212 protein-coding genes and 1 tRNA gene (1 of these 213 only partly in view) are annotated in these 230686 nt (G+C 63.2%); 119 read left to right on the top strand and 94 right to left on the bottom strand.

Translation table 11 applies throughout. The annotated features are described in order from the left end of the window. Positions 1-716, top strand: the final stretch of a protein-coding gene (locus tag H7X45_RS08780; protein ID WP_187334526.1) for a SulP family inorganic anion transporter. Its footprint begins 1012 nt before the window's first position; 716 of the gene's 1728 nt are visible here — the last part of the coding sequence; the start codon falls outside the window, past its left edge; it ends in the stop codon at positions 714-716. 29 nt (positions 717-745) lie between these two features. Here the strand turns inward: H7X45_RS08780 and H7X45_RS08775 are convergent, their stop codons facing one another. Then, positions 746-1309, bottom strand: coding sequence for a septal ring lytic transglycosylase RlpA family protein (locus H7X45_RS08775; protein WP_246449411.1), 564 nt, complete (start codon positions 1307-1309; stop codon positions 746-748). 175 nt (positions 1310-1484) lie between these two features. On the opposite strand from H7X45_RS08775, the gene H7X45_RS08770 reads away from it, so the two are divergent. The 4 genes from H7X45_RS08770 (at position 1485) to H7X45_RS08755 (ending at position 6173) form a co-directional block, all read left to right on the top strand. Beyond that, positions 1485-2387, top strand: coding sequence for an acyl-CoA thioesterase (locus H7X45_RS08770; RefSeq protein ID WP_187334525.1), 903 nt, complete (start codon positions 1485-1487; stop codon positions 2385-2387). A 94-nt stretch (positions 2388-2481) separates the two neighbouring features. Next, positions 2482-3693 (top strand): acyl-CoA dehydrogenase family protein, encoded by a 1212-nt coding sequence (locus H7X45_RS08765; protein WP_187334524.1) that lies wholly within the window; start codon positions 2482-2484, stop codon positions 3691-3693. Between the two features lie 97 nt (positions 3694-3790). After that, entirely contained in the window at positions 3791-4870 is a 1080-nt protein-coding gene (locus tag H7X45_RS08760) for an acyl-CoA dehydrogenase family protein (RefSeq protein WP_187334523.1), read from the top strand. A 79-nt stretch (positions 4871-4949) separates the two neighbouring features. Beyond that, positions 4950-6173: an MFS transporter gene (locus H7X45_RS08755; RefSeq protein WP_246449410.1), complete on the top strand. Its 1224-nt coding sequence runs from the start codon at positions 4950-4952 to the stop codon at positions 6171-6173. Here H7X45_RS08755 and H7X45_RS08750 read toward each other — a convergent pair. Next, on the bottom strand, positions 6170-7429 hold the full coding sequence (locus tag H7X45_RS08750; protein WP_187334522.1) for a TetR/AcrR family transcriptional regulator: 1260 nt from the start codon (positions 7427-7429) through the stop codon (positions 6170-6172). The genes H7X45_RS08755 and H7X45_RS08750 overlap by 4 nt on opposite strands. A 259-nt stretch (positions 7430-7688) precedes the next feature. Here H7X45_RS08750 and H7X45_RS08745 point away from each other — a divergent pair, with 259 nt between their 5' ends. Continuing rightward, the gene (locus H7X45_RS08745; RefSeq protein WP_187334521.1) at positions 7689-8495 is read left to right on the top strand and encodes an SDR family NAD(P)-dependent oxidoreductase; all 807 of its coding nucleotides are present in this window, start codon (positions 7689-7691) and stop codon (positions 8493-8495) included. A gap of 24 nt (positions 8496-8519) precedes the next feature. On the opposite strand, the gene H7X45_RS08740 is transcribed toward H7X45_RS08745, so the two are convergent. Further along, entirely contained in the window at positions 8520-10253 is a 1734-nt protein-coding gene (locus tag H7X45_RS08740) for a class I adenylate-forming enzyme family protein (RefSeq protein ID WP_425498164.1), read from the bottom strand. A 232-nt stretch (positions 10254-10485) separates the two neighbouring features. On the opposite strand from H7X45_RS08740, the gene H7X45_RS08735 reads away from it, so the two are divergent. After that, positions 10486-11226, top strand: coding sequence for a Crp/Fnr family transcriptional regulator (locus tag H7X45_RS08735; RefSeq protein WP_187334519.1), 741 nt, complete (start codon positions 10486-10488; stop codon positions 11224-11226). 10 nt (positions 11227-11236) lie between these two features. Here H7X45_RS08735 and ggt read toward each other — a convergent pair whose 3' ends face one another. Further along, on the bottom strand, positions 11237-13063 hold the full coding sequence (gene ggt / locus H7X45_RS08730) for a gamma-glutamyltransferase (protein WP_246449409.1): 1827 nt from the start codon (positions 13061-13063) through the stop codon (positions 11237-11239). Between the two features lie 61 nt (positions 13064-13124). Then, complete coding sequence (gene acs / locus H7X45_RS08725) at positions 13125-15068, bottom strand: acetate--CoA ligase (RefSeq protein WP_187337073.1); 1944 nt, start codon at positions 15066-15068, stop codon at positions 13125-13127. A 107-nt stretch (positions 15069-15175) separates the two neighbouring features. Between acs and H7X45_RS08720 the strand changes: the two genes are divergently transcribed. The 9 genes from H7X45_RS08720 (at position 15176) to H7X45_RS08680 (ending at position 23384) form a co-directional block, all read left to right on the top strand. Next, positions 15176-15889, top strand: coding sequence for a hypothetical protein (locus H7X45_RS08720; RefSeq protein ID WP_187334518.1), 714 nt, complete (start codon positions 15176-15178; stop codon positions 15887-15889). A 206-nt stretch (positions 15890-16095) separates the two neighbouring features. Then, positions 16096-16785, top strand: a complete 690-nt coding sequence (locus H7X45_RS08715) for a DUF4331 family protein (RefSeq protein WP_187334517.1) — start codon at positions 16096-16098, stop codon at positions 16783-16785. Further along, the gene (locus H7X45_RS08710) at positions 16785-17567 is read left to right on the top strand and encodes a hypothetical protein (protein WP_187334516.1); all 783 of its coding nucleotides are present in this window, start codon (positions 16785-16787) and stop codon (positions 17565-17567) included. Before H7X45_RS08715 ends, H7X45_RS08710 begins: the two co-directional genes overlap by 1 nt. A gap of 33 nt (positions 17568-17600) precedes the next feature. Continuing rightward, on the top strand, positions 17601-18998 hold the full coding sequence (locus H7X45_RS08705; protein WP_187334515.1) for a tetratricopeptide repeat protein: 1398 nt from the start codon (positions 17601-17603) through the stop codon (positions 18996-18998). Next, on the top strand, positions 18991-20265 hold the full coding sequence (locus tag H7X45_RS08700) for a HupE/UreJ family protein (RefSeq protein WP_187334514.1): 1275 nt from the start codon (positions 18991-18993) through the stop codon (positions 20263-20265). The genes H7X45_RS08705 and H7X45_RS08700 overlap by 8 nt, the downstream gene beginning before the upstream one ends. Positions 20266-20417: 152 nt before the next feature. Then, entirely contained in the window at positions 20418-21878 is a 1461-nt protein-coding gene (locus H7X45_RS08695) for a cytochrome ubiquinol oxidase subunit I (protein WP_187334513.1), read from the top strand. Continuing rightward, positions 21875-22891 (top strand): cytochrome d ubiquinol oxidase subunit II, encoded by a 1017-nt coding sequence (cydB, locus tag H7X45_RS08690; protein WP_187334512.1) that lies wholly within the window; start codon positions 21875-21877, stop codon positions 22889-22891. The genes H7X45_RS08695 and cydB overlap by 4 nt, the downstream gene beginning before the upstream one ends. Further along, a complete protein-coding gene (locus H7X45_RS08685; protein ID WP_187334511.1) occupies positions 22888-23031 on the top strand; it encodes a DUF2474 domain-containing protein in 144 nt (47 codons plus the stop codon). Before cydB ends, H7X45_RS08685 begins: the two co-directional genes overlap by 4 nt. 131 nt (positions 23032-23162) lie before the next feature. Then, positions 23163-23384 carry a hypothetical protein gene (locus H7X45_RS08680; RefSeq protein WP_187334510.1) on the top strand — a complete coding sequence of 74 codons (222 nt, stop codon included), beginning with the start codon at positions 23163-23165 and terminating at the stop codon, positions 23382-23384. 12 nt (positions 23385-23396) lie between these two features. On the opposite strand, the gene H7X45_RS08675 is transcribed toward H7X45_RS08680, so the two are convergent. Then, entirely contained in the window at positions 23397-24731 is a 1335-nt protein-coding gene (locus tag H7X45_RS08675; protein ID WP_187334509.1) for an MFS transporter, read from the bottom strand. Between the two features lie 248 nt (positions 24732-24979). Between H7X45_RS08675 and H7X45_RS08670 the strand changes: the two genes are divergently transcribed. From H7X45_RS08670 to H7X45_RS08620, 11 genes are all read left to right on the top strand, one after another. Further along, positions 24980-26974, top strand: a complete 1995-nt coding sequence (locus H7X45_RS08670) for a BCCT family transporter (protein ID WP_187334508.1) — start codon at positions 24980-24982, stop codon at positions 26972-26974. A gap of 149 nt (positions 26975-27123) precedes the next feature. Continuing rightward, the gene (locus H7X45_RS08665; protein WP_187334507.1) at positions 27124-28836 is read left to right on the top strand and encodes an ATP-binding cassette domain-containing protein; all 1713 of its coding nucleotides are present in this window, start codon (positions 27124-27126) and stop codon (positions 28834-28836) included. Next, positions 28820-29962: an HlyD family secretion protein gene (locus tag H7X45_RS08660; protein ID WP_187334506.1), complete on the top strand. Its 1143-nt coding sequence runs from the start codon at positions 28820-28822 to the stop codon at positions 29960-29962. Before H7X45_RS08665 ends, H7X45_RS08660 begins: the two co-directional genes overlap by 17 nt. Before the next feature lie 9 nt (positions 29963-29971). After that, on the top strand, positions 29972-31453 hold the full coding sequence (locus H7X45_RS08655; protein ID WP_187334505.1) for a TolC family protein: 1482 nt from the start codon (positions 29972-29974) through the stop codon (positions 31451-31453). A 203-nt stretch (positions 31454-31656) separates the two neighbouring features. Next, positions 31657-32136: a hypothetical protein gene (locus H7X45_RS08650; RefSeq protein ID WP_187334504.1), complete on the top strand. Its 480-nt coding sequence runs from the start codon at positions 31657-31659 to the stop codon at positions 32134-32136. A gap of 222 nt (positions 32137-32358) precedes the next feature. Further along, complete coding sequence (gene sdhC / locus H7X45_RS08645) at positions 32359-32769, top strand: succinate dehydrogenase, cytochrome b556 subunit (RefSeq protein ID WP_187334503.1); 411 nt, start codon at positions 32359-32361, stop codon at positions 32767-32769. Continuing rightward, positions 32766-33290, top strand: a complete 525-nt coding sequence (gene sdhD / locus H7X45_RS08640; RefSeq protein WP_187334502.1) for a succinate dehydrogenase, hydrophobic membrane anchor protein — start codon at positions 32766-32768, stop codon at positions 33288-33290. The genes sdhC and sdhD overlap by 4 nt, the downstream gene beginning before the upstream one ends. A gap of 1 nt (position 33291) precedes the next feature. Next, positions 33292-35100: a succinate dehydrogenase flavoprotein subunit gene (sdhA, locus tag H7X45_RS08635; RefSeq protein ID WP_187334501.1), complete on the top strand. Its 1809-nt coding sequence runs from the start codon at positions 33292-33294 to the stop codon at positions 35098-35100. A gap of 31 nt (positions 35101-35131) precedes the next feature. Beyond that, on the top strand, positions 35132-35911 hold the full coding sequence (locus H7X45_RS08630) for a succinate dehydrogenase iron-sulfur subunit (protein ID WP_187334500.1): 780 nt from the start codon (positions 35132-35134) through the stop codon (positions 35909-35911). Next, the gene (locus H7X45_RS08625) at positions 35904-37229 is read left to right on the top strand and encodes an NAD(P)/FAD-dependent oxidoreductase (protein ID WP_214645481.1); all 1326 of its coding nucleotides are present in this window, start codon (positions 35904-35906) and stop codon (positions 37227-37229) included. The genes H7X45_RS08630 and H7X45_RS08625 overlap by 8 nt, the downstream gene beginning before the upstream one ends. Beyond that, positions 37207-38880 carry an NAD-dependent malic enzyme gene (locus tag H7X45_RS08620; protein WP_187334499.1) on the top strand — a complete coding sequence of 558 codons (1674 nt, stop codon included), beginning with the start codon at positions 37207-37209 and terminating at the stop codon, positions 38878-38880. The genes H7X45_RS08625 and H7X45_RS08620 overlap by 23 nt, the downstream gene beginning before the upstream one ends. Before the next feature lie 202 nt (positions 38881-39082). Here the strand turns inward: H7X45_RS08620 and H7X45_RS08615 are convergent, their stop codons facing one another. Further along, the gene (locus H7X45_RS08615) at positions 39083-39382 is read right to left on the bottom strand and encodes a CHAT domain-containing protein (protein WP_187334498.1); all 300 of its coding nucleotides are present in this window, start codon (positions 39380-39382) and stop codon (positions 39083-39085) included. A 260-nt stretch (positions 39383-39642) separates the two neighbouring features. Between H7X45_RS08615 and H7X45_RS08610 the strand changes: the two genes are divergently transcribed. Next, complete coding sequence (locus H7X45_RS08610) at positions 39643-39957, top strand: hypothetical protein (RefSeq protein WP_187334497.1); 315 nt, start codon at positions 39643-39645, stop codon at positions 39955-39957. A 382-nt stretch (positions 39958-40339) separates the two neighbouring features. Here H7X45_RS08610 and H7X45_RS08605 read toward each other — a convergent pair. Continuing rightward, positions 40340-40415: transfer RNA gene (locus H7X45_RS08605), tRNA-Thr, on the bottom strand. A gap of 211 nt (positions 40416-40626) precedes the next feature. Between H7X45_RS08605 and H7X45_RS08600 the strand changes: the two genes are divergently transcribed. Beyond that, a complete protein-coding gene (locus H7X45_RS08600) occupies positions 40627-41952 on the top strand; it encodes a PAS domain-containing protein (protein ID WP_246449408.1) in 1326 nt (441 codons plus the stop codon). Positions 41953-41970: 18 nt separating this feature from the next. Here the strand turns inward: H7X45_RS08600 and H7X45_RS08595 are convergent, their stop codons facing one another. From H7X45_RS08595 to H7X45_RS08570, 6 genes are all read right to left on the bottom strand, one after another. After that, positions 41971-43758 carry an SLC13 family permease gene (locus H7X45_RS08595; RefSeq protein ID WP_425498191.1) on the bottom strand — a complete coding sequence of 596 codons (1788 nt, stop codon included), beginning with the start codon at positions 43756-43758 and terminating at the stop codon, positions 41971-41973. 301 nt (positions 43759-44059) lie between these two features. Then, positions 44060-45124 (bottom strand): chorismate synthase, encoded by a 1065-nt coding sequence (gene aroC, locus H7X45_RS08590; protein WP_187334495.1) that lies wholly within the window; start codon positions 45122-45124, stop codon positions 44060-44062. A 45-nt stretch (positions 45125-45169) separates the two neighbouring features. Further along, positions 45170-45676 carry a GNAT family N-acetyltransferase gene (locus H7X45_RS08585; RefSeq protein ID WP_187334494.1) on the bottom strand — a complete coding sequence of 169 codons (507 nt, stop codon included), beginning with the start codon at positions 45674-45676 and terminating at the stop codon, positions 45170-45172. Next, on the bottom strand, positions 45673-46482 hold the full coding sequence (gene fabI / locus H7X45_RS08580) for an enoyl-ACP reductase FabI (protein ID WP_187334493.1): 810 nt from the start codon (positions 46480-46482) through the stop codon (positions 45673-45675). The genes H7X45_RS08585 and fabI overlap by 4 nt, the downstream gene beginning before the upstream one ends. Continuing rightward, complete coding sequence (locus H7X45_RS08575; RefSeq protein ID WP_187334492.1) at positions 46479-47450, bottom strand: YihY/virulence factor BrkB family protein; 972 nt, start codon at positions 47448-47450, stop codon at positions 46479-46481. Before H7X45_RS08575 ends, fabI begins: the two co-directional genes overlap by 4 nt. Then, positions 47443-48399, bottom strand: a complete 957-nt coding sequence (locus H7X45_RS08570) for a DnaJ C-terminal domain-containing protein (RefSeq protein ID WP_187334491.1) — start codon at positions 48397-48399, stop codon at positions 47443-47445. Before H7X45_RS08570 ends, H7X45_RS08575 begins: the two co-directional genes overlap by 8 nt. A gap of 107 nt (positions 48400-48506) precedes the next feature. Between H7X45_RS08570 and pdxH the strand changes: the two genes are divergently transcribed. From pdxH to H7X45_RS08555, 3 genes are all read left to right on the top strand, one after another. Continuing rightward, positions 48507-49085, top strand: coding sequence for a pyridoxamine 5'-phosphate oxidase (gene pdxH / locus H7X45_RS08565; protein ID WP_187334490.1), 579 nt, complete (start codon positions 48507-48509; stop codon positions 49083-49085). Further along, complete coding sequence (locus H7X45_RS08560; protein ID WP_187334489.1) at positions 49082-50029, top strand: cation diffusion facilitator family transporter; 948 nt, start codon at positions 49082-49084, stop codon at positions 50027-50029. The genes pdxH and H7X45_RS08560 overlap by 4 nt, the downstream gene beginning before the upstream one ends. A gap of 98 nt (positions 50030-50127) precedes the next feature. Beyond that, entirely contained in the window at positions 50128-50928 is an 801-nt protein-coding gene (locus H7X45_RS08555) for a PhzF family phenazine biosynthesis protein (protein ID WP_187334488.1), read from the top strand. Positions 50929-51071: 143 nt separating this feature from the next. Here the strand turns inward: H7X45_RS08555 and H7X45_RS08550 are convergent, their stop codons facing one another. Then, positions 51072-52226: a serine hydrolase domain-containing protein gene (locus H7X45_RS08550; RefSeq protein WP_187334487.1), complete on the bottom strand. Its 1155-nt coding sequence runs from the start codon at positions 52224-52226 to the stop codon at positions 51072-51074. Positions 52227-52258: 32 nt separating this feature from the next. On the opposite strand from H7X45_RS08550, the gene H7X45_RS08545 reads away from it, so the two are divergent. Next, complete coding sequence (locus H7X45_RS08545; protein ID WP_246449407.1) at positions 52259-52621, top strand: hypothetical protein; 363 nt, start codon at positions 52259-52261, stop codon at positions 52619-52621. 23 nt (positions 52622-52644) lie between these two features. Here H7X45_RS08545 and H7X45_RS08540 read toward each other — a convergent pair whose 3' ends face one another. Together H7X45_RS08540 and mnmA are read right to left on the bottom strand one after the other, a co-directional pair. Continuing rightward, entirely contained in the window at positions 52645-53733 is a 1089-nt protein-coding gene (locus H7X45_RS08540) for a PAS domain-containing protein (RefSeq protein ID WP_187334486.1), read from the bottom strand. A 61-nt stretch (positions 53734-53794) separates the two neighbouring features. Beyond that, positions 53795-54910 (bottom strand): tRNA 2-thiouridine(34) synthase MnmA, encoded by a 1116-nt coding sequence (gene mnmA / locus H7X45_RS08535; protein WP_246449406.1) that lies wholly within the window; start codon positions 54908-54910, stop codon positions 53795-53797. A 522-nt stretch (positions 54911-55432) separates the two neighbouring features. Between mnmA and sciP the strand changes: the two genes are divergently transcribed. The 5 genes from sciP to H7X45_RS08510 all read left to right on the top strand — a co-directional run bounded on the left by sciP (position 55433) and on the right by H7X45_RS08510 (position 62284). Beyond that, positions 55433-55732: a CtrA inhibitor SciP gene (sciP, locus tag H7X45_RS08530; RefSeq protein ID WP_187334484.1), complete on the top strand. Its 300-nt coding sequence runs from the start codon at positions 55433-55435 to the stop codon at positions 55730-55732. Between the two features lie 180 nt (positions 55733-55912). Further along, positions 55913-56179: a GlsB/YeaQ/YmgE family stress response membrane protein gene (locus H7X45_RS08525; protein WP_187334483.1), complete on the top strand. Its 267-nt coding sequence runs from the start codon at positions 55913-55915 to the stop codon at positions 56177-56179. 321 nt (positions 56180-56500) lie between these two features. Further along, positions 56501-57760: an efflux RND transporter periplasmic adaptor subunit gene (locus H7X45_RS08520; protein ID WP_187334482.1), complete on the top strand. Its 1260-nt coding sequence runs from the start codon at positions 56501-56503 to the stop codon at positions 57758-57760. A gap of 6 nt (positions 57761-57766) precedes the next feature. Next, on the top strand, positions 57767-60955 hold the full coding sequence (locus H7X45_RS08515) for an efflux RND transporter permease subunit (RefSeq protein ID WP_187334481.1): 3189 nt from the start codon (positions 57767-57769) through the stop codon (positions 60953-60955). Positions 60956-61042: 87 nt separating this feature from the next. Further along, entirely contained in the window at positions 61043-62284 is a 1242-nt protein-coding gene (locus tag H7X45_RS08510) for a DUF445 domain-containing protein (RefSeq protein WP_246449861.1), read from the top strand. Between the two features lie 120 nt (positions 62285-62404). On the opposite strand, the gene H7X45_RS08505 is transcribed toward H7X45_RS08510, so the two are convergent. Beyond that, positions 62405-67078: an NAD-glutamate dehydrogenase gene (locus H7X45_RS08505; protein ID WP_187334480.1), complete on the bottom strand. Its 4674-nt coding sequence runs from the start codon at positions 67076-67078 to the stop codon at positions 62405-62407. 163 nt (positions 67079-67241) lie between these two features. On the opposite strand from H7X45_RS08505, the gene H7X45_RS08500 reads away from it, so the two are divergent. Beyond that, positions 67242-68477, top strand: a complete 1236-nt coding sequence (locus tag H7X45_RS08500; RefSeq protein ID WP_187334479.1) for a dicarboxylate/amino acid:cation symporter — start codon at positions 67242-67244, stop codon at positions 68475-68477. 10 nt (positions 68478-68487) lie between these two features. Here the strand turns inward: H7X45_RS08500 and H7X45_RS08495 are convergent, their stop codons facing one another. Next, positions 68488-69777, bottom strand: coding sequence for an adenylosuccinate synthase (locus tag H7X45_RS08495; RefSeq protein WP_187334478.1), 1290 nt, complete (start codon positions 69775-69777; stop codon positions 68488-68490). 128 nt (positions 69778-69905) lie between these two features. On the opposite strand from H7X45_RS08495, the gene H7X45_RS08490 reads away from it, so the two are divergent. Further along, positions 69906-70739, top strand: a complete 834-nt coding sequence (locus tag H7X45_RS08490; RefSeq protein WP_246449405.1) for an aldo/keto reductase — start codon at positions 69906-69908, stop codon at positions 70737-70739. Between the two features lie 68 nt (positions 70740-70807). On the opposite strand, the gene H7X45_RS08485 is transcribed toward H7X45_RS08490, so the two are convergent. The 3 genes from H7X45_RS08485 to H7X45_RS08475 form a co-directional block, all read right to left on the bottom strand. Next, positions 70808-71914, bottom strand: coding sequence for an ATP phosphoribosyltransferase regulatory subunit (locus H7X45_RS08485; RefSeq protein ID WP_187334477.1), 1107 nt, complete (start codon positions 71912-71914; stop codon positions 70808-70810). Between the two features lie 163 nt (positions 71915-72077). Then, positions 72078-73664, bottom strand: a complete 1587-nt coding sequence (gene serA, locus H7X45_RS08480; RefSeq protein WP_187334476.1) for a phosphoglycerate dehydrogenase — start codon at positions 73662-73664, stop codon at positions 72078-72080. Positions 73665-73777: 113 nt separating this feature from the next. After that, entirely contained in the window at positions 73778-74950 is a 1173-nt protein-coding gene (locus H7X45_RS08475) for a phosphoserine transaminase (RefSeq protein ID WP_187334475.1), read from the bottom strand. Positions 74951-75121: 171 nt separating this feature from the next. Here H7X45_RS08475 and H7X45_RS08470 point away from each other — a divergent pair, with 171 nt between their 5' ends. From H7X45_RS08470 to H7X45_RS08460, 3 genes are read left to right on the top strand one after another with little or no spacing between them, the layout of a single operon-like run. Beyond that, on the top strand, positions 75122-77368 hold the full coding sequence (locus tag H7X45_RS08470) for a putative bifunctional diguanylate cyclase/phosphodiesterase (RefSeq protein WP_214645480.1): 2247 nt from the start codon (positions 75122-75124) through the stop codon (positions 77366-77368). 43 nt (positions 77369-77411) lie between these two features. After that, positions 77412-78071, top strand: a complete 660-nt coding sequence (locus H7X45_RS08465) for an extensin-like domain-containing protein (protein ID WP_187334473.1) — start codon at positions 77412-77414, stop codon at positions 78069-78071. A gap of 28 nt (positions 78072-78099) precedes the next feature. After that, a complete protein-coding gene (locus H7X45_RS08460) occupies positions 78100-78972 on the top strand; it encodes an LOG family protein (RefSeq protein ID WP_187334472.1) in 873 nt (290 codons plus the stop codon). Between the two features lie 67 nt (positions 78973-79039). Here H7X45_RS08460 and H7X45_RS08455 read toward each other — a convergent pair whose 3' ends face one another. Next, positions 79040-79708 (bottom strand): c-type cytochrome, encoded by a 669-nt coding sequence (locus H7X45_RS08455; protein ID WP_187334471.1) that lies wholly within the window; start codon positions 79706-79708, stop codon positions 79040-79042. Positions 79709-80013: 305 nt separating this feature from the next. On the opposite strand from H7X45_RS08455, the gene H7X45_RS08450 reads away from it, so the two are divergent. Beyond that, positions 80014-80751: an ATP-grasp fold amidoligase family protein gene (locus tag H7X45_RS08450; RefSeq protein WP_246449404.1), complete on the top strand. Its 738-nt coding sequence runs from the start codon at positions 80014-80016 to the stop codon at positions 80749-80751. 49 nt (positions 80752-80800) lie between these two features. Here the strand turns inward: H7X45_RS08450 and polA are convergent, their stop codons facing one another. Then, a complete protein-coding gene (gene polA, locus H7X45_RS08445) occupies positions 80801-83608 on the bottom strand; it encodes a DNA polymerase I (RefSeq protein WP_187334469.1) in 2808 nt (935 codons plus the stop codon). Positions 83609-83807: 199 nt separating this feature from the next. On the opposite strand from polA, the gene H7X45_RS08440 reads away from it, so the two are divergent. After that, the gene (locus H7X45_RS08440; RefSeq protein ID WP_187334468.1) at positions 83808-84113 is read left to right on the top strand and encodes a hypothetical protein; all 306 of its coding nucleotides are present in this window, start codon (positions 83808-83810) and stop codon (positions 84111-84113) included. An 18-nt stretch (positions 84114-84131) separates the two neighbouring features. Here the strand turns inward: H7X45_RS08440 and H7X45_RS08435 are convergent, their stop codons facing one another. The 5 genes from H7X45_RS08435 to serS all read right to left on the bottom strand — a co-directional run bounded on the left by H7X45_RS08435 (position 84132) and on the right by serS (position 88254). Then, entirely contained in the window at positions 84132-85529 is a 1398-nt protein-coding gene (locus H7X45_RS08435; RefSeq protein ID WP_187334467.1) for an MATE family efflux transporter, read from the bottom strand. A gap of 106 nt (positions 85530-85635) precedes the next feature. Beyond that, on the bottom strand, positions 85636-86097 hold the full coding sequence (locus tag H7X45_RS08430) for a molybdenum cofactor biosynthesis protein MoaE (protein ID WP_187334466.1): 462 nt from the start codon (positions 86095-86097) through the stop codon (positions 85636-85638). Further along, complete coding sequence (gene moaD / locus H7X45_RS08425) at positions 86094-86339, bottom strand: molybdopterin converting factor subunit 1 (protein WP_187334465.1); 246 nt, start codon at positions 86337-86339, stop codon at positions 86094-86096. Before moaD ends, H7X45_RS08430 begins: the two co-directional genes overlap by 4 nt. A 7-nt stretch (positions 86340-86346) precedes the next feature. Then, the gene (gene pgsA, locus H7X45_RS08420; RefSeq protein ID WP_187334464.1) at positions 86347-86919 is read right to left on the bottom strand and encodes a CDP-diacylglycerol--glycerol-3-phosphate 3-phosphatidyltransferase; all 573 of its coding nucleotides are present in this window, start codon (positions 86917-86919) and stop codon (positions 86347-86349) included. 66 nt (positions 86920-86985) lie between these two features. Then, positions 86986-88254 carry a serine--tRNA ligase gene (gene serS / locus H7X45_RS08415; RefSeq protein ID WP_187334463.1) on the bottom strand — a complete coding sequence of 423 codons (1269 nt, stop codon included), beginning with the start codon at positions 88252-88254 and terminating at the stop codon, positions 86986-86988. Positions 88255-88374: 120 nt separating this feature from the next. Here serS and H7X45_RS08410 point away from each other — a divergent pair, with 120 nt between their 5' ends. The 7 genes from H7X45_RS08410 to mmsB all read left to right on the top strand — a co-directional run bounded on the left by H7X45_RS08410 (position 88375) and on the right by mmsB (position 95316). Next, positions 88375-89022: a hypothetical protein gene (locus tag H7X45_RS08410; protein ID WP_214645479.1), complete on the top strand. Its 648-nt coding sequence runs from the start codon at positions 88375-88377 to the stop codon at positions 89020-89022. Then, on the top strand, positions 89019-90215 hold the full coding sequence (locus H7X45_RS08405) for a hypothetical protein (RefSeq protein WP_187334462.1): 1197 nt from the start codon (positions 89019-89021) through the stop codon (positions 90213-90215). Before H7X45_RS08410 ends, H7X45_RS08405 begins: the two co-directional genes overlap by 4 nt. Beyond that, on the top strand, positions 90215-91171 hold the full coding sequence (locus tag H7X45_RS08400; protein WP_187334461.1) for an AAA family ATPase: 957 nt from the start codon (positions 90215-90217) through the stop codon (positions 91169-91171). Before H7X45_RS08405 ends, H7X45_RS08400 begins: the two co-directional genes overlap by 1 nt. Next, entirely contained in the window at positions 91168-92478 is a 1311-nt protein-coding gene (locus H7X45_RS08395; protein ID WP_187334460.1) for a DUF58 domain-containing protein, read from the top strand. Before H7X45_RS08400 ends, H7X45_RS08395 begins: the two co-directional genes overlap by 4 nt. Further along, positions 92475-93515, top strand: a complete 1041-nt coding sequence (locus H7X45_RS08390) for a stage II sporulation protein M (RefSeq protein WP_187334459.1) — start codon at positions 92475-92477, stop codon at positions 93513-93515. The genes H7X45_RS08395 and H7X45_RS08390 overlap by 4 nt, the downstream gene beginning before the upstream one ends. Continuing rightward, positions 93490-94368: an RDD family protein gene (locus tag H7X45_RS08385; RefSeq protein ID WP_246449403.1), complete on the top strand. Its 879-nt coding sequence runs from the start codon at positions 93490-93492 to the stop codon at positions 94366-94368. Before H7X45_RS08390 ends, H7X45_RS08385 begins: the two co-directional genes overlap by 26 nt. A gap of 75 nt (positions 94369-94443) precedes the next feature. Then, complete coding sequence (mmsB, locus tag H7X45_RS08380) at positions 94444-95316, top strand: 3-hydroxyisobutyrate dehydrogenase (RefSeq protein ID WP_187334458.1); 873 nt, start codon at positions 94444-94446, stop codon at positions 95314-95316. 37 nt (positions 95317-95353) lie between these two features. Here the strand turns inward: mmsB and H7X45_RS08375 are convergent, their stop codons facing one another. The 4 genes from H7X45_RS08375 to H7X45_RS08360 all read right to left on the bottom strand — a co-directional run bounded on the left by H7X45_RS08375 (position 95354) and on the right by H7X45_RS08360 (position 102848). Then, entirely contained in the window at positions 95354-96151 is a 798-nt protein-coding gene (locus H7X45_RS08375; RefSeq protein WP_425498163.1) for an EAL domain-containing protein, read from the bottom strand. A gap of 162 nt (positions 96152-96313) precedes the next feature. After that, positions 96314-99328, bottom strand: coding sequence for a TonB-dependent receptor domain-containing protein (locus tag H7X45_RS08370; RefSeq protein WP_187334457.1), 3015 nt, complete (start codon positions 99326-99328; stop codon positions 96314-96316). Between the two features lie 559 nt (positions 99329-99887). After that, positions 99888-101942, bottom strand: a complete 2055-nt coding sequence (locus tag H7X45_RS08365; RefSeq protein WP_187334456.1) for an NAD(+) synthase — start codon at positions 101940-101942, stop codon at positions 99888-99890. An 81-nt stretch (positions 101943-102023) separates the two neighbouring features. Beyond that, positions 102024-102848, bottom strand: coding sequence for a hypothetical protein (locus tag H7X45_RS08360; protein WP_187334455.1), 825 nt, complete (start codon positions 102846-102848; stop codon positions 102024-102026). A 372-nt stretch (positions 102849-103220) separates the two neighbouring features. On the opposite strand from H7X45_RS08360, the gene H7X45_RS08355 reads away from it, so the two are divergent. Together H7X45_RS08355 and H7X45_RS08350 are read left to right on the top strand one after the other, a co-directional pair. Then, positions 103221-104459: a methyl-accepting chemotaxis protein gene (locus H7X45_RS08355; protein ID WP_187334454.1), complete on the top strand. Its 1239-nt coding sequence runs from the start codon at positions 103221-103223 to the stop codon at positions 104457-104459. A gap of 210 nt (positions 104460-104669) precedes the next feature. Next, positions 104670-106055 carry a hypothetical protein gene (locus H7X45_RS08350; protein WP_246449402.1) on the top strand — a complete coding sequence of 462 codons (1386 nt, stop codon included), beginning with the start codon at positions 104670-104672 and terminating at the stop codon, positions 106053-106055. Positions 106056-106442: 387 nt separating this feature from the next. Here H7X45_RS08350 and H7X45_RS08345 read toward each other — a convergent pair whose 3' ends face one another. From H7X45_RS08345 to acnA, 3 genes are all read right to left on the bottom strand, one after another. Further along, positions 106443-107915 (bottom strand): methyl-accepting chemotaxis protein, encoded by a 1473-nt coding sequence (locus H7X45_RS08345; RefSeq protein ID WP_187334453.1) that lies wholly within the window; start codon positions 107913-107915, stop codon positions 106443-106445. A gap of 318 nt (positions 107916-108233) precedes the next feature. After that, positions 108234-109010, bottom strand: coding sequence for a meso-2,3-butanediol dehydrogenase (gene budC, locus H7X45_RS08340; RefSeq protein ID WP_214645478.1), 777 nt, complete (start codon positions 109008-109010; stop codon positions 108234-108236). 125 nt (positions 109011-109135) lie between these two features. Further along, on the bottom strand, positions 109136-111808 hold the full coding sequence (gene acnA, locus H7X45_RS08335; RefSeq protein WP_187334452.1) for an aconitate hydratase AcnA: 2673 nt from the start codon (positions 111806-111808) through the stop codon (positions 109136-109138). Positions 111809-112205: 397 nt separating this feature from the next. Between acnA and H7X45_RS08330 the strand changes: the two genes are divergently transcribed. The 10 genes from H7X45_RS08330 (at position 112206) to H7X45_RS08285 (ending at position 119624) form a co-directional block, all read left to right on the top strand. Continuing rightward, positions 112206-112508 (top strand): MarR family transcriptional regulator, encoded by a 303-nt coding sequence (locus H7X45_RS08330; RefSeq protein ID WP_187334451.1) that lies wholly within the window; start codon positions 112206-112208, stop codon positions 112506-112508. Between the two features lie 402 nt (positions 112509-112910). Next, the gene (locus H7X45_RS08325) at positions 112911-113108 is read left to right on the top strand and encodes a hypothetical protein (protein WP_187334450.1); all 198 of its coding nucleotides are present in this window, start codon (positions 112911-112913) and stop codon (positions 113106-113108) included. A 194-nt stretch (positions 113109-113302) separates the two neighbouring features. Beyond that, positions 113303-114331 carry a CHAT domain-containing protein gene (locus H7X45_RS08320; protein WP_187334449.1) on the top strand — a complete coding sequence of 343 codons (1029 nt, stop codon included), beginning with the start codon at positions 113303-113305 and terminating at the stop codon, positions 114329-114331. Between the two features lie 348 nt (positions 114332-114679). Then, complete coding sequence (locus tag H7X45_RS08315) at positions 114680-115474, top strand: hypothetical protein (RefSeq protein ID WP_187334448.1); 795 nt, start codon at positions 114680-114682, stop codon at positions 115472-115474. 72 nt (positions 115475-115546) lie between these two features. Next, on the top strand, positions 115547-115921 hold the full coding sequence (crcB, locus tag H7X45_RS08310; RefSeq protein WP_246449401.1) for a fluoride efflux transporter CrcB: 375 nt from the start codon (positions 115547-115549) through the stop codon (positions 115919-115921). Further along, positions 115918-117027, top strand: coding sequence for an RluA family pseudouridine synthase (locus H7X45_RS08305; RefSeq protein ID WP_187334447.1), 1110 nt, complete (start codon positions 115918-115920; stop codon positions 117025-117027). Before crcB ends, H7X45_RS08305 begins: the two co-directional genes overlap by 4 nt. 12 nt (positions 117028-117039) lie before the next feature. Next, positions 117040-117702 (top strand): HAD-IA family hydrolase, encoded by a 663-nt coding sequence (locus H7X45_RS08300; RefSeq protein WP_187337062.1) that lies wholly within the window; start codon positions 117040-117042, stop codon positions 117700-117702. Further along, the gene (locus H7X45_RS08295) at positions 117699-117908 is read left to right on the top strand and encodes a hypothetical protein (protein WP_187334446.1); all 210 of its coding nucleotides are present in this window, start codon (positions 117699-117701) and stop codon (positions 117906-117908) included. Before H7X45_RS08300 ends, H7X45_RS08295 begins: the two co-directional genes overlap by 4 nt. A 13-nt stretch (positions 117909-117921) precedes the next feature. Further along, on the top strand, positions 117922-118626 hold the full coding sequence (locus H7X45_RS08290; protein WP_187334445.1) for an ATP12 family chaperone protein: 705 nt from the start codon (positions 117922-117924) through the stop codon (positions 118624-118626). Positions 118627-118739: 113 nt separating this feature from the next. Beyond that, positions 118740-119624: a hypothetical protein gene (locus H7X45_RS08285; RefSeq protein ID WP_187334444.1), complete on the top strand. Its 885-nt coding sequence runs from the start codon at positions 118740-118742 to the stop codon at positions 119622-119624. A gap of 60 nt (positions 119625-119684) precedes the next feature. On the opposite strand, the gene gmk is transcribed toward H7X45_RS08285, so the two are convergent. From gmk to H7X45_RS08260, 5 genes are all read right to left on the bottom strand, one after another. Then, complete coding sequence (gene gmk / locus H7X45_RS08280) at positions 119685-120323, bottom strand: guanylate kinase (protein ID WP_187334443.1); 639 nt, start codon at positions 120321-120323, stop codon at positions 119685-119687. A gap of 57 nt (positions 120324-120380) precedes the next feature. Further along, on the bottom strand, positions 120381-120749 hold the full coding sequence (locus H7X45_RS08275) for a hypothetical protein (protein ID WP_187334442.1): 369 nt from the start codon (positions 120747-120749) through the stop codon (positions 120381-120383). A gap of 2 nt (positions 120750-120751) precedes the next feature. Continuing rightward, positions 120752-121666: a mechanosensitive ion channel family protein gene (locus tag H7X45_RS08270; protein WP_187334441.1), complete on the bottom strand. Its 915-nt coding sequence runs from the start codon at positions 121664-121666 to the stop codon at positions 120752-120754. A 212-nt stretch (positions 121667-121878) separates the two neighbouring features. Next, entirely contained in the window at positions 121879-123270 is a 1392-nt protein-coding gene (gene fumC, locus H7X45_RS08265) for a class II fumarate hydratase (protein WP_187334440.1), read from the bottom strand. 103 nt (positions 123271-123373) lie between these two features. Continuing rightward, positions 123374-123850 carry an SspB family protein gene (locus H7X45_RS08260; protein ID WP_187334439.1) on the bottom strand — a complete coding sequence of 159 codons (477 nt, stop codon included), beginning with the start codon at positions 123848-123850 and terminating at the stop codon, positions 123374-123376. A 93-nt stretch (positions 123851-123943) separates the two neighbouring features. Here H7X45_RS08260 and hisB point away from each other — a divergent pair, with 93 nt between their 5' ends. The 8 genes from hisB to H7X45_RS08220 all read left to right on the top strand — a co-directional run bounded on the left by hisB (position 123944) and on the right by H7X45_RS08220 (position 129489). Beyond that, complete coding sequence (gene hisB / locus H7X45_RS08255; protein WP_187334438.1) at positions 123944-124537, top strand: imidazoleglycerol-phosphate dehydratase HisB; 594 nt, start codon at positions 123944-123946, stop codon at positions 124535-124537. After that, positions 124530-124826 (top strand): YciI family protein, encoded by a 297-nt coding sequence (locus H7X45_RS08250; RefSeq protein ID WP_246449400.1) that lies wholly within the window; start codon positions 124530-124532, stop codon positions 124824-124826. The genes hisB and H7X45_RS08250 overlap by 8 nt, the downstream gene beginning before the upstream one ends. Then, positions 124819-125436: an imidazole glycerol phosphate synthase subunit HisH gene (gene hisH, locus H7X45_RS08245; RefSeq protein WP_246449399.1), complete on the top strand. Its 618-nt coding sequence runs from the start codon at positions 124819-124821 to the stop codon at positions 125434-125436. Before H7X45_RS08250 ends, hisH begins: the two co-directional genes overlap by 8 nt. Positions 125437-125473: 37 nt before the next feature. Next, entirely contained in the window at positions 125474-126202 is a 729-nt protein-coding gene (gene hisA, locus H7X45_RS08240) for a 1-(5-phosphoribosyl)-5-[(5-phosphoribosylamino)methylideneamino]imidazole-4-carboxamide isomerase (RefSeq protein ID WP_187334436.1), read from the top strand. Then, entirely contained in the window at positions 126199-126963 is a 765-nt protein-coding gene (gene hisF / locus H7X45_RS08235; RefSeq protein WP_187334435.1) for an imidazole glycerol phosphate synthase subunit HisF, read from the top strand. Before hisA ends, hisF begins: the two co-directional genes overlap by 4 nt. A gap of 194 nt (positions 126964-127157) precedes the next feature. Further along, entirely contained in the window at positions 127158-127445 is a 288-nt protein-coding gene (gene groES, locus H7X45_RS08230; RefSeq protein ID WP_187334434.1) for a co-chaperone GroES, read from the top strand. Between the two features lie 50 nt (positions 127446-127495). After that, positions 127496-129148, top strand: a complete 1653-nt coding sequence (groL, locus tag H7X45_RS08225) for a chaperonin GroEL (protein WP_187334433.1) — start codon at positions 127496-127498, stop codon at positions 129146-129148. A gap of 164 nt (positions 129149-129312) precedes the next feature. Further along, positions 129313-129489: a hypothetical protein gene (locus tag H7X45_RS08220; protein WP_187334432.1), complete on the top strand. Its 177-nt coding sequence runs from the start codon at positions 129313-129315 to the stop codon at positions 129487-129489. Between the two features lie 27 nt (positions 129490-129516). Here H7X45_RS08220 and H7X45_RS08215 read toward each other — a convergent pair whose 3' ends face one another. Beyond that, positions 129517-130323, bottom strand: a complete 807-nt coding sequence (locus H7X45_RS08215; RefSeq protein ID WP_187334431.1) for a fasciclin domain-containing protein — start codon at positions 130321-130323, stop codon at positions 129517-129519. 127 nt (positions 130324-130450) lie between these two features. Continuing rightward, on the bottom strand, positions 130451-131377 hold the full coding sequence (locus H7X45_RS08210) for a hydrogen peroxide-inducible genes activator (protein ID WP_187334430.1): 927 nt from the start codon (positions 131375-131377) through the stop codon (positions 130451-130453). A gap of 166 nt (positions 131378-131543) precedes the next feature. Between H7X45_RS08210 and epsC the strand changes: the two genes are divergently transcribed. Further along, complete coding sequence (epsC, locus tag H7X45_RS08205) at positions 131544-132230, top strand: serine O-acetyltransferase EpsC (protein WP_187334429.1); 687 nt, start codon at positions 131544-131546, stop codon at positions 132228-132230. Beyond that, on the top strand, positions 132230-132571 hold the full coding sequence (locus H7X45_RS08200; protein ID WP_187334428.1) for a DUF2794 domain-containing protein: 342 nt from the start codon (positions 132230-132232) through the stop codon (positions 132569-132571). Before epsC ends, H7X45_RS08200 begins: the two co-directional genes overlap by 1 nt. Positions 132572-132600: 29 nt before the next feature. Here the strand turns inward: H7X45_RS08200 and H7X45_RS08195 are convergent, their stop codons facing one another. Together H7X45_RS08195 and H7X45_RS08190 are read right to left on the bottom strand one after the other, a co-directional pair. Then, complete coding sequence (locus tag H7X45_RS08195; protein ID WP_187334427.1) at positions 132601-133683, bottom strand: hypothetical protein; 1083 nt, start codon at positions 133681-133683, stop codon at positions 132601-132603. A gap of 79 nt (positions 133684-133762) precedes the next feature. Next, positions 133763-134668 carry an SDR family NAD(P)-dependent oxidoreductase gene (locus H7X45_RS08190; RefSeq protein WP_187334426.1) on the bottom strand — a complete coding sequence of 302 codons (906 nt, stop codon included), beginning with the start codon at positions 134666-134668 and terminating at the stop codon, positions 133763-133765. Positions 134669-134834: 166 nt separating this feature from the next. On the opposite strand from H7X45_RS08190, the gene H7X45_RS08185 reads away from it, so the two are divergent. Beyond that, on the top strand, positions 134835-135170 hold the full coding sequence (locus H7X45_RS08185; RefSeq protein WP_187334425.1) for a DMT family protein: 336 nt from the start codon (positions 134835-134837) through the stop codon (positions 135168-135170). A 4-nt stretch (positions 135171-135174) separates the two neighbouring features. Here H7X45_RS08185 and H7X45_RS08180 read toward each other — a convergent pair whose 3' ends face one another. From H7X45_RS08180 to aroQ, 8 genes are all read right to left on the bottom strand, one after another. After that, positions 135175-136302 carry an acyl-CoA dehydrogenase family protein gene (locus tag H7X45_RS08180; protein WP_187337059.1) on the bottom strand — a complete coding sequence of 376 codons (1128 nt, stop codon included), beginning with the start codon at positions 136300-136302 and terminating at the stop codon, positions 135175-135177. 118 nt (positions 136303-136420) lie between these two features. Next, positions 136421-137185, bottom strand: a complete 765-nt coding sequence (locus H7X45_RS08175) for an energy transducer TonB (protein WP_187334424.1) — start codon at positions 137183-137185, stop codon at positions 136421-136423. Between the two features lie 110 nt (positions 137186-137295). After that, positions 137296-137562, bottom strand: a complete 267-nt coding sequence (locus H7X45_RS08170; protein ID WP_187334423.1) for a DUF6289 family protein — start codon at positions 137560-137562, stop codon at positions 137296-137298. Between the two features lie 161 nt (positions 137563-137723). Then, on the bottom strand, positions 137724-138380 hold the full coding sequence (locus H7X45_RS08165) for a DsbA family oxidoreductase (RefSeq protein WP_187334422.1): 657 nt from the start codon (positions 138378-138380) through the stop codon (positions 137724-137726). A gap of 26 nt (positions 138381-138406) precedes the next feature. Next, positions 138407-139462: an aldo/keto reductase gene (locus H7X45_RS08160; RefSeq protein WP_187334421.1), complete on the bottom strand. Its 1056-nt coding sequence runs from the start codon at positions 139460-139462 to the stop codon at positions 138407-138409. Between the two features lie 111 nt (positions 139463-139573). Then, the gene (gene accC / locus H7X45_RS08155; RefSeq protein ID WP_187334420.1) at positions 139574-140935 is read right to left on the bottom strand and encodes an acetyl-CoA carboxylase biotin carboxylase subunit; all 1362 of its coding nucleotides are present in this window, start codon (positions 140933-140935) and stop codon (positions 139574-139576) included. A 147-nt stretch (positions 140936-141082) separates the two neighbouring features. Then, entirely contained in the window at positions 141083-141574 is a 492-nt protein-coding gene (gene accB, locus H7X45_RS08150) for an acetyl-CoA carboxylase biotin carboxyl carrier protein (RefSeq protein ID WP_187334419.1), read from the bottom strand. A 46-nt stretch (positions 141575-141620) separates the two neighbouring features. Then, positions 141621-142061, bottom strand: coding sequence for a type II 3-dehydroquinate dehydratase (gene aroQ, locus H7X45_RS08145; RefSeq protein WP_187334418.1), 441 nt, complete (start codon positions 142059-142061; stop codon positions 141621-141623). 109 nt (positions 142062-142170) lie between these two features. Between aroQ and thiS the strand changes: the two genes are divergently transcribed. Both thiS and H7X45_RS08135 read left to right on the top strand, forming a co-directional pair. Next, positions 142171-142371, top strand: a complete 201-nt coding sequence (thiS, locus tag H7X45_RS08140) for a sulfur carrier protein ThiS (protein ID WP_187334417.1) — start codon at positions 142171-142173, stop codon at positions 142369-142371. Between the two features lie 111 nt (positions 142372-142482). Further along, on the top strand, positions 142483-143265 hold the full coding sequence (locus tag H7X45_RS08135) for a bifunctional sulfur carrier protein/thiazole synthase protein (protein ID WP_187334416.1): 783 nt from the start codon (positions 142483-142485) through the stop codon (positions 143263-143265). Between the two features lie 16 nt (positions 143266-143281). On the opposite strand, the gene H7X45_RS08130 is transcribed toward H7X45_RS08135, so the two are convergent. Then, positions 143282-144007, bottom strand: coding sequence for a LytR/AlgR family response regulator transcription factor (locus tag H7X45_RS08130; protein ID WP_187334415.1), 726 nt, complete (start codon positions 144005-144007; stop codon positions 143282-143284). Then, on the bottom strand, positions 143997-145082 hold the full coding sequence (locus tag H7X45_RS08125) for a sensor histidine kinase (protein WP_246449398.1): 1086 nt from the start codon (positions 145080-145082) through the stop codon (positions 143997-143999). Before H7X45_RS08125 ends, H7X45_RS08130 begins: the two co-directional genes overlap by 11 nt. Before the next feature lie 229 nt (positions 145083-145311). Between H7X45_RS08125 and H7X45_RS08120 the strand changes: the two genes are divergently transcribed. From H7X45_RS08120 to H7X45_RS08105, 4 genes are all read left to right on the top strand, one after another. Next, entirely contained in the window at positions 145312-145860 is a 549-nt protein-coding gene (locus H7X45_RS08120) for a hypothetical protein (protein WP_187334413.1), read from the top strand. Positions 145861-146032: 172 nt separating this feature from the next. Next, a complete protein-coding gene (locus H7X45_RS08115) occupies positions 146033-146590 on the top strand; it encodes a type 1 glutamine amidotransferase domain-containing protein (protein ID WP_187334412.1) in 558 nt (185 codons plus the stop codon). 200 nt (positions 146591-146790) lie between these two features. Further along, positions 146791-148359 (top strand): alanine/glycine:cation symporter family protein, encoded by a 1569-nt coding sequence (locus H7X45_RS08110; RefSeq protein WP_232343464.1) that lies wholly within the window; start codon positions 146791-146793, stop codon positions 148357-148359. 128 nt (positions 148360-148487) lie between these two features. Further along, the gene (locus H7X45_RS08105) at positions 148488-149072 is read left to right on the top strand and encodes a YqaA family protein (protein WP_187334411.1); all 585 of its coding nucleotides are present in this window, start codon (positions 148488-148490) and stop codon (positions 149070-149072) included. Between the two features lie 54 nt (positions 149073-149126). On the opposite strand, the gene H7X45_RS08100 is transcribed toward H7X45_RS08105, so the two are convergent. The 9 genes from H7X45_RS08100 to H7X45_RS08060 form a co-directional block, all read right to left on the bottom strand. Continuing rightward, positions 149127-149765, bottom strand: coding sequence for an SOUL family heme-binding protein (locus H7X45_RS08100; RefSeq protein ID WP_187334410.1), 639 nt, complete (start codon positions 149763-149765; stop codon positions 149127-149129). A 94-nt stretch (positions 149766-149859) separates the two neighbouring features. After that, a complete protein-coding gene (locus H7X45_RS08095) occupies positions 149860-150276 on the bottom strand; it encodes a VOC family protein (RefSeq protein WP_187334409.1) in 417 nt (138 codons plus the stop codon). A 4-nt stretch (positions 150277-150280) separates the two neighbouring features. Beyond that, complete coding sequence (locus tag H7X45_RS08090) at positions 150281-150676, bottom strand: hypothetical protein (protein WP_187334408.1); 396 nt, start codon at positions 150674-150676, stop codon at positions 150281-150283. A 129-nt stretch (positions 150677-150805) separates the two neighbouring features. After that, the gene (locus H7X45_RS08085; protein ID WP_187334407.1) at positions 150806-151615 is read right to left on the bottom strand and encodes an RcnB family protein; all 810 of its coding nucleotides are present in this window, start codon (positions 151613-151615) and stop codon (positions 150806-150808) included. Positions 151616-151828: 213 nt separating this feature from the next. Further along, the gene (locus H7X45_RS08080) at positions 151829-153718 is read right to left on the bottom strand and encodes a M1 family metallopeptidase (protein ID WP_187334406.1); all 1890 of its coding nucleotides are present in this window, start codon (positions 153716-153718) and stop codon (positions 151829-151831) included. Positions 153719-153844: 126 nt separating this feature from the next. Continuing rightward, complete coding sequence (locus tag H7X45_RS08075; protein WP_187334405.1) at positions 153845-154255, bottom strand: hypothetical protein; 411 nt, start codon at positions 154253-154255, stop codon at positions 153845-153847. 84 nt (positions 154256-154339) lie between these two features. Next, positions 154340-156217 (bottom strand): ABC-F family ATP-binding cassette domain-containing protein, encoded by a 1878-nt coding sequence (locus tag H7X45_RS08070; protein ID WP_187334404.1) that lies wholly within the window; start codon positions 156215-156217, stop codon positions 154340-154342. A gap of 193 nt (positions 156218-156410) precedes the next feature. Beyond that, the gene (locus H7X45_RS08065) at positions 156411-157544 is read right to left on the bottom strand and encodes a BaiN/RdsA family NAD(P)/FAD-dependent oxidoreductase (RefSeq protein WP_246449856.1); all 1134 of its coding nucleotides are present in this window, start codon (positions 157542-157544) and stop codon (positions 156411-156413) included. A 53-nt stretch (positions 157545-157597) separates the two neighbouring features. Further along, a complete protein-coding gene (locus H7X45_RS08060) occupies positions 157598-157777 on the bottom strand; it encodes a hypothetical protein (protein WP_187337055.1) in 180 nt (59 codons plus the stop codon). Positions 157778-157912: 135 nt separating this feature from the next. Between H7X45_RS08060 and H7X45_RS08055 the strand changes: the two genes are divergently transcribed. The 5 genes from H7X45_RS08055 to H7X45_RS08035 all read left to right on the top strand — a co-directional run bounded on the left by H7X45_RS08055 (position 157913) and on the right by H7X45_RS08035 (position 162644). Beyond that, entirely contained in the window at positions 157913-159310 is a 1398-nt protein-coding gene (locus H7X45_RS08055; RefSeq protein ID WP_187334403.1) for a circularly permuted type 2 ATP-grasp protein, read from the top strand. Between the two features lie 3 nt (positions 159311-159313). Continuing rightward, positions 159314-160255: an alpha-E domain-containing protein gene (locus tag H7X45_RS08050; protein ID WP_187334402.1), complete on the top strand. Its 942-nt coding sequence runs from the start codon at positions 159314-159316 to the stop codon at positions 160253-160255. Between the two features lie 5 nt (positions 160256-160260). Beyond that, on the top strand, positions 160261-161106 hold the full coding sequence (locus tag H7X45_RS08045) for a transglutaminase family protein (protein WP_187334401.1): 846 nt from the start codon (positions 160261-160263) through the stop codon (positions 161104-161106). Between the two features lie 13 nt (positions 161107-161119). Then, a complete protein-coding gene (locus tag H7X45_RS08040; protein WP_187334400.1) occupies positions 161120-161857 on the top strand; it encodes a proteasome-type protease in 738 nt (245 codons plus the stop codon). Positions 161858-161939: 82 nt separating this feature from the next. Continuing rightward, positions 161940-162644, top strand: coding sequence for a 6-phosphogluconolactonase (locus H7X45_RS08035; protein ID WP_187337053.1), 705 nt, complete (start codon positions 161940-161942; stop codon positions 162642-162644). A gap of 25 nt (positions 162645-162669) precedes the next feature. On the opposite strand, the gene H7X45_RS08030 is transcribed toward H7X45_RS08035, so the two are convergent. Both H7X45_RS08030 and dksA read right to left on the bottom strand, forming a co-directional pair. Continuing rightward, complete coding sequence (locus H7X45_RS08030) at positions 162670-163065, bottom strand: PilZ domain-containing protein (protein WP_187334399.1); 396 nt, start codon at positions 163063-163065, stop codon at positions 162670-162672. A gap of 130 nt (positions 163066-163195) precedes the next feature. Then, entirely contained in the window at positions 163196-163609 is a 414-nt protein-coding gene (gene dksA, locus H7X45_RS08025) for an RNA polymerase-binding protein DksA (RefSeq protein WP_198095650.1), read from the bottom strand. A gap of 524 nt (positions 163610-164133) precedes the next feature. Here dksA and H7X45_RS08020 point away from each other — a divergent pair. Continuing rightward, positions 164134-165132, top strand: a complete 999-nt coding sequence (locus H7X45_RS08020; RefSeq protein ID WP_187334397.1) for a hypothetical protein — start codon at positions 164134-164136, stop codon at positions 165130-165132. Between the two features lie 138 nt (positions 165133-165270). Here H7X45_RS08020 and H7X45_RS08015 read toward each other — a convergent pair whose 3' ends face one another. Further along, positions 165271-165711, bottom strand: a complete 441-nt coding sequence (locus H7X45_RS08015) for a host attachment family protein (protein WP_187334396.1) — start codon at positions 165709-165711, stop codon at positions 165271-165273. A gap of 110 nt (positions 165712-165821) precedes the next feature. Here H7X45_RS08015 and surE point away from each other — a divergent pair, with 110 nt between their 5' ends. The 3 genes from surE to H7X45_RS08000 all read left to right on the top strand — a co-directional run bounded on the left by surE (position 165822) and on the right by H7X45_RS08000 (position 168841). Then, a complete protein-coding gene (gene surE, locus H7X45_RS08010; protein ID WP_187334395.1) occupies positions 165822-166595 on the top strand; it encodes a 5'/3'-nucleotidase SurE in 774 nt (257 codons plus the stop codon). A 72-nt stretch (positions 166596-166667) separates the two neighbouring features. Continuing rightward, positions 166668-167777 (top strand): LysM peptidoglycan-binding domain-containing M23 family metallopeptidase, encoded by a 1110-nt coding sequence (locus tag H7X45_RS08005; RefSeq protein ID WP_246449397.1) that lies wholly within the window; start codon positions 166668-166670, stop codon positions 167775-167777. A 56-nt stretch (positions 167778-167833) separates the two neighbouring features. Further along, complete coding sequence (locus tag H7X45_RS08000) at positions 167834-168841, top strand: potassium channel family protein (protein ID WP_246449396.1); 1008 nt, start codon at positions 167834-167836, stop codon at positions 168839-168841. A gap of 1 nt (position 168842) precedes the next feature. Here the strand turns inward: H7X45_RS08000 and H7X45_RS07995 are convergent, their stop codons facing one another. Next, entirely contained in the window at positions 168843-169235 is a 393-nt protein-coding gene (locus tag H7X45_RS07995) for a DUF1761 domain-containing protein (protein WP_246449395.1), read from the bottom strand. Positions 169236-169349: 114 nt separating this feature from the next. Between H7X45_RS07995 and rimO the strand changes: the two genes are divergently transcribed. The 3 genes from rimO (at position 169350) to H7X45_RS07980 (ending at position 173930) form a co-directional block, all read left to right on the top strand. Beyond that, the gene (rimO, locus tag H7X45_RS07990) at positions 169350-170726 is read left to right on the top strand and encodes a 30S ribosomal protein S12 methylthiotransferase RimO (protein WP_187337051.1); all 1377 of its coding nucleotides are present in this window, start codon (positions 169350-169352) and stop codon (positions 170724-170726) included. 249 nt (positions 170727-170975) lie between these two features. Then, positions 170976-172193, top strand: a complete 1218-nt coding sequence (locus H7X45_RS07985) for a cytochrome P450 (RefSeq protein ID WP_187334391.1) — start codon at positions 170976-170978, stop codon at positions 172191-172193. Positions 172194-172433: 240 nt separating this feature from the next. Further along, on the top strand, positions 172434-173930 hold the full coding sequence (locus H7X45_RS07980; RefSeq protein ID WP_187334390.1) for a flavin-containing monooxygenase: 1497 nt from the start codon (positions 172434-172436) through the stop codon (positions 173928-173930). Positions 173931-173933: 3 nt separating this feature from the next. Here the strand turns inward: H7X45_RS07980 and H7X45_RS07975 are convergent, their stop codons facing one another. Continuing rightward, complete coding sequence (locus H7X45_RS07975) at positions 173934-174764, bottom strand: DUF4163 domain-containing protein (protein WP_187334389.1); 831 nt, start codon at positions 174762-174764, stop codon at positions 173934-173936. A gap of 59 nt (positions 174765-174823) precedes the next feature. On the opposite strand from H7X45_RS07975, the gene H7X45_RS07970 reads away from it, so the two are divergent. From H7X45_RS07970 to argC, 3 genes are all read left to right on the top strand, one after another. Then, entirely contained in the window at positions 174824-176206 is a 1383-nt protein-coding gene (locus H7X45_RS07970) for a leucyl aminopeptidase family protein (RefSeq protein ID WP_187334388.1), read from the top strand. 77 nt (positions 176207-176283) lie between these two features. Continuing rightward, positions 176284-176679 (top strand): MarR family transcriptional regulator, encoded by a 396-nt coding sequence (locus H7X45_RS07965; protein ID WP_232343460.1) that lies wholly within the window; start codon positions 176284-176286, stop codon positions 176677-176679. Positions 176680-176770: 91 nt separating this feature from the next. Continuing rightward, positions 176771-177697, top strand: coding sequence for an N-acetyl-gamma-glutamyl-phosphate reductase (gene argC / locus H7X45_RS07960; RefSeq protein WP_187334386.1), 927 nt, complete (start codon positions 176771-176773; stop codon positions 177695-177697). Positions 177698-177713: 16 nt separating this feature from the next. Here the strand turns inward: argC and H7X45_RS07955 are convergent, their stop codons facing one another. Beyond that, positions 177714-177923, bottom strand: coding sequence for a hypothetical protein (locus tag H7X45_RS07955; protein WP_187334385.1), 210 nt, complete (start codon positions 177921-177923; stop codon positions 177714-177716). Positions 177924-178072: 149 nt separating this feature from the next. On the opposite strand from H7X45_RS07955, the gene H7X45_RS07950 reads away from it, so the two are divergent. The 3 genes from H7X45_RS07950 to rpoZ all read left to right on the top strand — a co-directional run bounded on the left by H7X45_RS07950 (position 178073) and on the right by rpoZ (position 180126). Continuing rightward, on the top strand, positions 178073-178252 hold the full coding sequence (locus tag H7X45_RS07950; RefSeq protein WP_187334384.1) for a hypothetical protein: 180 nt from the start codon (positions 178073-178075) through the stop codon (positions 178250-178252). A gap of 69 nt (positions 178253-178321) precedes the next feature. Next, a complete protein-coding gene (locus H7X45_RS07945) occupies positions 178322-179689 on the top strand; it encodes a PQQ-dependent sugar dehydrogenase (RefSeq protein WP_187334383.1) in 1368 nt (455 codons plus the stop codon). A gap of 101 nt (positions 179690-179790) precedes the next feature. After that, positions 179791-180126 carry a DNA-directed RNA polymerase subunit omega gene (rpoZ, locus tag H7X45_RS07940; protein WP_187334382.1) on the top strand — a complete coding sequence of 112 codons (336 nt, stop codon included), beginning with the start codon at positions 179791-179793 and terminating at the stop codon, positions 180124-180126. Positions 180127-180189: 63 nt separating this feature from the next. Here the strand turns inward: rpoZ and H7X45_RS07935 are convergent, their stop codons facing one another. From H7X45_RS07935 to H7X45_RS07905, 7 genes are all read right to left on the bottom strand, one after another. Next, complete coding sequence (locus H7X45_RS07935; RefSeq protein ID WP_187334381.1) at positions 180190-182976, bottom strand: DUF3857 domain-containing protein; 2787 nt, start codon at positions 182974-182976, stop codon at positions 180190-180192. A 98-nt stretch (positions 182977-183074) separates the two neighbouring features. Beyond that, positions 183075-185030, bottom strand: coding sequence for an ATP-dependent zinc metalloprotease FtsH (gene ftsH / locus H7X45_RS07930; RefSeq protein WP_187334380.1), 1956 nt, complete (start codon positions 185028-185030; stop codon positions 183075-183077). 210 nt (positions 185031-185240) lie between these two features. Further along, entirely contained in the window at positions 185241-186203 is a 963-nt protein-coding gene (gene tilS, locus H7X45_RS07925) for a tRNA lysidine(34) synthetase TilS (protein WP_246449394.1), read from the bottom strand. Further along, the gene (locus H7X45_RS07920; protein ID WP_187334378.1) at positions 186166-187104 is read right to left on the bottom strand and encodes a tol-pal system YbgF family protein; all 939 of its coding nucleotides are present in this window, start codon (positions 187102-187104) and stop codon (positions 186166-186168) included. Before H7X45_RS07920 ends, tilS begins: the two co-directional genes overlap by 38 nt. Positions 187105-187246: 142 nt before the next feature. Continuing rightward, positions 187247-188083, bottom strand: coding sequence for a helix-turn-helix domain-containing protein (locus H7X45_RS07915; protein ID WP_187334377.1), 837 nt, complete (start codon positions 188081-188083; stop codon positions 187247-187249). Between the two features lie 108 nt (positions 188084-188191). Then, positions 188192-190459: a phosphoenolpyruvate--protein phosphotransferase gene (gene ptsP, locus H7X45_RS07910; RefSeq protein ID WP_187334376.1), complete on the bottom strand. Its 2268-nt coding sequence runs from the start codon at positions 190457-190459 to the stop codon at positions 188192-188194. A 172-nt stretch (positions 190460-190631) separates the two neighbouring features. Continuing rightward, positions 190632-190796 carry a YdcH family protein gene (locus tag H7X45_RS07905; RefSeq protein ID WP_187334375.1) on the bottom strand — a complete coding sequence of 55 codons (165 nt, stop codon included), beginning with the start codon at positions 190794-190796 and terminating at the stop codon, positions 190632-190634. A gap of 200 nt (positions 190797-190996) precedes the next feature. Here H7X45_RS07905 and H7X45_RS07900 point away from each other — a divergent pair, with 200 nt between their 5' ends. The 4 genes from H7X45_RS07900 to H7X45_RS07885 all read left to right on the top strand — a co-directional run bounded on the left by H7X45_RS07900 (position 190997) and on the right by H7X45_RS07885 (position 198215). Then, a complete protein-coding gene (locus H7X45_RS07900) occupies positions 190997-191194 on the top strand; it encodes a YdcH family protein (protein WP_187334374.1) in 198 nt (65 codons plus the stop codon). Positions 191195-191315: 121 nt separating this feature from the next. After that, positions 191316-191768 (top strand): DUF1465 family protein, encoded by a 453-nt coding sequence (locus H7X45_RS07895; RefSeq protein ID WP_187334373.1) that lies wholly within the window; start codon positions 191316-191318, stop codon positions 191766-191768. A 169-nt stretch (positions 191769-191937) separates the two neighbouring features. Beyond that, positions 191938-194046 (top strand): autotransporter assembly complex protein TamA, encoded by a 2109-nt coding sequence (locus tag H7X45_RS07890; RefSeq protein ID WP_246449393.1) that lies wholly within the window; start codon positions 191938-191940, stop codon positions 194044-194046. Further along, positions 194043-198215, top strand: coding sequence for a translocation/assembly module TamB domain-containing protein (locus H7X45_RS07885; RefSeq protein WP_187334372.1), 4173 nt, complete (start codon positions 194043-194045; stop codon positions 198213-198215). Before H7X45_RS07890 ends, H7X45_RS07885 begins: the two co-directional genes overlap by 4 nt. Before the next feature lie 15 nt (positions 198216-198230). Here the strand turns inward: H7X45_RS07885 and H7X45_RS07880 are convergent, their stop codons facing one another. From H7X45_RS07880 to H7X45_RS07870, 3 genes are all read right to left on the bottom strand, one after another. Next, a complete protein-coding gene (locus H7X45_RS07880; protein ID WP_187334371.1) occupies positions 198231-198773 on the bottom strand; it encodes a prephenate dehydratase domain-containing protein in 543 nt (180 codons plus the stop codon). Between the two features lie 12 nt (positions 198774-198785). Then, positions 198786-199505: a chorismate mutase gene (locus H7X45_RS07875; protein WP_187334370.1), complete on the bottom strand. Its 720-nt coding sequence runs from the start codon at positions 199503-199505 to the stop codon at positions 198786-198788. Between the two features lie 348 nt (positions 199506-199853). Continuing rightward, the gene (locus tag H7X45_RS07870) at positions 199854-201272 is read right to left on the bottom strand and encodes an aldehyde dehydrogenase family protein (protein WP_187334369.1); all 1419 of its coding nucleotides are present in this window, start codon (positions 201270-201272) and stop codon (positions 199854-199856) included. Positions 201273-201444: 172 nt separating this feature from the next. Here H7X45_RS07870 and H7X45_RS07865 point away from each other — a divergent pair, with 172 nt between their 5' ends. From H7X45_RS07865 to H7X45_RS07855, 3 genes are all read left to right on the top strand, one after another. Beyond that, positions 201445-201942: a DoxX family protein gene (locus tag H7X45_RS07865; protein ID WP_187334368.1), complete on the top strand. Its 498-nt coding sequence runs from the start codon at positions 201445-201447 to the stop codon at positions 201940-201942. Beyond that, the gene (locus tag H7X45_RS07860) at positions 201939-203108 is read left to right on the top strand and encodes a saccharopine dehydrogenase family protein (RefSeq protein WP_187334367.1); all 1170 of its coding nucleotides are present in this window, start codon (positions 201939-201941) and stop codon (positions 203106-203108) included. Before H7X45_RS07865 ends, H7X45_RS07860 begins: the two co-directional genes overlap by 4 nt. 67 nt (positions 203109-203175) lie before the next feature. Further along, positions 203176-203952: a metallophosphoesterase family protein gene (locus tag H7X45_RS07855; protein WP_187334366.1), complete on the top strand. Its 777-nt coding sequence runs from the start codon at positions 203176-203178 to the stop codon at positions 203950-203952. Between the two features lie 62 nt (positions 203953-204014). On the opposite strand, the gene ctrA is transcribed toward H7X45_RS07855, so the two are convergent. From ctrA to H7X45_RS07830, 5 genes are all read right to left on the bottom strand, one after another. Next, positions 204015-204722, bottom strand: coding sequence for a response regulator transcription factor CtrA (gene ctrA / locus H7X45_RS07850; RefSeq protein ID WP_187334365.1), 708 nt, complete (start codon positions 204720-204722; stop codon positions 204015-204017). Positions 204723-204901: 179 nt separating this feature from the next. Continuing rightward, entirely contained in the window at positions 204902-205456 is a 555-nt protein-coding gene (gene dcd / locus H7X45_RS07845; protein ID WP_187334364.1) for a dCTP deaminase, read from the bottom strand. Then, positions 205453-205917, bottom strand: coding sequence for a cytidine deaminase (locus H7X45_RS07840; protein ID WP_187334363.1), 465 nt, complete (start codon positions 205915-205917; stop codon positions 205453-205455). Before H7X45_RS07840 ends, dcd begins: the two co-directional genes overlap by 4 nt. Continuing rightward, positions 205914-206600 carry a GH25 family lysozyme gene (locus tag H7X45_RS07835; protein ID WP_187334362.1) on the bottom strand — a complete coding sequence of 229 codons (687 nt, stop codon included), beginning with the start codon at positions 206598-206600 and terminating at the stop codon, positions 205914-205916. The genes H7X45_RS07840 and H7X45_RS07835 overlap by 4 nt, the downstream gene beginning before the upstream one ends. A gap of 65 nt (positions 206601-206665) precedes the next feature. Then, the gene (locus tag H7X45_RS07830; RefSeq protein WP_187334361.1) at positions 206666-207148 is read right to left on the bottom strand and encodes a UPF0262 family protein; all 483 of its coding nucleotides are present in this window, start codon (positions 207146-207148) and stop codon (positions 206666-206668) included. Between the two features lie 133 nt (positions 207149-207281). On the opposite strand from H7X45_RS07830, the gene H7X45_RS07825 reads away from it, so the two are divergent. From H7X45_RS07825 to H7X45_RS07810, 4 genes are all read left to right on the top strand, one after another. Beyond that, positions 207282-208802 carry a replicative DNA helicase gene (locus H7X45_RS07825; RefSeq protein ID WP_187334360.1) on the top strand — a complete coding sequence of 507 codons (1521 nt, stop codon included), beginning with the start codon at positions 207282-207284 and terminating at the stop codon, positions 208800-208802. Positions 208803-208820: 18 nt separating this feature from the next. Next, positions 208821-210020, top strand: coding sequence for an asparaginase (locus H7X45_RS07820; protein ID WP_187334359.1), 1200 nt, complete (start codon positions 208821-208823; stop codon positions 210018-210020). Positions 210021-210120: 100 nt separating this feature from the next. Continuing rightward, positions 210121-211629, top strand: a complete 1509-nt coding sequence (locus H7X45_RS07815) for a YifB family Mg chelatase-like AAA ATPase (protein WP_187334358.1) — start codon at positions 210121-210123, stop codon at positions 211627-211629. 332 nt (positions 211630-211961) lie between these two features. Continuing rightward, positions 211962-213338 (top strand): SIR2 family protein, encoded by a 1377-nt coding sequence (locus tag H7X45_RS07810; protein ID WP_187334357.1) that lies wholly within the window; start codon positions 211962-211964, stop codon positions 213336-213338. A 243-nt stretch (positions 213339-213581) separates the two neighbouring features. On the opposite strand, the gene H7X45_RS07805 is transcribed toward H7X45_RS07810, so the two are convergent. Together H7X45_RS07805 and H7X45_RS07800 are read right to left on the bottom strand one after the other, a co-directional pair. Next, the gene (locus tag H7X45_RS07805) at positions 213582-214040 is read right to left on the bottom strand and encodes a bactofilin family protein (protein WP_246449392.1); all 459 of its coding nucleotides are present in this window, start codon (positions 214038-214040) and stop codon (positions 213582-213584) included. Continuing rightward, on the bottom strand, positions 213988-215133 hold the full coding sequence (locus H7X45_RS07800) for a M23 family metallopeptidase (RefSeq protein ID WP_187334356.1): 1146 nt from the start codon (positions 215131-215133) through the stop codon (positions 213988-213990). Before H7X45_RS07800 ends, H7X45_RS07805 begins: the two co-directional genes overlap by 53 nt. 217 nt (positions 215134-215350) lie before the next feature. Between H7X45_RS07800 and H7X45_RS07795 the strand changes: the two genes are divergently transcribed. The 8 genes from H7X45_RS07795 (at position 215351) to H7X45_RS07760 (ending at position 221265) form a co-directional block, all read left to right on the top strand. Next, positions 215351-216013 (top strand): nicotinate-nucleotide adenylyltransferase, encoded by a 663-nt coding sequence (locus H7X45_RS07795; RefSeq protein ID WP_187334355.1) that lies wholly within the window; start codon positions 215351-215353, stop codon positions 216011-216013. Between the two features lie 50 nt (positions 216014-216063). Continuing rightward, positions 216064-216408 carry a ribosome silencing factor gene (rsfS, locus tag H7X45_RS07790; RefSeq protein WP_246449852.1) on the top strand — a complete coding sequence of 115 codons (345 nt, stop codon included), beginning with the start codon at positions 216064-216066 and terminating at the stop codon, positions 216406-216408. A 45-nt stretch (positions 216409-216453) separates the two neighbouring features. Next, a complete protein-coding gene (locus H7X45_RS07785) occupies positions 216454-216876 on the top strand; it encodes a 23S rRNA (pseudouridine(1915)-N(3))-methyltransferase RlmH (protein ID WP_187334353.1) in 423 nt (140 codons plus the stop codon). Positions 216877-216880: 4 nt separating this feature from the next. Then, positions 216881-217999, top strand: a complete 1119-nt coding sequence (locus H7X45_RS07780; RefSeq protein WP_187334352.1) for a murein hydrolase activator EnvC family protein — start codon at positions 216881-216883, stop codon at positions 217997-217999. Positions 218000-218253: 254 nt separating this feature from the next. Beyond that, the gene (locus tag H7X45_RS07775; RefSeq protein WP_187334351.1) at positions 218254-219612 is read left to right on the top strand and encodes a S41 family peptidase; all 1359 of its coding nucleotides are present in this window, start codon (positions 218254-218256) and stop codon (positions 219610-219612) included. Position 219613: 1 nt separating this feature from the next. Next, positions 219614-220102, top strand: coding sequence for a disulfide bond formation protein B (locus H7X45_RS07770; protein ID WP_187334350.1), 489 nt, complete (start codon positions 219614-219616; stop codon positions 220100-220102). Continuing rightward, a complete protein-coding gene (locus H7X45_RS07765; protein ID WP_187334349.1) occupies positions 220099-220623 on the top strand; it encodes a demethoxyubiquinone hydroxylase family protein in 525 nt (174 codons plus the stop codon). The genes H7X45_RS07770 and H7X45_RS07765 overlap by 4 nt, the downstream gene beginning before the upstream one ends. Before the next feature lie 36 nt (positions 220624-220659). After that, entirely contained in the window at positions 220660-221265 is a 606-nt protein-coding gene (locus H7X45_RS07760) for a hypothetical protein (protein WP_187334348.1), read from the top strand. Positions 221266-221398: 133 nt separating this feature from the next. Here the strand turns inward: H7X45_RS07760 and H7X45_RS07755 are convergent, their stop codons facing one another. The 5 genes from H7X45_RS07755 to H7X45_RS07735 form a co-directional block, all read right to left on the bottom strand. Continuing rightward, positions 221399-223189 (bottom strand): DUF885 domain-containing protein, encoded by a 1791-nt coding sequence (locus tag H7X45_RS07755; RefSeq protein ID WP_187334347.1) that lies wholly within the window; start codon positions 223187-223189, stop codon positions 221399-221401. Between the two features lie 210 nt (positions 223190-223399). Next, entirely contained in the window at positions 223400-224908 is a 1509-nt protein-coding gene (locus H7X45_RS07750) for a PH domain-containing protein (protein ID WP_187334346.1), read from the bottom strand. Positions 224909-224970: 62 nt separating this feature from the next. Then, the gene (locus H7X45_RS07745) at positions 224971-225489 is read right to left on the bottom strand and encodes a PH domain-containing protein (RefSeq protein WP_246449391.1); all 519 of its coding nucleotides are present in this window, start codon (positions 225487-225489) and stop codon (positions 224971-224973) included. 223 nt (positions 225490-225712) lie between these two features. Then, entirely contained in the window at positions 225713-226717 is a 1005-nt protein-coding gene (locus H7X45_RS07740) for an NAD(P)H-dependent flavin oxidoreductase (protein ID WP_187334345.1), read from the bottom strand. Positions 226718-226880: 163 nt separating this feature from the next. Beyond that, complete coding sequence (locus H7X45_RS07735; protein ID WP_187334344.1) at positions 226881-228152, bottom strand: aspartate kinase; 1272 nt, start codon at positions 228150-228152, stop codon at positions 226881-226883. 100 nt (positions 228153-228252) lie between these two features. On the opposite strand from H7X45_RS07735, the gene ubiG reads away from it, so the two are divergent. Then, positions 228253-229017 carry a bifunctional 2-polyprenyl-6-hydroxyphenol methylase/3-demethylubiquinol 3-O-methyltransferase UbiG gene (ubiG, locus tag H7X45_RS07730; RefSeq protein ID WP_187334343.1) on the top strand — a complete coding sequence of 255 codons (765 nt, stop codon included), beginning with the start codon at positions 228253-228255 and terminating at the stop codon, positions 229015-229017. Positions 229018-229220: 203 nt separating this feature from the next. On the opposite strand, the gene H7X45_RS07725 is transcribed toward ubiG, so the two are convergent. Together H7X45_RS07725 and H7X45_RS07720 are read right to left on the bottom strand one after the other, a co-directional pair. Further along, positions 229221-229892: a glutathione S-transferase family protein gene (locus tag H7X45_RS07725; protein WP_187334342.1), complete on the bottom strand. Its 672-nt coding sequence runs from the start codon at positions 229890-229892 to the stop codon at positions 229221-229223. A 115-nt stretch (positions 229893-230007) separates the two neighbouring features. Then, entirely contained in the window at positions 230008-230685 is a 678-nt protein-coding gene (locus H7X45_RS07720) for a hypothetical protein (RefSeq protein ID WP_187334341.1), read from the bottom strand. Between the last annotated feature and the right edge of the window lies 1 nt (position 230686).

Raw genomic sequence — 230686 nt, 5'->3', positions numbered from 1 at the left:
GTTCGGTGGTGGCGAGCTTGGTGACCCTGGCCGTGCTGCTTTTCCTCACCGGCGCGCTCGCTTTTCTCCCTAAGGCCGCGCTCGCCGCGCTGGTCATCAGCGCGGTGTTCGGCCTCGTAAAGCTGCGCGCGATCAAGGCGGTCATGCGCTACAGCAAGGTGGAGAGCGCCGTGCTGTTCGCCACCTTGGCGGTGACCTTGCTGCTCGGCGTTCAGTGGGGACTGGCGGCGGGGACCCTGATGGGCCTGGCCGCGTTCTTATGGTTTTCCAGCGTGCCGCGCGTAACGCGTGTGGACCGGATGGACGATCTGCACGTCTACCGCTCGATCGACCGGCATGACGGCGGCCCGCGCACGCTTCCCGTGCTGATCGTGCGGATCGACCGTTCGATCTATTTCGGCAATGCCGCCTATTGCGAGGATGCGGTGCTCAACTTCGTGTCGGCCCACAAGAACGTGCGTTGGCTGGTGCTCGACATGCGCTCGGTCAACAGCATCGATGCCAGCGGCATGGCGATGCTGGAACGGCTGCTCGACAATTTGCAGGAAAAGAATGTACGCGTCGCATTCGCCGCGATGCACGAACCCATCGCCGCGGCGCTGAATGCTAGCGATCGCCCGCGTCAGGCGCGTAGCTTCACCACGGTGGAGGAAGCGATGCACGATATCGAGGAGGACAAGGAAGCGGCCTATAACCGCAAGATGGCGGCGGGCTAGGGCGCCCTATCGGCGTCCGCAAATGAAGCTCAGCCGTTCACCAGCTGGAGGTGAACCGTCCCCGTGCCGGCGCGGAAGAGGCCGATCTGCTTGGCTGCGGCAGTGGAAAGATCGATCACGCGGTTGCCGTGGAAGGGGCCGCGATCGTTGATACGCACCACGACCGACTTGCCCTTGTGCGTCACCTTCACCTTGCTGCCCATCGGCAAAGTGCGGTGGGCGGCTGTCAGTTCGGTGGGATCGAACACCTCGCCCGAAGCGGTGCGATTGCCCTTGAGGTTCGGGCCGTAATAGCTGGCACCGCCGGTGCCGAGATCTTCGAGTATGTCTTCGGCTTCATCGGCAATGCCGACCGCGTCCTGTTCCAAATGAAGATCGACACTCGCAGCAGCAGGCGATGTGATGTCGGCATCGATATCGGCGCTGATTTCGATCGGCGCGAAGCCGCTTGCCGGGGCGGGGGCGTCTGCGCGTGCGGCGCCGACCAGACCCATGGCGGGCACCAATGCGGCGAGGCCGTAGCTCATATAGCGGCGGCTGCTGAAGCCTTTGGCGCGTGCGCGAATACGGGCGCTGATCATCTGCGTCTTCATGTGCATCTGTTTCATGCCTTTGATTTTTAACAGAAAACCGAAATTTTCTCAACCAACCTCAGGCCGCCCTCCAGCGGTCGACTGTTCGCTAGAAGGCGTTCCGCGGCTTGTCCCGCTTGACGCGACAAGCGGTGCCGGTGATGAGGTCGGACGAATGGTTCAAGGGGAACTTTGCATGAATGAAGCGGAGTCTTCGCAGGGCGTTAACCACTATCCGCCGGAACGACTCGTCGGTGGACTGCGCAAATTGTTGCGAACGGAACGACTCGATACCGATCTCTACCGCGGTCTGAACCGCGAGGACGATCGCGGACGGGTTTTCGGCGGGCAGGTTATTGCGCAGGCGCTCGACGCTGCTTCGCAGAGCGTGGAGGAGGACCGGATTGTCCATTCTCTACATGCGTATTTCTTGCGCGCCGGCGAAGAAGGCGTGCCGATCATCTATCGCGTGGAGCGGGATTTCGACGGGCGGAGCATTTCCAACCGCCGCGTGATCGCCATCCAGCACGGCCGACCGATCTTCAATTTCTCGGCGAGCTTCCAGCGTCCGGCCGAGGGGCTTACCCATCAGCTGCCGATGCCCGATGTGCCGGGGCCGGAAGATTTGCCCGGCGAAATCGAGCGCCTGGAGAATCAGCAAGGCGTGCCCGCCGATTATCTCGAGCGCATGCGCGCACGCCCGCGCCCGATCGAGTTTCGCACGGTCGAGACGCGGTTCGTCGGCGGCGGCAACAAGCAGCCGCCGTTCCAGCACGCCTGGATGCGTGCGGTGGCCCCGGTCGACGGGCCGGCGGCCGAACATCGCACGCTCTTTGCCTTTGCCAGCGACATGCTTCTGCTGGGCACCTGCACGCTGCCGCACGGCGTCCATTGGGCCACCGAAAAGCTGATGATGACCAGTATCGATCATGCGCTGTGGTACCATGAGGACTTCCGCATGGACGAATGGCTGCTGTTCGCCCTCGACAGCCCTTGGTCCGGCCATGCCCGCGGCTTCAACCGCGGCAGCCTTTACACCCGCGACGGACGGTTGGTGGCGAGCGCCACGCAGGAAGGAATGATGCGCCTGCGTAAATGAGGCGGGGCGATGGTTCGAGCCTGCACGATATTTCCTTGCCGCTCCCCCCTCTTTTCGGGCATACCGGAAGCACGAAAAGTCTCAGGAGAGCAAGATGGCGAGCGCCGCTGCGATAAACCCCGAATCCGATCTCGACGCATTCCGCACCCAGGTGCGCGAATGGCTGGATGCCCATTTCCCCGAATCGCTGAAGGGGCATGACAACACGATGTCCTCTGTCGAAGGGCCGACCGAGGAGAGCGCGGACGAAAAGGCCTGGCGCGAGGCGATGGGCGAAACCGGCTGGGGCACACCCACTTGGCCCAAGGAATATGGCGGCGGCGGCCTGACCCGCGAACAGACCAAGGTGCTCCATCAGGAGATGAGCCGCGCACAGGCCTACAACCCGATCGGCGGCATGGGTGTGATGATGTTCGGCCCGACGCTGCTGGAATATGGCAGCGAAGCGCAGAAGAAGGAGCATATCCCGCCGATCTGCCGCGGCGAAATCCGCTGGTGCCAGGGTTATTCCGAACCCAATGCGGGATCGGACCTCGCCAACATCCAGACCTTCGGCGAGGACAAGGGCGATCACTATGTCGTCAATGGCCAGAAAACCTGGACCAGCGGCGGCCAGTGGGCTGACAAATGCTTCGCGCTCGTGCGCACGGACAAGTCGGACAAGCACAAGGGCATTTCCTTCATGCTGATCGACATGGACGCGCCCGGCGTGGACGTGAAGCCGATCCGCATGATCAGCGGCATGAGCCCCTTCTGCGAAACCTTCTTCGACAATGTGAAGGTGCCGAAAGAGAACCTCGTCGGCGAGGAAGGGCAGGGCTGGACCATCGGCAAGCGCCTGCTGCAGCATGAGCGGACCAATCTGTCCGGCGGCGGCAGCGCGATCCGCATGCCCGCGATGCCGCTGCACGCGATGGCCAAGACCTATGTAGGCGTGAACGACAATGGCGAGCTTGCCGACAGCGAACTGCGCACGCAGATCAGCGATTTCGAGATGCAGTGGCGCAGCTTCCTCGCCACCGCGATGCGCGTGCAGGCCGAGGCGAAGGCGACGGGCGGCGTCTCCGAAGTCAGTTCGATCCTGAAGAAGGTCGGCACCAAGCTCGGCCAGCGCCGCGCCGAGCTGATGATCGAGATCATGGGCATGAACGGTCTCGGCTGGGAAGGCGAAGGCTTCTCCGAAGACGAGCTGCGCCAGACCCGCGCCTGGCTCTTCGGCAAGGCGACCACGATCTATGGCGGCTCGACCGAGGTGCAGAACAACATCATCGCCAAACGCATCCTGGGCATGCTGGACCATCAGTAATCCCGCGAGCTCCGGCGAACGCCGGAGCCTGAGGCGGCCCCGCGCTGCACAGGCTTAAAATTCCTGCACTGGCAGGCACCAAATATTCGGAGTTTTCATGGCAATCCTCAGCGAAGAACAGACCATGCTGCGCGATATGGCGCGCGAATGGACCAAGAAGGAAAACCCCGTCGGCGCGTTCCGCAAGATGCGCGACGGCGATTTCGAGGGCGGCTTCGATCCCGCCGTCTACGGCCAGATGGCCGAAATGGGCTGGACCGGCGTCATCATTCCCGAAGATCAGGGCGGATCGGACTTCGGCTATATGAGCCTTGGCCTCGTGCTGGAGGAAACCGGCCGCAGCCTCACCGCCAGCCCGCTGCTCGCCTCCGCGCTGGGCGCGGCGAGCGCGCTGATCCTCGGCGGATCGGATGCGCAGAAGGAAGCCTGGCTTCCGAAGATTGCGAGCGGAGAGGCGATCGGTACCCTCGCCATCGACGAAGGCCCGCGCCACGATCCGTCGAAATGCGATACCAGCGTTTCGGACGGCAAGCTTTCCGGCACCAAGATGTTCGTGCCCGAAGGCATGAGCGCGGGGCTGTTCGTAGTTTCCGCAAAGGACGGCGTCTATCTGGTCGACGGTTCGGCGGACGGCATTACCCGATCGGACCGTTCGCTGGTGGATCAGCGCGGCTGGGCCGAAATTTCCTTCGACGGCGTACCGGCTGAAAAGCTGGAAAATGGCGGTGAGGATCTGCTCGATCAGGTACTCGATCGCGCGCGCGTCGGCGCGGCGGCGGAAATGCTCGGCATGGCTTCCGAGGCGTTCGACGTCACACTCGCCTATCTGAAGCAGCGCGTGCAGTTCAATCAGGTGCTCTCCAGCTTCCAGGCGCTGCAGCACCGGATGGCCGATCTGTTCGGCGAGATCGAACTCATGCGCTCGGCCGTCGAGGCCGCGCTCGCCGCGCTCGACGACAAGCGCCCCGACATCGCCATGCTGGCCAGCCAGGCCAAGGCCGTGGCCAGCGACACTATCCACCATATGAGCAAGGAAGCGGTGCAGCTGCACGGCGGCATCGGCATGACCGACGAATATGCGATCGGCTTCTATCTGAAGCGGGCCCGCACGCTCGAGCAGCTGTGGGGCTCATCTACCTTCCACCGCGAACGCTTCGCGCGCCTCAACGATTACTGAGGCGGCGCCCGACCATGTTCCCGCTGCGGCCACGCAGCGGGAAGAGGTAACCGCGCGCGAGGCCGCGTTCGATCGCGAGGTGGAGGGTAATCTCCGCCGCAATTTCATCGCCAATTTCGTTCACGGCATGCTGGGAATGACGGGCTTTCGGCTGATTTACGCCCCGACCTTCATTCCCGCCTATATCCAGCTGATGACCGGTTCGGCATTGTTCGTCGGTCTTGGGCAGACGCTGTTGATGCTGGGCGGTTTCGCGGTGCCGATTATCGGCGCATCGCAGCTCGAACATCGCCGACGCATCCTTGCCGTTTCGGTCCGCATCGGCACGGCCATGCGCGTCCAGGTGCTCGGCCTCGCATTGGCCGGCTTTTTTCTTTCGGGCACCTCGCTTCTGGTGGCGACGATGGTGCTGTTCCTGTTGCTCGGCCTGTTTCAGGGCTTCCAGCGCGTCGCCTTTCAGATGATTATCGCCAAGGTCATCCCGCTGGACAGGCGGGGGCGGCTGCAGGGCATGCGCAATTTGGCTGGCGGCGCGATCGCGGCGGCGCTCAGTTATACGGCAGGGCGCTGGCTGATCGAGGAACAGGTGCTCGGCAATGGCTATGCCACCACTTTCCTGCTGGCGTTCGTGCTGACGTCGCTCGGCCTCGTGGTGCTGCAATTCGGGATGAAGGAGCCGGACGCGCCCTCGGTCCGGCTGCGGATGCCGGTGCGCGAGCGTCTGACCGAACTGCCGGCGCTTCTGGCCGAGCGCAATTATCGCTGGTTCCTGATCGGGCAGGCGCTCGCCGTAACCGGCCGGGTCTCGGCTCCCTTCTACATCCTCTATGCCGCACGGGTCATGGAACTGGACGGCAATACCATCGGAATCCTGAGCCTTGCCTATCTGGGCGCAGACACGGCCTCCAACATTCTGTGGGGACAGCTGGGCGATCGGTTCGGATACCGATTGACCTTCCTCCTGACGATCGTCGCCTGGATCGGCTCCATCCTACTCCTGGTCGTTGCGCAGACCGATTCCCTTGTGGTTCTTTCCTTCGTCGGGCTGGGCGCTGCCAATTCGGGCTATATGATGAGCGCGCAGACGATGGTGCTGGAACTGGGCGACCGGGAGAATATGCCGATGCGCCTGGCGCTTTCGACCACCGTGGAGGGCTTCATCGCCACCGCCGGGCCATTATTGGCCGGAGCGGTCGTGCATCTGTTCGGTTATGTGGCGTTGCTTGGTGTCACGGCCGGCTTTCTGGTTGCCGCGCTTCTGGCCTTCTGGCTTCGTGTGAACGAGCCGCGCCGCGCAGCTTAGGCCGTGGCGGGCGGCTGAAAGAAACCGTGGAGCAGCGGCCGGGCATAGAGCCGGGTCGCCAGCTCCATATCCCGCCTGCCGGCCCAGTTCTTAAGGTCCCAGGCCGCGTTCAGCATTACCATGACCAGCTGGCTCGCCACCAGCGGATCGACCGCGCGGACCGATCCTTCGGCGATGCCGTCGATCATCATCCCCGCAAAGCGCCGCGCCATCCAGTCGGAGCGTTCCAGCACCAATTGCTGCATGCGCGGCGGCAGCACGCCCATGGCGGTGGTGCGCAGGAGCGGCCGGTTGCCGTCGAACTGCGAATGCACCAGCGTTTCCACGCTGGCGGCGATCCGGTCCAGAAAGCTGCCATCTTCACCCAGTGCCAGACGCTGGGTGGCCGAGACGCGATCGTAACTTGCCGCGAAGCATTTCATCACAAGGTCGTCCTTCGCCTCGAGATGATGGTAGAAGCTGCCCTTGGTCACGTTGAGTTGCGACGCGATACGCTCCACCGAGGCGCCGCGATAGCCGCGCTCGTTGATCAGCCGCGTGGCCGCGCCCAGAAAATCGCTGAGGCCGCGTTCCGGCCCATCCGGGCCATCGGCCTCTTCGGCCGGCAGATCGATCGCTGACGGTTCGCGGCCCTCGGCGGCGATGCCGTGACAGATCAGCTCGAAACAGCGTTCGCGCAGGCGGCCAAAATCGGTGCGCGAATAATCGCTCAGCATCACCGGCAACCAGTAGGTGAATTCCAGAAAGATGTGCGCGCGGGCGGTCAGGTCCGCATGGCCGACGGGGTCTTCGCTCGTACCGAAAAAGCGGCGGGCCTTGCGAAACATGCCGACAAATTCGCCGAGCAGTCGTTCGCGCGTTTCGTCCGGCATCGCGCGGATGTCGGACAGCGCAGCCTCCGGTGGATGACTGCCCTGACGCTGTGCAGCGATGCGATCGAAGGTAAACTCCAGATAGCGATGTACCCGCGCCTCGGGCGTGGCTTCGGCGCCCGCCTCGTCCACCTCTCGCTCGATCCGCGAGAGCGTGCGGTGGAACACCGCTTCGGCCAGCTTCTCCTTGCGCTTGAAATAGTAAGCGATGCTGGTGGTGTTGAGATCGACCATGCGGCCGACATCGACAAAGGTCATGCCCTTCACGCCGCGTTCGTTGATCAGTTCGGCGGCTGCGCTGATGATCCGTTCGCGCTTCGCCTCGAACCGGTCGGTGCGCTCTTCCATGTCGTTGCCGTTTTCGGCCTTGCTCTCGGCATTCATGCGCGCGGTATTCTCCCCTGGCAGATTTCGGCGCTAGCAAAGCTTCGCGATTGCGTCATCTGAAATACGGTTCGATGACGGCCTTTACGCTACGTTTCGGACCAAAGGTGAGGGCTTTGGGCAACAAGCACGGCGGTTTGGCAAACTTGGAGGCAGCCGGGATCATCGAAGGCGGGGTACGGTGCGTTTTCGATTTCGCCTGTTGCTCAGCGCGTGTCCGGCAGCCTAAGACCGGGCAAACAGCTTAGGAGAGCGAAGCATGAGCGTCACCATCGATCTTTCGGGCAAGGTGGCTATCGTCACGGGCGCGGCGTCGGGCATCGGCCGGGCATCGGCGCGGTTGTTTGCGCAGGCCGGGGCCCAGGTGCTGATCGCGGACCGGGCCGATGCGGTGCACGAGACGCTGAAGTTGATCGAGGAGGCCGGCGGCACCGCCGCGGCGCGTCAGATGGACGTCGGTGACGAAGCGCAGGTTCAAGCACTGGTGGAGGAGGCGGAGAGCCGCTTCGGCGGCCTCGATATCGTGTACGCCAATGCCGGGATCACCGGCGGCAAGCCCGGCGGACTGTTCGACAGCGATGCGTCCGAATGGGCCGAAGTGTTGAGGGTGAACCTGATCGGGCCGTTCCTCGCCATCAAATATGCTGCGCCGAAGATTCAGGCGCGCGGCGGCGGCGCCATCGTCTGCACCGCTTCGGTGGCGGGGCTGCGTTCGGGCGCGGGCCCGGCCAGCTACTCGGCGTCGAAGGCGGGCGTCATCAATCTCGTCAAGACCGCGGCCTATCAGCTGGACGGCACCGGTGTGCGCGTGAACTGCATCTGCCCCGGGCTGATCGAAACCGGCATGACGAAGCCGGTCTACGATTATGCGCGCGAGGCCGGAAAGCTCGACAAGATCGGGCAGCTCAACCCCATGAAGCGCGGCGGCGAACCGGAAGAGATTGCGCGCGCGGCCCTGTTCCTCGCCAGCGATCAGGCCAGCTACATCAACGGACAGGCGCTTCCCGTCGACGGCGGGCTTTCAGCGAGCCATCCTATCGCACCGCGCGGCAATCGCGGCGCCTGAGGGCGGGAGTAGAAGGGGCGTTGTTCAGGCGGTTGGCTCGAACAGCGCCTTCAGCTCGCCCTTCAAGATCTTGCCGTTGGCGTTGCGCGGCAGCGTGTCGTCCGAAAAAACGATCCGTACCGGCACCTTGAACGCGGCGAGATGCTCGCGAACCCAGTCCTGCAATTCCAGCTCGCTCGCCTCCTGACCGGGGGCGCAATGGACCACCGCGCCGGGCTCCTCGCCCAAAGTGCGGTGGGGCAGGGCAATCACCGCAGCATCGGTGACGGCAGGGTGATCGTAGAGGATGTTCTCCACCTCGGTGGAATAGATGTTCTCGCCGCCGCGGATCACGATGTCCTTGGCCCGGTCGACGATATAGCAGAAGCCTTCCGCATCGATCCGCGCAAGATCGCCGGTGCGCACCCAGCCATGAACGAAGGTTTCAGCGGTAGCCTGCGGTTTGTTCCAATAGCCTTTGACGATCTGCGGCCCGCTTGCCCAAAGCTCGCCGACCGCGCCGCTCGGCAAGGTTTCGCCGTCCGGACCGGTCACCTTGATATCGGACACGGGCACCGGCGGGCCGCAGCTGTCGGGGCGATTGAGATAATCTTCCGCGCTGTGGCTGGTGACCGTCGCCATCGTTTCGGTCATCCCCCAGCCATTGCCCGGAAGCGCGCCCATGACGTCGCGGATCTTTCGCACCAGATCGGGCGCGGACGGCGCGCCGCCATAGCTGATGGTCTTCAGCGAGCTGAGATCATATTTGTCGCGCGCGGGATGCTCGATCAGCTGCCAGGCGATCGTCGGGACACCGCCCGCCAGGGTCACGCCCTCGCGCTCGATGATCCGAAAGGCCTCTTCCGCATCCCATTTGTGCATGAAGATCAGCGTGGCCCCGCCCGCCATCCCGCCCGTCAGCGTCGCCGAGCAGGCGGTGACGTGAAACAGCGGAATCACCAGCAGGCCAACATTGCGCGGGGGTGGATCGGGCGGCATCTCGCCGCGCCGCAGAAAGCTGCGCGCGCTGGCATAGGCGCTGGAAAAGATGTTAGTGCAGATATTGCGATGCGTGCCCAGCGCGCCTTTGGGCTCACCAGTCGTGCCACTGGTGTAGAAGATCGTCGCTTCATCGTCGGGCACAAGATCGACGACAGGAAGATCGTCGTCGGCGAGTGTGGGATAATCCGCGGTCTTGCCGATAATGTCCTCGAGCGCGCGCGCGTGGCCGCTCAAGGCGCCATGGCCACGCGAAACCAGCACTGCCTCGAGCCCCGGTAGCGCGCCGTAATGATCGTGAAGGCGCTCATGCCGCTCTGCATCGCACACCAGCAGCCGCGCGCCTGAATCCTTCAGCGCATATTCCAACTCTGCACCGGTCCACCATGCGTTGAGCGGAACCACGATCGCACCGATCGCGGTCGCGGCGAAAAATATGACGGGCCATTCGGGCAGATTGCGCATGGCCAGCGCGATCCGGTCTCCCTTGGTGATTCCTTCCTCGATGAAGTGGCGCGCGAGCTTGGCGGTGGCACGGTGCCAGGCATCATAACTGACGCGCTCGCCTTCATAGACCGTGAAGTCGACATCCCCATGCTCGCGCGACAGCGCGGCAAGGGCCGCCAGCGTTGGCGGAGCGTTTTTCCAAGCGCGCGTGGTTACGCCGCGCACGTCCACTTCCTCCATTTCAAACCGCTGACCGGGCGCGCAAAGCGCGGCCTCGATCTGCGGAAGGGTGGCGGCGGGCCAGGCGGGCGGCGAAGCGGGGGGATTTTCCATGCTCATATCTCGACAAGGGCTAGCCGTTGCACGGGCAGGCGGCAAGTTTCACCATACCGTTTCGTCGAAAATCCAGCGCCCAGCTGGATTTGAACCCGAAGGCAGCATATTCTTGCCGATCTGGCTCATAGCGCGCTATTTGATATTAACGTGGGTTGATTGCCTCCCCGTAACAAAGCGTTAGGAAGAACGGACTCGTGGATGGGAATACCACTTTGGGGGATGCGTAACCGTGACGTCTGACAGTTGCTTCGTGCAGCGTCTGCTGCATTATCTGGATCTGAGCGAAGCAGAGAAATCCGTTATTGCCGAGCTGGAGCAGGAGCCCATCACCATTCCTGCGGGCCAGAAGCTTTGGGAAGAAGGCGGCGACAGTGACAGCCTATGCATCGTGCAGGAAGGGTGGCTACTTTCAGAGACCTTCCTGGAAGCGGGCGAGCGTCAGATATTACGCTTCTATTTTCCGGGCGAATTGATCGGTACCGCCGGCATCAGCTTCAACCAAGCCTCCAGCACAGTGCGCGCGGTGGAGGATGCCAGGTTGTGCATTGTGCCCCGACGAAGGATGGGGGAGCTGTTCGCGCGCCAGCCGCGCCTTGCGAGCCTGTTCTATTCACTCGGCATGCTGGAAGTGGCGGACCTGAACGATCGGCTGCGCGCTCTGGGCCGGACGGATGGCAAAGCGCGGCTCGCGCAGTTGTTCCTTTCCATCGCCGAGCGCCTGCGCGTGCTGGAGGGAAGGGATACCAAGGTCATGCATGTGCCGCTGACGCAGAGCGACTTGGCCGATGCGGTCGGTCTCACGGCTATTCACGTCAACCGGCTGTTGAAAGAGATGACGCGCGAAGGGCTTATCAAGCGCACGCGCCGCGAAATCGAACTTTGCGACGAAGATCAGCTGCGCCGCATTTCGCAATATCGTGACCGCCATTTCGATATGGACAATAGCTGGTTTCCGCCAGCGGAGGGCTGATCCCCGGCAGTCAGTAAGCGGCGACGGTGCCGTCCTTGCGCATCTCCGTGGCACCCGCATAGACGCCGGTTCGCGGATCGCGTAGGATCGCCTGATAGCCGCCGAAGATCACGCCATTGTCGACCAGTTCGACATTGTGGCCCATCGCGCCGAGCTGTGCGATCGTTTCCTTCGAGATCCCGGGTTCCAGTGCCAGGACGCCCAGCGGATCGATGCCATCGCCGCCCACGAGCGGATCGGTCGGCTGGCGGCTGCCATCATGGTTCAGCCGTGCGGCATCGCCCGCCTCCTGCACGTTCATGCCGTAATCGACCATGTTGATCAGGATCTGGACATGGCCCTGCGGCTGCATGCCGCCGCCCATCACGCCGAAGCTCATCAGAGGGGCGCCGCCCCGCATCAGGAAGGCGGGAATGATGGTCTGGAACGGGCGCTTGCCCGGCGCATAGGCGTTGGGATGGGCCGGATCGAGCGAGAATAGCTCGCCGCGGTCCTGGAACATGAAGCCCAAGCCATCGGCGACCAGGCCCGATCCCATGCCGCGATAGTTGGACTGGATGAGGCTCACCATCATGCCGTCCTTGTCCGCGACGGTGAGATAGGTGGTGTCGCCTTCGCCCTCGAGCAGATCCTCGCCGGGGCCGAATTCGGGTGTGGCGCGCTCCGGATCGATCAGCGCGAAGCGTTCGCGGCCATAGGCGTCGGAGAGCAGGCGATCATAGTCGATCTTGGCGAAGGCCGGATCCGCATAAAAGCGGGCGAGATCGGCAAAGGCGAGGCGCTTGGCCTCGGTAATGTAGTGCAGCACCTCGGCGCTGCCGCGCGGATAGCGGGACAGATCGATATTTTTGAGGATGCTCGCCATCTCCAGCGCGGCGAAGCCCTGGCTGTTGGGCGGCAGTTCGCACAGGTCCGTGCCGCGATAGTCGACGCAGGCAGGCTCGACCCATTCGCTTTGGTGCGCGGCGAAATCTTCATAGGCCAGATCGCCGCCGATCCGCTTCATATAGGCGTCGATGGTTCGCGCGATCGGCCCCTTGTAAAAGGCATCGCGCCCGCCCTCGGCGATGGTGCTCAGCGTGTTGGCGAGGTCCGGGTTGCGAAAGATGTCGCCCGTCTTCGGCGCGCCGTCCTTGAAATAGGTCGCGCGGGCGTTGTCGAACTCCTCGATCTGGTCCTGCACCTGCTCGAAGCGCTTCAGATTGCCATTGAGATAAGAGGCTATGACCGGGGAGACCGGAAAACCTTCCTCGGCATAGCGGATTGCAGGGGCAAGATTGTCTGCCATGGGCAGCTTGCCGAAGCGTTCGTGCAGATCGTACCAGGCGGCGACCGTGCCGGGCACCGTGACGGGCAGCGAGCCGAAAGCGGGAATGCTCTTGCCGCCAGCCTTTTCGCGCATCTGGTCGAGCGACCGGCCCTTGGCGGAGCGGCCCGAGCCGTTGATGCCATAAAGCTTCTTCGTCTTCGGGTCCCAGACGATCGCGAACAGATCCCCGCCGATGCCGTTGCCGGTCGGCTCCATCAGCCCGAGCGCGGCATTGGCGGCGATTGCCGCATCCACCGCGCTGCCGCCCTGCTTCAGGACATCGATCGCCACCTGGCTCGCCAGCGGCTGCGCCGTCGCGGCCATGCCGTTCGCGCCGTAAACCGGACTGCGGGACCAGATCGCGCCCACAGGCCTGCCCCCCGCACCGATGCTTTCGGTGAAGGAGGGTTCGGGCGGGGGCGGGGCGGGTGCGGCCTGATCGGCGGCGGCATCTTGCGCCTGCGCGAATACGGGTTGGGCCGTCAGCGCGGATGCGGCAGCCAGAGCAAGCGCGAACTTTATCGTCATGAAATTCCTCCGTCGCCCCAGCCTTCAACGGAGCGACGGGATTGTCAAACGGAGCCTCCGCTCACCGGTTTTTTCTGCCCTCGATCAGCCCTTCGACCACGTCCGGATCGGCGAGAGTGGAGGTGTCGCCCAGCGCGCCATAGTCGTTCTCGGCAATCTTGCGCAGGATGCGGCGCATGATCTTGCCGGAGCGTGTCTTGGGCAATGCCGGGGTGAAGTGCAGATGGTCGGGCGTGGCGATCGGGCCGATCTCGCTGCGGACATGGTTTTTCAGCTCCGCCTCCAGCTCCTCCGAAGGCTCCACGCCGCTGTTGAGCGTGACATAGCAGTAGATGCCCTGGCCCTTGATGTCGTGTGGATAGCCCACCACCGCGGCCTCGGCGACCTTGGGGTGGAGCACAAGCGCGCTTTCCACTTCGGCTGTACCCATGCGATGGCCGGAGACGTTGATCACATCGTCCACGCGGCCAGTGATTGTGTAGTATCCCGCGCCGTCGCGGCGGCAGCCGTCGCCGGTGAAATATTTGCCTTTATACGTGCTGAAATAGGTCTGCACGAACCGCTCATGATCGCCATAGACGGTTCGCATCTGCCCCGGCCAGCTGCGCGCGATGGCGAGATTGCCCTCGTTCGCGCCCTCCAGCAGATTGCCGTCCGCGTCGAGCAGCTGCGGCTCGATGCCGAAAAACGGCTTGCCCGCACTGCCCGGCTTCATGTCATGTGCATGGGGTAGGGTGGTGATCATGACGCCGCCGGTTTCGGTCTGCCACCAGGTGTCGACGATCGGCGCATCGCCACCGCCGACGATATCGTGGTACCAGCGCCATGCCTCCGGATTGATCGGTTCGCCCACCGTGCCGAGCAGTTTGAGCGAGGAGAGATTATGCCGTGTCACCGGATCGCTGCCCTCGCGCATCAGCGCGCGGATCGCGGTGGGGGCGGTGTAGAAGATGTTGACCTTGTGCCGTTCCACCATGTCCCAGAAGCGGTCGACGTCCGGATAATTGGGCACGCCTTCGAACATCAGGCTGGTGGCGGCATTTTGTAGCGGGCCGTAGACGATGTAGCTGTGCCCGGTCACCCAGCCGATATCGGCGGTGCACCAGTAGATATCGCCGGGCTGATAATCGAACACATAATGGAAGGTCGTCGCGGTCCAGACGGCATAGCCGCCCGTCGTGTGCAGCACGCCCTTGGGCTTTCCGGTGGAGCCGGAGGTGTAAAGGATGAACAGCGGGTCTTCCGCGTCCATCTCCTCGCACGGGCAATTTGGCGAGACGTCCTTCGCCGCCTCGTCATACCAGATGTCGCGGCCTTCCTTCATGGCCACATCCTCGCCGCGGTGGCGGATCACGAGCGTCTTTACCTCGAAGGACAGTTTGCCCAGCGCAGCATCGGCGTTTTTCTTGAGCGGCACCGTCTTGGAGGCCCGCACGCCTGCATCGGCGGTGATCAGGAAGCGGCTGTCGCAATCCTCGATCCGTCCGGCAAGCGCATCCGGACTGAAGCCGCCGAACACGACCGAATGCACCGCGCCGATCCGCGCGCAGGCGAGCATCGCGACCGCGCCTTCCAGGATCATCGGCATGTACAAGGTCACGCGGTCGCCCTTCGCAACCCCCATGTCTTTCAGCACATTGGCGAAGCGCTGCACCTCTTGGTGCAGTTCTTTGTAGCTGAGGCGGCGCACGTCGCCCGGCTCATCGGCTTCCCAGATCAGCGCGGTGACATCGCCCTTGCCGTCTTCGACATGGCGATCGACGCAATTGTGACAGAGGTTGAGCTTGCCGCCCTCATACCATTTGATGTCGACCGGATCGAAGCTGCTGTTGCAGATGGTGGACGGCTCCTCGATCCAGTCCACCCGTTCGGCCTGCTTGCCCCAAAAGGTGTCGGGATCGGCCAGCGAGCGTTCGTACAGACGGTCATATTCCTCCGCGGTGCAATTCGTCTTGCCGCCGCGCGGGCGCGCCACCAGCGCCTCTTCCTGCTTGCCGTCCGCCATCGCTCTCTCCTTCATGATCATGTCTGCGCTGGTTTTACGGGCTACCATAGCGCTCGGTTCCTCTGCTAGCATGCCCGTCCAAGGCCAGTAGCGGGGAATTTTGCCTGATGACCGTTCGTACCATTGCCGCCGTTGCGGCCGTTTCCATGCTGTTGGCGCTTCCTGCCTGCGGGAATAGCAATGACGGCGTCGATACCGAGGAGGATTTCTCGAACATTCCGGTTCCCCCGCCTCCGCCCGCGCCGAGCGGGGTTAGCTATTCGGTGCGCGACTGCCTGACGCAGCGGATTCCGGAAAGCGATACGGTCCCGGCGGGCCGCACCGTTGGGCAGACAATCTTCCCCGACACGCTGACGCTCGATTATTCGCGCCCCTCCGGCTTCCCCAATGGCCGCAAGCTTACCGATCAGGTGGGTGATATCTTCCTGGCTTACATCTTCCTCGATCTCTCGAAGGAAGGTGCGCGTCGGTTCGCCGATATTCCGTTGAACCCAGCTTCCAACGATGTCGCCTTCCCGTCCGGCTTCCCCTATCTGGCCCCCGCGCAGGGCAGTCCGCCGCGGGCAAGTTCTGTAGGCGGAAACTTCAATTTCGTCGATGAGGACGATGACCAATATGACAGGGTGGACCGCATGGGCATGCCGCTGGTGTCCACCGTGGTCGTGCCGTTCGAGAAGAAGCCCGATTATAATGACGCAGGCCCCGGCGATGATGTCGACGGCGACTTTGTCGGCAATATCGAAGACGAACTGGGCGCCCTGACCGACGCCTTCGCAGACGATCTTACGGCGGCGGGCTATGCGCTTTGCGCCAAGAAATAGCTGTCGTCGCAATTTGAACAGGTCGTCGTCGACGAGTTCATTTCGGATGCGTTCCTTTCTGGGTTCTGAACAAAATTTATAAGCGCTTAAAATATCGGGAAAATTTTTCGCGCTAAAAGCATCCATCCCGCGACCCGCCGCGTAGGCTTGTATTGGTAGCTCAAGGGGAAGTCCCCATCCGCGCCGCCGTTAGAGGAGGAAGCCACATGAATCGTTTTGCCAAGCTGGCGATCGCGGGGGGTGCCATGGCGCTCGCCGTGCCGCTGGCCATCATGCTGCCGGAGCAGTTCGCTCCTGCTGCGGATCACCGCGATCCGCCGCAGCGTACAGACCCCACCGTCGATAATACGCCCGATTATGCGGCCGATATCGCCGACGTCTTCGCTTTCCACACCGATGACAAGCTGGTGCTGATCCTGACCTTTGCCGGCCCGATGCCGACGACGGCGGGTGCAACCTATGACCGCGATGTTCTCTATAAGATCAACATTTCGAACCAGGCGCCGCGCACCGCGACCAACATACCGATCCGCATTCGGTTCGGCCAAGATCCGAGCAATGCCAACGCCTATGGCATGCAGATCACCGGTATTCCGAACACCAATGGCGGCAACGCGCTGGTCGGACCGGTAGAAGCCGACAACACGATCGACGGTGTGCGCTTCCGCGCTGGGTTATTCGACGATCCGTTCTTTTTCGATCTGCAGGGCTTCACCCAATCCAAGCAGACCGGCAACCTTTCAATCATGAGCACGCGCGATTTCTTCGCAAATTCGAATGACACCGCCATCGTGATCGAAATTCCGCGCAGCCGTATTCCGCAGAACAGCGCCAACGGACAGGCCGTTCCGATCGATGTCTGGGCCGAAACCCTGCGTCTGGGAGGACAGCTCTGATGACTATCACCAAGCGTGCACTCGCACTCGCCACCCCGCTTGCCATCGCTCTGACGCTGACGGCATGCGATGACAATAACGCCAACACTACGCCGCCGCCAACTGCGGCTCCGGCACCGGCTCCGGCCCCTGCGCCAACGCCGACGCCCACACCGACGCCCACGCCCACGCCCACGAGCACGACCGGCACCGTCGATGTGTCGCAATGCCTCACGCAGGAAGTGGCGCCGGGTACCACGGTGGCCGATCTCATCATCCCAGACACGCTGACGCTGAACTACGGCGCGGCAGCAGGCTTCCCGAACGGTCGCCGCGTGGGTGATCCGGTCGCGAACGTCACCGAAGCGGTGATCCTTCTGAAGCTGGGCGCGAAGACCAGCGGCGGCGCGACGCAGGGAGCGCTCACATTCCAGAACCTGCCGCTGGACGTTCCGCGCAACGATGTCGCCTATGCGCAGGGAGACCGCAGCATGGCTGGCGGTTATCCGTGGCTGGGCCAAGCCCAGGGTTCGCCGCCGCGTGCCAGCAGCGCTGGGGCAAACTTCAACTTCCGGAGCCAGCCTGATACGTCCTATGTCCGTGTCGACCGTATGGGCATGCCTGCGGTAGCGACGGCGCTGATCGGGACGAACCAGAAAATCCCGTATAACGACGCCGATCCTGCGGACGATGTCGCTGGCCAGTTCGTGAACGAGCTGACAAGTGAACTCACGAAAATCCACGCCGGTTTGCGGGACGATCTGATCACCGCCGGTTTTGTGCCCTGCTCCACCACCAAGTGAAGCGTGCACAATGATTGAATGGAAGGGGGCGGCGTGACGGACGTCACGGCGCCTCCACCTTCGACCGGGCCTGAACGCCCGCATGGCGGCTCGACCAGCCGGCTGTGGAAGTTCGTCATCCTTCTTCTTGCCGCTGCCACGCTGGTGGCGCTGGCTATCCGCCTGTTCGGGGGCAGCGAAGACGCGCCGCCGGTGCCGGAAGGGATCGGCATCGATCGGGTGGTCGGCCCGGACAGCTACGCCCTCGAACTTGCGCGCACCGAAACCACTGTAGCGAATACGCGCCAGCGTCTCGAAAACGCCCCCGACCAATGGCTGCTGCGCGAGGCGTATACCGGTGCGCTTTCTCGACGCGCCTCGCTGACCGGCAATTACACCGATCTCGCAGCGATCGACCGCGAACTGGCGCGCGCCTTTCAGGACGCGCCGACGGGCGCTGGCCCGATTGTCTCCGCTGCCGCCCACGCCATAACCGTTCACCGGCTGGACGATGCCGAGCGCTATCTCGATCAGGCGGATCGGTTTGCGGTCCAGCCGAACGATGCCGGGCGCGCCGAATGGCTCGGCATGCGCGGGGACATCGCCTTTTACCGCGGCAATTATGACGAGGCGCTGCGTTATTACAGGGCATCGGTGCGGCTGAGCGAGGATATCGGCAGCCTGACGCGCCTGTCCACTTATGAGCTGAAGCATGGCCGTTTTGATGAGGCTGAGGCGGACATTCGCCGCGCCGGTGCCACCGCCAAAACGCCGAGCCCCTATCTCGCAGCCTTTTTCTTCCTCCGACTTGCCGATGTCGGTCTGGCGAGCGGAGACTGGGCGATGGCGGCCAGGAATATCGCCGCTGCCAATCGCGCCTTCGAAGGCTGGTGGCTGGCCGAGGCCTATCAGGCGCAGATGCTTGCGCTGCAAGGCGATGTGAACGGTGCGGTCGCTCTGTACACCAAGGCGGCCAACCAATCGAACGATCCGCAGGTAATGGACGCTCTGGCCGCATTGCTGCGCGCCAATGGGCGGATTGCAGAGGCGAAGCCGTGGATCGCGAAAGCGCAAGGCATCTGGGACCGGCGCATGGCCGCCTTGCCCAGCGCGGCGCGCGGTCATGCCGTGGAACATGAGCTGGCCCTCGGGGATCCCACCAAGGCGCTGCGCATCGCGGCGGCCGATTTTGCCGCCCGACCGCACGGCCAGACGGCGATCATGCTGGCATCGGCGGAATTGGCTAACGGGCAACCTGAAAAGGCGCTTGCCCTTCTAAAGCAGGTTGATCGCTCCGGCTGGGTCAGCGCGCGCGCCTGGGCCTTGCGCGCCGAAGCCGAAGCGCTGATGGGTGATGGCAAGGCAAGCGATGCGGCGCGCGCGGAAGCGGAAAAAATCGATCCCAAGATATTCGATCCGGCACAAAGCTATATCTGGTTCGGCCATGGCTGAGCGGCATGTGGCACGGATGATCGCGTTGCTTCTGACGCTGTTCGCGCTGATGCTTTCGGGCGCGGCGGCGGCGCATGTGACACCCAATAGTGAGGTGCAGATCGACTTCGGACCCAGCGAAGCGCGCGCCGATATCATAGTGCCGCTGGGCGATTATGCCGCGGCGAGCGGCAATTCGGTTGCATGGACGCCGCAAAATTATGCCAAGGCGCAGGACTGGCTGAAACAGCATATCGCCATCCGAAGCCCGGACGGGCGCGCCTGGACAATCGAATTTCTGAACACCGAGTTTGCGCAGATCGCCGGGCCGCCCGATTTGCACGCGGTTGCGCGGCTGGTGCCGCCGGCCGGCGCACCGGTGCGCCAGTTCACGGTCGATTGGCGCGCGGTGGTCGACGTGAACCCGGCGCATTTTGTGCTCTTCGTCGCCAAGCGCGATCTCTACGGTCGGTATGGCGATGAGCGTGAGATCATTGGCGCGGTGCGTAGCGACCGGATGCGCCTTGCCGTCGATCGCGGTCATCCCAGCGCGATGACCGGCTTTGCCAATGCGGTGCGCCTCGGCGGGGAGCATATTGCGGAGGGGCACGATCACTTGCTCTTCCTTCTTGCGCTTTTTCTGCCGATGCCGCTTGTGCTGAGCGCCAATCGCAAACGCTGGGGTGGCCCGCGTCCGCCGAAAGATGCCCTGTGGGGCATGACGAAGATCATCACCAGCTTCACCATCGGCCATAGTCTGACGCTGATCGCTGCGCCGCTGCTCGGATTGCATCTGCCCGCGCAGCCGGTGGAGGTGGCCATTGCCATCTCTATTCTGGTGTCCGCGATCCACGCTTGGCGACCGATCTTTCCGGGGCGGGAGCCGCTGATCGCGGTGGTTTTCGGCCTTATCCACGGTCTTGCCTTTGCCACTCTGGTCGGAGATCTGGGGCTTGGCGTGAACCGGGAGATTGTCTCCATCCTCGGGTTCAATATCGGTATAGAGATCGTGCAACTGGGCGTGGTTTTGGCGTTTCTGCCCGCGCTGATGATTTTTGCGCGCACCCGCCATTATGACTGGCTGCGGCTCGGCGGCGCGGCCTTCGCCGGCTTTGCCGCGATCTGCTGGATGATCGAGCGTATTTTTGCGACGGAAAATCCGCTGGCCGCCTTTATCGATGCGCTCTTGAACCATTCGCCCTTGTTGGTCGCCCTCCTGACCGTCGCCGCGGTGGTGACCTGGCTTGCGGACCGGCGCAAGGACCGCGCGGCCGCTGTAGCTGCCTAAGAAACACTGCGCCCATACCAGTTGCGCGCGGTGCAAGTGGAAGAGGGAGCTTTTCCACCCTCGGGGGGGTAGATGATCGAACCGTTCCCCTTTAGACGGGCTGGGTCGGGAGGGCCGGACCCAATACCGGTCGCCAACGGGGACGAACCGAGATGTTCGACAATGCCGACGCGCTGATATTGGCGCGCATCCAGTTCGCCTTCACGGTGAGCTTTCACTTCATCTTCCCGGCCTTTTCCATTGGACTCGCCAGCTATTTGGCGGTGCTGGAAGGCCTGTGGCTGAAGACGGGCAAAAGTCTCTATAAAGACCTGTTCAAATATTGGCTGAAAATCTTCGCGGTGGCCTTTGCCATGGGCGTCGTCTCCGGCATCGTCATGAGTTATCAGTTCGGCACCAACTGGTCGGTGTTCTCGGACAGGACGGGGCCGATCCTGGGGCCTCTGATGGCCTATGAAGTGCTTACGGCTTTCTTTCTGGAGGCCGGTTTCCTTGGCGTCATGCTCTTCGGTATGAACCGTGTGGGCAAGACGCTGCACTTTACCGCCACCTTGATGGTCGCCGCCGGCACGGCCGTCTCCGCCTTCTGGATTCTCAGCGTCAACAGCTGGATGCAGACGCCGGTGGGCTATGAACTGAGCGGAAACGGCCAGTTTCTGCCGGGCGACAGCTGGTGGCCGATCATTTTCAATCCCAGCTTTCCCTATCGCTTGGTTCACACCGTGATCGCGGCTTATCTGACGACGGCGCTGGTGGTGGGCGGTGTCGGCGCCTGGCACCTTCTGAAGGACAAGACGGACGCCCACGCACGCAAAATGTTCTCGATGGCGATGTGGATGGCCGCGTTGGTGGCACCCGTTCAGATTTTCGCAGGGGACGCGCACGGAATCAATACGCTGGAGCATCAGCCACAAAAGGTGATGGCGATGGAGGGCCATTATGAAAGCCATCCCGATGGCGCTCCGCTTTATCTGTTCGGCATTCCCAATGAGAAGGAACAGCGGCTCGACTATGCAGTCGGCATTCCCAAGCTGAGTTCGCTGATCCTGAAGCACGATCTCGACGCGCCTTTACCAGGCCTCGACACCATTCCAGATCAGGATCAGCCGCCGGTTGGCGTCGTCTTCTGGAGCTTCCGCATCATGGTCGCCATCGGCTTTGCGATCCTGGGCCTAGGCCTTTGGAGCCTTGTCGCGCGCGTGCGCAAAAAGCTTTACGACTGGCCCTGGCTGCACCGGGCGGCGTTGGTGATGGGGCCAGCGGGCTTCGTCGCGGTGATTGCAGGCTGGGTGACGACCGAAGTCGGGCGGCAACCCTTCACGGTTTATGGGCTGCTGCGCACCGCGAATAGCGCCAGTCCGCTCGATGCGCCGGCGGTCGCAATATCGCTGGCCGCATTCGCCGCCGTCTATCTGGCGGTTTTCGGGGTGGGCACCTGGTACATCCTGCGCTTGATGAAGAGCCCGCCGCAGCCCGGTGAGCGTGGCGTCAAGCATGGCGAGAAGGGGCCGGTGAGGACGGCAGGCATCACGCCCGGACCGGTGCAGGGAGAAAATGTGCAGCCCGGCGGACCAAAAGGACGCGGCATGGCGGACCGGGAGATGGCGGAATGAGCGCGCTCTACAATTTCGATCTGGCCACCGCCTGGGCGTTCATCATCGCCTTTGCCGTATTCATGTATGTCGTGATGGACGGGTTTGATCTGGGCATCGGCATTCTGTTTCCCACTATCACCGTGGGCAAGGAACGGGACGCGGCGATGAACAGCATCGCGCCGGTCTGGGACGGGAACGAGACCTGGCTGGTGCTGGGCGGCGGCGGCCTCTTCGCGGCCTTTCCGCTGGCTTATGCCGTGGTGCTGCCGGCCACCTATCCGCTGATCATCATCATGCTGCTCGGCCTGGTGTTTCGCGGCGTTGCCTTTGAATTTCGCTGGCGTGACGAACGGCACCAGACCTTTTGGGATTTCGCCTTTTTCGGTGGATCGCTGGCCGCCGCGATGGCGCAGGGCATGATCCTCGGCGCGCTGTTGCAGGGCGTGGAGGTTGATGGGCGTGCCTATGCAGGCAGCTGGTTCGACTGGCTGACGCCCTACACACTGCTCACCGGCCTCGGCACGGTGGCGGGTTATGCGCTGCTCGGCAGCACATGGCTAATCATCAAGGCGCAAGGGCGCGCGCTCGACCATGCCTACAGGATGGCAAAGCCTGCCTTCTTCGTCACGTTGGGCCTTATGGTGGCGGTCAGCCTTTATACGCCCTTTCTCGAGGCCAACTATTATTCGCGCTGGTTCACTTATCCGAATGTTCTCTTCGCAGCGCAGGTGCCGCTGCTGACGGGAATCATCGTCTTTGCGCTGCTGCGCGCCTTGGTGAAGCGGCGGACCCATCAGCCGTTCCTGCTTTCGCTGGCGCTGTTCCTGCTCGGCATGGCCGGGCTGGGGGTGAGCATGTGGCCGCATATCGTTCCGCCCGCGATCACAATCTGGGATGCCGCCGCACCCGAAAGCAGCCAGATCTTCATGCTGGTCGGCACCGCGATCATTATGCCGGTCATCCTGATCTACACCGGTTTTGCCTATTGGGTGTTTCGCGGCAAGACCGGTGAGGAAGGCTATCACTCATGAAGCTGGATCCGCTGGACGGCGCGGATGAGGCGGAGGCGCTGCCCTTGTGGCGGCGGGTCGGCTGGATGGCGGCGATCTGGGGGATCAGCGTAGCAACGCTTGGCGTCGTGGCATTCCTGATCCGCGCCTGGATCGCCTGAAGCAGTCTGCCTTCGCCGGCGCGCCGCGAGCCGCCAAGGTTAACGGCCTTTTCTGTCCCCGGATTGGACAGCGCGGCGTTAACGACGATTGATGGTGGATCAAAATCCTAACAAACCGTTAACGTGGGACCATGAAACGCGCCCTCGTTCTGACATCCGAAGCTGCCGGCCACCCATTCCGGCGCACCTTGAAACCGCATATCCTGCGGGTGCCGCAACCCGATCAGTTGCCGGACGCGCGGGCATCCGATCCGCGCAATCCGGACAAAGGGTGGTGGCGACAGGAAGACACGCATCTGTTCGCGATCAGTTTCGCGGCGTTCTTTACCGCGATTTACGGGTTTATCGCTTAAAGGCGGGCCTGCCTAAAGCATCGGCCCATCGGCCTCTCGCAAAATGATATCGCGGCTGGCCATGTGCAGCCGGTGCGCGAGCCAAGCAGAAACCAGGCACATCGCGGCGCTGAAAAGCAGCTGTTCGGTGATCGGAATGCCGGCCGCGCTCATGCCCAGCGTGATCACCGATCCCCCCACCATCGCGCCCGAATTCACCAGATTGTTGGCAGCGACCGCCCGTGCCGTCTGGCTCTTCGGCACGGTGGTGGTGAGAAACGCATAGAGCGGCACCACGAACATGCCGCCCGCGATCGCAACGCCCAGCAGCGCCACCACCACGCCCCAGCTGTCCGGGTGCGCCAGGAAGGCGGGGATATCGTACAGCGTGCCGGACCGGCTGACCTGCCAGCCGTGGCAGATGAAATAGAACAGCGCGACGAAGCCGCCCATCACCAGGACACAGATCGGCGCCCAGCGCGCCGACACCTGGCCTTTTAGGAGCCGGTTGATCGCCACCGAACCGATTGCAATGCCGACCGAAAAGACCGCCAGGAACAGGCTCGCCACCGTCTTGTCGCCGGTCAGCACGTTCTTCACCAAAGGCGGGAACTGAATGAACAGCACGGTGCCGATCGTCCAGAAGAAGCTGATCGCCACTACGGCAAGCCACACGGCTGGCGTCTCGCGCACCAGCAAGACAAGGTCGCGCGAGGCCGTCCATATGTTGAAATCGATCTGCTGGATGTCGCCCGCTTCGGGCGGGGCGGACGGGACCTGCCGACCGGTAAGATAGCCGATCACCGCAATACCGATTACCGCCGCGGCGGCGACCTCCACCGGAATGATGCCTGCGACAATGGTGCCGATCAGGATCGCGATATAGGTGCCCGCCTCCACAAGGCCGGTTCCGCCCAGCACCTCCTCATGCTGCAGATGCTGCGGCAGGATGGCGTATTTGATCGGGCCGAAAAAGGTGGAATGGACGCCCATGGCGAACAGCGCGATCAGCAGCAGCGGGATCGCCAGCAGATGCACCGCTATGTCGGCCCAGGCGAGCAGCAGTCCGGTGCCGCCCACCACCATGATCGCGATCTCGCAAGCCTTGATGATGCGGATCAGCCGCGCCTTGTCACGCGTATCGGCAAACTGGCCGGAAATGGCCGAAAACAGAAAGAAAGGCAGCACGAACACGCCCGTCGCCACCGCGCTGAACAGCGTTTCGCTCTCCGGATCGCTGAACACGCCATAGACGACGAACAGCACCATCGCGGTCTTGTACAGATTGTCGTTGAATGCGCCGAGGCTCTGCGTTGCGAACAATGGCAGAAAACGTCGCTTGTTCAGCAGATGGAAAGAGGCCTGCATCGCTGCCGAGCCCTAGCGGCAGCAATGCGGATGGGGAAGGCAAAAAGGTGAAGGGGCACCTGGCAGCATGGTGGACAGCTCGCTACGGCGAGTTAGCGCTGCGGGAACGATGAGCGGAGCGAAAATGGCGGTGAAGTGGGCGCTGCGGTTGCATCGGCGCGCGCGGAATGCTCTTAGAAGCCCGCCCCCAGCCCCGTCCGGTGATTTTCGCCGGTTCATGACGCTACGAAACAGCCGGAAGAACATCGATGAACGATCCTGTTTTGAAAGAACCGGCCGAATCCGGGGAGAATTTCCGGATCAAGATCAATGCGCCGGTGTTCCTCACCTCGGCCGTGTTGATCCTCGCCTTCGCGCTGTTCGGTGCGCTCTTTCCGGAGCGTTCGAAACAGATATTCGACGCGCTGCAGGCTGGCATCGTGGCCGATTTCGGCTGGTTCTACATCCTCACCGTGGCCGGTTTCCTGGTGTTCGTGCTGTTCCTGATGCTCAGCCGTTATGGCGATGTGAAGCTGGGGCCGGACGATAGCGAGCCGGAATATAGCTATCTGTCCTGGTTCGCGATGCTGTTCAGCGCAGGGATGGGCATCGGCCTCATCTTCTTCGGGGTGGCCGAGCCGATCCAGCATTATGCCAATCCGCCGGTGGGTGAGGGCGGCACGATCCAGGCCGCGCGCGATGCGATGGTGCTGACATTCTTTCATTGGGGGCTGCATGCCTGGGCGATCTACATCGTCGTCGGCCTGGCACTCGCTTATTTCGCCTTCCGGCGGGGTCTGCCGCTCACGATCCGCAGCGCGCTCTATCCGCTGATCGGGGATCGCATCAACGGGCCGATCGGCCATGCGATCGATATCTTTGCGGTGCTGGGCACCATGTTCGGCGTCGCCACCTCGCTTGGCCTCGGCGTGCTGCAGGTGAACGCAGGCTTCAACTATCTCATCGGCCTGCCGGTATCCGTGCCGGTTCAGATCGGTCTGATTGCGGCGATCGCCGGTATGGCGACGCTTTCGGTCGTGATGGGATTGGACAAGGGCGTGAAGCGCCTGTCCGAACTCAACATCATCCTTGCCGGCCTATTGTTGGCCTTCGTGCTGATCACCGGGCCGACGATCTTCCTGTTCCAAGCCTTCGTTCAGAATGTGGGCGCCTATCTGGGCCAGGTGGTCCCGCGCACCTTCCGTATGTACGCCTATGAACCGAACCCCTGGCTCGCCAACTGGACGCTGTTCTACTGGGGTTGGTGGATCGCCTGGTCGCCTTTTGTCGGCATGTTCATCGCGCGTATCTCGCGCGGCCGCACGATCCGCCAGTTCATCGCTGGGGTGCTGCTGGTGCCCGCATTGTTCACGTTCTTGTGGATGACGGTATTCGGCAACAGCGCCATCGCGATGGACCTTTCCGGCATCGCGCCGATCGCGGCCACGGTGAAGAACAATCTGCCGGTCGCGCTGTTCGAGGTGCTGGGGCAATTGCCGCTCGCCAGCCTGGCTTCGGGCCTCGCCACGCTGCTCGTGATCACTTTCTTCGTGACGTCTGCGGATTCGGGCGCGCTGGTAATCGACATGATCACCTCCGGCGCTGCCGAGAACCCGCCGGTCTGGCAGCGCGTCTTCTGGGCATGCTGCGCCGGGGCGGTCGCTGCGGTGCTGCTGGTGGCAGGCGGACTGCAGGCGCTGCAAACCGCCGCGATCACGAGCGCGCTGCCCTTCTCCGTGGTGATGGTGTTCATCTGCTACGGCCTGCTGCGTGCGTTGCAGACGGAGACACGCGGCTCGGCCATGGACCTTGCCATTACCGGGGTGCCAGCCGGCGCGCGCAGCCCGGTCAGCTGGCAGTCGCGTTTGTCCGCAATTACCCGCCATCATGACAAGCCGGAAGTGTCCGCCTTCCTGCGCGAGACGGCCAAGCCGGCATTGCAAGCCATTGCGGGCCAATTCGACGGCAGCGGACTTTCGCCGGAAATCAGCGAAGATGAGGATGTGATCGATCTGAAGATCGAACATGGCGAACGCGGCACTTTCCGCTACGCCATTCGTGCCCGCGGTTTTCGTGCGCCAAGCTTCGCCTGGGCCGAAACGCGCAAAACCAAGGATGGCGAGCGCACGCATTATCGTGCGATGGCGCATTCTTCCGAAGGCGATCAACCGCATGACGTAACCGGGTTCAGCAGCGATCAGTTGATCAACGATCTGCTCAATCGCTACGCTCACTTCCGCCAGAGCCGCCGCCTCGGTCCGTGAGCGATCAGACCAATTGCATGTTATTTCGGAGCTGCTCTAACTTCTGAGAACCCCGCTTTTGCGCGCCTTTCACGACGATTGGGGTAGATCGTGAAAAGGCTTGTTGGTAGGCCACGCCCATCTCAAGTCAGATTCACGGGAAATCCTTGATGAAGCGGTCGGAAGCGGGCGTTACTCAGTTTCTGCAATGGTTCGGTACGATTATCGGACCCGATTCCCGCTATGTCTGGATGGCCGTGATCTACGGTGTGGGCATTTCCCTGCTGTGGCTGGCAACGCCGATCTCGGTGCAGCTGCTGATCAATTCCGTCGCCGCCATCGATGTCGCGACGCCGCTGATCACCCTGTCGCTGATGCTCCTCCTGATGCTGACGGTGCTGGCGCTTCTCAGTGCCTTCCGGCTGTATGTGATCGCCCTGTTGGAGCGACGCATCTACACACGGATCGTTGCCGAGATTACGCTGCGCACCGTCCACGCCCGCGATCCGCATTTCTACGATTCGCGGCGCGGCGATCTGTTCAATCGCTATTTCGATATGATCATGGTGCAGAAGTCGCTGCCCAGCCTTCTGATCGGCCTGTTCGCGATCCTGTTGCAGGGCGGTGTCGGACTGGTCGTAACCAGTTTCTACCATCCTTATGTTTTCCTGTTCAACGTGATCCTGGTCCTCGTGCTGGCGATCATCTGGCGGGTATGGGTCAAGGACGCGATCTTCACGGCCGTTCAACAGAGCGAGGCGAAGCACCAGACCGCGCACTGGATCCAGTCGCTGGCGGAATCGAGCGGTTTCTTCAAATCCAGCCGCCATCTCCACCACGCCATCAATCGCTCGGAAGCGCTCAGCGCCAATTGGGTGGACAAGCATCGGCGTCACTTCCGGCAGTCGTTCGGGCAGAGCATTGCCTTTTTCGTCGCGTTCGCTCTCTCCAATGCGGGTTTCCTCGCGCTGGGCGGTGCGCTGATCATTGCCGGGCAGCTTTCGCTGGGGCAGCTGGTGGCGGCCGAGCTGATCCTGTCGAGCGTGTTCTACGGCATCGCGCAGGTCACGATCTATCTGCCCACTCTGTATGAGTTCGCCGCCAATCTGGAGGAAACGACCCGTTTCTGGGATGTCGAACAGGAAGATCCCGGCGGCAAGAAGCGGCGTCCGGACAGCGGCGCGCTTGTGCTGCGCAATGTCAGCACCAGTGGCCATCGTTTCGACTTCGAGGTTGGCGCGGGCGAGCAGCTCGCGGTGGTGGCAGGGGCGGACGAGCGCCGTGCCCTGACGCAGCTGCTGAAGCGACAGGAGCGCCCACAGCGCGGCATGCTGTTGATCGGCGGTCACGATGTCGGCGATTTCGGGCTGTATGAGCTGCGCTCGGAAGTCATGATCTGCGACCGCGCGGAAATGGTCGAGATGTCGGTGCGCGATTATCTCGATCTCGCTGCGGAGGAGACCGATCGGCAGACCGAGGGTGAGGATCGCCGCGCCGTCATATACGACAGCATCGACCGTGTCGGCCTGACGCAGCGGATCGAAACCCTGGAAGATGGGCTGGACACCATCCTGTCCAACAGCGGATGGCCCTTCACCGTGGGCGAAGTCATGGCGCTGAAGCTGGCGGCGGCGCTGATTTCCAGGCCGCGCCTGCTCGTCATGTCTCCGCTCTACGATCTGCTGCCCCCGGCGCGCGTGACGGCGGCGCTGGCCGAGCTGAAGAAGGGAGGCACCACCGTGCTGCAATTCACCCGGCGGCCCACCGATCTGGACCGGGATGCCCTGCTCTGGCTGGGTGGGACCGAACAGCGGCGCTTTGCCTCGATGGAGACGTTCGAGCGCGATATGGGAACGGAGACCGGCTATGTCCTCTCTGCCTGAACACTCCGCAGGCCAGCCGGGTTTCGCGCCGAGCTTTTCGGAAAAGCAGCGGACGGCGCGCAGTGATGCGAGCCTGCCGGGCCGCTACGATCATTTCCATACGCTCCAGACCATCAAGACACCGCGGATTGCGCGCTTCTTCGTGATCAGCACCATCATCGGTATCCTGCTTGTCACGGCGGTTCTGTTTTTTGCGCCATGGGTACAGACCGCCGCTGGTCCGGGTGAGATCGTCGCGTTGAACCCTGAGGATCGCCCGCAGGCGGTGACAGCGCTGGTTCCGGGCCGCGTGGAGAAGTGGTTCGTGCAGGACGGCGATCTCGTAAAGGCCGGCGATCCGGTTGCCCGGATCATGGACAACGACCCCAATCTGGTCGAGCGACTGCGCGCCGAACGGCTGCAGGTGCTGGCGGAGATCGATGCCGCCCAGGCCGCGCTGGCGACGGCGAATTTGAACGTCGACCGTAATCAGCAACTTTATTCCGAGGGGCTGCTTGCCCGGCGCGATTATGAAGCGTCCCAGATCACTGCCGCAGGGTATCGCAGCTCGCTCGCGGTGGCGCGGGCGAAGCTGAATCAGGTGGATATTTCGCTGGACCGGCAATCCTCGCAAACGGTGTTCGCCCCCCGGTCGGGCCGCATTCAGGGAGTCAATTCAGCCACCGGATCAACCTATGTCGATGCCGGCGCACAGCTTGCCACGGTGGTGCCGCTGCGTCCTAAACGCGTGCTCGAAATGTATGCGGATGGCCGCGACATCGCTTTGATCCATCCCGGCCAGTCGGTGCGCATCGCCTTCGAAGGTTGGCCCGCAATCCAGTTCAGCGGATGGCCGACGCTGGGCGGCGGCCTGTTCGATGGGCGCGTGCGCTCGGTCGATCATTCGGCGCAGCCCAACGGCCTGTTCCGCGTGCTTGTAGAGCAGCAGCCCGGTGAACGCAGCTGGCCGAGCACCGAATATCTGCGCGTCGGCGCAAAGGCGCGCGGCTGGATTGAGATGGAAACGGTGTCGGTTGGTTACGAACTGTGGCGGCGGCTCAACGATTTCCCGCTGGAATATCCGCAAGGCCGGGTGACGCCCGCGGACAAATCCGGCCAGAACGAGCCGAGCGGCAAGGCGCTTTAGGAGCGGGCGATGCTGCTTTCGCGCTTTTCCCCGTGGCCCATGCTTACGCTACTGGCCTGCCAGGCGTTCGCATCGCCATCGGCTGCCCAGAATATCGAGCCTGTTGGCAATCCGCAGCCCGAGATTGAGGAGGCGGCACAGCCGCCGGTCGGCGATGTGCTGACGCTGCGCGAGGTGCTGCGCTCATCAGCGCGCCATGCGCCGGAGATTCTGGCGGCGGCAGCTCAGGAACGGCAGGCGGCGGGGCGTCTCCTCTCCACCCGCGGCGAATTCGATCTGCTGTTCAAGGGCGACGGTTTTTCCCGCGTGCTCGGCTATTATGACGGGGCAAAGGCCGAGGCGAAGGCCTATCAGCCGCTCACCAATAATGGTGGGCAGGTTTACGCCGGATACCGTGTCTCGCGCGGCGATTTTCCAATTTATGAAGACCAATATTTCACCAACAAGCTGGGGGAGGTCAGCGTTGGCGGGGTCTTTTCTCTGCTGCGGGATCGGCTGACCGACAGTCGCCGCACCAAATTGGCGCAGGCGGAAGCCGACGTATCGATTGCCTCGTTCGAGCGGCAGATGGTGGCCATCGGCGTGCAGCAGCGCGCGCTCGATGCCTATCTGCAATGGGTCGCCGCCGGGCAGCGCGTGCGCGTATTCCGGCAACTTCTGAACCTCGCCGAATCGCGCCAGTCTGGCATAGAGCGCGGCATCCGCCTCGGCGCGCAGCCGGCGATCCTGTCCGTCGAAAATCGGCAGAACATCGTGCAGCGCTGCTCCAATCTGGTGCGGGCAGAGCGTACCTTGGATGCCGCCGCCAACGACCTGTCCTTCTTCTGGCGCGATGCGCTGGGCCGTCCGGTCTTCCCGACGTCCGAACTGCTGCCCGATGAGTTTCCCGATCTGAAAAGCCCTCTGCCGGTTTTCGGCGGGCTGGACCGCTTGGCCCGGCCCGATCTGTCGGCGATTCTGCTGCGGATGGATAAAGCGCGTGCCGAACGGTTGCTGGCGGAGAATGATCTGCGTCCGCGGCTCGATGTCGGAGTCGATGTTTCCAAGGATCTGGGGGCGGAAGGCCTTGGCGGGCCAAGCCGTACCCCGCTGGAAACCAAGGTCGGCGTTACCTTTTCCATGCCGCTGCAGCGCCGCGATGCGCAGGGACGCAGCATCGCCGCTTCGGCCAAGATCGACGAATTGCAGCGCAAGCACAGCCAGCTGGAAGACGAGATCGTGGTGCGGATCAACCGGCTCGCCATCCGCGCGGATGCCGCGGAGGACCAGATCAGCCTCGCTCGTCAGGACGCAAGCCTCGCGCAGCAACTGGCCCAGGCCGAACGCCGCCGCCTGTTTTTAGGTGCCAGCGATCTGTTGACGGTGAACTTGCGCGAACAGGCGCTGCTGCAGGCGCGGATCAACCTGCTCGATGCCCGCTATGAACTCGCCGCGCTGAAAGGCGAACTCATCGCCGCCACCGCAGACCGGGAGCAGTTGGAGCTGCCGTGACGGGTGAACTGGACGCCATAATTCTTGCGATCAGTTATCGGCGCCAGAATATATCCGGCTGACATCCGCTGCCGCCCCGGCGGTGCCCTCTACCCGGCCTATGATCGATCATTTCGCGCACAGTTGGCTGGGTAGCCGGTGCAAGGCCGGACCTGGGTAGAGCAGGTTTTCTGATCGTGGGCATCACCACGATGGTTTCCACCATGACCAATATCAACGCCAATATTTTCTCAGGCTCGAACACGATCGGTTACATGGCCGACCAGAAGCGGGTCAGCCCGATATTGGCGCGGCCCTTGTTTCTGAGGCAGGGCAATCTGGCGATGGTCGCGACGGTGGGGATCGTGATCCTGATGATCCTGTCTCTGGATATCTCACAGATCGGTGATGTGGCCAGCGCGGTTTTCCTTCTCGTCCACACCTTCATCCCGCTTGGCGTTGTGCTTCATCGATTGGAAAAGACAGGGGGCAGTGCCGTGCTGCTGTGGCTTGGAGCGCTTGCAAATGGCGGCTTGCTTCTGTTTTTCCTGTGGCACCTGGCGGGCAAGCACGACACCGAGATCATCGTTTTGGTCGGAACCGTGCTGTTTGCTGCCGCCTTCATCGCCGCGAGCCGATCCTTCCTCGGCCCTGCAAACCGGCTCGACGATGATGAACCGGGTAATCGGGCTGAAATTGCATGAAACATTCGGCCGCATTCCGGCGTTTACAGGAGGTTCATCGGTGCCAAGGGCGGTCGGGTCTGCGTGGATCGGTGATGAGACTGCGACCCAGATCTCCCGGCTTGCGGCAAGACCTGGATCGCTGTTGCGGAAAGGCGCCATGATGCTGGGCACGGTCGATAACGCGCAAAATCCCCGGAGGGGTAATCCGGCCAGCCTGACGGTGCGGGAAGGCAAGGCAGCATGAGCGGCGATCGCGGGCTGAACAGCGAGCGGCCCCTGTCGCCGCATCTGGCGCACTATCGCTGGGAAATCGGCCAGTCGACGTCGATCCTGCACCGCGCCACCGGTATCGCACTGGCGGCGGGCTTGCCGGTGCTGGCCTGGTGGATCGTCGCGATGGCGGCCGGTGGCGCCGCCGCAGACTGGACCGCGCGGATTTATGCCAGCTGGCCCGCCAAGCTGCTTTTGTTCGGCTGGACCGTGGCGATCTGCTTCCACTTGCTGAACGGAATACGGCATCTTGGATGGGATAGTGGCCACGGTTTCGGCATGGCGAACACGCGCTCGACCGGCTGGGCGGCGATGATCGGCGCGGTCGCGCTGGCGCTGCTGATCTGGGTATTCGTACTGTTTGGAGGGGTGGGGGCATGACCGAACAGAAAGACGCCGACAGCACCGACGACGCTACCGATGATCCGCAAAAGGCTGATGGGGATGATGGGGGCCATGAAGAGATCAAGGTCGCCAAGACTGAGACCAATGCTGCACTCCTGACGCAGCTTTATCAGCGCGAGGCGTATCGCAAGTCCAAGGGTTATGGCGCATCGGGCACGGGCTCCCGAACTTGGCGCATGCAGCGGCTCACCGCTTTGGCTCTAATCCCGCTTGCGGTCTGGTTCGTCGTCTCTCTGCTGGTTCATATGACGGGGGCGGGGGCAGCGCCGGCGGCATGGCTGGGCTCACCGATCAATGCCGTACTGATCGCCGCGCTGCTGCTGATGGCCTTGCGCCATGCCACGATCGGTTTGCGGGTGGTGCTGGAAGATTATGTCCATACGCGCTTCCTGCTGACGACATCCATCCTGGCGCTTTACGCCGCCGCCTGGGCGACCGGGCTTGCCGCGATCGGCGGGCTCCTCGTGCTGCTTTTCAAACATATCGGAGGCGCCTGACATGGCCCGGGCCTATCAAGTGATAGAGCATGAATTCGACGTCGTGGTTCTGGGCGCGGGAGGCGCGGGATTGCGCGCCACACTGGGCATGGCATCGCAGGGGCTTTCCACCGCCTGCGTGACCAAGGTGTTTCCCACGCGCAGCCACACCGCGGCGGCGCAGGGCGGCATCGCCGCTGCGCTCGGCAATATCAAGGAAGATGACTGGCACTGGCACATGTATGATACCGTTGCCGGATCGGTCTGGCTCGGTGATCAGGACGCCATTGCCTATATGTGCCATGAGGCCATCCCGGCGGTGATCGAGCTGGAGCATATGGGCGTGCCCTTCAGCCGCACCGATGACGGGCGCATCTACCAGCGCAAATTTGGCGGGCACACCACGCATTGTGCGGAGGGCGAAATGGCCGCGCGCAGCTGCGCCGCCGCTGACCGCACGGGCCATGCCATCCTACACACGCTTTATCAGCAGTGCCTGAAGCACAAGGCCCTGTTCTTCGTCGAATATTTCGCCACCGATCTGCTGATGGACGAAGATGGCGCCTGTCGCGGCTTCATGGCGTTCAGCCTGGTCGACGGCACGGTCCACCGGTTCCTCGCCAAGCAGACCGTGCTGGCCACCGGCGGTTATGGCCGGGTGTTCGAAAGCTGCACCAGCGCGCATACCTGCACCGGCGACGGGATCGCCATGGCGCTGCGTGCCGGCATCCCCATGCAGGATGGCGAGTTTGTGCAGTTTCACCCGACAGGACTGCAGGGGCCGGGCGTGCTCATCACCGAAGGCGCGCGGGGCGAGGGCGGCTATCTGCGCAATGGCGAGGGGGACCGGTTCATGCCGAAATACGCGCCCCATGAGAAGGACCTCGCCAGCCGCGATATCGTCAGTCATGCCGAAGGCGTGGAGATGCGCGAGGGGCGCGGCTGCGGCGAAAATGGTGACTATATCGAGCTGTGCCTGATGGATCTGCCGGACGAGACCTGGGAAACCAAGCTTCCCGGCATTCTGGAGACCATCAAGACCTTCCGCGGGATCGACGCGCGCACCGATCCCGTACCCGTCGTGCCGACCGCGCATTATGCAATGGGCGGTATCCCCACCAACATCCACGGGCAGGTCATCAACCCGCGCCTTGGGGGCAAGGACGCGATCGTGCCCGGACTGATGGCGATTGGCGAGGCTGCCTGCGTGTCCGTTCACGGCGCGAACAGGCTCGGCACCAACAGCCTTCTCGATATTATCGTGTTCGGCCGTGCCGCTGCGATCAAGGCGGGTGAGATCGTGGACAAGGACGCCGATGCGCCGCCCGCGCCCAAGGCGGCGGTGGAGGCCTCGCTCGATCGGTTCGATGCGCTGCGTTACAATGAAGGCGGCGCGAATGCTGGCGAGGTGCGAGGCAAATCGCAGGCCATCATGCAGGAGCGCTTCGGCGTATTCCGCAAGGAAGACACGATGCAAAAGGGCATCGATGCGTTGGCCGATCTGGCGGGCGATGTGGACGATATCGGCTGTTCCGATCCGCACCTGGAATGGAACATGGAGCTGGTGACCGCGCATGAGGTGAAGAACCTGTACGAACAGTCGGTGGTGCTCGCCGCCAGCGCCCTCAACCGCAAGGAATCGCGCGGTGCGCATATTCGCGACGATTTTGAGGAGCGCGACGATGACGGCTGGCTCAAGCACACCGTTGCCTGGCTCGATCGGGAGGGCGGCGATGGCAAGCGGGGCGTCGATATCGATTACCGGCCCGTGACCCTCACGACGGGACGCGGAGATGCCGAACCCTTCCCGCCGACCGAGCGGAAGATCTAGGCCGTGATCATGCAGGATAAGGACCGGACCCATGGGTGAATTCCGTCTGCCGAAGAATTCGCAGGTTCTTGAAGGCAAAAGCCACCCCGCGCCGGATGATGCCAAGGATCCGCGCACGGTGCGCATCTATCGCTGGAACCGCGCACAGGGCGGCAATCCGCGCATGGACAGCTACACCATCGATCTGGCCGATACCGGCAAGATGGTTCTCGACGCGATCCTGAAGATCATTGATGAGGTAGATCCCTCCATCGCCCTGCGCCGCTCCTGCCGGGAGGGCGTGTGCGGTTCCTGCGCCATGAATATCAACGGCAAGAACGGTCTTGCCTGCCTGACCCCGATCGAGGAGCTGAGCGATGGCGACATCGAACTGACGCCGCTGCCGCACCTTCATGTCATCAAGGACCTGGTCGGCAGTCTTGAGCAGCTGTACGCGCAATATGAGCTGATCGAGCCGTGGATGAAATCCGACACCGCCGCGCCGGAGCGCGAACGGCTGCAACCGCCCGACCAGCGCCGCAAGCTGGATGGGCAGATCGAGTGCATCCTGTGCTTTTGCTGTTCCACGGCTTGCCCCAGCTACTGGTGGAATTCGGACAAATATCTTGGCCCGGCCATCCTGCTGAACGCCCATCGCTGGATCGTGGATAGCCGCGACGATCATACCGGAGATCGGCTCGACCAGCTCGACGACCCGTTCCGTCTGTATCGTTGCCATACGATCATGAACTGCACCTCGGCCTGCCCCAAGGGCCTCGATCCCTCCAAGGCGATTGCGGACATCAAGCGGAAGCTGGCCGAGCGTGACTGACCATGTGGGCTACGGCGCGGACGGCACGCCCCATCGCGTGGTCGTTGTCGGTGCGGGCTTCGGCGGCCTGAACTTCGTCGCCTCCGCCAAAATGGCCGGTCTGGAGATCACGCTGATCGACCGGCAGAATCATCATCTCTTCCAGCCGCTGCTCTACCAAGCCGCGATAACCGTGCTGCCCGTGACCGATATCGCGTGGCCGATCCGCACGCTGATGCGCGACCGCCCCGATGTGCGCGTGGTGCAGGCGGAAGTCTGCGACGTTGACTTGGAAGCGCGCGAGGTGCGCACCCACCCGGAGGGCAGCTATCCCTATGATACGCTGATTCTCTCACCCGGCAGCGTGACGAGCTATTTCGGGAATGATCAATGGGCGGCCATGGCGCCCGGCCTGAAAACGGCCAGCGACGCCATGGCGATCCGCACGCGCATTCTGGCCGCGTTCGAACAATGCGAGCGGGAGGCTTCGGGCCGCGCGCCCTGCATCTCCATCATCGGCGGCGGCCCCACCGGCGTGGAATTGGCGGGCATGATCGCGACCTTGTGCCAGAAAGAACTGAAAGACGAATTTCGCAGCTTCAATCCGTCCGACAGCACGATCGTGCTGATCGATGCGGCCGATCGGCTTCTGCCCAATCTGCCGGACGACCTTTCCGCTTATGGTGCCGCACGCCTTCGCAAGATGGGTATCCAGCTTCGCCTGGGTGAAAAGGTGACCGGTTGTCACGAAGGTGGGGTGAGCCTGGAATCGGGCAATCTGGCCTGCGATACGGTGATCTGGGCGGCGGGCACGCGCGCGGTGCCGGTGGCAAAGTGGCTCGGCGTGGAAGCGGAACGCGGCGGGCGCGTGCCTGTCTCCCGCGATCTCAGCTTGCCGGGCCATGGCGATGTCTTCGTGATCGGGGACTGCGCCGAAGTGGCCTGGAAGGATGGCAAGAGCGTTCCCGGCATTGCGCCCGCAGCCAAACAGCAGGGCGCCTACCTCGCCGGCTTGCTGCGCCACCGTTTGGGTAAGGGGCGCGATCCCGGCCCGTTCGTCTATCGTCATCAGGGCGATCTTGCGACCATCGGCCCCAATCAGGCGGCGGTCGATTTCGGCTGGATCAAGCTGACCGGCAGGCTGGCATGGTGGCTTTGGGGGCTGGCGCATATCTATTTCTTGATCGGCATGCGCAGCCGCATCGCAGTGCTGTTGCACTGGTTCTGGCTACGGCTGCTGGATCGCTCCGACGCGCGCCTGGCACTGGCCGCGCATGATGATGCGGGCGCGGTGCCCGGAGAGGACGAGGATGAGAATGACGGGCAAGACCGGAGCTGAACCGACGGGCAAGCAGGGTACTGCCCTGTTGCAGGATCCGCTGTCCAACAAAGGCACTGCCTTCAGCGAGCAGGAGCGCGACGCGCTGCGGCTGCGCGGACTGGTGCCGCCCCATGTGGAAACACTCGGCGAACAGCTTGAACGGGCACGGGCGATGGTGATGGAGGTGGACCCGCCGATCGAGCGCTATCTGAGGCTGCGCGATCTGCAGGACGATAATGAGGTGCTGTTCTACGCGCTGGTGACCGGCGATCTGCCGACCATCCTTCCGCTTATCTACACGCCTACAGTGGGTGAGGGCTGCATCGAATTCAGCCGCCATTATCAACATCCGCGCGGCCTGTTCCTGACCATTCCCGAACGGGACAAGATCGCCGGGATACTGGACGATCCGCGTTTCGACGATGTCGAAGTGATCGTGGTGAGCGATGGCGAGCGTATCCTGGGTCTGGGCGATCAGGGCGCCAACGGCATGGGCATCCCGATCGGGAAACTGTCGCTCTATACCGCGTGCGGCGGGTTCGATCCGGCCAAGACGCTGCCGATCCTGCTCGATACGGGCACCGACAATGATGATCGGCGAGACGATCCGCAATATGTCGGCTGGCGGCATGATCGCGTTCGGGGCGAGGATTATGACGCATTTCTCGATGCCTTTGTCGATGCGGTAAAGAAACGCTGGGACCATGTCCTGCTGCAGTTCGAGGATTTTGCGCAGGCGAATGCATTGCGCCTATTGGAACGCTACCGGGAGGATTTGTGCACCTTTAACGATGATGTGCAGGGCACGGCCGCGGTGGTTGCGGGCATGCTGCTCGCAGCCTCGAAGGCGGCGGACAGGCGATTGAGCGATCAGATCTTCGTCATCTACGGCGCCGGTTCCGCCGGGTGCGGGATTGGGCGCATGCTCGTCAAGCTGATGATCGACGAGGGATCAAGCGAGGATGATGCCTATAAACGGTTCTACGCCATCGATGCCGATGGATTGTTGACCGATGACAGCAATCTCAAGGCTTTCCAGAAGCCGTTCGCAAGAAAGGCGAATGAGCTGGATGATTGGAGCGTCCCGGGAGACCGGATCGACCTCGAAGCCGTGGTGGAAAACGCCAAGGCGACGGTGCTGATTGGCACATCGGGGCAAAAGGGGGCGTTCACCCGCAAGGCAGTCGAGACGATGGCGGGGCACACGGACCGCCCGATCATCATGCCGCTGTCCAACCCGACGGCGAAGAGCGAGGCCACCCCGCAGGACCTTGTGGACTGGACCGGCGGCAAGGCCCTCGTGGCAACCGGCAGTCCGTTCGACCCGGTCCGTTTTGAAGGGGGCACCTACCCGGTCGACCAGGCAAACAATGCCTATATCTTTCCGGGCGTCGGCCTGGGCGCAGTCGCTGCAAAAGCCAGCCGGGTGACCGATGCCATGTTCGTTGCGGCGGCGCGCAAGCTAAGCGAGATCGAGACGTCCAGCCGGGACGGGCCGGGCCATTTCATCCCCCGTCAGGAAAAGCTGCGCGACGTCGCCCGAGAGATTGCGCTGGCCGTCGCTCAGCAGGCCTTTGCCGACGGCGTCGCACAGATCGAACAGCCGGATGACGCGGCGCTGGCCAAGGCCATCACCAGCCGCATGTGGGAACCGCAATATCCCGAATAACTCGATGACTAGGGCTTCATGACAACAAACGGTCCCTAAATTGCTGGATGATCGGTCCGAGATATGCCGCTATCGTCCCCAATAATCGTCATTTGTGCAGAGCAATCGATCGGGATCTGCCTGCTATCACAGCGTTTACTGTCGCCACGTTCAGGAAAGCGGCGGTATCATCTCGTACAGGCCAGTGCGGGACGAGCAAGGATCACACGCCCGCGTCGTCGAACGCACGCGCGAGGCCGATCAGCGCGGGCTCTCCATAGGCACCTCCCGCGGCCATTTTGCAGCTGGACAAAATGACCCAGTCCGCGTCAAGATTGAGCTTTAAAATCTCGGAGGCGGACAGGAATCCATCGTCCGTTTGCGTGCCATCGGTTGGCGGGGTCAGCACCAGTCCCGGTTCCACCATGGCGCTGATTTCGCCGGCAACTAGCGCATAGGCTGCGAAGCTCAGAACAGGATAGGGGGAAAGGGGAAAAGTCCAACTATTTGACCACTTGCTCATTCGCTTTTGCGTCCAGCAAGAGCTGCCCGTCCTGCAATCCGAACATGCCGACCAGATCCTGCAATTCCGTCGGATGCCCATTATCTTGCCATGTGGAATTTGGGGGGCTGACCGCCGGGGCGTTATCGCAGCCGCCATGAGCCCGTTATGGTTGTGCTTTATAGAGATCGAAAATGGTCACCCGGAGCGCTGGACAACCTCGATCGATCTGCCCTGAGCCGGGCGTCACACGTCAGCTCCGGCCCTTGGGGCTCAAGACTTTGCTGATCGTGACTGCCGTCGGCCTCGCGCTTGCGGCTACTGTAGTTTCGGCTCCGGTCGAGGCTGGCCAGTTCAGCGGCCGCGGCAAGAAGCTCAAGGAGATCAAGCGCGACGCCGAGAAGGTCGAATGCGCGGCCCAAGACATCGTCGATACCGTTGAGACGGTCGATGCGGCCGCCAATGGGCGCACGCCGGCCAGCTCCAGCTCCAGGGACGTCCTTCATGTAGAAGTTTACGAGGAGCCTGTGCTGATTAGCAGAGCAGGTCCGGCGATCACCACCTGTTTGCAAAGATGCGAAAAGTCCCTCGCTTAGGAGAGTGCGAAGGCCGTTCCGCAAGCCGCGGCGAGAAGGCGCGCCCGGCCGATGCCCAGCTGATGGAGCAGACACGCCATGCGCCCGGCAAATCTGATGACGATGGCATCTCCGCTGCCTTCCTCCGTGTCCCGCCGCAATAGAGGCGCCACAGCGCGACAACGAAGATTGGCTTTCTCGAATGCGTCCGCTTTTGCAGGTGGCAGGAAGGGACAGCCGAACAACAGATGGAAATAGAGCACCGTGCTACCATCCGCCGCCCCGTAGAAGTTTACCCGTGAGAACCGAGCTTTGTCTCGGCGGAAGAAAGCGGACGGGGATTGAAACAGCGCAGGCTTTTCTCAGAAGTGTCACAACCCACGGCGTACTGCCACGGTGAAGGTGGTGCCGCTTAGGTGACTCGAACACCTGACCCCATCATTACGAATGATGTGCTCTACCAGCTGAGCTAAAGCGGCTTACCGAGGGGCGCGCATAGCGGGGGTGGGGGCGGCTGGCAAGATGTTGTGCGCAGAATTGCCGACTTGCGCTGGTCCTATCCAGAACTCTCTTAGAGAGGGGGGGGCGCCGGGCGCAGCCTTTCAAGGGTTTACACCTTCTTTACCAAAAGCGGTGCACAATCATGCCACCTGTCCTGTCCGGGGCGGGCGGAGTGCAAGGCGGGGTAAGATGGACGATCTGCGCGGTTTCGGTTCGCATGACGGCTTTCAGGGCGATGATGCGGACTATGTGAGTTACGAAGACGTCGGGCTGGATGAAGACGATGTCGGCCTGGACGCGCCGCCGCTGGTTTCCGGCGATGAGCGGCGGATGCAGGTGCGTGCGTACAATTTCTGGACCTCGTTGCTCGGCGATCGCAACTTTCCCGATATCGAGGATCTGGAACCCGCCAGCGTCCCCGAGTTCGCCGATAACGGCGTCCTCCTGGACTTCACATCGGGCATCGAAAATCCGTCGATCCAGTTCTTGGGCTCCGCGATTCGCGATGAGTGCCAGATCGAAGGCAACATCTTCTATCTCGATCAGGTGCCGCCGCGTTCGCTGCTGACGCGGATCACCGACCACTATCTTCAGATCATCGCCAACCGCGCGCCGATCGGCTTTGAGGCCGAGTTCGTGAACCAGCGCGGCCTGACGATCATGTACCGCGGTATCCTGCTGCCGTTTTCGTCCGACGATGACAGCATCGATTTCATCTACGGCGTCATCAACTGGAAGGAAGCGGCGGGCGACGACATCTCCGGAGAGCTCCAGCTCGAAGTGGAGGATGCGCTGCGCGCCGTGCGGCCGCGGCCCAAGCCGGTGCCGGTCTGGGCCGATTCGCCGAGCCGCATGGATGTGGGCGACAGCGAAGAAGAGTTCGCGCTAAACGAGGCGGCGATTGTCGTGCCAGATGCTGATGCACCGCTGGCCGACTGGCTTGCCGCCGCGCGCGAGCAGGCGGAAATCGCGCAGGGCATCGACATGCGCAGCCGCGGTGCGCTGTACGCCGCGATCGGGCTTGCCTGGGATCTCGCTTTGGCTGCCGAAGAGAAGCCGGAGGATTATGCCGCGCTGCTCGCGGACACCGGGCTGAAGCGCCAGGCGCGCGCGCCGATGACGCCGATCGTGAAACTCGTCTTCGGGGCGGATTACGACAAGACGCGGATCGCCGAATATGCCGCTGCGTTGGGGTTCGCGGAGCGGACGGGCATTGCGCGCGGAGAACTCGGGGCGGCCATCGAGGGCTATGATGGCGGGCTGAAGGCGCTGGTGCGTGACGAACGCAAGGCGCGCCGCGAGGCGAAGGCCGGGCTGGCACGCACCGTGAAGCGTGACCCGCGGGAGAAGCTTCGCAGCGCCGCGCCCAAGTCGCTCGATCAGTTTGCCGGGACCGAGGAGGAGTTTGTGCTCCTCGTTGCGCGGAAACAGGGCGACGGCAGCATGGCGATCATCGGCAATGTCGATGGCGGTGATGCGCTGACCGAAAAGGCTCTGCGCAAGACCGTGATCTGACAGGGCCGGGGCGCCCGGTTACGCCAGCCAGTCGATCGCCAGGCAGGTGGCGATGCCGACACCAATGGTGAGCGGTATGCCCGCCTTGAAGAAGTCGGTGAATTTGTAGCCGCCCGCAGCATAGACCAGCGTGTTGGTCTGATAGCCGATCGGCGTGGCGAAGCTGGCGGACGCGGCAAACATGACCGCGAAGACCAGCGGGCGCGGCTCCACGCCCAGATCGCTTGCCAGTTTGATGACGATTGGCGTGACGATGATGGCCACCGCATTGTTGGTCACCACCTCCGTCAGCACCACAGAAATGCCGTAGACGGCGAAGATGAGCGCCCAGGGCGGCACGTCGCGCAGGATCGGCGTCAGCGCGCCCACGATTAGCGATACGCTGCCGGCATTCTCCAACGCCAGACCCACTGCAAGCATGGCGAAGATGAGGACGAGCACATTGCCATCGAGCGAGCTCCAGGCCTCTTCGGCGTCGATGCAGCGGGTCAAAAGGATCACGCCCACCGCGATGATCGCCGCAATGCCGATCGACAGGATACCGAAGGCGGATAAGAGCACCACGGCGGCGAGAGCGCCGATGGCGATCGGTGCGCGGTCCCGGCGGAACTCGCGCTCCTTGGTCTCGCCTACGCCGTAGAGATTGGGATTGCTGTACATTGCCCGGATCGCCTCGTCCTCGCCGGTGACTAGGATGCGATCGACTGCATGGACGCGCGCGCCAGGCAAATCGGGGCCGGGAACTTTGCGGAAGCGCGAGATGCCAAGGATGCGCACACGCAGGTCAGACAGGAAAGGGATGTCGATCAAGCGCTGGCCGATCGAGGGATGCGTCGGTGCGATCGTGGCTTCCACCAGCCCGCGCGAACTGGCCGAAACGTTCGAATCGCCGGCGGTCAGCCCCACCTCGAACTCGCTTGATGACCGCAGCGATAGCAGCTCCGCGATGGCGCAGCGCAAGACGAGGTGGTCGTTCGCGCGCAGCACCTCGTTCTCGATGCCGGTGCGTTGGAAGCGGCCTGCGCGTTTCAGCGCGATCACCTTCACCTTGTCGCGCCGCGTCATCGGCAGATCAGACAGCAATTTGCCGACATATTCGCTATCGTGACGGATCCGCACCTCGGTCAGGAAGCCGCTTGCCTCCTGGCCGATCGTAGGGCTGTCCTCGTCCTTGTCCGGCAGGAACCAGCGGCTGATGAAAACAAGCATCAGCGCGCCGACCACGCCGGCGATCAGGCCGTAGGGCGTGATCGAAAAGATGCCGAAGCCGGGCAGGCCTGCATCCTGCGCGACCGAATCCACCAGGAGGTTGGTCGAGGTGCCGATCAGCGTGGTCGTGCCGCCCAGGATGCAGATGTAGCTGAGCGGGATCAGCAGGCGCTTGGCGCTGGTGCCCAGCGCCTGGGCCAGGCGCATGATGATGGGGATCATCACGACGACGACAGGCGTGTTGTTCATGAAGGCGGACGCGAAGAACACGCCGATCATCATCTCGAAGATGGCAAGTTGCGGGCGCTTCTTGGCGCGGGCGATGATCGCGCTGGCGATGGCGTCCATCGTGCCGGTGCGCAGCAGCGCGCCCGACAGGATGAACATCGCAGCGATGGTGATCGGCGCCTGGTTGGAGAAGACCGAGAACAGCCCCTTGTCGTCCAGAATGCCGAGGAACAGGAACAGGCAGGCGCCCAGGATCGCGACCACGGTGGCCGGGAAGCGCTCCATGACGAAGCCGACGAACATCGCCGCGAGGATGACGAGGCCGATGATGGCCTGATACTCGGCAACGAATGCGCGGAAGGCTTCGATCAGGATCATCGTTTTACCGTTAGAGCGGTTTGCGGGCGCGCACTAGGCGGATTGCGCGGGGAAGGGGCGAGACAAGCGGGAGCCGCATAGGCTTTGACGGTGAGCGGTGGGGCGGAGGCCGCTATCTTGTCGAACTTGTCGCCGATCGCGGCTTTGGCGCGAATGTCTTCGCAGCACGCGCGGCCAAGACCGGCTGACAGACAGCGGGGCGGTTCAAAGATTGCGGCTCTTATAACCGATATGGTTATCACTGGCTTGCCCTGTAGGACAGGCCTTTCGTGCCCACGCCGCCTCAGCCGCCTCAGCCGCCGCATTGGGCGCGGTGGAGCAGATATTGATCCGCCAACACCAGCGCCATCATCGCTTCCACCACGGGCACGCCGCGAATGCCGACGCAGGGATCGTGGCGCCCCTTGGTAGCGATCTGCGTGGCCTCGCCGTCCGGAGTGATGGTGTCGACCGGCGTCAAAATGGAGCTGGTGGGCTTGAACGCGATGCGCGCCGTCACCGGCTGTCCGGTGGCGATGCCGCCCGCGATGCCGCCCGCATGATTGGCGGTGAATTCCGGACCGTTAGCGCCCGGGCGCATCGGATCGGCATTCGCTTCGCCTGAAAGCCGCGCGGCCTCGAAGCCGTCGCCGATCTCCACGCCCTTCACCGCATTGATGCTCATCATTGCCGCGGCCAGCGATGCGTCGAGCTTGGCGTAGAGCGGCGCGCCCCAGCCCGCGGGCACGCCCGTCGCCTCGCAAGCGACGATGGAGCCCAGCGAGCTGCCGGATTTGCGCGCGCCGTCCACCAGCTGTTCCCAGCGCGTAGCGGCATTGGCATCGGCGGCGAAGAAAGGGTTGGCGGCGATCTGCGCAGCGTCGAAGCTTTCCGCCGCATCCCCGCCCAGCTCGGCGGTCCAAGCGGTGATGGAAACCTGCGGGATGATCTTTCGCGCTACCGCGCCCGCGGCCACGCGCATCGCCGTCTCGCGCGCCGAAGAGCGCCCGCCGCCGCGATAGTCGCGAAAGCCATATTTGGCGTCGTAGGCATAATCGGCATGGCCAGGACGATAGGCCTTGGCGACGTCCGAATAATCCTTGGAGCGCTGGTCCACATTTTCGATCATCAGGCTGATCGGCGTACCGGTGGTACGGCCCTCGAACACGCCGGAGAGAATGCGCACCTCGTCCGGCTCGCGCCGCTGCGTGGTGAAGCGCGAAGTGCCCGGCCGTCTCTTGTCGAGGAAAGGCTGGATGTCGGCTTCGCTCAAGGCGATGCCCGGAGGGCACCCGTCGACCACGCAGCCGATGGCCGGCCCATGGCTTTCGCCCCAGGTGGTGACGCGCAGCAGATGGCCGAAGCTGTTGTGGCTCATAATTTCCTTTCCCCCTCCTCTCCCGGGAGGGGAGAGTGGCTCTCTTCAGCCCTCCATTTCCCCGAACGGGGCGGCATATTCTGCGCTGCCTTCGAAGGGGCGGGGAGGGGCGTCGAGTTCCAGCGCCATGAAGTTCTCGCCCGAATAGGCGCTGCGATAGGGTTTCGCGGCGGGTGCGTCGAAGCCGAAGCGGCCGTAATAGGCCGGATCGCCCAGCACGAAGATCAGCTGGAACCCGATGCCGCGTGCCTGCTCGATCAGATCGCGGATCAGCCGCGTGCCGATGCCTTCGCTCTGGCATTCGGGTAGCACCGATACCGGGCCGAGCGCGGCGGCGGCGACCGGGCGGCCGTCGGCGAACACGTTCATCCGGCTGAGCACCGCATGGCCGACGATGAAGCCGTCTGCCTCGCACACCAGAGAGGCGGCGATGTCTCCCTTTTCGCGCAGGGCATCGACCAGCCGCATTTCCGCGTCGGTCGGGAAGGCGGCGCGCACGGCCTCGCGGATGGCGGGGACGTCGCCGCGCGCTTCCGGACGGATGGTCTTCATCCGTGGTCGAGCGCGATGTCGGGTGCGTCTTCGGCTTTCATGCCGATGGCGTGATAGCCGGCGTCGACATGGTGGACCTCGCCGGTCACGCCGCTCGACAGGTCGCTCAGCATATAGACGCCTGCGCCGCCGACATCCTCGATCGTGACGTTGCGGCGCAGCGGGCTGTTCAGCTCGTTCCATTTCAGGATGTAGCGGAAATCGCCGATGCCGCTGGCGGCCAGCGTCTTGATCGGCCCGGCGCTGATCGCGTTCACGCGGATATTTTCCGGGCCGAGGTCGACCGCGAGATATTTGACGCTGGATTCCAGCGCGGCCTTGGCGACGCCCATGACGTTGTAATGCGGGATCACCTTTTCCGCGCCATAATAGGTCAGCGTCAGGATGGAACCGCCGTCCTTCATCATCGGGCGCGCGGCGCGGGTGACGGCGACCAGCGAATAGGCGCTGACGTTCATCGTCATCAGGAAGTTGTCGAGGCTGGTGTCGACATATTTGCCGCGCAGCTCGTTCTTGTCCGAAAAGCCGATGGCGTGGACGAGGAAGTCGATCGAATCCCACTGTTCGCCGAGCGCGGCGAAGCACTGGTCGATCGATTCCTGATCGGACGCATCGCAGGGGATGCAGATGTCGGAGCCGAGCTGCTCGGCCAGCGGGCGCACGCGCTTTTCCAGCGCTTCGCCAAGATAACTGAACGCAAGCTCCGCGCCCTGCTCCGCCAATTGCTTCGAAATACCCCAGGCGAGCGATTTTTCATTGGCGAGGCCCATGATGAGCCCGCGCTTGCCCTGCATCAATCCGGTCATGCGTCTTGTTCTCCTTGCCCGCCCTCTACATCGCAGCCGCCCTCATTGGCCAGAGCCGCGTTGAGATGCGCGCCCGTAACCATGCCCAGGCCGATAAGATAGAAGAAGATGAGCGCGATGATCACGCCGGCCAGGCTGCCATAGGTAAGATCGTAATTGGTCGCGTTTGCCAGAAACAACGGCAGAAGCATGGTGGAGGCGAGCCACCAGGCGCTCACCAGCACCGCGCCCGGCCATTTTGGGCAATCGGGTCCGCGATAATCGCGCGGCGTGATGGCGCGGAACAGGATGTAGAGCGCCCCGAACAGCACGAAAAAGGGCAGGAACCGCCCGATCGACAGAATACGCGAAATATTCTGCGCCCAGGGGAGGTAGGTATAGACGAATTGCTCCGCGCCGGTGACGATGACCTGGGTGGAAAAGGCGATCATGGCCAGGAACACCGCGCCGATGATGATCGCGATCGAACGCAGGCGATATTGCCAGAAAGGGCGCTGGGCCGTGGTGCCATAGGCATCGTGCAGGGCTGCGCGGATGGTCTCGATCAGGCTGCCCGTGGTCCATAGCCCGACGACGGCGGAGAGCCAGAGGACGGGGCCAGAGCGCGCCGTCATCGCGCTTTCGACGGGTGTACGCAGCGCATCGCTGACGCTGCGCGGCACTGTCTGGAAAAAGCTCTGGATCAGGTCGAAACCAAGCTGCGTCCGGCCGAACACGCCGGCAACGGCCGCGGCGACAATGAAGAAGGCGAAAACGGCGAGCAGCGACAGATAGGCAAAATTGCCGGCCTGCGTGAAGCCGTCGGTGTAAACGCCGACGGCGGTGCGCTTCACCACCTCGATCGTCTTCTGGCCGGGCTTGAGCCGCTGAAACCAGCTCGCCTCCGTTTCCTTGCTGCGCTCGCTCTTGCGGCGGCGCAGAACCGTTCTGCGCCGGGCTTCCGGCGAGAGCGGGCTGTGTTCAGACACCCAGCTCGTCCCGGACGCCGCCCGGCGCCTGCCAGCCTTCTACGAATTGCTTCAATGCGGCGTCGTCTTCCGGAAGCTCCACCATCAGCCGGACGAGCTGATCGCCGCGCCCGCCACTTTTGGTGCTGAAGCCGCGGCCTTTCAAGCGCAGCGTCTTGCCCGAGCTGGACCCTGCCGGAACGGTCAGCATCACGGGGCCGTCGACGGTGGGTACACGCACCTTGCCGCCCAGCACCGCCTCTTTCAGCGTGATCGGCAGATCGAGCCGGATGGTATCGCCGTCGCGCTCATAGAAGGGATGGCCGCCGATCTGCACGGTGACGATGCCGTCGCCGGTGCCGCCGGGGCCCTGCTGGCCTTTGCCTGCGAGGCGGATTTGCTGCCCGTCGACAAGCCCTGCGGGCAGTTTCAGGTCGATCGTCTTGCCGTCGGCCAGCGTGATCCGCTGCGGCTCGCGCGTGGCGGCGTCGGTGAAACTCACCTGCATGCGATAGGCGATGTTCGCGCCCTTGGGCGGGGCTGCGCGTCCGCCGCGGCCGAAGGGATTGGAGCGCTGCTGGCGCCCCCCGCCTCCGCCGAACAGATCGCTGAACAGATCGCCCAGGTCCACTTCCTCGCCGCCGCCCTGATAGGGGCCACCGGAGAAGCCGCCGAAGCCGCCCTGCGGTCCGCCCTGTCCGCGGAAACCGCCGCCACCCCCACCGCCATAGCCGAAGGGGCCGCGCGGATTGCCCTCCTCGTCGATCTCCCCCCGGTCGAACGCGGCGCGCTTGTCCTTGTCCATCAACAGGTCATAGGCCTGCGTCACCTTGCCGAAGCGGTCCGCCGCGGCCGGATTGTCCTTGTTGCGATCCGGGTGGAGCTCCTTCGCCAGCGTGCGATAGGCGCTCTTGATCGTCTTCTCGTCGGCGTCGCGCGAAACGCCCAATGTTGCATAAGGGTCTGCCATGGCGTGAGAGTTAGGATGCGCTTGGCCCGAGGGCAACAAATGCTTGGGCCTTGGCACATGCCGCTGCCGTCTCGACCGGTGCGCGGCGCGGCGCTACAGCATGGGCCATGGCCAAAGATCCCTTCACTCTTTTCGACCGCTGGCTTTCCGAAGCGGAAGCATCCGAACCCAATGATCCCAACGCGATGGCGCTCGCCACCGCGGACGCGGACGGGCGCCCGTCGGTGCGCATGGTGCTGCTGAAAGGGCATGGCGAAGACGGCTTCGTCTTCTACACCAATTTCGAAAGCCGCAAGGGCGCGGAACTGGCGGCGAACCCGCAGGCATCTTTGCTGTTCCACTGGAAATCGCTGCGCCGCCAGATCCGGATATACGGGCCGGTGTCGCGCGTGTCCGATGATGAGGCCGATGCCTATTTCGCCAGCCGCGCGCGCGATTCGCAGATCGGTGCTTGGGCCTCCGACCAGTCGCGCCCGCTCGACGAACGCGAGACGTTTCTGGACCGGTTCGAGAGCTATGAGCGCAAGTTCGAAGGCGGCGACGTGCCGCGCCCGCCGCACTGGTCCGGCTATCGCCTGACACCCGAGCGGATCGAATTCTGGCAGGACCGCGAATATCGCCTGCACGAACGCCGCCAGTTCGTGCGCGATGGCGACGGTTGGTCAGAAGGGCTGCTTTACCCGTGAGCACTGCAGACACAGGCGGCGGTCTGCCCCTCAATGTGCGCGCGGCGCTTGCCAGCGTGGGGACCGCGCTGTTCCTGCTCGTCCTCAAGACCTGGGCGTCGATCGCCACCGGATCGGTCGCGATGCTCGGCTCGCTTGCCGATACGGGCCTGGATCTAGCGGCTTCTCTCGTCCTGCTGTTCAGCGTGCGCTATGCCGCGATGCCGCCGGACGAGGACCATCGCTTCGGCCATGGCAAGGCCGAATCGCTGGCCGCGCTGTTCCAGGTCGCGCTGATCGCGGTGTCCGCCGCGCTGATTGCCTGGCGCGCGGTGGAGCGGCTGCTGAAGGGCGCACCGGTCGAGCAAGCGGAATCCGGCATCATCGTCTCGGTCATCGCGATCATCGCCACCTTCGGGCTGGTGGCCTATCAGAAGAGCATCATCCGCCGCACCGGATCGGTCGCGATCGAGGCGGACAATCTGCACTATCAGAGCGATCTGCTGCTGAATCTTTCGGTCATCGCCGCGCTTGTGCTGGACCAGTATCTGGGCCTCGGCTGGACCGACCCGCTGTTCGGCGTCGCCATCGCTTTGTGGCTCGGCTGGAACGCCTTTCGCGGGGCGAGCCGCGCGATCGATCAGCTGATGGACAAGGAATGGCCGGAGGAAAAACGCCTCGCCTTCATCGAAATGGCGCATCGGCACGAGGAGTTGAAGAACCTCCACGATCTGCGCACCCGCACCAGCGGCAACCGCGACTTCGCGCAGTTCCATGTCGATATGCCTGCAAAGATGACGGTGGCGGAAAGCCACGATATCATTCACCGCGTGGAAGACGATCTGCGCGCGCATTTCCCCGATGTGGAAGTGCTGATCCATATTGACCCCGAAGGCCATGTGGATGAGCCGGACAATCCGCTGGTGGAAGAGGACCAGTTCAAGAAGCTCGAGGGGAGCGAATAGCGTCCTGACTTAACGCCCTAGATCCGTTCGCCCGAAAGAAGAACGAGGCTTCGACAAGCTCAGCCCGAACGGCGCTTTCAAACCAAAGGTAGCTCTTTATGCCCACCGTCCCTTACTTCCACGTCGATGCCTTTGCGGACAAAGCGTTCGCGGGCAATCAAGCCGCCGTCATGCTGCTGGAAAGCTGGCCGGACGATGCCGTGCTGCAGGCGATCGGCGGCGAGAACAATTTTGCCGAAACGGCGTTTCTGGTGCCCTGCGCGGATGACGAGGCGGATTATGAGCTCACCTGGTTCACACCCACCAGCACGGTGGACCTGTGCGGCCATGCCACGCTGGCGAGCGGCCATATCGCGCTGACCGAGTGGATGAAGGACGCGGACGAGGTCCGCTTTCGCACCCGCAAGGCGGGCGTGCTGACGGTATCGCGGGACGGCGAGGGCTATGCGCTCTCGCTGCCCGCTTATGCGCCGGAGCCGAAGGAAAGCTTCGACGAAGCGGTGCGCGGGCTCGGCGCCCGGCCGCAGGAAATCGCGAGCCATGCGGGCGGCTATCACATCTTTCGTTATGCCACTGCGGACGAGGTGATGGCGCTCGATCCCGATTTTCGCGCGCTGGCCCCGCTCGGCGATCTGCAATTTATCTGCACCGCGCCCGGCACCGATACCGACGTTCTGAGCCGCGTGTTCGTGCCCGGCGCCGGAGTGGACGAAGACAGCGTGACCGGCTCCGCCCATGCCGCGTTGACGCCCTATTGGTGCGACCGGCTGGGCCGCGAAAGCTTCACCGCGCTGCAGGCGAGCGAACGCAAGGGCTATCTCACCTGCCGCCGCGAAGGTGCCCGCGCCGTGCTCGGCGGGCCATGCGTCACGGTGGCGGAGGGGCGGTTTACGTTCTAACGGATCGGCGCCAGCGACTTTAGCTCATCGTCATTGCGAGGCCGCAGGCCGAAGCAATCCAGTGCGTGCGCAGCGCTGAATCGGCCCTGGATTGCTTCGTCGCCTTCGGCTCCTCGCAATGACGGTGTAGTCAGTCACGCGCTCTACCTTACCGGAAACAGGTTCACGATGCGGCCCAGCTGATCGCGCGCCGCCTGACGCCCCTCATCGGGCGTCTTTCCAAGGCGCACCACCGTCAGCCCCTGTTCGGGCGAAACGATGACATATTGGCCGAGATGGCCGAGCGCGGCGAAGGTGGTGGCGGGCGCTTCATCCGGAAACAGGATCGGCAAACCATCCGCCCCGGCGCGTGCGTTCAGCCAGATATGGCCGCCGTAAACCGCGTTGGTGGGCGAGGGCGTGCGCATGAACTCGATCCATTTGCGCGGGATCAGCTGCGCCCCGCCGATCGAGCCGCCATTGCGCAGAAACTCGCCGAACTTCGCCCAGTCGCGCGCGGTGGCGTGCATGATCGATCCGCCGATCATTGTGCCGGCCCGGTCGAATTCGATTTTTGCGCTGTTCATGCGCAGCGGCTCGAACAACCGGCCATAAGCGAAGCGACGAACCGCCTCCATCCGCACGCGCGGATTTTTGCTGTCGGTCAGCTCGCGCGCGATGATATCGGCGAGGATCACCGTGGTGGCCGAGCTATATTCGAACTTTTCGCCCGCGCGCGCCTCCATCGGGCGACTTTCGGCATAGCGGGCCATATCGTCCGCGCCGTCGAGGAACAGCATGCACACCGTGTCGCCATCGTAAATCTCGCCGGGTTCGGCAGGATCGAGCCCCTCGGTATGATCGAGTCCGCTCGCCATGTGCAACAGATGGCGCAGCGTGATGTTGCGGCGCGGATCGCCCGGGCTCTGCCATTCGGCAATGGGCGCGGGATCGTCCAGCTTCAGCCGCCCGTCGGCCACCAGCATGCCGATGAGGACGGCGGTCACGCTCTTTTCCATCGACCAGCTGATGAGCGGCGTGTCGGCGGAATATCCCGGCGCGTAACGCTCAGCCACCGGCTTGCCGTAGCGCATGATCACGAGGGCGCGCGTTTCGGCCTGCGCGGGATCGCTGAACAGCGGCTCGATCCGAGCATCGAGCGCAGCGCGGTCCACCGGGCTGTCCATGGCGATATAGTCGCAGCGCGCGTCGCACGGATCGGGCGGCGGCGGGGCGACAGGGGTGTCCGATCCGCAGCCCGCGAGCAGCAGAAGGGCCGCGAAAGCGGTTGCGGGATAAAGCGATTTGTTCCTAGGCATGCGCGCGATGACCTGCACCAGTGAGCCCTTTGATGACAAGTGTTGATCCCCGCGCGCGCCACTGGTGGTATTGGCCGGTGCGCATCGCTGCGCTGCTGGTGCTGATCGCAGGCGCATTGCTGATCTGGCAATGGCGCTCGCTGAGCATGCAGGCAGAACTTGGCGCGCGCTACACTGCCCGCGTTGCCTGTTCCTGCCGCTATGTCGAGGGACGCAGCCTGCAAAGCTGTGAGACGGATAACGAACCGGGTACTGAAATCGTGTCGATGCGCGATGATCCTGCGAACAAACGCATGTTCGCTTCGGTGCCGCTGCTGGCCGAGGCGGCAGCGGAAAAGCGCGGCGATTTCGGCTGCGTGCTGCTGACGCCGGAGGAACTGGACGCAGTAGACTGAGGCTGTCCGCCCGCTTTCGCGCGTCAGATCTCGAACGGTTTGATCTGCACCGGGTTGGTCATCGGCAGACGGATGCGTGAGCGCCAGTAATTCTCTTCGAGCTTGCGTTCGAAGCTGGCGTGCACTGCGGCCAATACGGTGCGGATGATCTGCGTGCCCGATCCTTCATGCACAGAGTCGACGGTACCGGGATCCTCGAAGCGCTCTTCCCACAGGAAGTCGAGCATGCCGCTTTCGTCCCGGCTCAGCTCCCAGCGAATGGTCAGCTCCTGCGCGCGGTTGCCGAGGAAACCGTGTTTGGCACTGTTGGTCGCCAGTTCGTGCAGCACCAGGCCCATCGGCGTGATCGCGTCGCGCGGTAACTCGATCGGCTTGCCCTCGATATGCGCGTCGGACGATGTCGCGCGGTGAAACGGGCTCAAGACTTCGGCCACCATATCGCGCAGTTGAATGCCGCTGTCGTCCATGCTCATACCGATGGTGGCTTCATGGGCGCGGCCCAGCGCCACGATCCGGTCGCGCGCGATATCGGCGGCGTCCTGCGCGCTATCCATCCCGCGCGAGGACATGGTTACAATCGAGGCGATCACCGCAAACACATTCTTCATGCGATGGTTCAGCTCTCGGTTGATCATCCGGAACTGCTGATCGGCCACGCGCGCGGCGACCACATTGTTGACATCCCACTGCGTCCCGTAGAAATAGACGAGCCGTCCCTCCCGGTCGTAAATCGGGCCGATATGCACCGCGTTCCAGAAGCTGGTGCCGTCCTTGCGATAATTGAGCAGTTCGACGACGCCCGTCTTCTCGTTCCGGATCAGATCGCGCATCTTGGCGATGTGCGAAGGATCGGTGCCTTCGCCCTGAAGCATGCGGCAGTTGTTACCGACCACATCGCTCTCATCATAGCGCGTCATCTCGTAAAAGCTGGGATTGGCGAAGATGATCGGGTTGTCGCCTTGGCGCGGATCGGTGACGCACATGGCCATGCGCGTCTGGCCGAGCGCCTGAAGGATCAGGTTCGCACCGTCATCGCTGTGATCCAGAATTTGCTGGAGATTTGCTCGTCCGGTGTCGGACATTCCGGCGGTGGGGAGATCATTTTCAGTCATGGCATGCCTCTTTCGGGGTCAACCATGCCCGCTGTTCCGGCATCGTTTCCGCGTGAATCGTTCAGGCGGCCAGTTGATCCTTTGCCGCCAGGGTTGTCTCGATCCAACCGCCGCCGAGCACTTGCGTTCCCCGATAGAGCACGGCGGCTTGCCCCGGAGCGACGCCATATTCGGGTTCATCAAACAGAATGCGGTTTCCTTCCAGCCGCGCAGGCACGGGCTTGGCGAGCGAACGCACCTTGGCGGTAAGTGGGCCGTCCCGCTCCCCGCCGATCCAGTTGATATCGCTCAGCTCGGCGCCTGCCACGGCCAGCGCGGCCTTGGGGCCGACCACCACCTGCCGCTGCGCCGCATCGATGCGCACGACGTAAAGTGGCTCGGCCTGTCCGCCGATATCCAGCCCGCGGCGTTGGCCGACGGTATAGTGGATGATGCCCTTGTGCCGGCCAAGCTCGCGACCGGACAAATCGACGATCGCGCCTTCTTCGCCCGCTTCCGGGCGCAGCTTGCGCACGATGCGCGCATAATCGCCATCGGGCACGAAGCAGATGTCCTGGCTGTCGGGCTTGGCCGCGACGGGCAGGGCAACCTCGCGCGCAAGATCGCGCACGTCGGCCTTGGGCATCGCGCCCAGCGGAAAGCGCAGATAATCGAGCTGATCGCGCGTGGTGGCGAACAGGAAATAGCTCTGATCGCGCGCCGGATCGGCGGCGCGGTGCAGCTCGGCCCCGCCAGCGCCCATTTCCCGGCGCACATAGTGGCCGGTGGCCAGGCAATCGGCGCCAAGATCCCGCGCGAGCGAAAGCAGATCGGTGAACTTCACGCCCATGTTGCACTGGACGCAGGGAATCGGCGTGCGGCCGTTCGCATAATCGTCCGCGAACTGGTCGATCACCGAATCCCGGAAGCGGCTTTCATGGTCGAACACATAATGCGCGATGCCCAGCTTGTCGGCGACAGCGCGCGCATCGCGGATGTCCTGGCCCGCGCAGCAGGAGCCGGCACGCTGCACCGCGGCACCGTGATCGTAGAGCTGCAGCGTCACGCCGATGGTTTCCGCGCCCGATCGCGCGGCGAGCGCGGCCACGACGGAGCTGTCGACGCCGCCCGACATCGCAACGACGATACGCTTGCCGGTAAGATCGTCACCAAGCTGGAAATCTGCAATCTGCGTCATGGCCGCGCACATAGTCCTGCCGGGGCAAAATTGCCAGCGGCGGCCGCGATGCAACGCGGCGGGGGCACGGTTGCATCGTGCCGAATCGACAAGGCTGCGTTAACCAAAGCTAATGGCGGCTGAACCGCATTTTTACGGAAGCTTATCCTCTCGCAGCTAATGAGGGGGTATGGACATACCCTCACATCAGCAGTTCGACAGCGCGAGGAGCCCGCTCTCTGCCATCGACTATGCGACCTTGCGCGCCGTACTGGCCGCGCCGGGGCTGCGCGAGCGGACGTCCGCACGGCGCGATCGTCGGGGCTTCCTTCTGGTGGGGACGATGGACGATCGAATCGACTTTTTTGCAGGGCGCTGCGGCGCTTCGCCTCGCTTCGCCGGTCCGTTCGCTCCGTTCGCCGGACGGACGGCGGCTCGTAAAGACCCTGTTTACCTTGGCGCTTCAACATCTGGCAGGAACATGACGGGTAAGGAACCTCCAACACCAGGGGCCGCTATGGCCGCTCATTCTGGGGGAATGAAATGATCGAGAACCAGAAAATCAAACCGGCCCAGGTAATCGGTCCGCTCGGCGAGCCGCTGACGATCGCCGATCTTCCGCCGGTCACCACGCGCCGCTGGGTCGTGCGCCGCAAGGCCGAGGTCGTTGCCGCGGTCAATGGCGGGCTCCTCACTGTGGATGAAGCGTGCGAGCGCTATGATCTGACACTGGAGGAATTTGCCGGCTGGCAACGTGCCGTCGACCGATCGGGCATGCCGGGCCTGCGCGTCACGCGCATCCAGCATTATCGCGATCTTTACGAGCGCCAGCAGAAATATTGATGCCCTCGGGCACTTGCTCAGTCGCCTTCTCCAGCACCATAGCCATTCGGAGCGCCCGTCAGCATTTTCTGGCGGGCGCTTTTCGTTATGCTTGCGGAACCTTTATCCTAACGGTTGATTGAAACCTGCAGAAAGACGGGCAAGCGTAACCGGCCCATCTGTGAAGCAGGAGGAAGTGTAATGGGCTGGATTATAGCCATTATCGTAGGCGGAATCATCGGCTGGCTTGCCAGCATGGTCATGGGTCGTGATGCATCCATGGGCATCTTCTGGAACATCGTCGTTGGCCTGATCGGCGCGTTGATCGGCGGCTGGGTTGGAACCGCGTTGTTCGGTATCGGCTCGACCCTCACGAGCTTCAGCATCCCCGGCCTGCTGATGTCGTTCGTCGGCGCGGTGATCCTGCTGGCGATCGCCAACCTTATTCAGCGCAAGCGTATTCGCTAAGCGCAACTCAATACCGGCCGCAGATGCGGTCAGGTGAAGGAAAAGGGCTGCTTCGGCAGCCCTTTTTTTTTAATGAGCGAGCAAGTTCCTTGCCCGCGCCGGCCCATGCGCTTCCCGCCCGGCACGTCGTTTGTCGAACCTCGGACAGCGCCTGACCAATTCCTTTTTCCAAAAGGTCTGCTGACGTTAAGGCGCACCATGCGATGACCTTGCGCAAATGCGCGGCGTTTGCGAGGCGCTTGCGGTGACTGAGTTATTCGGATAATACAGCTCCGCTTGCAGGCCGGAACGGGCCGCAAAGGGGCGAACGGGCAGATGGCAATGAACTACGAATCGACGATCACGAACGAGATGGAATCCCCCGGTGTGGAAGCTGCCCGTGAAGAGCGGCTGGCCCGTAGGCGCAAGCGCACGGTCATTATCGCCATCATCGCGATCGTGCTGGTCCTCGGCATTGCCGGTTATTTCTTCACGCGCGGCGAAGAGCCTGCAGCCGATGCGGCTGCGGCGGGCGGAGAGGCCGGCGGACAGGAGGCACCCGTGGTGACGGTGGTCGCGCCTGGCAGCAACACCGTGGTGAACGCCATTAACGCCACTGGCACCATCGGTGCGCGGTTCGACACGCCTGTCGGTATTGTTGGAGAAGGTGGCCGGGTGACACAGGTTTATGTCAATGCCGGCGACTGGGTGAAGCAGGGGCAGGTACTAGCCGCTGTAGACCGGTCGGTGCAAAACCAGCAGGTCGAGGGGCTCCGCGCGCAGATCAGCGTGGCCGAATCCAGCCTCAACCTTGCGCAGGCGCAGCTCAATCGCGCCCTCCAACTCGTCGACCGCGGTTTCATCAGTCAGGCCGATGTCGATCGTCTGACCGCCGAGAAAGAGCGCGCGCAGGCGCAGCTTCGCGTGGCGCGCGCCTCGCTGAACGAAGCGCAGGCGCGTAACGCCCGGCTCAATGTGGTGGCCCCCACAAGCGGCATCATTTTGGAACGCAATGTGCAGCCTGGCCAGATCGTCACCCAGGGTTCCGGCACGCTGTTCCGCATGGCCGCGGGCGGCCAGATGGAGATGCAGGCACAGCTGAGCGAGGATGATCTGGCACAGATATCCGTCGGTGTGCCGGCGCAGGTGATGCCGGTCGGCACCACGGAAACATTGAACGGGCAGATCTGGCAGGTCTCCCCCACCATTGACCCCCAGTCGCGCCAGGGCATCGCGCGCATTGCCTTGTCCTATGACAAGTCCTTGCGCCCCGGTGGTTTTGCCAATGCGCTGATCCGTGCCGGTGCAGTCTCCGCGCCGGTTCTTCCCGAAAGCGCGGTACAGAGCGATGAAAAGGGCAATTTTGTCTACATCGTCGGCCCCGGCAACAAGATCGAGCGGCGCGGCGTGACCATCGGCACCGTAACCGATGCGGGCCTGACCATTGCCAGCGGCCTTTCCGGTAATGAGCAGGTGGTGCTCTACGCCGCCGGGTTCCTCAATCCGGGCGAGACGGTGCAGCCGCGCCGACAGAAGGGCATCGCCCGTCAGACGGCGCGCGATGACGAACCGGCTGATCTAGAAGCGCCGGCGGGGCAGTAAGCACTCATGAATTTCCGCAACATCTCCGCCTGGTCGATCCGCAACCCGGTCGTTTCGATCGTGCTCTTTATCGGCCTGACCCTGGCCGGTATCCTAAGCTTCGCGCGGATGGACATCGTCAACAATCCCGACGTCGAGTTTCCGGCGGTGACGGTGAATATCTCGCAGCCCGGCGCCGCGCCGACCGAGATCGAGAACCAGGTAACGCAGATCGTCGAATCGGCGGTGCGCAACATCAACGGCGTGAAGAACCTCAACTCCACGGCGTCCGAGGGCAACAGCAACACCTTCATCGAGTTCGAGATCGGTATCGATCCCAACGATGCGGTGAACGAGGTGAAGAACGCGGTCGATCAGGTTCGCGGCTCGCTGCCCGACGGGATCATTGAGCCGCGTGTGTCCAAGGTGGACGTCACCGGCGGCGGCCCGCTGGGTATTTTTGCGGTCGAAGCGAACGACATGACGCTGGAGCAGCTGAGCTGGTTCATCGACGATACCGTCGCCAAGCGCCTCCTTTCCGTGGAAGGCATGGCGGAGGTCGATCGCTTCGGCGGCGTGGACCGCGAAATTCGCGTGGTGCTTGATCTGCCGCGCATGCAGGCGCTCGGCGTCACCGCCAGCCAGATCAACGCAGCGCTGCGTCAGACCAATATCGATGCCGCGGGCGGCCGCGCGCAGATTGCCGGATCGCGCCAATCGGTCCGCATCCTCGGCAATGCCGACGATGCCTACGCCCTGTCGCAGACGCGCATCCCGCTGGGCAATGGCCGCACCATCCGGCTCAGCGATGTCGCCAAGGTTTCGGACAGCTATTCCGAACGCACCTCGATCAGCAAGGTGCGCGACAAGGAGGTGGTGAACTTCGCCATCTCGCGCGCACGCGGCGCATCCGACGTCACCGTTTACGACAATGCGATGGAGCAGATCAAAGCGCTGGAAAAAGAGAATCCGGGCGTCAAGTTCATCCAGCTCTTCTCCACCGTCAAATACACCAAGGACCAGTATCACAGCTCGATCGATGCGATGATCGAGGGCGCGGTGCTCGCGGTGATCGTGGTGCTTCTGTTCCTGCGGGATTGGCGCGCGACGTTGATTTCCGCGCTTGCCATCCCGCTGTCCGCGATCCCGACCTTCTGGTTCATGGATCTGCTCGGTTTCAACCTGAACTCGCTCTCGTTGCTCGCGCTCGGTCTGGTGGCCGGTGTCCTTGTCGATGACGCCATCGTGGAGATCGAGAATATCGTGCGCCATATGCGCATGGGCAAATCCGCCTATCAGGCTTCGATCGATGCGGCGGACGAGATTGGCCTTGCCGTGGTCGCCACCACCTTCTCGATCGTGGCGGTGTTCCTGCCCGTCGGTTTGATGCCCGGAATCTCCGGTGAGTTCTTCAAGAATTTCGGCATCACGGTCGTCGTGGCCGTGCTCATCAGCCTTGCGGTCGCGCGTCTCATTACGCCAATGGTCGCTGCCTATTTCCTGAAGGCCAAGGGCCATGCCTCGCACGGCGAGGGACGGCTTATGGACATGTATATGGGCGTGCTGCGCTGGTCGCTTGACGAGAGCAAGGCCAAGCGTTTCCGCGAGGGCGGCGGCCGGCTGCGCAAGGTCTTCAGCATGGTCCTTGATCACCGCGTCTGGATGACGATGGTGGCCGGAGCCGCGCTGGTACTCACTGTCGTGCTGCTGATGACCATTCCGCAGCAGTTCCAGCCGAATGTCGATAGCGACGATAGCCGTGTCGAGATCGAGATGGTGCCGGGCACCACACTGGAACAGACCGAAGCGGTGGCGGACCGCGTGGCGACGATCCTGTATAAGCAGCCCGAGGTGGAGCTGGCGCTGGAGCGCGTGCGCGAAGGCAATGCGACGCTCTATGTCGATCTGAAAGCCGATCGCGAGCGGACCTCGACCGAGTTCGAGCGGCAGACCGCGCCGCTGTTGCAAAATATTCCGGACGCGCGCGTGTCCTTCGGCGCGCAGAATGGCGGCGGCGGGACGGGCCGCGAGATTTCGATCATGCTGACCGGCAGCAATCCGGAATTGCTGAACCGCACGGCGAGCACGCTGGTGCAGCAGATGCAGGGCCTGAAAACGGTTCAGGCGCCGCGTATCGCCGCCGATCTGAAGCGGCCCGAGTTGATCATTGAACCGCATATGCAGCTGGCCGCTTCGCTCGGTGTCACCACGGCGCAGCTCAGCCAGGCGATCCGCATCGCGACCCTGGGCGAAATCGATCAGAACGCGGCCAAATTCTCGCTGTCGGACCGGCAAATCCCGATCCGCGTGATGCTACCCAAAACATCGCGCGAGAGCCTGTCGACCATCGAGAATCTGCCGGTGCCCACCGCCACAGGCGGATCGGTGCCGCTGTCGCGCGTTGCGGATATCCGCTTCGGCTCCGGCCCGACGACGATCCAGCGCTACAACCAGCAGCGCCGCGTGTTCGTGGGCGCGGACCTGGCACCCGGCGTAGTGACAGGCACCGCCTATGAGCAGATCAACGCGTTGCCGATCATGAAGAACCTGCCGCAGGGTGTATCGAACGAAGCCTTCGGCCAGCAGGAATGGCAGGCCGAACTGATCACCAACGTGATTATCGCGGTGATCGCCGGCATCCTTCTGGTCTTCGCGGTGCTGGTGCTGCTCTACAAGCGCTTCATGTCGCCGCTGGTGAACATGGGATCGTTGCTGCTGGCCCCGCTCGGCGGGTTGCTTGCGCTGCTGATCGTCGGACAGCCCATTTCCATGCCGGTCTATATTGGCCTGCTCATGTTGCTTGGTATCGTCGGCAAGAACTCGATCCTGCTGATCGACTTTGCGCTGGAGGAAATGGCGACGGGCAAGGAGAAGTTCGCGGCGATCATGGAGGCAGGGCATAAGCGCGCGCAGCCGATTGTGATGACCACCGTGGCGATGACGGCGGGCATGGTGCCGACCGCGCTCTCGCTGTCCGGCGACGGGGCATGGCGCGCGCCGATGGGGACGGTGGTGATCGGCGGTCTGGTCCTCAGCACGCTGCTTACCCTCCTGATCGTGCCGGCCAGCTTCAGTCTGGCGGACAGCATCGAGAAGCGCATGGGGCTGTGGTTCGGCAAGATCCTGACCTATCAGCCGGGCGACAAGGAACGCTCGCTGGAGCTCGACCGGGCCCGCGCACGGGGCGAGGGCGGGGGCGCGTTGCCTGCCGAATAACGGCGCGGTGCTTGGCAAGCGCCGCCACGCTGGGCTAGGCCTTTGAATATGAAGCCCATCGGCCGATCAGCGGCGATAGCCGGACCCATGGCCGAGGCGCAGCGCCTCGCCGCCTTCCGGCGTATGCGCCGCATCGCCACCGCGCTACTCATTCTGATGGCGGGCATTTTCTTCGTCGCCCGCGCGCTGGAGCCGATGCACCCCGCCTGGGGCTATGTGCGCGCCTTTGCCGAGGCCGGGATGGTCGGCGGGCTGGCCGACTGGTTCGCGGTTACCGCGCTGTTCCGCCACCCGCTAGGGCTGCCGATCCCGCATACCGCAATCATACCGCGCAACAAGGACCGGATCGGCGATACGCTGGCCGCTTTCCTGCGCGACAATTTCCTCACCCCTCGCGTGGTGGCGCGGCGGCTGCGGCGGATCGACGTTGCGGGCGCGGCGGGGCGTTTTCTACGCCATCCCAGTTCGGGCGAGGGGCGCATCCGCCGCGGCGCGTCCCGCCTGATCGCGGACGTGGTCGGCGCGCTCGATCAGGAACGGCTCGGCGGCATGGCCAAGGGTGCGGTCCGCGGGCAGCTGGAAAAGATGAACGTCGCGCCGCTGCTGGGCCAGATGCTGGGCGCGATGATCGCGCGCAAGCGTCATCTGCCGGTGATCAGCGCGGGCATCCGCTGGGCGGCGCTGACGCTGGACGACAACGAACATCTCATCCGCAATATGGTGCATGAGAAGGCGAATAGCATCATGCGCTGGACGGGGCTGGACGAAACGCTGGCCAACGCCATCATCAGTGGGCTGCAGAAGCTTCTGATCGATATGGACGCCGATCCTGAGCATCCCTTGCGCGGGCGGGTGGAAGAGGGGCTCGCGCGGCTGGCGGACGATCTGACCCACGATCCGGAAATGGCCGCCAAGGTGGCGCGGATGAAGGCGGAACTGCTCGCCAATCCGGCGGTGGCGGACTGGATCAACGGGCTGTGGGAACAGGCCCGCCGGGCGCTCCTGTCGGCGGCGCGTGATCCCGATGCGGCAATGGCGGGCAAGCTGGGCGAGATGCTATCCCAGTTCGGCCAGACATTGCAGGAAGACCCTGTCCTCAAACGGCAGATCAACCGCTTTGCACGCCGTGCGATCACCGGCGTCACCTCTGCTTATGGAGACAATATTGTGCGGCTGGTATCGGACACCGTGCGCGGTTGGGAGGCCCGCACGATCACCGAGCGGGTGGAGACCGCCGTGGGCCGCGATCTGCAATATATCCGCATCAACGGCACGCTGGTCGGCGGCTTGGTGGGCGTGACCATCCATCTGGTGGACGTGCTGGTTTAACGCCCGGAGTTTCCAAAAAACCGTTCGCCCTGAGCTTGTCGAAGAGCCGTTCTTTTGCGCTGAGGTGGCGAAAAAGAACGGTGCTTCGACAGGCTCAGCACGAACGATGTGGGGAGAGTTTTACCGTCCCAGAAGCACCCGCGCTTGGCCAGCGATCTGCGCCAGCATCGGCACGCTGGCTACCGGCGCCTTCTGCGCGCGCTCGATCAGGCCGGTGAACTGCGCGATGCGTTCCTCGCGTCCCTGCGCCCAATTGTCGACGAACTGCGCGAGATCCTTGGAGCGCGCACGGCGCAGGAAATCGAGCCGCATCTGCTGGAAATCGCGGGCGAGGCCAGCGGCGAGCAGGCGCTCCCACGGATCGGCGGGGCTCATCGTGTTGGCGGTTGTCTGCGCCCATCCTAGGCCCAGCATATCGCCCACCTTGATGAACGCCGCGCCGACTTCCCGCGCGGGGATTTCGCGCTGGCGGGCAAGGTCGGCGATGCCGATCGCGCCGTCCGCCTTATAGAGATGCGTTACGTTCTCGGCGAGCTCGCGCGGGGCACCTTCGGCCACCATCGCTTCGGTCTGGTTGCTGGCGATCTCGCAGGCGCGATCGGACAGAAGCTCGTCCACATCAACGGTCAGTTTGCCGACGCCTTCCTCAAGCTGCGCGACGATCTCGCCGATCGGCTTGGCCGCATGGTCGGTCCGCATCAGGTCCGCGATGTGGGAGCGTGCCGCCATGGCCAGCATGTCGAACAGATCCAGCCGGGCCTGCTCGTCCATCGCGGTCCGGTCCAGCTCGTCCCACAGCTGTTGCAGGCCGAACAGACGCTCGACCACGATGAACGCGTTTGCGACATCGCCGGGCGATGCGCCTTCCTCCTCGGCCAGCTCGAACGGGTAGATGATGTTGAGGCGGTTGACCATGCGGTTGGCAATCCGCGTGGCGATGATTTCACCGCGCAGGCGATGGTTTAGGATCGCGTCGCGGTGCGCCTTGCGCATCGCTTCCGGGAAGGCAGAAAGCAGCTCGTCGTCGAGCGAGCCGTCGTCCAGCTTCACCGTGCCTTCGATCGAATCCTGCAGCGCCAGTTTGCCGGTGGCGAGCAACACGGCGAGCTCGGGGCGCGTCATGCCCTCCTGATCCTGGCCGCGGCGCAGCAGCTCCTCATTTCCGGGCAGCCCCTCGACCGCGCGGTCCAGCCGCCCTTCGCCCTCGAACGTCTCGATCAGGCGCACATAGCTTGCCAGGCCCTCGGTGCCGTCATTTTCGGCGATGGAGATGCCGAGCGCCTGGTGCCGATTGTCCTCCAGCACGATTTCGGAGACCGCATCGGTCATGGACTTCAGGAGGGCGTTGCGCTTGTCCTCCTTCAGATTGCCGTCGCGCAGCTCGGTATTGAGCGCGATCTTGATGTTCACTTCCTTGTCCGAACAGTCGACGCCCGCGCTATTGTCGATGAAGTCGGCATTGATACGGCCGCCCTTCAGATCGAACGCGATGCGCGCGCCCTGCGTGACTGCCAGGTTCGCGCCCTCACCGATCACCCGCACGTTCAGATCCTCGGCATTGACGCGGATCGGATCGTTGGCGGGATCGCCCACGTCGATATGGCCTTCGGCCTTGGCCTTCACATAGGTGCCGATGCCGCCAAACCAAAGCAGATCCGCCTGCATCTTCAGGATCGCGGACATGAGGCGGGCGGGATCTACCGTCTCCTCCTCGATGGCCAACATCTCGCGAACCTGCTTGGAAAGCTTGATGCTCTTTTCGGAGCGGGCGAACACGCCGCCGCCCTTGGAGATCAGCTTCTTGTCATAATCTTCCCAGCTGGAGCGGGGCAGATCGAACAGGCGCTTGCGCTCATCCCAGCTCTTGGCGGGATCGGGATCGGGGTCGAGGAAGATGTGGCGATGGTCGAACGCGGCGACTAGCTTGATCGCCTTCGACAGCAGCATGCCGTTGCCGAACACGTCGCCGGACATGTCGCCCACGCCGCATACGCGCACGCTTTCTTCCTGCACGTCCACGCCCATTTCGGCGAAGTGACGCTGCACGGAAATCCACGCGCCCTTGGCGGTGATGCCCATCGCCTTGTGATCATATCCGTTGCTGCCGCCGCTGGCGAAGGCATCGCCCAGCCAGAAGCCGCGCTCGATCGCGATGGCGTTGGCGGTGTCGCTGAAGGTTGCCGTGCCCTTGTCGGCGGCGACCACGAAATAGGGGTCTTCGCCGTCATGGATGACCACCTGATCGGGGTGCACCACCTTATCCTCGACGATATTGTCGGTGATCGACAGCAGCGTGCGGATGAAGATCTTGTAGCACTCGGTGCCCTCGGCGATCCACGCGTCGCGGTCCTCGGCCGGATTGGGCAGGCGCTTGGGAAAGAAGCCGCCCTTGGCGCCCGTCGGCACGATCACCGCATTTTTCACGCGCTGCGCCTTCATCAGCCCCAGGATCTCGGTGCGGAAATCGTCGCGCCGGTCGGACCAGCGCAGGCCGCCGCGGGCCACCGGGCCAGCGCGCAGATGGATGCCCTCGACGCGCGGGGAATAGACGAAGATTTCGCGCCACGGCACGGGTGCGGGCAGACCGGGGATCGCCGCGCTCTCGATCTTGAAGCCCAGCGCTTCCTCCGCGCTGTCCGCAAAGGCATTGGTGCGCAGGACGGCGAGCGCCACCGAGCGCAGGCTGCGCAAGATGCGGTCCTCGTCGATCGCCGCGACGTTCAGCAGCAGCTCGTCGATACGGGCGTTGGCGGCCTGGCTTTCGCCCTCCCGGTCGCCATCGAAAGCGGGATCGTGGCGCACGCGGAACATGTGAATCAGCTGCCGCGTGATCTCCGGCGCGCGCGCCAGACTGTCGATCACTGTCTGCATGGAGAAGCTCATGCCGGTCTGGCGCAGATAGCGGAACCAGGCGCGCAGCCACACCACGGCTTCGGGCTCCAAGGCGGCGGAGATGATCAGGCTGTTGAATGGATCGTTCTCGACGCTGCCGTCGATTTCCGCGGTGATGGCGCGTTCGATCGTCTCGGCGCGCTCCACCAGCGCCTCGGCCTTGCCGGCATCGCGCACGCCGAGGAGAAAATCGTGGATATAGGCGAAGGTGCCGTCGCCGAGCGGGGAGGGGATCTCGCCCAGCACTTCGAAGCCAAAATCTTCCAGCACGGGCACCGCATCGCTGAGCGGCAGGGCGCCGCCCAGATGGTAGATCTTCAGGCGCAGCTGATGCTCCTGATCGCCCTCCAGGCGATAGAGCCGGGCACCGCGGCGGTGGCCTTCGTCCAGCGCATGCAGGCGCAAGATATCGGCGGCCGCCTCATGCGGATTATAGGCACCGCGATAAGAGGTGCCGAAATTCTCGGCATAGCGCAGGGAGAGTGCGGCGGCGCGCTTCTCGTCGATCGTTTCGGCGAGAGCGGATTCTACCGCGGGCTGCCAGCCGCGCACCATGCGCTTCAGCTTCGCATCGAGCGCCTCTTCATCGATTACCGCATTGCGATCGTCCAGATTGAGCGTGAAGCGCAGGAGCGCCACTTGCCCGTCTTCCAGCGAGATCGACCAGCTTAAAATTTCGCCGTCCGCGCTGCGCTTCAGCATGTCCTCGATGGACTTGCGCATCGAGGTGGAGACATCGTCGCGCGGAAGCCAGACGAACACGAACAGATGCCGACCGAGCGGGGAGCGGGTGGTCAGCAGCTTCGGGCGCGGCCGGTCCGACAGCGACATGTTGGTGAGGACGATCCGTTCCAGATCGGCCAAAAGGAAGGTGATCAGCAGGTCATGCGGCAGGCTGGTGAGCGCATGGCTCAGCGATTTGCCGGCATGGCCGGACGGATCGAAGCCGAACTTGTCCATCAGGCTGGCAAGATGCGCGCGCAGCACGGGGATGCGGCTGGGCGGCGTGGCCAGCGCGGCGCTGGTCCAGAGGCCCGCGTGGAGCGAGATGGCGACAATCTTGTCGCCATCGCGTACCGGGCAAAGCACCAGGTCCATCAGCACCGCGCGATGCACGGTGGACACGCGGTTCGCCTTCATCAGCAGCGGCACGCCCTTGCCCTCGTCGAACCACTGAAAAGCGCGCTCGCGGGCCTCGTCCGACAGGATCTGCTCGTCGTCGACGCGGGCAACGCCCAGGCAATTGGTGCGGCCGCCGTCACGTGCGATCCGCTCATGCGCCACCAATGTCAGATTGCGGTCGAGGAACCAGCGCAGAAGCGCGCTGCCGTCGCCATCGGGCAGCGCTTCGGCATCTTCGCCCATCGCCACCTGCATTTTCAGCCAATCGTCCACCGCGGCGCGCACATCGCGCAGCACATCGCGCAATATCTCTTCCAGCGCGCGGCGCTGTTTGGCGTCTACGCGCTCGATCTCGATATAGATGAAGCTTTCGGCGCGGTCCGGCCCGCCGCGTTCGTTGCGGATGGTTTCGAGCACGCCATTATTGCCGCGCTCCACGGTCACCACCGGGTGGATCAGCCGATAGATGTCGATGCCTTGGCCGGCGATCGCGTTCGCCACCGAATCGACCAGAAACGGCATGTCGTCGTTCGCGATGGCGAGTCGCATCAGGCGACGACCGTTGATGCCGGTCAGACTTTCCATTCCCAGCGCGGGTTCGCCAGCGGTGCGGGTCTCGGCGGTCTTGAGAACGAAGGCAGCGGCGGCGCTGCACGCCTCGTCGTCGAAATGCTCGTCCTCTCCGGGGAGCGCACTGGCGCGAAACGCCGTGCCCAGAGCGTCGAGGAGCGCCGGATCGACACCCTCCTTAGCGGATTGCGTCTTGTCACCGTCTGCCATGCTGTCCTCGCCGTCCTCGTTCCTGTCGAAGCGCTTCGTTAGCCGCGCTATGCGCCTTGTAATTTTATTACTCAACCCCCCGCGGAAGTTCCATCGACAGCGCCATTTTCTTGCTCCGCGTCCTGCCGCTCGCTAGCGTCCGGGGGAGAAAAGGGAGTGGGAAATGAAGACCTGGTTCAGGATACCGCTGTGGCAGCGCGTGATCGCGGCTTTGGTGCTCGGCGTCGTCACCGGCCTTCTATGGGGTCCGGGATCGGAGAGCATCAAGATCATCGGCGATGTGTTCATCGCCTCGATCAAGATGCTCGTGGTCCCCCTCATCTTCTTCTCGCTGGTTTCCGGCGTCGCCGCGATTGGCGATCTGCGCAAGCTGGGCGCGGTTGGCGGGCGCGCGATGCTGCTGTTCGTGGTCACCGGTCAGATCGCGGTTTGGCTGGGCCTGTTTCTCGGTACCGTGATCCAGCCGGGTATCGGCGTCGATGCCAGCAATATCGAAATGGGGCCGGTGCCCGAGCCGTCCGGCGAGGGCTGGCGCCAGATGGTGCTGTCGATCATTCCACAAAGCCCCGTGCAGGTGATGGCGGACGTGAACGTGCTGCCGCTCATCGTGTTTGCTCTCCTCATCGGCATCGGCATCCTGATGGCGAAGGAAGAGGGCGAGCCGGTCGGCCGCATCTTCGATTCCGGCTCGGTCGTGATGCAGAAGGTCACCATTATCGTCATGGAGCTGACGCCCTTCGGCGTATTCGCGCTGATGGCCTGGGTGGCGGGCAATCTGGGTTATGACGCGCTGATCGCGCTCGCGAAGCTCGTCGGCCTCAACTATCTCGGCTGCCTGCTGATCATCTTCGTGATGTATTCGGCGATGATCAAGCTGCTGGCGCGCCTGCCGGTGCGCGATTTCTTCCGCGGCATCATCGATGCGATGGCGGTCAGCTATTCCACCGCCTCGTCCAACGCCACGCTGCCCGTCACCATGCGCTGCGCGGAACGCAATCTCGGCGTCTCCCCCAGCGTTTCCAGCTTCGTGCTGTCGCTGGGCGCCACGATCAACATGAACGGCACGGCGATGTATCTGGGCCTGGCCACGCTCTTCGGCGCGCAGGTGTTCGGGGTCGATCTCAGCTGGACCGATTATTTCATGATCTCGATCACCGCCACGCTGGGCGCGGTCGGAGCGGCGGGTATTCCGGGTGCGGGGCTGATCATGATGGCGCTGGTGTTCGGCACCGTCGGCGTGCCGCTGGAAACGATCGCGTTCGTGGCGGGCGTCGACCGGATCATGGACATGATGCGCACGGTGACCAATGTCAGCGGTGACGCCACGGTCGCCACCGTGGTGGCCCACATGACCGGAGAACTGGATCGCGCCGAACTGATCAGCGCGGACGACGTCTAGAAGTTCAAGGTTAGTCCGCGAAGGGATCGCGCACCAGGATGGTGTCGTCGCGTTCGGGGCTGGTGGAGACCAGCGCCACGGGCGTTTCGATCAGCTCCTGCACGCGGCTGATATATTTGATCGCCTGGGCGGGCAGATCGGCCCAGCTGCGTGCGCCCGCGGTGGTCGCCTGCCAACCTTCCATCTCCTCGTAGATCGGCTCGACCGCTTCCTGATCGGCGGCGTGGGCGGGCAGATAGTCTAGAATCTTGCCGCGCAGACGATAGCCGGTGCAGATGCGGATGGTCTCGAACCCGTCGAGCACGTCCAGCTTGGTAAGCGCGATGCCGGTGACGCCGGAGACCGCGCAGGACTGGCGCACCAGCACCGCATCGAACCAGCCGCAGCGGCGCTTGCGCCCGGTGACGGTGCCGAATTCATGGCCTTGTTCGCCAAGGCGCTGTCCGGTCTCGTCCTCCAGCTCGGTGGGGAAGGGGCCGGAGCCGACGCGCGTGGTGTAGGCCTTCACGATGCCCAGCACGAAGCCGGTGGCCGAGGGCCCCAAGCCCGATCCGCCCGCGGCGGTGCCCGACACGGTGTTGGAGCTGGTGACGAAGGGATAGGTTCCGTGGTCGACATCGAGCAGCACGCCCTGCGCGCCTTCGAACAGGATCTTCGCGCCGGCCTTGCGCACCTTTTTCAGGCGCTTCCACACAGGCTGCGCATATTGCAGCACGAACGGCGCGATCTCGCGTAGATCCGCCAGCAACGCCTCGCGGTCCACGGGCGGCTGATCGAAGCCGGCACGCAGCGCGTCGTGATGCGCGCACAGGCGATCAAGCTGCGGCTCCAGCGCATCGAGATGGGCGAGGTCGCACACGCGGATCGCACGGCGGCCGACCTTGTCCTCATAGGCCGGGCCGATGCCGCGACCGGTGGTGCCGATCTTGCCGGAGCCTGCCGCATTTTCGCGCAGACCGTCGAGATCGCGGTGCAGTGGCAAGATGAGCGCGCAATTGTCCGCGACCGCGAAATTATCGTCGGTGATGGTGACGCCCTGGCCGCTCAGCTTCTCCACCTCGGCCTTTAGTGCCCAGGGATCGAGCACCACGCCGTTGCCGATGATGGACAAGGTGCCGGTGACGATGCCGGAGGGCAGCAGGGAGAGTTTGTAGACCTCGCCGTCCACCACCAGCGTGTGCCCCGCATTATGGCCGCCCTGAAAGCGTACCACGGCGTCCGCGCGGCTGGAGAGCCAGTCCACGATCTTGCCCTTGCCCTCGTCGCCCCATTGCGCGCCGATCACCGTGACGTTGGCCAATGCTCTGCCCCTTGCTGTCGATCCGTTTCGAAGCGCCGCCCTAAAAGCGGGGCGGCGCCAGGTCCAGCGATAAGGGCGGACCTCATGCGGGGGTTCGTTCGTTGAGGGGGCATAGAGAAAGGATTTTTATGAGCACCGACACCATGTCCCAGACGCCGATGATCGAACTGAACGACGGCCGTTCGATCCCGCAACTCGGCTTCGGCACCTACAAGATCGACGAAGAGAACGCGGCAGAGGCCGTGCGCAAAGCCGTGGATATCGGCTATCGCCTCGTCGATACCGCCGCGATCTATCAGAATGAAAAGGGCGTCGGCGAAGGCCTGAAGGGCCATGACGATATATGGCTGACGACCAAGGTCTGGAACGAAAGCCAGGGCTATGATCGCACGCTGAAGGCGTTCGACAAGTGCCTCGACCGGCTGGGCCGCGATTCGGTGGATTGCGTGCTGATCCACTGGCCGTGCCCGGACAACGATCTGTATGTCGACACCTGGAAGGCTTTTGTAGAAATCCAGAAGGCAGGCAAGGCGAAGTCGATCGGCGTGTCCAACTTCCTGGAACCGCATCTGAAGCGCATTGCGGATGAAACCGGCGTGGTGCCCGTGCTCAACCAGATCGAACTGCATCCCAGCTTCCAGCAGAAGGAAGCGCGCAAGGTGCATGAGGAGATGGGCATCGCCACGCAAAGCTGGAGCCCGCTGGGTCAGGGCGATGCGATGGGCAATGACGTCGTCAAGAAAATCGCCGAGAAGCTTGATCGCACGCCCGCGCAGGTGGTGCTGCGCTGGCACATCGACAACGGCCTGCTCGTGATCCCCAAGGCCTCGTCCGAAGATCATATGCGCGACAATTTCGGCGTGCTCGACTTCGAATTGAGCGAAGACGACCTTGCGGCGTTCGACCAGCTCGACAGCAAGGACGGTCGCCTTGGGCCGGACCCTGCGACGATGAACAGCTGATCGCTTCGATCGACCAAATGTGAAAGGGGCTCCCGCCAACGCGGGGGCCCTTTTTTGGTTGGCTCGCCTTACAACGGCTGCGCTGCGCCGTTTTCTAGGCGATGCGTACAGCCCAGCGCATTTGCGTCGTCCACGTCGGATAGGGCGGCAACAGTGCGCCAGCCCTCGCTGCGCAGCTTCGCCGAAGCCGCGCCATCATGGCCTATCGGCAGGAACAGGCGCCTTGCGCTCTCGCCATTTCCGGCTTCGGCCAGCGCGTCGGGGTAGAGCGAAAAGCCGGTCGCCGGTTCGCTGCCGCCATCAGCCTGTCTCAGCATATAGGTGCCGCCGCGCCCCAGGCTGGCGACATGGCCGTCGGCATAAAGCGTGAAGCCGAACCAGCTCTGATATTCGAAACCGTGCCGCTCGGTCGGGTCCAGCGTCAGACGGATATCGTCGGCGATGGGGAGGGCGATGGCGCGCAGGCCCTCGATCCGGGATGCCAGCGCACCGCCCGCATCGAGCGCTTCCAGTTTCGTCAGCGCATCATGATAAGGGCCGGCCGCGGCGATGAGCGGCAGATAGTCCTGCGCGCCCAGAGCGGCGAGACCGCCTGCATCCTTGCTGTCCAGCTCCGCCTTAACCGCTTCCAGCTTCGCGCCGTCCAGCGGATAGCGCGTCTCGGCCAGGCGATCGACCAGATCGGGCAGGGTGAAATCCACGGTGATGCCGGTAACGCCCGCGCTCTGCAGCGCCTCGATGGCGAGCGAGACGACCTCGCGCGCGGCGGCCACCTCGTCCGATCCGATGATCTCCGCACCGATCTGCGTCATCTGCCGTTCCGGGCGCAGCTGGCCGGAGCGCAGACGCAGCACCTGACCGGCATAGCAGAGGCGCAGCGGACGCGGCGCATCGGCCAGACGGCTGGCGGCGATGCGCCCGATCTGCGTGGTCATGTCGGTGCGAAGGGCCAAAGTGCGCTGCGAGATCGGATCGGTGAAGCGCAGATGATCGGTGCGGTTGCCGCCGCGCTGGCTCAGCGCGCGCTCGGTTTCGGCCAGCGGCGGATCGACCCGGTCATAGCCATGGCTCGCCAGCACGCCGAGCACCGCGCGCTCGATCGCCGCGCCGCGCTCGGCCACGGGCGCCAGACGATCGCGGAAGCCGACCGGCAACAATTCGGGGGTGTCACTCATCGCTGGGGTCTTTGATGGGATAAGACGCTTTGCGCAAGGGGGCGCCGTCATTGCGAGGAGCGCAGCGACGAAGCAATCCAGGGCAATTGCAGGGCTGCATCCGCTCTGGATTGCCGCGTCGCCTACGGCTCCTCGCAATGACGTATTTTCGGTAGGGCGGGTCTTATTTGAAGCCCAGCCCCTTCACCTTCTTCACGCCGTCGAGGTTGCAGATCTTCCACATCACCGGCTCGTCCACCGGCTGGTCGACCGAGAGCAGCAGCACCGCCTCGTCGCCCCGCACGCCGGTGCGGCGGCCGAGGTGGAAGGTGCCGATATTGACGCCTGCCTCGCCCAGCGCGGTGCCGACCTTGCCGATGAAGCCGGGAATATCCTCGTTCACGATATATAGCATGTCGCCGCCAAGATCGGCCTCGATCTTGATGCCGAACAGTTCGACCAGTCGCGGCTGGGCATCGCCGAACAACGTGCCGGCAACCGAACGCTCGCCCTCATCGGTGGTGACGGTGACGCGCAGCAGGGTGTGATAATCCTGCGTGCGATCATGGCGCACCTCGCGCACGTCCAGCCCGCGCTCGCGCGCCAGATAGGGCGCGTTCACCATGTTCACGGTGTCCGAATAGACGCGCATCAGGCCCGCCAGCACGGCGCCGCTGATCGGCTTGATGTTGAGCTGCGCGGCGGCGCCCTCCACCTCGATCTCCACCCCGCGGATGTCCTTGCCGAGCAGCTGGCCGACCAGGCTGCCGAGCTTTTCGGCGAGCGCCATATAGGGGCGCACGCGCGGTGCTTCCTCGGCGGACAGGCTGGGCATGTTGAGGGCGTTGGTGACGCCGCCGGACAGTAGATAATCGCTCAGCTGCTCGGCCACCTGAATGGCGACATTGACCTGCGCCTCGTCGGTCGAGGCGCCCAGATGCGGCGTGCATACGAGGCCGGGCGTGCCGAACAACGGATTGTCCTTGGCCGGTTCCTCGGCGAACACGTCGAGCGCCGCGCCCGCGACCTGGCCCGATTCCAGCGCCTCCTTCAGCGCCGCTTCGTCGATCAGCCCGCCGCGCGCGCAGTTGATGATGCGCACGCCCTTCTTGGTCTTGGCGAGCGCCTCCTTGGACAGGATGCCGCGCGTCTGGTCGGTCAGCGGCGTGTGCAACGTGATGAAGTCGGCGCGGTCCAGCAGCTGGTCCAGCTCCACCTTTTCCACGCCCATTTCCAGCGCGCGGTCGGGCGTCAGGAACGGATCGAACGCCACCACCTTCATCTTGAGACCGAGCGCGCGGTCCGCGACGATCGAACCGATATTGCCCGCACCGATCAGGCCGAGCGTCTTGGACGTCAGCTCGACGCCCATGAACTTGGATTTTTCCCACTTGCCGGCCTGGGTGGAGGCATCGGCTTCGGGCAGCTGGCGGGCGAGGGCGAACATCATCGCGATGGCATGCTCTGCCGTGGTGATGGAGTTGCCGAACGGCGTGTTCATCACCACCACGCCCTTGGATGAGGCGGCGGGGATATCGACATTGTCGACGCCGATGCCGGCACGGCCGATCACCTTCAGATTGTCGGCAGCTTCGAGAATTTCGGGCGTGACCTTGGTGGAACTGCGGATGGCAAGGCCGTCATAGTCGCCGATGATGGCTTTCAGCTCTTCCGGCGTCTTGCCGGTAATCTCGTCCACCTCGATCCCGCGCGTCCGGAAAATCTCGGCGGCCTTGGGGGACATTTTGTCGGAAATCAGGACTTTGGGCATGGGTTTGCCTTTCAGAAATATCTGATGCCGTTCGCACTGGGCCTGTCGAAACCCTGCTCTGCCGAAAAGGCAGGACAGTCTTTCGACTGGCTCAGAGCGAGCGGAAAATTAGCTCAGTTATGCTTGGCCTTAACCTCGGCATAGGCCCATTCGATCCACGGCAGCAGACGCTTCAGGTCTTCCTGCTCCACCGTGCCGCCGCACCAGATGCGAAGGGAGGGCGGAGCGTCGCGATAGCCGTTGAAGTCATAGGCGACGTCCAGTTCCTCGAGCATCGAGGCGATGGTCTTGGGCACCGACGCCTTGGCGTCATCGTCCAGCCCATCATACCAGTCGCCCTGGAACACCATGCACACGCCGGTATTGGTGCGCAGCGCCGGATCGTCGACCATGTTGCGCAGCCACGGCGTGGCTTCGATCCAGTCGGTCACGATCTTGGCATTGGCGTCGGCGCGATCATGCATCGCCTGCAGCCCGCCGATGCTCTTCGCCCATTCCAGCGCCGCGATATAATCCTCGGTCGCCATCATGGACGGGGTGTTGATCGTCGCGCCTTCGAAAATCGCGGTGTTGAGCTTGCCACCCTTTTTCAGGCGGAAAAGCTTGGGCAGCGGCCATTCCGGATCGTAGCTTTCGATCCGCTCCACCGCGCGCGGGGACAGGATCAGCATGCCGTGGGCGGCTTCGGAGCCCATCACCTTCTGCCAGCTATAGGTCGTGGCATCGAGCTTCGGCCAATCCATCGGCTGCGCGAAGATGGCGCTGGTGGCATCGTTGATGGTGATGCCGGTGCGGTCTTCGGCGATGAAGTCCGCATTGGGCACGCGCACGCCGGAGGTGGTACCATTCCAGGTGAACACGATGTCGTTGTCGGCCGGGATGGCGGACAGATCGGGCAGCTTGCCGTAATCGGCATCGAGGACGGTAAGGTCCTGCAATTTCAGCTGCTTGACGGCATCCTGAATCCAGACATTGCCGAAGCTTTCCCACGCGGCGACGGTGGCCGGGCCCTTGCCGAGCATGGACCACATCGCGCATTCCAGCGCGCCGGTGTCCGATCCGGGCATGATGCCGATCAGATAATCGTCGGGCACGCCCAGCAGTTCGCGGCTGAGGTCGATCGCATATTTCAGGCGCGCCTTGCCGATCTTGGACCGGTGCGAGCGGCCGAGCGATTCGGTCTTCAATTTGTCGAAGGACCAGCCGGGCGGTTTTGCGGTGGGGCCGGAGGAGAAAAAGGGGCGCTCCGGGCGCAATTCGGGCTGCGTATTCTTGTATTCGGTCATGCTATGCTTCTCCTTACAGAGAGCGCGCGCCGCGTTGGGACGGCGTGGCCCGTGGGGCGGCCTACAGGCCTGTCGTCCCAAGTCAAGCATTGCCGCAGCCGGGTCGCCGATCCGTGGCCTTCATCGGACCGATGGTTACTTCTCGGAAAGGTTGTTCGTTTAACGCGAAAAATGATGACGACGCCGCTGCGCCCACAGACGATTCTTGCTTACGGCGTGCCGAGTCTGATTCCGCTCGCCGTCTCCATGAGTCTGAGCCTTCAGGTGCTGATCGAGACCGTGCTGATCGCGCTGGCGACGCTCTCCATCGTGATGATCCAGCGAAAGCTGGATCGGCGTGCGTTCGAACAGGACAAACGGTCCGATGAAGTGCTGCGTGCCGCTGCGCTGCTCGCGGACTATGAGAATGACGGGCGCGGCTGGTTCTGGGAAACGGATCGGCACGGCATCCTTCGCTACATTACGCCGATGGTGGCCGAGCGCACCGGCCTGCATGTCGAGGATATTGTCGGCAAGCAGTTCACCAGCCTGATCGCGCAGATCGGCAAACGGGACGATGAGCGAGAAGAACGCACGCTAGGCTTCCACCTTTCGTCGCGTACTCCCTTCAGCGAGCTTTCGATCAAGATTAATGTGGATGAGGAGCGCTGGTGGTCCGTTTCGGGCAATCCGGTGCTCGACGATCTGGGCAATTTTCAGGGGTTTCGCGGCAGCGGCACCGATCTCACCGACATGCGCGAAACGCAGAACGCGTTTCAGCAGCTCGCCCGCTACGACACGCTGACGGGCCTTGCGAACCGCTTGGAAATCAACCGGCTGCTCGAACAATCGCTCAAGGGCCATATGGGCAAGAGCGAGCCTTGCACGCTGTTCCTGCTCGATCTCGACCGGTTCAAACAGGTCAACGATACGCTGGGCCACCCTGCGGGCGATGCCCTGCTGGTTCAGGTGGCGGACCGGCTTCAGCGCGTGGTGGATGATCGCGGCACGGTGGGGCGCCTTGGCGGAGACGAATTTCAGATCGTACTGCCCAAGCTGATTGCGACTGCCGACCTAGAAAAGCTGGCCAAGCGCATCATCGAATCGCTGTCGCTGCCTTATATCGTCGAGGGATCGCAGGTCCGCATTGGCGCCTCGATCGGCATCGCGGTGCATGAAAGCGGCGAAGTGAAGCCGGCATCTCTCGTGCGCAATGCCGATCTTTCTCTTTACAGCGCCAAGGATGCGGGGCGCGGCACCTACCGTTTCTACGAAGAATCGATGCATCTCGAAGCTTCGGAGCGGCGCACCCTGGAAGAAGATTTGCGCGACGCGCTCGGCCGCGGCGAGCTTTCGCTCGTCTATCAGCCGGTGATCGACGTTGCGACGGAGAAGATCGTCGGCTTCGAGGTGCTGACCCGCTGGGATCATCCTACGCGCGGTCGGATCAGCCCCGATGTGTTCATTCCCATCGCCGAGGAAGCCAATCTGATCGGCCGGATGGGCGAATGGATTCTGCGCAGCGCCTGCGCACAGATTGCCGTCTGGCCGGGCAAGCTGCGCATCGCCGTCAACGTTTCGCCCACGCAGTTCGCAGCGGGCGACATTACCGCAGTGGCGCTGAATGCCATTGCCCAGACGGGGATCGAGCCATCGCAGCTGGAGCTGGAGATCACCGAAAGCGTGTTCCTGGATGGGGGCGATGACAATATCGAGACGTTCAACCGGCTGAAGGCCAGCGGCGTTCGGCTGGCGCTGGACGATTTTGGAACGGGCTATTCCGCGCTCGGATATCTGAAGAAAGTGCCGTTCGACAAAATCAAGATCGATCAGAGCTTTGTGCGCGGCGCCGCCCAAAAGGGCAGCATGAATAGCGCGATCATTGCCTCGATCGTCAGCCTGGCCGATGCGCTAGGGATGGATACCACGGCAGAGGGCGCGGAGACCCATGACGAACTGGCCCTCGTGCGCCAGCTCGGTTGCAGCCATGTTCAGGGCTATATCTACGGTAAGCCGATGGACCCCACCAGCGCCACCGTGCTGCTGAGTGAGCGGGATGGCTACGCCTATGCGGAAGGATTCAAGTCCAACCGCGTGGCACGCAAGCGCATCTTCCGCCGGATCGGCGTGCATCATGACGGCTTCTGCTATGAAGGGCTGGTGCGCAATATTTCGCCCGGCGGCGCGATGATCGATGGCTTGTGGGATGTGCCCGCCGGCACGCAGTTCAAGTTGGAGCTGGACAATAACCGCTTCGTCGGGGCCACCACGCGCTGGTCGCACGAGAACCGGATGGGCGTGGAATTCGATGCGGAGATCGCGCTGTCCACATTGGGCGAGGCGAGCAAGTTCAAGGTGCAGACCGGCTGGCGCGACGGGCGGGAGGGCGAAGGCACGCTCTCGACAGAGCCGCCCATGGAGAAGCGCAGCGCCGCCTGAGCGTTGAGACATCGTTAACCATGGCGCGCTTAGATTTCCATCGATGCGCTCGCTGACCCGTCCGTTGCTTTTCTCGACACTACTGCTGGCAGGATGCGGTGTCCTGCCGCACGGCAAGGCGGACCGTAACCCGCGTCCCGAACCCGCAGCGGCCACCTCTGCATTTTCCTCGACGTCCGCGCGGCAATGCCTGGCCGATCTCGGCCATGCCGGCGTGCGCTATCAGGCTTTGCCCAACCGCGAATTTGGCGGCGGATGCCGGACGGTCGATACGGTCCAACTTCTCGATATCGGTGTTCCGACGACAAATCTCGGCGCGCTGACCTGCCCGCTGGCAGCCGGTTTCTCCGCATGGGCGCGCTACGCCGTGCAGCCGGCGGCTCGCCAGATGCTTGGCAGCGACGTCGTGAAGATCGAGACGATGGGGACCTATGCCTGCCGCAACATCAACGGCGCAGGTTCCGGCAAGCTTTCGCAGCACGCGCTGGCCAATGCGGTGGACGTTTCCGCATTCGTCTTGCGCGATGGGCGGCGCGTCAGCGTGGAGCGCGGCTGGAATGGCGATCCGCGTGAACAGGCGTTCCTGCGCACACTGCATGCTTCTGCGTGCCGCCGCTTCGGCACCGTGCTCGGGCCGGACTATAATAGCGCGCATTATAATCACCTGCACTTCGACATGTCCGGCAATGGCTATTGCCGCTGAGCGCGGGCTGGCTTAGGCCGCGCCCCGTATGACGAAAAAGAACATCAAGGAACGGCGCTTCTACCGCGCCAAACAGGAAGCCCGCTTCGCCGAAGAAGAAGCGGTCGAAACGCCCCAGACACAGGACCCGGCCTACCGGCTGGCCTTCCAGGATAAAGAATTCCTCCTGCGCGAGGAACTGCGTCCGGTGCGCTTCCAGCTGGAACTGCTGAAGCCGGAAATGCTGCTGGAAGAGCAGGGCATCGGCTCTACGCTGGTAATCTACGGCTCAGCCCGTATTCCTTCGCCCGAAAAGGCGCAAGGCGTGATCGATGCCGCCGTGGACGAGCGTTCGCAGGAAATTGCGCGCCGCCTGGCGGCCAAGGCGAAATATTATGAGGAAGCGCGCAAGCTCGCTTATCTCGCCAGCAAGAGCGAGTTTCGCGAAGTCGACGGCAAGCGGCATTTCGTGGTCTGCTCGGGCGGCGGCCCGTCGATTATGGAAGCCGCCAATCGCGGCGCGCAGGATGCGGGCAAGGAATCCATCGGCCTCAACATCGTGTTGCCGCACGAACAGGCGCCCAATGATTATGTGACGCCCTCCTTGTCCTTCCGCTTCCACTATTTCGCGCTTCGGAAGATGCACTTCCTGCTGCGCGCGCGCGCGGTCGCGGCCTTCCCCGGCGGCTTCGGCACGTTCGACGAATTTTTCGAACTGCTGACGCTGGTGCAGACCGGCAAGGTCGAGAAAATGCCGATCCTGCTTTACGGCCGCGATTTCTGGACGCGCGTGATCAACTTCGACGAGCTGCTGCTGGAAGGCACGATCAGCCCGGCCGATCTCGATCTGTTCAAGATCGTCGAAACGGCCGAGGAAGGCTGGCAAATGATCTGCGACTTCTACGAGCTGGAGACGAACTGAAAACGCCGCCCGGATGGGGCGGCGTTCTTACAATTCATGTCATGTCGAAAGAGCGGATGCCTTCCGCTTATGGCAGCGCTTCGGCGGGGGGGGCGACTTCGCCGGTGCCCTTCGTCGCGGGTTCCTTGTCGGTCACGGCGTCGCCTACGGGCTCTTCTTCCGCCTTCACGGCGCCGTCGCCTTCGCCACCTTCAGCTGCGCCCTCGGCGGGCGGCGGCGGGTAGGGCAGGTTGGAACCCTGCTCGTTCAGATAGGCAATAATGTCAGCGCGGTCCTGCGGATCGCCGAGGCCGGCGAAGGTCATCTTGGTACCGGGTGCAAACTTGCGCGGGCTTTCCAGCCATTTGTTCAGTTGGTCGAACGTCCAGGTACCGCCGATCGAAGAAAGCGCTTCGGAAAAGGCGAAGCCGCCCACGCCCTTGCCGATGGGTTCGCCGACTACGCCGTACAGGTTCGGGCCGATACCGTTTGCGCCGCCCTGATTGATCGTGTGGCAGGCGGCGCACTTCTTGAACACGGTTTCGCCATGCGCAACGTCCGCCTTGGCGAGCAGCGTGGCAAGCGGCGGGCCGCTTGATTCGCCGCCTTCTGCCGCGGTGTCCTCGATGAAGTAGCCCATCTTTTCGCCTTCGGGGTTCTCCGTGTGAAACACGCTGCCGAAGCCGATCGAGAGACCCAAAGCGACCACGCCGCCCCCTAGAATCCAACCGATCAAAGTGTTGTTGCGATCTTGCATGTCGTGGCCCTGAAAGCGTTGGCGGCATTGCGCTTGCCCGCGCGCCGATAAGGAAAGGTTTCGGGCGATTTAGAGGCGGACTGCTCCGGAGGCAAGGCCAAGTGAAGCGAAACCGCGCTCCGGTGCGTTGGACGGGCCATAGCTTATGCGGAGTTGAGACGGATGCAGCGGTTTTGAATATGTCCCTATCGCCGGGGCGGGCGCGAAGGCGGCCGTTGGAACTGCCAGCGCCCTTTCTTCATCGCCTCCGCGTCAGGCTCTGCTATGGCTGGCGGCACCGGCGGCTCCTTCATCTGGCCCATCCGGTGAGCTTCACCGAACGCGTTCAGCACCGCAAACTTTTCGACCATGACCCGCGTTTCGCAAGACTGACGGACAAGATCGCTGCCAAAGCTTATGCGGCGGACCGGCTCGGAAGCGACTGGGTGATACCCACTTTGTGGCAAGGGAATGCGTTGCCGCCGGAACCGGTCTGGCCCACGCCGTTCGTGCTAAAGGCCCGCCATGGCTGCAATCAGAGCGCGTTCTGCCGCGATGCGCAGGTGGATTGGCAGCAGCTTCGCGCCGCGTCCGTGCGGTGGATGGCAAAGAGCTATGGCTGCTGGCTCGACGAATGGGCTTATCGCGATGTGCCGCGCGGACTGCTCGTCGAACCCTTTATCGGATCGGACGGCGTGCTGCCGGTGGACTACAAGATCTACGTTTTCGGAGGCCGCGCGGAATATGTGCAGGTGCACCTGGACCGGGAGACCGCGCACCGCTGGCTGTTGTTCGACCGGGACCTGGCGCCAGTATCGAACGATCCGCGCGGCGACCATCCGGCGTTTCCGGCCAGCATCGGCGCGATGATCGCAGCAGCGGAAACGCTCGCCGCGGACTTCGACTTTCTGCGCTGCGACTTTTACGATACCGACGCAGGCCCGCGCTTCGGCGAATTCGCGGTTTACCCCGGCTCGGGCCTGGACCCATTCGATCCGGTGGAGCTGGATTACGCGATCGGCGCGAAATGGGGCCAAGTGCTTGGAGAGCAGCCTATTATTTAAGAGCTGCCCGCCAGAAACTGGCGCAAAATGGCCTTTTGCGACGAAGCCCTTAGTGCGCGGCATCCCAGCTTTTGCCGCTGCCGATCTCCACGCCGAGCGGCACGCTTAGCTCCACCGCAGGGGCGGCGGCTTCGGCCATGACGCGTTCGATCACCGCGCTCGCCGCCTCCACATCGCCTTCGGGCAGTTCGAACACCAGTTCGTCATGAACCTGCAGCAGCATCTTGACGTGGCCGAGCCCCGCCTCTTCCAGCGCAGGCTCCATGCGGATCATGGCGCGCTTGATGATGTCCGCGCTGGTGCCCTGAATGGGCGCGTTGATCGCGGCGCGTTCGGAGCCCTGCCGTTCGGCCTGATTCTTGGACTGGATGCGCGGGAAATGCGTCTTGCGGCCGAACAGTGTTTCGGTGAAGCCCTTGGAACGGACCTGCTCCAGCGTGCGCGTCATGTAGCGCGCGATGCCGGGGAAGCGCTCGAAATAGCGGTCGATCATCTCCTGCGCTTCGTCCGGCTCCACCTCCAGCCGCTTGGCGAGGCCCCAGCGCGAAATGCCGTAAAGAATCGCGAAGTTGATCGTCTTCGCGCGCCCGCGCGTGTCGCGGTTCACCTCGCCGAACAGCTCCTGCGCGGTGCGATTGTGGATGTCTTCGCCGGCCTCGAACGCTTCGCGCAGTTCCGGAACGTCGGCGATATGCGCGGCGAGGCGCAGCTCGATCTGGCTGTAGTCCGCGGCGAGCAGGACATTGCCCGGCTCGGCCACAAAAGCCTCGCGGATCTGGCGGCCGATGGCGGTGCGGATCGGGATGTTCTGCAGGTTCGGATCAGTGGAGGAAAGCCGCCCGGTCTGCGCACCGACCAGGCTGTAGCTGGTGTGGACGCGGCCAGTGGTTTCGTTGATCTGGGCCTGCAACGCATCGGTATAGGTGGATTTCAGTTTGGAGAGCTGGCGCCATTCCAGCACCTTGCTCGCCATCTCCACGCCCTGACCGGCAAGCTTTTCCAGCACGCTCTGGTCGGTGGAAAAGGCGCCGGACTTGCCCTTCTTGCCGCCCTTCAGGCCCATCTTGTCGAACAGGATATCGCCCAGCTGCTTGGGGCTGCCGAGCGCGAATTCCTCGCCGGCCAGTTCATGCACCTGTGCCTCGAGCGCTTCCATTTCCTTGGCGAATTCGGTCGAGAGGCGGACCAGCGCGTCGCGGTCCACCTTGATGCCGCGGCACTCCATGCGCGCCACCACCGGCACCAGCGGCCGGTCCACCCGCTCATAGACCTGCGCCACACCTTCCGGCGCCATGCGCAACTTCAGATGCTTCCACAGCCGGAGCGCGACGTCGGCATCTTCGGCGGCGTAAGCGGTGGCGTCCTTCAGCGAAACTTCGTGAAAACCGATTGCCTTTTTGCCGGTGCCGGTGAGCGATTTGTAGCTGATCGGCTCGTGATCCAGATGCGTCTTGGCGAGCGCGTCCATGCCGTGGCCGCCGCCCACTTCCTGTCCCGCATCCAGGCAGAAGCTCATCACCATGCCATCGTCATAGGGGCGGATTTCGATGCCGTGCTGGGCCAGCACGGACATGTCGTATTTGAGGTTCTGACCCACCTTCAGTACCGACTCGTCCTCAAGCAGGGGCTTCAGCTTCGCGAGCACTTCCTTCGCATCGCACTGCACCGGGCGCTCATCGAACATGTCGCTGCCGCCATGAGCGAGCGGAATGTAGCACGCCTCGTTCGGCGCGACGGCCAGGCTGATGCCGACCAGCTTCGCGGTCACCGCCTCCAGGCTGTCGGTCTCGGTATCGAAGCCGATCACGCCCTCTTCGCGCGCCCGCGCGATCCAGTGGTCAAGATCGTCGATATCGGTCACGCAGACATAGCCGGACGTATCGATCTTCGGCATCTCGGGCAGCTTCGCCATCGGGGCCTTGGCAGGCGTCTCCGCCGCTTCGCCGAGCGTCGGCTTGGGCCCGTTGGTGCCCGTCACCTGGCCAAGGCGCTTCAGCAGCGATCCGAAGCCGTGATGCTGCAGAAATTCGCGTAAAGGTTCTTCCGGTATGCCTTTGAGCGCGAAATCCTCCAGCGGTTCGGGGATCGCGCAATCGTCCTTCAGCGTCACCAGCACGCGGCTGAGCCGGGCATTTTCGCTATGTTCGAGCAGATTTTCCTTCATCTTGCTCTTCTTCATGTCCGGCGCGGCGGCGAGCACGGATTCCAGATCGCCATGTTCGGTCAGGAGCTTGGCCGCGGTCTTCGGCCCGATGCCGGGCACGCCCGGAACATTGTCCACGCTGTCGCCCATCAGCGCCAGGACATCGCCCAGCTTCTCGGGCGGCACGCCGAACTTCTCCTGCACATAATCCGCGCCGAGGCGCCGGTCGTTCATGGTGTCGTAGAGGTCCAGACCCGGCTCGATCAGCTGCATCAGATCCTTGTCCGAGCTGACGATCGTCACCTTGAACCCCTGCGCCAGCGCCAGCTTGGCGTAGGTGGCGATAATATCGTCCGCCTCCACGCCGTCCTCTTCGATGCACGGCAGGGAGAAAGCGCGCGTGGCATCGCGGATCATGGGGAATTGCGGCTTCAGGTCTTCCGGCGGCTCGGGCCGGTGCGCCTTATATTCGGAGTACAGATCGTTGCGGAAGGTGTGCGAGCTATAGTCGAAAATCACCGCCATATGGGTGGGCCCGTCGGCGGCGTTCAGATCGTCCACCAGCTTCCACAACATGGTGGTGTAGCCGTAAACCGCGCCCACCGGCTCGCCATGCTTGTTGGTGAGCGGCGGCAGCCGGTGATAGGCGCGGAAGATATAGGCCGATCCGTCGACCAGGAAGAGATGCGGCTGCGCGGGCTTTTCGGAAGTCATGGACGCACAGATAGCGGCTCGGCCCCCGCCATGCCATCGGCAGTTTCGACGGGCGCGGCGGGACAGATTATGACACGCGCCAACGGCTCGTCGCCTTTCATCGTCGATCCAGAACGGTTCGCCTTGAAATAAATGCCGGCTGTCTGTATTGGCCCACTTCCCCATTGGGGGTCGGATACATTACCGAAGGAATCATTGAATGCGTAAGATCATTATCTCCGGTCTGATTGCGACCGCCGCGCTTGGTCTCTCGGCTTGCTCGCAGGAAACTCAGGACAAGACCGGCGAAGCCATGGACTCCATGGGCAACGACGTTGAAGCCAATGCCGACGCCGCCGGCAATGCCGTGGAAGCGGGCGTGAACGAAGCTGGCGATCAGCTGGATCAGGCCGGTAACGCTGTCGAAAACAGCGCCGACCACGCCGCTGCCGAAACCGATCAGGCTGCGCACGAAGCCGAAGCCGATGTGCAGAATGAGTCGACCGCCGAAGCCAAGGCCGACTGATTCATTGCCGACCGGCCGTCACTCGGCCGCTTGGACATTGGAGGGCGCGCCGGCATTGGCCGAGCGCGCCCTTTCCTTTTCCGCTCCGCCGCGCAGCACGCGGTAAGCGATCCAAAAGGCGATGGATCCGCCGATGAGATTCGCGGCCAGCTCCGCCCCGAACACACCGCCCTGGCCAAAGGCCGCGCCCAGCGCCCAGGCGGCCGGCACCATCACCAGCAATACCCGGCCGACCGAGACCATCAGCGCATTGGATGCCTTGTCGATGGCGTTGAGCGCGCCGTTGGAAACGATCAGCGCGCCGTAGAGGCCATATCCCCAGGCGGCGATGACGAGGTAGTGCGCCGCGGCATCCACCACCGGTGCGCTGTCCGAGAACAACCCGGCAAAGGTTCGCGCGAAGATCACCAGGATCGCGGCGATCGCAGTGCCATAGACCACTGCGAAGCCCACCGCATAAAGCAGCGCCTTGCGCGCGCGGCCTTCCTGCTCGGCTCCCCAGTTCTGACCGACGATCGCGCCGATCGACCCGGACAGCGCCAGCAATGGCACCACGGCAAAGCTCTGCAGCCGCCCGGCCGCGCCATAGCCTGCCACCGCATCCTTGCCATAGGTGGCGAGGAAGCCGGTAAGCACGGCAAGGCCGATGGGGTTGATACTGTTCGATATCGCCGCGGGGCCGCCCACGCGCACCAGCGCGCGCACGCCTTCACCCCACCCTTCGGGTGAGAAACGCGACAGGCGCAGCTTCAGATCGCTGGTCTGCAGCAGGATGAAGGCGGTGATGCCGGCAAGACCAAAGGCGATCACGCTGGCATAGGCCGCGCCCGCAATGCCATATCCCGGTAGCGGACCCCATCCGGCGATCAGCATGGGATCGAGCACCCAGTTTGCCGCGGCATTGACGAGCAGGATCGCCGAACTGCGCAGCGCCGCGCCCTGTCCGCGCAACATACCGTTGAGGCTCATCATCGCCATTACGAAGGGAAAACCCAGCGCATAGGGCGTCATGTAAGCGCGGATCAGCGGGGCGAGATCCTCGCCTGCATTCATCGCGCGGAACAGCGCCCCCTGGAAGAGATAGAGCAAGGCGGCAATTCCCAGCCCCGCGATGGCGGCAATGACGAAGCCCTGCAGCCCGCGCGTTTCGGCCAAATCATGCTCGCCCCGGCCCAGCGCGCGGCTCACCACCGAATTGATGCCCACGATCACGCCGACGCCCAGGCTCGAAAGCGCGGTGATGATGGGAAAGATGAAGCTGATCGCGGCGAGCTGGTTCGGGCCTTCTTGTCCCACGAAATAGGCATCGATAATGCCGATCGACATCAAGGCGGCGACGCCGAAGACATTGGGCCAGGTCTGGTGAAACAGATGATAGCGGATCGATCCGCTCGTGAGTTTGCCCGTGCTCGCCATGCGAATGGCCATATGGGCGAGGGAACGAGGCGGGGGAAGGGGGCCGCTCGATTATCCTTCCCCGCCAGCTCCGGACTTGCCGCCAAGGGGAGCTATAGGCGCGAAATCATTCCCAGCCCGCGGCGCGTGCGTCGTCGCTGGCTTTGGCTTCCACCCATTTGGCGCTGCCGTCGGCGAAATGCTGTTTCTTCCAGAAGGGCGCTTGCGTTTTCAGGCGGTCGATCAGGAAAGCGCAAGCGTCCAGCGCGGCGGCGCGGTGCGGTGCGGCGGTGGCGGCGAGAACGATGGGCGCGCCTGCCTCCAGCTTGCCGATGCGGTGGATCACGACGGCGCCGGTGAGATCGAACCGCTCGTTCGCGGTTTCGGCGAGGCTGCGCAGCGCCGCCACGGTCATGCCGGGATATTGTTCCAGCTCCAGCGCCACGACGCGGCGGTCCGGATAGGCGATGTCGCCGTCTGCGCGCACGATGCCGAGGAAGCTCGCCACCGCGCCCGCGCCGGTTTCGGCCAGCGCATCGAGCTCAGCGCCCTGATCGAAGCGCTCGGTCTGGACGGCAACGCGGATCATCCGCCGGTGACCGGAGGGAAGATGGCGAGTTCGGACGCGCCGTTCAGCGCCGCATCGGCCTTCACCATCTGCTGATCGAGCGCGAAACGCAGGCGGCTTTCATCGGCCAGCGCCGCGGCGTGACCGCCGCCTTTGCTGCGCAGCAATTCGACGAGTTCGGCGACCGTGGAGGCGCCTTCCGGTGCGGGTTCTTCGTCGCAGCCGATCTGCTCCCGCACCCAGGCGAAATAGACGATCTTCATGGGCGCATCAGTCCATATGCTTGAGGCCGAGGCGCAGATAGTCCCAGCCGGTGACGAGCGTCAGGATCGCCGCAATCCAGAGCAGGATGAGGCCGGCAACGCCGATGAAGGTCCACATCGGCAGACCGCCCGCAAGGATGATCGCGCCGAAGGCGACGAGCTGCGCCGTCGTCTTCCATTTGGCGAGACGCGAGACCGGCATGGACACCTGAATGCCCGACAAGAATTCGCGCAGTCCCGACACGATGATCTCGCGCAGCAAAATGATCAGCGCAGCGGCGACGTTGTACCCCTGAATGTCGCGGGTGAAGACCAGCATCAGGATCACCGCGGCGATCATGATCTTGTCCGCGATCGGATCGAGAAACTGGCCGAGCCGAGACACCGCGCCGCTGGCACGCGCCAGATAGCCATCGAAATAATCCGTGATGCCCATCAGGCAGTAGAGCGCAAAGGCGATCAGATAATCCAGCCGGCGAGGCTCCAGCCCCAGCGGCTCGAAATCCGGCCACAGCAGAAAGGCCAGGATCGGCACCGCCAATATGCGGGATAGCGTCAGAATATTAGGCAGCGATAACATGTTGCCGCCTCTGATAGCCGAGCCGCGCCCGCCCGTCACTTGCTTGTTGGCGCCGGGCATGGCGGGTCAGCCGATCCGGTCCTTGCCCATCCAGGCGCGTAAGGGTTCGGGGATGGCGATGCTGCCGTACGCCTGCTGGTGCTGCTCCAGGATCGCCGGGAAAAGCCGGCTGGTGGCCAGGCCCGAACCGTTCAGCGTGTGGACGAAGCGCGTCTGCTTCTCATCCTTGCCCCGCGTACGGATGCGCGCGCGGCGGGCCTGATAATCCTTCGCCCAGCTGACCGAGCTGATTTCCTTGTAATCGTTGATCGAGGGGATCCACACCTCGACATCGTATGTCACGGCCATCGACGCGCTGACGTCTCCAGCGGCCAGCAGCACGGTGCGGTAATGCAGGCCGAGTTGCTGCAGCAGGCTCTCCGCGCGGCCCAGCAGTTCGTCCAGCGCCGCATCGCCCTGATCCTCGTCGACGAACTGGAACATTTCCACCTTGTTGAACTGGTGCCCGCGCACCGTGCCGCGCTCGTCCGCGCGCGCACCGCCGCCCTCACGCCGATAGCAGGGCGTGTAGGCGAATGCCTTGATCGGCAACTTTTCGGCGGGAAGAATTTCGTCGCGGTAGATGTTCAGAAGAGCGGTCTCGGCGGTGGGCAGCAGGAAGCGTTCCTGCCCGCCTTCCTTTACCTGGATGTGGAAGACATCGTCCTTGAACTTGGGGAACTGCCCCGCACCATAGCCGCTTTCGGGCAGCAGCAGATGCGGCGGCAGGAAGAAGGTGTAGCCATCCTGGTGATGGCTGCGGTTGAACCAGTCGAGCAGCGCCCATTCCATCGCCGCGCCGTCGCCGGTGTAGAGCCAGAAATTGCTGCCCGCCATCTTCACGCCGCGCTCGAAATCGACGAGGCCGTGTTTCTCGATCAGTTCGAGATGGCTGAGCGGCTTGTCGCCCAGATCCGGCTTTTCCCCCCAGCTGCGGATGACGCGGTTGGCTTCCTTGCCGCCTTCGGGCACGCGCGCATCGGGCAGGTTGGGCAGGCCCGCCATGGCCTCCTCGAACCGTCCGCGCACAATGCCCTGTTCGGTGGCAAGGTCCGCCGCTTCCGCCTTCAGCGCGCTGGCCTTGGCGATGCTTTCGGGATCGGGCTTGCCTTTGGTCTGCCCCATCGCTTTGGCGATCGCGTTGCGCTCCGCCTGCACGGCGTCGATGCGGCCGGTGAGCGCGCGGACTTCCTCGTCCAGCTTCAGGATCGGGGCAAGGTCGATATCCGCCCCGCGCTTGGCCAGTGCGGCGCGCACGCCCTCGGGATCGTTGCGGAGCTGTTTGATGTCGAGCATGGCGGTTCGTCTTCTTGATCGATGTTGGGCGGATCGTGGTTACGCCCGCCCGCATAAAGTGCGCTTGTGCGCCCGTCCAGCGCTTGCCAAGCGCAGGCCGCGTCGCCAAGGTCCGGCGCGATGGCGGCACAGCAGGTGATCGCGGCGGGGGGCGCCGAGGACAGGCAGCTGGAGGCAGCGCATGCAGCGCTGCTCCGGGACAATGCGATTCAGTTCGATTTGCCGCCCTATGTTCCGCCCGAGCCGCCCAGCTGGCTGGAGCCGCTGATCAAATTTCTGCAATGGATGGCACCGGCGGTGCCGTATCTGTTCTACATCGGGCTGGCGCTGGTCGCGGCGCTCGTGATCTGGTGGATCGCCCGCGATCTGCTGGGCGTCGCAATTCGCTGGCCATGGCAGAAGAGTAAGGTGCCGGAAGAGGCAGGGGAGGCTTGGCGGCCCGAGGCGGCCGCTGCGCGCCACCTGCTGAAAGAGGCCGAAGCGCTGGCGGCGGACGGACGCTATGAGGAGGCGGTGCATCTGCTCCTGCGCCGATCGGTCGAGGATATCGCGGGACGCCTGCCCGATTTTCTGATGCCGTCCACCACCGCGCGCGACATTGCCGGGGCGCCGGGCCTGCCCGAACAGGCGCGCGAGCCGTTCGGGGCGATGGCCGGGATCACGGAGCGCGCACTGTTCGCGCGGCGTCCGGTGGGCGCTGAAGGCTGGAAAGAGGCGCGCGACGCCTATGAACGCTTCGCCTTCTCCGGAAGCTGGCGGGCGGCATGAGCGAAAAAGCCGCCAACCCATTCGCGCGCAATGTGGTGATTGCCGGCATCGCGATCAGCTTGATCGCGGGGCTGCTGGCGTTCGTGCTGAACAGCTATGCGCCGCAAAAGATGAGCGAGCAGGGCGTCACCGCCTCGCCCACATCGAATACGGCGGTGGGCTATTCGGGTTTCGTGCGGCTGCTGCGCGAGGCGGGCCCGGAAACGCGCGTCCTGACACGCAAGATGGATTTGCGGCAGAAGGGGCTGCTGATCGTCTTCGTCGATGCCAAGGATAATCCGGAAGCATTGCAAGAGATCGCTGAAATCCGCGCCGATGCGGAGGAGCCGGTGCTGTTCGTGCTACCCAAATGGGCGGTGGCGCCGATGGGCCTGAGCCAGAAGAGGGTGGGTGCGGTGGGCACCTTCCCGCCCGACGCGCTGGACAGCCTGTTGGACCCGATCGCGCCCGGTAAGATTACGGAGACGCAGGGCGGCACACGCACCGATCTGTTCGGCGTCACGGTGACGCTGCCGGACAAACTGCATGTGGCGCGCGGCGATGCCGACACGGAAGACGGGCTTCCGGAAGGGGCGGGGCGGGGCCTGATCGTGCCGGGCAAGCATGAGCGCGATTATGTGCTGACCGATCCGGACATGATGAACAATGCCGGGATCGACGATCTGGCGAATGCGCGCGCGATGTTCGCGCTGGTGGATCACCTGCGTTACACCGGCGATCCGGTGCTGATCGCGACGCCGCGCCTGTCCACCGCGGGCGCGCGCAATCTGGGCAAGCTTCTGTTCGATCCGCCATTCCTGCCGCTGACGCTAATCCTGCTGTTCGCCGGGCTGCTGGCGCTGATTCATGGGTTCAACCGCTTCGGCCCCGTCGCAAAGCGCGCCCGCGTGTTCGCGCTGGGCAAGCGCACGCTGGTGGAAACGAGCGCGGACCTGCTGCGCCGGGCCGGGCGGATCGGCGGGCTCGGCCCGCGCTACGCCGCGATGATGCGCGCGCGTGCGGGCGAACGGCTCGGCGCGCCGCCTTCGCTAAGCGGAGACCGGCTGGCCGAATGGATCGACGCACGCACCGGCCAACGAGGCGAGGAACGCGCCTTCTCCACCCGCGCCGATGCGGTGGCGAATGCCCAGAACGAAGAGGAATTGCACACGCGCGCAAGAGCGCTCGCCCACTGGATCGAAGGACAGAGATGATGGAAATTTCGGACGTACAGGCGCTCGCCGAGAATATCCGCGCGGAGACCGCCAAGGCGATCACGGGCCAAAGCGACATGATCGATCTGATGCTGACGGCGCTGTTCGCGCGCGGGCACATCCTGCTGGAAGGGCCGCCGGGCACCGCCAAGACGCTCACCGCGCGCTGTTTCGCCGCCGCGCTGGGGCTGGATTATGGCCGTATCCAGTTCACGCCGGACCTGATGCCGGGGGATATCATCGGCTCCAACATCTATAATCTGCAGACCGGCACGTTCACCCAGACCAAGGGGCCGGTGTTCTGCGATCTGCTGCTCGCGGACGAGATCAACCGCACGCCGCCCAAGACGCAGGCCGCGCTGCTGGAGGCGATGCAGGAACGCTCGGTCACCTTCGATGGCGAGACGCACAGGCTGTCGGACCGCTTCACGGTGGTCGCGACGCAGAACCCGATCGAACACCAAGGGGTCTATCCGCTGCCCGAAGCGCAGCTCGACCGGTTCCTGTTCAAGCATGTGCTGGCCTATCCGGATGCGGCGGAGGAGCGCGCGATCGTGCTCGCCCATGGCGGCGGCGCGACGTCCCAGGGGCCGCAGGACTATGGCATCACCGCGCAGGCCGATGCCGCGAAGCTGGCCGAGGCGATGGAGACGGAGGAGCGGGTGACGCTGGTGGACGAAGTCGCCGATTATATTGTGCGGCTGGTGCGCGCGACGCGGGAAAGTCCGGACATCGGCATCGGCGCGTCCCCGCGTTCGGGCGCGATGCTGGCGCGCGGCGCGCGGGCGCGGGCGGTGCTGGAGGGGCGCGATTATGTGATCCCGGACGATGTGAAACGGCTCGCTGTTCCCGCGCTGCGCCACCGCGTCACTTTGTCGCCCACCGCGCAGATCGATGCGCGCGATATCGAGACGATCGTTGCCGATCTGGTTGAGGAAACCGAGGCGCCGCGATGATCTATCCCAGCGGCCGGGCGGTGGTCCTGGCCGGGGCGGGCGCGTTGCCGGCGCTGCTCGCCGCCTTCTTGGTGCCCGCCTGGTGGACGCTGGCCATCGTCTGGATCGGCGCGGTGATCGTGCTGATGCTGATCGACGCGCTGGCGGGCGCTGCCCTGCGCAGCGTGGAGGCGAGCGTGGGCGCGCCGCAGGCGGTAGGCGTGGGCGGCGAAGTGCCGGTGCGGATCGCGGTGAGCGGGCTCTCGGGGCCTGCCGAAGCGCGTCTCGGCCATGACGATCTGCTTGCCGAGATCGCCGGTTTCGCGCCGAAGCTGCGGCTCGCTGGAACCGAGCAAGAGGGCGGCGTGATACACCGCCTCGTCGCGGCGCGGCGCGGGCTGTCTGCGCTCGGCCCCCTGTGGCTGCGCTGGCGCGGGCCGCTCGGCCTCGTCTGGAAGCAGCGCGTGATCGATCCGGAGGTGAGCGTCGCAATCCAGCCCGATCTGGCCCGTGTGCGCGAGGATGCGATGCAGCTCTTGCGCCGCGACGCCATGATCGGTGAGCGGGTGGAGCCGCTGATCGGCCAGGGCCGCGAGTTCGAGGCGCTGACCGATTATCAGCGCGGCATGGAACGGCGCATGATCGACTGGAAGCGCAGCGCGCGCCATTCGCGTCTGCTCGCCAAGGAATATCGCGCAGAGACCGCCAACAGCCTGGTCCTTGCCATCGACAGCGGGCGGTTGATGGGCGAGCCCGTGGCCGGCCTGCCGCGCATCGACCGCGCCGTCGCCGCCGCGCTGCTCACCGCCTTCGTGGCGCTCAAGGCGGGGGACGGGGTGCGGCTGTTCTCCTTCGATTCGCACCCGCATATCGCCAGCGGCGCGGTGCGCGGCACGCAAAGCTTTGCGCAGCTGCAGCGGCTCGCGGCCGACATCGGCTATTCCACGCATGAGACCAATTTCACGCTCGGCCTTACCAGCCTCGACGCGCGGCTGGACCGCCGGTCTCTGGTCGTGATCTTCACCGATTTCGTCGATCCGGCGAGCGCGGAGCTGATGTTGCGCACCGTAGGGCGGCTCACCGCCAAGCATGTCGTCCTCTTCCTCATCATGCGCGACGAGGAGCTGGAGAGCGTAGTCGATGAGGTGCCGCAGGACAGCGAGGCCGTTGCGCGCGCCGTCGTCGCGGGCACATTGCTACGCGAGCGCAAGCTGGTGATCGAGCGCCTGCGGCTGGCGGGGGCGGACGTTCTGGAAGCCGATTGGCGTGACATGGGCCCGCAGCTCGTGGGCCGCTATCTCGATATCGTGAAGGCGCAGCGGCTGTGAGAGGCGCGCCCACCATCCAGAGCGCCGCCGCCTTCCGCGCCGAGCGGGAGGCCGATTGGGAAGCGTTCGAGGAACTGCTGATCCGCGTCGAAAAGCGCGGCCCCCGCCGCCTCACTGAAGACGAGCTGTTGCAACTGCCGCGCCTGTACCGCGCTACGCTGAGTTCGCTCTCGCTGGCGCGCGCCATCTCGCTCGATCAGGCGCTGATCGCGCATCTCGAGGCGCTGTCCCTGCGCGGTTACTACCGGCTATACGGCAACCGTGCCGGGCTCGGCGGGCGCGTGGCGCGATTCTTTCTCACCAACTGGCCCGCCGCGGTGCGCGCATTGTGGCGTGAGACTCTGGCGATGGCGCTGCTGATGCTGCTCGGCGCGATCATCGGCTGGGGCCTGGTGGCCAGCGATCCCAGCTGGTTCGCCGCCTTTGTGCCGCCCGATCTGGCAAGCGGACGCGGGCCGGAAATGCCGGCAGAGGAAATGCGCCGCATGCTGTTCGATGGCGGCGGCGGACAGATGCTCACCGGATTTGCCGTCATGCTGTTCGTCCACAACAGCCAGGTGGCGGTGCTGTGCTTCGCGCTGGGCTTCGCCTTCTGCCTGCCAACCTTGCTGCTGACGCTTTACCATGGCTGCATGATAGGCGCGTTCCTGCAGGTCTATGCCGCCAAGGGGCTTGGTATGGAGATGGGCGGCTGGCTGTTTATCCACGGCACGACCGAGCTGTTCGCGATCGTCATCGCCGCGGCCGCGGGTGTGCGCATCGGCACCGCCGTCGCCTTTCCCGGCGATCGATCCCGGATCGATGCCGCGGCCGAGGCCGGGCGCAGCGCCGCCGCCGCGATGCTGGGCGTTGTCGTGATGTTGCTGTTCGCAGGGCTGCTCGAAGGGATCGGGCGGCAGACGATCAACGTCACGGCCGCGCGATATGCCATTGGCGGCTTCATGCTGACCGGCTGGTGCAGCTACTTCTACCTCCTGCGCGTGCGAAGCCACTACCATGAAGGACAGGACCATGAGGGACGGGGCGATGGCGCGTAAGCGGCGGCGCTCTTCCTCGGTCCGTAGACGGCGCGATCTGGTGACGCCGGAGGGCGTGCCGCTCGGTGTCGTTATTGCGCCCGCCAGCGCGCGCCTGATCGCGCTGATCCTCGATTTCGTAATTATCGGACTGGTGCTCGCGGCGCTTTTCGCGCTTCTGGCCCTGGCGGTTGGCACCTTCGGGGCCGGCGCAATGGAACCGCTGGTGATCGCCGTGGCGCTGGGGGGATTTGCCTTCCGCATGGTCTATTTCATTGCGATGGAGGCGCGGCCGAAGGCTGCGACATGGGGCAAGCGCATCATGGGCATGCGCGTCGTCTCACGCGATGGTGGGCCGCTGTCGATCGATCAGGTGATCGCGCGGAACCTGATGCGTGAGGTGGAGGTATTCCTGCCCTTCATGATCATCGCCAGCATGGCCGCCACAGGCGATGCAAATGGCTGGGCGGTGCTTGCCGCATTGCTCTGGGCGCTCGGCTTCTCCTTCTTCCTGAAATTCAACCGGGACAGGATGCGGATCGGCGATCTGCTGGCGGGCACCTGGGTGGTCGAACGGCCGAGGAAGAAGCGTGAGGCGGATTTGGCCGAAGAACGCGCGGTTCAATACGAATTCACCGAGGCCGCGCTTGATTCCTACGGCATCCACGAACTGCACAAGCTGGAAGACGTGCTGCGCATCGGCGATGAGCGCGCGGAACGGACCGTGGCGGACGCCATCGCGCGGCGCATCGGCTATGACGGACCCATGCCGGACGATCGGCAGTTCCTAACCGACTATTATCGCGGGCTTCGTGCGCATCTGGAGCGCGAGGTGCTGCTCGGCACGCGGCGGCAGGACAAGCATGACGTGTAAGCGCCGCAGAATGGGAAACGCGCACCGCGTTCGCCCGTTGGCAGCCCATAGAGTTTCACGAACGGAGAGTATCATATGACCGCCATCGCATTCATCGGCCTCGGCAATATGGGCGGCGGGATGGCCGCGAACCTCGCCAAGGCGGGGCACGAGGTGAAAGCCTTTGACCTGTCCGAAGACGCGCTGGCCAAGGCTAAGGCGGCGGGTTGCGCGATCGCGGGCAGCGCGGGCGAGGCGGTGGAAGGCGTGGCCGCAGTGGTCACCATGCTGCCTGCCGGAAAACATGTGCAGGCGGTCTATCAGGAAAGCGTATTCGCCCATGCCAAGGAAGGCACGCTGCTGATCGATTGCTCCACCATCGATGTGGAAACCGCGCGTGCGGTGGCGGAAGCGGCGGAGGACAAAGGGCTGGTCGCCGTCGACGCGCCCGTATCCGGCGGCATCGCGGCGGCCGAGGGCGGCACGCTCACCTTCATGGTCGGGGGATCGGACGAGGGATTCGAACGCGCCGAGGCGATCCTGAAGGACATGGGCAAGGCGGTGATCCACGCCGGCACCAACGGTACCGGCCAGGCCGCCAAGATGTGCAACAACATGATTTTGGGCGCGACGATGGCCGCCACCTGCGAAGCCTTTGCGCTGGCTGAAAAGCTGAAGCTCGATCCGGCGAAATTCTACGACATCGCCTCGGTCAGCTCAGGGCAGAGCTGGTCGATGACCAGCTACTGCCCTGTCCCCGGCGTCGGCCCCAAAAGCCCGGCGGATAATGATTATGACGGCGGGTTTGCCGCAGGGCTCATGCTGAAGGATCTGCGTCTCGCCATGGAAGCGGCCGAGACGGCGAACGCCAAGGTGCCGATGGGCAGCAAGGCGAAAGAGCTTTACGAAGCGTTCGTGGACGATGGCCACGAACGGAAGGACTTTTCGGGCATCATCCGCACGCTGTAAGCGGCGCGCCGAAGCAGCTTGGTCGCGCCGGGCGGGGTCAGCTCGCCTGGCGCAGCGGCACCGGCTGCGGTTCCATCCACTGGAGTTCGGGTAGCATTTCGAAGCCCGGCTTGGCCAGCAGATAGCCTTGAATCAGATCGATCCCCATATCGCGCACGAAGCGATATTCGGCCTCGGTCTCGATCCCTTCGGCGATCACTGCGATCCCCATGCGCTTGCACAGCGCGACCATGCTTTCCACGATCATCTGGCGAGGCATGCTACGGTCGATATTACGGACCAGCTCCATATCCAGTTTGATCACGTCGGTCTGAAATTCGCTGAGCAGGTTCAGCCCGGAATAGCCTGAACCGAAATCGTCGAGCGCGATGGTGAAGCCCATTTCCTTGTAGCTGTCGATGATCGACCGGACATGGGCTGTATCGCCCATCTTCTCGTTCTCGGTGAACTCGAACATCAGGCGGCTCGTCGGGAAGCTCCAAATCTCCGCGGTGCGGAGCGTCAGCTGAATGCAGGCCTTGGGCGAGTAGACGGCATTAGGTAAGAAGTTGATAGACAGCCGCGCATCGGTATCCAGGATGCCCGCTTTCACGGCGCGTTCGATTGCCACCACACGGCAGCGCTGATCGAAGCTGTAGCGATTTTCGGCAGAAACCTTTTCCAGGATGGACCAAGCCGATTGCGCCTGCGGCCCGCGCACCAGCGCCTCGAAAGCCCAAGGCCGCCCCGTTTGCACATCGAAGATCGGCTGGAATGCCATCGAAATGTCGAAGTCCAGCGCAGCGCCGTCGCGGCAGCCTTGGCAGGCGGCCTTCAAGTTGTTTTTCCCCGTCATTCTCCCCTGAATGGAGGAAGATGATCAATTTGGCGTTAACGCCCGCGCGGCGCAGCGTTTTTACTCTCGCAAAATCTCGCGCAGTTCAAAGTCCGGGAGCAGGCTGGCATTCAAAAGGCGGCGTCTCGCGACGCCGCCTCATTTTTGTTGTATAGCCGCCGATTAGAAGCCGACGCGCACGCCAGCCTTGAAGAAGCGGCCGAGGATGCCCGTGCCACCCTGAACCGGGTTGTACAGGTGGGCGCCGTAGGTGACGACGTCGATCGGCGGCAGGTTGTCGAACAGGTTCAGCACGTTCGCGGTGAACGTGAACTCGTCGGTCGCCTTGATGCGCAGGCCGAGGTCGACCGTTACATATTCCGGAACATTGTCGCCGGTGGGCGAATAACCGGGGTTCAGGCCGCCGTCTTTATATCCAGTGCCCTGGTCTACAGCCGACAGGTTGTAACCATCGAAATAGTTCACCGTCGCGTTCAGCTGAACATTGTCCACTTCAATGCTGTTCAGCCAGGTGCCGCGGAACTTGGGCGTGCCCGATCCGGCGGTCAGGTTGAAGTTACCCAGCGTGCCATCATAACGTTCCACCGTGCCGTCCGGGAACTCGGTTTCGAGCCGCAGGATGTAGGTGGCGTCCAGATAGCTGCCGAAGCGCACATTGCCGAACTCGCGGTTGAAGCTGATCGAGCCGTCGATACCCGAGGTGCGGATGGTGTTGGCGTTGATGAGCTGCGACTGCACGAAGGCAACTCGCGGCGTGGCATTGGGATTGTTCACGTCGGGTGCGTCGGGAATGACGGTGTAGCCGGCGGGAATGGCCTGGCCGTTATAATAAGCCAACAGTGCGGGCGAGTTGCTTGGCTGCGTGATCGCACCGGTCTTCTTGATGTTGTAGTAATCAACCGAGAAGGACAGGTTCCGGATCGGTTCGAACACGATGCCGCCCGTGAACGAGCGCGACTTTTCCGGATCGAGATTCGGGCTAGCCAACGTGGTTTGGCCATAGGAACCGGACCGGATGTAGGTCGGGCAGGTGGCGAAGGTTGCGACGGTACAGCCGTATTGCGCCAGATACGCATCGTTGAAAAGCGATGCGTTGTTGGTGACGTAACCCGTCGTCGGCAAAGCATTTGCTTCACCAAAGGACGGGATGCGGAAACCCTTGGAGTAGGTGCCGCGAATGGCCAGCTGGCGGATAGGCGTGAACTTGAAGCCGGCTTTGGGCGAGAAGTAGTTCTGACCCGAGGAATAGCTGTCGTACCGGCCGGCAAGCTGGATATCGAGGATATCGAGCACCGGCGCCTGAAGTTCAGCGAACGCCGCCTTCACCGTACGGTTGCCGGTGGTGCCGAACGCGTTGAGCGAGAAGTAACGCTGCGTCGGTCCGAAATTGTCCGGGTTGCCGCTGGGCGCGTCTACCGCTTCGTAATAGATCGTTCCGCCAACACCCAGCTGAAGCGGACCGCCGGGCAGTTCGGCCAGACGGCTCGTGACAACGGCTTGCAGCTGATACAGGTCAGAACTTGCATTGGCGATGCTCGTGGGGCGCACGAAATCGTTCTGAGCCTGCGTGTTGAGCGACGGGTTCACGAAGTTGAACGTGCCTTGGGCAACCGCGGTTAGCAGGTTGGCGATGTAAACATAACCCTCGCGCCGACGCTGCAGATCCGTGTGCATGGCGGTCGCGCCGATATCGTACTGGATATCCGGCGTGATGTTGCCGCGCACGCCGATGGCACCGCGATAGACGCGGCTGCGGGTCTGGTTGAACGTGGGGGTGTCCAGATCGCGGCCGATTAGACGCGCAACCTGGCCCTGCGCCGCGAACGGGTTGTTCGGGTTCAGACGGCCATTGGTTGCGTTACAGCCGGTATTCAGACCGTTTGCGCTGCCGACACCGCTGGCGCAGACATAAACCGGAAGCGTGAGGGCAAAAGAGCCGGGTGCACGGATCGCGGAGTTGTTCGCCGTGGAGAACTGCGGGAAGTTGATGCCGGTAGGAGCATTGCCGAAGAAGACGCCGGGGAAACCCGTGTAGCTCGAAGTGCTCTGCTGGAAATTGACTTCGCCATAAGCCTCGCCGGTATCGCCGAACTTGAAGGTGGCGCGTCCGGAACCGCCGAAGCGCTCGATCTGCGGCGTGATGATGCCATATTGCTGCGTGTAATCGACGTTACAAACCTGCCGCGGCGTGGTCGCCGAGCTATTGAACTGCGCGTCAGTAAGGGTGGTGAACGTACCGGTCGAGCACGGACCGAGATTTACATAGCGTCCCTGCGCGGTCGTGTTCGTGGCGTTGTAAGGACGCACAAGGAAGTTTGCCGCGGTCGAAAGACCAGGGAAATTGCCGCTCGCGTCGATGCCGTTCAGCGTGTTGTTGGGGCCGCCCAGCGCGCGCAAGTCGTCCGAATTGAAGGGGTAGGGACGGTCCGCATTGCGCAGGCTTTCGCTGCGATAGTAGAAACCGGACAGATAGGCATTGAAGCCGTCATTGGCGAGATCGCCATGACCAACCGTCACGCCGAGGCGGTAGACGCCGGCGTCGCCGCGCTCAGAAATGCCGGCTTCTGCACGGCCTGCCAGGCCGTTGAATTCGCGCTTCGTGATAATGTTGACCACGCCAGCGATTGCGTCGGCACCATATGCCGCCGAAGCACCGTCGCGCAGCACTTCCACCCGATCAACGATATCATCAGGAATGGTGTTGAGATCGACGAAGTTGCGCGAGCCGTCATCGGCCAGCGGGTAATAAGCGGCGCGCAGTCCGTCGAAAAGAACGAGCGTGCTGTTTGTCGATAGGCCGCGAAGCGAAACAGCAGAAGCGCCGCCTGCAAACGCGCCATTGGCGGTGAAGCTGTTGGTGAGCGCCGGGCCGTTGTTGGAGGCCAGCATTTGCAGGCCTTCCTGCACCGTGCTGATGCCGCGCTGATCCAGGTTCTCAACCGTGACTGTGGTGACGGGCGAGGGCGTTACAACATCGGTCTGACGCAGGATCGAGCCGGTGACGACGATCGTGTTCTGATCGTCATTTGCGTCCGCTTCATCGTCCGCGCTGGTCGCAGTTGACTGGTTGTTGGAGGGCAACGTGGTTGCCTGGTTAGACTGAGCCAGCGCAGGGCTGGAAAGCAGTGCGAACGGGGCCGAGCCGAGCAGCAGTGCCGAGAGATAGCTGTTTTTCACTTGGGTGGTCCTTTTCAAAAGGAGACGGGCAATCTCTATCGTTCCCCGTTTCCTTAACGCTTGCCCCCGCTCTTGCCCGAGCGTGTGCAACCCGCAGGTCTTGGAACCGAACCTTTTTGCCAGCAAAGCAATTTGAAAGAGTTGTTACGTTTCCAAGTGATCTGTGCTGTTTTTGTTACAGTTCACTGCGATGAACTTAAGTGGTCTCGAAATAGTAACTGATATCTATTTAGCAAAAACTTGATAATAAACAGACAAGGCCCAAAACCCTTAAGTTGCTCGCTTTGGTAAAAGGCAAATTGGAAAGTGAATCCTGCGTTCCGCCCGGTCCAATATCAGGCCGCAAATGCTGCGAGTTTCTTGCGCGGTGCTCGGGTCGCTCACATCCAGACGTCCGAATGGACCTGGTAAAATTGGCATAACCGTTTTTATATCGAGCCAGGAGGGGCGCTCGGATCGATTGAGGGCAAATCGGTTCTTTCGCAGCTACCGATCGAATTATCGAACATGCAGCGCGGACGAATCGTCGCTCGGCGCGGTTCGATCCCCTGGCGCGGAATTACGCTTCCGGCACATTGTCCCGCAACTCGGCCAGCCACAAATTGGCGCTGGCGTCGCTGGGGGCGCGCCAGTCTCCGCGGGGGCTTAGCGCGCCGCCGGCGCTGACCTTTGGGCCGTTGGGAAGGGCGGAGCGCTTATATTGGCTGAAGCCGTAGAAGCGCTTGCAGAACACCTCCAGCCAGCGGCGGATCGTGGACAGATCATAGGCCATGCGTTTGTCTGTCGGAAAGCCCATCGGCCAATATCCATGCTCGGCGTCGTGCCAGGCGTGCCAAGCCAGGAAGGCGACCTTGCTCGGCTTCTGCCCGTAGCGCGCGATGTGATGGACGAAGAAATCGTGCAGGGCGTAGGGGCCGATCTGGTCCTCCGTGCTCTGGACTTTGCCGTCCTCGCCCGCGGGCACCAGCTCGGGGCTGATTTCGGCATTCAGAATCGCTTCGAGCACCTCTTCGGTCGCCTCGTCGAACTGGTCCGTGCGCGTGGTCCAGCGGATAAGATACTGGATCAGCGTCTTGGGCACGCCGGTGTTCACGGCATAATGGCTCATCTGGTCGCCCACGCCATAAGTGCACCAGCCCAGCGCCATCTCGCTAAGGTCCCCGGTGCCGATCACGAAGCCCTGCCGCTGCCCGGCCAGGCGGAAGAGATAATCGGTGCGAAGGCCCGCCTGCACGTTTTCGAAGGTGACGTCGTAAACCGGCTCGCCCTCGCTGAAGGGGTGGCCCATATCTTCGAGCATCCGAGTGGCGGCAGGGCGAATGTCGATTTCCTCCGCCTTCACACCCAGCGCGTCCATCAGCTTCCAGGCATTGCCCTTGCTCTCCTCCCCGGTGGCGAAGCCGGGCATGGTAAAGGCGAGGATGGTGTCGCGCGGCAGCTTCAGTTTGTCGCACATCTTGGCCGCAACAATCAGCGCATGGGTGCTGTCGAGCCCGCCGGACACGCCGATGATGAGGTGCTTCGCGCGCGTCGCTTCGAACCGGCGGCGCAGGCCCTCCACCTGAATGCTGAACGCTTCGTAGCAGTCCTGATCCAAATGTTCGGGCCGGTTGGGCACGAAGGGGAAGCGGCGGATGGGACGGATGAGGCCGCGATCGGCGAAATGCGGCTCATGGGCAAAACGTACGCGGCGGAAGCGGCGGACGGCCTCGACATCGTGATCGGCGGCATCGCCATAGGTCTGCATGCGCGCACGCTCGTTCAGGATGCGCTGCGTATCGACATCGGTGATGCATAGTTCCGGCTCCAGATCGAAGCGGGTGGACTGAGTGAGCAGATCGCCCAGTTCATAGATCATGCCCTGTCCGTCCCAGGCGAGATCGGTGGTGCTCTCGCCCGGCCCGGATGCGCTGTAGGCGTAGGCGGCGACGGCGCGGGCGCTCTGTGCGCGGGCGAGCAGATGGCGTTCGTCCGCCTTGCCGATGGTGATGTTGCTGGCCGAAAGATTGGTGAGGATGGTGGCACCCGCCAGCGCGGCATGGCTGCTCGGCGGGATGGGCGCCCAATAATCCTCGCAAATCTCGATGTGGAAGGAGAAGCCGGCCAGATCCTCTGCCTCGAAGATCAGATCGCTGCCGAAGGGCACGGTCTGGCCCGCCAGCAGCATCGCCTCGTTCGCGACATCGCGTCCCGCGGAGAACCAGCGCTTTTCGTAATATTCGCGGTAATTGGGTAGGAAGCTCTTGGGCACCACGCCGAGAATGCGGCCCCGCGCAATCGCGATCGCGCAATTATAGACGCGGCCACGAAAGCGCAGCGGCGCGCCGATGAGAAGAACCGGGCAGAGGCTTGCGCTGGCATCGGCCAGATCGGCCACCGCGTCCTCCACCGCATCGAGCAGCGCGCCTTGCAGATGCAGATCGTCGATCGCGTAGCTGGACAGGCAAAGCTCCGGATAGACCACCAGATCGCAGGCGGCGGCATCAGCGCGTTTCGCTTCGGACAGGATCGCATCGCGGTTGAACGCCACATCGGCGGGGCGAACCGCGGGGGTGGCGGTGGCCACGCGCACGAAGCCGTGCGTGTGGAGCGAATAGAAACGGTCCGCGGTCATGGCGGGACTTTAGGCGAGGGCGCCGGTAAAAGGCCAGCGCCGCGTTCCGCGTGATCGCCGGCCTTTCAGCTGCATGAGACCTTAGCGATGGTGCCGGTGATCGTCCGCTGCGCAGGCGTTGCAAGCGCAGGAGCAATCATGTGCGGCCCCGCGATAATCATAGCCATAATAGCCATCGCTTATACGGCCAACATAACGCTGATCGTCATAGCGCTGTTCATAACGCCGGCTGTCGTAACGCGCGTCATAGCCGCGATCGTAATCGCCCTGGTTATAATAGCCGCCATCATATCCGTTTTGGCCGTAGCCGTAGGAATAGCCATAGCCGTCCGGCGCGGTGCCATAGCCGTACGCGCCTGGCGCATAACCATAGGGGTAGCCGGGCTGGCCGTAATAGCCGCCATAGGCCGCGCCCTGCGGGTAATAGTAATAATAGCTGCCCCGGCGCTGACCCTGATAGCCGAAATAGCTGTTGCAGGCTTCCAGCGGATAATAGGCGCCGTTGTACCAGCAGAGATAGGTCAGGTTCTGGCTGGTCGTATAACCGGGGCCGCCGAACCAGCCGACGAAGCCGCCCCCGAACCCGCCGCCAAAACCGCCACCCCAACCGCCGCCGCGATAGATGGTGCGTCCGCCGCGAACATGCCCGCCGCCGCGATAACCGCCGCGGAAATGACCGCCGCCCTTGTAACCGCCACGATATCCGCCGCGGAAGCCGCCGCGCGATCCGCCACGATAGTGTCCGCCGCCCTTGCCGCCATGCGCGGTCGGTGCGAACGTTTCGGCAAGTTTGGGCGCATCGGGCGCAGCAGGGGGAGCCAGATCGGCCGCCAGCGTGGGCGTCGCAATTACCGCGGCCGCCGCGACCACGCCCGTAACCGCCATGAATTTCAAGGAAATGCGCATGCCCCGTCTCCGTCGCGACCCGCGCGGCAGGACCCGTCCCCGCCGTCAGCGACTCCGCTTCGGGGTATGGCTTAGCACAGAATTAACCATTTCGCGCATGCGCGAATGGGCCCCGCGCTGGCTGTCCCGCGCCGGGACTGAGAGCGGGTGTGGGTGCCCATCGCAATGAAATGCGCGATCGGGCGAGCTGGGTTGCTCTTGCGGGCTTTGTCACCGCCGCGCACCGCTGCCCCTCTGGCTGAACGGTACCGGATGCCCGCAATGCATTGTCAGGCTTGGCAAAACGGATTGTTCTTAATTCCGATTTAACCCTGATCCGCGACTGTGACCCTTGCCCCGTTGGCGGGCACGATTCTTTTTTGGGGCGCTGCATTGAGCCAAACGAGCATCTGGGACCGGGCCCTTGCCCATATCAGTAACGGCGTGGTCGTGCTCGATGAGGAAGAGGTGGTGCTCCTGATCAGCCCACAGACGCTGGCCATGTTCCACTGCGAACCGGGAACCATCGTGCCCGGTGACGGTCTGCACAAGCTTCTGACCTGTATCGGCAAGAATGTGGGATGGTCGCCCGAGCGGATAGAGAATATTTTCCAGAACCATAAGATCTGGAAAGCGTCGGGCGAAGAAAAGGAAATCTTCCATCATTATGATGATGGGACTGTCCTGAGAATCTGCTTCTTTCCGAAAGAGGGCGAAGGGGCCGTCCTGACCTATGACGATGTCACGATGGAGCATCGCCTGGCTGCGCTGGCGGAGCAGCGTGCGGCCGAGGCGGATCTCTTCCACCGCGAAGTCCAGTCCACCATCTCCTCTGTCGCCGGTGCGACGGAAGAGACGGGCCGCCGACATGCCGATGGTCTGAAGGCGGCGCGCGAGGCGTCCGCGCGTATGACCGAGTTTTCCGCCGCCACGGAACAGTCCGCGCTTGCAATGGCGGAAGCGGCAGAGACCAACGGTCAGATCGGACTCGTCTTCGAAAAGTTGCTGGACGATCTGGACGGCGTGACGGCGCAGGTGGGCGTGGCGGTCGACAGTGCCGAGAGCGGTAAGCATATTTCCCAGCAACTGGTCACCCATGTCGGCAGCGCGAGCGATGTGCTTGGCCGGATCCGGTCGCTTGCTGCGCAAAGCCGCCTCCTGTCGCTCAACGCCCGGATCGAGGCAGCGCGGGCCGGAGATGCCGGCAGGGGCTTTGCCGTGGTCGCCGAAGAGGTGAAATCCCTGGCCGAGCAGATTGCCGGCGCGGCAGTGCAGACGGAAAACGATCTTGCGGGCATCCGCAAGCTCGCCGCTCAGTCCTCCAGCGCGAACAGCCAGATCGAATCCTCGATCGTCGGCATCAACGATCTCTCGCAAGCGGTGCGAGCCAAGACCGGGGAGCAGCAGCGGAAGGTCACCGCCGTAGCCTGCACGATCGACGAAACCGCGATGGCGGCGGCATCCATGCGCGATAGCATCACTGCGGTAAGCGAGGATATCAACACCCTCCTCACCACCTTGGACGAGACCGAGCAGCGTTTCCGCAACATGGATGAGGGCATGGCGGTCCTGGTGGACGGCGCTGATCGTTTCCGGTCCGCCCATCTGCATGAAAATCAGCGGACCGCCTGAAGTGCCCGGCCTCCTCCCTATGAAAGAGGGGAGCATGTCATCCGACCGGGCCGATGTTGCAATCGGTGCGTGATTTTCTGGAAAAGAGAGGGCAAAGGCGAACGGCGGCGCCGATCCGACCAGGGGAGACGGGGACGCCGCAAGTTCCTGAACAATCACCTATGATCGCGATCGTTCAGGCAGCGACGACGTGCCGGCCGGAGATAAATTTTGGGCATTGCCGCATCCACTATCTGGCTGGGTCTGGCCGCACCTGCCATCGCCGCGCAGGCCACGGAAGGCGCCGCCCCCTCGCTGCTGCCCATCACGGCCACCGCTACGACGCCGGACCTTCGCGATGCCGCGCCGCGCGCCGGGCAGGATCTGCCGCAGCTGACTGGAGAACCGGAGGTAAGCGAGGATATCGCGCCCTCGGCCCCCGTCACGGCGCCTGAATCAGCTGCCGCTGAAACATCGGCTGCCGAACAGGCGCGCCTGAAGCTGACAGTCGGCATTCGCGCGCGGCTCGATGTACGGTTCGACGATGCCCGGCCATCGGGCGATCCCTACACCTCCACGCACCTTTCGTTCGATACGCTGATCCTGACGCTGAACTATGATTCGCCGACTTTATTCGGGGCTGCCGAATATCGTTTCTACGGCGGCAATTTCATCTACAGCCGCGCCAACGGCTATGACGGATATCCGGGCGAGGTGAGCTTTCCCTCCTTTGCCTATGCCGGGGTGAAGCTGACGCCGCAGGACAAGGTGACCGTAGGCTTCCAGTCCGTGCCGTTCGACGAGCGTTATTGGGGCTCCTCATGGTACAACACACTGGGCTTCGTTTACGGGCTGGAGGAAGTCTACAATGTCGGCATCAGCGCCAGCCATTCCGACGGGCCGCTCGATCTGACGGCGGGATATTTTCCGACCACGGGGCCAGCAGGTTTCGGCATCAGCCGGGACTCGGCGCGCTACAGCGTCAATATTGTGCGGGCGGACCCGTATGTGCCCGATGCGACCGACAATAGTGAGCGGGATATGTTCGTGGGCCGCATCCGCTATCGGCTCGCCACGTCGGAAGAAGGCGCGCTGACGCTGGCGGGTTCCGCCTGGGCTTCACGCGTGCGCAATTACGATACGGATCGCAACGGATCGCGCCGCGCCTATGCGATCAGCCTGCGCGATACGCGCCGCCCGCTCCAGTTGCGGCTGCTGGCCGCACGGCAGGCGATCAACCCGCGCAACCCCGGCCGCGACGATCTGATCGCGGTGGGTGATTATGATTCCTCCTACAACATTGGCGCGCGCAGCACGATGCTGTTCGGGGAGGTCAGCCGCAGCATCGATACCCGCGCCTTCCCGTTCACCGTCAATCTGTACGGCAGCTACACCCACATGCTGAAGGACGATGCCGGCTTCGCCGATACCCAGCGGATCAATCTGGGCGCCTATTGGAATGACAAGGCCAGCCAGCGCATAAAAATCTGGTCCGAATTCCTGATCGGCCGCAACGATCCCTATGTCGGCACCGGCCAATTCGTCTCCGGCGCCGCGCAAGGCGGCGACGACCGCTGGAAGACATCGCTCCTGATCATGGCCGGCTATTTCTTCTAGGGGGGAGGCTGCGGAAATTGCGAAAGTGTTGCCGCCGCCTTTTGTTCGATCCGAAAGTTGATCGAGACACCGAATTTCCGGTGAGAGTAACCGCAGAGCGGAAGCTGCTAAACTACTCTCTTCGCTTCTTCAACTTCACACCCGAGGCATGGCTTGCGATTTGGAGTGCAACAGCCGATCGTCAAGACCGTTCCCGCCGCCAGGTTCGGCATTAGTCGTGGGCCGAGCTAAGGTCAGCGTTGCGCCCAAGTCTCATACATTGTCTAGTCGCGCCTAACGAATGAGAGCGGTCGTTTCCATTATGGCCTGGTATGGCCAGTCTTCGAGGCTCTTCTGTAAACTCTCGGCTTCCTCAGGCGAAGGCCTCAAGCGCTATCACCGCTACAACTAAAATTCGGCCCAAGCGTCCGTGTCTTGCGCGGAGACCAGTGCTGGTTTGTGAGCGAGATTGCCTGTGACGGTCAAAGATTGAGGCAGCGGCGTCTTAGCTCTTAGAGGTAACGCCTTTTTGAAGGCAGGCATGCGTTCACGCAACTGGGCCGCGGTCGCACCGGCTAGAGCAGGATGGTCTCCCCCGCTGACTTGGAACTGGGCTACCCGCTCGGTGAGGCGCTGTGCCTCGGACGACAATTTACGAGTGGCCGCCGTCGCCTGCTCCACCATGGCGGCATTCTGCTGCGTCATGCCGTCGATGGCACTGACTGCCACGTCCACCTTCTCCAGATGATTGGCCTGTTCCGCTGTGGTCTCGGCGATATCATTCACCTGGGCGGTGACTGAACCAATTTGCGTTACGATTTCGGCGAGCAGCGTGCCGGTCTCGCCCACTAGGCTGACGCCCTCGCCCACATGAGCGGCGGACTTGTTAATAAGGGCCTTGATGTTGCCCGCAGCGTCGGCCGATCGCTCTGCGAGCGCGCGCACTTCGCTGGCTACCACGGCAAAGCCTCTGCCCGCCTCGCCGGAGCGCGCGGCCTCGACGCCCGCGTTCAAAGCAAGCAGGTTCGTCTGAAACGCAATTCCGTCCATCACATCGATGATCTCGGTAATTTCCTTGGCTGATTGTTTGATTGCCCCCATCGCCGCAACCGCCTTGCCGACCACCGCTGCTCCTTCGGTGACACGGGCATGGGTCTGGGCGATTGCGCTTTTGGCGGCCGACGCGTTGTCGGCCGACTGGCGGGTAAGCTCTACCGTAGATCTAACTGAGGTGGCGGTTTCCTGAAGGCTGGCGGCCTGTTCTTTGTTGCGTAAGGCGAGGTCTTCGGACGCGGCGCGGATTTCATCGGAGCCTTTCTTGACCCCATTCGCGGTTGCACGCACCGCCATGATCATCGTTTCTAACTTGGCGACCGAAGCGTTGAAAACCTCGCCGAAAGAGTCGACTTCTTCAATCCCTGTTGATGCGACTTTCTGGTCCAGCTGGCCATCCTCGAGTGCCTGCATAGCCGCAAGAATAGTGCTCATGGCCTTGTAGTGAGGAGTTATGTCCGTAGCGATCTTGACGACCCGTTCGACTTCGCCCTGAGCATTGATGACAGGGCCATATGTCGCTTGAAGCCAAATTTCTTTGCCGGATTTGGTGACGCGCGGAAAGCGCGATGAAAAGCTCTTTCCGGCCCCGAGATCGGCCCAGAACTCCTGGTATTTTGGACTGCCGACTAATTCGGACGAGCAAAATAAGCTATGATGGCGCCCCTTAATTTCGGCGAGTTCGTATCCGACGGTTTCGCAAAATGCCTCGTTCGCGTCGAGTATCGTTCCATCTGGTGAGAAGTGAATTACTGCTTGCGTGGTCTTAACGAGCTCTAAAAGAGCATCATCGCACTGGGACTGAGGCGTAGTCTTGAAACGAAACATAGCCAGGTTCTCCGAGCACAAGGTACGAATAGCGCAGCATTGGCTTGACACGAATCGATACTCACCAATCGCTAACAATCCTTTACAGGTGCGATCGGCATTATCGCCCGATCGGAAGCGGCAGGTTTGTCACATCGATGGCTGGCGGAGTGAGTCTTCGCTTTCCAACGGTAAGCGCTGCCTTTGGATCGCGATCCAAATTGCTGCCGATGGACGCCTTCAAGTGGTCAGCGTCATAGCCGCTTAGCCAGCACCGTTCGCCTAGACCGGACTGTCTGCTACCGGATCAGTAACGGAACCAAAGCCACTGCCACTCCCTCACCCCAGTGGCGGTTGGCCGTTGCTGGCGCTGAGGCCGCCGTCGACGGGCAGGTTCACGCCGTTCACCCAGACCGCGTCCTTGCTGGCCAGGAAGGCGATGACGGCCGCGATTTCTTCCGGTTCGCCGGGGCGGCCAGACGGGATGCGCTCGCGGAATTTGTCGAGCAGCTCATCGTTATCCATCATGCCCTCGGTCATCCCGGTTTTCGTCATGCTGGGGCAGACGGCGTTCACGCGGATGCCTTCGCCCGCATGGTCCAGCGCCATCGCGCGCACCATATTGGTGATCGCGCCCTTGGAGGCGTTGTAGCCGACGAAGCTCCAGTCCCCGCCCAAGCCCGAGACCGAACTGGTCATCACGATCGCGCCCTTGGTCTTGCGGATTTCGGGCATCGCGGCCTTGGCCATCAGGAAATAGCCGGTGACGTTCACCGCCATCTGCCGATTCCAGTCCTCCAGGCTGATGTCCTCCACCGTGCCGCCCGTGCCCATGCCGGCATTGTTGACGAGCACGTCCAAGCCGCCGAAACGATCCACCGCGGCGGCGATGACCTTCGGTGCCAGATCCGGATCGGCGACGTCGCCGTCCAGCAGCTGCAGCCGCTCCTTGTTCGCGCCGTCGAATGCACCCTTTAGCTTGTCGCGATGATGGCCGAGCGCGGTGACGTTCGCGCCTTCGGACAGGAAGCGCTCCACGGTCGCCTTGCCGATGCCGGACGCCGCGCCGGTCACGACGATGCTCATGCCGCCGAAGCGGTTCAGATTGCTTTCCATGGGGGAGGGGCCTTTTCGTTTGCGTGTTCCCCGAGCCAACGGCGGCGGGCCGTCATGGTTGCGCGCACGAAAAAGGGCCGGGCGATCGCGCGCCCGGCCCCTCGAAAGCCCCGTCCCTGTGCCGCTTATTCGGCGGCGAGGTTGCGCAGCACGTAATGGAGGATGCCGCCGTTGCGGTAATATTCCATCTCGTTCGCGGTATCGATGCGGCACAGCGCCTCGAACGTCTCGGTCGATCCGTCCGCGCGGGTCATCTCCACCTCGACCATCTGGCGGGGCGAAAGGTTCGCCAGCCCCTTGATGGTGAAGGTTTCATCGCCCGTCATGCCGTGGCTTTCGCGGCTTTCGCCCTCGGCGAACTGCAACGGCAGCACGCCCATACCGACGAGGTTGGAGCGGTGGATACGCTCATAGCTTTCCACGATCACCGCCTTGACGCCGAGCAGGATGGTGCCCTTCGCCGCCCAGTCGCGGCTGGAGCCGGTGCCATATTCCTTGCCGCCCACGACGACGAGCGGCGTGCCCTCCGCCTTGTACTTCATGGCGGCGTCGTAGATCGGCATCTGCTCGCCCTGATAGGTGGTGTAGCCACCCTCCACACCCGGAACCATCTCGTTCTTGATGCGGATATTGGCGAAGGTGCCGCGCATCATGACTTCGTGGTTGCCGCGGCGCGAACCGTAGGAGTTGAAGTCCGTCTTCGACACCTGATGGTCCCGCAGATATTCGCCCGCGGGGCTGTCCACCTTGATCGATCCGGCCGGCGAGATGTGATCGGTGGTGATGGAATCGCCGAACAGCGCCAGCACCTTGGCATCGCGGATGTCCTGGATGGCATCCGGCGTCATGCCCATGCCTTCGAAATAAGGCGGGTTCTGGATGTAGGTGGAGGCGGCAGGCCAATCATAGGTGTCGCCACCTGTGATGTCGATCGCGCGCCAGCGCTCGTCACCTTCGTACACCTCGGCATAGCGGCTGGCGAACATGTCGGGGCCGACATGCTGCTGCACCATCTCCTGGATCTCTTCGTTGGTGGGCCACACGTCGCGCAGGTAAACCGGGCCGTCCGTGCCGGTGCCGAGCGGCGTTTCGTAGATATCCTCGCGCACCGTACCCTTCAGGGCATAGGCCACCACCAGCGGCGGGGAGGCGAGATAGTTCGCGCGCACGTCCGGGCTCACGCGGCCTTCGAAGTTGCGGTTGCCCGAAAGGACCGATGTCGCCACCAGATCATTGTCGTTGATCGCGGCGCTGATCGGCGCGGGCAGGGGGCCGCTGTTGCCGATGCAGGTGGTGCAGCCATAGCCGACCAGGTTGAAGCCCATCGCATTCAGATCGTCCTGCAGGCCGCTCGCCACCAGATAATCGGTGACGACCTGGCTGCCCGGCGCAAGCGAGGTCTTCACCCACGGACGGCGGCTGAGGCCCTTTTCACGCGCCTTCTTGGCGACGAGGCCCGCGGCGATCAGGATGTTGGGGTTGGACGTGTTGGTGCAGCTGGTGATCGCGGCGATCGCCACGTCGCCATCGGCGAACTCGTAATCCTCGCCGTCCACCGCGACGCTCTCGCCTTCCTTGGGGCGGGAGAAGACATCGACCAGATCTTTGTTGAACTGATCGTCCATCTGGTCGAGCCGCACGCGGTCCTGCGGGCGCTTGGGGCCCGCGAGCGAGGGGACGACTTCGCCCATGTCGAGCGACAGCGTGCTCGTGAACACCGGCTCGACGTCCGGGTCCAGCCACAGCCCTTGCGCCTTGGCATAGGCCTCCGTCACCGCGATCGTCTGATCGTCGCGGCCCGTTAGGCGCATATATTCCAGCGTCTTGTCGTCGATCGCGAAGAAGCCGCAGGTCGCGCCATATTCCGGCGCCATATTGGCGATGGTCGCGCGGTCGGCGAGCGTCAGCGCGCCCACGCCGGGGCCGTAGAACTCCACGAAGCGGCCGACGACGCCCTTTTCGCGCAGCATCTGGACGACGGTCAACACCAGATCGGTGGCGGTAATGCCCTCGGCCAGCTTGCCGGTGAGGCGGAAGCCGACGACTTCGGGGATCAGCATGGAGACCGGCTGGCCCAGCATGGCTGCTTCCGCCTCGATCCCGCCGACGCCCCAGCCGAGCACACCCAGGCCGTTAATCATCGTGGTGTGGCTGTCCGTGCCGACCAGCGTGTCCGGATAGACATAGGTCTTGCCGTCCTTGCCTTCGCTCGTCCACGCACCCTTGCCGATATATTCCAGGTTCACCTGGTGGCAGATGCCGGTGCCGGGCGGCACCACCTGGAAGTTGTCGAACGCGCGGCTGCCCCATTTCAGGAACTGGTAGCGCTCCAGATTGCGCTCATATTCGCGCTCCACATTCGCCTCGAAGCTCTGCGGCGTGCCGAATTCGTCCACCATGACGGAGTGGTCGATGACGAGGTGCACGGGCACCTGCGGATTGATCTTTTCCGCATCGCCGCCCAGCGCCTTGATGCCGTCGCGCATCGCGGCCAGATCGACCACGGCGGGCACGCCGGTGAAATCCTGCATCAGCACGCGCGCTGGGCGATACTGAATTTCATGGTCGCTGCGCTGCTCCTTCTGCCAGTCGACCACGGCCTGCGCGTCCTCGGTGGAGACGGAGGCGCCGCCGTCTTCGAAGCGCAGCATGTTTTCCAGAAGCACCTTCAGCGTGAAGGGCAGGCGCGAGACATCGCCGAGCTTCGCCGCCTTGGCGAGCGAGAAATAGGTATAATCCTGCCCGTTCACGCTCAACGTGTCGCGGGTGTCCAGGCTGTCTTGGCCGATCTGGGTCATGTACGGGAATGCTCCGGTTGGTCTGTGGGGGTGCAGCGCCGCGAAGCGCGCACGGGGAGAGATGCGCGCGAAGCGCTACTCGTTACGGGGCCAACGCGCAAGGGAGGGGAGGGTTGCGGGGGCGATAGGGAAGACAAAGCAGTTTGGGGCGGGGGTCGAATTACTGAAGGCGGGGGGGAATCTTACGCAGCACACAACGAATCTTTCAGAACAAAGCACGAAAACACAACGCCTGGAAACAAAGATTTCGCAAGCTCGATAACAGCGAAAGGATGAGGGGAAAACTCATCCTTAGAAATCAGATATTTATGGAGTTGGGGCTGTGAGTATCATGTTATCCACATAAATCGCGCACTGTTTCTATTGAAACGCTGTTCGTGAAGTATACTTTGGCGATATGAACGAGAAAGAAGACTTGTTGCCTGTCATGCTGGCGCTTCTAGCGACATCAGCGCGTGCCGTTTTTCCGCCGGACGAACTTTTTAGTCTAATCGCTGCCAGCGGTGATGGCTCTAAGCAAGTGCTGGCCTACAACTCATGCACTGGTTTGAGAACGCAGAGTGAAATAGCCGAGTTGACCGGTTATGACCGAGGCAATTTCAGCCGGCTAGTAAACAGGTGGATTGAAGCTGGCGTCGTATTTCGTCTTGCGAACGGCAACCTTCGATTTCTCTATCTCTTGCCAGATAAAAGGAAATAAGGGGTGGGCTGTGGAACAAGGTATTGCTGATAAGCTTGACATTCTAATCAGGCTCCAAGCTCAAGCGCTTGTATCTAACTTTGAGAGGCAAAAAGATAAGATTGAGTTTTTAGCCGCCGCGGGATTGTCCAGTTCGCTAATTGCCGAAATACTGGGGACGTCTCGAAATACGGTTAGCGTAGCTTTGTCGAAGATGAAGAATAGGTCTTAATAGGGAGGTGGCATGTCGAATGTAAGCTCTGATGATGATCTGCGTGACATCAAAAAATTAATGATCCTTGGTCTTGCTAGGTCGGGTCTCACCTCAAGCCAGATCGGTGATGCTCTTGAGCTAGATCGAACCACCGTCGCTCGGATGTTTCCGCCAGGCCTTCTGACAGAAGTTCGAAAAGGGGGCATGGAATGACCGACAAAGAAATAGACAGCATCGAGAACGAGCTTGGTCAGATCAAGAAACTGATGATAATGCAGTCGCTAGCCATGGGATATACTCAAACCCAGATCGCTAAAACGCTTGAAATTAGCACGGGAAAGTTGAGTAACATGATGAAAGGTGCTGCAAAGGCCGCCCCTGATTGGGGGGGGGGCTCACCTAAATAGCCGAGCAGAAAATTAGCTATACCCAGGACCTTTATATACTGAAGGGCATTTAGTGATCTGTGTCGCTAATCGCATGTAATGAATACGTGGGAGAAATGTCGGTCTTGAAACGAGATCGCCTTTAGGCTGAGCGCCGGTCTACCTCCTATCAGAAAGATGATTTAGGCTAAGATCGTTAAGCGGACTTGAAAATAGTGGCAGATCATACAAATATAGCTGGAGATTACGAAGAAAGTATTCAAAGACTTTCGAGGCATTTAGGCACGAATGCAGTTCGGCGGGGCGTGTTTAACGTTATTTATGGCCGCGGCTCCAAGCCTAAGTCTATCTTTCAAATCATGGATGCAGCAAGCTTCAAACTTCCTAAAAAACAACAAGTTACGAACGCTTTAAATCATCTATCTAAGCACAACTTAATTCTGAAATCTGAGAACAAGGGTGTCGTGAATGATGGTTCTCGCTATGTTTATAGTAAAATAGAAGTGGTAAGGGCTAATAAGAAAGAAATACTTAAATTTGCTGATGATAGGGTCGCCGCTGCGAATTTGCCGACTAAGCGGTCGAACCGAAATTCGCCGACTAAGCCTGAACCGACTATTTCTAGGAAGCAACTCAGAAGACGCTCTCCCGTGAAAATTTTGTATACGTACTCTAATGCTTCGGGTGACGGACTTCTAAATCTAGACGAGGAAATTGCCCGTCTGCAACGAGAAATAAGAGCTACGCTTTTTCGCGAAAATATTAAGATAGAGAAGTCGCCAAACTTAACCGCTGAATCTTTGCTGGCGGACCTAAACTTCCATCAGCCACAAGTTTTGCACTTTTCCGGACATGGAAATAGCAGCGGTATCGCGACGTCGGTTAGTGGGGGCGTATTGGCGGGCAGTCATTTTCTATCGTTCGATAGCTTCGTGCGTGCTCTTGATTCATTCGACAGTCCCCCGAAAGTTGTTGTCTTGAACTCCTGCTCTAGCGCCGGAGTCCTGAACAGCAATCTTCTCGATATTGTCGACGTAGCGGTCGTTATGACATCCAGCGTTGGAGACATGGCTGCGTCCGCGTTTGCCGTGAACTTTTATGCTGCCTTGGCAAGCGGCCAATCTGTTCTTTCCTCTTTCAAGCAAGGGCGTTTTGCGACCGAAGTTGTAGCGATTGATGAGAGACTCACGCCAGAGTTGCACGCCGCTGATGGGGTGGATGTTAGCAAAATGAAGCTGACATAACGCTGTCCTACAAGCGTGTGATGGTCTTATAAGATCAGGGCTCATTTTAAAGGACTGATGGAAATGCTGACTATGCCGTTCTGTCATACTCAGTCAAAAAAAGGACGGTCGACTTTCGAATTTCCTGCTCTGGACAATTTCCCGCTCTGGACAGTGTGAAGCAGTGTGAAGCTGGGCCGGGCGGCTCATGGGGATTAGGGTTTGCGGGGCATCCGTCCCGCCGTGGCACGATCCTCGCGGATCGCGGCTCGCGGGGCCGGTTCGGGGCGGCGTTAACCGCCTTTCGGGCTTCCCGCGCGGCGTGTCCTACGCAAAGATCGCGCCCGAACCGATGGAGCCCGATGCCCAATGACCGATGACCTGCAGACCGCCCCTACCCACCACGCGATGGCCGCCGTCCGCGCCGCCCTGCTCGCCGCCGCCGCGTTCGGCCTGCCGCTCACGCTCGCCGCCTGCGGCGATCAGGAGGCGAACGAGCAGCAGGTGGCCCAGCTCGACGACAAGCTGTCGGGGGCCGATGCCGATCCCGCGGTGAACGAGGCGATGAACTCCCCCATCCTGGTCGATCCGAACCTCACCGATCAGTCGAACCGCAACGCGCTGCGCGATGCGAATGCGGGCGGCACCGGCGCGGTGCCCCCGGACAACGGCTATCAGGGGGACAAGGCGACGGCGGCGGACCTCGACGGGCTGAAGCTGATGCACGCGCCCGAGCCGCGCGTGATGAAGGAGGAGGAGTGCAAGGAATGCGCGAAGCCTCGCACGCTCGGCACGCTGGCCGCGCGGCAGGCGGCGCGCACCGGGTCCTGCGACGGCAAGCTCAGCTATGGCGCGGGCTGGGCGAACCGCATGCCCGCCGCCTTCCCCGTCTACCCCAAGGGCCGCGTGCAGGAAGCCGCCGGCGCATCGGGCACCGCCTGCGAGATCCGCGTGGTCAGCTTCGTCAGCGCCAACCCGATGCGCGAGGTGGTGGACTACTACTACACCCGCGCGAAGGGCGCAGGCTATGACGCGGAGTACGTCATCCGGCAGGGCGACCATGCGCTCGGCGGCACGCGCGGGGAAAATGCCTACTACATCACCTTTGCAGAGCGTCCCGGCGGCGGCACGGCGGTGGATATCGTCGCGAACGGCGGCAGCTGAGGCGCGCGCCGCGATGCGCGAAGGGCGCGGCGGCTTGCTAAGGGGGGCGCGGGGCGCGTAAGGCGCTGCCCCATGAACACCCTCCTCGTCATGATCGGCGGCGCCGTGGGCGCGGCCTTGCGTTACCAGCTCGGCCGGCTCACTTTCCAGCTGACCGGCCCCGGCTGGCCCTGGGGCACCTTTGCCGCCAACGTGATCGGCGGGCTCGCCATGGGCCTGCTCGTCGGCGCGATGGCGCGGATGAACGCGGGGGAGAACGCACGGCTGCTCCTGGGCGTCGGCCTGCTCGGCGGGTTCACCACCTTCTCCAGCTTCAGCCTCGAGGTGGTGCAGATGGTAGAGCGCGGCGCGCTGATGGGCGCGGCGGGCTATGCGCTGGCATCGGTGCTGGTGTCGGTCGGCGCGCTGTTCGCGGGCCTCCTCCTGGTACGCGGAGTGGCGGCATGAAGCAGGGATCGGAAGAGGTGCGCGTGTTCACCGTGCAGGCGGACGATAACGGCATCCGGCTGGACCGCTGGTTCAAGCGGCACATGCCGGACATCCCCTTCGGCCTGGTCTCGCGCTGGGTGCGCACCGGCCAGGTCCGCGTCGACGGCGGGCGCGCCAAGGTAGGCGATCACATCGCCGAGGGGCAGGAGCTGCGCGTTCCCCCCGCCGAAGCGCCGAGCGACACGCCGACGCGCCGTGGCCGCGAACCGCTGAGTCCGGAGGAGGAGGCCTATGCGCAAACCCTCGTGATCCACAAGGACGCGCACGCCATCCTCGTCAACAAACCGCCGGGCCTCGCCACGCAGGGCGGCACCAAGACCACGCGCCACCTCGACGGCATGCTCGATGCGCTGATGGAGGAGGGGAGCGAGCAGCGTCCCAAGCTGGTCCACCGGCTGGATAAGGACACGTCCGGCGTCGTCCTGCTCGCCCGCACGCCCGGTAGCGCGGCCTATTTCAGCAAGCACTTCGCCACGCGCAAGGCCCGCAAGATCTACTGGGCGCTGGTGATCGGCGTGCCCGACATCGCCGACGGCATCATCGAACTGCCGCTCGCCAAGCAGCCCGGCACGGGCGGCGAGAAGATGCATGTGGACGAGGAGAACGGCCAACCCTCCAAGACGCGCTACCGCGTGATCGAACGCGCCGGCAACCGCGCTGCCTGGGTGGAGCTGCAGCCCTATACCGGCCGCACGCACCAGCTGCGCGTCCACATGGCGGCGATCGGCCATCCCATCGTCGGTGACGGGAAATATGGCAGCAAGGAAGCGTTTCTGACCGGCTCGATCAGCCGCAAGATGCACCTGCATGCGCGGCGCCTGAAGATCGGCGGCCCGCAGGGCAGCAAGATCGACGTGACTGCCGAACTGCCCGAGCATTTTGCCGAGAGCATGGAGCAGCTGGGCTTCGATCAGGCGCTTGGCGACCTGCCATTCGACGATGGTCCGCCGGAGACGCCGCCCGAGATCAAGAAGCAGAAGGCGCGCCAGCACGCCAAGCAGATCCGCAAGGAACGGCGCGGCGAGCGCCGTCAGCGCGGCAGCTCCCGCAACGCGCGTAAGTAAGGGGAGCGCGCCATCGCCAACCGCCTTGCCCTGTTCGATTGCGACGGCACGCTGGCCGATAGCCAGGCGGCGATCTGCGTGTCCATGGAAGGCGCGTTCGAGGATATGGAGCGCAAGGCTCCGGTACGCGGCGATATTCGCCGGATCGTCGGCCTCAGCCTCTTCGAGGCGATGCGCGTGCTTGTGCCGGAGGGCGACGAGGCGCTGCATATGGGGCTGGTCGAGCGGTATAAGGATCGCTTCCGCACCATGCGGCAGAACGGCTTGCTGGAGGAGCCGCTGTTCGACGGGATCGCGGGCGTGCTGACGCAGCTGGACGAAGCGGGCTGGTTGCTGGGCGTTGCCACCGGCAAATCGAAACGCGGGCTCGATGGTCTGCTGCACACCCACGGACTGAGCGCGCTGTTCGTGACCCTTCAGACGGCGGACGGCCATCCGTCCAAGCCGCATCCGGCGATGGTCGAAGCGGCAATGGCGGAAGCCGGGGCGGAGCCGGAGACAACCATTGTGATCGGCGACACCAGTTTCGATATGGTCATGGCGCGTTCTGCCGCCGCGCATGCGCTGGGCGTTGCCTGGGGCTATCACGATCCGGCGGAGCTGCTGCGCGCCGGCGCGCAGGCGGTGGCCGATCGCCCACAGGACATTTCGACGATCTTGGAGAGCATGATATGAGCGACGATCCCGCCAAGGCCCGCTTCTTCATCATATCGATCGCCCGCCTGCTGGGGGCGGTCACCGTGATCGTGGGGCTGTTCGTCTTTCTGGAGCTGATCCCCGCGCCGCGGCCGATCGGGATCGCACTGATTGTGCTGGGCTTTGCCGATTTCGTGTTCGTGCCGCGCTTTTTATCCGCGCAATGGCGCACGCCGGGCGAATGAGCGCGCAGGATCGATGACGAAGCGGTTCTACAAGGATGTCGCGGTAGAGGTTCGCGGCGGAGGCCGAACAATCCTGCTGGATGGGAGGCCCGTCAACACGCCGGCGCGCAAGGCCTTGCTCCTACCCACCGATGCACTGGCCGAGGCGGTGGCAGAGGAATGGCGCGCGCAGGGCGAGGTGATCGATCCGGCGGCCATGCCGCTCACCGGTCTCGCAAATGCGGCGATCGACCGGATCGCGCCGGGCAGGGCGGATTTCGAGCGCGAACTTTCCGGCTATGGCGATACGGATTTGCTCTATTACCGCGCGGCCGATCCGGAGGAGCTGGTGCAGCACCAGGCTGCGCGCTGGGATCCCGTGCTCGCCTGGGCGCGCCAGCGTTTCGACATCGATTTCCATCTGGCCAGCGGCGTGATGCATCAGCGGCAGCCGCCGCAGACGCTCGAACGGCTGGCCGCGGCGCTGGCGGCGCGGGACGATTGGGCGCTGGCCAGTCTCGCGCGCACCATACCCATTAGCGGTTCGCTGGTGCTGATGCTGGCGGTGGACGAAGGCGCGATTACGCCGGACGAGGCATGGCAGGCCTCCGTGCTGGATGAGCTTTGGCAGGAGCAGCTTTGGGGGGCAGACGCCTTGGCGGTTCAGGCCCGCGAAGCGCGCGGGGCTGACTTCGCCGCCGCGTGGCGGTTCCGCGAATTGGCCCTGACCCAAGGTTGACACGGCCGTAAAAGCTCGGTTCATCTCCCTGCGACTATACCAGAACAGGAAAGCGGCCCTTTGGCCGAGCCGAAAAATCACCCAATCCCGCGTGCTTTTGCGATTGCGAAGCCGTGTGGCCAGATAACCACCAGAGGAGAAGACCCATTACCAAGACCCGTATCCTTGCCGCAGCCCTGCTCGCATCGTCCGCGATTGCTGCGCCCGCGCTGGCGCAGGACCAGGCCGAACAGATGGATCACAGCAAGATGGACCATAGTCAGATGGACCATGGCGATATGTCCGCTGAAGCGGGTGCCGACGTTCAGGCTGGTACCGATGCTGAACTGATGTCCGGTGACGGTGCAGCGCAGGCCGGCGTGACGGCTGAGGCTGATGCCGCCGTTGCAGTGGACGATGCCGGCGTGCCGGTTGAAATGCGCAATGCCGCGATCGAAGGTTTCACCAAGGCGCAGGCCGCACAGGCTTCGGGCGATTTCGCTGGTGCCGTGGCCGCGTTGCAGCCGCATCTCGACACCATCCGCAAGATGGCCGCATCGGGCGATGCGCAGAGCCAGGGCTTCCTTGCCGATGCGCTCACCACCGTCGCCGTCAGTAAGGCGCAGACCGGTGACATGTCCAATGTCGGTGCGCTTCTTGAAGAGGCCGTGCCTGCCCGCCGCGCGATCTTCGAGATGAACCCGAACGATGTTAACGCGCGTCTGGCGCTGATCGGTGCGCTCAACAACACCGGCAACATCATCCTGCAGGGCGGCGACAAGCCGGCTGCCGGACCGTACTTCAAGGAAGCCGCGGAAGTTGCAAAGGCGGGTTACGATGCCAATCCGGCGAACGGCCAGCTGGGCAATGCCTATCTGACCGCCGCGATCGGCATGAACAATGTTACTGCCGATCCGGAATGGTACGCGAAGGTTAAGTCGATTGCGACCGCGCTGAACACGGCCGGCACGCTCGATCCCTCGCTCGCCCCGGTGGTGCAGCCGCTGATCGGCGGCTGATCCGGCTCACTGGATCGGAATACAGAAGGGGCCTCGCAGCGATGCGAGGCCCTTTTTCGTTCAGTCCGTTATCAACTCGCGGGCGAATTCGATCAGGCCGGTCTGGCGGCGGCGGCGCATGCGTTCGGCGCGCAGTATCGTCTGCACGTCGGTGAAGCAGCGCTCCACATCGTCGTTCACCACGACATAGTCATAGCCGTCCCAGTGGCTGATTTCGGCGCGCGCACGGGCCATGCGTCCCGCGATCACTTCGTCGCTGTCGCTGGCGCGTTTTTTCAGGCGGCTGCGCAGCTCTTCGATTGAAGGCGGCAGAATGAAGACCTGCGCCACTTGGCTGCCGGCGCGCTGGTGAAGCTGCTGCGCGCCCTGCCAGTCGATATCGAAGAGCACGTCTTTGCCGTCCTCGAGCAGCTTTTCCACCGAAGCCTTGAGCGTGCCGTAGCGATGGTCGAACACATGCGCCCATTCCAGAAACGCATCGTCGGACACCAGCTGATCGAACTCTTCGTCGCTCACGAAGTGATAATCGACGCCATTTTTCTCGTTCGGACGCGGTTTACGGGTGGTCGCGGAGACGGACAGCGCGATCTGCGGATCGGATTTCATCAGCATGCGCGCGATGGTCGATTTGCCCGCGCCCGAAGGGGAGGACAGGACAAAGAGCACGCCGTAGCGCTGGAGGGGAATTCGGTCGGCCATGCGGGTTCATGGCCGCGCACCCCGCACGCCGTCAAGGGCATGCGGGGTGTGGGTAGGTCAGCTGGTAACAGGGCGCGGGGGAATGGGGTCAAGCTGCTGGGCGTCGCGCGGATCGTCCACAGCGCTGTCGCTATATTCACCATCGACGATTTCGGTCTCGCCTTCGGCACGGGCCATCGCCATGTCGGTGTCCTCGTCGCTGAGCCCGGTGGAGGTCGCCGCTTGCGCACGCCGATCCGCCTTACGCTTGTCGTACAGCTTCTTTGCGAGGTAACCGCCCCCCACCAATGCCGCGCCGGGAAGGGAGCGGGTTGCGACTTTGGTGACGAGGAAACCGACACCCGCGCCTAGCAGGCCGCGGCCGGCGGTTTTCTCGCCGACTTTCTTGCCGATCAATGTCCCTGCGAGCGATTTGAGAAAAGCCATTTTCAGTCTCCGGTTGAAGGAGCTTCGGCGTCGTTGTCCGCCTTGCGGGCGAGCGGCACCGGCTCCTTGAAGGTGTGGGTGATGTAGGGGAACGGGATTTCGATGCCCGCATTGTCGAGCGCGCGCTTGACCGAACGGACGACCGTGTCGCGGGTCTGGTGCATGGCGAGCGGCTTGGAGCCGGCCCACCAGCGCACGCGGAAATTGATGCTGCTGTCGCCAAATTCGAAGGCGAAGATGTCGATCCGCTTTTCGGTGTTCACGCCTTCGGCATCTTCCACGGCTTTCAGGATCACCTCACGCGCTTCTTCCAGATCGGTGTCGTAGCTGACGCCGACGACCACCTCGTGACGCCGTTCGGCATCGTCCGTCAGGATTTGCACCGGATTTTTGAAGAGCATCGAATTGGGCACGATCGTGACCTCATTCGACAGGCGGCGGACATGGGTTTCGCGCAGCGTGATGTGCTCCACGCGGCCTTCAATTCCTTCGCAGCTAATCACATCGCCGATACGCATTTTTTTGCGGATCATGATGAGAACGCCGGCCAAGAAATTCTCGAAAATATCCTGAAATGCAAAGCCGATCGCCACCGCGCCGATACCGAGGCCGGCGAGCAGGCTGGCGGGCGTCAGGCCGGGCAGAATGATGGTCGCCGCGATCATCAGACCCACCACCCAGACGAAGATGGTCACCAGGGTATCGACCAGCGCCTTTAGCGACGGACGAATTTCGGTTTTGGCGGTGACCCGGTCCGCGATCTTGCGAGCGCCTTTGGCCACCATCCAGGTGATGAAGACAACGATGAGGGCAATGGCGAGGAGCGGGAGCAGCTTGAAAAAGCCATCGGCCATCGATGACAGTTGCTCCAAGAGCGACTGGACCGGTCCCTGAAATTGATCGGTGGCTTTGCCCATGTCGCGCGCGTCTCCCTGTTCTGACGAACCTCGTTTCGGTTGGAATATGAACGGGATGGGCGGCGGGGAGTTCCGGGGCGATGATCGCGCGTCTGGTTCAGCGACTAAAGGTCACGTAAAAATCCCGGGCTTGCGCGGCGGAGCGCAGGCCCGGGACCAATCATTTTCAACCGGTTTCGGCTGCCGTCACAGCCGATGAAAAGAAGGCCCGCTTAGCGGCCCACCATATTTTCCGGTTTCACATGTTCGTCGAAGGTCTTCTCATCGACGAGGCCCAGTTCCAGGCCCGCTTCTTTCAGCGTCTGGCCGTTCGCGTGAGCATGCTTGGCGATCTTGGCTGCATTGTCATAGCCGATGACGGGCGCGAGCGCGGTGACCAGCATCAGCGAGCGATCGACCAGATCCTTGATCCGCTCCTCATTCGCCTCGATTCCATCGACCAGGCGCGTGGCGAAGCTGTCCATGCCGACCGAAAGGAGGTCGATCGAGCGCAGCACGTTGGAGCCGATCAGCGGCATAAATACGTTGAGCTCGAACTGGCCCTGCATGCCGCCGACCGTCACCGCCTGCTGGTTGCCGATCACCTGGGCGGCAACCATCGTCAGCATCTCGCACTGGGTGGGGTTCACCTTGCCCGGCATGATCGAGCTGCCCGGCTCGTTGGCGGGCAGGTTGAGTTCGCCAAGACCCGACCGCGGCCCGGAGCCGAGATAGCGGATGTCGTTAGCGATCTTGTTGAGGCCCGCGGCAAGCGCGTTCAGCGCGCCGTGGAAGAACACCAGCGCGTCCTTGGCGGCAAGTTCGGTGAACTTGTTGGGTGCGGGCGTGAAGGCCTCACCCGTGATGTCCGAAATCGCGGCGCACATGTCCTCGGCCCAACCCTGCGGCGCGTTGAGGCCGGTGCCGACGGCGGTGCCGCCGATGGCGAGCTGCGTCAGGTTCGATTCCGCTACGCGCTCAATCCGCGTGCGGGCTGCGATCAGCTGACCGACATAGCCGGAAAACTCCTGGCCCAGCGTCAGTGGGGTGGCGTCCTGCGTGTGCGTGCGGCCGATCTTCACGATGTCGTCCCACGCATCGACCTTCTTCTTCAGTGAGGTGATGAGCACGTCCATCGCGGGCAGCAGCTGCTCGCGGGTCGCCAGAACGGCGGCGATGTGCAGCGCGGTGGGGAAGCTATCGTTGGAGCTTTGCGACTTGTTGACGTGATCATTAGGGTGCACCGGCTCCTTGCCGCCGCGCGTGCCTGCCAGCTTTTCATTGGCGATGCCGGCGATCACCTCGTTCACATTCATGTTGGTCTGCGTGCCCGAACCCGTCTGCCAGATGGTGAGCGGAAACTGATCGTCATGTGCGCCGGATGTGATGGCGGTCGCCGCTTCCTCGATCGTATCGGCGGTTTTGTCGTCCAGCCCGTGCTTGCGGTTTACCCGCGCGGCCGCCTGCTTCACGATCGCCTGCGCATGGACCAGGCGGATCGGCATCTGCTCGCGCTCCGCGAATGGGAAGTTCTGCAAGCTGCGCTGCGTCTGCGCGCCCCAATAGGCGTCTGCGGGAACGTCGATCGGGCCGATCGAATCGGTTTCGGTGCGGGTGTCGGTCATAATGGTCTCTTTCGTTCCCCGGGCGACAAGCCGGGGCTTTATCGGGTTACGTCAGAGACTGCGTTCCGGCGGTGCCGAAGAGCAGCCGTGCGAAAGGTCGGGATTATTTCTTCCTGCCGAAGTCCACATTGACGACGTTGCTGCCGTCTTCGCGCTCGACCGTCGGGCCGTCATTTTCGGCGGCGTCGTCATGGTCCATCGCGGCAAGTTCGCCATCCACCTGGAATTGCAGCGCGAAGTCGACCGCGGGGTCGACAAACGCGGTGATCGCGGAAAAGGGCACGACAAGATGGCTGGGGATCTGATTAAAGCTGAGGCCGACTTCGAAATGGCCGTCCTCCACCTTCAGATCCCAATATTTGTGCTGAAGCACGATCGTCATCTCGTCCGGAAAACGCTCGACGAGATGCGAGGGGATGGAGACGCCCTTCGCGTGCGTCTTGAAGGTGATGTAGAAATGATGCTCGCCGGGCAGGCCGCCGGCTTCCACTTCGCTCAGCACCCGACCGACCACCGCGCGCAGGGCCTCCTGCACGATTTCGTCATAGGGAATCAGGCTGTCGGGCATATCCTCGCTCATGGCGCGGACTCGTGGACCGGATGCGTCCTTGAATCAAGACGGTTAAGACGTGCGCGGGCTTCCATTGGCGCAAAGGACACCTATACAGCCCCTATGCGCACCGGAACCATCGAACGCTCGACCAAGGAAACCGCGATCCGCGTCCATTTGAATCTGGACGGGACGGGGCAATATGATGTCTCCACCGGCATCGGCTTTCTCGATCACATGATCGAGCAGTTTTCGCGCCATTCGCTGATCGACCTCGAGCTGAAGGTGGACGGTGATCTGCACGTCGATCAGCATCACACGACCGAAGATAGTGCGATTGCGCTCGGCCAGGCGATCCTCGATGCGCTGGGCGACAAGGCCGGCATCCAGCGTTACGGCGAATGCCATTCGCCGATGGACGAGACGCTGAGCCGCGTTGCGCTGGATATTTCGGGCCGCAGCTGGCTCGCCTGGAAAGCCGGGTTCACGCAGGAGAAGCTGGGCGAGCTCGATACCGAACTGATCGAGCACTGGTTTCACTCGGTCGCCGATGCGGCGGGCATCACGCTCCACATCGAGCTGCTGTACGGCAAGAACAACCATCATATCTGTGAAAGCATCTTCAAGGGCTTTGCGCGCGCCATGCGCCAGGCGGTGGAGATCGATCCGCGCAAGGGCGGCGCGGTGCCGAGCACCAAGGGGCAGCTGGGTGGCTAATATCTTTATAGCATCGCTGAGCTACACCGTGCCGATCGAACAGATCGACGATCTACTGAAGCCGCATCTCGAATGGTTGCAGGCAGGGCACAAGGCGGGCCATTTCCTCGCCTGGGGACCGAAGGAGCCGCGCGATGGCGGGGTGATCTTCGTCCGAGCGAAGGACCGCGCGGAAGCGGAAAGCCTGTTGTCCAGCGATCCCTTCATGACCAATGGCGTCGCAACCAGCGAGATCATCGAATGGAATCCGCGCTTTCTGGGCTCCGGGCTGGAGGCCTTTGGTGGCTGAAGCAATAGCGCTGATCGATTTCGGCGCGGGCAATCTCTATTCCGTCCACAACGCCTTGAAGGCGGCGGGTGCGGAGGCGACGATCACGGCCGATCCGGAGCTGGTCGCGCGCGCGGACCGCATCGTGCTGCCCGGTGTCGGCGCCTTTGCCGCCTGCCGCGCCGCGCTGTTCGCGATCGATGGCATGGTGGAAGCGCTGAACGCCCGCGTGCGAAAGGACGGCGTGCCGTTCCTCGGCATCTGCGTCGGTATGCAGATGATGGCAGGCACTGGTCACGAACATGGCAAGCATCACGGCCTCGGCTGGATCGCTGGGTCGGTGATCGCACTCGATCCCGCCGTGCGCGAGGTGCGCGTGCCGCATATGGGCTGGAACGCCGTCTCGACCGATCGGAGGCATGATGTGGTGAAGGACGGCGAGGCCTATTTCCTGCACAGCTACGCGTTCGAACCGACGCGGACCGAGGATGTGATCGCCGTCACCGATCATGGCGGCCCGGTCGTCGCGGCAGTGGGCCGAGACAATATGCTCGGCGTGCAATTTCATCCGGAAAAGAGCCAGGGCTATGGCATCGCTATGCTGGAAAGGTTTTTGAAATGGGCGCCGTGAACGGTTTTTCTGCGCACCAGCGCGAAGGCATTACGTCATGATCGTCTTCCCGGCCATCGATCTGAAGGGCGGCGAAGTGGTGCGCCTTGCCGAGGGCGATATGGACCGCGCCACCGTCTATGCCGACGATCCCGCCGCGCAGGCGCTGCTTTTCGCCGAGGCGGGAGCGCAGCATCTGCATGTCGTAGATCTCGACGGCGCCTTTGCAGGGGAAGCGCGCAATGCGGACGCAGTCGAACGGATCGTCGAGGCGTTTCCCGGTCACGTCCAGCTTGGCGGCGGCATCCGTAATCGCGCAGCGGTCGATAGTTGGTTCGAACGCGGTGTGGCGCGCCTCGTCATCGGTACGGCGGCTTTGAAAGATCCCGAATTCGTGAAGGCAGCCGCGCGCGACTGGGAAGGCGGCATCGTCGTTGCCGTCGATGCGCGCGACGGCATGGTGGCCACCGATGGCTGGGCCGAAAAGAGCGACATTACCGTCGTCGATCTCGCGCGCCGTTTCGAAGATGCGGGCGTCGCTGCGCTGCTGTTTACCGATGTCGGGCGCGACGGTCTGCTCAAAGGCTGCAATATCGAAGCGACGGTCGATCTGGCGCGCTCGGTCGATATTCCGGTGATCGCCAGTGGCGGAGTGAAGGGCATTGCGGACATCCGCATGCTGGCGCTGCAAGCCGATCAGGGCATAGAAGGCGTCATCACGGGCCGCGCGATCTACGACGGCACGCTGGATCTTGCGACCGCGATCGCCTTGGGGGCCGGCGCTTGACCGTTCGTGTTCGCGTGATCCCCTGTCTCGACGTGGCGGACGGCCGCGTCGTGAAAGGCGTGAACTTCGTCGATCTGATCGATGCGGGCGATCCGGTCGAGCAGGCGCGCGCTTATGATGCCGCCGGCGCGGACGAATTATGCTTCCTCGATATTGGCGCGAGCCATGAGGGGCGCGATACCATCGTCGATGTGGTGCGCCGCACCGCGGAAGTCTGCTTCATGCCGGTCACCGTCGGCGGTGGGATTCGCACCGCGGACGACGCGCGCGCGCTTTTGATGGCGGGGGCCGACAAGGTGGCGGTGAACAGCGCCGCCGTCTCGCGCCCCGAAGTGGTCAGCGACATTGCGGCGCGCTTCGGCAGTCAGTGCGTCGTTGCCTCCATCGACGCCCGGCGGCGCGAGGATGGCAGCGGCTGGGAAATCTTCACGCATGGCGGACGGAAGCCGACCGGTATCGACGCGCTGGACCATGCGCGGCGACTGGTGGACCTTGGCGCGGGCGAACTGCTCATCACCTCGATGGACCGCGACGGAACGCGCGAAGGCTTCGATCTTGCGCTCACACGGGCGATGGCCGATGCGGTGTCCGTGCCGGTGATCGCCAGCGGCGGCGTCGGCTCGCTCGATCATCTGGTGGAAGGCGTGACCAAGGGCCGCGCCAGCGCGGTGCTTGCCGCCTCGATTTTCCACTTCGGCGAAGCGACGATCGGTGAGGCTCATGCCGCGCTGCGGGCGGCGGGATTGCCCGCCCGCGGCTAGCATAAAAATTTGCGCCGCCGCGCACGAAAATACCGCCGAACCCCCTTGATCTGTCGCGCAAGCGGTCCATATGCGATCCGCGTTAGCACTCACCCTTTGAGAGTGCTAACAGACACCCATTCTCCCGCTCGGGTGCCGATCCGGCGCCCGGCGGAAGCCGCTTTTGCCAGATACAGAAGGAAAGGGACAATCATATGAACTTTCGTCCGCTCCACGACCGCGTGCTCGTTCGCCGCGTCGAAGCCGAACAGAAGACCGCCGGCGGGATCATCATCCCCGACAGCGTTCAGGAAAAGCCGCAGGAAGGCGAAGTCGTCGCCGTCGGCACCGGCGCGAAGGCCGATGACGGCACCGTGACCCCGCTCGACGTGAAGTCGGGTGACCGCATCCTGTTCGGCAAATGGTCCGGCACCGAAGTGAAGGTCGACGGCGAAGAGCTGATCATCATGAAGGAAAGCGACATCCTCGGCATCATCGGCTGAGCGACAGGCGCTTTTCTTACTTCTCCAAATTCCAGAAAGGATAACATCACATGGCATCCAAGGACGTAAAATTCGGCCGCGACGCGCGTGAGCGCATCATGAAGGGCGTGGACATCCTCGCCGACGCGGTGAAGGTCACGCTCGGCCCCAAGGGCCGTAACGTCGTGCTCGACAAGAGCTTCGGCGCTCCGCGCATTACTAAGGACGGCGTTTCCGTCGCCAAGGAAATCGAACTGAAGGACAAGTTCGAGAACATGGGCGCACAGATGCTGCGCGAAGTCGCCAGCAAGACCAATGACGCGGCCGGCGACGGCACCACCACCGCCACCGTGCTCGCTCAGGCGATCGTGCGTGAAGGCATGAAGTCGGTTTCCGCCGGTATGAACCCGATGGACCTGAAGCGCGGCATCGATATCGCCGTCGCCAAGGTGGTCGAGGATCTGAAGAGCCGTTCGAAGACCATTTCCGGCTCCAAGGAAATCGCCCAGGTCGGCACGATCTCCGCCAATGGCGACAAGGAAATCGGCGAGAAGCTCGCCGAAGCGATGGACAAGGTCGGCCACAACGCGCCGATCACCGTTGAAGAAGCCAAGGGCCTCGAGTTCGAGATCGACGTCGTCGAAGGCATGCAGTTCGACCGCGGTTACCTCTCGCCCTATTTCATCACGAACAGTGAGAAGATGACGGTCGAGCTCGACAATCCGTACATCCTCATCTTCGAAAAGAAGCTGTCGAACCTCCAGTCCATGCTCCCGATCCTGGAAGCCGTGGTACAGGCGGGCCGTCCGCTCCTGATCATTGCCGAGGATATCGAAGGCGAAGCGCTGGCCACCCTCGTAGTCAACAAACTGCGCGGCGGCCTCAAGGTTGCTGCCGTGAAGGCTCCGGGCTTCGGCGATCGCCGCAAGGCCATGCTGCAGGACATCGCGATCCTGACCAACGGCGAAATGGTCAGCGAAGATCTCGGCATCAAGCTGGAGAACGTCTCGCTGAACATGCTGGGTGAAGCCAAGCGCGTCACCATCGACAAGGACAACACGACCATCGTCGATGGCGCTGGCGACCAGCAGGCTATCAAGGACCGCGTCGACGCGATCAACGCGCAGATCGAGAACACCACCTCCGACTATGATCGCGAGAAGCTCGAAGAGCGTCGCGCCAAGCTGTCGGGCGGTGTTGCCGTGATCAAGGTCGGCGGTGCCACCGAGGTCGAGGTGAAGGAAAAGAAGGACCGCGTAGAAGACGCGCGTCACGCCACCAAGGCGGCCATCGAAGAGGGCATCGTTCCCGGCGGTGGTACGGCACTTCTTTACGCCACCCGCGCCCTGGAAGGCCTGGAAGGCCACAATGCCGATCAGACTCGCGGTATCGATATCGTGCGCAAGGCGCTGACCGCTCCGGTGCGTCAGATCGCTCAGAACGCTGGTTTCGACGGTGCCGTCGTGTCGGGCAAGCTGCTCGATCAGGATAACACCGATTACGGCTTCAACGCGTTCAGCGACGAATATGAGAACCTGGTTGAGGCCGGCGTGATCGACCCGACCAAGGTTGTGCGCACCGCGCTGCAGGACGCCGGTTCGGTCGCCGGTCTGCTCATCACCACCGAAGCCACGGTGGCCGAGCTTCCGGAAGACAAGAGCAGCGGCGGCGGCATGCCGGGCGGCATGGGTGGAATGGGCGGCATGGGCGGCATGGACTTCTAAGTCCGCTGAACCAGTCGTCCGGCCTGGCCGGATACTATCGGGGCCGGAGGAGCGATCCTCCGGCCCTTTTTTCATGCCGGAAGCCCTCGGTCCGGTATATCGAAATTCCAAACGCGCAACCACCGCTCCGCGCCAACGTTGATGACGCCGGAAGGAATTTCGCGATGACAGAAAGAAAAGACGAGGACATGCGCCCTACGAAGACGCAGGACCGGCCGAACACATCGACCGAACATCAGGCAGAAGGCGACGCCAGGCGACCGAGCGATACCCTGGACCGCGATATCACGAAGCGTGGCCCTGCAGGCCAGCCCGTGCCGGAGGATAGCGACCAGGCCTGATTTACACGCCCGGTCGCCTGATCGGGTTTAGCGGCGGCGCTTCTTCTTTTTGCCGTTCGCATCTTCGGGTGCCTTGGGCACCATCACCATGTCGGTGGTGTGGATCAGGCCATTGAAAGCGCCCTGATCGTAATTGGTGATTGTCGCGACATGGCCTTCGGGGTCGGTCAGCGTAACTTTGCCCTCGGGCGAAAGCGCGGCAACCAGCGTTTGCCCCTGCAATGTGGGCAGGCTGCCCTTGCCGCCATTTTTCTTGAGCTGCTTCACCAACTCCGACGACGCGAGATAGCCCTTGATCACATGATATTGCAGCAGCCGATCGAGAGCGGCCTTGTTCTCGGGCTTCAGCAGATCATTGAGCGTTGCCTGGTCCATTGCCATAAACGCCGCGTCATTGGGCGCGAAGATCGTGAACGGGCCAGTGGCTTCCAGAGCATCGACCAGCCCGCCCTGGCGCAGCAATTGCGCAAGACGCGTGTTGGTCGGCGACTGGCTGATGACGTCCACGACCGTGATAAAATCGGCCGCCTTGGCCTGCGGCACAGCGGGGGCTGCGTAGCTGGTTGCCGGCTGCTGATAGGCAGGCGGCGCGGTCGTATCGGTCTGCTCATAAGGCAGCTGTGCGTTTTGCTGACCGCTCTGGGTCGTCGTCGCGGGGTAGGGCTTGGGCGCTACCTGTCCGGGCAGCGGGGGCTGCGTCGTCTGATCGGGCTGCGCGGTCGGCGCCGGAGTCGGCGTTGCCTGACCTTGCGGAGGCAGCGGCGCGACATTCTGCGCGGCCAGCGGCGCGGCAAGGATGGTGGCCAGGCCTGATAAAATTATGGCGGACTTCATGGTGCTCGATACTCCCGCATTCGGTTTGCGCCCTTTTGCGGGGCGCCAGAAAGACAGGCAAGCGCTATCGCAAAGCGTGGATGAACCCAAGCGATATGGAGGGGGGCGACCGCGCGTGTGCGGCACTTCAGCGCGCGTCGGCGCCCAGCTCCTCGGCATAGAGCGAACGCAGTTCCTGGGCGAGCATGCGGAACTCTTCCTCTCGCGGGCTCGCCTTACGCCAGACCAGCGCGATGCTGCGCGAGGCACGGTCCGCTTCCAGAGGGCGACCCTGCACCTCGGTGCCTTCCAGCAGGCCTGCCTTCAGCGCCATCTCCGGCAGCAGCGTGAGACCAAGCCCATTATCGACCATCTGCACCAGCGTATGCAGCGATGTGCCCAGCATCGTTGCCGAAGCGCGGAGCTCCGGACGGTTGCAGGCGGCCAGCGCATGGTCCTTCAGGCAGTGGCCGTCGACCAGCAGCAGAAGCCGCGTTTCGTCGATGAACTCCGGCGGGACGTTCGCGGGCAATTCGCGCGGATCGTCTTTCGGGAAAGCGACGAACAGCCGGTCCTCGAACAACAGTTCCTGATCGCTGTCTCCGCAGGGGAAGGGCAGGGCCAGCAGTACGCAGTCCACCTGCCCATGGTGCAGCGCCTCACACGCATCAGCGCTGGTTTCCTCACGCAAATAGAGTTTCAGTTCGGGATAGCTGCGACGAAGATCCGGGAGGAGACGCGGGAGAAGAAAGGGCGCGATCGTGGGTATCACGCTCATGCGCAGATCGCCGGTCAGCGGTTTGCCGGCCGAGCGGGCGAGTTCGGTCAGCTCCTCCGCCCCGCGCAGGATGCGATGAGATTTTTCGACCATCGAATCGCCCAGCGGGGTGAAGCGCACCACGCGGCGCGTCCGCTCGACCAGCGTCACGCCAAGCAGCGATTCTAGCTCACGCAGGCCGGCGGAGAGGGTGGACTGCGTGACGAAACAGCTCTCGGCCGCGCGGCCGAAATGGCCATGCTCCTTCAGCGCAACCAGATATTGGAGTTGCTTCAAGGTGGGCAGATAGCTGTTCACAAAGTCACTCCGTCGATATTTATTGCGATAAATATAGCAAAATACCGATTAGTCCAGCGTTTACGGCGCTTCGCATGGCATTCCTCCCACCATCCCTTGATCTTCCCTTCTCATCGCGGGCCTGCTTTCCTATCTTCGCCGCTCAACCGTGAAGGAGCGCCCCCCTATGTTTCGGGACCTCATCGCCTATCTCGATTCGATCAAGGCCCGCGATCCCGCGCCACGCTCGCGCTGGGAAATCCTGCTTTATCCGGGGCTATGGGCGCTTGGATTCCACCGCGTTGCGCACTGGTTGTTCATTGGAGAGATTTATTTCCTCGCGCGGCTGGTGAATCATTTTTCGCGCATGCTGACGGGCATCGACATTCATCCGGGGGCAAAGATCGGCCGTCACTTTTTCCTCGATCACGGATTCACGGTGATCGGCGAAACCGCGGAGATCGGCGACAATGTTACCATCTACCAATGCGTAACGCTGGGCGGGACCAACCCCGCCAATGGCGAACCCGGCAAGCGGCATCCGACGATCGAGGATGATTGCATCATCGGCTCGGGTGCACAGATCCTGGGGCCGATCACCGTGGGCAAACGCGCGCGCGTTGGGGCTAATGCCGTTGTGACTGGCGATGTGCCCGAAGGCGCGACGATGGTGGGGCAAAAGGCGCGCTCCACGCTGGTAGCGGCAGAAAATTACGCGCGTGACTTTGTTCCATATGGCACGCCCTGTTCGCAAATAACCGATCCGCTGACACAGAAGCTAGAGGCGATGCAGGCGAAGATCGATGCGCTTGAAGCGCGGCTTGGCGAGAAAAGCGACGATGGCGGCGAGCCGGAGCGCCGCGACCGCGCCTGATGAGCAATATCGTACCCTTCCCCGGTGCAGCAGGCGCAGCGCAGGTCGGTTTCGACCGCGAGGAATTGACCCGTATTCTCGATCTATATGGCCGGATGGTCGCGGCCGGGAACTGGAAAGATTATGCGATCGACCTGGGCAAGGAAGCGGCGGTCTTCAGCTGCTTTCGCCGGTCTGCCGAGCGTCCCGAATATCGTATCGAGAAGCGTCCGGCCCTGCGCAATCGGCAGGGCATGTGGGCGCTGGTGGGCGAGGGCGGCGCAATCCTGAAACGCGGCCATGAATTGAAGCCCGTTCTGGCCCCCGTGGAACGAAAACTGATGAAGTTGGTCGGCGGCTGAGAGCCGCCGACCAGCCTTGTCAGTGCGCCTCAGGCCATCGCTAGGTGTGAGAGCGGTAGGCGGGCTTGCAGCGTTCCGGGCAAGTGGTTGACCACTGCGTTGCGGATCGGCGTCCAGAAGGCCGAAAGCGTCAGCAGCGCCGAGCCAATTACGAAGGCAGTCAGCGCGATGTTGAGCTCAACCACACCAAATTCCTGAAAAAGCTGCGTCACGGCATAGAGCACGTAAGCCAGTGCGGAGACGAGAAGCGCGCGCCGATCGACTGCGAGCGCGACGACCGCGAAGGCCAGGTAGACGCCAATCACTCCGAGCGCGCCCGGCACGCCGGCCAATTGCCCGTCGGTGACCCCGGTGAGCGAAAAGAGCGGATGAGCGATCATCGGTGCAGCCAAGAGGTGGAGCCAGAACGCCACATCGCTACGCCGCGTTTTACGCGCGCGGTCCGACATGTCCCACCACATGGCAAAAGCGAAAACGCCGAGGCCGAGGACGAACACGATGGCCAGCATGATGTCCGGAATGTTCGCATTTTCCGGACCGATGGCCGAAGCGATCAAGGCGACGATCGTCGCGGCAACTGCAGCGGCCCCGCCTGCAACGGTGATGGGCACCTTGAAACGACGCCAATGGAGCCATGCGCCGAATGCCGTCAGCACCGCGCTGCCTGCTACCCAGAGCGCCGCGGCAGTATCGTTCAATCCGCCGTCTCCGCCATCGAAAACATTGCTTAGAAAGCCGAAACCCAGGAGCGCTTCGAACAGGCCGCCAAGGAACGCGATAAGCAAAATGATGCTGGGCAGCGCCATGCGGCGGCGACGGGTGAAGAACTCGGCAAGTCCCCAGGCGGCGCCTGCCACGAAGAGTCCGGCAAAGGGCGGCGGGCCGTCCATGATCGGTGTGATCGCCTGCCCGATGCCGCCGACCGCCACCAGCATGATGACGATCGCGATGGCGACGAAGATATCGTTGAAGCCTGTGATCAGGCGAAACTGCTCTTCGTCCACCATCGGTGATTGCCGGACGATGCTGACATGCGCGCGCAGTGCGTCAGCAGCCTCCGGGCTGATCGCACCCGCCGACACGGCGGATTGCAGGTCGGTCTCACTATACATAGCCCAATTCTCCCACTGTTCAGGTGGAAGCTAGGCTTGCCGTATTACTGTGTCAATACAGCACGGCTTCAGCCGATCGTCAGGAGCCGAGCGCCTGCAAGGCCTTCATGATCGCCATCGACTGTTCGGCGCCATTTTGCGGCACCGTTTCGCCCTTGCGGTCGATGATCTTGTCGAATGCTTCTGCCACGCCTTCAACGGTGCGCTTTTCTGGCGGCAGCGCGACGCCGGGCGTCAGCGTGACATAGCTCGCCTGGTAAACGCCCGCGCCCGCGCCGATGATCATGTTGGTCGGCGCGTCATCGCTGACTAGGAAGAGCGCGGCGGGGACGACGTTCACGGGATCGAACGCCTCGAACGCCTGTTCGGGGAAGATATCTTCGGTCATCCGCGTGCCCGCGACTGGGGCCAGCGTGTTGACCTTGATGTCATATTTCGCGCCTTCGAGGTAGAGCGTCTTAGTTAGGCCTGCGAGGCCCAGCTTGGCGGCACCGTAATTGGCCTGTCCGAAATTGCCGAACAGCCCAGTCGAGCTCGCCGTCATCAGAATGCGGCCATAGCCTTGCTCGCGCATCGTTTCCCACACCGCCTTGGTGACGTTGGCGGAGCCGATGAGGTGGACCTTGACCACCAGATCGAAATCCTCCGGCTCCATCTTGGCGAAGCTCTTGTCGCGCAGGATGCCGGCATTGTTGATCACGATGTCGACGCGGCCCCATTTCTCCTTGGCCGCCTCGACCATCTGGACCATCTGGTCATATTCAGTGACCGAGCCGCCATTGGCCATGGCGCTGCCGCCCGCCTCGACAATCTCCGCGACCACCTTTTCTGCAGCGTCCGAAGTGCCGGTGCCGTCGCGCGATCCGCCGAGATCGTTTACGACGACATTGGCGCCGCGCCGGCCGAGCTCGAGCGCATATTCACGGCCCAGGCCGCCGCCCGCACCGGTGACGATGGCGGTCTTTCCGGAAAAATCGATGGTCATGGTTCAGGCTCCTCGTTCGTTTGCACCGGGTCTGCGCATCCTGGAACGCGCTGTCCAGAGGCGATTTTACGTTTACGTAAGGTGAGGGGGCAAGCTTGGGCGATAGGCATCGCCGTGCGATCGGCTAAAACAGCGCTTTCCGCCCCGTTCCCGGAGTCATGCCGCCATGCCCACCATCGCCCTCCTGATCATCTCCAACCTGTTCATGACCATCGCCTGGTACTGGCACTTGAAAGGCGGAATGAACAAACCGATCCTGGCGGTGATTTTGATCAGCTGGAGCATCGCGCTGGTCGAATATTGTTTCGCCGTGCCCGCCAACCGCATCGGCTTCGCGAGCGGATGGACGCCCGCGCAGCTGAAGATCGTGCAGGAGGTGATCGCGCTCACCGTCTTCGGCGGCTTCATGGTGCTCTATCTGGGCGAGCCGCTCCATTGGCGCCACGCGGGCGCGGCGCTCTGCATGGTGGGCGCGGTGCTGTTCCTGTTCGGGGGGAAGTGAGCGCTCAGCCAGCGCCCACCAACTCCCGCCCGATCAGCATGCGGCGGATTTCATTGGTGCCCGCGCCGATATCGAGCAGCTTGGCATCGCGCATATATCGCTCGACGGGCCAGTCGGTGGTGTAACCCGCACCGCCCAGCGCCTGCACGCTTTCCGCCGCCACCTTGAACGCGTTTTCGCTGGCGAGCAGGATCGCGCCGGCAGCATCAAACCGCGTGGTCTTGTCGTTGTCGCACGCCCGCGCGACCACATAGGTGTAGGCCCGGGCCGATTGCAGCGCGACGTACATGTCCGCAATCTTCGCCTGCATGAGCTGGAAGCTGCCGATCGGTTTGCCGAATTGCTCGCGCTCGCGAACATAGGGGATCACGGTGTCGAGGCACGCCTGCATCACGCCGAGCTGCAGGCCGGACAGCACGACGCGCTCATAATCCAGCCCGCTCATCAACACGCCCACGCCGCCGCCGACGGGGCCCATGACGTTCTCCTCCGGCACATGGCAGTCGTCGAAAACCAGTTCGGCGGTAGGGGAACCGCGCATGCCGACCTTTTCGATCTTCTGGCCGATGGAGAAGCCGGGCATGTCCTTTTCGATCAGGAAGGCGGTGATACCGCGCGAGCCCTTGTCCGGATCGGTCTTGGCATAGACCACCAGCACGTCGGCATAGGGTGCGTTGGTGATCCAGAACTTGGTGCCGTTCAGCAGATAGCCGCCCTGCACGCCGTCCGCACGCAGCTTCATCGAGACGACGTCGGAGCCCGCATTGCTCTCGCTCATCGCCAGGCTGCCGACATGTTCGCCGCTGATCAGGCCGGGCAGATATTTCGCCTTCTGCTCCGCATTCGCCCAGCGCGCGATCTGGTTGATGCACAGGTTGGAATGCGCGCCGTAGCTGAGGCCGATCGAGGCACTGGCCCGGCTGATTTCTTCCACCGCGATAACATGCTCCAGATAGCCGAGCCCCAGGCCGCCGTCGTTTTCGCTCACGGTAATGCCGTGCAGGCCGAGCTCGCCCATCTGCTGCCAGAGTTCTTCCTTCGGGAACCAGTCCTCGCGGTCCACCTTCGCGGCGATCGGTTCGATCTGTTCGTCGGCGAAGCGGCGGACGGTTTCGCGGATCTGGTTCGCCATTTCGGTCAGGCCGAAATCGAAATCGGGGGTCGCTACGGTCACGGATTGTCCTCGCCTGTAAGATTGTTGCGTGCGGATATATGGGGAGGTGGTGAACGGGGCAAGCGGAGGAACGCGCTCACCGATCCCGGTCGCGCCCCAGCCACCAGCGCTGTTCCCATCCGGCAATATCCGCGACGGGCCGCCCGTCCGTGCCGCGCGCCGGTTCATAGCGAAAGCGCTGCGTGATCAGGCGGCAGGTGGTATCGTCCAGCGCCTGGTTTCCGCTTGAAATCTTGACGACGCAGCGCGTCACCCGACCGTTCGCGCCGATATAAACGTTCGCGCCTACGATGCCTTCGACATTCGCGTCCGCCGCCGATCGCGGATAATCCTTCGGCGTGATGCGACCGCTAACCAGCCGCGCCGGGACAGGGGGATAACCGCCCGATCCGGCACCGGTGCCGTTGTTCCCGCTGCCGGTTCCGTTGCCGATGCCTCCTGCTCCGGTCCCGGTCCCTTCGATATCCGCATTGCCGGTGGTGCTGGCCGCGCCGAGATCGGGCAGCTTTGCAGTGTCGATGACGGGTTCGGGGATCGGAACCTGCACGATCGGTTCCGGGGCCTTGATCGGCGATGCTTTGGCCTTGAGGCTCGGCGGAGCGGCAGCACCTTCTTCCTTCGCGTCCGGCTTGGGCGTGACTTCTGGCGGTGGCGGGGGAGACGGGGCCGGTGGGGGCACCGGATCGGTCTGGACGGTAAAGGTTTTCAAACTTTCGGTTGCCTGGTTCACCACGTTGGCGCCAAGTCCGCTGATCAGCGCATATCCCAGGACGAGGTGAATCGCGATCGCCGCAGCGATCGATGGCGCACGCTCGCGCGGGGAAGTGTGCCCGAAACTCATGGGGATATAATAGCGTGAGCGCCTGAATATATCCTTGGACGGCAGTTAGGGCATGGAAAGATATCGAACCGGATGCGGAGCCGAAGAAATTTTCCCCGGCTCCGCCGCAATCAATATTCGCCGCCACCGCCGCCATATTGGCAAAAGCCTACACGGGCGCGGTCATAATAGGGGGTAGTCGTGCCGTAGCTATCGGCAGGCCTGTCGCAGTGCTGGAATTCGAACCCGACCTGTTCGGTCTTCGAAGCGTCGCTGTAGTAGGTATATTCATAGATGTAGTAGCCGCCCTGTTGCGCGGCTGCGGGCGCGTATGTGACCCCTAATGCAGCGATGGCGGCGCCGGCCCCTGCGAGGGCAAATTTCTTCAAAATATTCATCTTGTACCTCCTCATCGACTGACCCGCTGTCAGCCCTATGAAGGAGCTTATCGTCAGTTGGGGGAAGCAGGGCTGGAAATGGTGCCGTTCCAGATCGAGTCCGGCATTTCAGCCTCTATCGACTTAGGGCGCTGTGAAAATTCAGGTCCATATCGGCGTGGTCAAGCACCGACAGCTTCCTCCGCGATGCGCCGGAGGGCGCGTTCGAAGGCTTCCGGCGGCTGTCCGCCGTTGATGACATAGCGGTCATCGATCACGATCGTGGGCACGGAGCTGACGCCGCCGCGTCGCCAGGTCTCTTCTTCGGCGCGTACTTCTGCGGCAAAACGATCGCTTTCGAGAATGGCGCGGCCCTTCGCTGGGTCAAGGCCTGCATCGGCTGCGCAGCGGATCAAGACATCATGATCTTCAAGTGCCTCGCCATCGGTGAAATAGGCGCTGAACAGCCGATGCTTGAGTTCAAGCTGACAGCCCTCGGACTTGGCCCAGTGGAGCAAGCGGTGCGCATCGAAGGTGTTGTAGATGCGGCCGTCCAAACGGTCCGCCATGGTGAAACCGACATCCGCGGCGCGCTGGCGGATCATCGCGCCGTTCGCCTTACGTTGCTGCGGGCTGGCTCCATATTTCTGCGCGATATGCTCGCCAATATCCTGTCCGCCCGGCGGCATGTCAGGGTTAAGCTCGAACGGGTGGAAGATGATCTGCGCCTCGGTTGCCCCGCCGATCCGATCGAGCGCGATTTCCAGCCCCCGCAGCCCGATGATGCACCAGGGGCAGGATATGTCGGAAACAAAATCGATCTTCATCGGGCGGGGCATGACCGGCGTCCTTTTGCTCTATCGGATCAGCTGTCTTTGCTGCCGCGCGGCGCGGGGTTCAGCAGGTCACGGCGATATTCGCCCTGACGCTCGAACATCCAGCCGGGATATTCGGCCGGTAGCTTGCTGACCTCATCGAGCTGGGCCAGTTCCTCGTCGCTGAGCGCGATGTCCGGTGCGCCAAGATTGTCTTCCAGCTGCGACAGCTTTTTGGCGCCCAGGATCACGCTTGTTACCGCTTTTTGGTGCAGCAGCCAGGACAGCGCGATCTGTGCCATCGACGCCTCATGAGCTTCGGCGATCGGGCGCATCGCCTCGATCACCTTCTCGCCGCGGCTCTTGTCCACCGGCGGGAAATCGAAACCCGCGCGGCGTCCGCCATCTCCGTCCTGATCGCCCGAATATTTTCCGGTCAGATAACCGCCGGCAAGCGGGCTCCAGACGAGCAGGCCCACGCCCTCGTCTTCCATCATCGGCACATGCTCGCGCTCCAGATCGCGCCCGGCGAGCGTATAATAGGCCTGGAGGGATTCGAAACGGGCGAGACCGCGATTATAGCTGATGCCAAGCGCCTTGCTGATCTGCCAGGCAGCCCAGTTGGAGACACCGATATAGCGCACATGACCATGCTGAACGAGCGTGTCGAGCGCATGCATCGTCTCCTCGATCGGCGTCGCGGGATCGAAGCCGTGGATCTGGTACAGGTCGATATGGTCGAGTTGAAGTCGCTCAAGGCTTGCCTTGCAAGCATCGATGATATGGTAGCGCGAATTGCCGCGGCCATTGGGCCCTTCACCCATCTGGCCATAGCCCTTGGTGGCGACGACAATTTCGTCGCGCGGAATGCCAAGGTTCTTGAGCGCGGTGCCCGTAATCTCCTCCGACTTGCCGCCATGATAGACATTGGCGGTATCGATGAAGTTCACGCCCGCGTCGAACGCAGTTTTGACCAGCTCGTCCGCATCATTCTGCCCAAGCGATCCGATCTTGCCCCACATGCCGTCGGCTTCACCAAAAGTCATGGTGCCAAGGCACAGTTCGGAAACGAAAAGGCCGGTTGAGCCGAGACGGTTGTAACGCATGGGGAGTATCCTCGTGACAAATGGGAGGGGCGGCGGTCCAGTGGCCGCCGCCATCACGAGTTCAATGCTTGCAACGCCCCTTCGGTTGCGAAGCGCGACCGATCGCAGGGCTCAGTTCGTCTTGGCCTCGCGCTGATCGGCGAGCCACTTCTCCAGCCATTTGATCGTATAGTCGCCGGCGCGGAATTCCTCGTCCGTCAGCAGCTTCTGATGCAGCGGGATGGTGGTCTTCATCCCCTCGATCACAAACTCCTCGAGCGCGCGGTTAAGGCGCATCAGACAGCCTTCGCGGCTGTGGCCGAAGACAATCAGCTTGGCGATCATGCTGTCATAATAAGGCGGCACCGAATAGCCCTGATAAAGACCGCTATCGACGCGCACGAACAGGCCTCCGGGGGCGTGGTAGGCGGTCACCTTGCCCGGCGACGGCGTGAAGTTTTCCGGGTCCTCGGCATTGATCCGGCATTCGATGGCGTGGCCATTGAATTGAATTTCGTCCTGCGTCTTGGACAGTGGCTCGCCGCACGCGATGCGGATCTGTTCGCGCACGAGATCCATGCCGGTGATCATCTCGGTCACCGGATGTTCGACCTGCAGGCGCGTGTTCATCTCGATGAAGAAGAACTCGCCATTTTCGTAAAGAAACTCGATTGTGCCGGCGCCGCGATAGCCCATGTCGGCCATCGCCTTGACCACGGTGGAACCCATGCGCTCGCGCTCTTCGGCGGTGATGACGGGGGAGGGGGCTTCCTCCAGCACCTTCTGATGGCGCCGCTGCAGCGAGCAGTCGCGTTCGCCCAGATGGATCGCATTGCCCTTGCCGTCGCCGAACACCTGAAATTCGATATGGCGCGGGTCGGCGAGATATTTTTCCATGTAGACCGTGGCATCGCCAAACGCGGCCTTCGCCTCGCTGCGCGCCTGGCCCATCTGGGCTTCGAGCTCCTGCTCGTCGTTCACCACCTTCATGCCGCGGCCGCCGCCGCCGGACGCCGCCTTGATGATCACCGGATAGCCGATGTCCGCGGCTAGCGCCTTGGCCTCGTCCAGATCCTCGATCGCACCGGCAGAGCCGGGAACCAGCGGCAGGCCCAACGCGCCCGCGGTCTTCTTGGCGGCTACCTTGTCGCCCATCGTCTCGATATGTTCGGGTTTGGGGCCGACCCAGATGATGCCGTGGCTCTCTACGATCTCGGCAAACTTCGCATTCTCGGACAGGAAGCCGTAACCGGGGTGAATGGCGTCCGCCTGGCTGATTTCGGCAGCGCTGATGATCGCGGGAATGTTGAGATAGCTGTCGGTTGCCGGCGGCGGGCCGATGCAGATCGCCTCGTCCGCCAGGCGCACATGCATGGCGTCGGCGTCCGCAGTGCTGTGCACGGCGATGGTCTTGATGCCCATCTCGTGGGCGGCGCGATGAATACGCAGCGCAATCTCGCCGCGGTTCGCGATCAGCAGTTTATTGATGGGCATGGGTTTCGTTGACCCTTCTCGGTTCTACGCTGCCAAAAAATTTCTGTCCGGGCTGAGCTTGTTGAAGCCCCGCCTTTCCCCCACCCTAACAGAAGCAGTACCGCCCTTCGACAGGCTCAGGGCGAACGGAGTGCGGGACGAGAGATTCTATTCGATAATCACCAGTGGCTGATCGAACTCGACCGGCTGGCCGTTGGAGACCATGATCTTCTTCACCGTCCCGGCGCTTGGTGCGCTGATCGGGTTCATCACCTTCATCGCCTCCACGATCACCAGCGTATCGCCCGCTTCCACCTTCTGCCCCTCGCTGATGAACGGCTTGGCACCCGGCTCGCTGGCGAGATAGCAGGTGCCGACCATGGGCGAACGGATGGCGTTGGCATCATCATCTGCGCTGTCGGTCTGCGGCGCGGCGGCTTGAGCAGGTGCGGCGCTCGGCGCAGCGGCTGTCGCCGGAGCGGGCGCGGCAACCGGTGCCGCTGCGGCCTGAATGTTGCGCGAGACACGGATGCGGCGCGGGCCGTCTTCCACCTCGATATCGCTGAGGCCGGTATCGCCGAGCATCTCGGCCAGTTCGCGCACCATCGATACGTCGATGTTCATTGGTCCCTCGCTGGGTTTTTCATGTTCGTCGGACATAGGCTTTCAAACCCTTGTTATGATATTTCACGTTGCGGCTGCTTAATCAGAGCCGGGCCGCCGCGTCCAGCGCGAGTTCGTAGGACAGCGCGCCGAAGCCACTGACGGTTCCCTTGGCCGCGCGGGCAATCCAGCTGCGATGGCGAAAGCTTTCGCGTGCATGGGGGTTGGACAGATGAACCTCGATCACCGGCACATCGATCGCGCGGATGGCATCGTAAAGCGCGATCGAGGTGTGCGTGAACGCGCCTGCATTCAGCAGCACCGCTTTGGCCTGGCTCGCCGCTGCCTCGTGCAGCCAGTCGATCAGATGACCCTCATGGTTGGATTGGCGCAAATCGATATCGAAGCCGAGGTCGGCCGCGCGGTCTTCCAGTCGCCCTGCGATATCATCCAGCGTTTCGGGACCGTAGACATCTGGCTCGCGCATACCGAGCAGGTTGAGATTGGGTCCGTTGAGGACGAAGATGGTCTGCCGGTCGGCCAAGTCTGCCCCCTTTTTTGCCGTAAGTGCTCTTGCCCCCCTTTAAACGCCGCGTGCGGGGGAAGTCGAGCGCCCCTCGACTTCCTGGCACCCCGCGCGCTAGAGCAGGGCTATGCTGAACGTCACGATCAACGGCGATGCGAAACGCGTGGAAAGCGGCACCGTCGCCGACATGTTGCGCGCGCTCGGGCTCCATCCGGAAAAGCTGGCGGTGGAACGCAACCGCGAGATCGTGCCGCGCGGCTCGCTGGACCAGGTGATGGTGGAAGAAGGCGATGTGTTCGAGATTGTCCACTTCGTCGGCGGAGGCTGATCGGGCGCGCCGCCACGTGATGCCGACGGTTGATGCGCTCGTCGGGACTCTTCATAGCGGTCGTTCACGGGGAGGGTTTATTCACCGCCCGCGCGCTCCTAAGTCCGGTACATGACCGATTCTTCTCCCGATACCTGGACCGTTGCCGGCCAGACTTTCAACTCGCGCCTCATCGTCGGTACGGGGAAATATAAGGACTTCGAACAGAACGCAGCCGCGCTGAAGGCGAGCGGGGCGGAGATCATCACCGTGGCGGTGCGGCGCGTGAACGTGTCGGACCCCACTCAGCCGATGCTGACCGATCATATCAGCCCGAAGGACTACACCTTTCTGCCCAACACGGCGGGCTGCTTCACCGCCGATGAAGCTGTTCGCACGCTGCGCCTTGCGCGCGAGGCGGGCGGCTGGGATCTGGTGAAGCTGGAAGTGCTGGGGGAGGCGAAAACGCTCTATCCCGACATGCGCGAGACATTGAAGGCCACGGAAACGCTGGTGGCCGAAGGCTTTAAGCCGATGGTCTATTGCGTGGACGATCCGATCGCGGCGAAGCAACTGGAGGAGGCAGGCGCCGTCGCGATCATGCCGCTGGGCGCGCCGATCGGCTCCGGCCTCGGTATCCAGAACCGCGTGACCATCCGCCTGATTGTCGAGGGCGCGAATGTGCCGGTCCTGGTCGATGCCGGCGTCGGCACGGCATCGGACGCGGCAATCGCGATGGAACTTGGCTGCGACGGCGTGCTGATGAACACCGCCATCGCCGAGGCGAAGGACCCGCTGCGGATGGCCGAGGCGATGAAGTTGGCAGTGCAGGCCGGGCGGCACAGTTATCGCGCCGGTCGCATGGCGCAGCGCCGCTATGCCGATCCGTCGAGCCCGTTGGCGGGGCTGATCTGAACGGAGAGCTGGGCACTCATCGCCCAGCTATTTCCTTCGCCTGATTCAGATATTTCCGGCCTATCCGCAGGGATTCGCCGTCCGCAAGCTGGGCATGCCAGACGCCGCCGCCCTCATGGCGCAGGCCGGTAACAAAATCCCGCCGCACGATGTGGCTGCGGTGAATGCGCAGGAATTTTGCTTCGTCCAGCCGCTCTTCCAGCGCGCCGATGGTCTCGTGCAGCAGATAGCTGCGGTCACCCAGATGCAACCGCATATAGTCGCGCTCTGCCTCGATCCGGTCGATGTCTTCAGCGGCGACGCGGATCAGTTCGGATCGGTGCGGCACCCAGAATTCCTGTGCGCCCACTGGCTCCGGCCTCTTTTCGCTTCGGGCTGCCAGAACGCGTGCGACGGCCTTCTCAAGGCGGTCCTGCGCCACCGGCTTCAGCACATAGTCCGCCACGCCCAGCTCGAACGCCTCGACCGCAAATCCATCGAATGCGGTGCAGAAAATGATCGCGGGCGGGGACCGCATACCGCTAAGCGCGCGCGCCACGGCGATCCCGTCGCGGCCCGGCATCGCGATGTCGAGGAGCAGCAGATCGATGCCGCCCGCGCGCACGGCTTTAAGCGCCGCGTCGCCATCGCTGGCGGTGCCGGCAAGTTCCAGCCTGTCGATGCCTGCCACCAATCGTTCAAGCCGCTCCACGGCAAGCGGCTCGTCATCAACGATCAGCGTGTTCAACGTATCAGCGGACATCCAGCGGTATCTCCAGTCGGTTGACGAACCCGCCTTCCGCATCCGGCGAGGCGGAGAAGCGTGCGCGGCTTCCATAGCGCGCTTCCAGTCGATCGCGAACATTGACGAGGCCGATGCCGCCCGGCTCGCCGCGCATCGTGGAGCCTCCGGCGCCGTCATCCGTCACGCTGATGAACAGCGTCGCTTCGTCCACCCGTGCGCGGATTGTGATCGTGACGGGCCCGCGCGCCCGCGACACGCCGTGCTTGATCGCGTTTTCGACAAGCGGCTGGAGAATCAGTGCGGGAACCCTGGCCCGCGCAGCCGCCTCGCTCACTTCGATTCGGCTGCGCAGGCGCTCGGGATAGCGCACCGACTCGATCGCGAGGTAGAGCGACTGCGCCTCCACTTCTTCGGCCAGTGTGACATCGGCCAGCGGATCGCTGGTAAGGCTGGTGCGGTAGAAGGTGGCAAGGTTCATGATCATCGCTTCGGCGCGGTCGGCATCGCCGCGCATCACCAGGGAACTGAGCGAATTGAGCGTGTTGAACAGGAAATGCGGGTTCACCTGATACCGCAGCGCGCGCAGCTCGGCCTCGTGCGCGGCCTGGCTGAGCCGCGCTGCCTGTCGCTCCGCCGCGCGCACCTCGCGGGCGTAGCTCAGCGCCAAAAACAACATGCCCCAGGCGGCAAGGAAGAAGTAGCGGTTGAGCGCCAACTCCGCGAGCGTCTGGACCATGCTCAGGGGTTGCTGGATGCCGATATCGGGCGCGCCAGCAAAGATCCGCTCCGGATCGTAGACATTGAACAGCCAGTAATTGAACAGGCTCATCAAGATCGCGGTCGGTGCGGCGCCGATAAAGGCCGCGGTAATGCGTTGGCCGAACGGCCGGTCGTCGAACAGGCGCAGCAGCAGGCAGAAGCAGAATGTCAGGCCGATGCCGACGAGGGTGACCGCGATGCGACGCCAGATCAGCTCGTCCTGCGCCGGAAAGCCCATCACGGCGGCACGCGCGGTGTTGACCACGGCATAAACAGCCCAGAAGCCGACGATGGAAAGGAACGCCAGGCGCAGGGAAATCGTTCTGCGGGGCATCGGGGCGAGGGTCATGGCGGCGGATTAGCGGCTTGGCGGCGGCTTGTCTGCATCGGCGCACCGTTACGTCACCGCATCGTTTCGTGCGGGAATGTCACAGCGAAATTTCAATTCCCGGCCATTGGCGCAATAACCTTGCTGCGATGCGTCAATTTGCGCTTTAAGATAACATTCACCATGTCCATGATATGACGATCCTCTGTCGAACACGGGTTGGGAGCCTGACATTATGACCGATCAGACCAGCGAAGCGCCGGGAATGGTTACCCTGGCAGAAATGAAGGAATTCGCAGGCTTCACCGCCGCGACGCAGCGCTACATCCGGCGCTCGCTCGACGTGGCTTTTGAGCGCGAAGACGCCGTCAAGCGCTGGAGCCGCGATGTTGGCGAAGTCGCCAGCATCCGCGCCCAATATCGCCTGTATGAGCGGCTCGAAGCGCTGCGCGGCCTCATTCCTACGTCGAGCGACATCGATGCGGCGGAGCCGTTCATGTCACCGCTGATCACGGTTTCGGCGTTCGATCTTGGGCAGGGGCGGATCGAAAGCTTCGCATCCTATCGCTTCCTTTATGAGCGCTTGCTCGGTGCCGACGCGCGGCCTTGGCTTCCCGGTGCCTTCTGCGCCGCGGCGACCCTGCCGCAGCTGCAGCCCGAACAGCGCAAGAAATTGCTGCAGTCGATCACCGAAGCCGCAGCGACGGCGACCGGCTGGTCCAAGCGCGCACCAAGCTTTTTCCCCGAATGGGTTGAAAAGGTAGATGCCGGAAAAGCGAACTGACTCGCTCAGGTCCCGGCTCGATTGAACAGGGGCGCTCCATGAGGAGCGCCCCTTTTTTCTTGTCGGCAGATGGCGTGCGGTTGTTACCTCTATAAGCATGCAGCCTCGCGGAACTCCGGCGCGCCAGCGTTGTTGATCCTTCCGAACAGCTTCAAAGGAAGGAGTTTCTCCCATGGCTATCGAACAGGATCTTACGGGTCTCAACATCCTAATCATTGCAACCGACGGGTTCGAGCAATCCGAGCTTCTGGAGCCGCGCGATCAGCTCTCCGGTGCAGGCGCGACGGTCCATATCGCATCGCTTGCAGAGGGTGAGATCAAGGCTTGGGACGAGGACGACTGGGGCGATAGCGTAGAAGTCGACAAGCTGGTCGCCGACGTTTCAGTCGACGATTATGACGCGCTGGTGCTGCCGGGCGGACAGATCAACCCTGATCTTCTTCGCGTCGAAGACTCGGTGCTCGACCTGATCCGCGAATTCGATAGCTCGGGCAAAACCGTGGCGGCTATCTGCCACGCACCGTGGCTGCTGATCGAAGCGGAGATCATCAACGGGCGCAAGGCTACCAGCTACAAGTCGATCCGTACGGACCTCTCCAATGCCGGAGCGGAAGTGGTCGATGAAAGCGTGGTCGTGGATGACAATCTTATCACCAGCCGCAATCCGGATGATCTCGACAACTTCTGTGCAGCGATCGCAAGCGCTGTACTGGAGGGTGCAGACGCCTAAACTTAGCGTCAAAGATAAACATTTCAGGGCGGGCCGGTGACGGCTCGCCCTTTCTTTTTCAGCGCCGATCGACTCTGCGGCGCCCATTCGCCAGGACTTGGCAATGGGCCCCCGCGGCTTGCCATCGCGCCTTCCTTTGCTAAGCCTGCTGGCTGAACGAGGGCAAGGGAGCGGCAATAGCCGCCGAGGGAAAGCATATCATGGCAAGCGGAGGCGGCATGGCCGCGGCGTTCGAGCGTTGGACCGATCCGGTCATCAACGTATCGGACTTCATTTGGGGCGGCACCTGGAACGGCACGGAGGTGATTCCCTTCCCGCCGATGGTGATCATCTTGCTGGGCGGCGGCCTGTGGATCATGATCGGTCTGCGCGGCTATCCGATCCGCAACCTCATTCCCGCCTTCCGCAAGCTCTTCGTGAAATCGGACAAGGGCGCAGCTGGTGAGATCAGCCCGTTCGCGGCGCTTTCCACCGCGCTATCGGGCCAGGTGGGCACGGGCAATCTGGCCGGTGTCGCCACGGCCATCGCGCTGGGCGGGCCTGGCGCGATCTTCTGGATGTGGATCACCGCGCTGATCGGCATGGCGCTGGGTTTTGCCGAAGGTGCGCTTGCGGTGCGCTTTCGCGAACGCACGCCCGACGGCGAATATCGCGGCGGACCGATGAGCTACATCACCTACGGCCTCGGCCCGAAATGGAAGTGGCTGGCGATCCTGTTCTGCATCGGCACCCTGTTTTCCGCACTCGTCACCGGCAACGGCATTCAGGCCAATTCGGTCGCGGATTCCATCAACGAGCTGACCGGTCTGGAAGACTGGATCGGCGGTATCATCACCGCGATTGCCGTTTTCGTGGTCATCATCGGCGGCATCAAATCGATCGGCGCGGTGGCCGAAAAGGTCGTGCCGTTCATGGCGAGCGCTTACATCATCATGGCGATCATCGCGATCCTGCTCAACATCGCTGACATTCCGGAAACCTTCGGGCGCATCTTCAGCGGCGCGTTCAATGCGCAGTCCGCAAGCGGCGGTTTCGTGGGCGCTGGGTTGATGCTGGCGATCCGTGCCGGTGTGGCCCGCGGCCTGTTTTCCAACGAGGCCGGACAAGGTTCCACCCCGATCGCGCATGCCGTGGCGCAGACCAACGATCCGGCCGCGCAGGGCAATTTCGCCATGCTCGGCACGTTCATCGATACCATCGTCATCTGCACCATGACGGCGTTGGTGATCCTGACCGTGGAGGGGCCGTTCATGGCGACCGATCCGGTCACCGGCCTGAGCGAGCCGGTGAGGCACGCCTGGCAAGCTTCCAACCTGGAAGGTTTCGGGATGACATCCGGCGCTTTCGCCGCGGCATTCCCGCTGGACGTCGCAGGTATCCCGATCGGCACGCTGATCGCATCGGTTGCGCTGATCCTGTTCGTGTTCACCACGCTCCTGACGTGGAGCTATTATGGTGAGCGCGCGATCACCTATCTCTACGATCAGCTGCCCGGCTCAAACGAGCGGGGCGAGCGCCGCCTGCACATGATCTGGCGCGTGCTGTGGTGCATCTTCATCTATATCGGCGCATCCGCCCCGCTCGATTTCATCTGGCGGCTGGGTGATATTTCCAATGCGGCAATGGTGATCCCGAACATGATCGCGCTGCTGGCGCTGTCTGGGGTGGTGTTCGCGCTGGCCCGCGGCGTGCGAAACGCCGGCAAGGACCATGGCCGCGAGACGCCGGCCGAACTCAGCGAAGAGGTGACGGGCGCGCCGGGGCATTAGCTCCGGCGCATCGCCCCCATCTCCGTTCGGGCTGAGCCTGTCGAAACCCTGTTCTTTTCCGCGCGAAGCAGTACAGCCCTTCGACAAGCTCAGGGCGAACGGGCCTTGGCAGCGGGTGCGAGTATTTCATGCTGAGACGCCTCTACGAATGGACGCTGGATAAGGCCGGGCATCGCACCGCGCCGCGCTGGCTGGCCGGTATATCTTTTGCCGAATCGAGCTTCTTCCCCATCCCGCCGGACGTGCTGCTGGCACCGATGTGCCTTGCCAAGCCGCAGCGCAGCTGGTGGTATGCGCTGGTCTGCACCATCGCATCGGTGCTCGGTTCGCTGCTGGGCTATGCGATCGGCTTTTTCCTGTTCGATAAGATCGGCCAGCCAATCCTGGATTTCTACGGCGTCGGCGCGGAGTTCGAGCACTTCAAGCAGCAGTTCAACGCGCAAGGGTGGATCATCGTGCTGCTGGCAGGCTTTACGCCTCTACCGTTCAAAGTGGTTACCATCGCGGCCGGCGCGACGGCGATGCCGCTTCAAATCCTGCTGTTCGCGGCCATCATCTCGCGCGGTGCTCGTTTCTTCCTGGTGGCTGGACTGCTGCGCTTTTTCGGCCCGCCGATGAAGCTATGGATTGATAAACACTTCGCCCTCGCAACCACCGTCCTGGGCGCGCTCGCGATACTGGGCTTCGTGGCGGTCAAATATATCGTGCATTGAAAAAGGCGCGCGAACCCGGTTCGCGCGCCCCTTCATTTGATCCGTTCAATGCGATCAACCGAGCGGTTCTTCGATTGTGCGGAAAACCTCGTCGCGGCGGATCGGGGGCACGATCATCGGGCTGTTATAGCTGGCAAGCTCATGATTGCCGATGCCGTTCCAGCGCCGCTCGGCGACCCACGCATCCAGCCGCTGGATCGTCTCCTGCCACTTCGCATCGCTCGGCGCGCCGCTGACCAGCGCGGTGGCGACGAGCCGCTCCGGCATTTCGCGCAGTGCAATGGAAAGCGGCGGGGCAGGCAGGCTGGCCTTGGTCTTGCCGCGCGGGACGACGAAGCGCACGGCCCAACGGCCGCCCTCATTGTCGAAATCATGTTCGGCATCGCCTTCGATCGAGGCGGTAACAGGTACCGTCATGTCCAGCTTCTCGCCGTCGCGGGACTTGGCGAAATAATAGTCGGACAGGATCTTGAAGCCTTCCTTCTCGGCCTGCTTGCGCGTTCCCGTCACCACCGTTTCGGCGACCAGATAGGGGGCATAGCGGCGCAGCTCGAAATCACCCTCGGTACGCACCGGGCGGTATGCGGGGCTCTCGGTCTGCTTTTCAGAGCGGGCGTAGAGACCATAGCCGATCGCGCCGGCCGCAAGGGCCGCGCCGCCGCCGATTATCGCTTTCTTGGTGGTCGGGTTCATTCTTCAATCTCCATGCATCGAGCACCGGAAATGGCGGTGCGGTCCATGCTGGGAGAATGAATGAAAGCGCTTCCGGTTTCGCTTTCGTAACGGTTCAGCTTGCGAACAGTGCACTATCGTCGGCGAACGCCTTGAACTCCAGCGCGTTGCCGCTGGGATCGGTCAGGAACATCGTCGCTTGTTCGCCGGGCTGTCCCTGAAAGCGAATGGTCGGCTCGATGATGAAAGGCGTTTCGGCGGCGTGGAAGCGCTCTGCCAGCGCCTGCCAATCGGGCATGGTCAGCACCAGGCCGAAATGCGGCACCGGGACATCATGGCCGTCCACCGGATTATGATGCGCAGCGCGCCGCTCCCCGCCCAAATGCGCGACGATCTGATGTCCGTAGAAATCGAAATCGACCCACTGCTCGCTGCTCCGCCCCTCGGGGCAGCCCATCAATTCTCCGTAAAAGGCGCGCGCGGCGGCAAGATCATGGACTGGAAAGGCGAGGTGGAAGGGGCGCAGGCTCATCGGATCAGCGCTGCGGCTCTGGCAGCGGTTCGTCCGCACCCGCTGCGATCTCGGCATCGAGCAGTGGCTCGCAGCGTTCGTAGCGGGTGGTGAGGAAGCGCATGACATCGCCGTCCGCGATGGCGGCATTGGCCTGCGAGCGCGCGGATTCCGCAATCGCCGCAGCGATGATTTCACGCGGCAAGCCGGTTTCCTCCATAACGCGCGAGCCAACGAGACCCGCATAGACCTTGCCCGGCTCCGCCATGGCGCGCAGCCGATCCGCGCCTTCAGCATCCTGCGATTGCTGAAAGGCGATCAGCCCGAAGGTGGCGACGCAATCGATATCGCGCTGCTGCATATCGGTCAGCACGGAAACAGGAGCCGCGGATTGCAGAAGCATGGCGAGGAACAGGGTCATGAAAATTCCGTCAGATTATGTGGGATGCGTCTAGCGGCTCCGGCAATCCGGTGGAAGCGCGCAGCGACGTCTTGAGAGGCAAAAAACCCGGCCGCGCTTGGCGGACCGGGCTTCCTGGTGATGGCGACCTCAATAGAAGAAGTCGTAGATCACGTCGACCGTGCGGCCGTTCCGGACGTCGACGAGCACCGCATCGCCGAAATAGCGGACCCAGCGATAGGGGCCGTACACCGGGGGGAGGCGATAGCGGTAGGGATCGTTGATCCGGTAGCGGTTCGAATAGAACAGCGATCCCAGGATCCCCCCGACCGAGAGGCGGCGATAGCCATAGTTCCGATAAGGCGCGTAATAGCGCGAGGTGAACAGGCCGCGATTGGCACGGCGATAGCGGCGCCAGTCGTAACGGCGATCATTCCGCCAATTGTTGTTCCAGCGATTATACTGGCGTCCGTTATAGGCAAAACGGGCATTATTATACCGGTCCCGCCGATAGTCCGCGCGTCGATCGCGCCGATAGTCACGATAGGCTTCCCGCCTGTCCTGGCGATAATCGCGATAGGCCTCGCGCCGCTGTTCGCGGCGATAATCCCTGCGCCGCTCCGCGCGGCGTTCTGCACGGCGCTGGTCCTGGCGAGCATCCTGCCGTCGATCACGACGCGCTTCGCGGCGTCGCTCGGCGCGCCGCTCAAACTGGCGGGCATCCTGGCGGCGATCCCGGCGCGCCTCCTGCCGACGCTCGGCACGCCGTTCGCTGCGGCGCTCCTGCCGAGCCTCGCCGCGACGTTCGCCGCGTTCCCGCTGCGCAACCGCCGAGGCCGAAATTTCGGTGAAGGCGATGCCGGAACGATCAATCGCGTGGATGTTGGCCTGGGCGGCATCGGCCGCAGCGGGGGTGAGTATGGTGGCGGCCATCAAGGCGCCAAAATACAGGGTGCGCATGGGGTTTCTCCTCTGGCGCAGCAGCGGACCGCTCCGCCGCAATGGGCAACTCCTGTAGCGCCCTCCTGCTTTCCTTCTGGACCGGCCCGTCTGACCTCCCGCTGAACCGTGAAGAAATATTCAGCTAAGATACCGGTTACATGAACAAAGGCGCTCGGAGCACCGGCGACCCCCGCCGATGCTCCAGCCCTGCGCCTTTTTCGAATACTTCGCTTATTGCGAGGGACCGGCCAGGATTTGCTCGGTCATCGCCTGCGCCATCGGGTGATAGCCAGGCTTCGCTTGCGCAAAGGCATCGGCGGCAATGGCGTGGCCCCAGTCGCCCTGGGCTTCCAGCGCCTGATAGAGCGGCCGGATCAGCAGCATGCGCCCGACGCTGTTCAGATAATTCTTCAGCGAAGGCACCGCGGGTTCGTAGCGGTTCGGGATCGCAATCTCATACCACGCCGAACGGACATAGGGGTTGGTGCTGTTCGAAAGGTTCAGCCCTTTATCCATCTCCTTCAGCCGCGCTGCCGTCTGCTGCTTCGGCACGCCGCGCAGGAAGCGCAGCCATTGCTGCGTGCTCCAGCCGTCGGTGTCGACCGCCGAAGCGGGGCCCCCGGCGTTGAACGCCGCGAGTTCCCGGTCGACCTCGGCCAGCGTGCTGGATCGGACATGCACGGCATTGTTGGGCAGGCCCGGCTGATAGGCCCACTCGTCAAGCTGGAGCTGGTTTTCCAGCTGCGTATCGCCCTTGATCAGGTTCGTGCGCAGATCGGTCAGGAAGCCCGCGGAGGTCTGCGGCTGGAAGGCATGGCGGTCAAAATAGCCGCGCAGATATTCGTCGAACCGCTCGCGCCCGACCGCTTTCTCGATGGTGCGCAGGAAGGTCGATCCTTTGAAGTAGTCGAGCTGACCCGCCGTTGCCCCCGGCTCACCGTGCAGGCGCGTGGCGGGTGCATCCATACCGCCAGCATTCTCGATGTCCTTGAGCATCTGCGCATAATCGAGATCGGCGTACATGGCGGCGCGCTCCGGCCCGTACACCGCCTCCATAATGCGGTTTTCGAAATAGGTGGTGAAGCCTTCGTTCAGCCAGCTGTCCGACCAGGTGGCATTGGTGACGAGATTGCCCGACCAGCTATGCGCCAGCTCATGCGCGACGACATCGGTGTTGGAGCGGTCTCCGGTAATGATGGTGGGGGTGAGGAAGGTGAGCGTCGGGTTCTCCATTCCGCCATAGGGAAAACTCGGCGGCAGGACGAGCATGTCGTACCGGCCCCAGCGATAGGGGCCGTAGAGGTCTTCCGCCGCGGAAATCATCTTCTCGACGTCCTGAAACTCGCTCGCCGCGGCGTCGATCAGCTCGGGCTCGGTATAGACGCCGCTATTCGGACCGAGCTTCTGGAAGGCGAGATTGCCGACCGCGAGCGCGATCAGATAGGGCGGCACCGGATTGTCCATCTTGAACCGGTAGCTCACGCGGCCATCGGCGGTGGGCACGCCGTCCGGCGTAAGCTTGTCGCCGCTCATCACCGCGACAAGGCCCTTGGGAACGGTGATGCGCGCGTCCCAGGTCTGGCGGATGCCGGGGCTGTCCTGTGTAGGGATCCAGCTGCGGTTGTTGATCGGCTGGCCCTGGCTGAACAGATAGGGCTTCTGTCTGCCTGCGGTCGCTTCCTTGGGCAACCATTGCAGCGCATCGGCGCCGGGTGCGCTGGCGTAGGTGATCTTGATCTTGTCGTTTCCGTTCAGCTCAACCGTCAGCGGGCTGCCGAGCTGATCGTCCGATTTGCCCACGGTGTAGGGCAGGGCGTTGCCGTCCATATCGGTGATCGATTGGATTTGAAGGCCGTTGTCGTCCAGCACCACGCTTTTGGCGCCAGGCTCCGCCACCACATCGAGCACCGCCGTGCCGTACAGGCGCTTGTTATCGAAATCGGTCACGAGATCGAGATCGACGTGCGAAACGCGCGCCGTCTCCGGCTCGGCATAGGTCCAGACATCTTCGGCGAAGCTGGCCGGTGCCGCCGTCGCGGCTGCGACAGGCGCGTCCTGCGCTAGAGCAGCGCCGCTGACGCTGGTCATGAGAAGAAGGGCGGCGGAGGTGGCAAGGCGCATGGAAATTCCTGTTCGTCTAATCGCTTGTAGGCGGCGTAGCCCGGACATAGGCACGCCGCCCGATCAGATGAACAGGTAAATCGATCGGCCTTTACTGGAACTGAAGCGACTGGGCGCGGAGGTGGTTCAGGCGCGGCGGGCCTCGGCGCGTGAGACCAAGCCTTCATCGTTCTCGAACTCGCTGAAAAGCCACAGCTCGGCCTCCTCCAGCGTCTCGAAGACGGCGGCATGGCCGCGAACGCTGAGGATTCGCCGGGTCTGCAACTTGGTAAGCGAGCCTTGCCGGGCCACCGCAATCCGCTTGGCCTTATAGGTGGCGGTCAGCACCAGATGCTGAAGAGCCGCGACGACCTCCTGGGGCTGGATCTTCGCTTCCGATGTGTCGATCAATAGGTAAAATTCGCCCGACCCGAGACCTATGGATTCCACGGCGGCGCGTTCGTCCTCTGCGAAGCTGGCGACATCGGACAGCGAAAGGAAGCCGAGCATGCTCGCCTTGACGAGTTTGCGGCTCGGATCGGTGCTGACGGTTATCATGATGGACTCCCTGCCTGAGCGAATCCCCCTGGTACGGCTTAGCCTTTGCAGACCTAAAATTCCTTTAAGACAATGAGATGCGGATCAGGCGAGGATGGTCTCCAGCTTCTCGCTTGCCTCCAGCCAGACGGTTTCCGCCTCCTCGATCCTTTCCTCCACGCCGGCCCGAAGTTTCATCAGTTCGGTCATGGTAAGGTCTGCCAGCTTGCCCTCCGCGCTCGCAGGATCGAACATGGCGCGGTCGATCGCGCTGCGTTCGGTGGTGAGTTTGGCCAGCTGCGTTTCCGCCTTCTTCGCCGCATCGCGCAGGCCCTTGTTCTGCTCGCGCAGTTGTGCGGCGGCCTGGCGCGCTTCCTTCTTACTGAGCTTGGGCTCGGACGATTTCTTGCCCTCGGAGGCCGGCTCCTTGGCCAACACGAAGGCGATGTAATCGTCGATCGAGCCGTCATATTCGCGCGCCGTGCCGTCATCGACCAACACGAGCCGGTCGGCCGTCATTTCCAGCATGTGCCGATCATGGCTGACGATCAGCACCGCGCCCGAAAAGGCGGTAAGCGCCTGGATCAGTGCCTCGCGCGCATCGACGTCGAGATGGTTGGTCGGCTCATCGAGGATCAGGAGGTGCGGCGCGTCGCGGGTGATCAGCGCCAGCGCCAGCCGCGCTCGCTCGCCGCCCGAAAGCTTGCCGACAAGCGTAGTCGCCTTGTCCGGACCGAAACCGAAGCGGCCTAGCTGCGCGCGCACCTTGGACGGCGTTTCGCCCTTCATCAGCCGCGTCATATGGGTGAGCGGCGTTTCGTCGCGGTCCAGTTCCTCCACCTGATATTGCGTGAAATAGCCGACGCGCATCTTGCCGCTGGCGTTCATCTCGCCATCCAGCGGGGCGAGCTGCGCAGCGAGCAGCCGGGCGAGCGTGGTCTTGCCGTTTCCGTTGCGACCGAGCAGCGCGATGCGATCGTCCGGATCCATCCGCAAGTTCAGGCGCTGCAACACCGGCTCGCCATTATAACCGACCGCAGCCTGATCCAGCGTGATGAGCGGCGGGCGCAGCTCGCCCGGATCGGGGAAGTCGAAGCTGAGCGAGGGATCGTCCACCAGTTCGGCAATCGGCTGCATCCGCGCCAGCGCCTTGGCGCGCGACTGGGCCTGTTTGGCAGTGGAGGCGCGCGCGCTGTTGCGGGCGATATAGTCCTTCAGCCGGTCGGCCTGCGCTTCCTGCTTGGCCTTGGCCGACGCCAGCTGCGCCTGCCGCTCGGCCCGCTGCCGCTCGAACGCGTCATAGCCGCCGGGGTACAGCGTCAGGCCGCCGCGCTCCAGATGCAGTATATGGTCGACGACATTGTTCAGAAAATCGCGCTCATGGCTGACCAGTAGGATCGTGCCGGGATAGGAGAGGAGAAAGTCCTCCAGCCACAGCACCGCTTCCAGATCGAGATGGTTCGACGGTTCGTCGAGCAGCAGCACATCGGGCGCGGAGAAGAGGAGCGCGGCGAGCGCGACGCGCATGCGCCAACCGCCCGAAAAGCTGTCGAGCGGGCGGTGCTGCGCGTCTTCGTCGAAACCGAGGCCGGCCAGAATGCGCGCCGCGCGGGAGGGTGCGGAATGTGCATCGATGGCGATCAGCCGCTCATGGACTTCGGCCAGGCGTTCGGCGTCGAGCTCGCCCTCGCTCTCCGCCATCAGCGCGGCACGTTCGATATCCGCGGCCAACACCTCTTCGAACGGCGTGGTCTGTCCGCCCGGCGCTTCCTGCGCAATATAGCCGAGGCGCGTGCCTTTAGGCATTTCCGCACCGCCGCTGTCAGGCTCCAGCGATCCGGCGATGACGCGCACCAGCGTGGTTTTGCCCGCTCCATTGCGGCCCACTAAGCCGACGCGCGAGCCCGGCGGCAAGGCAGCCTTGGCTCCGTCGAGGATCAGCCGCCCGCCCAGGCGGACCGTAATGGCGTTGAGATTGAGCATGGCCGCGCGATTAGCAGGGCGGGGCGGGCGGGGGAAGTCCGCGGCGCATTTGGTGGTCTTAACCACCGTAGCCCTGAGCCGGTGGCGCCATGCGCCGTCTCCGACTCCGAAGGGCGCTTCTCGTATAGGCGCGGCGCTCGGCCGATAGACGTCCTTCGACAGGCTCAGAACTTACGGTTTTTGGAATTGGAGCTTACCGCTCCCCGATCGCGACGCCTGCCGCCCAGCCGCTGGCCCAGGCCCATTGGAAGTTATAGCCGCCGAGCCAGCCGGTCACGTCCACGGCTTCGCCGATCGCATATAGGCCGGGCACCGTTTTCGCCTCCATTGTTTGGGAGGAAAGCCCCGTGGTGGCGATGCCCCCCGCGGTCACTTCCGCCTTGGCGAAGCCTTCGCTGCCATTGGGAACGAAAGTCCAGGCGGCCAGTTGCCGCGCGGCGGATTCCAACTTGCGGTCGGGCAGGTTGGCCAGCTCTCCGGGCAGATCGAGCCGTTCGGCTAGCGTTTCGGCGAGCCGGGCGGGAAGTGCGCCGCCGAGCACGCCTTTGACGGTCGCGCGGGGCGTTTCGCGCTTGGCCGTAATCAGCCAGTCCGGTGAATGGTCCGGCAGGAAATCGATCGTCACGGCATCGCCCGGCCGCCAGTAGCTGGATACCTGCAAGATCGCGGGGCCGGACAGGCCGCGATGCGTAAACAGCGCCGCTTCCCTGAACGCGGCTTTGTTCGCGCGTGCCTCCACCGGCGCGGCGACACCGGAGAGCGCGCGGAACAGCACATCCTCTCCGCCCAGCGTCAGCGGAACCAAGGCAGGCCGCGGCTCCACGATCTTGAGGCCGAAGCGGCGGGCGAGATCATAGGCAAAGCCGGTCGCGCCCATTTTCGGGATCGAGGGCCCCCCGGTGGCGATCACCAGCGCCGGTGCGCTCAATTTGCGGTCACCGACCCGCAGCGAGAAGGCGCCATCGGAATGGGAAACGTCCTGCGGCGCTTGGCCCAGGGCCAGTTCCACGTCGCCTTTCGCGCATTCCTCCAGGAGCATGTCGACGATCTGCTTGGCCGATCCGTCGCAGAACAGCTGGCCCAGGGTCTTCTCGTGCCAGGCGATGCTATAGGCCTTTACGAGATCGAGAAAATCGCGCGCAGTGTAGCGGGCGAGCGCGGACTTGGCGAAGTGGCGATTGGCCGAAAGATAGCGGTCCGGCGCGGTCCCCAAATTGGTGAAATTGCAGCGCCCGCCGCCGGAAATCAGGATTTTTTTGCCCGGCCGGTCTGCATGGTCGATCAGCAGCACCCGCTTGCCCCGCTGGCCCGCCACGGCGGCGTCCATCAGCCCCGCCGCGCCCGCGCCCAACACGATGGCATCGAAACGCTCCACGCCCGTCAGCGCTTCTTGGCGATCTTGATCTTGTCTTGCTTGGCGCGCGCCTTGGTCGATTCCTCGCTGCGGCTCATGGCCTTGGCAATCGCCTTCAGCCCCATGCCCTTGCCCGCCAGCCGGTGCAGCGTCTGCAGTTCGTCCGCGGTCCAGGGTTGTTTGTGACGTTCGAATTTGTCGCTCATGCCGCGCGCTTTCCCACGGCCCAAGCGGCAAGGCAAGCGTGGGGGCGGAACTGACCGGCCGCTTCACACGTATAGTTTCAGGACGGAGGCGAAACGAATGCCTCCCAAAAAAGGGGAAAGCCACTGTTCGACGAAATGCTGGGAGATGGCGACGCCACGCGTGAGCCCTATGGCGACTATCGCCGCTGGTTCGATTCCGAAGATGCAGAGCGTCTTTTGCGAAAATCCGAACAGGCCGAGAATTTCTTCCGGCGAACAGGCATCACCTTCAATGTTTACGGACGCGAGGAAGCCGAAGAGCGGCTGATCCCGTTCGATATCATCCCCCGCATTCTGTCCGCCCGCGAATGGCGCAAGCTCTCACGCGGTATCGAACAGCGCGTGCGTGCCCTCAACGCTTTCCTCCATGACATCTATCACCGTCAGGAAATTCTGCGGGCAGGCAAGGTGCCTTGGCAATTGGTGGCCAATAATGAGGCCTATCTCGCCAAGATGATCGGCGTGTCCCCGCCAGGCGATATCTATACTCACATCGTCGGGACGGACATCGTACGGACCGGAGATGACGACTTCTTCGTGCTGGAAGACAATGCCCGCACGCCTTCAGGCGTCAGCTACATGCTGGAAAACCGCGAATCCATGCTCCAGATGTTTCCGGAGCTGTTTGCCAAGATCCCGGTCCAGCGAGTGTCCGATTATCCTCAGGCACTTCGCCGCTCGCTCGCCGCCTGCGCGCCGCCGCGTTGCGAGGGCAAGCCGACCGTCGCGGTGTTGACGCCCGGCATTCACAACAGCGCCTATTTTGAACACAGCTTTCTGGCCGATCAGATGGGCGTGGAACTGGTCGAAGGCCATGATCTGCGGGTTACGAATGGCAAGATCGCCATGCGCACGACGCGCGGATATGAGCCGGTGGACGTCCTTTATCGCCGGATCGACGACGATTTTCTTGATCCGCTGAACTTCAATCCGGAATCGCTTCTGGGCGTGCCGGGGATTCTCGATGTCTATCGGTCGGGCGGCATCACGATCGCCAATGCGCCGGGCACCGGTATCGCCGACGACAAGGCGATCTACAGTTATATGCCGGATATCGTGCGCTTCTATACGGGCGAGGCACCAATCCTGAAGAACGTTGAGACATGGCGCTGTTCCGATGCGGAAAGCCTGCAATATGTGCTCGATAACCTTGCAGAGCTCGTCGTGAAGGAAGTGCACGGATCGGGCGGCTACGGCATGCTGGTCGGCCCGGCCGCCACCAAGGATGAGGTCGAGGAATTCCGGAAGAAGCTGGAGGCGAAGCCAAACGGTTATATCGCACAGCCCACTTTGGCGCTCTCCACCGTGCCGATCTTCGCCGACAGCGGACTTGCCCCGCGCCATGTCGATTTGCGTCCCTTTGCGCTGGTTTCGCCGGCAGGCATCGACATCACGCCCGGCGGACTGACCCGCGTGGCGATGACCGAGGGATCGCTGGTGGTCAATTCCAGTCAGGGAGGCGGCACCAAGGACACTTGGGTGCTGGAGGAATAAGCGATGCTAGGAAAGACCGCAGGGGGCCTCTACTGGATGGCCCGATATATGGAGCGCAGCGAAAACTATGCGCGGCTGTTGGAAGCAGGTCTGCGCATTGCGATGACGCGCAATTCCTCCGCCAATGACGAGTGGGCGTCCATCCTCACCACCGCTGCCAGCCGCGATGCTTTTGCCGCGAAATTCGAGGAATTCCACCAGTCCGACGTGATCGACTGGTTGCTGCGAGACCGCGACAATCCGTCCAGCGTTCTCAACGTCGTCAAGGCCGCGCGCGACAATGCCCGGCTGGTGCGCACCGCGCTGACCCGCGAGGTGTGGGAATCGGTCAACGAATGCTGGATGGAGATGAAGCGCGCGTTAGCCGAGCCAGTGGCCGACCGCGATCTTCCCGACATGATCGACATGATCCGCCGCTACAGCGCGCTGGTCCGCGGCGCGATCTTAGGGACGCAGCTTCGCAATGAAGGCTTTCACTTTGCCAGGCTCGGTACCTTCATCGAGCGGGCAGACAGCACCGCGCGCATTATCGACGTGAAATATTTCGTGCTGCTGCCGTCCAGCATCGGCGTTGGCTCCAGCATGGACAATGTTCAGTGGGAGACAATCCTGCGCTCCTGCTCTGCGCACAGCGCCTATCGCTGGGCGGTCGGCAGCGACATGAGCGCCCGATCGATCACGGATTTCCTGATCTTCAACCGGCAACTGCCCCGCAGCCTCGCCTTTTGTTACGATACCATTGCCAAATGTTCCGATTTCATCGCGGGTGAGCATGGCGAGGAAATGGATAGCTGCATCCGTGCCCGCACGATCGCGGCAAAGCTGAACAACAGCACGATTCAATCGGTCTTCGAAGAAGGATTGCACGAGTTTCTCGGCAACTTCCTGGATGAGAATGCCGGCGTCGCCGCCGCGATCGAACAAGATTATCGTTTTCTGGATTGACCCCTATGCGTCTCACCATCTTTCACCGAACCACCTATGGCTATGACGCCGGTGTCCCGTACGGCCTGCAACAGGTCCGCCTTACGCCGAAGGCCCGCGCCGGCCAGCGTATCATCGATTGGTCGATCGAGGTTTCCGGAGGCACCAAGGAACTGACCTTTGACGACGAGCACAATAATGCGGTCGACCTCATTCGGATCGAACCGGGGGCTACCGAACTTTCGATCATCTGCCGCGGTGAGGTCGAGACACCGCAGACCGATGGCATCATCGGCGGTCATGGTGGTTACGCGCCGCTCTGGCTGTTCCGCCGCCAGACATCGCTGACCCAGGTTGGCGAGGGCGTTCGCGGCATTCTGGCAGACCTGAAATCGGACGATGCCGATATCTCCCGGCTGCATGCGCTGTCCGCGTTGATCCGCGACCGGGTCGATTATCAGGTCGGCACATCCAATGTCGAAACATCCGCCGAGGATGCGATCCGGAACAAGCAGGGGGTGTGTCAGGACCATGCGCATGTCTTCATCGCCGCCGCGCGCGAACTCGGCTATCCGGCACGCTATGTGTCCGGCTATCTCAAGATCGATGACGTGATCGATCAGGATGCGACCCATGCGTGGGCGGAAGCCTATGTGGACGGCGTCGGCTGGATCGGTTTCGATATTTCCAATGTCATCTCGCCGGATGAACGCTATGTCCGCGTCGCAACAGGGCTGGACTATCGCGGGGCCGCTCCGATATCGGGAATGCGCTATGGCTCCGCGCAGGAAGAGCTACACGTCGACCTGAAGGTCCAGACGCAGGGTCAGCAGCAACAGCAAAGTCAGGGTTCGACGTCCGGCCCTTCCTAGGGATTTGAAATTTATGACCTATTGCGTGGGCCTCAAACTCGACAGGGGCCTCGTTTTCATGTCCGACACCCGTACCAATGCGGGCGTGGACGATATTTCCACCGTGAAGAAACTGACCTGCTGGGAAGTGCCCGGTGACCGGGTGATCGTGGTGCTAAGCGCGGGTAATCTCGCCACGACACAGGCCGTCATCAGCCTGATCGACGAGCGTTCGAAGGCGCCGGCCGACCGGACGCCGACGATCATGGGCGCGCCGTCCATGTTTCAGGTCGCGACCATCATCGGCGATACGCTGCGCGAGGTGATCCGCAAGCAGGTGAAAGAAACGGGCGGCAAGCCTGGCACATTCAATGGCACGCTGATTGTGGGCGGGCAGGTGGGCGATGGCGATCCCACGCTTTTCTACATCTATCCCGAAGGCAATTTCATCGAGGCGGGGCAGGATAATCCCTTCTTCCAGTCCGGCGAAACCAAATATGGCCGCCCGATCCTGGTGCGCGCCTATGATCCCAAGATGAGCTTTGAGGAGGCGGTGAAGCTGCTGCTCGTCTCGTTCGACTCGACCATTCGCGCCAATGCCGGCGTCGATCCGCCAATCGATCTCATGGTGGTCGACCCGCAGAGCAAGAGCGTGCTCCACAAGAAGCGCTTCGGTCCGCACGATCCTTATTTCGCGCAGGTTTCAACCGGCTGGGGCGATGCGTTGAAGAATGCCTTCAACTCGCTGCCGGACTTCAGCTTCGACGATTGAGCGCAAGGCGAACGCGCCGTTTGATCGCAGCGCCCGGCGCGCCTATGTCGGTGCGATGGAAATACAGGAAAGCGATATCGCGATGACCGAAGTCGAATGGTGGGAGTTCGAGGATAAGGACGAACTGGCCGATGCCGTCGCCGGTGACATCGGCTTCATCATCGAAAGCGCGCTGGAGGCGCGCGGCCAGGCCTTGGTCGCGTTTCCGGGCCATGCCGCACTGGTGCCGCTGTTCGAGAAACTCGCAGAACGCGACATCCGCTGGAAGAATGTGACGATCGTGCCGACGGACGACCGGCTGGTGCCGGTGGACGATCCGCGGTCCAACATCGCCAATATCGCGCGCACTTTTCTGCCGCTGGGCGCGCGGGTGCTGCCGATCACCAGTGAGGCGGAGGATTACAAGTTGGCCGGCAGTGCGGCCGATGCTCGGTTGAAGGATTTGCACTGGCCGCCGGATCTCGTCTGGCTCAGCGTCGGGGCGAACGGAAGCACGGCCTCGATCTATCCGGGGCCCGATATGGATGAGGCGGTTGCCGGACCAAGCGAGCGGCGTGCCGTGGGCGTGCGCCCCGATCCGATGCCGGAGGATGCGGCGGTGGACCGTGTGACGCTGACGGTCCTTGCGATCCGCGAATCGCGCACGGTGCTGTTCACGATCGAGGGTGACGACGAAAAGGCTTTGCTGGAAAAGGCGATAGCCGATGGTGCGTCTTCCAGTGTGCCGGTCGGCCGGCTGTTCGGAGAACTGAAAGTGCCGGTCGATATCTATTGGCTAGAGACCTGAGCGGGCAGGCGCGCCCGCTTGCTCGTCAGTAGGATTTAGGGCCGATCGGACGGCCCATAATGTCCAGTTTCCGGATGAAATTGGGGCGGGTGTCGGCGGACCCTACGGGTTTGCGCACCTGCTTCGGATCGATCGGATGGTCGAAGGCGACGCCGAATCGGCCCTCCGCCGTCCAGGCAACCTTGCCGCTAACATCCCCCACATTGCGCAGATCGACATGCACCACGTCACCGCGTTCCACCTCGACCGGCGCTTCGGCCATCAGGCCGCCGGCGGATAGATTGCGGATGCGCACGCGGGTGGCGTTGCACTTGCCGGGAATCCGTACGTCAGCCTGAAGAAACAGGCTGTCGCGATCCTTGTCGCGCGGAAGCTGGCCCTCGGCCTCGCTCTCATATGGTGGCAGGAACGGCTTGGTCATCGTCGCTTCGCTCGCCTCAGTCGTAAATTCACGAACGCGATATTAGCGCGGTGAACATCAGCAAAGCGTTAACGCGCGCGCGCCGGCATCAACATTTTTGCGGCAGACGCCCCTAGGAGACGGCCTTCGCTCAGTCGTCGCGAGAAATCTTTTCGCGGCGTTCGTGGCGCTCCTGCGCTTCCACCGTCATCGTGGCGATAGGACGGGCGCGCAGGCGACCCAGCGAGATGGGGTCGCCCGTCACTTCGCAATAGCCATATTCGCCGTCCTTGATGCGGCGCAGCGCGGCGTCGATCTTACCGATCAGCTTGCGCTGGCGATCGCGGGTGCGCAGTTCGATGCCCCAGTCGGTCTCGCTGGAGGCGCGATCGTTCTGGTCCGCCTCGCGGATCGGGCCCTCCTGCAGATTGTTGAGTGTGCCGCTCGCCTCGTTCAGGATCGAGCGTTTCCAGTCCAGCAGAAGCTCTTCGAAATAGCGCAGCTGGCGCTCGTTCATGAACTCTTCGCTGTCCGACGGGATATAGGCGTTTTCGCCATCGTCCATGGCCGGCGGCGGCGCCGCACCATTTTCTTCACCGCGATCAAGGGCTTGATCCATCTCGACTCTCCGACGCGCGGAAGCAGACCCCCGAATGGCCGGGGTAGCTACCACCGGTGTTCCTCTTCGCCGGGCCTATAGACAGGGGGTGGGGCGCAAACAAGCATAGAGAATTGCCGAAAATGGGATCGACAGGCGCGGTGATGCCAATTCGCCACGCTATCGACGCCGGGGCCGTGCCACAGGGCGCGATATGGAAGATTCCAGCCCAACCGAGTGCCAGTTCGGGACAGAAACCGGATCGTCCCCCGATTTCTTCGTTTCGGGACAGCAAAGCGTTAGGATTTGCGGTTAATCGCGTTGAGCTTAACCCAATCTTCTGGCTTCCCTGAGATATCGAGAGGCGGAAATGGGTGGATCGACCGCTCTTACCCTCCGCGCAACGAGAGAGAGATATCATGTCGGTACGGATGGCCCTTGCGAAACTTTGTGCATGCACCTGCGGGGGTGCGATCATTGGTGGCGGAGCCATGCAGATCACGGACAGCCCCGCGACCGCGCAGGAACAGTACGAACAGCAGGTGGCGAAGGAAAGCTATCCCACCAAACTGGTGAAGCGCAGCCGCACCATCTCCAAACATGGCCCCGCCCGCAAGGTGAAGCGCACCAAGGTGACGAAGACCACGACGACCACCAGCTGTGCGGCCACGCCCACGGTGGTGACGGTCGCATCGCAGGGCGCGCAGCCGCTCCCGCCGGTGCCGGTCCCCTACGCCCCGCTCCCCCCTGCGTTTGAAGGCGGCGGCGAGTTCATTGGCGGCGGTGGCGGCATTCCCGTTGCGGTCGGTGGATCAGGCGGCGGCTTCGGCGGTGGAGGCTTCTTCGGCGGCTTCTTCGGCGGCGGCGGTGGCGGCGGCGGCGGTATCGTCGTCAGCTCCACCGGCGGCACGAAGGTGGAACTCTCCAGCACCAGCTCGACGAGCAGCTCGACCGGCGGTGCCAAGGTCGACGTCGATGTCGATAATAGCAACAAGAATGAGAATAACGTCGATAACGGCAATAATATCGATATCGACAACAAGAACGAAGGCTCGATCGAGAATAATAACGAGAACAACAACGATAATAGCAGCAAAAACAATAACGAAAACAAAAACGGCAACTACAACAACAACGAAAACGAGAACAATAACAAGAACGAGCAAAGCCAGCATCAGGGTCAGGACCAGGGGCAGCAGCAAGGCCAGCAACAGGGTCAGCAGCAAGGCCAAGGACAGCAGCAGGGCCAAGGGCAGGGCCAAGGCCAAGGGCAGGGCCAGAACACCTCGTCCGGCTCCACCGACGACTGGGGTGACAATTCGGGCAATCCGGAAAATCCCGACCGTCCCGACAATCCGGGCGATCACAGCTCGACGGGCGGCACCGATGTCCCCGCGCCGCCCATGGTTCTGCTGTTCGGTGCAGGCGCCGCAGCCCTTTTCGCCCGTCGCAAGTTCGCCAAGAAGAAGGGAGAGGCGCGCGCCGCCTGATTATTTCCTGACCGGTTACGCATATCAAAAGGGCGGCCTCGACGGACCGCCCTTTTTTTTAAGTCATCTAAAGTTCAAATCCATCCGCGATGTCGCAATTGACGCCACGAAAATGCGAGTGGATTGACGGAACCGTTTTTAGCTCGCCTTGATGATCTTCTCGATCTCGTCGAGCGGATGGCCGGTCAATTCCTTGTCCACTTCGCCGATCAGGCGCTGTTCCACCTCGACATGATAATGCTTGCGCATTTCGCCAAGGGTGCGCGGCGGGGCGACGACGATCAGCTTCTCATATTCGTTCTTGAGCGCCCGGCTCTTCAGCATTTCGGCAGCGTCCGCGGCAAAGCGATCTTCGGCCAGCTGATGGAAGTCCGTTTCCTCATAGGCGCTGCGGCCATGCCCGGCGCTTTCCTGTACGCGGCCACGGCGATTGGCCGTCAGTTCGCGGTCCGGCGGATTATCTTCCTTGCGCTTTCCCTCAACTTCAAGGTTGGGATAATCCGCATCGCCCTCGTTACGCAGCCAGAGCAGCTTTTCTCCGTCGCAGACCAGAACGGCGGCATCATGGGGTATTTGCATTTTCTGTTTCTCCTTCTGCCGGATCAACGGCGCAGGGCCGGGGCGGTTTCAAAAACGGCGCCGGAAGCTTGCCTTGCCAGGCCAATCGTCGGGCGGCATAGGCCCTGTCCATGCGGATACTTCTGACCAATGACGACGGCATCCATGCCCCCGGCCTCAAGGTGCTGGAGGAAATTGCGGCAGAGCTTTCGGACGACATCTGGGTGGTCGCCCCATCCGAGGAGCAGTCTGGCGCGGGCCATTCGCTCACGCTGACGCGGCCGGTGCGCCTGCGCAAACATGGTGAGCGGCGCTTCTCTGTCAGCGGTACGCCCACCGACTCGGTGATGATGGGGCTGAGCCAGGTTCTGGGGGCGGATCGCCGCCCGGACCTTATCCTGTCGGGCGTCAATCGCGGCGCCAACCTTGGCGATGACGTTACCTATTCGGGCACCGTCTCCGCAGCGGTGGAGGGCGCGCTGGCCGGTATCCGGTCAATCGCGCTCAGCCAGGTCTATTCCAAGGAAGGCATGGGCGATGAAGTGCCCTTCGCCGCGGCGCGCAACTGGGGTGCCAAGGTTATTCGTCCGCTGCTGAACATGGACTTCGCGCGCCGTACATTGGTCAACGTCAATTTCCCCCCGGTCGCCGCCGATGCGGTTCAGGGCGTGCGCATCGTCCGGCAGGGGTTTCACGATTATCGCCGCTCCAGCATCGTCAAGGGCACCGATCCGCGCGGCTATGACTATTACTGGTTCGGCCTGCAGGGCGTGGAGCATACGCCCGGTAAGGAAACCGATCTGGAGGCGATTGGCGACGGTTTCGTATCGATCACGCCGTTGCAGCTGGATCTGACGCACGACGCCTCGCTCGGGCGTCTCGCGGACGCCTATTCGGGTCTCTAGGCCATTGGCAAAAGAGCGCGATCAAGCCTAGAAGCTGTGTCGATGAGGGGAATGAGCGCGATAAGGGGAGCGATGGGCGCAGGAGTGGCGGCTGCCATGCTGTCCGCTTGCATTCCGTCCGTTCAGGCCCCCGCACGCCGCGCTGCCGCACCGCCGGCGTCCACCCCTTTCAAGCCCGGTCCGCTTCTGGAAACCAATGACGGCGCGCTCGTCGCCCCGCCGCGTCCCACATGGGACGGCGGCCAGGTGGTGAAGCGGGACAGCGCCGTGAAGCCTGGCGAATATGTCGTGCGCGCGGGCGATACGCTGCGCGGGATCGGCAACCGCACCGGCGCGGGATCGGAGGCGATTGCTGCCGCCAACAATCTGCCGCCGCCGTTCACCATCTATCCGGGACAGCGCCTGATCATTCCCGGCGGGCGCTATCACAGCGTTGCCGCTGGAGAGACCGGCATTGCCATTGCGCAGGCTTATGGCGTGCGCTGGGCGGATATGGTTGCGCTGAACGGGCTGGAGGAACCTTACATTTTGCGCATCGGGCAGAAGCTGCAGGTGCCAGAAGGCGCTGCTACGATGCAGCCCGTACGCACCGCCGCCGCACCCATCCCATCTGGAGCGCCCGCCGCTGTTACTTCCGATCAGGCCAGCGCTCTGGAACGCCGCGCCGCTGCCTTCAGCATCGGGATCGACGATATCGTCACCGGCAGCCAGCCTGCGCTGGCGGAAGGACGGCGCGCTACCGCCGCCGTCGCCAAGCCGCAGCAGGCCGTGGCCACCGCGATTGCGCAGCCTGCCGTTTTCAATGGACGCTTTGCTTGGCCAGTGCGCGGGCGGCTGCTCTCCAGCTTCGGTTCGAACAAGGATGGGCGGATCAATGATGGCATCAATATCGCGGCCAAGGCCGGTACGCCGGTGCTATCCGCAGGCAGCGGTGTGGTGGCCTATTCGGGCGATGAGATCGGCGTGTTCGGCGGGCTTGTGCTGATCGATCATGGCGGCGGCTGGATTACCGCTTACGGTCATCTTGGCCGGCTGGACGTGGTGCGCGGCGAAAAGGTCGGCGCCGGTGAGCCGATCGGCACCGTCGGCCAGACCGGTTATGTCAGTGAGCCCCAATTGCATTTCGAAATCCGCCAGAAGCGCAAACCCATCGATCCCGCCAGCAAGTTGCCGAGCAGCTGATGGTTGACGGATCAAGAGAAAGCAGCGTCCGTTCGCGCCAGCGTAGCCGCACCGCGATGCTGACGCGCAAAAGCTCTCTGCCCGTCTGGGCGGACGCGATGCTGCGCGTGCTGTTCGTTTTCTTCCTGATCGGACTGGCCGTGGCCGTTCACTGGTTCGACCGCACCGGCCTTCAGGATAATTATGATGGCGAGGTGAGTTTCCTCGATGTCGTCTATTTCACGATGATATCGATCACCACCACCGGCTATGGCGATATCGCGCCTGTCACGGAGCGCGCGCGGCTGTTCGATGCACTGATCGTGACGCCGATCCGCGTCTTCGTGGTGCTGATTTTCGTCGGCACGGCCTATAACTTCGTGCTCAAGCGTACCTGGGACAAATGGCGTATGAAACTTCTGCAGGGTAATTTGAGCGGCCATATCGTGGTCGCGGGCTTCGGGGTCAGCGGGCAGGAGGCGACCAAGGAGTTGCTGGAGCGCGGGCAGGATCCAAAGTCGATCGTGGTGGTCGACAAGAGCCCCGATGCAACCGCCGCGGCGGAAAGCATGGGCTGTACCGTCCTTTCCGCGGACGCGACGCGCGACCAGACATTGACCGACGTGCGCGTAAGCACGGCAGCCTCGGTGATTGTATCGGCGGGCAGCGACGATACCTCGATCCTGATCGTGCTGACCGTCCGCCATCTGGCACCGGACGTGCCGATCAGCGTGGTCGTGCGCGCATCGGACAACGAGCTGCTCGCGCGGCAGGCAGGCGCGAACAATGTCATCAACCCGGTGAACTTTGCCGGTTTGCTGCTGGCGGGAAGCTGCCACGGCGAACATATCGCCGATTATATCTCGGACCTCGCCTCCGTAACGGGCCGCGTGGCGCTCGCCGAACGCGCGATCCAGCCGGAGGAATATGGTCAGCCGATGACGGCGCTGAAAACCGGCGTAGGCGTGCGGCTCTACCGGGACGGACAGCCCTTCGGTTTCTGGCAGGAAGAAGCCCAGTCCATGCAGGCGGGCGATACGGTGGTAGAGATCGTCGCCGGAACCGGCACCAGCGCGGATAGATAGCTTAGCCGAGCAGCGCGAATACGAGGCCCATCGCCGCGTAGAAGGCGAGCCAGTATCCGGCATCGATGAAGAACAGCTTCCGCGGTTCGCGCCGGAATAGATAGTTCGTGCCGATCGCCGGGATCACGAAACCCAGTGCCAGACCGCAGGAAATCATCATCACGATATGGAAGGGTGGATCGCCCAGCCGATCGAACATATGCGCGAGCATGGTCGCCTGCAGCAGCGCAAACAGGAAGGCGAGGCCGTAGATCTTGAACATGTTTCCCGCCGGCAGACCGTCCGCCGCCTTGCCGATCAGCCGGATCCACGCCTTGCCGAAGACAGGCCCGTACCACAGCCCGCCCACCAGAAACGCGGCCAGCGCGGCGAGCAGGATGATGAGAATATTCATGGCGGCGGCCCTGTTCCTTGATAGCTGCATCGCTCCGGCGGTAGCAGAAGCGATGAACCTTCTATCAGGAGAACGGTGACATTTCACCTGTTCGCGCCTATCTGCGCCCGCATCATGGCAACGAAAATCGAAACGCCGCCCAAGGTGGGCATGGTCTCGCTGGGATGTCCCAAGGCGCTGGTGGACAGCGAACGCATCCTCACGCGCCTGCGCGCGGACGGTTACGACATGGCGCCCGATTATGAAGGCGCGGACGTGGTACTGGTCAACACCTGCGGCTTCCTCGATTCCGCCAAGGAGGAAAGTCTGGAGGCGATCGGCGAGGCCATGAACGCCAATGGCCGCGTGATCGTGACCGGCTGCATGGGCAATGAAGCCGACGCCATCCGCGCGCGCTTTCCGGACGTGCTCGCCATCACCGGGGCGCATCAATATGAGGATGTGGTCGGCGCGGTGCACGAAGCGGCCCCGCCTGCGCGCGGGGCCTATGTCGATCTGATCCCGAACCTCGACACCATCGGCGGGCTGAAGCTGACGCCGCGCCACTACAGCTATCTGAAGATTTCGGAGGGCTGCAATCACCGCTGCAGCTTCTGCATCATTCCGTCTTTGCGCGGGGACCTTGCCAGCCGCCGCATCGACGCGGTGCTGCGCGAGGCGGAAAAGCTGGTGGCGGCGGGCACGAAGGAACTGCTCGTCATCAGCCAGGACACGTCGGCCTATGGCGTCGACACCCGGCACGAGCCACGCGCATGGAAGGGCCGCGAAGTGCGCGCGCATATGACCGATCTGGCGCGCGAACTGGGTCAGCTTCGCACCATCGACGGCGCTTCGCCATGGGTGCGGCTGCACTATGTCTACCCGTACCCCCATGTCGATCAGGTCATCCCGCTGATGGCCGAAGGCTATCTGACGCCCTATCTGGACATCCCGTTCCAGCATGCCGCACCGTCCGTGCTCAAGCGGATGAAGCGCCCGGCGAACGAGGCCAAGGTGCTCGGCCGCCTCAAAGCCTGGCGCGAGGTTTGCCCGGACATTGCGGTCCGCTCCAGCTTCGTGGTCGGCTTCCCCGGCGAGACGGAGGAGGACTTCCAGTATCTGCTCGACTGGCTGGACGAGGCGCAGCTGGACCGCGTCGGCGCGTTCCGCTTCGAACCCGTGGAGGGCGCAGCAGCCAATGCGCTGCCCGATCCGGTGCCCGAAGAGGTGAAGGAAGAGCGCTTTGCTCGGATCATGGAAAAGACCGCCGCGATTTCGGCCGCGAAGCTGCAGGCCAAGGTCGGTCGCACCCTGCCGGTGATCGTCGATGAAGTGGGCGAGCCCGATGAGGATGGCGACATCGGCGCCACCGCCCGCAGCCAGGCCGATGCGCCGGAGATCGATGGGCATGTCTATCTGCGCAACGTTTCGGGCGAGATGAAGCCGGGGGATATCCTCGACGTGGAAATCGAAGAGGCGGACGAGCACGATCTGTTCGGGGTGCCGGCTTAGCCGCCCAATCGGTTGCAACCCACCGTCATTGCGAGGAGCCTGCAGGCGACGAAGCAATCCAGAGCGGATGCAGCGCTGTAACGGCCCTGGATTGCTTCGGCCTGCGGCCTCGCAATGACGTGGTTCTATTTCCGTCCATCCTTCCGCCAGTCGAAGGAGGCTGTTCTTTTTTGTCTGCCCTCCGCATAGAAGAACCGTGCTGCGACATGCTCAGCGCGAACGGTTCTGACAACATCCGGGGGGCATCAGATGACCGACGAAACCACGCTGCCGACGGGCTACGCCCTGTCCGCGATCGACCCGACCTATCGCGAAACGCCTTGGGTGACGCTCGATCGCCTGCGCGCGGCGGAGCCGGTGCATCACGATCAGCAGCTCGGCCGTTATTTCGTGACCGGCGGGCATGAGGTGGAGCGGCTGGTGAAGGACCGCAGCCTGGTGGTCGATCCGGCCAAGGCCAATGAAGGGACGTTCACCAAGACGCTTTACGGCGCGAACAGCAAGGAGCTGTCGCTGCTGATGCTCGACGATCCGGACCATGCGCGCCAGCGGCGGCTGGTGCTGAAGGCATTCAACAAGCGCGCCGTCGATGCGCTGCTGCCGCGGATCGATGCGATCGCGGCCACGCTGGCCGACGATATCGAGGCGGCCGACGATCCGTTCGATTTCGTCGCCGTATTCGGCTCTCCGCTGCCCACCACTGTGATGGCCGAACTGCTGGGCATCGATCCGGCGGATCGCAAGGATTTTCGCCGCTGGTCTTTGGGCTGCATGCAGGCGCTCAATCCCTTCCGCACCGCCGAACAGACGGCACTATATGAGGAAGGAACGACGACGCTGGCCGACTATCTGGCGCGCGAGGTGGAAAAGCGCCGCGGCGGCGTTGGGGACGATCTGATCTCCGGCCTCGCCCGCGCCGAGGAAGAAGGCGACACGCTGACGACGCGCGATATCGTGCTGCTGATCCGCTTGCTGCTGATTGCTGGCAACAGTACGACAACGGACATGATCGGCAGCGGCGTGGTGAAGCTGCTGCAGAACCCGGATCAGCTCGCCAAGCTGAAAGGCGATCCCGCGCTGATTGACAAGGCGCTGGACGAGGTGCTGCGCGTCGAGCCGCCGGTGGCCCAGTGCCTGCGCACCGCGCCGGAGGACATGGAGGTGAACGGCCAGTGCATCGCCAAGGGGGAGACCATCCACCTCTCGCTGTTCGGCGCGCATTACGATCCGGCGCTCAACGAAAATCCGCAGGCCTTCGACATTGGCCGGGACGAGATCACGCATTTCGCTTTCGGCGGCGGCGCGCATTATTGTCTGGGGGCGCAACTGGGGCTCGCGCAGGGCCGCATCGCGCTGCCGATGCTGTTCGATCGCTTCCCGAACCTGGCCTTTTCGGACGCGCACGAATTGAAACACAAGATCGCGCCGGCGTTCAACGGCTATGGCGAAATCTGGCTTACGAAATAGGCGCGGGCAGGGGGCGCTGTCCTACCGCGCGGTGAGGGTGTAAAAACGGCAGGATGACCTTCCTTCGCCTGCGCCGCTCGCTCATTCGCAACAAGCGTTCGGGCGGAGCCGAACAGGCCTGCCGGTATAGGGACTCTCGCGACTTTCCATTCGCAATAAGCTCGGCTTCCTGCGAATCGCCCGCTGCGACTTGCGTCCTGCAATGCAACCTATACACTCTGCCATCGAGGAGAGTGTGACATGAGCCAAGAGCAATTCGACGTCCTGATCGTGGGCGCGGGTCTATCGGGAATCGGCATGGCAGTGCATCTGCAGCGCGATTGTCCGGGCAAGACCTTCGCCATCCTCGAGCAGCGCGACGATCTGGGCGGCACCTGGGATCTGTTCCAATATCCCGGCATCCGATCGGACAGCGACATGCACACGCTTGGCTTCGATTTCGAACCCTGGACAGAGCAAAAGGCGATCGCCGACGGCCCTTCGATCTGGAACTATATCCATCGGATCGCCAAAGAGCGCGACATTGAGCAGCATATCCGCTTCGGCCAGAAGGTATCGACCGCCAAATGGTCGAGCGAGACCGCTTTATGGACGCTGGAATCCGTCGATGGGGAGGGCCATCGCACAAAGTGCAGCGCGCGCTATCTCTATCTCGCTTCCGGCTATTATGATTATGACAAGGGGCACGAACCGCATTTCGAAGGGCGCGAGGATTTCGGCGGGCAGATCGTCCACCCGCAATTCTGGCCCGACGATCTCGACTATTCGGGCAAGCGGGTGGTGGTGATCGGGTCGGGCGCCACGGCGGTGACGCTGGTGCCCTCGATCGCGAAGAAAGCGGCGCATGTCACGATGCTCCAGCGCACGCCGACCTGGTATGCAATCCGCCCGTCCGAGGACGCGATCGCCAACGGTCTGCGCAAGGTCCTGCCCGACAGCACGGCCTACAAGTTGATCCGCAAGCGCAACGTCCTGTTGCAGCGCTTCTTCTTCAACCGCGCCCGCTCCAAGCCCGGCAAGGTTGGCGAGTTTCTGCACGGCAAGATTCGCGAGGCGCTGGGCGGGCAGATGGACGAGAAGGATTTCACGCCGCCCTATAATCCGTGGGAGCAGCGGCTTTGCCTGGTGCCCGATGCGGACATGTTCGAGGCATTGAAGGCGGGCGATGCCAGTATCGTGACCGACCATATCGATCGTTTCGACGAGACCGGCATTCAGTTGAAATCGGGCGAACATCTGAATGCGGACATCATCGTCACCGCCACCGGCCTGAAGCTGGCGGTGGCCGGCAAGATCGCTTTCGATATCGATGGGGAACCGGTGAATTTCGCCGATCGCATCTATTACAAGGGATCGATGTTTAGCGGGATTCCGAACCTTGCGGCCGTGTTCGGTTACGTCAATGCCAGCTGGACGCTGAAGGCGGACATCGTGGCGCGCTATTTCTGCCGGTTCATTAATACCGTCGAGGCGCGGGTGGGCGATTATGCGGTCCCAACGTTGCCCGCCAACGGATCGGTGGAGGCCGAGGCGGCGTTCGATTTCTCCTCCGGCTATTTCCAGCGGTCGATGGATATCCTGCCCAAGAGCGGATCGCGCCAACCGTGGAAGCTCAACCAAGACTATCTGCTGGACCGGAAAATCCTGCTGAAGGACCCGATCGACGATGGCGAGCTGGTGTTCCACCAGGCCGGACAGGCGGAGCATGCCCCGCCCGTCATGGCCGCAGCGGAATAAGGGTCAGCGCATCACGGAAAAGGCGGATTTATACTCAGGTTTCACCTGATCGAGGATGGCCTGCGTCACCGGCAAGGTGACGTCGTAGCTGCCCTCGGCATAGGGGCCGGCGGCATAGGGCCCGGCGATGATCCCCAGCCGATTGAAGCTTTTGCCGTTGGACGAGCCCAGCAGCAGCGTCTGTTCCATCGGATCGATGCATTCGTTGAACATGCCGTTGGGATCGCCAGGATCGCCTTCGCGTTTCTTGCGGCGCTCGGCATCCAGTTTCTTACAATATGTCTGGCGAATTTGGGCGCCCAGGGCGGATGAGGAGGTGAAGAAATCGATCGGCTTCATCTCCCGGCCCGCCGACTTGTCCCATACCAGGCTGTCATAAGCGGTATTACCGTGCGCACCGCCAGAGAAGCTGTAGATTTGCGCCGAGAGGCTCTGGAAGGCCGGAATGTCGGCAACCTGCTGCCAGACGTACATCAGGTCGTAGGGGCGATAGGGAAAGTCGCTATTGTTCGCCTCGATACGGGCCTGCTTCGTATCGGCCTTCAGCTGCGCCTCCGCACTTTCGGCCTCCTTCTTCAGAATGGCGGCCAGCTTTGGCGCCACGGCGGGGAATTTATATTCGAATTCGTAAAGGTCGTTTTTCTGTTTGTAGTCCCAAGCCGACCCCTGCGCGCCGCTGGTGTCGCTAGCAGCGGTGGCGACGGCTTCCTTGGCAGACGCTTCAGCGCGAGCGCTTGCCTTCGGGCTGGTCTGCTCATCCTGTTGCACGGTATCGCCGGAGGAACAGGCTGCAACGCCAAGCGTAACCACCAGGGCAAGGGACAAACTTCGCATCGATTTTCTCCGGTGGACGGGGCTGGGCATCGGGCTCGGTCCGGGTTTAAGGATTCTGCATGACACAATACAGCCAGCTCATTCGCCCCGACAACGGCCAGGACGCCGTGCCGATCCACTGCGTTTCGACGAACGGTTTCGAACAATGGTCCAAGAGCCGCAGCGCGCGGGAACGCACCGCGATGGCTGCGCACCGCTTCAAGGCAGAGCCCGCCACTTTCACGATCCTTCCAGGTGAAGGCGATAGCTGGTCCGTAGTCGCAGGGGTGGAAGATGGCGATGCGCTTTCGACCTGGTGTCTCGCCAAGCTGTCGGAGACGCTGCCTGCGGGCACTTACAAGCTTGGGAACGGACATCCCGGCGCTGCCGTGTTCGGCTGGCTGATGGGGCAGTACAAGTTCACGCGCTATCTCGAGGCTCCGTCTGAAGGGCCGCGCGTGCTGCTGACAGATGAGCCTGCGAAGATCGACCAGATGGTCATGTTGGCCGAAGCGACCGCGCTGGTGCGCGATTTGGTCAACACGCCGCCGGTCGATTGCGGACCGCCCGCGCTTGAAGCGGAAGCCGAACGCATTGCCAAGGCGCATGGCGGCAGCGTGGAGGTGACACGCGGCGATGCGCTGGAAACCGGTTATCCCTTGATCCACGCGGTTGGTCAGGCTGCGATGCGCGAGCACGCGCCCCGGCTGATCGAGCTGCGCTGGGGGAGGGAAGATCATCCCAAACTGGCGATCATCGGTAAGGGCGTCGTGTTCGATTCGGGCGGCCTCGACGTCAAATCGTCGACCGGCATGCGGCTGATGAAAAAGGATATGGGCGGCTCCGCCCACGCCCTCGCGCTCGCCGAACTGGTGATGAAGGCGAACCTTCCGGTAAGGCTCCATATGCTGGTACCCGCCGTCGAAAATGCCATTTCGGGCAACGCCCTGCGCCCTGGCGACGTCATCACCGCGCGCAGCGGCACGACGGTGGAAATCGACAACACCGATGCCGAGGGGCGTCTAATCCTGGCCGACGCGTTGACCAAGGCAGGCGAGGACAACCCGGAACTGGTGATCGACTTCGCCACCCTTACCGGCGCGGCGCGGGTTGCGCTCGGCCCCGATCTGCCGGCGATGTTCGCCAATGACGATGCTCTTGCCACAGGCCTCACCGAAGGCGGCGAGACGGAGGACGACCCGCTATGGCGGCTGCCACTGTGGGACGGCTATATGGAGATGCTCTCCAGCGATATCGCCGACTGCGTGAACAGCGCCAGCGGCGGGTTCGCCGGATCGATCACGGCCGCGCTGTTCCTGAAGAAGTTTGCACCGGAAAAAGCGGACTGGGCGCATTTTGACACCTTTGCGTGGCGTCCATCGGCCAAGCCCGGACGGCCCAAGGGCGGGGAAGCACTCGGTCTGCGTGCCAGCTTCCGTTATCTGAAAAACCGTTACGGATAGGCAGCGGTCGCAAGCCGCGAACGAATATAACGGCAAGGAAACCATTTCCCGCACAAGCCGTTCTTTGCGATATGTTGATGGACCAGAATCCGCTTTCCACCACGGACTCTATGTTGGACTGGATGGATACCCTGATTGCCTATGTGCGCTCAGGTGATCCTGACCTCACCAATCGCCAAATGGCCATCATATTCACCGTCTATACCCGTCGCGGACCGCACACGGTTCGCGGACTGGCGGAGAAGCTAAAGGTCTCGAAACCCGTCATTACGCGTGCGCTCAACAAGCTGGGGCAGCTTGGCTATCTGCGTCGGCAGCGAGACGAGGCGGATGGGCGCAATGTCTTTGTGGTGGGGACCGACAAGGGCGCAAGCTTCCTCGATCGGTTTGAGCGCTTCATCAAGTCCGACGCCGAAAAGCGCGACAAGGGCTTCCCGGCCCGCGGCGAAGCACCAAGCTTCGCGAACCACTAGTCGCACCGCGGCGGGGGCGTTGCCAGTACGCCCGCTTGTCCGCTAACGGCGCACCATCGCGTTATTCGCTCGCGCTGGATGGGGCAGTACTATGAACACCGTTTTCATCGATGGAGCCGCCGGTACCACCGGACTTGAAATCCGCGAGCGCCTCAGCGGTCGCGCGGCGTTCGAGGTGATCGTTCTCGAAGATGAGCGCAGAAAGGACGTCGCGGCCCGCCGCGATGCCATTGCCTCGGCCGACGTCACCATATTGTGCCTGCCCGATGATGCGGCGCGTGACGCTGTGTCGCTCGGCGGCCCGGACAGCCGCTTTATCGACGCATCGAGCGTGCACCGGACTGATCCGGCGTGGACCTATGGCTTTGCCGAATTGAACTCCGGCCAGCGCGCGGCGATCGAGAATGCACGGTTGGTATCTAACCCCGGCTGCTACCCCACCGGTTTTCTTGCTCTCGTCGCGCCGCTGGTCGCGCAAGGCTTATTGCCGGCCGACTGGCCCTACAGCGTGAACGCGGTTTCCGGCTATTCCGGCGGTGGCAAGGCGTTGATCGAACGCTACGAGCAGGCCGAGGCGCCTGCTTTTCGCGCCTATGGCTTGACGCTGGAGCACAAGCATCTCCCGGAAATGAAAGCCCATGCGGGCCTCGCCGAAACGCCGATTTTTGCGCCTGCCGTGGTGCCTGGCTTTCGCGGAATGCTCGTCGAGGTGCCGTTGCCGCTCGCGGCAATGGGCGCCAAGGGGCGTGCGGAGGACCTCGCAGAAGTACTTGCCGAACATTATGACGGTGAGCGCCTCGTCACCGTCAAGCAAACCGATGGCATCGGCGAAATGCTGATCGCGAAGGATCAGGCGCCGTCCGACCGGCTCGACCTCTATGTGTTTTCAAGCGGTGACGGCGGCCAGGCCCGTTTGATCGCTATGCTTGATAATCTCGGTAAGGGTGCAAGCGGCGCGGCCGTGCAGAATCTCAACCTGATGACCGGGCAGCCGGAAACAGAGGGTTTGAGGCTCTAAGGCGCGTGTTTTCTCCTCAGTGCACGGTGCCGGTCACCTGCGGTGCGGAAAGAAACAGGATCAGCCGCTCGATTTGACGCCACCGGCAGAATTGCAGGGCATTTCCGATATTGCGGCTACTTTCCGCGCGCTCGGCTGCTTCCAGTCCTGCCGCGCGTCCGAAACTGCGGATCAGCAGTTCCGCTTCGGCCACGTCGTCGCGCTTCAGGAAAGTGGGTGCCTGCATGAATACTCCATCGATGTGTAAACGGATCGGTCGGACCGACAGACAACGGCCCTAGCGGTCAGCCGTGCAAGAACCATGGAGCAGTTTGGTTGACGACTTCTTCATAGCAGGCCTTGTCCGCCCGGGCCGGGCATGCCAAGCGGCTCGGTATGGCCAATCCTCCTTCCAAAAATCCCGTCGCGGGCGGTTTCTTCATCGCCGCCGGGCTGCTGATCGGTGCGATCATCGGCATATTTCGCGGACAATCATCGCTGTACATGATCGGCGGTCTGCTGATCGGCGGAGCCATCGCGCTTGCCATCTGGCTGGTCGACCGCTCGAAGCGCTGAGCGATTTTCCCGGCGTAATGAGGCCGGGCGCTGCTTGCCAGCCACGCCCGCGCAGCGTAATTCCATAATATGCGCAAACATATCCGAAATCTTACTATCATTGCTGTCATCCTGGCGATCGGCGTCGCCTTCTGGCTGACCCGGCCTGACAAGGCACAGGTGCCGATGGATCAGATGGTGGGGCGCGATCCCGTGCTCGGTGAACCCCGGCCCCAGACGGTGCCGACGGTGAATATTGCCGAAGTCGCGCGCTGGGGGGCGGATCAGAAGCCGACCGCCGCGCAGGGGCTCCAGGTGGAGCGCTACGCCGTCGATCTCGATCATCCGCGCAATCTCTACACGCTGCACAATGGCGATATTCTGGTCGCTGAAACCAACAGTCCTCCGCGTGAGAACGGCGGCATCGAGGGTTGGGTGATGAAGCATTTGCTCGGCAAGGCGGGCGCGGCCACGCCGTCTGCAAACCGCATCACGCTGCTGCGCGATAGCGATGGGGACGGGGAGGTGGATCTGCGATCGACATTCCTGAAAGGATTGAACTCCCCCTTCGGCATGGCGCTGGTGGGCGACCGTTTTTTCGTGGCCGATACCGATGCGCTGCTGGAATTTCCTTATGCGCAGGGTGACACGCAGATTTCCGCGAAGGGCCGCAAAATCTATGCGCTGAATGCCAAGGCACCCAACAATCACTGGACCCGCAATCTCGCGGTCTCCCCGGACGAGACTAAGCTGTACATCGCGGTCGGTTCCAACAGCAATATCGGCGAGAATGGCATGGATACCGAAAAGGGCCGTGCGATGGTAATCCAGTATGATCTGGACACCGGAAAGGCGATTCCCTACGCAATCGGCCTTCGCAACCCGGTGGGTCTGGCGTTCCATCCCGGCACTGATCAACTCTGGACCACGGTGAACGAGCGCGACATGCTGGGCTCCGACCTGGTGCCCGACTATCTCGCGCTGGTGGACTTCGGTTCGGACTATGGCTGGCCCTATCATTATTGGGGCGGATATACCGACCCCCGGCTGGATGACCCCGCTCCGGACAAGCGGCAATATGAGCGGCGTCCGGATTATTCCCTCGGCGTGCATGTCGCGCCCTTGGGTTTGCTGTTCGCCGGCCAGGCAAAGCTTGGCGGCCCCTTCGGCAATGGTGCCTTCGTGGCGCGCCACGGCAGCTGGAACCGCGTGCCCGCAGCGGGTTACGATGTGATCTTCGTGCCGTTTCAGGGGAACGAACCGCAAGGCAAGCCCATCGAGGTGCTGACCGGCTTTCTGGATGCGGAGGGTAATGCGCACGGGCGGCCCACAATGTTAGCCGCGGACAAGACCGGTGCGCTGCTCGTCAGCGACGATGTCGGCAATGTCATCTGGCGCGTGACGCCCGCGGGTAAGCCAAGCGCAGCGGCAGCGGGCAACACGCCCGCCGCCCGATAGGCGGAGGGGCATTCCGGCTCTGCCACGCTTGACTTTGGCTGGTACGATCCCTACCTGCGGCCAGTCAAAAATCCCGTACATCCCAGATTATAGGAGCCGTCATGGCGCGCGTTACCGTTGAAGATTGTGTCGACAAGGTCTCGAACCGGTTCGATCTCGTACTCTTCGCCGCAGAACGCGCGCGGGAGATTTCCGGCGGCGCCGACCTCACCGTCGATCGCGATCGTGACAAGAACCCCGTTGTGGCGCTGCGCGAAATCGCCGAACAGACGGTGAAGCCGAAACATCTCGAAGAAGGGCTCGTCCAGTCGCTGCAGAAGGTGCAGGTCGACGATGATGATGAGATCGAGGAAGTCGGCTCGCTCAGCCAGTCCGCCGAAGCGCTGCGCGTCACGGCTGCCGCTCCCGCGCGTTCTGCGGGTGTTGCGCGGGACTGATCCCGCCAGCAACGGGGCCGAGCCCCGTCACTGTTTCAGACCATGTTCGGGGCCTTGCCGGGATCAGTCGGCGAGGCCCCAATTTTTTAGTTCCAGCGGAAGCTCTTCGTCCATGAGGATCGCTTCCCTTTGCATCTGCGCGCCAGCCTTACCGCCTTGGGCGAGGCCAAGCAGCCAGCGTGCATGCGGTGCATCGGGGTTGGTAAGGAGCGCCGAGCGCCAGTCTTCGATCGCCGCTTCTTTCCGGTCCATGCGCCAATAAGCTAGGCCGCGGTCTTCCAGCGCGCTGGAGCTGTTCTCGCTAAGCTCCGTCGCCCGCGTGCAGTCCTTCAGCGCACTTTCCAGCTGAAGGCCATATTGCGCCTTGAGCGAACAGCGTGCGCGATAGAGCGCGGCGTTGCCCGGCTTCTCCTCGAATGCGGCATCAAGCAGCGCAACCGCCTCTTCTTCCCGCCCGGCCAAGGCCATTGCGGTGGCGCGGACCATGTCCACGTCCGTTTTCTCGACGCCCAGCGCTTCGAACTCGTCTGCAGCCAGAAGGATCTCGTCCGGCCGGTTGTTCAGCCATAGGACTTTCGCAAGCCCGTTCATGACGTTCGCAGAGGCCGGCTCCAGCTCGCGCGCTTTGGCAATCGATCGCAGCGCGGCTTCGGGATCGTCCACCTTGGTCAGCTGTGCATGCCAGATATAGTCTGCAACGCTCGGTTCCTGCTCAAGCACCTTTGCAAGATCGTCCGCAGCACCCGCATGCTCACCGATACCCGTCAGGAAGGAAGCCCTGTTGCGATAGGCCTGCAAATCGTCGTCATCGGCTTGGACAATGGCGGCGGCATAGGCGTCGCGAAGCCGCTTAACCGCAGGTGATTTCACATTCTGACGGATGGCGAGCGTCTTGCTGGTCAGGCTGGCCGGGACGAGCAGGCGAAGCTTGTCCGCTTTGGCCTTTGCAATCCGCGTGCGGACATCGGGAAGCTCCGATGCGGCAATCTCGGCCGCGACCGAGCGATACATCATGTCGCCCGTCAATATCTGCCCGGCAAGCTCATAGTCGTGATGAAACTGATATCCCGCGATCCCGCCATCGAACTTTGCCGCGCCGCGCAGTTCGAACGGTTCTGCCATCTCCGGCAGCAACAGCCTGACCGTGGTCGCCTGATAAAGCGGATGGTTGACCATTACCGGAATGTGAGACCAGGCGGCGCGCCCGCGATCGGCGTCGAACGTGAAATTCTCTACCGGCGGATTGAGCTGCGTCTGATATCGGCGATCCTCCCATTGCCAGTAATAGCTTTCGAGAGCCTTGCCGCTGACAATGGCAGTCTGGCCGTCATTTTCGAAATGAAGCGAGCGTTCGAAGACTGCGCCGTCATTGCCTGCCGAACTAAGTATCCCGTCGAGCACATCGTCGAAGCTCTTCTTGTCGAGGCTGGACTGTGCGGCAAGCAGCTGCGTGGCGGTCGGCCCCCGGAACCGCATCGTGATGCTGTCGATGCCCGGGAACCCAACTCCTGCACGCAGGTCCAGCTCGCGTTCCAGAACCTGCGTCGGTTCGCTCATCGGACGAACCGGCACGTCGATCAGGTCGCTTCCGGCTTCGGTCAGTGGAAGTGCCTTGGCGAAGTTGGCGACGTCGGCAATATTAGCGCGGGTGGTGCCTTGCATGGTGCCGTCGAGCCAATAGTCGGTCCCGTCCACTTTCGCGCGAACCACCACATGGTTGAAAGCGTATAGCCCAGGCAGCAGTTCGCCCACGATATCACCGTCCTCGGCGCGCACGAGCATCGCATCGGCTTCGATGCCGAGTTCGCGTAGCAGGCTGAGGAGCATCAGCGATTTCGCCTTGCAGTCGCCATACCGCTTTTCCCAGGTGACTGCCGGATCTTGCGGCGTGTAATTGCCGAACTCCATCCCCTCGTACAGATAGCGCACCTCATCCTGCACTAGCTCCACAGCGGCTGCCATGCGATCCAGCTGGCTATCATGCGCGGCGGCGATGGCTGCGGCCCGCTGGGCTAGTGGGCCGCCGGGAACTAGCTTCGCATGATCATTGTAGAGGGGGGCAACCGAAAGGCTGACGCTCTGCCAGTCCGAAAAGGTGGTATAGTTGACCTTGGGCGGCTGGACGAAACGGGCGGGCGCGTTTTCGGGCTGGTCCTTGAGTTTGGGTAGCACCCCGTCAAAATGGATCTGGCTCACCGATCCGGTGCTCTCTTCACTCAGCTCTGTGTCGGCCGTCCAGCGCAGGGCCTTCGCTTCGGGCCAGAGCAGGCGAAAATGATACTGGCCGACCTGGATCGGTGCGACGGGCAGGCTCTCCAGACCCTCCGCATTACCTCCGAGCGCCGGATCGGAAGAAACGACGCTATAGGTCACGCGAACGACGTCCCCAAGCTGCAGGCCGGTCAGTTGCATTGTCGCGGTCAGTTTGCCGTCCAATGACTGTTTTTCCAGGTCCGCCTCGCGGCGGATCACTTCGACCGATTTGCCGCCGTTCAACGCGTCGATGGTCTCTCCACCGCGAACGATCGAAACGGCGTGGATCAGCGCGTCCTGAACGTCGGGCTGCCATTCCACTTTCACATTGCCGAGCCGGGAAAGCATTTCCGGCGAGACGACCTGATAGGCGAGATCGCGATATTCGACGGAGCGATCGTCCTCGACGCGGATCTGGCTGTCGACCAGCAGCAGCACGGTCCTGTCGCCCTCACCGACAGGGTCGAGCTGGCGCGCTTCCACCCAGCCCGGTGCCGGTTCATAACGCGGCTGCTCCAGCGTGGCTGCGTGAGCTGCGATCGATGTGCTTGCAAACATGCCCGCAACGAATGCGCGGCTGACCCACTTCAAAGTCATTCAATCCCCCCTGAATTTCTGTCAGCACCCTAGCTTCGAGAGACGTGAAAAAAAGGGGCCCGCAGGCCCCTTCTCTTTACTTTCTTACACTGTGGCGATCAGGCCCCTTGAGGCCTGGCATCTCCGAATGGGTTCTTCGGTTTGCCGCGCCCGGCAGACGGGATGAGTGTACCCAGTTGAGGGGTTTCCGAGGGTTTCACGATTTCGCCGTCCTCGCGCTCGAACTTGCCGGTTTCCAGCAACTCGCGGATTTCGTCGCCCGAGAGCGTCTCATATTCCAGCATTGCATTGGCCAGCTGGTGCAGCTGATCGCTATGCTCATTGAGAAGCGACTTCGCCCGCTCATAGCCTTCTTCGACGATCCGGCGAATTTCCTTATCGATCTTCTTGGCGGTCTCGTCCGACATGTGGCTGCGCTGCGACTGCGAATAGCCCAAGAAGGTTTCACCCTGCGGCTCTTCATATTGCAGCGGGCCCATCTCATCCGACATACCCCACTGCGTCACCATGTCGCGGGCGAGCTTGGTGGCATATTGAATATCGCTCGAAGCGCCGGAACTAACCTTGTTGTACCCGAAGATGATTTCCTCGGCCACGCGTCCGCCCATGGAAACGGCCAGATTCGCGTGCATCTTGTCACGGTGATAGCTGTAGCTGTCCCGCTCCGGCAGGCGCATGACCATGCCGAGCGCGCGGCCGCGCGGAATGATCGTCGCCTTGTGGATCGGGTCCGACGCGGGCTCATGGATCGCGACTATGGCATGGCCGGCCTCATGATAGGCGGTCATCTTCTTCTCGTCATCGGTCATGACCATGGAGCGGCGCTCCGATCCCATCATGACCTTGTCCTTGGCGTCCTCGAACTCCTGCATGGCGACGAGACGCTTGGAACGGCGTGCGGCCATCAGCGCAGCTTCATTGACCAGGTTGGCAAGGTCCGCGCCGGAGAAGCCGGGCGTGCCACGCGCGATGGTACGCGCGTCCACATCGGGGGCCAGCGGCACCTTCTTCATGTGCACCGCAAGGATCTTCTCGCGGCCCTCGATGTCCGGACGCGGCACGACCACCTGACGGTCGAAGCGGCCCGGACGCAGAAGCGCGGGGTCGAGCACATCGGGACGGTTGGTCGCGGCGATGATGATGATACCTTCGTTCGCCTCGAAACCGTCCATTTCGACGAGCAGCTGGTTCAGCGTCTGCTCGCGCTCGTCATTACCATTGCCGAGGCCGGCGCCGCGATGGCGGCCGACGGCGTCGATTTCGTCGATGAACAGGATGCACGGCGCGTTCTTTTTCGCCTGCTCGAACATGTCGCGCACACGGCTGGCGCCGACGCCGACGAACATCTCGACGAAGTCAGAACCGGAGATGGTGAAGAACGGCACGCCCGCTTCGCCTGCAATCGCGCGGGCGAGCAGCGTTTTGCCGGTGCCGGGCGAACCGACCAGCAGCGCGCCCTTGGGAATCTTGCCGCCGAGCTTGGAGAATTTGGTGGGATCGCGCAGAAACTCGACGATCTCCTGCAATTCCTCGCGCGCCTCATCGATGCCGGCAACGTCGTCGAACGTCACCTTGCCGTGCTTCTCCGTCAGCAGCTTGGCCTTGGACTTGCCGAAACCCATCGCGCCGCTGGCGCCGCCGCCCTTCTGCATCTGTCGCAGCACGAAGAAGGCAATACCGATGATCAGCAGGAAGGGCAGGGCCTGCACCAGCATATACTGCCAGATGCTCGGCTGCTCCTGCGCCATGCCGCTTGCCTCGACACCGTTGGCTTCCAGCAGCTGGTTCAGGCTGCTGTCGTTCGGCACGGGGATCGTCTGGAACTTGTCGCCATCGGTGTAGGTGCCGATGATGCGATCCGGGCCGATCTGCACACTCTTCACAGAGCCAGAGGCCACCTTTTCACGGAACGTAGTATAGCTGACGCCCTGCGCATCGGCGGCCTGGTTGCCGTCGAACACCGAGAATACGAGCAGGACTGCGAGGATCGCGCCCGCCCAGATCATCATGCTTTTCATCCAGGGATTGCCTTTCGGCTCCTGATCGTCGTTCATGCTTTGCTCCAATCCAACCCGTGCAATGTAAGGCGGCGATGGTGAATGGCAATATAATGCGGCCGGCGGTAATCACGATTTGACCGGGCCGGTTGCCCGAGACCTCCCGCCGCTTGCGAGAAACCTATCGATAGGCATGGCGGGGCGGCAAAGGTCTGCGGCCGTGAGGCAAGGATAGCATCGTTGCGGGGCTCTGGACAGCGCGGCGCATCAGCCGGTGCGGCGGGGCGGGGCGGGGCAGATAAGCCAGCCATCATCGCGTGGATCGCATAGAGCTGCGCCGAGGCTGCTTTTCTGGCCCGCCCGCAACGACTCGAGCGCGCGGCTCAGCACGTCTCCGCGCGGCGATTCGCCTAGCCGGGCAAGGGTGAGGCTGAGGAGGCGGCGCTGAATTTCGCGCGGATAGGGCGCGGCACGGAGAAGCCAGCCCTCGCCCTGCGCGGTGATTGCCTCGGACGCCGCGCGATCGGTGACCCAGCACAAGGCTTCCTGCGCGTCGAAAAGCGCATCGGCGGTGCGCTGTGTCGCGCCGGGTGAAAAGGCGTTCGAGCTTTGGTTCAGCAGGGCGCGTATACGCACTCTATCAAAGGCCGGGTCGCGATTGCTGGGATCGTCGATAGGCGTAAGGCCTGCCTCCGCGCAGATGGCGATCAGCCGATCCTTGGTGAACTCCAGAAGTGGCCGCACGATCCTGCCGTTGCGCCGACGGATGCCGGAGAGGCCGGCCACGCCGCTGCCGCGCGCAAGCCGCATCAGCAATGTTTCCAGCTGATCATCCGCATGATGCGCCGTCGCGATAAAAGGGAGGGCCTGCTCCTCGGCCCATTGAACGAGCAACCTGTAGCGGGCGGCGCGTGCGGCGGACTGGATGTTGCCCGTAATCGGCTGCAGGGGGCGCAGCGTTGTGTGTGGGATTCCTCGCTGGTTGCAGAGCGCGCCGACGAAGGCGGCTTCATCCGCCGCTTCCGGGCGCAGACCATGATCAACCGTGGCCGCGGCGATCCGTCCCGGCAAAGCATCGTGCGCCAGCAGCAACAACGCCAGGCTGTCCGGCCCGCCGGAAACGGCGAGGCCCAGCCTGTCCGGCATTCCGCCCACGGCCCGCAACAGGCCGGAGGCGAAGCGCTCGGTCAGATCATTTGCAATTGGCCTTCGCCTTGCCGGACGTGACACGGTTCGCCAATCGGCCGCTGGCGATATCCGGATAGACGTCCGCCAGTTCGGCATAGGCCTGGCAGGCCTCGCTCTTCTTGTTCAGGTCGGTCAGCGCGACGCCCAGGAAATACAGGCTGTCGGGTGCCCGGTCCCCGCGCGGGTCCTTCTGGTAATTTTCCAGAAAATATTGTGCGGAGGTGGCCGGCTTCTTATCGTCCAGCCACGCCCGGCCCAGCAAATTGCGGGCATAGCTCATTTTCGAATATTTCGGATAATCCTTCACCGTCTTGGCGAGCTGCGCCTGCGCTTCGGGATAAAAACCCGCTTCCCAGAGGCGATAGCCGTAGATGTAGCTGTCTTCCGCGGCATCGCCGGTCGAAGGCTTCTCTATGGCGGCCACGGCCTGCGCGCGGCCGGTGTTGGTGACGGCAGACGGCTTGGTTGCAGCGGCGGGCTTGGACGCTGCCGAGGGAGCCGGGGCCGGGTTCGCCTCTTCTTCCACCGCGGGAGCGGCGGCGGGCGGGGCGCTTTCCAGACGCGCGATCCGGTCCTGCAGCGCGCTCAGCTTCGTTTCCATCTGGCGCATCTGATAGCCGCGCTCCTCGACCTGTCCGGTAAGGCTCGCCAGCTGCGCTTCCAAGGCATCGACGCGCGTCATCAGGCCGGTCACGGCGCTGGCATCGGTGCTGGTGCCGGGCACGCGGGAGGGCTGCTGCTGCGCCTGGATTTCCGGTTCGAAATAGCGGTCTGATCCGCCGGGGAAGACCTTGCGCTGCAGGGCGCGAACTTCCTGTTCCAGCCGGTCGATGCGACCATTTACACTCGTGTCCTGCGCGCTGGCCGCGGTCGGCATCAACGCCAGCGGTGCGAGGGCGGACGGCACGAGTACGCTCGCCAGGATCATCGATTTCAGGCGCATGTTTTTCCTCCCGTTCCGGCGCTCCTCCCAAAATCCCAAGCGCCGGTATGTCGCTGTCACCGCTTTGCCTGTGCCATGTCGGACGGCTGCGGGAAACCGCTTTAACCTGTCGGCTGCTGACGCGGCGCTGAATGGGCCGCGATCAGGTGGTGCCCGGAGCGCTCGCGGCGTTGGCGGCAGCGCCGCCCGTGTCGCGCGCCAGCAGCGCGCGGGCGCTGATGCCGATATCCTTGATCGCGCGCTCCGGCGGGCCGAGCGGGGCAACCTCGCGGCCACCCACAGTCACCGTCAGTGCCTCGGGACGGCCGATGTTGATCATGGGATTTTCGGCCTGCGCGGGCACTTCGAATTTCTCGCCTGGCGCCATCGTCTTCATGAGCAGCGTGTCGTCGGCACCATTGTAGATGCGCACCCAGACTTCCTTTGTGGCAGTCAGCACCACCGGATCGGACGCGCTTGGGCCGGCGGGCGCAATCGGCGCTTTGGCGACGGGCGTTGCGGAAGCGACCTGCTGCTGATTGGCCGTATCCAGATACGGATCGGCAGGATCGCTGGTCCAGAAAAAGCCGCGCCAGATGCCATATCCGGCCACCAGCAGGATGCCGATCAGCGCCGCGGTCCACACCATCAGGCGCGGCGGGGTACGCGCGGGGTCGGCGGGCTGGAAATTGTCGCGATCGCGCGTGCGATCATAGCTCGGGCGGTGGCCGATCTCATCGCGCAGCTCGTTCGCGATATGCTCTTCGTCCAGGCCGAGCGCGCGGCCATAGGCCTTTGCAAATCCAATCTCATAGGTGCTGGCGGGCAGCGCATCGTGATCCGATGCCTCAAGCGCCTTCAGATGCCGCATCGGGATGCGCGTCTTGTCCGCAATATCGGTCAGCGTGAGAGACTGTTTCTCCCGCTCAAGCCGCAACATTTCTCCCACCGAACCATAGGTGTCGGCCTCTGCGGCGGGCTGTTCTCGCTCGTCGTCCACTATCCCTCGGCTTCCCTACCGTCCTACTGGAAAGACTTGCCCCTGGGCCAAGCAAATGCGGCGGGCGAGGGGGCATTGTCAATGCCGTTCACCCCCTCGGCGCACCGGTCAGCCGATATCGACAGCCTTCTCGTTCGCCCAGGCGGTGAGTGTCGCGCGCAAGTCTGCGGGCGGGCGCGCAAGAAGCTCCTCCATCAGCGTGCTGACCGCGCCGAGATCGAGCGAGCGGACCATCGCCTTGATCGGCCCCACCGCGGCCGGAGTGATCGACAGGCGGCGATAGCCCAGGCCCAGGAGCGCCATGGCCTCGAGCGGGCGGCCACCCATCTCACCGCAAACGCCAAGCTGCACCGGCGTATCGTCGAGATTGCGAGCGACGCGGCGCAAAAAGCGAAGGATCGCGGGGCTCAGCCAGTCGTAACGCTCGGCCAGCCGCGGGTGCGAACGATCGGCCGCGAACAGGAACTGGGTCAGGTCATTGGTGCCGACCGAGAGGAAATCCAGTTCGCCGGTCAGCTGGTCGAGTGCATCGGCAAGGGCCGGCACCTCCAGCATCGCGCCGTAGCGGATATGGACTGGCAGCTGCTTCTTGCGCGTTCGCAAGAACTCCACCTGCTCGTAGAACAGATCGCGCGCTTCCAGAAATTCCCACGGCTCGGCGATCAGCGGGAACATCACGTGCAAAGTGCGGCCCGACGCCGCTTCGATCAGCGCGCGTGCCTGCGCTTTCATCAGGCCGCTGCGGTCGAGCGCGACGCGCAGCGCGCGCCAGCCCATGGCCGGGTTTTCCTCATCCATCCCGGCGTCCTTGATGTAAGGCAGCGCCTTGTCTCCGCCGATATCGAGCGTGCGGAAGATCACCGGCTTCTCGCCCGCGGCATCCAGCACATCGCGATAGAAGCGCATCTGGCGCTCGCGCTGCGGCAAAGTGGAACTGACGAGGAACTGGAACTCGGTGCGGAACAGACCCACGCCGTCCGCGCCCGTCATCGCCACCGCGCCGACATCGTCGCGAAGGCCGGCGTTCACCATCACCGATATGCGCGTGCCGTCCATGGTCACCGGCTCAGCATCACGCAAGGCAGCGTAGCGCGCGCGCCGTTCTTGCCGCTTCGCCAGCTTGGTCTCGTAACTTTCGACGATCTCCGTGTCGGGGCGGATAAAGATGCTGTTGCTGTCAGCATCGAGCAGCAGTTCATCGCCCTCGCGCAGATGGCTGCGGATGCCACGCGCCCGCCCGATCATCGGTATACCCATCGCGCGCGCCACGATGGTGACATGCGCGGTGAGCGAGCCTTCTTCCAGGATCACGCCTTTCAGCCGCCGCCGATCATATTCCAGCAGTTCCGCCGGACCCAGATTGCGCGCGATGAGGATCGAATCCTTGCGCAGCCCGAATTGCGCGGCGGTGCCCATCTGGCCGGAGACGATGCGCAGCAGGCGGTTGGAGAGATCCTCCAGGTCGTGCATCCGCTCAGCAAGCAAGGGATCGTCGATCTGGCGCATGCGCATGCGGGTGCGTTGCTGGACGCGCTCGATCGCCGCTTCGGCGGTCAGGCCGCTGTCGATCGCCTCGTTGATGCGGCGGCTCCAGCCCTCGTCATAGGCGAACATCTTGTAGGTCTCGAGGACCTCTTCATGCTCGCCGCCCACGCCGAAATCGGCCTGGCTCGCCATGCGATCGATCTGGTCGCGCATCTTGTCGAACGCTGAGTATACGCGCGCGCGCTCGGCCTCGATATCCTCGGCCACGACATGCTCGATCTCGATGCGCGGCTGATGGAAGATCGCCGCGCCCGCGGCCATGCCCTTGACGAGCGGCAGGCCGGACAGGCGTGTAGCCCCGGTGTCCGCCACCATCTGCGTGCGTTGATCATCGATCAGTTCGGCATTGGTGATCAGCTCTGCCAGCACCATCGCGACCGTCTGCAGCGCCTCGATCTCCACCTCTTCATATTTTCGCGGATCGCGATGCTGCACGCAGACCACACCCACCGCGCGCTCGGACCGGACGATCGGCACGCCGGCGAAGCTGTGGAATTTCTCCTCGCCGGTTTCGGGCATGTAGAGGAAGTTTGGATGCGTCGCCGCCTCGGCCAGGTTCAGCGTGTCGTTATTCTCGGCGATCGTGCCGACCAGGCCTTCTCCGCGGGCGAGACGGGTGACGTGAACCGCTTCGGGGTTGAGGCCGCGCGTCGCATAAAGCTCCAGCGCACCTTCGCGCAGCAGATAGATCGAGCAGACTTCGCTATCCAGCGCCTCGCCGATGATATCGACGACATGGTTCAGCTTGCCCTGTGCATGGGTGCGGCTGGCCATCACTTCGTGGAGGCCGGTCAGGATCTGTCTGGCGGAGATGGCGGCGGTCTGCGTCATGCCATCGGCCTATCAGCTTGCGGGGTATCGCGCGAGTTTGGATATGGGGTCGTCGCACTTTTCAGCCGATGTCAACGATGCGGCTTTCCCCGGGGAGGACTCCGCCGGATGCGCGCGAGAGCGGTGGCCAGGTGCCGCCGCCCCCGCGCTGTGCGGTTTGATTACAAATCGATCAGTGGGCTCTTGCTACGCTAATCTCGTCCTTGAGGGCGAGCTTTTGCTTCTTAAGGGCGTGAATCCTCACTGGATCGGGAGAGGGACGGTTAGCCTCATTAGCGATCTGCGACTCAAGCTTGGCATGCTTGTTTTCGAGTGCGGACAGATGGCCGTTGTGCATGGCGTTCTCCTTCGTATTTGCCGGCGGGAGGATCCTGCCGGTGATTCGAAGTGAAGCATAAAAACCTTCCAAAGTCCTATGATCTCGCCGGTCAGGGTGCGAAATGCGACGATCTGATGACACTTCGCCAAGGACTGGCGGCCTATGCGTGCTGTTGCTAGCGATAAAACGGGATTGCGGGCGGAGTGAAGGGGCAGGCAATGAATGATGAAGGTTACCGTCAGGTCCTCCAGGGGCTGCGCATCGAACATCGCGATCTCGACGATGCGATCGCCGCACTGACGGCACAGCAGGTGCCGGACCAGTTGCAGATCGCTCGGCTGAAACGGCGGAAACTCGCGCTGAAAGACCGCATCGGGCGCATCGAGGATGAGATTACGCCGGACATTATCGCCTGACCGGTTCCCCAGCTCTCATGACTTATAATCACCCGTGCCGAAACGGCACAATATTGCGTTAACCATCTGAATTATCGTTAATAAGCTGTTCGACGACGAATCGCTCTGCCATATGATCGGCATGTTCCAAACTTCCCAACCCGACGCGTGTCTCACTACCAAGCTCATCGATTCGCTGTATTGCGAAGCGCTGGTCCTGGCGGATGAGGCACGCTCGGCGTTCGAAGAGACGGACATCACATTGTCGCCGCGTGAGACGCTGGCGCTTTCCTGCGAATCCCTGAAGGTAACGACCCGGCTGATGCAGGTTATCGCCTGGCTGCTGAACCAGAAGGCCTATCGCGCCGGCGAGCTGACGCTGGACGAACTCCATACCGAAGAGCGCAGCCTGGGCTATGCCGTGGCGAGCGACGAGGAACTGGTAGCGTTGCTGCGGGCCGGCCCCGCTTATCTCGCGCGTCAGAGCGAGGATCTTTATTATCGCGTCCATCGCATGGCCGCGCGCCTGAAAGGCACCTATCGTGAGCAGCAGCCTGTTCACGATCTGCACGACCGGCTCGAACGCGCCTTCTAGATAAAGTTGCCCGGTCAGGGCTCGAAATTCCGCTGCAAGGCTGGCTCAATGGTTTTGCGGCGTTCGCACCGCCGAATGGCGCAAATCTCAGCGCGTTGTTGCCGGTTCAGACCGATTTTCCTAAGGCCGCGGCTGGGCTATGCCATGGACCGGGTTGGGAGAGTTGGGATTGGGTCGCCGCCGCGCCGTCTTCGTGCCACTGGCCGCCATGTTGTGCGCTTGTCCCGTCGCGGCCCTCGCCCAGCAGGACGGGCAGGCCGATGACGATTTTCTTGATGCCCCGCTCGATCCCGACGCCCCGCTGGCGCCGCTCCCTGATCTCGGCGTCGACTGGCCCGATCTAGGCACACCGCTGGCCGAGGATCCCTTGGCCGACGAAGGTGCTTTCGACGATCCGCCGTCCGCCGAACCGCTGGCGGAAGAGACGGTGCCCGCCAATCTCAGCGGTGCCTCGCCCGATTTTGACGCCGATTTCGGGCCGGACCTCGCCCTGCCGTCCGACGCGCTGGCGGCGCAGGAGGCGCAAGAGCCAGCTGCGCCCGTCATCGGCGACGGCCCGTTTGCTTATGATGTGAACCTCACCGGCCTGCCCGATGCGGTTACCGGAAAGCTGCGTGAGCGCTTCGATACGCTGTCCACTCTGAAAGCCAGCGACGGCGATCGCTCCTTCGCCGGGCAAATCGCGCGACGGGCGACCGATGATGCCGAACTGCTGGAGCGTCTGCTGCGCATCGATGGCTATTATGACGCGCTCGTTTATTCACAGCTGAACGGCGCGGGCGAAAACAGCGTTTCGGTTGAGCTCGATGTCGAACCAGGTTCGCTCTATCATTTCCAGCGCATTACGTTGCCGGGCATCAACGCGGCGGGCAGCGATACCGAGCGGCTGCGTTCCGCCTTCACGTTGAACGTCGGCGATCCGGTCAATCAGGATCTGGTGGTCGCTGCGCGCACCAACCTCACCAGCACGGCAGAGGAAAGCGGCTATCCTTTTTTTCAGACAGGCGAACCGGAAATCGTGGTGGACCGATCGGCGGATAGCGGCACGCTCGATATGACGGTGACGCCGGGCGGGCGCTTCGTTTTCGGTCGGATTGTGCCGCGCCGTAACGATCTGTTCGGCGCGCGCCACCTGTCGCGCATCGCCCGGTTCGATGAAGGCGATATCTTTCGCCGCTCGGACGTGCAGGATCTCAACAGCGCACTGATTGCCACCGGGCTGGTCTCCAAGGTGGACATCGAGCCGGTAGCATCGGACAGGCCGGGCGAGGTGGACCTTGCCGTCGATATCGATCCCGCGCCGCCGCGCACCATTGCCGGGGAAATCGGCTACGGCACCGGTGAAGGCTTCCGGGTGGAGGCAAGCTGGGAGCACCGCAATTTCTTCCCGCCCGAGGGGGCGCTGCGCGTGAACGGCGTGCTGGGCACGCGCGAGCAGCTGGCCGGGCTCACCTATCGCCGCAATAATTTCTACGGGCGGGACAGGGTGCTCACCGCGCGCGTGCTCGCCCGCAACGCCCGGCTGGACGCGTTCGACGCGCGCACCATTTCGATTTCCGCCAATTATGAGCGGTTGACGACGCTGATCTTCCAGAAGCGCTGGACGTGGTTCGCGGGGCCGGAAATCCTCTACACGCAGGAAAAGGCGTATAATCTGGCGCTAGGCGCGCAGGACCGGCAGACCTTTTACATCGGCGCTTTCCCGTCCGGGCTGTTTTACGACGGCACCGACAATCTGCTCGATCCGACGCGTGGTTTCCGGCTCGGCGGAACGCTGTCTCCGGAGATTTCCTTTCTCGGTGCCGCAGACGGTTATGCGCGCATGCAGCTGGACGCCAGCGCCTATCAGCCCATCCGCGACGATGTCGTAATTGCAGGGCGCGCACGTTTCGGCGCGATCAGCGGAACCGAGCTTGGCCTGATCGCGCCCTCGCGCCGCAATTATGCGGGCGGCGGCGGATCGGTACGCGGCTACGGGTTTCAACGGATCGGCCCGCGCGATCCCAGCGGCAATCCGATCGGCGGACGCGGCCTTGCCGAATTCTCGCTGGAAGCGCGCTATCGCTTCGGCAATTTCGGCGTGGTGCCATTTATCGACGCGGGCAGCGTCACCACCGCGCAGTTCCCGGACCTTTCCAACCTGCAATATGGCGTGGGCCTGGGCCTGCGATATTATAGCGATTTCGGGCCGATCCGCATCGATGTCGGCACACCGCTGAACCCCGGCCCCGGCGACGGGCCGATCGCGGTGGCGGTGTCTTTGGGACAGGCCTTTTGAGCGAGCAGCAGCCCGCAGCCGATCAGGTCCGAGCCGAGGAAGAAGCCGCGCGTCCGCGTCGCCGCAGCAGGCGCTGGCAGGCCGGCATACTGGCGGTGGTTCTTCTTTTGCTCACCGCGCTCGCCAGCGCGATGATCTGGCTCGACACGCCGTCGGGGCACCGTTTTATCGTCGCGAAAATCGAGGAGCAGCAGCCGAGAAGCGGCCTGCGCATCGGGATGGACCGGATCGAGGGTTCGATCTACGAAAACACCATTGTGCGCGGCCTGACGCTGAGCGACCCGCAAGGCACCTTCTTCCGCGCAGAGCGAGTGGCGCTGGACTGGTTCCCGTTCGCGCTGCTCGGCCAGCGGCTCTCGATCGACCGGCTGGAAGCGAACGGCGCGCAGCTGCTTCGCAAACCCGCGCTCGTGCCGACAGGCGGTCCGCTGCTGCCGCAATTCGACATCTATATCGGAAGCTTTTCGCTGCCCGATATCCGGATCGACAAGGCGGTGGGCGGCCGCGCACAGACCGCCAAGCTGTTCGGCAATGGGGAGATACGCGACAATCGCCTGCGCGCGCAGCTGACCGGTCTCGCCAGTGCAGGCGACAGCATTGAACTGGATATCGATATTGCGCCGGATGAGGAGCGTTTCGCGCTCGACGGTGACGTGCTGGCGCCGCAAGGCGGGCTGATCGCGGCGCTGATCGGCGTAGAGGAAGGCCTTTCCGCACAGGTGGAAGGAAAAGGAAACTGGAAGCGCTGGAACGGGCGGCTGACGGCGAACAGCGGCGGAAATATGTTGGCGGATCTGACGCTGGGTGCGCGGGCGGGTTATTATACCGCGATGGGCACCCTGGATGCGGACCGGTTCCTGCGCGGCGCGCTGGCACGGCTGACCGCTCCGCAACTTGCGGTCGATCTGGCTGGCCGTGTCGAGGACGGCATCTGGTCAGGGCGCGGCACGCTGCATTCTAACAGCGCGCTTCTGGCGCTCGATGGTGGATATGATGCCCGCGAAGGCGGCTTCGATGCGATGCGGGCGGACCTGCGCATACTCGATCCGCGCATGCTTTCGAAGGACCTGAAGGCCGGCAATCTGCGGGTGCTGGCGCGGCTCAACGGTCCGCCGGAACGACTTCGCTTCGATTACCGGGCGAGCGCGGACAGCCTGATGCTGGGCAAGGCGGAGCTGTATAATCTGCGCGCGGCGGGCGATGGGCGGTTGGTGAACGGCGTCGGCACCTTGCCGATCCGTTTGCAGGCAGGCCTGGTGGTTGGCCTCGGCCCGCTGGGTGAAAGGCTGTTTTCCGATCTGACGGCGGACGGGCGCCTGCGCATCGCCGGATCGCGGATCACCGGGGAGGAGCTTGCCGTGCGGACCCGCAGCTTTTCCGGACGCGCGAATGTGGATGTGGCGCTGGACAGGCGCGACTGGCGCGTACGCATCATTGGTAAGGCACCCAATTTTCCGGTGAACGGCCTTGGCCTCGTCGATGTCGGCGCAGACCTACTTCTGGCACCGGGCGCAGCTGGCAGGCTGACCATCGCGGGCGATGTCGATGCCGTCACCACCCGGTTCGACAATGCGTTTCTGCGCGATCTAGCGGGCGGTCAGCCCCGGCTGCGCACCCGGCTCGTGCGCGGAGAGGACGGGCTGTTCCGCTTCCCCGACTTCACCGTCACTGCGCCGCTGCTCCGTTTCACAGGTGGCGGGCTGCGCAATCGCGACGGCACTTTCGACATCGACGGCGTGGGCGAACATCAACGGTGGGGGCGCTTCGATATGGCGCTGGTGGGGCGGCTGGAGCGGCCGCGGCTGGTACTGAACCTCGCCAATCCCTTCGACGCGGCGGGCCTGTCCGATGTGCGGCTCGTGCTTGATCCCACGCAGAGCGGTTTCGCCTATGAAGCGGCAGGCGGATCGCTGCTCGGGCCGTTCACCAGCAATGGCGCGATCCTGCTGCCCAAAGGTGGCGGCGCGACCTTCGATGTCGAGCGGCTGCTGGTGGCCGATACCCTCGCGCGCGGGCGAGTGCGCCCGGAAAATGGCGGGCTGACAGGTACGCTGGCGCTCAGCGGGGGCGGGGTGGACGGTAATCTGCGGCTGATGGGTCAGCCCGGCGGGCAGCGCGTGCAGGGCAGCTTTACGGCGCGCAACGCGCGTTTCGGAAATGCCGGTGACATTCGCATCCGCACCGCCGATGGCAGCATAGACGCCTTCTTTAGTGAGGGGCGTTCCGATATCGATGCCACCTTGCGCGCGCAGGGAATAAGCCAGGGTAAGTTCGTGCTCGGTACATTGGACGCGCGGGCCAAGATCGTGAACGGGAGCGGCAATGTCGCGGCCAAGCTGGCGGGCACGCGCGGCAGCCGCTTCGCCTTTGATGCGCGCGCCGCCGTCGCGCCGAACCGGATTGCGGTGAGTGGATCGGGCAGCTTTCGCCGCCAGCCGATCCGCCTCACCAAGCCTGCCATTTTCGTGCGCGACGATGCGGGCTGGCGCCTGCGCCCCACGGCGATCAGCTATGGGGGGGGCACGCTGCGCGCCGCGGGACAGTTCGGCGGCTCGGCCGAATTGGAACTGCGCTTTGCGGAAATGCCTTTGGCCCTGCTGGATCTGGCCTATTCCGATCTGGGCCTTGGCGGGCGGGCAACCGGTACGGTCAATTATCGCGGTGGGCTGCAGCCGACGGGCGATGCGAAGCTTCGGATCAAGGGCCTCAGCCGCTCCGGCCTGTTCGTAAGCTCCCGTCCGCTCGATATCGGCTTGAACGCGGCGCTTTCGGCCGATGCGATGGCGATGCGCGCGGTGATCGCGAATGACGGCAAGACCGTCGGCCGTGTCCAGGCGCGTATTTCCGATCTTGCCCCGACCGGAGACCTGATCAACCGTCTTTATGATGGCCGTCTGTTCGCGCAGGCGCGCTATTCCGGTGAGGCGGGCACGCTCTGGCGCCTTACGGGGTTTGAGCTGTTCGACCTGTCCGGCCCGGTCGGGCTGGGCGCGGACATCGGCGGCAGTCTGACCGATCCGGTGATCCGCGGCGTTGTCCGCGCGCAAGGTGCCCGGCTGGAAAGCGGCGTTTCCGGTACCGTGGTTACCGATATCGCGGCGCAGGGCCGGTTCAACGGCTCGCGGCTTCTGTTTCAGCAGGTCAGCGGCAAGGTTGGACGCGGGAAAGTGACCGGATCGGGCGCGTTCGATTTCTCCGGTGGCCGCGGCGTTGCGATCGATTTCAACCTGTCGGCGGACAGCGCGGAGCTGATTGACCGCAAGGATTTCGCCGCGACCGTGACCGGGCCGCTGCACATCCAGTCAAGCGGGCAGGGCGGCACGATTTCGGGCAAGGTGCTGGTGAACGAGGGACGCTTCACGCTCGGCAATGCAGAGGCTAGCGAGCAGTTGCCGGACCTCGTGGTGCGCGAGATCAATCGCCCGGCGGATGACGGGGTGCAGCGTCGGCGCGGCGGCGAATGGCGGTTCGCGCTGGAGGCGCGCGCACCCGATGAGATCGTGGTGACAGGACTCGGCCTCGACAGCGAATGGCGGGGCAATTTCCAGGTCGGCGGCCTTGTCAACGCCCCTCAGATAGAGGGGCAGGCGGAACTGATCCGCGGCGATTACGAATTTGCAGGCCGCGAATTCCGCCTCTCGCGCGGGTTCATCCGCTTCCGCGGCGAAAGCCCGCCCGATCCCGCGCTGGATATCGTCGCGCTCGCCGATGCGGGGGATGTCGATGCCACCATCAATGTCACCGGTACCGGACAGAAGCCCGAAATCCGCTTTTCCAGCACCCCCGCTTTGCCGGAAGAGGAACTGCTCGCTCGGCTGTTGTTCGGATCATCCGTGACCGATCTCAGCGCGCCGGAGGCCGTTCAGTTGGCGAGCGCGGTGGCGGGGCTGCGCAGCGGCGGCGGGCTCGATCCGATCAACGCTGTACGGCGCGCCGCCGGACTCGATCGCCTTCGCTTCCTGCCCGCCGACGCGGAAACCGGGCAGGGTACCAGCATCGCGGCAGGCAAATATCTTACCCGCCGCACCTATGTGGAGCTGATCACCGATGGGCGCGGCTATTCGGCGACGCGCGTGGAGTTCCAGATCACGCGCTGGCTATCGATCCTGTCGAGTATTTCGACCATCGGCCGCCAGAGCGTGAACGCGCGGGTTTCGCGGGATTACTGAGCTGGCAAGGCCTCCTCAGCGCGGGGCGATCATCGCGAAAAAGGTAGTGTTGTCCGCGCTGTCCTGCACATTACGCGCCAGGAATTCGAGACCGTAGATCTCGGCCGAGCGGGAGGAGGCGAGCACGGCCACCGAGGCATCACCCGTTTCGGTAAGACGATGCGCGGCCATCGCGGTGTTGCGCGATTCCTCGGTAGCCGCCCCCAAATCACAGAGAAACCGGCGGGACTCCTTGATCGCCATGGGATGACTGCGCACAAGACGGATATCTTCCAGCCGGGCGCCCGGCAGGCCGAGACAGTGCATCGCAACCGGCAGCGCATGGCGCGAAAGGACGGTGACGTTCTTGGACGCGATCATTTCCAGATTGCCGGGCACCGGCCCGGCATTGCTGTTTTCGACCGGGATCATCCCGCGTTGGAAGCGTCCGGCGGCGACAGCGTCGGCCACCGCTTCGAAACTTTCATGGGCAACCGGCTTCCAGTCCGGAAGGGCGGCGAGACAGGCCATCTCGCCGAACGCGCCGGGCTCGCCTTGATAGGCGACTTCACTGGTCATGATGCGGCCTCTTCAGGCGGCGTCGGAAAGCGTGTGTGCCGATGCCAGATCGGTAAGGCACAACCGCCAATCGCCTGCGCTGGCGAGCGGACAGATCGGCTCCCCCTTCACCACGCGCGACAACAGCTCGCTCGCGCTCACGACGCAGTAGCGGCGGTCTTCGGGCACATGCGAGCTGTCCAGCCGGCCGACCACGATGGCCGTAACCCAGCCGCCTTCCTCCCGCAGCGCATCGAAAATGACAAGATCGTCGTCCTCGGCCAGCACCGTCCACCAGTCCGCCTTCGGATTGAGTTCGATGATCGCAATGGTTTCACGCGTGCGGGCGCGTTCCAGTGCAGCGGCGGGCTCTGCCACCTCCACCATGGGGGCGACCGTGCCGAAGCGGCGGCGCGCCTGATCGGCGACGTGCATGCGGCGCTCATCGGCGCATAGCGCCAGTTCGGTGCTGCGCTGCGATTGCAGATTGAGGCTCATCAGTTCCCGCCAGATCGCCGAAACGCTGGCGCGCGGGATGGCGCGGGTGTTGCCGGCGAGGCGCTCGATCAGCTGCCGCTCGCGCTTGGGGCGGATCATCAGATGACGGTCGTCCTCTGCGCTCTTGGCGGCGGCGATGGACTTGGACAGCGCCAAGCGCTTTTCAACAAGATCGAGCAGTGCATCGTCGAGCGCGTCGATTTCTTCACGCAGATTATCGATCGGACGCGGGGCGGATTTCGGATTCTGGGTCATGGAATAACTCTCGGATGGATATGCGGCATAGAATGGCCGCCGTCAGCAAATGCGCCGGTTCTCCGGCGGTGATTTTCGGTCCGATACGCCTCAGTAGACGTACCGGCTGCTAAACGAGCCGAGATAATAATAGAAGAAGCGCGCGCCCGGTGTGGGAAATAGGGTGTCCCGTCCGTTGGTCATGGCAAAAGCTCCTTCACCCGCACCATTGCAGGCGGCGCTTGGGTGGCAGGAGCCTATGTGTATGTCAAGTGTGCGCGCGCGACTATTTTTCAGCAATTTTGTTTCAATAGAAACTTTCCGGAGACCACCCGCCGCCACTGACTGGCGGCGGCGGGCGATATTCGCTCAGGCGCCGACGAGGGTTTTGACCTCCATGAAGTCGCGCAAGCCGTACGCGCCGAATTCACGGCCATTGCCCGATTGCTTGTAGCCGCCGAAGGGTGCGCCGCTGTCCGGCCCCCAGCTGTTCACGGTGACCAGTCCCGCGCGCAGCTTGGCCGCGACAGGCCGGGCCGCTTCCGGATCGCCGGAGATGGTGGCGGAAAGGCCGTATGCGGTGTCATTGGCCAGCCGCACGGCTTCCTCACTGCTCGCATAGCTCGTGATCGTCGCGACGGGGCCGAAGGTTTCCTCGCGAAACAGCCGCATATCGGGCGTCACGTCGGCGAACACGGTGGGGCGCACATAATAGCCGCGGTTGACGCCTTCGGGCAGGCCGGGGCCGCCCTCCAGCAACGTCGCGCCTTGCTCGATCCCGCTCTCGATCAGTTCCTGGATCTTGTCGTACTGCGTTTTGTTCACGACGGGGCCGATGTGCATGCCCTGTTCGTCCGGGCTGCCCACCTTGGTCTGTGCGAACATCGCTTTCGCGAATTGCTCGGCCTCTTCCTTCTGGCTTTCGTGAACGAGTAGGCGCGTGGGCGCGATGCAGCTCTGCCCGCTATTGGCGAGCACGCCTTGCAGCGTGGGCGGAAGCACCTCGTCCAGCTTGGCGCCTTCCAGCACCAGATTGGGCGCTTTGCCGCCCAGTTCCTGGTGAACGCGCTTCACCGTCGGAGCGGCGGCCTGCGCCACAGCGATGCCCGCGCGCGTCGATCCGGTGAAGCTCACCATGTCGATATTCTCATGGCCCGCGATCGCCGCGCCGACGGTCGGCCCGTCGCCCTGTACTAGGTTGAACACGCCCGCGGGAACACCGGCGGCTTCCATGATCTCGGCGAGGATCACCGCATTGGACGGGCACTCTTCGGACGGCTTCAGTACCATCGTATTACCTGCAGCGATGCAGGGCGCGACCTTGGCGTTGATCTGGTTGACCGGCCAGTTCCACGGCGTGATCAGGCCGACGACGCCGATCGGTTCATGCAGCACCGTGGCCTTGCCGATCTGTTCCTCGAACGCGAAATCCTTCAGCGCCTTTGCGGTAGCGAGAAAATGGCCGAGGCCGGCGGGTGCCTGCGCGGCGCCGGCGAAGCTGATCGGCGCGCCCATCTCCTCGCTGATCGCCTTGGCCATGTCGCCCATGCGCGCTTTATATTCGTCGGCAATGCGCTGTAGCAGAGCGAGGCGATCCTCCACACTGGTTTGCGAAAAGCTTTCATAGGCTTCGCGCGCAGCGGCAACGGCCTTGTCGACATCGGCTGCGGTACCCAGCGTAATCGCGGTGACTGGCTCTTCAGTCGCCGGGTTGATCACCTCATGCCGCTCACCGCCTTCACTTTCCACCCATCGGCCGCCGATATAATGTTTCAGATGTTCGCGCATGCCTTGCTCCTCTCGAATGATCGTGATCTTTCATATGCGCGGTATGGCGTAACGTACAACCGCGATGCGCCGCAAATGCGCCGCGGCCCGTCTCGCGCGGAACGAAAGCCATGACGGGTGCGTAATGGACGTGGCGGTAACAAACCGGCCGAGCCAAGGAAGAGAGGGTCCCATGCACTTCGTCAGCAAATTTGCCGCGCTGATTGCGCGCATCCTGATATCGCCGCTGTTCATCCTGGCGGGATTGGGCAAGTTCCTCGATCTGGCGGGCACGGATCAGTATATTCAGTCTGTCGGACTGCCGGCTGGCCTCGCCGTGCCCGCGGCCACGTTCGAGGTGGTGCTGGGGCTTTTGTTGCTGCTCGGCCTTTTCACGCGTCTGACGGCCATTTTGCTGGCAGGCTTCTGCATTATCACCGGCCTGGTTTTTCACAATGACTGGGGCGATCCGATCCAGCAGGCGATGTTCCTCAAAAACCTTGCCGTTGCGGGCGGCCTGATCATGGTGTTCTCCTATGGCAATGTCAGCCACGGGCTCGATCGGATGCGTTCAAAACGGGACCGCGAGCACGAGCTACGCGAGCGGGAGCTGGAAGAGCATCGTGAGCGTGAGGTGGCGCGCAAACGCGGCGATTTCGACGTAGCAACCAAGCCGGGAGGGAAGGCATGACCAATCGCGAATTCGATGTCGTTATCTATGGGGCAACGGGCTTCACGGGACAGCTGGTCGCCGAATATGTCGCGCAGGCCCATGGCGGCAGCGAGCTGAAATGGGCGATGGCCGGGCGCAATCTCACCAAGCTTGAGCAGGTGCGCAGCGCGATTGACGCGCCGAGCGATACGCCGCTGATTGTCGCCGACGCATCCGATCCCGCCTCGCTCGAAGCGATGTGCGCGCGCACCAAGGTGGTCCTCACCACGGTCGGGCCTTACCAGCTGCACGGCAACGAACTGGTCGCCGCCTGCGCCAAAACTGGTACGGATTATTGCGATCTGTGCGGAGAGCCCGCCTGGATGCGTCAGCAGATCGACCTGCATCAGGCTGAGGCGGCGCGCACGGGCGCGCGGATCGTCTTTTCCTGCGGCTTCGACTCGATCCCCTTCGATCTCGGCGTGCTTCTTCTGCAAAAGCACGCCCGCGCGACCAACGGCACTCCAGCGCCGCGCGTGAAAGGACGGGTGAGGGCGATGGAAGGCGGTTTCTCCGGCGGTACGGCGGCCAGCCTTAAGGCCACCATGGCCGCGGCGGCGAAAGACCCGAAGGTGATCGGTTATCTCACCGATCCCTTTTCGCTGACGCCAGGTTTCGAGGGGCCGGACCAGCCCAAGGGTCTTGTTCCGCATGTCGATGATGCGCTGGACAGCTGGGTGGCGCCGTTCATCATGGCGACGATCAACACCAAGAACGTCCACCGCACCAACCGTCTGCTCGGCCATCCCTATGGCGAAGATTTTCGATATGACGAGATGGTGGTTACGAGCCCCGGCGAAATGGGCCAGAAGGCCGCCGAAATGCTCGCCAAGGCCAATCCGCTGGCCGGCGACAAGGGGCCGAAACCGGGCGAAGGGCCGAGCAAGGCGGAGCGGGATGCCGGCTTCTACGATCTCCTGTTTATCGGCGAATGGCCGGACGGTCGTGCCGCGCGCTTTGGCGTGAAGGGGGATCGCGATCCGGGGTACGGTTCCACCAGTCGCATGATCGCGGAAACGGCGATCCTCTTGTCCGAGCGCGCACATGACGGCGATGGCGGGGTATGGACGCCGGGCGCGCTCTTCGGTGAGGAACTGGCAAAGCGGCTCGAAGAACGGGCGGGGCTGACTTTCGCATCCGAATGACGCGATCAAGCTTGAGTTCAGCGAGGCAGGCTATAAGCGCGCGCTTTTCGGCAATCTGTTTGGCCTTATGGTACTGAGACTTCTCAAACGCAAAAAAGACGTGGTCGGCCCGCGCGGCCGCAAGGCGAGCATCCCGGAGGGGGAGCGCGTCTATGCGATCGGCGATATCCACGGCCGCGCGGACCTGTTCGATGCGCTGCTGGCGAAGATCGAGGCGGACGATACGGCGCGGGGCAACGCGGAGACCACACTGATCCTGCTCGGCGATCTGGTTGATCGCGGGCCCGACTCGCGCGGCGTGGTCGAACGCGCGATGAAGCTGGGCGCAACGCGCGGCAATGTGCGGTTTCTCGCCGGCAATCATGAAGAGGTGTTCCTGGAGGCAGTGCGCTCACCCTCCAAGGAAGTCGCGCGCTTTTTCTACAGGATTGGCGGGCGTGAGACGGTGATGAGCTATGGCCTGTCCGAAGAGGAAATGAACGCACTTGATCATGCCGAACTGGCCCAGCGCATCCCGCAGGTCGTGCCGGAAGAACATGCCGCCTTCATCGAAGCGTTCGAGGATAGCATCGCGATCGGCGATTATCTGTTCGTGCATGCGGGCGTGAAGCCGGACGTGCCGCTCGATTCGCAGAAGGCGAGGCATCTGCGCTGGATCCGTGAGGAGTTCCTCGATCATAAGGGGCGGCTCGACAAGCTGGTGGTGCACGGACACACGATCAGTGAAGAGGTGGAAGAGCGCGGCCACCGCATCGGCATCGATACCGGTGCATGGGAAAGCGGCAAACTGACCGCGATCGGGCTGGAAGGCACCGAACGCTGGTTCATCGATACGGCGGAATGAAAAAAGGCGGCGCCGCGGCACCGCCTTCACTCGATCCTTGATGAAGGTTTTCGCGCGGCCGATCAGGCGGCGCGGGTGCGTTCCGTTCCGTCTTCGTCGATGTCACGCAGCACATAGCCGCGGCCCCAGACGGTTTCGATATAGTTTTCGCCTTCGCAGGCCAGGCTGAGCTTCTTGCGTAGCTTGCAGATGAAGACGTCGATAATCTTCAGTTCCGGCTCGTCCATCCCACCATAGAGGTGGTTGAGGAACATTTCCTTGGTGAGCGTGGTACCCTTGCGCAAGCTGAGCAGCTCCAGCATCGCATATTCCTTGCCGGTGAGGTGCACGCGGTTGCCGTCCACCTCCACGGTCTTGGCATCGAGGTTCACGGCAAGCTTGCCGGTGCGGATGACCGACTGGGAATGGCCCTTGGAACGGCGCACAACGGCGTGAATACGCGCGATCAACTCTTCGCGGTGGAAGGGCTTGGTGACGTAATCGTCGGCACCGAAGCCGAAGCTGCGCACCTTGGAATCCATTTCACCGACGCCTGAGAGGATCAGCACCGGCGTTTGCACCTTGGCGACGCGCAGTTTCTTTAGGACGTCGTAGCCGTGCATGTCCGGCAGGTTCAGGTCCAAGCAGATGATGTCGTAATCATACAGCTTGCCCAGATCGAGGCCTTCTTCGCCCAGATCCGTGGTGTAGACATTGAAGCCTTCAGCGGCGAGCATCATCTCGATCGCTTTCGCGGTGGTCGGCTCGTCTTCGATCAGAAGTACACGCATGAGGTCGCCCCTTTGTGACTCATTCGGTCCGCACGTTCCGATCCCTGAAACGGATACGCGCCAGCATTATTAACCATCCGACAAATGAATGCAAAAGGTTAATAAGACGTAAACCCACGGAAACCGGCGAGTCGCGGGCGATCAGAGCTTACCGAATCGCTAATGCCGCCCCCTGATCTTTACAATTTCGGCAGGGTCACGCCGCGCTGGCCCATATATTTTCCGGCGCGATCGGCGTAGCTCGTCTCACAGGGCTGATCGCCCTTCAGGAACAGGAACTGGCAGGCGCCTTCATTGGCGTAAACCTTGGCGGGCAGCGGTGTGGTGTTGGAAAATTCCAGCGTGACATGCCCCTCCCAGCCCGGTTCCAGCGGCGTGACGTTCACGATGATACCGCAACGCGCATAGGTCGATTTGCCGAGGCAAATGACCAGCACGTCGCGCGGCACCCGGAAATATTCCACCGTGCGGGCAAGGGCGAAGCTGTTGGGGGGAATGATGCAACAATCGGTCTTGCGATCGACGAAGCTGTTCGAATCGAAGTTCTTGGGGTCCACCACCGCACTGTCGACATTGGTGAAGATCTTGAACTCGTCCGCCACGCGCGCGTCATAGCCATAGGAGCTGAGGCCATAGCTGATGCAGTTGTCCCGCCGCTGCGCCTCGACGAACGGCTCGATCATGGCATGGCCCTGCGCCTGCTCACGGATCCAGATATCGGAAAGAATGCTCATGCGGTCCCCTGGCTCAAATTGCTCGGCCCGAACGCATCGGGCAGCAGGTCATCGATCCCGTAGACCCGCATCGTTTCTCCGTGCGCGCCTGCGCAAATGATGCGGATTTCCGCGGCGCCTACATCGCGCGCTTCGCGGATCATCTGGCGGCAGCGTCCGCAGGGAGTGACGACGGCGCTGGGTGCGCCCGGATCGGCGTCCATCGGGCCGCCGGCGATGGCAATGCGGCGCACGCGGGCAAAGCCGCCATGCGCGTTCACTGTGGCGAGTGCTGTGGCTTCTGCGCATAACGCCAGGCCGTAGCTCGCATTTTCCAGATTGCAGCCGCGCACGACGGTGCCGTTGTCCAGCTCAACCGCCGCGCCCACCGCGAAGCGACTATAGGGCGCATAGGCGTTCGCCATCGCCTTGCGCGCCTCGACCACCAACGCCAGGTCCAGTCCGGAAAAATCACCGCTCATGGCTGTACCACCACCCAGTTGCCGGGGCCTTCCAGCCCCTCCACGTCGCGCTTTTCGTTCGCCGTCCACATAACGAAGGGTCTTGCCGCATAATCCGGCGGAAAGAAATCACGTTGCAGCCAGACGGTGCGGTTCACCGCCGTGCTGATATCGTACATTGCCTCAAAATCCTTGCCCAGCTTGATTACCGCGGGCTTGCCCGAATGGTTTTCGATCTGCGCGATCAGCGCTGCAATCTCGGAAAGAACCAGCGCACGGCCCGGCCTGTCCTTGCAACTGTCGAGGAAACGCATCTCGATCACCGGGGGCAGCATGTCCCGCCCACGCGGCACGTTGGTGATGAAATTGCCTGCCTGATCGCCTGCCAGCCGGCACAGATCAAAGCGGTGTACCGCGCCCACGCGCACTCCTGCAGCCTTTGCCTCGGCCAACCGCCGCTGGAAATCCTGATCGCGCCCGTCGCTGCCGGTGGTGGCGAGCAGATAGGCGAAATCGACGCCGGTCGCTTTCATCGTAGGCCAAGTCGCGCGCTCCTCATGCGTATCGAGATAGACGCCCTGTACCGGATATTGCGCGCGCGAAGGGGCCCAGCGCACTGCGAACAGCCACGCGCCCGCCGCCAGTCCGCCGAGAACCAGCAGCACCAGAACGATGCCAAGCAGCTTGCCACGCCGTCGCGCCACCTTGTGAATTCCCCTGTCATTCGGATTGGATGAGAGCGCGGGCCGGTGAATCGGCCACCGCAGTTCTAACCCCTGATATGCAGAACGCAGATCAATGTGAACAGCCGCCGTGCGGTGGCGAAATCGACGTCGACCTTGCCCTCCAGCCGCTCCTTCAGCAGCTCGGCCGCGTCATTGTGGACGCCGCGCCGGGCCATATCGATCGTCTCGATTTCCTGCGCGGTGGCCTTGCGAATTGCCTGATAATAGCTGTCGCAGATCGCGAAATAATCGCGGATCGGGCGGCGGAAGCGGCCCAGGCCCAGAATCAGCGTCTCCAGCGCTCCGCCATCCTCGCGCTTGATGTCGAGCACCAGTCGCCCCTCATTCACCGAGAGATAAAGCTGATAGGGGCCCGCATAGCCGTCCGGATAATCGCGGCAGGGCGCGAAATGGTTTTCCTCGATCAGATCGAAGATCGCGATCCGGCGCTCCTGCTCGATATCGGCATTGCGCCAGAGGATCGTCGCCTCGTCCAGCTCTACCTTGATGATGCGCGGGTTCGCCATGTCGTCATCGATAGGCGATGAGCGCGCAGGGACAAGCAGTAATGTTTTATCCACAGCGATCCACAGATCGTTCCCCAGCGATAATCGCCGCCGCACTTGCCAGCATCGCCGCCGAGGGTTCATCAGGCGTCTCATGGCGGAAGCAATCAGACTGGTGAGCGATGGCGGGGAGGGCGAGGAGACCACCCGCCTGCCGCACAATATCGAGGCGGAGGCCGCGCTGTTGGGCGCGCTGCTCCTGGACAACCGTATCGCGGAAGACGTGCAGACCAAGCTGCAATCGCAGCATTTTTTCGAACCGCTGCACGGGCGCATCTACGATCAGGTGCTGAAGCTGCTCGATCGCAACATGGTGGTGACGCCGGTCACGCTGAAACCCTTTTTCGAGCATGACGAGGCGCTGAAGGAAGTGGGCGGCACCGGCTATCTGGTGCGCCTGACCGAGAGCAATATCGGCCTGATCGGCGCGCGAAACTTCGCCGAGCAGATCTATGACCTTGCGCTGCTCCGCGAGCTGGTCTCGGTCGGTCGGCACCTAGTCGAGGCGGCGCTGGACACAAGCGAATCGATCGATCCCAAACAGCAGATCGAGGACGCGGAAAGCGCGCTTTATAAGGTGGCCGAAGGCGAAGGGGAGAGCGGACAGGCGACCGACTTTCTTACCGCCTCGACCGAGGCGATCCGCATGGTCGAGCGGGCCTTGCAGGCGGGCGGCAACCTCTCCGGCACCACCACGGGTCTCGACAGCGTGAACCGCAAGATCGGCGGCTTGCACGCGAGCGACCTTACCATCCTTGCGGGGCGTCCGGGCATGGGCAAGACCGCGCTCGCCACCAACTTCGCGTTCAACGCGGCGAGCCGTTACATGCGCGACATGGCAGACGGCATCGATCCGGCGCAGTCTGTCGGCGCCAAGACCGCCTTTTTCAGCCTGGAAATGTCCGCCGACCAGTTGGCGACGCGTATTCTGGCGGAACAGTCGGGCATCTCGTCCGAGCATTTGCGCATGGGCAAGATCAGCCGCGAGGAGTTTCGCGAGCTGTCCCGTGCCAGCCGGGAATTGCAGGATCTGCCGCTCTATATCGACGATACCGCCGGTCTCACCATTGCGGCGCTTCGCGCCCGCGCCCGCCGCCTGCAGCGCCGCCACGGCATCGGCCTCATCATCGTCGACTATCTGCAGCTGCTGCAGGGCACGGGCCGCGCGAACGACAACCGCGTAAATGAAATCTCGGAAATCAGCCGTGGCCTCAAGATGTTGGCCAAGGAACTCAGCGTCCCAGTGCTTGCGCTATCGCAGCTCAGCCGCGCGGTGGAGCAGCGCGAGGACAAGCGCCCGCAGCTCTCTGACCTTCGCGAATCGGGCTCGATCGAGCAGGACGCCGATATCGTGCTCTTCATCTACCGCGCCGAATATTATCACGACGCGCTGCGTCCCGATGCGCCCAATCAGGACGGATCGAGCCCGCCCGATGTAGTGGAAAAATGGGCGCAATGGGAGGAACGCCACCAGCAGCTCGTCAACCGCGCCACCCTGATCGTCGCCAAACAGCGCCACGGCTCCACCGGTAACGTGCCCCTGCAGTTCCAGAGCGAGATCACCAAATTCAGCGATCTGGCAGGCGACTATTATCAGGACGACGATTACGAATAGAGGGTAGGGCACAGCCTCATGAAGATCTGCGTCATCAACAGCGGCGGGACCATTGCCTGCGTCGGCGCTCCGCTGGCGCCGATGAGCGCGGAGGATTTTGCGGCCAATTCGCGGCGGCTGATCGAGCCGGTGCTGACCGCGATGTACCCTGAGCTGGAGCTAAGCTGGGACACCGGGCTCGCCTTCCCGAACGCGGCAACCGGCACGCTGGACAGCACCAATTTGCAGCCGCGCGACTGGTGCCGGATCGCGGACTACATTCTGGAGCAGTATGACCGGTTCGACGGGTTCGTGCTGCTCCACGGCACCGATTCGATGGACTACACTGCAGCCGCGCTGCCGTTCCTGCTGAACCGCGTTGGCTGCGGCGGGGCGGGGGAGGCGCTCTTGTCCAAACCCGTCATCGTCACTGGCAGCCAGGTGCCCATGTACGCGCGCGGCGAACCGGATGTGCTGCGCTTCAACACCGACGCCTTCCAGAACCTGTGCGGGGCGGTGGCCTGTGCGCGGCTGGGGCTGCCGGAGGTCTGCGTCTACTTTGACGCGCGCCTGTTCCGCGGATCGCGCGTGCTGAAGGTGGACGCCAGCGACTTCCGCGCGTTCGATTCGCCCAACTACCCGCCGCTGGGCGACTATGGCATCGCGCTGGACGTGGACTGCGCCCGCGTGTTGCCCGGGCCCGCCGACCGGTCCGTCAGCCTGGCCGACCCCGCCGTCCGTCAGCGCGTGCGCGACCGGCTGGCGGCGATCACGTACGGCATCGACGCCTGCACCGTCATGCCGCTTAGCGCCTTTCCCGCCGCCTTCGATGCCGCCGCGGGCTCCGCGCAGATGGCGCGGCTAATCGACGCCTGTGTCGCCACCGGCCTCAAGGGCCTCGTGCTCCTGGGCTATGGCGAGGGCAACTTCCCCTCCGGCAACCCCGACGCCCCGGCCGAGGGCGCCGTCTACCGCGCGCTGCAGGCCGCAAGCGAGGCGGGCGTGATCGTGGTCGACAGCACGCAGGTCATCGCCGGTCGTCAGGCATCGAGTGCCTATGCGGCGGGCGCCTGGCTGCCGCAGGTGGGCGCGATCCCTTCGGGCGACATGACGCCCGTCGCCGCGCTCGCCAAGCTGATGGTGCTGCTCGCCGCCGCGGAGCATGAGGGCTGGGCGCGCAAGGACGTGGAGCGCCTGTTCGCATGCAATCTGGTGGGCGAAGTCTCCGAAGCGGACTGAGCTTTCCTCCATTTCGGCGCTTGTCAGGAGCGTCCGCGCGCGACACTATCGCGGCTAAGGCGTCCGCTCCGGCCGCCCGCTTCTGGGGGGAGGCACGCATATGGTCGCGACGGTCGCCACGACCGCCTATCTGGGGCTGGAGGCGCGCGCCGTGGAGGTGCAGTGCCAGATCGCGCCGGGCATGCCCAAATTCACGATCGTCGGGCTTGCCGACAAGGCGGTGGCCGAGAGCCGGGAGCGGGTGCACAGCGCGCTCACCGCCATCGGCCTGTCGCTTCCGCCCAAGCGCATCACCGTGAATCTTTCGCCCGCCGATCTGCCCAAGGAAGGCTCGCATTACGACCTGCCGATCGCGCTCGCGCTGCTCGGCGCCATGGGCGTGGCCGATGCAGAAAGCTTGAGCGAGTATGTCGTGGTGGGCGAGCTGGGCCTCGACGGGCGCGTGGCGGCCTCGCCCGGCGTGCTTCTGGCCGCGCTCCACGCCTCGGAGAGCGACCGCGGCCTCATCTGCCCGGCATCGCAGGGCGCGGAGGCAGCCTGGGCGGGCGAGCTCAACCTGCTGGCGACGCCCGACCTCCTTGCGCTGCTCAACCATCTGAACGGCAGCTCCGTCCTCACCCCGCCCGCGCCGGGCGAGGCAAGCGAGCGCGTGGCCGGGCCGGACCTGCGCCAGGTGAAGGGGCAGGAGACAGCCAAGCGCGCGCTGGAGATCGCCGCGGCGGGCGGGCACAACCTGCTGATGATCGGGCCACCCGGCGCGGGCAAGTCGCTGCTGGCGAGCTGCCTGCCCGGCATCCTGCCCGATCTGACGCCGGCCGAGGCGCTGGAGGTGTCCATGGTCGCCTCCGTCGCGGGCACGCTGATCGATGGGCGCATCACCCGCGCGCGGCCCTATCGCGATCCGCACCACAGCGCCTCGATGGCCGCGCTGGTCGGCGGCGGGCTGAAGGTGAAGCCGGGCGAGGTGAGCCTGGCGCATCTGGGCGTCCTGTTCCTCGACGAGCTGCCCGAGTTCCAGCGGCCCGTGCTGGACAGCCTGCGCCAGCCGCTGGAGACGGGCGAGGTCAGCGTCGCGCGCGCCAACAGCCACGTCACCTTCCCCGCGCGGGTGCAGCTGATCGCCGCCATGAACCCGTGCCGCTGCGGCCATCTGGGCGATGCGGCGCTGGCGTGCAGCCGCGCGCCGCGCTGCGCCGCCGACTATCAGAGCAAGGTGAGCGGCCCGCTGCTCGACAGGATCGACCTGCACGTGGAGGTGGAGGCGGTGACCGCCGCGGACCTCGTCCTGCCGCCGCCCGCCGAGGGCTCCGCGGAGGTCGCTGCCAGAGTGGCCGCCGCGCGGTCGCGCCAGACCGCGCGCTATGCCGATGTGGCGGCGCGGACGAACTGCGAGATCGACGGCGAGGTGCTGGAAGCCCACGCCACGCCGGACGAGGCGGGCCGCAAGCTGCTCGCCCAGGCGGCGGAGGCGATGCGCCTCAGCGCGCGCGGCTACACCCGCGTGCTGCGCGTCGCGCGTACCATCGCCGATCTGGCCGGGGCCGATGAGGTGAGCCGCATCCACGTCGCCGAAGCCCTCAGCTACCGCCGCCAACCCCCGCGCGCCTGAGCTTCGCTTGTCACCCTTGTCGTCAAACGCCCCTTTCGCGCGAAGTCGTTCGCAACAAGCGCCTCCCCCGCGCCCGCCGTCGAAAGAGGGGTGGAGGTGCGGAACGGGCATGGGGCGGTTATAATGCGGGCGGGGCCATGTAGGACAGCGATTCTATGCGCTAGTCATGAGCGGAGAGGTTCTCCAACTCTAGCTGGCAAGGGTTCAGGCCGAATTGCTATCGAATGATCGTAGGAGAATTGGCTAGGCGGTTCTTCACCCAGTAAATAGTCAAACGCGCTGGACCGCCTATTGCCCGCCGCTTATCATAATGACGATCAAATGGAGGGAACATGAGCGACGAGCAGCAGCCACGTTACGAACGCTACGTTGAGGAAGTCAGCGAAGACATTGCCGAGACGGTTCAGACTTTGGGTTGTCAGCCGATCTTGTTCATCGGTTCAGGCCTCGCTCGTCGCTACATTGAAGCGCCAAGTTGGGATGAACTTTTGGGGCATTTGGCCGACGAATGTTCAACTATTGAAAAAGGTCTCGGTTTTTATAAGCAATCACTAAAGACATCGATTAAGATCGGTGAGGAATTCGCGCGGCTCTACCAGGAATGGGCTTGGGGCGCGGGCCATAACGAATTTCCCGAGACGATGTTTGACGAGGACGTGGATGCACAAGCCTACATCAAATTCAGGATCGCCGAGTATCTGAAATCGCTCACGCCATCCGACGTATCCGATCTTGTTAAGGGCGACTACGCCGAAGAGATTGAAGCACTGCGCCAGATTAAGCCTCATGCCATAATCACGACTAATTACGATCAGATGATTGAGCTGATTTTCCCCGATCATCAGCCAATCATCGGCCAACAAATTTTGCAGGGTCAGCATTTTGCAGTTGGAGAGGTCTATAAAATCCACGGCTCCATTGAGGACCACGAGAGCTTGGTTTTCACCGAGAGCGACTACGAAGAGTTCGCAAAAAAGAAGAAATTCTTAAGCGCCAAGCTAATGACATTCTTCAATGAGCATCCCTTGCTGTTCATTGGCTACAGCGCATCGGATCCAAATATCCGCTCCATTCTATCGGACATAGACGAGGCGCTGCCTGTGAAGGGCGGGGTAATCCCCAACGTCTACATCTTGGAGTGGAATGATGAGATCACATCAGACAGCGCACCAGCGCGAGACAAACTGATCGCGACTGGCGAAGATCGAAGCATCCGGGTCAAGCTGATCGAGGCATCTAATTTTCGATGGGTGTTCGATGCGTTCGCGGCCAATCCGGTTTTGAATGATGTGAACCCGCGAGTGCTGAGAGCGCTTGTTGCAAGATCATATAACTTAGTTCGTCATGATATTCCGACCATGAAGATCGAGGCCGATTTTCAGATGCTCGATCAGGCGGTTGAGGACTCGGACAGCTTTGCAAAACTATTCGGGATCGCGAACATCAGTGATTACAGTGCGGCTTCTGCTCAGTATCCATACAGCGCGACCGAGCTTACCAAAATACTCGGCGGTAACGGCTCTTATCTGGCGGTCTCTCTGTGCCGCAAGATCAAAGAGGACAAAGGAGTAGATATCAAGGCAAGTGACAATCGATATCATCGATCCGAGAAGATCAATAAATCGGTGTTCCATAAATACTCGGACGATGCGTTGACGTTGCTGAAAAAAGTCCAAGCCGATGAGGAATATGAACTAGATATGGAATAATGCAGTTTGCGACCGGAAATCGAAATAATTGGTTGAGGCGCCATGAGGCGCGCCGAACCGGCGTCATTGCGAGCGGAGGGCGTAGCCCGGAGCGCGGCAATCCGGCGCCGGCGCAGCGCTGTGTGCGCTCTGGATTGCCCTTCGACTGACTGCTTGCAGCAGTCGCTCAGGACAGGCTTTGTCAGCTTCCGCTTCTCGCAATGACGATGGGCCATCGGGCGGGCGTTGGTGGCTCGTACCGATTTACGCCCGCAGCGCGCCGATGTCCTTTGCGGGCGTGATCGGTTCGACATTGCTGGCGGGCTTTTCCCCCGCGCTGCTTTTGTGGCGGAAGGCGCCTTCGACCTTGCTGCCGTTGGCGACGGTGAGGTTGGTGTAGGTCACGTCGCCCTGGATTTCCGCGCCCGCTTCGATGACGAGGTCGACCGCGTCGATCGAGCCTTCCACGCGGCCGCCCAGCTTGGCGCTTTGCGCCACCACGCCGCCGGTGATCAGACTGCCCGCGCCTTGCACGAGCGCGGCGGAGTGCACGTCGCCTTCCACCTGGCCGTCGATATGAAGATCGACGCTCGCCTCGATATCGCCTTTCACACGCACGTCCGCGCCGATGATCGAGAAGGTGGTGCCGTGGCCGCCCGCGGCATCGCGGTTACGCATCGGCGTCGGTGCGGTTTCGGGCGTCTGCTTGGGCTTGGAAAACATCCGGATTGGCCTCCAGGAATTTGGCGGGATTGACGGCGCGGCCGTTCACGCGGACCTCGAAATGCAGATGCGGGCCGGTGGAGCGGCCGGTGGAGCCCATCTGGGCGATCTGCTGGCCGCGATCGACCGTCTGGCCGACATGCGCGGTGAATTTGCGCAAGTGGGCATAGCGGGTGACGATGCCGCCGCGGTGCGTGATTTCGATGCAGTTGCCGTAGCCGCCCTTGACGCCCGCGAAAGTCACCTTGCCCTCCGACGCGGCGAGGATCGGGGTGCCGCTGGGGCCGCGGAAATCGATGCCGCTGTGGAACGCGCCTTCGCCGGTGAACGGATCGTGGCGGAAGCCGAAATTGCTGGTCATCGCGGTGATCGCGGCGGGCTTGGACGTCGGGATGGCGGCGAGCAGGCGCTCCAGCGCGTCCATGCGGCCCAGCTTGCCGGCCAGGCTGGCGAAGCGCGGATCGGCATAATCCTGTTTGGTGTTGCCGGCCTTGATCAGCGGACCACCGCTCGCCTCGTTCGATTTCAGGAAGCGGCGCGGATCGATACCGAACTTGCGGATGGCCGCCTCGGCGCGCTTGGAGCGCTGATCGGCAAGGCCGGAAAGCTGCGAAACGAAGGCCAGCTGGCGCGCTTCAAGGCGGGCCAGCGGCGCGGCCTCGGGGATCATCGCGCTGACTTTTTTGGTGGTTTCGTCCACCTCTGCCGCGGGCGCAGCCGCATCGTTCAGCGGGCCGAAATGGCCTTCGTACAAGCGGTCCAGCTTGTCCTGCCGCGCCGCCAGATCCTTGGCCACTTCGTCGATCGAGCCGCGATAGGCCGCGACGCGTTCCTGCGCGGTGGCGATGCGTTGCTGCTTGGCGGCGAGCTGGTTCTGCTCCATGCCCGTGGCGATCAGGCCGAACAGCGCCGCGCCGGAAATCGCGATCATCGCGATCAGCACGAGCGCGCCAAGCGTCGCCAGCCGCTTCTGTAATTTCGCGCTGATCTTGATGAAGCGCACCTCACCCTGGGCGCGCATGAAGAATTCGCGATCGACAAATAGTTCCGTCAGCCGGTTGCGTAAACCGGCTGCCTTCGCTTGAAAGCTCAAGAGACCCACCCTTTGTTCGTTTCGGGTCCGGAGTTAGCGGCGCGATCCATCGAATGCGAATCAATGTCCGCTGAAATACGGACGAGTCGAGGCGACGGTGCGATGAAATGACCTATTTTAGAGGGAACCTTGATATGCATCAGCTCAATAGATGGGCCGGTCGTGGCTTGAATCGTGCTTTGTTCCCGTCCTGTTCGATTCGTTTCGGGTGCGCGGCGTGAGCCGCGTCGGGCTGCTTGGCGGATCGTTCAATCCGGCGCATGGCGGGCATCGTTCTATCAGCCTGTTCGCGATCGACGCGCTGGGGCTGGACGCGATGTGGTGGCTCGTTTCGCCCGGCAATGTGCTGAAGCCCAGAAAGGGTATGGCCCCGTATAAAGCACGGCTGGGGTCTGCGCAGCGCCAGGCCCGCCGATCACGTATCGTCGCCAGCGATATCGAGCGGCGGATGGGCACGCGCTACACCGTCGATACGCTGCGCGCGCTGAAACGGCGCTATCCGAAGCACCGCTTCATCTGGGTGATGGGGGCGGACAATCTGGCGCAATTTCACCGCTGGCGGGACTGGCGCCGGATCGCGCGGACGATGCCGATTGCGGTCATTGCCCGTCCGGGCTATATGGAGGATGCCCTTGCGTCACCCGCAATGGCCTGGTTCCGGCGGTTCGTCCATCGCCCGGACCGGCGAAGAAACTGGACGGACTGGAGTACGCCGGCGCTCGTGTTACTGCGCTTTCGTCCCGATCCCCGCTCGGCCACCGCCATCCGCATGGCCGATCCCGACTGGTATCGCGAATTTCTGACGGACGGCGATGGCCCCGCAAATGGGAAATCGCCGAACGCGAGTTCGTCCGTTCAACACACCGAGGAGTCGAATTGACCGGAAACGTCACGCCTGCGCCGGGCCGCCCCACGGCGCCAACCGCCCCCATCCCGACGGGACACGGGCTGCTCGATATCGTACTGGCTTCGCTCGACGACGATCAGGCGCAGGAAGTCGTCTCGATCGATCTGAAGGGCAAAAGCTCGATCGCCGATCATATGGTCATCGCCAGCGGCCGTTCCACGCGGCAGGTCGCCTCGATGGCGCAAAAGCTGGCCGAGAAGATCAAGCATTCTGGCGGCCGCGCGCGGATCGAGGGGCTTCCCAATGCCGATTGGGTGTTGCTGGATGCCGACGATGTGATCGTCCACCTGTTCCGCCCCGAAGTGCGCAGCTTCTACAATCTGGAGCGGATGTGGGCGTTCGAGGGCGGAGAAACCGCGAACGCCTGACGGCAACCGCGCCGCGCGCGGAAGACTGAATCGGGGAGGGGCCGCGTGCTGCTTCACATCGTTGCACGCGGCAAGATCGGGCGCTCGCCCGAGGCGGAGCTGGTCGAGCGCTATGTGAAGCGCATCCAGTGGCCCACAAAGCTGACCGAGTTGCCCGATCGCGGCGGGAAAGTGCCCGAGCCCGCGGCGCAGCAGCGCACCATCCTTCTGGACGAGACGGGCCGCACCCTCAATTCCATGGAATTTGCCGACATGCTGGGCGGCTGGCGCGACGACGGGGTGCGCGAGGCGCGCTTCCTGATTGGTGCGGCCGACGGATTTGACGATGCCCAGCGGGCGGAAGCGGACCTGCTGTTCAGCTTCGGCCGCGCCACCTGGCCGCACATGCTGGCCCGCGCCATGCTGGCCGAACAACTTTATCGCGCCACATCGATCCTTGCAGGCCACCCCTATCATCGCGAAGGGTAACGCGATGCGCCAAGCCCTTCCCATCCTCGCTCTACTGCCGCTGCTGGCCGCGGCTGGCCCCGCGGCGCAGCGCACGGTGGCGGACGCGCAGAATGATGCCGCGGCGGCGGAGGAGCGCAGCGAGGCGCTTCGGGTGAAGGCCGAGGAAGCGGAGCGCGCCGTGCGCGGAACCGCCGCCCGGCGCAAGGCGCTGGAGCGCGATATCGCCGCGCAGGAAGCGCGGATCGCAGAAGCCCGCGCGGCGCTTGCCATCATCGGCGGACGGCTGGCGGAGGAAGAGCGCGCGCTTGCCATCGCCCGCGCACCGTTGATGCGGCTGACCGGCGCTCTGGAACGCTTTTCGCGCCAGCCGCCTGCCTTTGCATTGCTGCGCCCCGGATCGACCAAGGATCTGGTTCATGTCCGCGCGATTCTGGACAGCACCGTCCCGCGCATCGAGGCACGGACCGCCGAAACGCGCGCCGCGATCCGCCGGGTGGAGAAGCTTCGCGCCGCCGAACGCGCCGAACTGGACGATCTGGCGGGCGCACGCGCCGCGCTCACCGAACGGCGTCAGGCGCTGGCCGAGGCGGAGGTGGCGGAACGCCGCGCGCTCGCCGCACTCCAGAGCGGTGCGGTGCGTGAACGCTCCCGCGCGCTGGCGCTGGGTGAAGAGGCGCGCGATATCGTGGCGAACGAGGAACGCGACCGGGCGGCAGGCGAGGTGCTGGCCGTATTGCAAGATCTGCCGCCACCGCCGGTGAAGCCGCGCGGCGATAGTCCCGAACGAAGCTCAGCCGCCTATCGCTTGCCGGTGGCGGGCAGGGTCGTGAACGGTTTCGGAGAGGAAAGCGCCTCGGGCTATCGCCAGCGGGGTATCACCATTGCAGCAAGCCCGGGCGCGTCCGTGGTTGCCCCGGCGGCGGGCACCGTGCGCTATGCCGGGCGCTACCGCAGCTTCGGCGATATCGTGATTATCGATCACGGCGCGGGCTGGACCAGCCTCGTCACCGGCCTCGGGCGCCTCTCGGTTGCCAAGGACACGGTCGTGCGCGCCGGTGAACCGCTCGGCAGTGCGGGTGGCCCTGTGACGCTGGAGCTGCGCCGCAAGGGCAAGCCGGTGGACGTCGCGGCGATGCTGTGAAAGCCTCCCTCCACAGTCGCAAAAATTCGCAAGTGCTGAGCCTGTCGAAGCACGTTTCTCGACGGCAGCGCCCTTGCGAAAAGCGCCCTTCGACAGGCTCAGGGCTACGGTTTCTAGAACGAACTGGCCTCGCCTTCGCCCCTTATTCACGCCCATGAAAGTCATGCGTGTTTAATGCGATTGGAAAGCGGGCGCGCATCGCCTTATAGCGGTGCCATGCCTGCATCCCATCACCCGAAGGCCTGCACACCGATATGAACACCCGTCTTTTCCGCGCGCTCGCTCTGGCCGGAGCCGCCGCACTGCTTCCCATCTCCACCGCCGCCATGTCGCAGGTCGACGCCGGGTCCGCGCGGGAGATGAGCGAGCTGATCGGCGTCATGCAGCGGATCAAGGCGTTTTATGTCGACGATGTGGATGACGACAAGCTGATCGAGGGCGCCATTTCCGGCATGCTCTCCAGCCTCGATCCGCACAGCTCCTATCTGAACGAGCGCGCTTATTCGGACCTCATGACGCAGACCGAGGGTGAGTATGGGGGCCTCGGCCTTACCGTCACCATGGAGGATGATGCGGTCAAGGTGATCGCGCCGACCGCCGATACCCCCGCCGACAAGGCCGGGATCAAGGCGGGCGACTTCATCACCCATCTGAACGGCAAGCTGATCTATGGCGGCACGCTGGACGAGGCGGTGGAGCAGATGCGCGGCGAGCCGGGCACGGATATCACGCTCACCATCTTCCGCCCGGGCCGCGACAAGCCGTTCGACGTTACCATCACCCGCGCGATCATCGATCTGGAGCCGGTGAAGTGGGAAACGAAGGATGATGTCGGCATCATCACCATCAGCTCCTTCACCGACGGCGCGGGCGCGGACGTGCGCGCGGCGATGAAGGCGATCGACCAGAAGCTGGGCCACAAGCCCTTGGGCTATATCCTCGATCTGCGCTCGAACCCCGGCGGGCTGCTGGACGAGGCGGTGAACGTCTCCGACGACTTCTTGAACGATGGCGAGATCGTCTCCCAGCGCGGCCGTCGCCAGGCCGATACGCTGAAATTCTTCGCCAAGCCCGGCGATGCCGCGAGCGGCCTGCCGGTGATCGTGCTGATCGACGCGGGTTCGGCGTCGGCGTCCGAAATCGTGGCGGGCGCGCTTCAGGATCGTCACCGCGCGCTGGTGATGGGCGAGCGTAGCTTCGGCAAGGGATCGGTGCAGACCATCGTGCCGCTGACGAACGATACGGGGCTTCGGCTTACCACCGCTCGCTATTATACGCCGTCGGGCCGATCGGTGCAGGAGGGCGGGATCGATCCCGATATCCGCGTGCCGCAGCTGAGCGATCCTGATTATGCGTCGCGCACCAATATCCGCGAGTCCGATCTGCGCCGCCATCTGATCAACGAGCTGGCCGCCGACGACAAGGCGCTGGAGGAAGACCAGAAGGACGATCCGCGCTTCTCCATGACCGCGGATGAGCTGAAGGCGCAGGGCATCGAGGACTTCCAGCTCCATTATGCGCTGGAGACGATCGGGCGCCTCGGCAAGAACGGGCAGCTCGGCGCGGCGGCGGCCAAGACCGCTCCGGCCAAGAAGAAGGCGGCGACGAACTGACATGGCGGCGCGGCGAACCCGGGCGCTGTTTACCGCGCGCTGGCTGGCGCTGCTGATCCCGGCGGCGCTGCTGGGCGGGGCCTATGTCGGCCAATATGTATATGGGCTCTACCCGTGCGAAATGTGTTGGTGGCAGCGCTACCCCCATTTCGCCGCGCTCGCGCTGGCATTGCTGGCGTTCGCGGTGAAGGGCGGCGCGGCGCGCGCCTGCGTCATCCTGGCAGGCCTCGCCATCCTGATCTCCGGCCTTATCGGCGGTTTTCATGCCGGGGTGGAATATGGCTGGTGGGAAGGCATCACCAGCTGCTCCTCCACTATTCAGGCGAGCGGCGGTGGCGATTTTCTGGACGCGATCATGAAGGCGCCCATCGTGCGCTGCGATCAGGTGCAATGGTCGCTGTTCGGCATCTCTCTGGCCGGATATAATTTCCTCATTTCGGTGGTCGGCGCTGCCGCCATCTTCTTTTACGCCAGCAGGAGGCCCGCATGAGCCAGCCGCGAAAAGCATCGATCGAGAGCATGATCCGCGTGGATCAGGCGGGCGAATTCGGGGCCACGCGCATCTATGCCGGTCAGCTGGCAGTCATGGGCGATCGCTCGCCCGCGGCCCGCTCCATCGCGCATATGGCGGCGCAGGAGGAACGGCATTGCAGCGAGTTCGACCGGCTGATGATAGAGCGCGGGGTTCGCCCGACGGCGCTGCGCCCGTTCTGGGACCGCGCAGGCTTTGCGCTGGGCGCGGTGACCGCCGCCATCTCCCCCCAGGCGGCGATGGCCTGCACCGCCGCGGTCGAGACCGAGATCGACCGGCATTATAGCGAGCAGCTGGAAGAGCTGGGCGATAGCGACCCGGAACTATCGGCCATGATCGCGGATTTCAGGGAAGAGGAGCTGGAACATCGCGACACGGCGCTTGCCTCCGGTGCGGAGGACGCCCCGGGCTATCCGTTGATGAGCGGATTGATCCGGCTGGGTTGCCGCGTGGCGATTGCGGTTTCGAAACGAATTTAAGGCAGCGTTCACGCGGCCGCTGGGATGAGGATGGACATGACCTTCGCAAAACTCTCTTTCGCTCTGGCCGCCGGCGGTTTCGCCCTTGCCGCCGCAACCCCCGCCGCTGCTCAGGACAATGCGGGAGACCGTGTGCAGGTGCTTGCCATTTACGGTGACGATGCCTGCCCGCCCAGCACCGCCGACGAAATCGTGGTCTGCAAGCGCTTCGACGAGAGCGAACGCTATCGCATCCCCAAAGGGCTGCGCTCCAGCGACAGCCCGGAGAATGAATCGTGGAGCGAGCGGGTGCGTTCGCTCGAGACGATCGGCCAGGGCGGCATCGGCAGCTGCACGCCCACGGGGCCGGGTGGCGTCACCGGCTGTACGCAGCAGCTGATCCAGCGCGCTTATGCCGAGCGCAATGGCGGCGCCGAGATGCAGGCCGGTCTGCTGGTGCAGGAAGAGCGGGCAAAGCGCCTTGCGCGGATCGACGAGGAAGCGGCCGAGACCGAACGTCTGGTGCAGGAAGAGCTGGCCCGCCGCGATGCGCGTGAAAAGGCGCAGGCCGCAGCGGCTGCCGGCGAAACGCCTGCGGACGATGTGCCCGAGAGCGAGGCCGATCCGGTGGCAACCACGCCGCTGCCCGAACCGCAGAGCTGAGCCTTAGATTTAACTAAAATCCGTTCGGGCTGAGCTTGTCGAAGCCCTGTTCTTCTCACTGGGCTCCGCTCCAGGTGAGAACGGCACTTCGACAGGCTCAGTGCGAACGGGTGTTGGTTGAAAGGCGGGCCGCTCAGCCCGCCTTTTCCGCAATCCATGCATCGACGCGCCGTTCGAGCAGATCCAGCGGCACCGCGCCCTGGCCGAGCACGACATCGTGGAAGCCGCGGATGTCGAAATTTTCGCCCAGCTTGTCCTCTGCCCGCTTGCGCAGTTCGCGAATCTTCAGTTCGCCGATCTTGTAGGCGAGGGCCTGGCCCGGCCATGAGATATAGCGGTTCACCTCGGCATCGATATTCGCCGCGCTGAGCGCGCTGTTCTCGGTCATGAAGGCCACGGCCTTCTCCTTGGACCACCCCTTGGAATGGATGCCGGTGTCGACGACGAGGCGGCAGGCGCGCCACATTTCGTAACTCAGCCGTCCCATATCCTTTTCCGGCGTGTCGTAGATGCCCATCTCGATACCGAGCCGTTCCGAATAGAGCCCCCAGCCTTCCACGAAGGCGGTGAAGAAGGCGAGCTGCTTGCGAAACTCCGGCATCTCCAGCTCCTGCTGCAGTGCGATCTGCAAATGGTGGCCGGGCACCGCCTCATGCGATGTCAGCGCCGGGATTTCCCAGAAGGGCCGCTGGTCGAGCTTCGACGTGTTCACGAAATAGGTGCCCGCCACGCCGATTTCCGGCGATCCGGGGCCGTAGTAGGCGGTGGTGGTGCCCTCCGCGGTTTCGGCGGGGATCGCCTTCAGGCCGTAGGGCAGGCGGGGCAGGCGGCCGAACAGGCCGGGCAGCTTGCCGTCATTGCTCTTCGCCTGCAGCGCGCTTTTGGCGAGCAGCTCTTCCGGCGTCTTCGCATAATAAGACGGATCGGTGCGCAGATGCTCGATAAACGCCTCGCGGCTGTCATAGCCCGCCTTTGCCGCGACCTTCTCCATCTCGGCCCGGATGCGTGCGACTTCGCTAAGGCCGAGCTGATGGATTTCGTCCGCGGTCATGTCCGTCGTCGTCATCTGGCGGATGCGGAAGGCGTAATAGTCCGCGCCGCCCGGCTGGGAGGAGACGCCCGGATCGCGCGCGCATTTGGGGGCGTAATTTTCCGTGTACCAGTCGCGCTCCTTGATGAGCGCTGGGAACACCTCCTGCTGGATCACCTGTGCCGCCTCACGCTTCAGCGCCTCATAATCGGCCTCGGTAATCGTGGCCGGGCGCGGGCGGGTGAAGGGTTCGTAGAAACGGCTTTCCGTGGGGTCTTCGGTGATGAGCCCCGTGATCGTGCCTTCATAACCGACCAGGGTGACGCAGGGCTGGGTGTAGCCGCCCGCGATCGCCTGATCCGCCACCGCGATCGACTGATCGTTGATCTGCGGGAATTTGGCGAGGCGATCGATATAGCTGCGATAATCCGCTTTGGTATCGAAGGGCGAATTGCTGGCAAGCGAGGCGAAATTCTGGTGCCAGCTGGAATAGCTGGTGAAGTTCACCGTGCGCTGGCCGAACGCATTGGCCTCCACTTGCTCGCGCAGCATGCGTTGAAGGATGGCGTAGTTCACCCGATCTTCCTCATTCAGGCGATCGGGGTGGACCATATCGAGCCGCTTCAGAAACGCGCTCGCTTGCGCTGCCTCCCGGTCCATCTCGGCGAGCGAATAATCGCTGACCTGTCCGGCATAATCGTCCACGCCGACCGAGCTGGCGAGCGTTGGGTTGCGCTCCAGCACATAGGCCCAGAATTCGTCCATCACATCATGCAGGATCGCCGCATCCTGATTGGGCTGCGATTCCGGCGCTGGCGGAGCGGCAAGGGCGGCGACGGACGGCGAAAGGGTGGCGAGCGCAATGGCGGCGAGCGATGCGAAAGCGGGGCGCATGAAGGGTCTCCCTGTTGGTCTTTTGTTGGATGCTAGGATGCAGCCTCGAGAATGGCCAGCATCTGGAAATGCATGCTGATGAAAACCGTAAGCCCTGAGCTTGTCGAAGGGCGTCTATCGGATGCAGCGCAACACGGAGAAGCGCCCTTCGACCGGCTCAGGGCTACGGTCTTATATTAAGCGCTTGCGGATCGATGGGTGGGCGGGGCGTTACGCCTCGTTCACTTCGGAAAAATCGACGCGCGTTACCGCGGCCATGATCGTCTCGCGCAGCGCTGCGGCGTCGGCGAGGGGCAGCGCGCGCAGGTGAAGCGGGAAGCTGGCCGATCCTCCGGCCACGCCGAAGACCAGCCCTGCCGTGCCGAACAGGCGATCCGCGGGGCTGCGCACCAGATCGATGCTCTGCGTCTTGACCATAGGCAGCAGAGTCAGGCGCTGGCGCCACCAGCCGGTCTGCACATAAAGCTGGCCGCCGACGAGCGCGTGCCGATGATAGCGCCAGCGCAGCCAGGCGAGCAGCAGGAACCACCCCGCAATGGCATAGGCGACTGGCGCGGCGAGCGGTGCGATGAACAGCAGCGCCGTAGCCCCGCCCCCGATCAGGAGCGCCAGGATGGACCAGTTCAGCAGGAACGGGCCGAGCTTTGCGCGGTGAAAACGGGCGGCGTCGGCGGCGTTTTCCAGCCCCGCTTCTGCCAAGATAGGTTCTAGCTCGGCTGGGTGGGCGAGGGGGGCGACGCTGTGGTCGCTCCCCGCCTTGCTGTCCTGCGCCAAGCTTTGAAACTTCAACTCGCGCCAACCGAAATGGCGGCGGATCGGCCCGCTCAGGATCAGCGCCGCTTGAACGCGGTGACGCGGCAGTACCACATCGGTGAGCGTCAGAAGCCCGCGCTGGCGGCGGAAGCCCGCAGGCACGCGGCTGAGCCGGAACCCGTAATCGCGCAGCACCGTGCGTATGATACCGCTCAAGATGCCGACAGCGATCAGGATCAGAACACCGCCTAAGGCGGCCATGATTTGCGCGGCGAGGCCAATGGTACGGATTTCCTCGATATGCACCCGGCCCGCGACACCCATCCAGAATTCCGTATCGTACAGATCGAAGGGCAGAAAATCCTGAATCTGCGTCAGAAACGCAAAGGTCAGGCCGATCACGACGAGCGAAAAATTGAACAATCCAGCGATGATGAGGCGGCGCGTATCCATCGCGAAGAGCGGCGGCGCTTCGTCTTCGACGGCGGCCTTCACCGCAGTGTCCGTTTCAGAAATGACCCCGTGCTTGCGATCGCGGATCAGGTCGCGCAGCGCCTCGGCATCGGCCAGCTTCAGATAGCTCAGTTCGGCATCCTCGCCCTTGCCGCCGCCGGTCTCGATCTTGACCGCGGCAAGGCCGAGCAGCCGGGGCAAAAGCTTCTGTTCCAGCCCCACATCCTGAATGCGCTCGAACGGCACGGACCGGCTCTGGCGGCTGACCACGCCTTGATCGATCCGGATTTCCTCTTCGCCGATGCGATAGGTGAAATGGCGCCAGGTCAGCCAGCGCGCGAAACCTGACAAGGCGATGATTGTGGGGATGATGAAGATCAGGAAAGGCAGCGCCTTTCCGCCGCCCACCAGCAAGGCCGGAATGGCGTACAGCGCCTGCGGCAAGGCGGCGATGAAACCGGTGACGATCGAGAGCGGATGCGTGCGCTGCGGCTCTCCGGCTGCCGCGGCCACCACCGCATCCCTTCCCACAGGACGCTCTTCGCCCCAGGGGCGGGGCGGGGCCGCGGCCTCGTTCACAGCGTCTCGCGCTTGATATGCGCGCGGATCGCCTCGCGCATTTCGGCGGCGCGGGTTTCGTCGAGGCCTGGCAGGCTTACCGTGCTGTTATGCGTGCCTGCGGTGTGGACGATCAGCGTCGCCAGATCGAAGCCGCGATCGATCAGACCCTGATCGACATCGATATGCTGGATGCGTCCGAACGGTACGATCGTATCGCGGCGCCACAGATAACCGCGCGCCACGCGCAGCCGGTCCTCGCTCAGATCATAGCCCAGCCGCAGCCAGCGCCGCCCGGGAATGGCAAAGACGAGATAGAGGATAATCAGCGCCAGCGGGCCGAGCAGGCTGCCCTGCTGCCAACCGAGTTTTTCGGCCAGCACGAAATCCGCGACGGCCACGCCGACGAGCAGTATGAGACCGAGAATGCCCGCGTTGATGGTCATCACCCAGCGATAATTCGGCTCCACCGCGGTCAGCCCCTCAGCCTCACCCCAGAGCGGTTCGGCGGCAGCGGATTGGGGTTCGTCGGTCATGCTGCCTGTATCGCCAAGCTGTGTTGCGATTGCAAGACAGCCAGTGCGCGCCTCGACCAGCGACCGACAGCTTTCGCCCAACGCGCAAACTTTACCCGTTAGAGCCGTAGCCCTGAGCCTGTCGGAGTCGCAGACGGCCCTCGGGCCAACGGCGTTTCTCAGTCGAGAGCCGTGCTTCGACAAGCTCAGCACTCACGGTTTCAGGCCATTGCAGGCGGGTGAACTATCGCGCCAGCGCCTTCTCCGCTTCGTTCGCCAGCACGTTGATGATCTCGGCCGCGCTTTCTTCCTGCTTCACCATGCCGACCGACTGGCCGGCCATCAGCGATCCGTTCTCGACATCGCCGTCGATGACCGCGCGGCGAAGGGCCCCGGCCCAATAATGCTCGATCTGAAGCTGCGCCTCGCTCATCTCGATCTTTTCCTCGTCGAGCACGGCGGCGACTTCGCGCTGCTTGGCGGTGAAGGCTTCGGTGCCCTTGTTCTTCAAGGCGCGCACCGGAATGACGGGCAGGCGCGGATCGACCTGCACGCTGGCCACCGCATCGCGCGCGGAGGCGCGGAAGAAGGCCTTTTTGAAATTCTCATGCGCGATCGATTCGGTGGCGCAGACGAAGCGGGTGCCGAGCTGCACGCCCGCCGCGCCCATTTCCAGATAGCTGGCGATCGCCTGACCGCGCCCGATGCCACCGGCCACGAAGATGGGAAGCTGATCGGCCAGTTCGGGCAGGATTTCCTGCGCCAGAACGCTGGTGGAAACCGGGCCGATATGGCCGCCCGCTTCCATGCCCTCGATCACCAGCGCATCGACGCCGGTGCGCACCAGTTTCTTGGCGAGTGCGATGGCGGGCGCGAAGCAGATGATTTTGGCGCCCGTTTCGCGGATCGCCTCGATCGATCCGCGCGGCGGCAGGCCGCCCGCCAGCACGATATGCGTCACCTCATGCCGTCCGCAGACTGCGATCAGTTCCATCAGGTCCGGATGCATGGTGATCAGGTTCACGCCGAACGGCTTGACGGTGCGCTCCTTGGTCGCCGCGATTTCCTTGTCGAGAAGGTCCGGCGTCATCGCGCCGCAGGCGATCACGCCGAAGCCGCCCGCATTGGAGATGGCGGAAACGAGATTGCGTTCGGACACCCAGCTCATCGCGCCGCACATAATGGCATAGTCGCAGCCGAGGAAATCGGTGCCGCGAGACATCAGGCGGCGAAGGTTGGGATGGGTCATGGTGGTCCTGCTCGATCCCCTCCCGCTGGCGGGAGGGGTTAAAGGTGGAAGTCAGCGAAGCGAGCCGCTGAATCTGAAGGATCTTCCATGCCCACCCCGGGCCGCTCCCGCAAGCGGGTGGGGAGCTGAGAAGGGGGCATTCCCCTCAAAAGCGAGTGAGTGTCTAGTCCGCGTCCAGCCCGTAGGCGGTGTGGAGCACGCGCACGGCCAGTTCGGTCTCGTCCTCGTCGATCAGAACGCTGACCTTGATTTCGGAGGTGGTGATCGCCTGAATGTTGATCTTGCGGTCGGACAGCGCCTTGAACATGTCCGCCGCAATGCCGGCATGGCTGCGCATGCCGACGCCCACGACCGAGATCTTGGCGATGCGGCTGTCGGTGATCATGCGGTTGTAGCCGATCGCCTCGCGCTGGTTTTCCAGAATTTCGGTACAACGGACAAGGTCGCTGCGCGGCGCGGTGAAGGTGACGTCGGTCTCGCCGCGATCGCGCCCGACATTCTGGACGATCATGTCCACATTGATGTTGGCATCCGCCAGCGGCCCGAAGATGCGCGCCACCGCGCCGGGTTCGTCGGGAACGCGGGTGAGGGTGATCTTCGCCTCGTTCTTGTCGTGGGCGATGCCGGTGATGAGCTGGCGTTCCATGCTGGGGTCCTTGTCCTGTGCGGCGGCGAGTTCCTCGTCGCTCACGATCATCGTTCCGGGCAGGCTGTCTGCGGGCGGGGCACCGTCCTCCACGAAGCTGGAGAGCACCTGTACGCGCACCCCCTCTTTCATCGCGAGCCCGACGGAGCGGGTCTGCAGAACCTTGGCGCCGACGCTGGCAAGTTCCAGCATCTCTTCATAGGTGACCATCTTCAGCTTTTGCGCGCGGCTGACGATGCGCGGATCGGTGGTGTAGACGCCGTCGACATCGGTGTAGATATCGCAGCGGTCCGCCTTGATCGCCGCGGCCACGGCCACCGCGCTGGTGTCGGAACCGCCGCGCCCGAGGGTGGAGAGCCGCCCTTCATCGGTCATGCCCTGAAAGCCGGGAATAACGGCGATCTGGCCGGCCTGCATCGAGGCGATGAGATTGTCCTGCACGATCGATCCGATACGCGCCTTGCTGTGCGACAGGTCCGTGCGCAGCGGCAGCTGCCAGCCCATCCAGCTGCGCGCCTTCGCGCCGATCGCCTGTAGCGTCATGGCGAGGAGGCCGCTGGTGACCTGTTCGCCGCTGGCCACCACCACATCATATTCCGCCGGATCGAACAGCGGGTTCGCCTCGCGGCAGAACTGGACCAAGCGGTCTGTTTCGCCGGCCATGGCGGAGACCACGACGGCGACTTCATGCCCGCCCTCGGCCTGGCGCTTGACGATCTGCGCCACGCGCCGAATGCGCTCCGTCCCGGCCATGGAGGTGCCGCCGAATTTCATCACGATGCGGGCCATGTCGGTTCGGTCTGCTCCTTGGCGTGATGGAAAGTTACGAAAGAAACGAGTTCGGCGAAATTATCTTGGGGGCAAGCGGCGCACCTGATAGGCAGCGAAAATGAGCAATTCAAGCGTCGAAACCCTGTCCGCCCCCTCTAATTCGCCGTCCACGATCAATGCGGACGAAGCCGCGCATTTCGGCAAGATGGCTGCCGACTGGTGGGACCCCAAGGGCTCCAGCGCCATGCTGCACAAGCTGAACCCGGTACGCCTGCGCTATATCCGGCGGCAGGTGGACCGGCATTTTGCCTGCGACAAATGCGAATGGACGCCGCTTCAAGGTCGCAGCGCCCTCGATGTCGGCTGCGGAGCGGGGCTGCTCGCCGAACCGCTGGCGCGGCTGGGCGCGGCGGTGACCGCGATCGACGCCGCTCCGGAAAATATCGCCGCGGCCAAGGCGCATGCCGCCGGGGCCGGGCTCGATATCGATTACCGGGCAACCCCGGTGGAGGCGCTGGACGCGGGGCCGTTCGATCTCGTCACCTGTCTGGAGGTGATCGAGCATGTCGACGATCCAGCGCGCTTTGCCGCCGAACTGGCGGGCAAGCTCGCGCCGGGCGGGCTCCTCATCCTCTCCACCCCCAACCGCACGCCCGCATCGAAGCTTCTACTAGTAGAGGGCGCCGAACGCCTGGGCCGCATCCCGCGCGGGACGCATGATTGGTACAAGTTTCTCACCCCCGAAGAATGCGAGACGCTGCTGGCCGACGCCGGACTGGACGTGATCGACCGCGAAGGCATTGCCTTCAGCCCGGGCCAGGGCCTGCACCTCAGCGACGATCAGACGCTGAACTATATCCTGGCGGCGGTGAAGGCTGGGTGAAGACCCGCAAGCCGGAGGGAGAGATTGCTCCGGCGGTGCTTGAACAATCCTGTTACGTCACCCCGGGCTTGACCCGGGGTCCAGCTATATGAGCGACGTAAAAGAAAAAAGCTGGGCCCCGGGTCAAGTCCGGGGCGACGTGGGTTAAAATGGCGTGGGATGTTTTCGCGGCAGAAGCATCGGGCGGTGAACCCTGCGAAGCGTCAAAAATCCACTTCTTCGTAATGCGCAGGTGGTTTCACCACTTCCATGCGTTCGCTCAGCAGCGGGCGGAAGCTGGGGCGGCTTTTGAACATCGAGTACCAGCCCTTGGTCTGTTCGTGTCCGCTCCAGTCGATCCCGCCCAGATAGTCCGCGACCGATAGCTGCGCGGCGCAGGCTAGATCGGCGAGGCTCAGCGTCGATCCTGCGAGCCAACTGCGATGATCGATCAGATAATCGATATAATCGAGATGCGTGTTGGCGAGCTTCATCGCCTCGCGCAGCACGCGCGCATCGGGCGGTTGGCGATGGACAAGGCGTTTGTACATCCGCTCGTGCATTAGCGGGCCGGTGACATCGCCATAGAACTGCTCGTCGAACCAGGCGACCAGCCGGCGGATTTCGGCGCGATAGGCCGAACTGCCGCTGATCATCTTGTTGGTTTCGACAGTTTCCTCGAAATATTCGCAGATCGCGCGGCTGTCCGCGATCACCAGTCCGCGCTCTTCGTCCTCGATCACCGGCGTGCGGCCGGTGGGGTTCATGTCGAGAAATTCGTCACGCTGCGCCCAGGGATTTTCGCGCTCCAGCTCATAGCCCACGCCCTTTTCGCCCAGATGCAGGCGTACCTTGCGGGAGAAGGGACAGAGAGGGAACTGGTAAAGACGCCACATGCACCATGCTGTAGCTGCGCGCGGTCAAGCGGGGAAGGGGGCTGGTTGGCCGGATCGTCGATGCGGCCTGCTTTTGTAGATCAGCGGATCACCGATGCCGCCTCACGCGCTTCGCTCAGCCGGAAATGAATGCGCGCGCCTGTTCGTAGGCCGGTTCCCGCTCCTCCTCCGTATCTTGCGCCCTGCCGCCTGTAGCGGCATGCCAGCGGGCCAGCGTTGCGACCACTGCGAATTCCAGGCCCAGCAGCAGCGCGGGCAGAGCGGCGCTCAACGCTTCGCGCATCAACACGCTGGTGAAGATGGCGATCGTCGTGATGATCGCCGCGGCAAGGCGCTGCAGATTGCCGATCCGCGCCCAGTTCCGCTCCGTAACGAGCCATGCCACCATCAGCATGCGCGCTGCCAGAATGGCGAACATGGTGGTGAGCGTCTGCATCGCGAAGCGATTGCCTTCGTTCACCCCGCCCGGCGCCCATTCGCTCGCCGCGTGCGGATGCAGGCCCGGCAGATTGATGAAGGGATATCCGCCGATCGCCCCGGCGGTGAGGATCGCCGCGATCGGCAACATCAGGAAAAGCGCCACGCCGTAACGGCCCAGCGCAAGCCGTCCTTCCTGATGCTTGGGCATTTCGCGCAGAGCGCGCCACAGGCACTGGAAGGCGAAGGAGAGCGGTCGCCCTTCCTCGCTCGCGATCCGGAATTCCGCTAGCATCAGCCGCGCCCATTCGCGGCCGTAATTGCCGAGGCAAGCGATCGCGATGACCATGACGATCTTGGAAAGCGTAGAACTCATC

This window comes from Novosphingopyxis iocasae (genome assembly GCF_014334095.1).
In the GTDB taxonomy this organism is placed as follows: Bacteria; Pseudomonadota; Alphaproteobacteria; order Sphingomonadales; family Sphingomonadaceae; genus Novosphingopyxis; species Novosphingopyxis iocasae.
The sequence above is the reverse complement of the archived record's forward strand: the minus strand, read 5'-3'. Positions and strand labels throughout refer to the sequence as shown.

Excerpts from the sequence above, each read along its gene's own strand:
- sdhD (WP_187334502.1), top strand. The coding sequence starts at position 32,766 with ATGACCGAACAGAAAGACGCCGACAGCACCGACGACGCTACCGATGAT.
- H7X45_RS08110 (WP_232343464.1), top strand. The coding sequence starts at position 146,791 with ATGGCAAGCGGAGGCGGCATGGCCGCGGCGTTCGAGCGTTGGACCGAT.
- H7X45_RS08220 (WP_187334432.1), top strand. The coding sequence starts at position 129,313 with ATGACAGAAAGAAAAGACGAGGACATGCGCCCTACGAAGACGCAGGAC.
- fumC (WP_187334440.1), bottom strand. The coding sequence starts at position 123,270 with ATGACCGACACCCGCACCGAAACCGATTCGATCGGCCCGATCGACGTT.
- H7X45_RS08190 (WP_187334426.1), bottom strand. The coding sequence starts at position 134,668 with ATGACCATCGATTTTTCCGGAAAGACCGCCATCGTCACCGGTGCGGGC.
- argC (WP_187334386.1), top strand. The coding sequence starts at position 176,771 with ATGAACACCGTTTTCATCGATGGAGCCGCCGGTACCACCGGACTTGAA.
- mnmA (WP_246449406.1), bottom strand. The coding sequence starts at position 54,910 with ATGACGCAGATTGCAGATTTCCAGCTTGGTGACGATCTTACCGGCAAG.
- H7X45_RS07765 (WP_187334349.1), top strand. The coding sequence starts at position 220,099 with ATGAGCCAGCCGCGAAAAGCATCGATCGAGAGCATGATCCGCGTGGAT.
- H7X45_RS08620 (WP_187334499.1), top strand. The coding sequence starts at position 37,207 with ATGACGGGCAAGACCGGAGCTGAACCGACGGGCAAGCAGGGTACTGCC.
- H7X45_RS08510 (WP_246449861.1), top strand. The coding sequence starts at position 61,043 with ATGGCCGAGGCGCAGCGCCTCGCCGCCTTCCGGCGTATGCGCCGCATC.
- H7X45_RS08345 (WP_187334453.1), bottom strand. The coding sequence starts at position 107,915 with ATGTTTCGTTTCAAGACTACGCCTCAGTCCCAGTGCGATGATGCTCTT.
- H7X45_RS08460 (WP_187334472.1), top strand. The coding sequence starts at position 78,100 with ATGACGAAAAAGAACATCAAGGAACGGCGCTTCTACCGCGCCAAACAG.
- acnA (WP_187334452.1), bottom strand. The coding sequence starts at position 111,808 with ATGACCCAGATCGGCCAAGACAGCCTGGACACCCGCGACACGTTGAGC.
- H7X45_RS07810 (WP_187334357.1), top strand. The coding sequence starts at position 211,962 with ATGAGCGACGAGCAGCAGCCACGTTACGAACGCTACGTTGAGGAAGTC.
- H7X45_RS07945 (WP_187334383.1), top strand. The coding sequence starts at position 178,322 with ATGCGCAAACATATCCGAAATCTTACTATCATTGCTGTCATCCTGGCG.
- H7X45_RS08045 (WP_187334401.1), top strand. The coding sequence starts at position 160,261 with ATGCGTCTCACCATCTTTCACCGAACCACCTATGGCTATGACGCCGGT.
- H7X45_RS08000 (WP_246449396.1), top strand. The coding sequence starts at position 167,834 with ATGCTGACGCGCAAAAGCTCTCTGCCCGTCTGGGCGGACGCGATGCTG.
- ggt (WP_246449409.1), bottom strand. The coding sequence starts at position 13,063 with ATGACGATAAAGTTCGCGCTTGCTCTGGCTGCCGCATCCGCGCTGACG.
- H7X45_RS08675 (WP_187334509.1), bottom strand. The coding sequence starts at position 24,731 with ATGCAGGCCTCTTTCCATCTGCTGAACAAGCGACGTTTTCTGCCATTG.
- H7X45_RS07985 (WP_187334391.1), top strand. The coding sequence starts at position 170,976 with ATGACCGACGAAACCACGCTGCCGACGGGCTACGCCCTGTCCGCGATC.
- sdhA (WP_187334501.1), top strand. The coding sequence starts at position 33,292 with ATGGCCCGGGCCTATCAAGTGATAGAGCATGAATTCGACGTCGTGGTT.
- rimO (WP_187337051.1), top strand. The coding sequence starts at position 169,350 with ATGGCAACGAAAATCGAAACGCCGCCCAAGGTGGGCATGGTCTCGCTG.
- H7X45_RS08295 (WP_187334446.1), top strand. The coding sequence starts at position 117,699 with ATGAGCGACGATCCCGCCAAGGCCCGCTTCTTCATCATATCGATCGCC.
- H7X45_RS07995 (WP_246449395.1), bottom strand. The coding sequence starts at position 169,235 with ATGAATATTCTCATCATCCTGCTCGCCGCGCTGGCCGCGTTTCTGGTG.
- H7X45_RS08040 (WP_187334400.1), top strand. The coding sequence starts at position 161,120 with ATGACCTATTGCGTGGGCCTCAAACTCGACAGGGGCCTCGTTTTCATG.
- H7X45_RS07950 (WP_187334384.1), top strand. The coding sequence starts at position 178,073 with ATGGCCAATCCTCCTTCCAAAAATCCCGTCGCGGGCGGTTTCTTCATC.
- H7X45_RS08525 (WP_187334483.1), top strand. The coding sequence starts at position 55,913 with ATGGGCTGGATTATAGCCATTATCGTAGGCGGAATCATCGGCTGGCTT.
- H7X45_RS08720 (WP_187334518.1), top strand. The coding sequence starts at position 15,176 with ATGACCGTTCGTACCATTGCCGCCGTTGCGGCCGTTTCCATGCTGTTG.
- serS (WP_187334463.1), bottom strand. The coding sequence starts at position 88,254 with ATGCTCGACATCAAACAGCTCCGCAACGATCCCGAGGGCGTGCGCGCC.
- H7X45_RS08650 (WP_187334504.1), top strand. The coding sequence starts at position 31,657 with ATGACCAATATCAACGCCAATATTTTCTCAGGCTCGAACACGATCGGT.
- H7X45_RS08715 (WP_187334517.1), top strand. The coding sequence starts at position 16,096 with ATGAATCGTTTTGCCAAGCTGGCGATCGCGGGGGGTGCCATGGCGCTC.
- H7X45_RS08760 (WP_187334523.1), top strand. The coding sequence starts at position 3,791 with ATGGCAATCCTCAGCGAAGAACAGACCATGCTGCGCGATATGGCGCGC.
- H7X45_RS08665 (WP_187334507.1), top strand. The coding sequence starts at position 27,124 with ATGAAGCGGTCGGAAGCGGGCGTTACTCAGTTTCTGCAATGGTTCGGT.
- polA (WP_187334469.1), bottom strand. The coding sequence starts at position 83,608 with ATGACTTCCGAAAAGCCCGCGCAGCCGCATCTCTTCCTGGTCGACGGA.
- H7X45_RS08165 (WP_187334422.1), bottom strand. The coding sequence starts at position 138,380 with ATGCCCCGCCCGATGAAGATCGATTTTGTTTCCGACATATCCTGCCCC.
- H7X45_RS08195 (WP_187334427.1), bottom strand. The coding sequence starts at position 133,683 with ATGTATAGTGAGACCGACCTGCAATCCGCCGTGTCGGCGGGTGCGATC.
- H7X45_RS07935 (WP_187334381.1), bottom strand. The coding sequence starts at position 182,976 with ATGACTTTGAAGTGGGTCAGCCGCGCATTCGTTGCGGGCATGTTTGCA.
- H7X45_RS08545 (WP_246449407.1), top strand. The coding sequence starts at position 52,259 with ATGACAAGTGTTGATCCCCGCGCGCGCCACTGGTGGTATTGGCCGGTG.
- H7X45_RS08700 (WP_187334514.1), top strand. The coding sequence starts at position 18,991 with ATGGCTGAGCGGCATGTGGCACGGATGATCGCGTTGCTTCTGACGCTG.
- H7X45_RS07815 (WP_187334358.1), top strand. The coding sequence starts at position 210,121 with ATGGTCGCGACGGTCGCCACGACCGCCTATCTGGGGCTGGAGGCGCGC.
- H7X45_RS08375 (WP_425498163.1), bottom strand. The coding sequence starts at position 96,151 with ATGACGGGGAAAAACAACTTGAAGGCCGCCTGCCAAGGCTGCCGCGAC.
- ptsP (WP_187334376.1), bottom strand. The coding sequence starts at position 190,459 with ATGACGCAGACCGCCGCCATCTCCGCCAGACAGATCCTGACCGGCCTC.
- accB (WP_187334419.1), bottom strand. The coding sequence starts at position 141,574 with ATGTCCGACGAACATGAAAAACCCAGCGAGGGACCAATGAACATCGAC.
- H7X45_RS08430 (WP_187334466.1), bottom strand. The coding sequence starts at position 86,097 with ATGATCCGCGTTGCCGTCCAGACCGAGCGCTTCGATCAGGGCGCTGAG.
- H7X45_RS07980 (WP_187334390.1), top strand. The coding sequence starts at position 172,434 with ATGAGCCAAGAGCAATTCGACGTCCTGATCGTGGGCGCGGGTCTATCG.
- H7X45_RS08465 (WP_187334473.1), top strand. The coding sequence starts at position 77,412 with ATGCGCTCGCTGACCCGTCCGTTGCTTTTCTCGACACTACTGCTGGCA.
- H7X45_RS07865 (WP_187334368.1), top strand. The coding sequence starts at position 201,445 with ATGCACTTCGTCAGCAAATTTGCCGCGCTGATTGCGCGCATCCTGATA.
- H7X45_RS07805 (WP_246449392.1), bottom strand. The coding sequence starts at position 214,040 with ATGTTTTCCAAGCCCAAGCAGACGCCCGAAACCGCACCGACGCCGATG.
- H7X45_RS08105 (WP_187334411.1), top strand. The coding sequence starts at position 148,488 with ATGCTGAGACGCCTCTACGAATGGACGCTGGATAAGGCCGGGCATCGC.
- H7X45_RS08555 (WP_187334488.1), top strand. The coding sequence starts at position 50,128 with ATGCCCACCGTCCCTTACTTCCACGTCGATGCCTTTGCGGACAAAGCG.
- H7X45_RS07740 (WP_187334345.1), bottom strand. The coding sequence starts at position 226,717 with ATGACCCATCCCAACCTTCGCCGCCTGATGTCTCGCGGCACCGATTTC.
- H7X45_RS08685 (WP_187334511.1), top strand. The coding sequence starts at position 22,888 with ATGAAGCTGGATCCGCTGGACGGCGCGGATGAGGCGGAGGCGCTGCCC.
- H7X45_RS08745 (WP_187334521.1), top strand. The coding sequence starts at position 7,689 with ATGAGCGTCACCATCGATCTTTCGGGCAAGGTGGCTATCGTCACGGGC.
- H7X45_RS08055 (WP_187334403.1), top strand. The coding sequence starts at position 157,913 with ATGCTGGGAGATGGCGACGCCACGCGTGAGCCCTATGGCGACTATCGC.
- H7X45_RS08470 (WP_214645480.1), top strand. The coding sequence starts at position 75,122 with ATGATGACGACGCCGCTGCGCCCACAGACGATTCTTGCTTACGGCGTG.
- H7X45_RS08290 (WP_187334445.1), top strand. The coding sequence starts at position 117,922 with ATGACGAAGCGGTTCTACAAGGATGTCGCGGTAGAGGTTCGCGGCGGA.
- H7X45_RS08200 (WP_187334428.1), top strand. The coding sequence starts at position 132,230 with ATGAGCAATATCGTACCCTTCCCCGGTGCAGCAGGCGCAGCGCAGGTC.
- H7X45_RS08275 (WP_187334442.1), bottom strand. The coding sequence starts at position 120,749 with ATGGCTTTTCTCAAATCGCTCGCAGGGACATTGATCGGCAAGAAAGTC.
- H7X45_RS07880 (WP_187334371.1), bottom strand. The coding sequence starts at position 198,773 with ATGACCAGTGAAGTCGCCTATCAAGGCGAGCCCGGCGCGTTCGGCGAG.
- H7X45_RS08325 (WP_187334450.1), top strand. The coding sequence starts at position 112,911 with ATGACCGACAAAGAAATAGACAGCATCGAGAACGAGCTTGGTCAGATC.
- H7X45_RS08260 (WP_187334439.1), bottom strand. The coding sequence starts at position 123,850 with ATGAGCGAGGATATGCCCGACAGCCTGATTCCCTATGACGAAATCGTG.
- crcB (WP_246449401.1), top strand. The coding sequence starts at position 115,547 with ATGAACACCCTCCTCGTCATGATCGGCGGCGCCGTGGGCGCGGCCTTG.
- H7X45_RS08440 (WP_187334468.1), top strand. The coding sequence starts at position 83,808 with ATGCGTAAGATCATTATCTCCGGTCTGATTGCGACCGCCGCGCTTGGT.
- H7X45_RS08085 (WP_187334407.1), bottom strand. The coding sequence starts at position 151,615 with ATGCGCACCCTGTATTTTGGCGCCTTGATGGCCGCCACCATACTCACC.
- H7X45_RS08020 (WP_187334397.1), top strand. The coding sequence starts at position 164,134 with ATGCAGATCACGGACAGCCCCGCGACCGCGCAGGAACAGTACGAACAG.
- accC (WP_187334420.1), bottom strand. The coding sequence starts at position 140,935 with ATGCCCATCAATAAACTGCTGATCGCGAACCGCGGCGAGATTGCGCTG.
- H7X45_RS08135 (WP_187334416.1), top strand. The coding sequence starts at position 142,483 with ATGACCGATTCTTCTCCCGATACCTGGACCGTTGCCGGCCAGACTTTC.
- H7X45_RS08540 (WP_187334486.1), bottom strand. The coding sequence starts at position 53,733 with ATGACTGAAAATGATCTCCCCACCGCCGGAATGTCCGACACCGGACGA.
- H7X45_RS08485 (WP_187334477.1), bottom strand. The coding sequence starts at position 71,914 with ATGAGTGACACCCCCGAATTGTTGCCGGTCGGCTTCCGCGATCGTCTG.
- H7X45_RS08035 (WP_187337053.1), top strand. The coding sequence starts at position 161,940 with ATGACCGAAGTCGAATGGTGGGAGTTCGAGGATAAGGACGAACTGGCC.
- H7X45_RS07860 (WP_187334367.1), top strand. The coding sequence starts at position 201,939 with ATGACCAATCGCGAATTCGATGTCGTTATCTATGGGGCAACGGGCTTC.
- moaD (WP_187334465.1), bottom strand. The coding sequence starts at position 86,339 with ATGAAGATCGTCTATTTCGCCTGGGTGCGGGAGCAGATCGGCTGCGAC.
- H7X45_RS07775 (WP_187334351.1), top strand. The coding sequence starts at position 218,254 with ATGAACACCCGTCTTTTCCGCGCGCTCGCTCTGGCCGGAGCCGCCGCA.
- H7X45_RS07830 (WP_187334361.1), bottom strand. The coding sequence starts at position 207,148 with ATGGCGAACCCGCGCATCATCAAGGTAGAGCTGGACGAGGCGACGATC.
- H7X45_RS07820 (WP_187334359.1), top strand. The coding sequence starts at position 208,821 with ATGAAGATCTGCGTCATCAACAGCGGCGGGACCATTGCCTGCGTCGGC.
- H7X45_RS07825 (WP_187334360.1), top strand. The coding sequence starts at position 207,282 with ATGGCGGAAGCAATCAGACTGGTGAGCGATGGCGGGGAGGGCGAGGAG.
- budC (WP_214645478.1), bottom strand. The coding sequence starts at position 109,010 with ATGGAAAGCAATCTGAACCGCTTCGGCGGCATGAGCATCGTCGTGACC.
- H7X45_RS07720 (WP_187334341.1), bottom strand. The coding sequence starts at position 230,685 with ATGAGTTCTACGCTTTCCAAGATCGTCATGGTCATCGCGATCGCTTGC.
- H7X45_RS08075 (WP_187334405.1), bottom strand. The coding sequence starts at position 154,255 with ATGATAACCGTCAGCACCGATCCGAGCCGCAAACTCGTCAAGGCGAGC.
- H7X45_RS08400 (WP_187334461.1), top strand. The coding sequence starts at position 90,215 with ATGGAAATTTCGGACGTACAGGCGCTCGCCGAGAATATCCGCGCGGAG.
- H7X45_RS07975 (WP_187334389.1), bottom strand. The coding sequence starts at position 174,764 with ATGCGAAGTTTGTCCCTTGCCCTGGTGGTTACGCTTGGCGTTGCAGCC.
- H7X45_RS08175 (WP_187334424.1), bottom strand. The coding sequence starts at position 137,185 with ATGAGTTTCGGGCACACTTCCCCGCGCGAGCGTGCGCCATCGATCGCT.
- H7X45_RS08185 (WP_187334425.1), top strand. The coding sequence starts at position 134,835 with ATGCCCACCATCGCCCTCCTGATCATCTCCAACCTGTTCATGACCATC.
- H7X45_RS07920 (WP_187334378.1), bottom strand. The coding sequence starts at position 187,104 with ATGCGCCTGAAATCGATGATCCTGGCGAGCGTACTCGTGCCGTCCGCC.
- H7X45_RS07780 (WP_187334352.1), top strand. The coding sequence starts at position 216,881 with ATGCGCCAAGCCCTTCCCATCCTCGCTCTACTGCCGCTGCTGGCCGCG.
- H7X45_RS08405 (WP_187334462.1), top strand. The coding sequence starts at position 89,019 with ATGAGCGAAAAAGCCGCCAACCCATTCGCGCGCAATGTGGTGATTGCC.
- H7X45_RS08615 (WP_187334498.1), bottom strand. The coding sequence starts at position 39,382 with ATGAGCAAGTGGTCAAATAGTTGGACTTTTCCCCTTTCCCCCTATCCT.
- hisA (WP_187334436.1), top strand. The coding sequence starts at position 125,474 with ATGATCGTCTTCCCGGCCATCGATCTGAAGGGCGGCGAAGTGGTGCGC.
- H7X45_RS08070 (WP_187334404.1), bottom strand. The coding sequence starts at position 156,217 with ATGCTCAATCTCAACGCCATTACGGTCCGCCTGGGCGGGCGGCTGATC.
- H7X45_RS08435 (WP_187334467.1), bottom strand. The coding sequence starts at position 85,529 with ATGGCGAGCACGGGCAAACTCACGAGCGGATCGATCCGCTATCATCTG.
- H7X45_RS08500 (WP_187334479.1), top strand. The coding sequence starts at position 67,242 with ATGAAGACCTGGTTCAGGATACCGCTGTGGCAGCGCGTGATCGCGGCT.
- H7X45_RS08030 (WP_187334399.1), bottom strand. The coding sequence starts at position 163,065 with ATGACCAAGCCGTTCCTGCCACCATATGAGAGCGAGGCCGAGGGCCAG.
- H7X45_RS08505 (WP_187334480.1), bottom strand. The coding sequence starts at position 67,078 with ATGGCAGACGGTGACAAGACGCAATCCGCTAAGGAGGGTGTCGATCCG.
- H7X45_RS08090 (WP_187334408.1), bottom strand. The coding sequence starts at position 150,676 with ATGACCCTGTTCCTCGCCATGCTTCTGCAATCCGCGGCTCCTGTTTCC.
- H7X45_RS08385 (WP_246449403.1), top strand. The coding sequence starts at position 93,490 with ATGAGGGACGGGGCGATGGCGCGTAAGCGGCGGCGCTCTTCCTCGGTC.
- H7X45_RS08695 (WP_187334513.1), top strand. The coding sequence starts at position 20,418 with ATGTTCGACAATGCCGACGCGCTGATATTGGCGCGCATCCAGTTCGCC.
- H7X45_RS08520 (WP_187334482.1), top strand. The coding sequence starts at position 56,501 with ATGAACTACGAATCGACGATCACGAACGAGATGGAATCCCCCGGTGTG.
- H7X45_RS07725 (WP_187334342.1), bottom strand. The coding sequence starts at position 229,892 with ATGTGGCGTCTTTACCAGTTCCCTCTCTGTCCCTTCTCCCGCAAGGTA.
- H7X45_RS07965 (WP_232343460.1), top strand. The coding sequence starts at position 176,284 with ATGGACCAGAATCCGCTTTCCACCACGGACTCTATGTTGGACTGGATG.
- ubiG (WP_187334343.1), top strand. The coding sequence starts at position 228,253 with ATGAGCAATTCAAGCGTCGAAACCCTGTCCGCCCCCTCTAATTCGCCG.
- H7X45_RS08775 (WP_246449411.1), bottom strand. The coding sequence starts at position 1,309 with ATGAAGACGCAGATGATCAGCGCCCGTATTCGCGCACGCGCCAAAGGC.
- H7X45_RS08740 (WP_425498164.1), bottom strand. The coding sequence starts at position 10,253 with ATGGAAAATCCCCCCGCTTCGCCGCCCGCCTGGCCCGCCGCCACCCTT.
- H7X45_RS08080 (WP_187334406.1), bottom strand. The coding sequence starts at position 153,718 with ATGCGCCTTGCCACCTCCGCCGCCCTTCTTCTCATGACCAGCGTCAGC.
- H7X45_RS08410 (WP_214645479.1), top strand. The coding sequence starts at position 88,375 with ATGGCGGCACAGCAGGTGATCGCGGCGGGGGGCGCCGAGGACAGGCAG.
- gmk (WP_187334443.1), bottom strand. The coding sequence starts at position 120,323 with ATGGCCGACCGAATTCCCCTCCAGCGCTACGGCGTGCTCTTTGTCCTG.
- H7X45_RS07870 (WP_187334369.1), bottom strand. The coding sequence starts at position 201,272 with ATGCGCGAACATCTGAAACATTATATCGGCGGCCGATGGGTGGAAAGT.
- epsC (WP_187334429.1), top strand. The coding sequence starts at position 131,544 with ATGTTTCGGGACCTCATCGCCTATCTCGATTCGATCAAGGCCCGCGAT.
- H7X45_RS08585 (WP_187334494.1), bottom strand. The coding sequence starts at position 45,676 with ATGAAGACCATCCGTCCGGAAGCGCGCGGCGACGTCCCCGCCATCCGC.
- H7X45_RS08600 (WP_246449408.1), top strand. The coding sequence starts at position 40,627 with ATGGACGATCTGCGCGGTTTCGGTTCGCATGACGGCTTTCAGGGCGAT.
- H7X45_RS08455 (WP_187334471.1), bottom strand. The coding sequence starts at position 79,708 with ATGCAAGATCGCAACAACACTTTGATCGGTTGGATTCTAGGGGGCGGC.
- H7X45_RS08710 (WP_187334516.1), top strand. The coding sequence starts at position 16,785 with ATGACTATCACCAAGCGTGCACTCGCACTCGCCACCCCGCTTGCCATC.
- H7X45_RS08065 (WP_246449856.1), bottom strand. The coding sequence starts at position 157,544 with ATGGACGCCGCCGTGGCGGGCCAGCGGGGCAAGCGGGTGCTGCTGATC.
- H7X45_RS08515 (WP_187334481.1), top strand. The coding sequence starts at position 57,767 with ATGAATTTCCGCAACATCTCCGCCTGGTCGATCCGCAACCCGGTCGTT.
- H7X45_RS08095 (WP_187334409.1), bottom strand. The coding sequence starts at position 150,276 with ATGAGCCTGCGCCCCTTCCACCTCGCCTTTCCAGTCCATGATCTTGCC.
- H7X45_RS08680 (WP_187334510.1), top strand. The coding sequence starts at position 23,163 with ATGAAACGCGCCCTCGTTCTGACATCCGAAGCTGCCGGCCACCCATTC.
- groES (WP_187334434.1), top strand. The coding sequence starts at position 127,158 with ATGAACTTTCGTCCGCTCCACGACCGCGTGCTCGTTCGCCGCGTCGAA.
- H7X45_RS08365 (WP_187334456.1), bottom strand. The coding sequence starts at position 101,942 with ATGACCGCGGACCGTTTCTATTCGCTCCACACGCACGGCTTCGTGCGC.
- H7X45_RS08160 (WP_187334421.1), bottom strand. The coding sequence starts at position 139,462 with ATGCGTTACAACCGTCTCGGCTCAACCGGCCTTTTCGTTTCCGAACTG.
- H7X45_RS07955 (WP_187334385.1), bottom strand. The coding sequence starts at position 177,923 with ATGCAGGCACCCACTTTCCTGAAGCGCGACGACGTGGCCGAAGCGGAA.
- H7X45_RS08550 (WP_187334487.1), bottom strand. The coding sequence starts at position 52,226 with ATGCCTAGGAACAAATCGCTTTATCCCGCAACCGCTTTCGCGGCCCTT.
- H7X45_RS08655 (WP_187334505.1), top strand. The coding sequence starts at position 29,972 with ATGCTGCTTTCGCGCTTTTCCCCGTGGCCCATGCTTACGCTACTGGCC.
- H7X45_RS07895 (WP_187334373.1), top strand. The coding sequence starts at position 191,316 with ATGTTCCAAACTTCCCAACCCGACGCGTGTCTCACTACCAAGCTCATC.
- H7X45_RS07905 (WP_187334375.1), bottom strand. The coding sequence starts at position 190,796 with ATGCACAACGGCCATCTGTCCGCACTCGAAAACAAGCATGCCAAGCTT.
- H7X45_RS08100 (WP_187334410.1), bottom strand. The coding sequence starts at position 149,765 with ATGAACCCGACCACCAAGAAAGCGATAATCGGCGGCGGCGCGGCCCTT.
- sciP (WP_187334484.1), top strand. The coding sequence starts at position 55,433 with ATGATCGAGAACCAGAAAATCAAACCGGCCCAGGTAATCGGTCCGCTC.
- H7X45_RS08215 (WP_187334431.1), bottom strand. The coding sequence starts at position 130,323 with ATGAAGTCCGCCATAATTTTATCAGGCCTGGCCACCATCCTTGCCGCG.
- H7X45_RS08315 (WP_187334448.1), top strand. The coding sequence starts at position 114,680 with ATGACCGATGACCTGCAGACCGCCCCTACCCACCACGCGATGGCCGCC.
- groL (WP_187334433.1), top strand. The coding sequence starts at position 127,496 with ATGGCATCCAAGGACGTAAAATTCGGCCGCGACGCGCGTGAGCGCATC.
- pdxH (WP_187334490.1), top strand. The coding sequence starts at position 48,507 with ATGGCCAAAGATCCCTTCACTCTTTTCGACCGCTGGCTTTCCGAAGCG.
- H7X45_RS08050 (WP_187334402.1), top strand. The coding sequence starts at position 159,314 with ATGCTAGGAAAGACCGCAGGGGGCCTCTACTGGATGGCCCGATATATG.
- H7X45_RS08305 (WP_187334447.1), top strand. The coding sequence starts at position 115,918 with ATGAAGCAGGGATCGGAAGAGGTGCGCGTGTTCACCGTGCAGGCGGAC.
- H7X45_RS08765 (WP_187334524.1), top strand. The coding sequence starts at position 2,482 with ATGGCGAGCGCCGCTGCGATAAACCCCGAATCCGATCTCGACGCATTC.
- H7X45_RS08130 (WP_187334415.1), bottom strand. The coding sequence starts at position 144,007 with ATGTCCGCTGATACGTTGAACACGCTGATCGTTGATGACGAGCCGCTT.
- H7X45_RS07875 (WP_187334370.1), bottom strand. The coding sequence starts at position 199,505 with ATGACCCAGAATCCGAAATCCGCCCCGCGTCCGATCGATAATCTGCGT.
- H7X45_RS08120 (WP_187334413.1), top strand. The coding sequence starts at position 145,312 with ATGACCGATCAGACCAGCGAAGCGCCGGGAATGGTTACCCTGGCAGAA.
- H7X45_RS08670 (WP_187334508.1), top strand. The coding sequence starts at position 24,980 with ATGAACGATCCTGTTTTGAAAGAACCGGCCGAATCCGGGGAGAATTTC.
- mmsB (WP_187334458.1), top strand. The coding sequence starts at position 94,444 with ATGACCGCCATCGCATTCATCGGCCTCGGCAATATGGGCGGCGGGATG.
- ctrA (WP_187334365.1), bottom strand. The coding sequence starts at position 204,722 with ATGCGTGTACTTCTGATCGAAGACGAGCCGACCACCGCGAAAGCGATC.
- rpoZ (WP_187334382.1), top strand. The coding sequence starts at position 179,791 with ATGGCGCGCGTTACCGTTGAAGATTGTGTCGACAAGGTCTCGAACCGG.
- H7X45_RS08750 (WP_187334522.1), bottom strand. The coding sequence starts at position 7,429 with ATGAATGCCGAGAGCAAGGCCGAAAACGGCAACGACATGGAAGAGCGC.
- H7X45_RS08125 (WP_246449398.1), bottom strand. The coding sequence starts at position 145,082 with ATGCCCCGCAGAACGATTTCCCTGCGCCTGGCGTTCCTTTCCATCGTC.
- H7X45_RS07855 (WP_187334366.1), top strand. The coding sequence starts at position 203,176 with ATGGTACTGAGACTTCTCAAACGCAAAAAAGACGTGGTCGGCCCGCGC.
- dcd (WP_187334364.1), bottom strand. The coding sequence starts at position 205,456 with ATGAGCATTCTTTCCGATATCTGGATCCGTGAGCAGGCGCAGGGCCAT.
- H7X45_RS08360 (WP_187334455.1), bottom strand. The coding sequence starts at position 102,848 with ATGCGCATTTCCTTGAAATTCATGGCGGTTACGGGCGTGGTCGCGGCG.
- hisB (WP_187334438.1), top strand. The coding sequence starts at position 123,944 with ATGCGCACCGGAACCATCGAACGCTCGACCAAGGAAACCGCGATCCGC.
- cydB (WP_187334512.1), top strand. The coding sequence starts at position 21,875 with ATGAGCGCGCTCTACAATTTCGATCTGGCCACCGCCTGGGCGTTCATC.
- H7X45_RS08490 (WP_246449405.1), top strand. The coding sequence starts at position 69,906 with ATGAGCACCGACACCATGTCCCAGACGCCGATGATCGAACTGAACGAC.
- H7X45_RS08630 (WP_187334500.1), top strand. The coding sequence starts at position 35,132 with ATGGGTGAATTCCGTCTGCCGAAGAATTCGCAGGTTCTTGAAGGCAAA.
- H7X45_RS07745 (WP_246449391.1), bottom strand. The coding sequence starts at position 225,489 with ATGACCGACGAACCCCAATCCGCTGCCGCCGAACCGCTCTGGGGTGAG.
- H7X45_RS08395 (WP_187334460.1), top strand. The coding sequence starts at position 91,168 with ATGATCTATCCCAGCGGCCGGGCGGTGGTCCTGGCCGGGGCGGGCGCG.
- dksA (WP_198095650.1), bottom strand. The coding sequence starts at position 163,609 with ATGGACGATGGCGAAAACGCCTATATCCCGTCGGACAGCGAAGAGTTC.
- pgsA (WP_187334464.1), bottom strand. The coding sequence starts at position 86,919 with ATGTTATCGCTGCCTAATATTCTGACGCTATCCCGCATATTGGCGGTG.
- H7X45_RS07755 (WP_187334347.1), bottom strand. The coding sequence starts at position 223,189 with ATGCGCCCCGCTTTCGCATCGCTCGCCGCCATTGCGCTCGCCACCCTT.
- H7X45_RS08475 (WP_187334475.1), bottom strand. The coding sequence starts at position 74,950 with ATGACCGAATACAAGAATACGCAGCCCGAATTGCGCCCGGAGCGCCCC.
- H7X45_RS08180 (WP_187337059.1), bottom strand. The coding sequence starts at position 136,302 with ATGGCGAACCAGATCCGCGAAACCGTCCGCCGCTTCGCCGACGAACAG.
- surE (WP_187334395.1), top strand. The coding sequence starts at position 165,822 with ATGCGGATACTTCTGACCAATGACGACGGCATCCATGCCCCCGGCCTC.
- serA (WP_187334476.1), bottom strand. The coding sequence starts at position 73,664 with ATGCCCAAAGTCCTGATTTCCGACAAAATGTCCCCCAAGGCCGCCGAG.
- sdhC (WP_187334503.1), top strand. The coding sequence starts at position 32,359 with ATGAGCGGCGATCGCGGGCTGAACAGCGAGCGGCCCCTGTCGCCGCAT.
- H7X45_RS08770 (WP_187334525.1), top strand. The coding sequence starts at position 1,485 with ATGAATGAAGCGGAGTCTTCGCAGGGCGTTAACCACTATCCGCCGGAA.
- H7X45_RS07770 (WP_187334350.1), top strand. The coding sequence starts at position 219,614 with ATGGCGGCGCGGCGAACCCGGGCGCTGTTTACCGCGCGCTGGCTGGCG.
- H7X45_RS08015 (WP_187334396.1), bottom strand. The coding sequence starts at position 165,711 with ATGCAAATACCCCATGATGCCGCCGTTCTGGTCTGCGACGGAGAAAAG.
- H7X45_RS07760 (WP_187334348.1), top strand. The coding sequence starts at position 220,660 with ATGACCTTCGCAAAACTCTCTTTCGCTCTGGCCGCCGGCGGTTTCGCC.
- H7X45_RS08115 (WP_187334412.1), top strand. The coding sequence starts at position 146,033 with ATGGCTATCGAACAGGATCTTACGGGTCTCAACATCCTAATCATTGCA.
- H7X45_RS07840 (WP_187334363.1), bottom strand. The coding sequence starts at position 205,917 with ATGAGCGGTGATTTTTCCGGACTGGACCTGGCGTTGGTGGTCGAGGCG.
- H7X45_RS07970 (WP_187334388.1), top strand. The coding sequence starts at position 174,824 with ATGACACAATACAGCCAGCTCATTCGCCCCGACAACGGCCAGGACGCC.
- H7X45_RS08270 (WP_187334441.1), bottom strand. The coding sequence starts at position 121,666 with ATGGGCAAAGCCACCGATCAATTTCAGGGACCGGTCCAGTCGCTCTTG.
- H7X45_RS07735 (WP_187334344.1), bottom strand. The coding sequence starts at position 228,152 with ATGGCCCGCATCGTGATGAAATTCGGCGGCACCTCCATGGCCGGGACG.
- ftsH (WP_187334380.1), bottom strand. The coding sequence starts at position 185,030 with ATGAACGACGATCAGGAGCCGAAAGGCAATCCCTGGATGAAAAGCATG.
- H7X45_RS08570 (WP_187334491.1), bottom strand. The coding sequence starts at position 48,399 with ATGGCAGACCCTTATGCAACATTGGGCGTTTCGCGCGACGCCGACGAG.
- H7X45_RS07900 (WP_187334374.1), top strand. The coding sequence starts at position 190,997 with ATGAATGATGAAGGTTACCGTCAGGTCCTCCAGGGGCTGCGCATCGAA.
- aroC (WP_187334495.1), bottom strand. The coding sequence starts at position 45,124 with ATGAGCCACAACAGCTTCGGCCATCTGCTGCGCGTCACCACCTGGGGC.
- H7X45_RS08170 (WP_187334423.1), bottom strand. The coding sequence starts at position 137,562 with ATGAATATTTTGAAGAAATTTGCCCTCGCAGGGGCCGGCGCCGCCATC.
- H7X45_RS08060 (WP_187337055.1), bottom strand. The coding sequence starts at position 157,777 with ATGAGCGACAAATTCGAACGTCACAAACAACCCTGGACCGCGGACGAA.
- H7X45_RS08005 (WP_246449397.1), top strand. The coding sequence starts at position 166,668 with ATGGGCGCAGGAGTGGCGGCTGCCATGCTGTCCGCTTGCATTCCGTCC.
- acs (WP_187337073.1), bottom strand. The coding sequence starts at position 15,068 with ATGGCGGACGGCAAGCAGGAAGAGGCGCTGGTGGCGCGCCCGCGCGGC.
- H7X45_RS08660 (WP_187334506.1), top strand. The coding sequence starts at position 28,820 with ATGTCCTCTCTGCCTGAACACTCCGCAGGCCAGCCGGGTTTCGCGCCG.
- H7X45_RS08330 (WP_187334451.1), top strand. The coding sequence starts at position 112,206 with ATGAACGAGAAAGAAGACTTGTTGCCTGTCATGCTGGCGCTTCTAGCG.
- fabI (WP_187334493.1), bottom strand. The coding sequence starts at position 46,482 with ATGACCGGATTGATGCAGGGCAAGCGCGGGCTCATCATGGGCCTCGCC.
- thiS (WP_187334417.1), top strand. The coding sequence starts at position 142,171 with ATGCTGAACGTCACGATCAACGGCGATGCGAAACGCGTGGAAAGCGGC.